Here is a 173,384-nt window from a genome sequence, read left to right as displayed (position 1 = left end):
ATCGGACCATACGTTATAGTTGGCTGAGCAAGCATTTATTTGATACTTTGGATGAAGTACAAGATTATGCAACAAACTGGTTGTGGCATTACAACCATGAAAGACCACATCAAGCTAACAAAGGAAAACCACCTCTAATGGCTGCTTAACCTCTACTTTTAACTTCGGTTATTTATGGGAGGATTACCGAATCATGTAGTCGCTGGTATACATTAGTATAATTAAAAGAATAAATTTTATTTGGCATAGCCCACTCTTGTGAATTGATTTCAACTGTACAATTTAGTTGCAATACTGAAACAACCAATTCAAGATATAAATTAAAAATTTCGGTGGTGTATCAAAAAGTATGCTAAAAAAAAGCAGGTTGAATTTTGATAAAATAGAGAAATGCAAATAACTCTAGAAATCAAATGTCCAACCTGCCTCAGTGACAGTATAAAGAAAAATGGCATCAAAGTAGATGGGAAACAAAACTACCAATGCAAAGACTGCAAACGTCAGTTTATTGGTGACCATGCTCTGAGCTATCTAGGATGTAATTCTGGCATTACTCGTAAAATATTACAGTTAATGGTCAGAGGCAGCGGTATACGAGATATCGCTGAAGTTGAGCGCATTAGTATCGGTAAAGTCTTACGGACTTTAACTGAATCGGCCTATCAAATTCAGCCTAAACAAAGTCATTATGAATCTCTCGAAGTAGATGAATTCTGGACTTTTGTTGGAAATAAAAATAATAAACAATGGCTTATTTACGCCTACCATCGAGAAACAGGTGAGATTGTTGCTTATGTTTGGGGTAAGAGAGATTTAGCTACAGTCCAAAGGTTGAAGACAAAGCTTAAACAATTAGGTATTCACTACACCCGAATTGCAAGTGATCATTGGGACAGTTTCATCACTGCTTTTAAAAACTGCAAGCAAAGTATTGGTAAGTTTTTTACTGTAGGAATTGAAGGTAATAATTGCAAAATAAGGCATCGAATAAGGCGTGGTTTTAGAAGAAGTTGTAATTTCTCCAAAAAGCTTGAAAACCATTTTAAAGCCTTCGACTTAACCTTCTTTTACATCAATAATGGCTTCATTTAATGTCAGCATACTTTTTAAAACACCACCAAAATTTCTATAAATTCTTCTAATGCTGTATTAAGAAAACTTAAAAATAAAGAAGCATCGAACCCATTCGAAATTTTTTCACCATGACAAAATTTTGAGTTCAAATTCTTACGTAATTCAGATGTACCGGGTTGTCCTGCATAAAGTGATGGTCGAATATATTTTTCATTATCAAAAAAGCTAAAAAACTCTAGGATTTTTCTATTTTTCTTACTAATTGTGATAGTTTTTTCTTTTTCTATACCAGAAAAATATTCATAATATTTTCGCGAATTAATATTATAGATTTTATTCAAATCATCAATCACTTCTACAAAAACAACTAAGACTTCTTCTATTTTTCTTTCAAAATCAATCCAAGTTTTTATCTCTTCAACATGATCTTTAAAATATTGATACCAACAATTTAATGCCAATCTATATTGCAACTGAATAACATCTTTCTTACTTAAATTTATATTTTCTGTTAAATAGAATTCCTTAGTTTTAGCAATAAAATTAGGATCTCTATTTCCAGAAAAAAGTTGCTCAAAACTCATAAATTGTTTATCTGTTTCAGATTCACCTTTCTTATCAAAAGTTTGCTTAAGCAACCTTATCCATTCTTGAAGTTTCTTTTCTTGTAAGTTCTTTGGTAGACCACCCGTATCCTTAGTTTCAATTGCTTCCATAACATCCATAAAATGATCATACTTGGTCGGCAAATAGTGCGACAAATCAAAACCATTTCCCACAATTAAAACATTCATTTTTATAGAACCCCAAAAGCAAAAAGCGCATCACTAAGATACGCTTTTAACTAAATTCTGACTAAAGATCAAACACTATTATGGGCAGGCTGCTTTCTGGAAGTTTCTGGTATTTGAACCACGTGCACACTGATATAACTTTTCAGCATTGTGCATTTTCCAGCTCTTCTGTTCTTTTTTGAAATGATAAATGGTCTGTACTGATTTGACCGAATCATCCAACAAACCTGTTTCAGTCACTTTCACCTGCCCAACGGTGGGTGACTCTACATTATTGAAGAACTGACGGATCTCGACTGTTGCCAGCTCCTTACGCAAATCAGGTCTCATCTTCAAAACCTGATCCAATGGCGTATCTGAAGTAGACTGTACTTTTGCAATCACCTGCTGGGTAGTCGCACAACCCGACATCATCATACCCAGACCTAAAGCTGTAACTGCCAATAAACGTAACATATTTCTTAACCCCAATATCCTTATTATATAGATTCATCATGCCGGGCTTTTCACCACAAAACCATTTAGACTCTGTAACCTGATTTACACAGCAATAAAAAAAGTGCACCTTTCGATGCACTTTCATGAATTCAATCAGATTAAAGATCAAATAATTTACCCGGGTTCATAATACCATTTGGATCGAACACTTGTTTCAGGGCTTTCATATATTCGATTTCTTCCGCAGAACGTGAATATTCAAGGTATGGCTTCTTGGTCATCCCTACGCCATGTTCGGCTGAAATTGAACCATCATATTTTTTCACGGTGTCAAAGACATACTTGTTTACTACCTGACATTTAGCGAAGAATTCATCCTTGCTTAAATCCGCTGGTTTTAAGATGTTCAAATGCAAGTTACCGTCACCGATATGACCGAACCAGCAAATTTCAAAGTCTGGATAGTTCTCTGCAACAATTGCATCAATTTCTTTAATAAATGCAGGAACGTGCGTGATCAATACTGAAATATCATTTTTGTATGGAATAAACGGTGCGATTGACTCAGAGATGTCTTCGCGTAAACGCCATAAGCTTTCGACTTGGTCCAGACTTTGGCTCAGAACGCCGTCCAGAACCCAACCTTGTTCCATACAATGCTCAAAAATTTCCATCGCCTTGTCCATAATCGGCTCAAACGGCGCTTCAAACTCAAGCAAAACATAAAATGGACATTCAGTTTCAAATGGACGTTGTACATGACCATTGGCCAATACTTTTTGCATTGCCAGTTCACCAAAGAACTCAAATGCGGTTAAATCAATTTTCGCCTGGAATGCATGAAGCACGGGCATGACTGCATCAAAATCAGTGACACCCAGCACCATCACTTGCAGGTCTTGCGGTTGACGTTCCAACTTGATTTCAGCTTCAGTGACTAGCCCCAGTGTACCTTCACCACCAATGAATAAGTGTTGCAGCGCATAACCGGTTGCATTCTTGATCATGCCCTTGTTCAGGCGTAGTACATCACCTTTACCTGTCACCACGGTCAGGCCAAGTACCCAATTACGGGTCATGCCGTATTTAATAACTTTAATACCACCGGCATTGGTGCCGATGTTCCCGCCAATCTGGCTTGAGCCCGCAGAAGCAAAGTCGACTGGATAATACATGCCCTGATCGGAAGCATAGTTTTGCAACTGTTCAGTTACCACGCCTGCCTGCACGCGAACCATCCGGTCTGCCGGGAAGAATTCCAGAATCTGGTTCATCTTGTCCATGCTCACCACAATCTCGCCATTGGCTGCAACTGCACCTGCAGACAGACCCGTACGACCGCCTGATGGGGTGACTGCAACATTAAACTGGTTTGCCAATTTTACGATGTCTTGAACCTGTTCAGTCGTCGAAGGAAAAACGATGACCGATGGGTTTGGATCAAAGTGTTTCGTATGATCACGACCCCAATTCTGGAGGCTGTCCGTATCGGTTTTAATACGGTTTTCACCCAAAATTGCCGTCAATTGGGTCAATAACTCAGGGGTTAAAGCGACTGGAGCATTCATCGTTTGCAGACCTAGCATGATTTAAACAAGAGAGACTTCGCTGGTTTATTTGCATATTTTTTAGGCATAAAAGCCTGTATACAAATCAGGCGAAACATGATGATTAAAGCACCAAAAATGGGAGCTTAAACAGCATGGCGCAATATTATAAGCTATTTTTTGGGGTTTCCCGCGAAAAATGACAATTTTGATAATATACCTTTGAAAATACAGATTTAATTCAACCAGAATTATAAGCATTGATCATATATCTGCTCAAAATACCTGAGGTGACTGTCATCAAGGAAATGTATAACCGCCCTTTTCCTGTGCTATTATACCGCGACTAAATTTGGCCTTTGTAGCGGAGCCGTAATGAGCCAACATCTATCTCTACCTAAAGATAAAATCCGTTTTCTATTGTTAGAAGGCGTTCACCAGAACGCAATCGATACATTGAATGCAGCTGGATACACCAACATCGACTATCGTAAAACAGCGCTCGAAGGCGAAGCGTTGAAAGAAGCGATTAAAGATGCTCACTTCGTCGGTATTCGTTCCCGTACTCAACTGACTGAAGAAGTATTTGAAGCTGCGAACAAACTGATTGCAGTAGGTTGTTTCTGTATCGGGACCAACCAGGTGAACCTCGATGCTGCAATGCGTCGCGGTATTCCGGTATTTAATGCACCGTATTCAAATACCCGTTCAGTCGCTGAACTGGTCTTGGCAGAAACTATTCTTCTTCTGCGCCGTGTACCTGAAAAATCAACAGATACACATGCAGGTGGCTGGAACAAATCGGCTGTCGGTTCATTCGAAACACGTGGTAAAACTTTAGGTATCGTAGGTTACGGTTCAATCGGTTCACAACTTTCTGTACTGGCGGAAAGCTTGGGTATGAAAGTAACCTATTATGATGCGGTGACCAAGTTACCTTTAGGAAATGCACGTCAAGTCGGTTCTATGGGCGAATTACTGGCCAATGCAGATGTGGTTACTCTACATGTTCCGGATCTGCCATCTACCCGTAATTTCTTTGGCAAAGAACAGTTTGCGCAAATGAAAGAAGGTGCAATCTTCCTGAACGCAGCACGTGGTACATGTGTTGTGATTGAAGATCTGGCAGATGCGATCAAGTCTGGTCACATTGCTGGTGCTGCAGTAGACGTATTCCCGAAAGAGCCGAAAGCCAATGGTGAAGAATTCGTTTCTCCACTGCGTAACCTTCCAAACGTGATCCTGACTCCGCACGTGGGTGGTTCGACCATGGAGGCACAAGCCAACATCGGTCTGGAAGTTGCTGAGAAATTCGTTGCCTATTCAGATAAAGGTATGACTTTATCTGCAGTGAACTTCCCGGAAATTGCGCTGCCATTGACTGAAGGTAAACACCGTTTACTGCACATTCATAAAAACATGCCGGGCGTTCTTTCTAAGATCAACAACCTGTTTGCTGAACATGGCATTAACATCTCTGGCCAGTCTTTAATGACCAAAGGTGATGTCGGTTACCTGGTGATGGACGTAGACGCGACTGCATCTAAAGAAGCACTCGATACCCTACATGAAGTTGAAGGAACAATCCGCGTACGCGTACTGTTCTAATTTAACAATATGAAAAAACCACAGCTTTCGGGCTGTGGTTTTTTGTTTTTTAAGGTTTTTATTTTTCAGCCTTTACTGTTCTTCCGCTCTTCGAGAAATCGAAACCTATTAAGTTATGCTGAATTTTAAAATTGCACCTATTGTACAAGCGCCACTGATTCTCCTGATCGCGATGATCAGTATGCAAAGCAGTGGCTCCTTTGCCAAATATCTGTTCGGTCAGTTTCCCATTCTGACCGTTTCAGCCATGCGTCTGCTTTTGGGTGCTGTGATTTTGGCATTGATTTTTAAAATTTGGCAAATTCATTTCAGACAGATCAAGTGGCCGGCCATTCTCAGTTATGGTCTGGCCCTGGCAGGTATGAACCTGCTGTTTTATCTGTCGATTGATCGCTTGCCGCTGGGCATTGCGGTTGCTTTTGAATTCATTGGCCCTTTAAGTGTGGCGCTGTTTTATGCGCGGCAAAAATTTGATTTTGTCTGGGTCGGATTGGCTATTTTAGGCCTGATTCTGCTGTTTCCCTTTGATCAGGCTGCACAGCCACTTGATCCGGTCGGGATTCTATTTGCCCTAAGTGCGGGTGCCTGTTGGGCGCTATACATCGTCGCTGGGCAAAAGCCTTCCGGGGTTTCCGGCAACCATACCGTGTGCTTGGGCATGTTGGTCGGGATGCTGGTGCTGATGCCAATTGCGCTTTTTGCTGGCATTCCTGCGCATACCTTTGAACCCATCAGCCTGTTATATTTCATGGCTCTGGCTGTGCTGGCCAGCGCCCTGCCTTTTACTCTGGAAATGATTGCCCTGCGAAATTTAACCGCCTTGAGTTTTGGTACTTTGATGAGTCTGGAACCTGCAATCGCAGCACTCTCTGGTTTTATCTTCTTGGGTGAAACTTTATTGTGGACACAATGGCTGGCACTGGCCACGATTATTAGTGCTTCAATTGGCTGTACGGTGACCAGTCAAAGACGAAAACATTGAATAAAAATAAAGGCGCTATAGCGCCTTTATTTAAAATAGCTTTATTAGAATCATTTTAACGTGGTGTTGCGTCTTTAATCGCCGTATTTAATACAGTGGCTGCTGTCACATTATAGCCATCACATGCAAAAGCAAGCTGATCATAAGTGTATTCTGTCCATTTGATCATTAAAGGACTGGCATCATTTTCCTTTAATTTGTCTAAAGCTACTTTTCGTGATTGGGCAACATAATCGTTGTGATCAATATGTTCCCCATGTTCAGAGAACGCACTGTTGTAGATTCCACCCTGATATTCGATCGCACCAAAATACTTATAATATTGCAGGGCATCATCTTTATATTCTGCCTTTTTATATTTCAAGTTAGACATCGTGCCATCTAGAATGGTTTTTGCCAGATTGTCAATTGCTTCACCGCTCTGCCATTCTGCAAGTGTGCGATAGTCCGTTTTTATTTCCGGATCAAATTCAATATATTCTTCTTCCGGATGTTCAGCCTGAAGACGGAAACATTTAGATCCATTCGGGAATGTGCGCGCCTTCTGCAAATCAATAAAATTGGCTGCAAACTCATTATAATATTTACGGTCAGCGGCTGTCGTATTATCACTATTAAATAACACTCTGGTTGCAGCATCCTCATACATTTTCACCACAGCAATATTGGTACGTTCAGTTAATGCTTTTCCTGACAGGTCGTACCACTCTATATGCCGATGATTACTGATGTTGTTCTCCGGTAGGGTCACAGGACGACTCTTAAATTGAGTGGTCGTATTTTCCAGTACTTTTTCCAGCTTATAGCCGAATGCTGTACGGGTCCGATCTGCAGGGAACACCCCTTTAGCGGTGACATAAGTCGGGAACACCATGTTCTCCTCAATATTATATTCAGTATCCACGACACTGTTATCATCCGCATATAATATGCCGTCAGTAATTTTATTTTTATGACTGGCCAATAGAAGTTTTTTCGACTCCATGTCTGCTGCATCAGCATTCGGCAAGTTGAACTGATAGTTGTAGAATTCCGACACTGTGTCTGATGCTCCATCACCCGGGGTTCCAGGATTGTTCGGATTACCAGGATTGGTCGGAGCCGGTTGGCTAGGGACTGGTGTATTATTATCCGAATTATCAGAGCTACCACATGCTGCAAGCATACAGCCCAAAATGGCGCAAGAAAGTATTCGTAATTTCATTATTATCTACCTTATTATTTTCATTGTTATTTTAATGCTGCCCCGAATTGGGATCTAAGATATTTTAATAAATATAAAAATAAGATCAAATTAAAAATTGATTAATTTGTAACCACACCTGAGGTAAGTTTAATTTTGAATTTAAAACTTCACATATTTGATTGAGCTAAAATGTAAATTGATTATCTCCAAACTTAAGTTGCATTCACAAAATATTGCTCTGGCCTACTCAGCAAAAATCAACCAGTTTGCTATAATTTCATTTCTTTCTATTTCTCATTTTCACCCGCTCTGGGTAGAAGCTGCTTTCATGCCAAACGCCCAACTTCTTGCCGTATTCTTCATGGTCTTGTCCATGACTTCGTACCAGATCAGTGCATCTTTTGCCAAACAGCTGTTTAGTGTACTGGATCCGATTACTGTCACCATTTTAAGACTCTGTTTTGCTGCAATCATTGTCTGCGTCATGTTCCGCTCTTGGAAAATAATTTCACGTTTGCCTTTTTTAAAATGGCGGGATTTACTCTGCTATAGCGCGGCTTTAGGGGTCATGAATATTTTATTCTATCTGTCACTTGGTCGTTTACCGCAGGGCATTGCGGTAGGTCTGGAGTTTATTGGCCCTTTGGGCCTGGCTCTACTCTCGATTAAACACCGTAGTGATTATATCTGGGTATTGATGGCCATTTTGGGCATCGCGCTGATGGTGCCATGGGGACAGGCCAATAGCAGTAATTTTGACCTGTTGGGCGCAGCTTGTGCCTTGGGGGCAGGTTTCTGCTGGGCGCTGTATATTTTCTTTGGCCAACGTGTAGTTCAGCAGAATATCGGCATGCATGCACTGACCATTGCCATCAGTATTTCAGCATTGTGTCTGCTGCCGATCGGGCTCTACAACAACGCGCCCGCATTGATTGATACACAACATTGGGGCAAGGCCATTGTGATTGCAATTCTGGCCACCGCGATTCCTTATGCCCTCGATTTAAAAGCCTTACAGCATTTAAACAAAATGAGCTATGGCACCCTGTCCAGCCTCTCTCCGGCTTTAGCAGCTTTGACCGGTTTTCTGTTATTGGGTGAGAAAATCACGGTACTGCAAGCGGTCGCTCTGGTGTGTATTATGCTGGCCTCTGTCGGTGTGACAGTACGTGCCGCGCGTCAAGGAGCTGCAGAGCGGAGTGCATAAAGCCTGATTGGGATCTGGGCAACTGACTCAATATTTTCATTCATTCTTGTGCTTTCTTCATTTGGAAGAAATACCTCAAAGAAATGAATCCGGATAAAAAGATGGCTGTAGCGCCATCTTTTTTATTTATTTGATTTGAAGTTAAAATTTAGCTTTGTACCAGCATATCTTTTTTCATGTCTTTATAACGTTGATATTCATTTTTGTACTGTACTGCTAAAGCGGTCTTTTGCTCTTCACCGAGAATTTTACCTGCCTGCTGGAAGAAACCATGTTCCTCTTCTTTTAAGTGGTGATGCACTTTTTCGGAAAGCTTTTTGGCAATTGCAATCCAGCCCGGATTACTCAATTCTGTTGCAGTCAGCTCTTCAATCATCTCGTCCATTTCATGATGTTCGGCCAAGGCATGCCGGGTGATATTCAAGCCCGAATCGGTCATCATCAGGGGAATATAAAAATAGCGGTCTTCAGCCGCTTCATGGGCAAATAATTCATTCTTGAGTTGTTTAAACAGCTCACGACGTTCTGCTGTATCCCCTGAAGTTTGTAGTAATTTTTCTGCAAGATCACGCTGAATTTCATGACTTTCTCTTAATGCTTCAAAAATGGTGGTCATCTAATTTTTCTCCTGTTTTCGCCCTGCCTTTTTACATCATAGAAAGAAAATGGCATGGGTTCAGGAGGTTTTATAAGTACAAATTGTATAAAAAACTTTAATATTGAGAATGATTTACATCTATTCTTATATAAAAAACATCTGATAGGCCATCCGGCAAATCAGTAAACTGACCAGAATCAGGAATAAAATCCGGATAAAGCCACTGCCATATTTAAAGGCTAATTTGACACCCAGCAAGGAACCACAGATATTGGCCACCGCCATCATCGCCCCGACCATAAATAGCACATTGCCGCTGGGAATAAAGAAAGTTAACGCTGCCAGATTGGTGGTGAAATTGGCAATTTTAGATAAAGCTGAAGCATGTAAAAAATCGACACTTAAATAACGAATGAAAAAGAAAATAAAGAAACTGCCCGTGCCCGGCCCGAAAATTCCGTCATAAAATCCGATGGCCAGACTGCCCAAAACTGCCAATGCCAACATTTTCTTGGTGAGCTTTTGCTGAACATGCACCTGACCAAACTGCTTTTTCATCACGGTATAAATCGCGATGACAATCAGCATGATCAATACAAAAGGTTTGAGGATTTCGACCGGAATCAAGGTGACACTGGCCGCACCCATAAACGAGCTGATGAAACTGCAAGCTGCAATCACGCCCAAGAGCAACCACGGCAGTTTTACCTGACGCAAATAGGAAAATGCCGCAGAGCCAGTACCAAAAATCGAGGCCAGTTTGTTGGTACCAAATACGGTAGCCGGCTGTAAATGCGGCAGACTGCCCATAATTGCCGGAATCTGGATCAGACCACCACCGCCTACAGCAGCATCAATTGCCCCTGCAAAAAATGCAAAGACAATCAGGCTGATGATGATCTCAATATCCATATTTCAGACCTTGCTTAGAGGTTTAAGACGCGTTTTGGCACCAGGCGTTTTTTATCACTAATTTCTGCCAAGCCTAAACATTTTTCACCATCAAAAACCAGTACCTGTTCAGCTGCATCGTGCTCGATATTACTTTCCATGCCACGGCTAAAATATTCTGCACGCCCTTCTGGCACTTGGACTTGCGGGAAATGTTGCACCGGTGCATAAGCCGGCAACAACAACCTATCACGCTCGTCTTCATTCAAGCTTTCCAGATATTCAATGGTATAACTCGGGATCAAATCAAAATGACCGGTTTTAATGCGGTGTAAATAGGTCAGATGGCCGTAAGTACCCAAGGCTTTGGCAATATCTTCACCGAGTACCCGGATATAAGTCCCTTTAGAGCAGGTAATATCCAGCGTGATGCTATTTTCAGTAAAGGATAAAAGCTCAATGGCCAGAATGCTAATCGGGCGCGCTTCACGTTCAATCTCGATGCCCTTACGTGCCAGTTCGTATAAAGGACGGCCTTCTTTTTTCAGCGCCGAATACATCGGTGGCACTTGCTGGATATCACCGATAAACTGTGTCAAGGTTTCTTGAATCAACGCTTCCGAAAGTTCAGGAACCGCTTTTTCTAATAAGACTTCGCCTTCGACATCGCCGGTGGTGGTGCTATGTCCAAGAAAGACCGTCGTTTGATAACGCTTGACTGAATCTAATAAATAATGCGAAAACTTGGTCGCCTCACCTAAACATATCGGTAATAAACCCGAGGCCAGAGGATCCAGTGCCCCGGTATGGCCTGCTTTTTGCGCACGATACAACCAGCGAACTTTTTGCAATGCAGCATTAGAACTAATGCCCAAGGGTTTATTCAAAAGGAAGACACCACTAAGATGACGACGCTGAATTTTAGAAGATGATGCTTTCATGGCAAAAAATCAGACATTTTATAAATTGGCGCCATGGTAAAACCCTGTGCGATGATTTACAACTTTTCTATGGTATCTGATGATTTTTATGGCATATTCAGCTGAATCAAAACTCTAAAAATAATGAAACCGAAAAAACAGGTGCATAGGATATGCAGAAATACAAAATATGGATCATTCTGGCTCTGGTGGTGCTGTGCTTTATCACCCTGATGCTCTGGCTATCTCCTCAGAATGAATCACAGACAGAGACTATTGGCCAATCACCTCTTAGTGAACGCCGCGGCGAACCTGCCGCATTAAGTATGACCAGCCCTGCCAATGCAGCGTTTTCCAGTGCCAGCCAGAAAGATACCGAAATCAATTGCCAGATGCAGCTGGATGCGAGTAACCGTCTGACTGTCAATGAACAGACTCGAAACTGTTTTGAATATTTTATTACCCAGTTTGGTGAAAAAAATCTGGCGCAGATTCAAAAGGATTTTAAAACTTACATTCGCCAGAATCATAAAGAACCCGCTCTCTCACAAATTCTGGATTTATGGGATCGCTATATTCAGTATCGTCAAGGTTTAGGCCAACTGACTGCACCGACAGGCCTCGATCAGGAAGATCCGGCCTATTACCGCAGCATCTATAGCAGCACCCAGAATTTGCGTAAACAATATTTTTCTAATTATGAAATTGAAGGTTTATTTGGTACCGAAGACACCTATCATGAATATACGCTTGACCGTATGGCCGTGCTGGCAGACAACAGCTTAAGCGAGTCTGAAAAAGCCCAGAAGCTCAAAAATCTGTTTGAACAATTACCACAAGACTGGCAGGAAAATCTGGAACAACTGAATAAACTCGAAGATTTACGCAAACTCAGCGCAGACATTAAAGCGCGTGGTGGCTCAAATGTAGAGATTCGTCAAATGCGATTAAACCTGGTCGGCCCTGAAGCCACGCAACGTCTGGAGCAACTGGATGGCGAACGTGCTAGCTGGAAATCCAGTGTCACGACGTATCTCAATGAACGGGATAGCATCATGCAAAGTGGCATGAGTGACAGCGCCAAACAGCAAGCCGTCGAGAAGCTGCGCCAGCAACGTTTTCAACAGCCGAATGACCAGCTGCGGGTCGAAACCTTTGAACAGATTCATGATCAAGGCGGCAAGTTGCCCTTTGCGAATTAAGCCTAAAAGCCATCACCTGTTGATGGCTTTTTTTATGATCCTCATATCGAAAGCTTTATGCCTTCATATCTCCCGCCCTAACTTTGTTTCTAAATATTTCTTGTTTACACAAAATAACCGTAATGAGTGTTTTGTATTTCAACAACTTAAAATTTAAATACAGCCGTAAATAAAACATATTCTTACAATGTAAATCTCTTCTCTCTGTCGTGTCCTAAAATGACATGGTTTTAGCGCGTTGAAGTGAAAAAATACCGCTACTCAAAAGAAAAATTGCTCAGCCATAGAAGGCCAAAACTGTATGGTCCAAAGTCTGCTTTTGTGGCTTATAACACTCTAGAAAAGCAATGATTGCTTTAATAACGATAAAATTAAAAAGGGATGCTTATGCGTACTTTCAGCAAGACAGCACAGTTACTGACTGTGACTTTAGCAACAACTCTGGGATTAAGCTTTTCTGCACAGGCCCATGCCGCGGCAAGTGCGACACAGGTCACTGAAAAGGCCAGATCTGATTATGCCAAAACCAAATATCCTATTCTGATGGTACATGGCTGGCTAGGCTGGTCACGCATTGGCACCGACAGCATCGGGCTGGATTACTGGTATCAGATTCTACCGGATATGGCACGCAATGGTTCTACCGTCTTTGCTGCACAGTTGTCTCCGGCAAATAAGACAGCACATCGCGGTGAACAGCTGATCAGCCAGGTTGAAGATGTGATAGCAATCACCGGCAAACACAAAGTCAACCTGATTGGTCACTCTCATGGCGGGCCAACCGTGCTCTATGTCGCTGCCACTAAACCAGAATATCTGGCATCGATTACAGGCGTTGCTGGTACCTATCATGGTTCTAAAGTTGCTGACGATATTCAAAGCAATAGTTTAAGCCGCACCGCGTTTAATATTTTAGGTGACTATATTGTGGGACCTTTAATTGCACTCGCTCAGCTTAAACCTGAATTAGAAATCGATTTTGATGCATCGATGAAATCATTAACCCAAACAGAATCAAAAAACTTTAATGCAACTGTTGCAAAAGAAGCAGTCAAAGACGGCGTTTTAGCAGCGACTGAGAACTGTAATAAAAACCTCAAACCTAAAGATTCTAAAGGTATTTATTACTATTCATGGACAGGTGTAGCACAAGCCACCAATGCCTTAGACATTGATACGATTTTAATGCAACTGGGCCCACTGTCTTATGGCAATAAAAACAATGATGGTATGGTCGCACGTTGTAGTGCTTATATGGGCAAAGTGATTAATGACAATTACAAACTCAACCATACTGACTTGGCCAACATGATGTTTGGCTTGAAAGGTCTATTCGCCCCAGATCCGGTGACGTTATACCGTCAGCATGCCAACCGCTTAAAGCTGCAAGGTTTGTAAGTGGCTCGCCTTTATCAGGATTGATAAAGGCTTTGCTATATAAGCGGTCATCATTTTCCCGGATGAAGCAGAGATAGAATAATGAGAATAATAAGCCTGGTATTCAGTCTATTTATTGGATTCAGTTGTTCCTTGGCTTATGCCAAGCAGAGTCCATTGATTGAATATACACCCAAATTCGCTATATCCAGCTACGCCAAAACCCATTATCCGCTCATCTTTGTCCATGGCTTCGGTCTGGGCTTTAACCGCATTGGAACCGATAACATCGGTTTAGATTATTGGTATCAGATCCCGCAAGATTTAGCCCGTCATGGTGCGCCTGTATTTTCCGTGGAATTATCTGCGGTTGCATCCAATGAACTACGTGGTGAACAGCTGTTACTACAAATTGACGAAGTTCTTGCACTGACGGGTAAAGCTAAAGTCAATCTGATTGGACATAGTCAAGGTGGACCAACCATTCAATATATTGAAGCTGTTGCACCTGCCAAAGTGGCTTCACTGACCGCAATTGCAGGTGCGATGAAAGGCACACCTGTTTTTGTCAATGCCAGCCAGACACCTTTACTAGAACCGCTGATTCATGCCATTGGAACAATTCTGGGCTACAGTATGAATCTGGTAACAGCAAATCAATATCCCGTAAATATCACAGCCGCCTTAAGTGCCATGCATCCTGAAGATATTCGAGCCTTCAATATAAAATACGGTTCTGCTGCGATTCCTGAAGACTGTCAGACCCAAGGCATGAAGATCACAGCCAATGGCATTCATCATTACTTCTGGATGGGCAACCGGCAAACCACCAATCCTCTGGATATCATTGAATCGACTATTGTCAGTTTAGGCGGGACTTTCTTGAAAGGTGAAGCCAATGATGGCGCTCTACCTTTATGTAGTGGACGTTATGGTCAGATCATTCGTTAGGACTATGACCACAATCATTTCGATGAAGTGAACCAGTTCTTCGGCATTTTAGGGCCTTTTGCCCAAGACCCGATTGCACTCTATCGCCAACATGCCAACCGGCTCAAACTGCAAGGCTTATAAATCATTCAATGTTATCCATCAATCATAATTTTTAAATACAGCAACTTAAAACCTAACTCGCCCGTTTCGGGTGGGTCATTTGACAAAGCAGGATAAGAATCATCCTGTCAAAACAACAAAAATGAGGAAAATATATGAAATACGGCTTATTCATCACCAGTCTGCTGCTGGCTGGCACATGTGTCACGGCTCAGGCATCCACTCAAGCCAGTCAGGTCACAGCGAAAGCCAGCTCACACTATGCCAAGACCCAATATCCCATCGTGTTTGCACACGGGATGGCAGGCTTTATCCGGGTCGGAACAGATCAGTTTGGTCTGGATTACTGGTATCAGATTTTACCGGATCTGGCCCGCAATGGTGGCAATGTCTGGGCGACCCGAGTATCACCGTTTAACTCATCAGAAATTCGCGGTGAACAACTCTTAGAACAAGTGAAGGAAATTCGGGCGATTACAGGCGCATCTAAAGTCAATCTGATTGGTCATTCTCATGGTGGTCCCACGATTCGTTATGTCGCTGGTGTAGCGCCTCAACTGGTCGCCTCTCTGACTGCGGTCGGTGCGCCGCATAAAGGCTCACCAGTTGCAGATCTGATTCTTCAGGCAGAAGATACGCCACTACAAGGCCCTTTGGTCGGTGGGATTAATCTGGTGTCTAAAGCCATCACCTGGGCCCAAGGACTGGATCCAAACAGCTTCCCGCATGATTCTCTTGCAGGTGGTCGCAGTCTGACACTGGCAGGATCGGCACAATTTAATCAGAAATATCCGCTGGGAATGTCAAGCACGACCTGTGGCGAAGGTGCCTATAAACAGAATAATATTTATAACTATTCATTTACCGGCACTGGCACAGTGACCAACATTCTCGATCCCGACTCTGCTTTGAAAGTCACCAGCCTGCTGATTGATGGTGGCAAGGACAATGATGGTCTGGTCTCTCGCTGTAGTGCCAAATTTGGTAAAACCATTCGTGATAACTACAACTGGAATCATCTGGATGAAGTCAATATGGTCTTGGGCCTGAAAAGCATCTTTGCCCCTGACCCAGTCGATGTGTATCGTCAACATGCCAATCGATTGAAACTGCAAGGCTTATAGTTCTTATATAAATATTAGGATATAAAAAATGCGCCCAAAGGCGCATTTTTTAACTCGAGATAAAACTTAACTTGAGCCTAAACTTAAGAAGCTTTAACTTTACGAGCTGGTAATTTTTCACGGATACGTGCAGCTTTACCAGACAATTCACGTAGGTAGTAAAGTTTAGCGCGACGAACATCACCACGACGTTTCACTTCAACTTTAGCTACGATTGGAGAGTGAGTTTGGAATACACGCTCAACACCAACACCGCTAGAAATTTTACGTACTGTGAACGCAGAGTTCAAGCCACGGTTTTTCTTCGCAATTACCACACCTTCAAAAGCCTGAAGACGCTCACGGTCGCCCTCTTTAACTTTTACAGAAACAATCACTGTATCACCTGGTGCGAAAGCAGGGATGTCTTGTTTCAATTGTGCATTTTCAATTACTTGAACTAAAGGATGCTTACCGCTCATGGGGTATCTCCAATAATGCGAGTCAGAAGAGGTCTGATCATCGCGGGGGCTAGAGGCTAAAGCGCATAGACCCGATTATCTTTCCCTTTAAAGTTGACCATCTCAACTTTAAAGGGCCTATTAAAGAATACTTAAACTCAATTTAAGTACCGTTTTCGAAGACAGCACCAATTTCTCAGCAATGTCTTACAAATCTTTCAGCCATTTTTTTTGCTGCTTGGTCAATTCTACTTGTTCGACCAGTTCAGGGCGACGTTCAAGTGTCCGTTGATAACGCTGCAAAAACCGCCATTTTTCAATGTTTGTATGATGACCTGATTTAAGTACCTCAGGCACATCCAAACCTTCAAACTGGTCAGGCTTGGTATATTGTGGGCAGTCTAACAGACCATCCACAAAGGAGTCTTGCACATGGGATTGTTCATCAGACATCGCCCCCGGAAGCCTCCGGATAATACTGTCTAATAAAACCATCGCTGGCAGTTCACCACCCGACAAGACGTAATCTCCAATTGACCATTCCTGATCAACATATTGCTGGATCAAACGTTCATCGACCCCCTCATAACGCCCACACAGTACAATCAATCCGTCATATTGAACGAAGTCTTGTACTGCAGTTTCGTTTAAGGTTTTTCCTTGCGGTGACATATACACCACAGGAACCTGAACTGCGCCTGCTTCATTTGCAAGCTCTTTGGCACGGTGGATTGCTTGTGCCAAAGGCTCCGCCATCATCACCATACCCGGACCACCACCGAATGGACGTTCATCCACCCGTTTGTAGTTGCCCGTCGCAAAATCGCGAGGATTGATACAATGAATTTGCATCAAATCACGTTTTGCTGCGCGCCCGCTAATACCGTAGGCTGTAATCGCTTCAAACATTTCAGGAAAAAGCGTAATGACTGCAAAAAACATCGCAGACTCCCTTATTTCCAAAAAGTGTTAGTAGTCTACGCCCCAATTGACGTAAATACGACCAGCTTCAAGATCAACGCGTTGTACCACATCTTTATGCCATGGAATCATGCGCTCTTCGCCATCGATACTGTCGGCAGTTGCGCGAACCACCATCACATCATTGGCACCTGTTTCAAACAGTTCAAAAATTTGACCGAGATTAATTTCTTGATCCTCATCATTCAGACCTAACACTGTTAGACCCTTTAAATCAGACCAATAATATTCATCTACACCCGCTTGAGGCAGTTGCGATTTAGCAATCCAGACATTGGTGCCAACCAGTTGGTCTGCCCCAGTGCGATCACTCACACCTTTAAGCGAAACAACCAGGCCTTTACCATGTGGTTTCCAACGTTTTACATCAACAATTTGCCAACCTGCTTTGGTCTCAATGTACCAAGGCAGATAGTCAAATATGTTGCTCATGGGTTCTGTATTGGAATAGACCCAGAGCCACCCATTTAATCCATATGCTGAACGTAGCTGTCCAATCTGAATACGATCTTCGGGAACATTCTGTGTTGGTGTCATGGGCAATCTACTACCATATTAAACAGCAGTTGCAGCTTTTTTAGCTTGAGCAGCTAAAGAAGCAACGCGATCTGAAGGTTGAGCACCTTGAGAAACCCAGTGAGCAAAACGGTCAGCATCTAAACGAAGTTTTTCTGCTTTACCTTGAGCTGTCGGGTTGAAGAAACCGATACGTTCGATGAAACGACCGTCACGTGCATTACGGCTATCAGTTACAACGATTTGATAGAATGGACGTTTTTTAGCACCACCGCGAGTAAGACGAATAACAACCATGATAGAACCTTATAGTTTTTACGGATTATCCCTGCACCGACCATCGATACAGCTCAAACCCCTTTCATAGAGGGCCATATTTTACGCGAAGTTTGCCCTGAATGAAAGATGAAAAATAGGTTAGCTACAATTTTGGATTTAGTTAGCGGCCGTCCCATGGTTCACATGCACCAGATGTTTTTTCCCAACATTGTTTGCCTGAGCTATCTAAAGTTAAATTACCTGTATTTTTCATCTGCCCATTGATCTTTGGCGTTGCCGTCATCGTCCAAGATGAGTTCGGTGAAGCGGTTATGGTTAAGTCATACAGTGCTGGACCGTTTCTTGGTGCTACCGTTTGCCCATAAATAGCTGGGTTAATCAATGGATTCATCGCATAACTAGACGTAGAATTATTTACCCCATAATCTCCATTAGACAACTTGTAGGATTGCAATCTTTGCGCAATTTCCATCATGGTACTTTGTATTTCAGCACGATTTGTTCGTTTTACATAGCTTTGATAAGATGGATATGCAATTGCAGCAAGAACGCCTAACACAGCAACTACGATTATAAGTTCAATGAGAGTAAAGCCTTTAATATTTTTCATTATTATTTCCACTCTTTTGTATTAACACCGCAACTTGTACTCGTAATATCCAAGGAGTCTCTAGTCATACACTTGCTTCCTCTCGAATCCAATAATAAGTATTCAGAATTTCTAAGTGCATTACTTTTTGTTTGATTAGGAAAGGCTATCATTTTCCACCCTTGCCCAACAGCAGAATCTTCCACGACAATGGTTGAATCATTGATATCGACCAATTTGATTTGGTAATCAAAATCAGTTCCTGAATCATATGGAATATTAATCTCACCCTTATTCACTGTTTGATGCTCTGGAACATAGCCTGCATAACTTAATTGCTTGCCTTTGTAATTTTCCAGCCGCTCAGCAATTTTTAACATTTCAGATTGTGCTTTTGATTTATGAGCCCTAGCAACATATCCCTGATAGCTGGGTATAGCAATAGCTGCAAAAATTGCAACTATTACCACCACAACCATCAATTCAATTAAAGTAAAACCTGAACGTTTAATTCGAGGATCTATCATATATACCTTCCTCACCATTCAAACCAGCGGATAGGTTTAATCTTGCGTGCCTGGCTATATGTATACAGATTTTTATCGGTTAATTTGGTATTTGCAGTTGGACAATTCCCCACACAAGCTTCTTGTGTCTCTGCAATTGGCCCAACCAACGTTGTTGTTCTCGGATCTGTAGAGGAAACTGCGCCAAAGGCAGGACCATTAATACCCTGATAGCTAGTTTTGACATATGCTGCACAATCACCATAAGGCATGCAAATACGGTGAGTGGTTGAAATACCCATCACCCCACCACCACAGCCGCTAACGGTTCCAGTCAATGTCGCTTTGGGATCATACAGGCTGACATATAAATCACCAGTAATGAGCTGTGACTCTTCAAATGCACGCGCATAATTTCCAGAGTCAACTGAATGAAGCTCAAAGCTCCAGCCACGAAGCATAGTACTACCAGTTGTTAATTTCATATTAGCAATGTCAGCAGTAGAAATTTGCTTAGTAACCGTTTTGCCAAGTATGCCTGATTTAGCCAAATTCGCTGGCAAAATAGTTGGAGCAGATGTAAAGCTAGAGTTTTCCAAACCATTGGCAGCAGCATCACGGTCAATTAAACCATAGATTTTGTTTTTTCCGCCAACCTCTTCTTCCAAAGGAAAACTGCGATTACCAGAACCCGCTGTCACAAGTACAAAGCGGTTTTGCCCATCATCAAAAACTGCCGTAGATAAACGATCATAGAAACGCGGTACAAATGTTCCATCTTTTAACTTAGCTAATGTTTTCACACGCACCGCAATATTCGTATTGTCAGTTGCAGACATTTGATTGTTATTATTCAAATCTACACGGAAAATCTGTCCGCCCAAATCTGCAAAATAAATCATGTCTGCAAGACCATCCGCATCATAATCACGTACTACAGGCTGTCCTACAACACTATACTTTATGTCACTATTTACAGTCTGTTTGTGACTATTCGCAGTAGAAACACCAGAAGTATCAGAACTGCTCATCCAGATCAAGTTACCATTTACAGCATCGACTACGTATAAAGCATTACCATAAGTTGAACTTGGATTTGTAGCGTTCGCTTGCTCATATGCCGCCGCATCGTAACCGCCGCCAAAAATTAAGACTTTTTTACGTTCACCTTTGATACGAATTTCAGCAATAGTCGGTTTAGTCCAGATTTGAGACAAACGCTGAAATTCATTTGTTGCTGTTGGTTTAATTTGGAATAACAGCTTCGGACTTGCTGGACTAAGAATATCTAACCCATAAAGCCCCTCGCCCCCCATACGCAAACCGCCATAAATATTCATTTTATTGGCAACATATTTTGTGGTTGTAGCTGCACCAGACTTAGTAATTTGAACCTTAAAGGTATTGTCCGCTACCCATGGTGCATCTACGCCATAAGCGATTCCTGACAAACTATCGATACCCTTAGAATCTTTACCAGCCAACGTGTCATATTGATTCGAAATAATTTCTGGCGGAACAAATACAGATTGCTCTTTACCAGTCTTAGCGTTCACAATATGCAAACCACCATCCATTGAGCCATAAACTGTATATTCTTCACGTGCATCAGCAGCATTACTTGTAGTAACTGTTGACTCTTTTGTTAACATGAGTGGCGTAGAATGTACTACTCCCCCAAGGAATCTATATGGATTTACTGGATTAACAGCAAGTGCATTAATATCCGTATTAGTTAAAGTTGTTTGGTTCGTTGCTGCTGGAAATGCTGTTTGATAGCCTATAAAATTTAATAAAGCTAAGCGCTGATTTACTGTATAGGTACTTGGCAGTGCGTCTGCACCAGTAAAGTTAGTTGCCAGATTTTGCTTAGTGACTTTCTTTAAAGAGCTTCCATTTAAGATATAAACTTTCCGCTCACTATCTACATTACTAATTGAGTCTACTGCAGCCAAAGCTGTAGATGGAACAGGAATTTTATTCCATGCACCGCCGCTATTAATTAATGAATGATCACTGCCTGCTACAGCATCGGACCATAAATCTTTTGCATTTGTATTAATTATTTGTTGGTTATTCTCAAGCTTGTAAATTGCATTTCCATTACTATCCTTTAATGTTCCACCAACAATATTATATTTCTTTAAGTTACCCATCCATGTACGTAAAGTCGAATCTTGTACGGGCATGACCATAGGGAAAAAGCCTTGGGTCATATATTTGGTTAGATCCAAAGGATCACGAGGGACAGAAATTGAGCCTAAACTGGAAGGAGTAAACTTAGGAGGTACATCATTAATAAACATTAAAATACTGTTTCTAATATCTTCAGAATTTGTTGCTTGATAGAATCCTCCTTGTCCATAATCAGCATTTCCCCATTTACAAGCATTTTTGGCATCCATTGATGCAGTCGCAGAACTGTCACAGTTATATATTTTTCTCAAAATACTTCTTTTAGTCCCATCTGCTAATGTAATTTCTTCTGGTACTTCTGTATAAGTTAATCCCTCAAAAGCACTACCAAAACCTACAACGGCAGTTTTAATTGACATGCTTGCAGGATTTTTAGTCCTGTCTAGTAATTTTTTTGCATATTCACCAATATATTCCCACCCCCCGGTTTCATCTGTAAATAGGCCAGAAGTTAATTTTGGAGACCCTAACACCGCATTCCCACTTGGTTTTGCAGAAAACGTATAGCTACTATTATTACTTAATGAAGTATTCATAATAGTTTGCGCCATACTATCTTTAGTAGAGTTTGGCGAACCATCAGTTAAAAAGTAAATACCATTACCATCACAACTACTTGTTGTACCACCTGGAGCATAATTACTCCCATTCTTTGTATCCGCTGCTGAATAAGCGAAACCACCATAATTGTTGTCAATAGGTCCAGTGGATGAAACTGTCTGAATAATTTCTCCCCATGGGCGAATGACTGCATACTGTTTTTGTTTACACTTATTATTATCATAATATGTTCTATTATCATTCATATTATACGTTTCATAATGGAACGCTCCTTGTGGATTACGAGCATTTGGAATTGGATTTTCACCAATAACAGGCGTTTCACAACGTCGATTTCTAATTTCACTTAATGTCGCTGCTCTTTCCCAATTGCCTGATTTAACACACAGTGATGTCCAACCACTCAAGACAGTAAAACCAGAATCACAAGCTTTAAATCCTTCAGTCGTAACCGTCTCCGTAATAGGCCCGGTTTTAATCGAAAAAGGACTACTTCTATATGAAACTAGATTATATGCACCTTTATTTCCCCAAACTTTCCCACCAATTGGTTCAATATCCATAGGCTCATTGGCAAGTTTCATCCAGCCACCATATCTCCAGCCTTCAGGCAATTTTAAATGCGTCTCCCACAATGAATTCATAGCTCCAACTTTGGCATATAAGTCATCAGCAGATACAGGAATCCAACCATCACCATCTGGATCACTATCAGCAGACTCTTTTGGTCTATAGATTTTGATGCCAGAGCCCATACGCTTATTGGTACTGTTATACCATTCACTATCACCCTTATTCCATTCATTATCACATGCCATGACCGTAGCACCTAAAGCTTCGGGACGTTCAGTGCCTAGTGCAACACAAACATAATAAACTTGCTTGCTCGCATCATCCGACTTTTGCATTACAGAATAACCATCATACAAAATGGAAGTCCTTGAAGGTAAGCTGGAGTCCTGTCCTGTCGTAGTCCCCATCATGTAAGCTGCAGCTTCAGCATATGCATGAGCAGCTGGTGTACCACTAGAGGCTTTAAAAATATCTGGATAGGCAGTACTAGATAATTTTAAATTAGAATTTGCAGTGCCATCTTCATTAGTAGTCGTATCAACCGATTTAATGTTCACGAGTTCACGAATCAGCTTTTCTCGTTGAGTAGCTGTAAGCTTACTGACGGGTATTAAAATTTTTCCTGAATGACCATCTACTAATTTATTCGTAGTTGTACCGATCGTTAAACTGGTTTTTGCAGAAAAATGTCCTAATCCAATACGGATATCATTGGAGATACTATCATCAGCCAATAATCGAATTAATGCATCTTTCAGACGTGATAACCGGTCAAACTTTCCAGTATTAGATTCAACTAAATTACCATCAGCATTAATACTTGGATTACCACAACCACGTAAATAATAATCAATGGTCTGGCCATTTACGGTGACTTGCTTTTTAAAAGAAGTCTTATTGTTGGTAGCACTTCCTGCACGAAGATCAAGAGCATTATACTTCCATTGATTTATAGCTGTAGAACTACCGGTTTCAACAACACCTGTTTTCGCACAAAGTGAACTATCAACATCACCAGGACTACCATATTTATTGTTTTTAGGAAGTACCAAAGAACTAATTCCCATACTTCCTGAAGTATCCAGCATTAATAAAATAGAAGTGTTACCAGTCGTATTACCTTTATAAATTTCTAAATCACTTGCAAAAACTGCTGTACTTGTTGGCAACACTATCACTGGAAGTAATACCATCATGCTTACAAGAGGTTTCAATTTCATCTTTTTTATCCCCATATTCCAGTGCTTAATCAAGTTTTAGTTTCTGTTAAGCGAACAACGTATTCTGCAACTTGCGTATTCAGTGGCACACCCAGCTGATTTAGGCATTCATGCAAAGTCTCTACCTTAACTTGACCTGTTGAACTATTTACACGGTTTTTCAATAGCAAATCATCCATTACACGCCCGCTCAAACACGTATTCATCTCTGTTAAAGTTACTGACGGCGCCATAGCAGGAGCAAACGATGTTGCAACTACACGGATACGCTTAGTATCTACATCTGCCTTTAAATCTGTATTTTTATTGGTCAATTCAAATTTGCGCATTTCCACTGCAGGATCATCTGGATTAACAACAGAAACCTGCGTCACAATCGCCTTTCGACTGATAGAAAACATCGTTGCTGGATTACAAACCGCATCAATATCTCCAGAAAGCGCAGCACTTACACCTGTAGCAGCAGTCGCTGAAGCTCGCTCAATAATCCGAAAATCACCAAGATTAAAAAACATATTATTTTTAGCCGCACTGCCTTCTATTTCTGTTGGTTTAAAACAAAATTGCAGCTCCTTACCTTGGTTGCCATCTAATAAAACCTGCCCAATTGGTGTACCTGCTAAATTCGTGCTTTCATTGGCATTAAAGTTTTTTTCTAAATGATCTAATGCAACGTCAGAAGTCTGCATTAATAAGGTTTGTACCTGAGCATTTGTCGCCAGCTTTAAGCTAAAGATACTGTTGCGGATAGCGTACAAGCCAACAACTGTGATTAATATCAGTAAAATCAATACAGTAATTAGGGTTACACCCTCTTGGTGTTTTGAATGATTTATCATTAGATATCCCCCAATCCACCATTACGGATCGCAATTGTTGTGGTATAGACTTGACGCATATAACCATCTTTAGCGGCCGTAATCGTCTGATCTAAAACTTTAAATTCTGTTTTCTCAGCCATTGCGACCTTTTCTGAAGAACGCACGAGCCAACCTAGATTCACCCCAATTACCGCTGGGCGCGGTACTGCATTAATAGCCTTATATTCATTCACATCTAAAGTACGTGTAGTGCCATTGGTATTACGAACAACCAATTGCACTCTCATATATTCAATATTTTTTGCAATAATTTCGCCAGCATTCGCCGCATAACTCGTTGTCAGTGTATTTACAGCATTAATAGTTTGAGATTCATAAGTCTGTGGAACAGTTTCACCCTCTGCAATAAACATGCTTGATGAACAATTTAGGTTGGCTTCACTTTTAGTGACATCTTTACTAATGTAATAGCGCTCAATGACATACCAACCTTTAGCGTAATTTGTACTAGTTTTTTCTGGCCCTTTTACTTTTTTACCATCACATGTAAAAGTATTCATTGGTGCTTGATACATAATGATCAGCTGATCACTTTTTGGATAAGTACTAAATGCACTGTCATTATTCACACTTGCCGATACTAAGTCATTGCCCGTCAGCAATACTGTTCCAATTTTCAGACCTTTTAAATTGCCATTTGCTGGAGGAGTAGCTGTGCTGCTTGTTTGATTGCTTAATACAATACCGCCATACAATGATGCATCATTAATAATGCTGGCATTGCCATGGTTTGCTAAACGGATATTCTTAGTGACGTAGTTAATCCCAAACAAACCGCTATCTTGCAAAGATGCGGCGGAGGATTGAATCCGATAGTTTTGCTGCCCACTTACAAGCATTTGAATTGCCACAGCAACCAATATCAGGCCCAATGTGATTGCAATCATTAATTCTATTAGCGTGAAACCAGCCTGTTTAAATGTTTTCATTAATATGCCTCCAGCACCAAGCAACTAGAATCATCTGCATATTTTCCATCTGTTTTTAAACATGCATTTTGAACTGAAGGAGCATCCGGAGTAGCTTTAGCATCAGTAATTGGCTGAGTTTCCCCCCAAGCCGCGATTAAACATACTCGCTCCTGACTTACCGAAGTATTTAAACAATTCATTACGCCAACTTTCATCCCTTTTGATACAGCAACATCACTGTATTGTTTTAAGTCATAAAGCGCCTGATTCGCCGCATTACAGCCGCTATCACAGTTAGGCAAAGAACTGGGTACAGCTGCCTTGTAATCACCTGTCGGATTTAGCCTTACTTTTTCTGCAAGTCCATTTAATAAAATAAGTGCATCAGCCCTTTTAATTGATTCTTCTGTCGCTGCTGTTGCTCTGACTTGCAGCGCTGCATAGCCTAGAATTGCGATAGCAAGGATTAGCATCGCAACCAGAACTTCCATCAATCCAACGCCTTTTTGACCGGAAACACCAATCATGAGCAGACTCCCCCTGGTGTAATTTCAACTGTTCCAAGGATACCAACCGTTAAAATATATGATCCAACAGAAGAGCAAAAAGTTATTGTTTGTGCAGCCGTTAAGTTTCCTTGAGCAGAAAACGCAAAACTATCACTCGACGTACTTTTAATATTTATTTTTTTTTCAACATTTACCACAAAGACACTATCTTTTTTTAGCGAAGCCGACATAGTCGTTGTATAGTTTGGCAAATTTGCACCGCATCCATCTTGAGTAACAGCAGATGCAGACTTACTCAGCGATGTACACACCACAGTAGATGCACGATTCAGCAATGCCCTGCTGCGGGCCTCTTTTAAAGTATCCCGCATATTAAAAGCCGTAGTTTTAAGATTTTCTTTAATCAATAAATTACTAAAAGAAGGAGCAGCCATCGTCGCAATAATCGCCACCACAGCAATCGTCACCATTAACTCAATTAAGGTAAACCCCTGAATTTTACGCATATTCCCCCTCCCCTAGGCCTTAGACTGACCCATGTAAACTATTACTTATTAAAATTACAAAAACCACACACAACAGATAAAAGGTATAAAAAAACAGATAATTGCCAAAAAGCAATTATCTGTCAATTCATAAAAAATTCAGAATGTTAAATGCTTAACACTTTAGGCTTGAGTTACCGGAATACGTAACTCTTTAGGTAAACTAAAGGTAATATTCTCTTCTCGGCCATCCAACTCTTTGGGCGCTTGTGCACCCCAATCCTGTAAACGCTGAATGACCTGCTTAATTAAAATTTCCGGTGCAGATGCGCCTGCTGTTACCCCAATCTGGGCATTTCCTGCAAACCATTCCTGTTTTAGCTCATCAGCATTATCAACTAGGTAAGCTGCTTTCCCCATACGTTCCGCCAGCTCACGTAGGCGGTTTGAATTTGAAGAGTTTGGAGAACCTACCACAAGTACGACATCACAACGTTCAGCCAGATCACGCACTGCATCCTGACGGTTTTGCGTAGCGTAGCAAATATCATCTTTACGTGGACCTTGAATCAGTGGAAATTTTTGGCGAAGGGCATCAATCACTTTCGCTGTATCGTCAATTGATAAAGTCGTTTGCGTGACAAAAGCGACTTTTTCAGGATTGCGCACCGTTAAAGCGGCAACATCTTCTTCATCTTCGACCAGATAAATTTCACCACCATTTTTCTTGTCATACTGACCCATGGTACCTTCGACTTCAGGGTGACCTTCATGACCAATCAGAATGGCTTCTACGCCTTCACGGGCATATTTGGTCACTTCAATATGCACCTTGGTCACCAACGGACAGGTCGCATCAAAAACCTTTAAACCACGGCGTTCGGCTTCAAGCTGTACCGCCTTGGAAACCCCATGTGCGCTAAAAATCACAATATTGTCATCGGGCACTTCATCGAGTTCATCAACAAAGATCGCACCGCGCTGACGCAGGTCATCAACTACAAATTTGTTATGTACCACTTCATGCCGTACATAAATCGGTGGATTAAAGCATTCTAGGGCACGGTTCACGATCGCAATAGCACGATCTACACCAGCACAAAAACCACGTGGGTTGGCTAAAACAATTTCCATAGAATCCTCAATACTCACACCATTTTTAGCGGTTCAATTGAAATAAATGTAAAACAATCGACTGGTAACTATTTAGTTTAAAGCCGGTCTACTCTAAAATAGAGAAGATATTTTATCATATCAGGAAAAATATCATGTCGGGTCTCTTGTTTGTCGTTTCTGCAGCGTCTGGAACAGGCAAAACATCCCTTGTTAAAGCCCTACTTGAGCGTGTCAACAACCTTCACGTTTCTGTGTCCCATACCACACGCGGTCAACGACCTGGCGAACTCGATGGCGTACACTATCACTTCTCCCAGAAAGACGATTTTTTAAATCTGGTCAATGAAGGTGGTTTTATTGAATACGCAGAAGTGTTCGGTAATTACTACGGCACTGCACAGGCGACTGTTAAAGAACAATTGGCCAAAGGCCATGATGTGCTGCTGGAAATTGACTGGCAAGGTGCACAGCAAGTCCGTCGACTTTTTCCTGAATCTAAACAAATTTTTATCTTGCCACCAAGTCAGTTTGACCTGCGTGAACGACTGTCTAACCGGGGTACGGACACAGTGGATGTGATTGAACATCGTCTGAGCTGTGCAGTGGAAGATATGCAGCAATATAGCAACTTCGACTATATTATTATTAATGATGACTTTAATAAGGCACTGCATGACCTGGAAGCAGTGATCATCGCCAACCGTTTAACCTTGTCGCAGCAAGCCAACCGTCATGAAAAACTGATTCAGCAGCTGATCACACCGACTGAACAGTGATTAAAACTTGAGTCTATAGGCAAAGCCTTTTATACTGTGCAGTCTGTTAAAATTTATTATTCAAACGAGAATTCTTATGGCACGCGTCACCGTTGAAGATTGTTTAGACCATGTAGACAACCGCTTTGAGCTTGTACTAGTGGCAAGCAAGCGCGCGCGTCAATTGGCACGTCAAGGTATTGAACCAACTGTAGAATGGGACAATGACAAACCGACTGTTGTTGCTTTACGTGAAATCGCTGCAGGTCATGTATCCAAAGATATTTTGAAACAACGTGATCAGGATTACCAAACTTCGAGCTTGGATCTGGCACTTTCTGCAAACAACCTTAATCTGGATGGCTTTTCTTTCCAATAAGCCCTCCTCCTGAAAAAAAGCCTAGTTTAAAACTAGGCTTTTTTTGTTTTCTGGCTTTTATATTTATGCTAGAACGGTTATAACTTAACAGTTAGCTCCCGAGTTTGTCCCGGTTTTCTGCTTTTAAGCATGAAAAAAATTGACAAGCTTTATGATTTCGATTTCATTAGAGCTTTCAGTTTTTTGTTTGTAAGAAAATCCAGTTTAAAAGGTGTTTTATGCCAGGGCCACAGGTCAGTCAAGCCAAGCAACAATTACATATCATTATCGACGCGTATTTAAATGAAAGCGAAGTCGAGCGTGTGCTTGCGGCTTGTGATTATGCAGATCTGGCCCATGAAGGTATTACCCGTAAAAGCGGCGAACCCTATATTCTGCACCCGATTGCGGTAAGCTGTATTTTGGCTCATATGCGGCTGGATACTGAAACCCTGATGGCCGCCCTGCTGCATGATGTTATTGAAGATACTGACTTTAACAAAGATGATATTAGCGAGACTTTTGGTTTTACCGTGGCCGAGCTGGTCGATGGCGTGACCAAACTGAGTCATTCCAGCGATAAAGAATATAATAAAGCCGCGTCATTCCGAAAAATCCTGCAAGCCACCTTACAGGACCCACGTGTCATTATTGTGAAACTGGCTGACCGCTATCACAACATGACCACTTTGGAGGCGCTGCGCCCGGACAAACGTGCGCGTATCGCCCGCGAAACCTTTGAAATTTTTGTGCCGATGGCACGTATTGTCGGCATGAATGAGATGGCAGATAACTTAGAACATCTGTGTTATCAAAATCTTGATCTGGACATGTATAACAACGTTCAGGCAGCGCTGTTAGAAACCAAGCCAAAACGTTGTGAATATCAGGCGATCTGGGAACAAAAGCTGAATGATCTCTTAGAAGACTATAAAATTGAAGGTCGAATCAAAAAGAAAAACAATAATATTGAGCTGTTACGCCACTTTGTTAAAAATGATATTGACCTGCAAGAACTGACCCATAGCCATGCCTTTGAAATTATTTTACAAAGCATTGCAGATTGTGACCGTCTGGCAGAAATTCTGACTCAAAGCTTTAAAATTCAAAGCTATGAAGATCATATTCGCCGTCCATTACCCGGTGGCAACCAGTCCTTGATGATGCGTTTAAAAGGCGAAAAGACCACCTTGTCGCTCACCATTCAAACCGAACTGATGCGTAAAGCCGCACGTTTTGGTGTGGTACTGGGTGAAAATGCCCCGCAAGCCTGTCGTTCTGCAATTCAGGCCTCGATGCAAAATCTGAACGTGTTGGTCGATGGTGAATGCGCCAAAACCACCTTTAGTGAATTACTGGATTATCTGCATCAGGAAAAAATCTGGGTATATACCCCGCATGGGCATTTACACGAATTGCCGCAAGGTGCGACAGCGGTTGATTTTGCTTATGCGGCCAGCCTGTTTCTGGGCAACCATGCCATCGGGGCGAAAATTAACAATGAGACCAAACCGCTCTCTACCCCGCTAGTCAGCGGCCAGGTGGTCGAAATCATTACCGATGTCCTGGCAACCCCCAACCCGGACTGGCTCAGCTTTATTAACACCCAGAAAGCCCGCCGTGCCATTCAGAATATCTTGCGCGATCAGGATCTGGACGAACAGCGTCTGGTCGGTCAGCAAGCACTGAATCGTGCCCTAAAACTGTTTCATCGTTCGATCCGGGATCTGACCGAAGCTGACTGGAAAAACCTGCTGGAATGGCGTCATATTGCCACCAAAGAGCAGCTGTTTGAACAGATTGCTGTTGGTGATTTATTGCCGCAACTGGTGGCCAATCATCTATTTGCCCAAGACCAGCATCAGAATATTGCCAGCTCGGGACGCCTGATTCAGGGTACTGAAGGCGTCGATGTCAAATATGCCCATTGCTGCAATCCGGTGCTGGGCGACCCGATTCAGGGTCATCTGACCCGTCGCGGCCTGATTGTGCATCGTTCACGCTGTCATAACCTGCTGCATGAACAGCATCAGCATCCGGAAAATATCATGCCCTTGCAGTGGACCGCCGATGATCTGGACGACATCAGCTTTACCGCCTATCTCTGTATTGATCTGGCCATGGATGATGAGCAGATTTCTGACCTGATCTATCAATGCCGTAAAGCACATTCCGGGGTGGAAATGGTGCGTACTCAGGATGAGCAGACCTATGTCAATATCGTGGTACACAACCGTAAACAGATTGCCCAGATCATCCGTGACCTGCGTATGTATTTCGGTTTTCCGCGCATTACCCGTCTGACCCAGCCGGTCATTCTGAGCGAAGCCTCTAAAGCGAGTTAATCATTTAAAACGATAATGCTGTTGTCGCTTGAACTGATCGAATATGATGCATGTCGATGATAAAAGGAGAAATTAATGTCCCGCCAAGTAATCCATACTGAAAATGCCCCTGCTGCGATTGGCACTTATTCGCAAGCCATTTTAGTGGGTGATACCTTATATCTATCAGGTCAAATTGGTCTGGATCCGTATAGTATGGAACTGGTTGAAGGCATTGAAGCTCAAATTCGCCGGGTGTTTGATAACTTAAAAGCCGTCTGCGAAGCGGCCGGTGGCTCTCTGGCAGACATCGCCAAACTGAATATTTATCTGACTGATTTATCGCACTTCCAGCTGGTGAACCAGATTATGGGTGAATATTTTGCCCAGCCTTATCCAGCACGTGCAGCACTCGGTGTTGCCAACCTGCCGAAAGATGCTCTGGTCGAGATGGATGGCATTGTCATCATTCAGCAATAATTTTTAAAATTTATGTAATACCTAAACTTCTATATTTCGTTTGCAATCATGAATCACTCAAGCAAAAACCCAAGCAATAATCGGATTTTTGCTTGAGTGATATTTTTTTATCTAAATCACCAATCATTATAAAAGCTATTTCAAATGATTTTTATTGACAAACGATAACAATTATCAATAATATTACTTATCTTATTTAAACACTGTGGTTGTGTCCTATGTACGTTTGTTTATGCCGTGGCATTACAGATCAAGACATTAAAGATGCTATTGCAAATGGCGCTGAAAGTTATCGTGATGTACGCGATGCATTGGACTTGGGAACTTGCTGTGGCCGCTGTGCCCCAGAAGCCCGTATGATCATCAGTGATGAAGTTTCACAAATTGCGGCCCGTCTGGCTGTGGCCGCCTAAACCGAATAAAGATAATGATAACACCAATGATCTAAGATCATTCTTCCTCCCCCGCCTCTGACTCTGGCGGGTTTTTATTGTGATTCATCTAAGCCGAGATGGATTCGATTGCGATTTTCATTTGCTGTTCTATAAATTACTCGCCATTGCCCCCTGACTTGCTTTACTATCATGAGTTAGAGCGCTTTCTTAGAAAGATAAAACAGGTTCAAATGGAGTTATGTGATGAAAGGCAATCGTGATGTGATTAATCAGCTCAATCAGGTGTTGTATCACCATCTAACTGCGATTAACCAGTATTTCCTGCATTCGCGCATGTTTAATGACTGGGGTATTGAGAAACTGGGCTCGGCAGAATATAAAGAATCCATTGTTCAGATGAAGCATGCCGACAAGATTATTGAACGGATTTTATTTTTAGAAGGTCTGCCAAATCTGCAACATCTGGGCAAACTGTATATCGGCCAGCACACTCAAGAAGTGCTGCATTGTGATGTGCGCAAAGTCAAAGAAAATATCGAAACCATTCAGAAAGCTGTAGCACTGGCTGAAACGGAAATGGATTATGTGACTCGCGATCTGCTACAGGAAATTCTGGAAAAAGAAGAAAACTATCTGGACTGGACGACCACGCAAATCGATCTGATTGAAAGTGTGGGTATCGAAAACTATATTCAAAGTCAGCTCTAAGATTCGATTCACAATAAAAAAAGCCAGCATCTGCTGGCTTTTTTTGTACTTATTGGCGAGGCATATCCCGCGTCACTTCTGCATAGCTGAGTTCAGTTTTCTGAATCGTATTTAAACGCTGAAGTTGATGCTGTGCTTCATCTACATAGCCGTTGTAAGCCAATAAACGAATATATTTTAAAAAGTTGTATTTGGTTGGATAGCTCACCACCAGCTTTTCATATTGATGGATTTCATCTTCGCTCATCTTGCGATAAGGATTGACCTGAATCCAGTCAATGCGGTGATTAAACTCAGTCAATAGATAGATCGGCTTTTCATTAGTGATCTTTTCTGGCTGCATTTCATAGCGAATACTTTGTCCGAGTTTTGGCACCGCAACATCATAATCACGGTAAATCACGAGCAATAAGATCAATCCAAGGCTAAAAGTCAGTTTCATCCATATCGAAGGCAACGTAACCGTTTTAATTTTTGGATTCTGCGCCAAGACCGTACCTAGAATGAAACCGGCTGGTAACAGGAAATAGGCATAATGTTGTGGAAACTCAAACATGGCATGTGTCACAAATGCCCCAATCATCAGAATCCCGATGACAGACTCTGGAGTATTGACCCAGCGTTGTAACTGATAACCCAAATAACCGAAATAGGCCAAGAAAGGCAGACCGATGAGCAGTCCATTCCAGATCAAAAAGTCCAGAATAAAATTATGCGCGCTACGAATCCAGACCGGACCTTGCACCGTATCGCTGATCGAAACAAAAGCCACACTGGTCTGATACCAGCCATAGCCAAACCATGGCTGCGCCTGAATTGCAGCCAGCATCTGCTCCCAGATTGCGAGGCGTGACATATCGCCGGTGGCACGCGACACCACATCCCGGCTTTGTACGACATCCGCATCTATCGCTTGGGCAGCGAGCTGACTGAGTAATGGAAAAGCTACGATACAAGCAATAAAGAAGATGAACCAAGTGATGCTGTAATACCATTTTAGGCGAATAATCCCTTTATATTGATAGAAACCTAGATACAACATAATTGCGATCGCAGCCACCCAAGCAGTACGTGACTGACTTAAAGCCACTCCCATAACAATCACAGCAGCGCAGGCAAATAACCACTTGGTCTGGATTTTTTTCTTTTCATACAAATAAAGGCAGCTCATCAAGGCCATGACCAAGAAAGTCGCCATATTATTGGGCTGGGCAAAGTTGGCATAAGGTCGCTGGTTGCCGCTGATATTCACCATGCCTGGCAATACAGAATCCAGATTAGACCACTGACACAGCGCAATTAAACCCGTAATCGTTCCTGAAGCTAAAAATACATAACTCAAGTTGCTAAAGGTTTCTTCCCGGCTATAGTTTCCGGTTGAAAGGTGATAACCCAGCACACTTGCCAGCCAAAAGCTAAACACGAAAATAAAGCCCATCATGGCGATACTAAAAAACAACACCTGCCCTGCCAGAAAATGTACAAACGGCACACTGGCGAGTAGCAATAAAGGTAAGCTAATAGCGGGGATTTTTAGTTTTTCTTTTAGGCAGATTGCGGCTAATGTAAATAGCGAAAAGAAGGCATACAGCTCACCGGTATAGGTGACCCAAGGCCGGTAGTGAACAGGCATGAGCCACGCGAGGGAGATCAGGATTGCTGCGATGAGGGCAAGCGTGAATTTCATGGAAATATCAGGCAGTGGAAGTTTGGCACATGATAAACAAAAAGCAGATTAAAGGGTAATCTGCTTTTTTTTGATCTTTCAAATATAAGTTAATTCCAGGGGCGGAGGTCGACGATTTTAATCACTTCTACTTTTTCTTTATTGATTAAAACTACCATATCAACGGCATTGGCTTTAAGTGGTAACCATGCATTGGCATCTGGGTATTTAGCCAAAGTTCTTTCAACCCCTGTTTTTAGATTGTATTGTTCAAGCTCTTTTAACGGTAAAGCACGTTTCTGGATTTGGTTTTTGGCTTGACTCAGTTCTACATAACGCTCTGGACGTTGTGCAATGGAAATACCACTAAATACTTCTGCAAACATTTCATCATTACGTTGTTGTGTATCTTTTGCAAATTCAGTTGCGACATATTGTGGTTTAAACCATGAAGGTTGTTGGAATTGTGGGTGGGCTCGCTGAATATTACTGTCAACCAATTCATTTTTTCTAACTAATTCAAAACGATCAACATTATAAACTAACCATGCAGGACGACCCTGTTCAATGCTATAAACCCCATAACTTAAAGCAGCAATTTGAATAGCAATGATTACCGCGAGGTCAAATTTTAGAGTCTTTTTACCTTCTTTATACACAAGCCAACCTAGCAATGGTCCGACAATGACATCAATCGCCAGCATCATTAAAAAAATTTGGGTAACACCGACTGCACTTGCAAGTGGATATGGATACCAAATAAAAAATAACAGTCCAATCAGTAATATAGCAATTAGTACTGAAATAAATAAATGGCCGAGAAAAAATTTTATACGTCTTGACATTTTTTAGAATAGGTCCACAGCCGAAAATTTATAAAATGATTCAAGCAAATTTTTATTATTATCTAGATTTCTTAATTTATTTACCATCTCAAGAAGTGCTTCTTCAAGCTCACCTTTTAACATAAGATGAGGGTGATCTAATACTGGTGAACCACTAAAACCTATCATTGAAGCTACGCTATATAAATTATCACCTTCAAAAGGTGATACATAAATATAGTATCGATTGAATTTTTTAGGCATACCATATTGATCTTTTTCACTACTATAAAATGTAATACATGCTTTAATCATATCTAAACTCCTGAATAAACTAATCGCTCCCAATTATTTCCAATATGAGAATTAATATTATATTTTACAATCAAATTCTTTATATAAGAAAAAACCGTCTCCTTCATAAAGGACACGGTTTTTTTACTTTTCTAACGCTAATAACTCAAAACTTCTTAAGATTTAGTTACACGGCAGTTAGAAGGAACATATTTATAGTCTTTGGCATCATCAACAGCACAACCCCAAACAATTGGTAAACCTGGTTTAATTTCGTCAGTTGGTAAAGCACCATCAACAATAGTACCACTACCAGGTACTAAATACAGTACATCACCTTCCATCGCACCTGCAATTTGACCATCGTAAGTAATAGTAATCAGACCTTCGCCAGCAGCTGGTTCAGCTACATCGGCAATTGCAGCGATCTCGATTTTTTCAACGTTCTCAGTTGAAGTAAATTCAAATCCATAAGAACTATTTGCTGCATCGCCTGTACCATCATATGCAGCTACTGCGCCAGAACTACGAGCAGACAAAGTTTCTGCCACTGCTGTTTTTGCAGCCGAAGCCAGAGATAGACCTTCTGTTACTTTTGCACGAATTGTATAGCTTTGATATGCAGGAATTGCGACTGCAGCCAAAATACCGATAATTGCTACAACAATCATTAATTCAATAAGGGTAAAACCCTTTTGTACTGTATTCATAACATTCTCCACAAATGTTTTTTGTTTATTTATAAGCCTAAAGAAAAAGCTCATTTAGCTTAATTTTATATTTAGCACTAAGTGTGCCAAGTTTTATTATAATAAAATTGAGAGAAAAAACAGCACTTTAAAAAAATATTTTTATTTTTGTAACTATCATGTTTAATTTTGTGTAACTAACTGACAAAAAATGTCAGTTAGTTGACTAAAATCACCCCAGAATAATCGGCTTATTCCCTAATTCATTTTCTAAATCTACTATTTTCCGATCATAGTACTGATCTAAAACCTTTCCAATCTGCCTTATTCCCTCAATCACACCTTCTTTAAACTTCTGCTGAGCCAGATTTTGAATGATGTTTTGACAGATTTCATCCCAGACTTGCTGGGTCGTCGCATTCTTAATTCCCCGATCAATCACAATTTCAACCTTGTGCTCACACAGGTTCAAATAAAGCAGTACCCCACTATTATATTCGGTATCCCAAACGCCAAGCTCAGCAAAGAGTTGTCGAGCCCGACATAAGGTATCTTGATAATAAGCAGATCGTGAAGGCAGACAGCCTTCAATCACCACCTGAATCTCCCCGACATGCCCATGCTCGGCTTCTTCGACTGCCACTGCAATGGCATGCTGATCCTGCTTGGAGAAAAAGCGTTTGGTTGCCGGCATATAAAAGAAATGCTTGAGCCAGCGTTTAAAACTCGGCTGCGCATGCTCTTCCAGCTTCGGCCGCGTGACAATTTCTGTCGTATCTGTCGTTGTTACCATGAGCCTGATGCTCCTCCCCCACCAAATCCACCACCGCCACCGCCGAAGCCGCCGCCCCCAAAACCACCACGACCACCGCCGCCGCGGCCACCACCTGCCATAAAGGCATGTAGAATCAGCTGGGCCAGTGAAGTGACCAATAAAAAGAATACCCCGGCACCAATCATTAAACTGGCAATTAAACCCATGCCATTGACCAGACCGGCAGCTGTCCCTGCAACTGCGGCAGTCGCAGCACTGAGTTTCCTGCCAAAAATCATGGAACCTATGACACCCGCAATAATAATAAAGATGACACTCCCAAAAGTAGCTTGCGATGCTTTTTGGGCCTGATAAGCCTGTTCCTGACGCTCTTTCAACTCATCCGCGGCCTGTGCTGCAATTTCAGGATCTAAATTTAAAATTCGTTCAATTTCGGTTAACCCGGAATCAATGCCCTGCGCATACTGACCTTGCTTAAAAAATGGCGTGATCTTGTCATTGATAATCCGACCTGCCACGATATCGGGTAGCACCCCCTCCAGGCCGTAACCGGTCAAAATTTGAATACGGCGATCATTAATGGCAATGGTCATCAACAAACCATTGTCGCGTTTAGCCGAGCCAAGCTGCCAGGCTTCAGCAACGCGCATGGAGTAATCAAAAATATCTTCCTGCCCCGTGGTCGGAACAATGACTACACCTATTTGCCCTTTACCTTCATTATAAAGTTTTAGAATACGCTGACTGAGTTGCTGTTTTTCAGTAGGACTGAGTAAATTTGCCTGATCAATGACCGGTTCATTCAGACTGGGTAAGTCGCGCTGAAGCTGCCCTTCTGCCATGTCATTGGCAATTTGTGGCTGCTGGGCTGAGGTTGTTTCAGTAGCCGTTTGAGCTGTTTGAGAATTAGTCGCAGCCGGATTTTGCAATATTTCACGTGCAACAATAACTTCTTCGGTATCGGTTGCTGTGGCGGTTTCTGCTGATACAGGCACTACCATCCCCATGGCCAACATGAGGAGCAACCCGGCACAGTATTTCAGCAGCATCTCAGACATCTGATTTCTCGCTTATTTACAAGTCAGTCATTATTCAAAGGAAACCGTTGGAGCTTTTTGGGCACTTTGCTCGGCACTAAAGTTTGGTTTGGTATCCATACCAATTACTTTGGCGGTCATCACTTGCGGGAATTGACGCGCATAAGAGTTAAAGTCCTGAACCGTAGTGATATAACGGTTACGTGCTACAGCGATTCTATTTTCAGTACCTTCGAGCTGTACCTGTAAATCACGGAACTGCTGATTGGCTTTCAGGTCTGGATAATTCTCGGTCACCGCCAATAAACGCGACAAAGCACTGGTCATTTGCGACTGCGCTTCCTGATAACGCTGGAATAATTCAGGATCTTCCAGTACTTCACGATCCACTTTTAAACCGGCAACATTGGCACGTGCTTGAGTCACTTCGGTCAATACCTGCTCTTCATGCGCGGCATAGCCTTTGACTACATTGACCAGATTGGGTACCAAGTCGGCACGGCGCTGATACTGGTTTTGCACTTCAGACCATGATGCGGTGACCGCTTCATCTTTCACCTGCAAAGTGTTATAGCCACATCCTGTGAGGGTCAAGGTACTGGCCAGCATCAGGGTTATTAAAGATTGTTTTAATAGACGCATGATGTTTATCCTCAATTATTTATTGATATTGATTTAATTAATTTGATTTTAAACAGTATTTTCTAAAGTTTTGTTACTTTTTATAATATTTTTTAATGGACTGTCTTTCCGTTGAATCAGACTCAAAAATAAAAAACCCGCCGAAGCGGGTTTTCTTGAATGATATGCGTTGATGGCTAACGATTAGATATCCAGATAATCCAGAATTCCTTCTGCGGCCTGACGGCCTTCCCAGATCGCAGTAACTACCAGATCAGAGCCGCGCACCATGTCACCACCGGCAAAGATTTTTGGATTTGAGGTCTGGAACTTGTATTGCTGCTGTTCAGCGGCAATGACACGACCTGAACCATCCAGATTAATCTCGACATCGGCGAACCAGTCAGCAGGGCTGCTACGGAAACCAAAAGCCAGCAAAACGGCATCGGCGGGCAAAATTTCTTCTGAACCCGAAATTGGTTCCGGGCTACGGCGACCACGAATATCCGGCTCCCCCAACTGTGTGCTAATCACTTTCACCCCTGTGACCTTGCCATGTTCACCGACGATTTCGATCGGCTGACGGTTGAATTGAAATTCGACCCCTTCTTCGCGTGCATTTTGTACTTCACGACGTGAACCCGGCATGTTTTCTTCATCACGACGATAAGCACAAGTTACTGTCTCAGCACCTTGACGAATCGAAGTCCGGTTACAGTCCATCGCTGTATCACCACCGCCCAGCACAATGACTTTTTTGCCTTGTACGCTGATATATTCAGCCGGATCTTTTTCCCAGCCTTGAGTACGGTTGACATTGGCAATCAGGAAGTCCAGTGCATCAACAACACCATCCAGGTCTTCGCCGGCAAAACCACCTTTCATGTAGGTATAGGTGCCCATACCCATGAATACCGCATCATAATCATTAAGTAACTGGTCAATCGTGACATCGGTGCCAATTTCAGTGTTGAGACGGAATTCCACGCCCATGCCGGTGAAAATTTCACGGCGGCGTTTCATCACATCTTTTTCCATTTTAAATTCTGGAATACCAAATGTTAAAAGACCACCAATTTCCGGACGTTTGTCAAACACGACTGGCTTTACGCCGGCACGAACCAAAATATCCGCACAGCCAAGTCCGGCAGGACCTGCACCAATAATCGCGACTTTTTTATTGGTCCACTTCACATTAGACATATCCGGACGCCAGCCCAAAGCAAAGGCGGTGTCATTGATATATTTTTCAGCATTGCCAATGGTGACTGCACCGAAACCGTCGTTCAGGGTACAAGCTCCTTCACATAAACGGTCTTGCGGACAAACACGACCACAGACTTCCGGCAAGGTATTGGTCTGGTGGCACAGTTCCGCTGCCTGAAACAAACGTCCTTCAGCCACCAGTTTCAACCAGTTCGGAATGTAGTTATGTACCGGACATTTCCACTCACAATACGGGTTACCACAACCGAGACAACGATGAGTCTGGTTCGCAGCGATTTCCGCAGTAAACGGTTTATAAATTTCCACAAATTCTGCTTTGCGGACATCAAGCTCTTTTTTCTCTGGATCTTGGCGTGCGACATCCAGAAATTGAAAGTCATTACTCAGGCGTTCTGCCATGTCTCTCTCCGTGGCTAGAGGTAAGGGCTTTACAGTTACCTTACTTCTGCCTATATATCTGTTGGTCGTGGAATTATTGTGGATCAGCTTGAGTTGTTTTTAACAGCGTTTGCAAGTTGGCTGCTTTTGGTTTTACCAACCAGAACTTACGGCTATAGAAATCAAACTCATGGCGGATCTTGTACGCCCAAGCACTACCGGTTTCTTTAATATGTTCATCCAGGATACGACCCAGAAAGGCTTTGTGCTCTTCCATCGCTTCGGTGGAAATACGATTCAGCTCAATTAGTTCGTGGTTATAATGATCAACGAAGTCATTATCCAGATCAAGTACATAAGCAAAACCACCGGTCATACCCGCCCCGAAGTTATGTCCAACTTTACCCAGCACGGTCACAATCCCACCGGTCATATATTCACAGCAGTGATCGCCGGCACCTTCGATGACCGCAAATGCGCCCGAGTTACGCACCGCGAAACGCTCGCCTGCCGTACCCGCGGCATATAGCTTACCGCTAGTGGCACCGTAGAGGCAGGTGTTGCCAATGATTGCGGTATTTTGGGTCTGGAAAGGCGAACCTTTTGGCGGGAAGATCGAAATGCGACCACCGGCCATGCCTTTACCGACATAGTCATTGGCATCGCCTTCAAGGCTGATGTGCAGACCACCGGCGTTCCAGACACCGAGCGACTGACCTGCAGTACCGTTCAGGTGTACTTTCACTGGATGATTTTCCATGCTCAGGTTGCCATAACGGCGGGCAATTTCACCGGATAAACGCGCACCAATCGAACGGTCACAGTTACCAATCGAGAAGTGATACTCACCGCCTGTTCCGGCTTCAATCGCAGGCAGGATTTCCGCCACCATTTTCTCTGCCAGAATCCCTTTATCAAATGGCGCATTGCCTTGAACTTGGCAATACTGCGCTTTGCCTTCCGCAGCAGGATGGGATTCCAGTAATTTACTTAAATCCAGATGCGCATGCTTGGCGGTCTCACCCGGCAAGACTTCTAATAAATCTGTCCGGCCAATCAGGTCTTTTAGACGCGATACACCCAGTGCTGCCAACCATTCACGGGTTTCTTCAGCAATAAAGGTGAAGAAGTTGATCAGCATTTGTGGCTCGCCAATATAATGCTCTTGACGTAAGTGATCCTGCTGAGTTGCTACACCGGTTGCACAGTTATTCAAGTGACAGATACGCAGGTATTTACAACCAAGTGCAATCATTGGCGTTGAACCAAAACCAAAGCTTTCAGCCCCTAAAATCGCGGCTTTGACCACATCCAGACCGGTTTTTAAACCGCCATCGGTTTGTACGCGAACTTTACCACGCAGGTCGTTGACACGAAGAGCCTGATGCGCCTCAGAAAGACCCAGCTCCCACGGTGAACCTGCATGATGAATTGAAGAAAGTGGCGAAGCCGCTGTACCGCCATCATAACCAGAAATGGTAATGAAATCGGCATAGGCTTTCGCTACACCTGCCGCAATCGTACCGACACCCGGTTCAGAAACCAGCTTAACGGACACCATCGCCTGTGGGTTAACCTGTTTTAAATCAAAGATCAACTGTGATAAATCTTCAATTGAATAGATGTCATGATGCGGAGGTGGCGAAATAAGCGTGACACCCGGTACAGAGTAACGTAAACGGGCAATCAGACCATTCACTTTACCACCCGGCAACTGACCACCTTCACCTGGTTTTGCACCTTGCGCGACTTTAATCTGTAGAACTTCTGCCGATGTTAAATACGCAGGTGTCACACCAAATCGGCCCGATGCAATTTGTTTGATTTTCGAGTTACGGATGGTGCCGTAACGTGCTGGATCTTCACCGCCCTCGCCTGAATTCGAGCGACCGCCAATCGTGTTCATGGCAATCGCTATCGCCTCATGTGCTTCAGGTGACAGTGCGCCCAAAGACATGCCGGCGGAGTCAAAACGTGGCAGAATCTCTTCCACCGATTCCACTTGATCGACTGGAATCGAGTTGTCTGTTTTCAGTTTAAACAGGTCACGAATCGTGGCGATCGGACGCTTGTTCACCAGTTCTGCATATTCTTTAAAGTCAGCATAATTACCCGAACGTACTGCTTTATGTAGCGAATTGATCACATCCGGGTTAAAAGCATGGTATTCCTTGCCGAATACGAATTTCAGCAAGCCGCCCTGATCAATTGGCTTACGGTTTTTCCAGGCAATATCCGCCAACTGTTTCTGATCATTTTCAAGATCGACAAAAGTGGCACCCTGAATACGACTTGGCACACCGATGAAGCATTTATCCACCACTTCATTCGATAGACCGACTGCTTCAAATAACTGACCGCCACGGTAAGAGGCTACCGTCGAAATTCCCATTTTAGATAGAACTTTTAGTAAGCCTTTTTCAATGCCTTTACGGAAATTGTTTTGTGCATAGATTGGATCACCCAAGAGCTCGCCTTTGGCGACCAGATCATTGATCACGTCATAAGCCAGATACGGATAGATCGCGGTTGCGCCAAAGCCGAGAAGCACTGCGAACTGATGTGGATCACGGGCAAAACCGGTTTCAACAATCAGGTTGGCATCGGTACGCAAACCAGTATTAATCAAGTAATGATGCACCGCACCGGTCACCATAAAGGCATTGGCTGGCAAGTGGCCTTCACGGATTTTCTTGTCTGAAAGCATCAGTAAAGTTTTGCCATCACGAATCGCTTGTGCAGCCTCGATGCAAATACGCAGAATTGCGGCTTGTAAACCTTCAGTTTCAGTATAGTTCAGGTCGATGTCCGCAATTTCGTAACCTTTACGCCCCAAGGTACGAATTTGATGCATTTTCGAGTTTGAAAGAACCGGACTGGAAATAATCAGACGGTCAGCATGTTCAGGCCCCTGTTCAAACACGTTCTGTTCACGGCCTAAACAGGTTTCCAGTGACATCACGATCGATTCACGCAGTGGATCAATTGGCGGGTTGGTCACCTGCGCAAACTGCTGACGGAAATAATCCGACACATGGCGCACCTGACGTGACAATACTGCCATGGGCGTATCATCGCCCATCGATCCCACAGCTTCCTGACCACTTTCCGCGATTGGACGCAATAACTGGTCACGTTCTTCAAAGGTTACCATGAACATTTTCTGTGCCGCTTTCAGGCCATCGCCTTTTAAGCCTTGATCACATAAATATTCTTCCAGCTCGGGGCTACCTTGCAAACGCACAGAATTTTCACGTAACCATTCACGGTATGGACGCATACGTTTTAGATGATGATTCACATCTTGCGTATCCAGTACCTTGCCGGTTTGCGTATCGATCACCAGCATTTGGCCGGGGCCAACACGTCCTTTAGAAATCACATCTTCAGGTTGATAACCCCAGACCCCAATTTCCGACGCCAGCGTGATATAACCATTTTTGGTAATCACCCAACGTGCCGGACGCAGACCGTTACGATCCAGCATACAAATCGCATGACGGCCATCCTGAATCACCAGACCTGCCGGGCCATCCCAGGCTTCCATATGTTTTGAGTTAAATTCATAGAAAGCACGCAAGTCCGCATCAAGCGTTTCCACGTTCTGCCACGCAGGCGGAACCAGCATACGTAAGGCACGGAACAGATCCATACCACCACCGACCAGAATCTCCAGCATATTATCCAGGCTTGAAGAATCCGAACCGGTACGATTCACAATCGGTTTCAGTTCAGTTAAACCCGGCAATAACGGATTTTCAAATTTTGGCACACGCGCCATGGCCCAGTTACGGTTGGCCGTAATGGTGTTGATTTCACCATTGTGCGCCAGATAACGGAACGGCTGTGCCAACGGCCAGCGTGGCAAGGTATTGGTCGAGAAACGTTGATGAAATACCACGATATGTGATTCCAGACGCGGATCAGCCAGATCGGTATAAAAGTCTGCAATCGCTTCCGGCATCATCAAGCCTTTATAGCTGATGACCGTTGAACATAACGTGGTGACATAGAATGAGGTGTCATTCAGCAGCAATTGTTCTGCACGACGACGCGCCAGGAATAACTTACGGTTAAATTCAACCTCGGTCACGCCCATCGGGCAATTGACAATAATCTGTTCAAATGCCGGCATCGATTGCAAGGCAATTTCACCCAGTGCATCGACATGGGTTGGAATCACACGCCAAGCCAGAACAATGAGACCTTCAGCTTCAATTTCTTTGTTTAAAACCTGTTTGGCATGTGCAGCAAGCGCAGGATCAAGATTTAGGAACACCGAACCGACAGCAAAGACTTCACTTAAAGTCGTATCACTTAAGCGTTTTGCTTCTTCACGAAAGAACTTTTTCGGCATCGCCAAAAGCAGACCACAGCCATCCCCAGTCTTGCCATCGGCGGCAATACCACCACGATGGGTCATACAACTTAGGCTATGAATCGCGGTCTTGACAAGATCATGGCTTGCATCGCCCTGCATATGGGCAATTAAACCAAAACCACAGTTATCTTTAAACTCATCCGGTTGGTATAAACCTTGAGCGGGAGCTACATTATTAGGCGATGGCATGTGCATAGCGTACCCTTCTTTTCACGAAGCCTTACAGGCTGTTAAACAATCTAAATTCTTCTCTGCGCTGCGTGTAATGGACTTTCGAAGACCGTCTTGCTAGAGCAAAATCTTTTCATCTTTATTTCTTCAGACTAGTCCTTTTTCAGACTGAATGCATAAAAAAATAAAGTTTATTTTGCTGATGAATAACATAAAAATCAGGAATAAATATGACATTCATAGGTTGTCATCGAATCATTTTTCGCGCTAAAACAGGGAGATTAATTCAATCCATGCACCAATAAAGCAAATTACATGCCAATAAATAGCACATAAATTAAAACCATACAGATGACAAAGCTTTAACAAGGATTACAGGGATACTGGTTATTTTTAATGTTTATTTTTTGCACCAAAAGCGCACATTTCTAATTAGGTCATTTTTTTGGTGCGCTATTTTAGAACGGATTAGTTAAAAGGATCACTAATCTCATTGTTTTGAGGACGGGAATTCCCCCCTTGGTTCGGTCGATTATTATTGTTTTGTGGTTGCGGAGCACCTTCTACAGCGCTCTCGGATTTCTGTACATCGAGCACATTTCCAGCGGCATCACGACGCACAATTGTGGTACTGGTGGTCGCATCCGAACTACGCGGTTTAACCTCAGCCCGAGTTTGCTGTCTGAGTCGTACAGCTTCATCTACCTTCGGTAAAGGTACGTTTTTCAAGCGAATCTCATACAGCTTTTGATTGCTTGCCAACTCCTCTGAACCCAGATTATTGACCAGACTGACATACTGCTGTATTGGCACCACTTCAGGCTTCACTGAAGCAGGCAAATTTAAATTCAATGTAGATAAGGCCTGATTGGCTTCTGCGGCGGTCTTATACTGACCATACAGCAGCACATATTGTTCTGGCTGATTTTCACCGGATATTCTTAGATAAATAAAAGGCTTACGATCTGGCTGTTTTTTAAGAAAGCTTTTGAGAATGGCTTCATTGCTGACGCGAAATAATTCAATCGCATGCTGTTTTTTCGCCTCATTAACAAATTTGGTGCCGCGAAATTCTGGCTCATGAGTGGCATTTACAATGGTGCGCGTATTCAAATCGAGGGGTTTGACCTCGTCAAAAAGCGCACCAAGATGGGTCATTGTCGCTACTTTTTCCGGCTGAATTTGTAATTGAACTTTAGTTTCTGGCTTTTTTTCCACTTCAATTACCGCATCTGAATCAGTAATGGCCCAAAAGATCAAGGCTGCAAATAGACAGCATACACCACAGACCAGCCAGAAATAGTGCTGAACCTTTTGCCAAGGAGTGTGTAATGCTGTCATAAAAACTAAAACCTATGCCTGATTCGCTAAAATTGCCTGTTGCATTCGCTCAAGATCAAAATCCCGAGTAATCACAGCTTTGCCTAATTGTTGCAACAACACCAGACGCAATTGTCCATTCAAGACTTTTTTGTCATGGGCCATATATGCCAGGAAATCATCAAGAGGGATTTTAGGACAAACGATCGGAAGTTTGGCACGAGAAATGATTTTTTTTGTACGCTCCAGATCACTCTGAGAAATCCAGCCCATACGCTGTGATAAATCTGCCGCCATGACCATACCTGTTGCAACAGCCTCACCATGTAGCCAGACACCATACCCCAGATAAGATTCAATCGCATGTCCAAAAGTATGCCCCAGATTCAGTAGAGCACGTTCCCCTTGCTCTTTTTCATCATTGGCGACAATCCGGGCCTTGTGCGCACAGGAACGATAAACGGCCTCAGCCAGTAGTTTCTCATCACGACTGACCAGAGCATCCATGTTCTCTTCAAGCCAGAGCAGAAATGATTCATCACCGAGTAGCGCATATTTAATCACTTCAGCCAAACCGGCCGAAAGTTCACGATCGGGTAAAGTAGAAAGTTGCGACATATCGGCCAGCACCACTTGCGGTTGCTGAAATGCACCAATCATGTTTTTACCCAGTGGATGATTAATCCCGGTTTTTCCACCGACACTGGAATCGACTTGAGACAGTAAAGTCGTCGGTACCTGAATGAAGTACACGCCACGCTGGAAACATGCCGAAGCAAAACCGGCCATATCGCCAATCACACCACCACCGAGCGCAAGCACCGTACAGTCCCGGTTAAAACCAGCTTCAAGCAATGCATCAAAGATCAGATTCAGATGCTGGCTATCCTTATATTTTTCACCATCGGGCAAAATACAGGTCGCAACATGCTTGTCTAAAGCTGCAATCGCAGTTTGATAATGCTGCAAATAAAGTGGCGCAACCGTGGTATTGCTCACAATCATCACTTGCTTGCCATGAATATAGGGAGCCAATAAGGCCTGTGGATCAAGATCGCTCCCGATAAAAATAGGGTAACGACGTTCTCCGAGTTCTACATATAAGGTTTGCATGTTTGATTAACCACTTTATTCAATGTACTTAGTTCTTGGAAGTAATGAGATTGAGAATCCGCTGCGCCAGATCTCGTGCCGCACCCTGATTGGTCTCAATGATATGATGTGCCACTTCCCGATACAAGGGGTCACGAACTGCCAATAAATCACGTAACTTTTGTTCCGGATTTTCGACTTGGAGGAGTGGACGGTTTTTATCGCGATAGGTACGCTGCAGTTGAATTTCAACCGGCGTATAGAGATAAACGACGATCCCACGCTGTTTCAGATAGTCCCGATTCAAGACCTGAGTAATGGCACCACCGCCAGTGGCTAAAACTAAATGGGGGCGTGAAGTCAGTTCATTAATTACAGCAGTTTCACGGTCACGAAAACCCTGTTCCCCTTCTTTCTCAAAAATCCAGGGAATCGTCGCACCTGTTTTACGTTCAATTTCATGATCGCTATCTAGAAATTCGCGTCCTAACAATTCTGCGAGATGTCGTCCTACTGTTGTTTTACCGGCCCCCATCGGCCCTACCAAATAAAGATTTGGTAGGGTTTCAAACTCTTTGCTTGGCAAGGAGTCACCTATTCGTTTTGTTAAATTCAAAATATATTAATGATTTCTTGAAACACTGTCATTAACAATTCGAGGTGTAACGAAAATCAGCAACTCACGCTTGTTATCCGATTTTAAATCTTTACGGAATAAACGCCCTACATAAGGAATATCCCCCAGGAATGGCACCTTGGTTTGTGCATTACGGGTTTCCTGCTCAAAAATCCCACCCAGGACCACTGTTTCACCATTATCCACCAGCACATTGGTATTGATCTGGTTTTTATTAATAGTCAATTGTCCGGTCGGCGTTGGGTTGCCTGGGGAGTCACTGGTAATATTCAGCTCCATCTGCACTTTCCCATCTGGAGTAATACTTGGCGTGACATCCAGACTCAAAGTCGCATCAATAAACTCAGTAGTGGATACAGCATTGGCCCCTCCACCTTCAGCAGATTGATACGGAATTTGTGAACCAGATGCAACCGTGGCTTTTTGCTTGTCTGCTGTGAGTACTTTTGGTGTTGAAATAACTTCACCATAGCCATCCGCTTGCAATGCAGACAGTTCAAGATCCAGCATAAAATCAGAGAGACTAATCAAACCAAAGGCAATACGGCTGGCGCCCGGACTGGTGACACCCAAGTCTACATTCAGGTTTTGTGGACGCTGAATTTCATAAGTATATCCGCCCAAATCACTTTCTTGCGGATCTCTGAGATCCCACAACGTCGTATCGCTACCACCGACCAGAAGGCTATTATTGTTGGTAATTCCTTGTGACAGAATCCCCCACTTCACCCCCATTTCTTTAGTGAAGTCAGTGGTGGCACGTACAATACGCGCCTCAACCATTACCTGCTTGACCTGTACATCGAGCAGATCCACCATATTCCGGATTTTATCGATAAAAGGCTGGGTATCATTCACAATAATGGTATTGGTTCGTGCATCGATAGACACTGAACCACGTGAACTTAATAAACTTTCTTTATCATCATTATTCGTGGTGTTACTTGAACCGCCCGAACTAGATGCACCTTTATTTTGAGTGATCAGTTTTTCAATATCTGTAGCTTTAGCATAACTCAGCTGCATATATTCAGTCTGAATAGGGGCAAGTGCAACGCTCTGCTTCAAGGCTTTTGCCTCTTCCTCTTCTGCCTTAATCAGTTCTGTCACTGGTGCAATCCAGATCACATTGCCATTACGGCGTTTATCCAGGTTTTTGGTTTTCAGTACAATATCCAGTGCCTGATCCCAAGGCACTTCTTTTAGGCGCAAGGTAATATTGCCTTGTACACTATCTGCTGCCACCATATTGATATCGGTAAAATCAGCCAAAAGCTGTAGTACACGACGTACTTCAATATCCTGGAAATCGAGTGAAATTTTCTTGCCGCTATAAGCCACGGTCTTCGGACGTAGCGGACTCTTGGCTTCCGGACGTTTCAAACTAATGGTCAGCTTATTATCCGTTTGATAAGCCATATATTCATAACTTTCCCCGGACTGGATCGTAATCACGCCTGATCCATTTTGATTCACTGCATCCACACTCGACACAGGCGTCGCGAAATCATTCACATTCAGACGACGGGTCAAATGCGTCGGGATCTTCGTGCCTAAGGTTCGAACAATGATTTTAGTCCCCTGCTGCTGTACATCGACCGGGGTGTTGTTGCCTGCCAAGTCAATCACCACCTGACCTTCACCTTGAGCCCCACGCTGGAAACTGATATTGCTAATTCCCTGAGCTGACTGCTGTAATACCGGTTGAGCTGTCGCGACTGGTGTGACTGAATTGATTTTCAGGATAAAGGTATTCCCTTCAACTCGCGTGGTAAAGGCACCAGCATCTGCCAGATTAACAGTCAAACGGGCACGTTGTGCATCCGAAGTCACATCGACCGAACTGGCTTCACGTGTTGCCACCGGAATATTGCTTTGCTTTAAGTTTTGTTGGGCCTGGTCAAAATCTAAAATTAGACGCGAAGGTGATTCTAATTGATAGGCTTGTGGCTGTGGTGGCAAACCATTGAACATCACCCGAATTTCAGTTCCTTGTCCAGGAAGCTGCATAGCTACGATATTGGTCACGGCTACCTGTGCGCTGGCTGCTTGCATCACCGCAATCGCAACAGCACCCATTGAAAACTGACGAAACACACGATTCATTGTATTAGCATCCCCAAAAATAAATTCTTTAATACTCTTATTCATTGTTATTCCCTAAAACTTATGGTGCCGGCCCAATCAGAACCAGACTTCGCGGACGCTCCACATATCCTTCACGGCCATCTGGAATAATCTCAATCAAATCGATCTGCGTTGGTGTAATACCACTCACACGACCATGATTAAGCCCCATATAGCTACCACGCTGTATCCGTTCAATCTCACCGTCCGGTGTCTGGATTAAAGCCAGAATCTGTCCGGCCTGATTACGCATGCTGCCTTTCATGCTCAAGGTTTCCAGAGGATAACTTTCCAGTGGTTGCAATTGGCGTGACAAATTTGGATAAACCCGTTTCCCCGCCATAATCTTTAGCTCGGCAGCCAGAGAACTCGGTAGAAAAGGACTTTTGATCTGATGTGCTGCATAGTTGAAGGTTTCAACTGGCATAAAATCGGGTGCAGGTTCAATCGGCAAAGGTGGCTGGTTACGAATATTGGCCATTTCCTGATTGACTGCATCAATACGTGAATCGCATCCCAGCAATACCAGTCCAAGCGCTAAAACTGAAGTAATTTTAATCCTATTCATTACTGCGCCCCCTGAGTCGTGCTCGTACCTGCTGAAGAAGCCTCGGCATTGCCCACATAACGATAGGTTTTGGCCTTAACCACATAATCAATCACCGGAATCTCAGACTTTTTCTCTTTATTCTCAGTACCGGTAATGGTGAAATCATGCAAGGTAACAATACGCGACAAGCCTGCAATACTGCTGACAAAAGAACCAAAAGCGTGATAATCCCCAGTCGCTTCAATCGCAATGGGCTGTTCAATAAAGAACTCTTGCTTAATTTCAGGTTCCAGACGGATATTTTTAAACTTCAGACCTGAATTGACACCGCTCAGGTTAATATCCTCAACCAGACCCGGAATTTCAGTTTCCTTCGGCAATTGTTCTAATTGCTGGTTAAAACGTGCTTCCATTTCCTGAAGCTGAATCTGATATTGTTGTAGATTACGTAATTTTGATTCCTTTTCACGAAACTCATTCAGCAGGTTTTGTTCCTGGGCACTGGCTTGTGAAATCGATTCAATCGTACTTCTGGTCAGGGCAAAATAAATCAGCATAAATACCAAGATAACAATAAAAATCCAGCAGCTAATCTTGACCGATAAAGGCCAGCTGCCATAATTATTAGGATCTAGGGTATTGAATTGCTGAAAAAATTTCTCAACTGTCATTTTATTTTTAGGTACAGCCACGGCATCCTGGCTGAACTCATCGAATTTTTCATTACTCATGATGATGCCCCCGGAGTGGTATTGGCTGCTTGCTGTTCTTCATTCAGTACCGGTTCAGCGATCTGATCCAGATCCACAGTCACGGTAAAGCTGCCATAAGACTCTTCAACACGTGGAATAATCGAGCTCGGTGCCTTTTCTTTGGATTCTTCAGCCACCAGGAAGGCATTCATAAAGGCATTTCGGTACCAGGAGGAAGCTTCCAGATTACGCAGTAATTCTGCTACGGTATTTGGACTCTCGGCTCGACCTTCGATGCTAAATTTATCACCAGTACGCTGAAACTTGGTGATGTACATATTGGCTGGTGTCACCCGTACAATTTCATCAATCAAATGTACGGCGATCGGACGTTGCGTTTGCAAGCCCTGAATCAGCTTCATCCGCTCAACAATGGCATTACGTTGCTCTTGCAAACCTTCTAGCGCTTTTAACTGCACATCCAGATTCTGGTTGGTACTTTGAATCAGCTGATTGGCCTGTTCCTGATCCTGAAGCTTGTGATCATAATAAAACCAGGTTGAACCTGCCGCCGCCAGTCCTAAGAAAAGCGCCCCCACACAGATTGCCACGAATTCATTATTTCTTTTAATTCTTAGCTCATCACGCCAAGGAAGTAAGTTAATCTTTGCCATTAATCAAAACTCCTCAATGCCAAACCACATGCAACCATGAGTGATGACGCGTCATTTTCAATTTTTTTAATATCAATTTGAGGAGAAAAGCCCATTTGCAAAAATGGATTCGCGATCGTGACACGGTAACCGAGTTTTTGTTGTAATAATTTTGCCAGACCTGGAATATTGGCATTCCCGCCGGCCAATAAAATATGATCAATCTCATTAAACTGAGACGATGAAAAGAAGAATTGTAATGACCGCGCTGCCTGTTGCACCACAGCATCCAGAAACGGTTCTAGCACTTCAATATCATAGTCATCTGGCAAAGCACGGGTTTTTTTAGCACGCCCGGCTTCTTCAAAAGACAGACCATAACGGTTCTGAATTTCCTGAGTCAGCTGTTTGCCACCGAACACCTGCTCACGGGTATAAATAATTTTGTTGTTCTGCATGACAGACAAGGTGGTCATACTATGTCCAATGTCTAAAATACCGACAGTATTTACCCCCATCGGCAAAGTATCCGAAAACACTTTAAAAGCATTTTCCAGCGCAAAACTTTCTACATCCGCGATCTTGGGTGTCAGTCCGGCAATTTCCAAAACTTCAGAACGTGCTTCAATATTTTCAATGCGGGTTGCCACCAACAGCACATTGACCCGGTTTGGATTGGCAAGACGGTCAGGCAGAACTTCAAAGTCCAGACTGGCTTCATCGAGTGGGAACGGAATATACTGTTCTGCATCCTCACGAATCTGAACTTCACGCTCATCATTCGACATGTCTGCATCCATCTCGATAGTTTTGGTAATCACCATAGAGGTTGGAATGGCAAAAGCGGCATGATTCGACTGGGTGTTGGCCAAATTAATTGCACGCCCAAGGGCATCCGCGACTGCTTCCGGGTTTAAGACGTTTTTTTCAACAACACTGTTTTCCATTAATGGGACCAAAGCATAGCTCTCTACCCAGTAACGGCTACTTTTTACAGAAAGCTCCAAAACCTTAACAGAAGTCGAACTAATATCAACTCCTATTAACCCCTTATTTGGTTTACGATATAACCTGCGCACAATATAATTCCTATTATTTTTTTGTCCCCAATTAAATCTAACTTACCAATCGATCCGATCTATAATTTTATATAGATACAATAACTCATCTAACAATATGTATATCTAAAGGATATACTGATCGGTAATTAGTTCGCCATTAGCTCTTATTAAAACTTACTTGTTATGAAAAAGCTATCTTGTTCAGGCCTTGTTCACCCATTTTTTTTGATCATTATCATTATCCTGATCTCAATTCCGATGGGTTTCTATGGCATGTATCTCTATATTGCCCCATCTTTGCCTGAAATGTCCACGCTTAAAAAGGCGCCTTTATTAAAGCCTTTACAAGTTTTTAGTTCAGATAATGAATTAATTGCTGAGTATGGTGGCAAGCTTTCTGTTCCCGTGAAATATGAACAAATTCCATCCGAGTTTATTCATGCTTTCCTCGCCGCTGAAGATTCCAGCTTTTTCGAGCATAGCGGAATCAGTTTTAAAAGCTTAGGCCGTGCAGTCAGTGAAAGTATCACCGGTTCGGATGTGCAGACCGGTGGTTCCACTATCACCATGCAGGTGGCGAAAAATTATTATCTCAGCCCCGAACGAACACTCAAGCGTAAACTGACTGAAATTTTTCTGGCCCGTAAGATTGAGCAAAGCCTGACCAAAGAAGAAATTCTGACACTCTATGTGAATAAAATCTTCTTGGGTAAAAATGCCTACGGGATCGCAGCAGCAGCCAAAATTTACTATAACAAGAGTTTAGAAGAGCTTTCGATTGCGCAGATGGCCATGATTTCGGGCTTACCTAAAGCACCTTCTCGATATAATCCGGTGGCCAACCCCAAACGTGCTCTCGAACGTCGCAACTGGATTTTAGGACGTATGCTGCAACTGGGCTATCTGAACCAGAGTCAGTATCAACAAGCGATTGCTGAACCCATCAATCTGAATATGCCTGACCGCAGTACCCGCAATAAATTCCCGTATGTCGGTGAGATGGTGCGTTCTGAACTGGTACAAAACTTTGGCGAACAGGCGGTAGATTCTGGCTACAAGGTCTATACCACCATCCATAGTGAACGCCAGACCTATGCAGAACAGGCGGTACAAGAGGGTCTGGAAGCTTATGACCGTCGACATGGCTGGCGTGGTGCTGAAGCACATGATCAACCGCTGGAAAATTTCCGTGCCTATGCCAACACCTACCCTGCTCAAGTAACCAAGGTTGGCAATTCCAGTTTTGAAGCGTTGATGCAGGATGGCACCACGGTAACTGTACCGTGGTCCGGTATGTCTTGGGCGCGCCCCTTTCGCAATGTCAACAGTGTAGGTGGTGCGCCTAGCAAAGCTTCCGAGATTGTCAAAGTCAAAGATATTATACGTTTACGACCGAATCAGAATAAAACCTCGTGGTCGCTGGTACAAATTCCAAATGTGCAAGGACAGTTGATTGCCATCAATCCAAATAATGGTGCAATTGAAGCCATTGTGGGCGGATACAACTTTTATCAGTCGAAATTTAACCGTGCAATCCAGGGCTGGCGTCAACCCGGCTCTACGATTAAGCCTTTTGTTTATGCACTGGCTTTAGAACGAGGCATGACACCGCATACCATGGTGAATGATGCGCCAATTACCATTGGCAAATGGACACCTCGTAATTCAGATGGCCGTTATCTGGGGATGATCCCGCTACGCCGCGCACTATATCTTTCGCGCAATACCGTTTCAGTGCGTTTATTACAGGCTGTCGGGATTGAACGTACCCGTCAGCTGTTTATGGATTTTGGTTTACAGGACAATCAGATTCCGCGTAACTACACCATCGCACTCGGCACGCCTCAGGTTCTGCCGATTCAGATGGCGACAGGTTATGCGACTTTTGCCAACGGTGGTTACCGGATCCAGCCACATTTCATTACCCGTATTGAAGATGCCTATGGCCATACCATTTTTGAGGCTCAGCCTGAATATGCGTGTATTTCCTGTATCAATACCGAAGAAGAACCTGCTCAACCGGCCGACACCATGACCGCAGATGATGAAGCGATTGCAATCAACAATACAAGTCTAGAACAGAAACAGGCTGCACCCAAAGTCTCTGCTGAAGACAGTAATTATCGTCAGGCACAGCGTATTTTAAAATCCAGCTCTGCCTATGACATGGCCAATATTCTGCGTGATGTGATTCAGCACGGTACCGGCCGTGCGGCCTTAAGAATCGGGCGAAATGATATTGGGGGCAAAACCGGAACCACAAATGACGCCAAAGATGCCTGGTTCGCAGGGTTCAATGGCAAACTTGTTACCATCACCTGGGTCGGCTTTGACCAGCCTAAAACCTTGGGACGCCGTGAATATGGTGGTGTGGCAGCCTTACCGATCTGGACCGACTTTATGGGCAATGCCTTAAAAGGTCAGCCAGAAGCATGGGTGCGTTTAGACCGTAATGCCAAGGCACCAGTGAATCGAAGCAAGGTAGTTCAGGGTGATGAAGTGCAGAATGATCCGTCTTCACCACCAATGGCCACTGCGCTTTACCGCCGCCCGGCACCTGTGGTCGTCCCGAAACGGACAGAAACGGATTTCGAAGATCTGCCAGGACAGGAAATTGCTGTGCCAGATGCTGCTGAAACAACCGCTCCACCAGAACAGCCGCTTCAACCAAGCAAAGTGGACGCTTTAGAAAACCTGATTCAAGAAGTGCAATAACCACAACCGACAAACTAGTATAAAAAAGCCCTCAACAATGAGGGCTTTTTTATCGGTGAATTTTTATTTTTTCTGAAACAGATAGATCTGATATTGCGCCAGCAATTTAAACTGATCCTGCTGTTCAAGTGCCAGACGGCGTTCAGGTTTGGCCTTGTAAGCATACGGCGTCATAGCAATCAGGTTTTTTAAATCTGTCTGTGGCAAAGTCATCGGGGCATCAATCACCTGCTCACTGAGCAGATCAAATTCATCTTGCAGTTGCTCAACAAACTTTTGCGGTTCGTGGGGTTTCACTTCTTCAAAAAGTGCCTCACGCATCGCATATAAATGCTGTGGCGCAGGTGTCACCACCATTAAATAACCTTCAGCTTTTAAAACCCGTAAAATTTCCTGTTTTGGGATCGGACTGAACAGGCTGGTACACATATCAATCGACCCATCCAGCACCGGTAAAGTCGCCCCGGTTCCTACGACCCAGGTGATATTTTTATTGAGCTTGGCCGCGACCTGAACGGCATTTTTGGCAATATCCACCCCGACGCATTGCAGCACTTCAGCCTGCATGGCATCGGTATAGTAGCCTTCACCACACCCAATATCTAAAAGATTTTCAATACGCAGCTCTCGGAGCCTCTCCACCACGGCCTGTTGCAAAGGCGCATAATGACCCGCACTCAAAAATGCACGACGTGCCTGGACGGACTCAGGCGTATCCCCAGGATTTTTACTGTGTTTATGTTGCACCACATGCAGGTTCACATAGCCTTGCTTGGCCACATCGTAGCTATGATGATTCTCACATCGCCATGTTCTTTCATTTAAGCTCAACTGCTGGCGACAGACTGGGCACATGAGTAAATTCATCATTCTCTCCAAAACAAAAAAGCCGGCCTGCGCCGACTTTTTTCAATGCATCTCTTAGCGCAATTTTAAGGTCATTAGACCCAAAACCACCAGCATAATCGTAATAATCCAGAAACGAATGACGACTTGAGTTTCACGCCAGCCTTTCTTTTCATAATGATGATGCAGCGGTGCCATCAGGAACACGCGTTTATTGCGCATTCTTAATGAACCAATCTGCAAGAATACTGAAATCGCTTCGACCAAGAATACACCCGCCATAATCGCAAAGACGATTTCCTGACGTACCATCACAGCAATCGTCCCCAACATCGCACCCAGCGATAAAGCACCGACATCACCCATAAACACTTGCGCAGGATGGGCGTTGTACCACAGGAATGCCAGACCGGCACCAATCATCGCCGCACAGATCACCACCAGTTCAGAGGAATATTTCACATAGGGAATATGCAGGTAATTGGCAAAACGCACGTCTCCGGCCAGATAGGCAAATACACCCAGACCTGCCGCAACCAGTACAATTGGCATGATCGCCAGACCATCCAGGCCATCGGTCAGGTTCACGGCATTAGATGCACCATTAATCACAAAATAAGTGAAAATAATGAAGCCAATACCTAGTGGAATCGCCGATAGCGGAATGGTCAAATCTTTGAAAAATGGAATCAACAGGTCCAGCATATTGGCGGTATGCACCGGATTGGTCTGCTGCTGTGCAATCACATAGAGCGCAATACCAACACCCAAGGCACCGACTGAAGTCCAGAAGAATTTTTTCTTCGCAGGCAGGCCGGCATTGTCTTTATAACGGATCTTGATCCAGTCATCCGCCCAGCCGACGGCACCGAAAATCACCATCACCGCCAGTACAATCCAGACATAAGGATTGGAAAGATCCGCCCAGAGTAAAGTTGAGATACCAATTGAAAGCAGGATCAGTACCCCGCCCATGGTTGGTGTACCCATTTTCTTAGCATGGTTTTCAGGGGCATACGAGCTGACAGCCTGACCATATTTGAGGGCTTGAAGCTTACGAATCATGATTGGGCCAAGTACCAGACCAATCGTCAATGCCGTCAGGACACTGAGCAAAGCACGTAAAGTTAAATAACGAACCACCTGAAACGTGCTGTCAAAGCCCGCCAAATGTTCAAAGAGCCATAACAGCATTTAGAGTTTCTCCATCAATGCAGCCATCAATGTTTCCATATGGGTATAACGCGACCCCTTAAACAGAAATGACATCGGCTGAGGTTGATGTGTTTCAATCAAACGAATTAAAAATGGTAATGCCTGCTCCTGATTCAGGAATGCCTGCATTTTTTTGCCATATTGGGTACTACGGGCCCCTTCTTGCATGGCAGGCGAAAATTCACCCACAGCCACCACAAAGTTCAGGCCTTTGACCGAGACCAGATCTCGACCCAGCTTATAATGTTCCATCGCAGCCGATGCACCGAGTTCACCAATATCACCGGTGACCATGACCCGAATGCCCTGCTGCTGTGCTAACACATCTGCTGCTGCACGCATCGAGCTCGGATTGGCATTGTAGGTATCATCAATCAGTAAATATTGTTGATGCTGGATAAAGTTCAAACGGCCTTTGGCACCTACAGCCTGTTCCAGACCGGCCACGATATCATCCAGACCAATACCGATTGCCAAGGCAAAGGCAGCCGCAGCCGTGGCATTTTCAACATTATGCTCACCGGCAAATGGCAAATTCACCGCCCGGTTACCTTGCGGAGTATTTAAGACAAAGTTTGCAGTCTGAGGATGTAATTCCACATCAGTTGCATACACGTCACCACCGGCACCAAAACTTAAGCTTTGTTCAGTCTTCACTGCGGCACGAATAGTATCAGCAAAATCATCTGCAGCCGGAATAATCGAAGTTTCGGAAATATGCGCATAAATTTCCGATTTGGCAGTACAAATGCCATCACGGCCACCGAATTCACCCAAATGCGCAGTGCCGATATTAATGATCCCGGCTACATGCGGCTGTACCATGTTTGAGGTGTAATCAATTTCGCCCTGATGACTGGCACCCAGCTCCATCACTGCATACTGATGTTCGGGACGTAATTCGAGCAACATCACCGGTACGCCGAGGTCATTATTCAGGTTGCCACGCGTGATCAGTGTCGGCGCAAGACGAGACAAGATGCTCCCCAGCATTTCCTTGGTGGTGGTCTTGCCACTGCTGCCGGTCAAGGCAATGACTTTGAGCTGAGGATTCTGCTGACGACGGTATGCGCCCAACCGCCCTAGTGCCAAACGGGTATCGTCTACGACAAGCTGGCAGATATCGATATCGAGCGGTCGACTGACGATCGCAATCTGACAACCGCTTGCTGCTACTTGTGCCACAAAATCATGGGCATCAAAGCGCTCACCTTGCAGCGCAAGGAAAGCATCCCCTTGTTCAGCATCACGCGAATCGGTCAGAATACGTTTGATGGCGTCTGCCGGTTTTTTATTATTGAGCCAATTGCCTTGAGTCGCTTGTTCAAGCTGTTCTGCTGTCCAAGGTGCAAGTGGCACGGTACTGGTTGTTGAGGTATGCATATCTGAATCCTAATACGCTGGATAAGCTGAATCTGCGCTGTGATGCTGGGCATCAATCGCGGCTTGCACTTCGACCACATCATCAAACCAGTGACGTACACCATCAATTTCCTGATAATTTTCGTGACCTTTGCCTGCAATCACCACGATGTCCCCTGCCTGCGCGTGTTTAACGGCAAACTTGATCGCTTCACGACGGTCATGAATTTCATGGTAGCTTTTGCCTAAAAAGTCGATGCCATTTTTCATATCGGCAAAAATTTGTGCAGGATCTTCGGTTCGCGGGTTATCGGAAGTCAAGACCGCAATATCCGAACCTTCTAATGCTGCTTGGGTCATGAGTGGACGCTTGCCGCGGTCACGATCGCCGCCACAGCCAAAGACTGCCCAGAGATTTTGTGAAACATGACGTTTTAAAGTGATGAGAACCTGAGTCAAGGCATCAGGTGTATGCGCATAATCCACTACAAATAGGCGCTCGCCATCACGCAGCACCTGCATCCGGCCTGGTGCACCTTTGAGCTGTGGCACAGTCGCAATCAAGCTACTTAAATCAAATCCGGCCTGCTCTGCCATGATCAGACTGGCGACCAAATTTTCAATATTGAAATGTCCAAGCAGCGGACTGTTCACAACATATTCAGCAGAAGCAGTTTTCAGCTTAAAGGTCGCACCTGAAATGCTGTATTGAATATCCTGAACCTGATAATCCGCAGCTTGACGGGTTGAATAGGTCAAAATTTCTGGCTGTGAGGGATTGTTGCGCGCTGCATCAATCATGATATGAGCATGCGCATCATCCAGGTTGATGACAGCCACTTTTAAACTTTCAAATTTAAATAAAGCAGATTTGGCTTCTGCATAAGCTTGCAGCGTCCCGTGATAATCCAGATGATCGCGACTTAAATTACTATAGCCCGCAATCTCGATATCACAGCCATTCAAGCGACCTTGCTCCAGACCATGCGAACTGGCTTCAATCGAGGCAAATTTAGCACCGGCTTGAGCATAAACATGCAAAGCATTTTGCAATTGCAAAGCATCGAGCGTGGTATGCGACGAGGCTTCCAGATTTGGCAAAATCCCGTTACCTGTAGTCCCCATCACTGCACAAGCTTTGCTTTGCAACATGAACAGTTCCGCAACCAAACGTGAAATCGTGGTTTTACCATTGGTGCCGGTCACTGCAAGAATACCTGCAGCCTGAACAGGTTGGCTGGCTTGTAAGTATTGTTTTTGCCACTGTCCCATCAAATGTCGGACATCAGCAACCACCAGATTGGGTGAGATATCCAATTCGATTTCAGAAATCACCGCTAAGGCACCCTGCTCTAAAGCTTTTTGTGCAAATACTGCCGTTTTTTCTGGTTGTGACAGACTGGTCAAGGCAATAAAAATTTGCCCTGCCTTAACTTTACGGCTATCCAGTTCGAAACCCTGAAAGGCTTGGGTCATCCATTCAGCAGTATCCTGAACAGCGTAGAGATCTTTAAATGTAATAGACATTGATCACCTATTTACTGGACTTTGGGAGATTCTAAAGGTTTGTCCAGAGGGACATTTAGCAGACGCAAGGATTCCTGCATCACGCGTGCAAATACCGGTGCCGATACCGTACCGCCGTAATAGGTACCTTGCGGATTTTCGACCACCACCACCATGGCAATACGCGGATCACTCACGGGCGCTACGCCAGCAAACAAAGCCCGGTATTCATTGGTAGAATAGCCTTTACGATCGGCACGCAGTTTATGCGCAGTACCGGTTTTCCCTGCCACACGATAACCCGGAATTGTCGCGCGCGTGGCGGTACCGCCAGGCAGAGTTGCTACTTCGAGCATAAGCAAGACCTGATCTGCAATATTGGCATCAATCATTTGCTCACCCTGCGGCTGTTCTTCCAGCTTGTACAGGCTCAACGGCATTCTCACACCCTTATTGGCCAGCATGGCATAGGCATCCGCCATTTGCAGCACAGTAGCATTCAGGCCATAACCATAGGACATGGTTGCCACTTCTGACACATTCCATTTACTTGGTGGCAAGATCAGACCGGCACTTTCACCCGGGAATCTTACTGCTGAGCGTGAGCCAAAACCCAAGCGTTTATAGAAAGTGGGTAGAGTTTCATACGGCAAAGACAAGGCCAGTTTGGCGACACCCACGTTCGAAGATTTCTGGATAATACCGCCCAGTGTTAACTGACCATAGTTATGCGTATCACGAATGGTGTGATTGCCAATTCGCATACTGCCCGGTGTGGTGTTGACCACTGAATTGGCCGTATATTTACCACTTTCCAGAGCCATTGCCACAGTGAAGGGCTTCATGGTCGAACCCGGTTCGAAGGAATCCACTGCACCACGGTTACGCATTGCATCCTTGTTCAGCAGACCATTTTTATCATTCGGGTTATATGATGGCCAAGATGACAAGGCCAGAATTTCCCCGGTTTTCACATCGACCGCAATCGCAGTCGCAGAACGGGCATTATTGGCCACACCTGCCGCAGTCAGTTCACGGTACATAATATATTGCAGACGCGAGTCGATACTCAGGGTGATATTCTCGCCCGGCTCGACTTCTTTAATCACTTCCGGCTCTTTAACCCGGTTGCCTTTTTTATCCCGGATAATCTGCTGCTCACCATCTTCACCTGCCAGACGGGTATTGAGCTGCATTTCCAGACCTTCAATCCCGGTGCCTTCACTATTGGTCAGACCAATAATCTGTGAATTGGGCTGTGGCTGCGGATAATAACGTTTGTAGTTTTTCTCGGTATACACGCCTTGAAAATTACGCTTCATGATCAGTTCGGCCTGTTGTGGCGGAACTTCTTTTTTCAGGATCAGATAACGAGAACGCGGGCGTTCTTGCATTTTTTTGCGTAGTTCTGCCCGATCCATACCGACTGCATCGGCCAGTTCATCCAGATTCAGGTTTTTATCCGGCAACTGGCGTTTCAGCTTACGGCTATCTGGCTCTTTTTCTAGTGCCAGTATGGTCTCGTCATAGAGTTTTTTATTGTCAAAATAGTCACGTGGATCAATCACGATTTTCATGATCGGCGTACTGATCGCCAGCGGCACCCCATTACGGTCATAAATCACGCCACGCATGGCCTTGATGGTATTGGTTCTTAAAATATTGGCATTGGCTTTATTTTGCAAAAAATCCTTATTGATAATCTGCACATAGAAGGCACGACAAATCAGTGTAATAAAACACAGCAACACCACCGCCCACATGATATAGAAACGATTGATATAAACATTTGAGGCGTTTTTGTCGGTAACTGATTGTTTTTTACGTACCGCTTGCTTCTTTCTTTTGTCTATCATGTCCGAGCGCTAGCCTTATTTTTTCTCATCTGAAGTTTGTGGTAAAGAAATGACGACACTTTGTGAAACCGGGGGAGAATACATGCGCAGCTGGGTGACAGCACGTGTGCCAATCTGCGCAGTTGCACCAAAAGTTTGCTGTTCAATTAACAAACGACCCCAATCTGCATTCAGGTCATCACGCTCACGCAGATAAGTGCTCAGTTTTCTGGTGTCCTGACGATATTCAAACACCTGAAATACCACAAAGACTGCACTGATGAAGACCATCAGTATCAAGACGAGATAGATGCAGGCTTGTTTAAGCCACAACTTTTCTGTTTTTTTATCAACCACTTCAGTTTTCATGATGTGCCTATTAAGCTAAACGTTCTGCGACCCGGAGCCATGCACTACGTGAACGAGGATTGGCTTTGACTTCTTCGTCACTGGCTTTTACGCGGGATACCTTCTTTAAACGTCGTGTATCTTTTTGCTGCCCCGGCATTCCCCAGCCAAAATCTTCGTCTAATGTAGATTCTTTTTGAATAAATTGTTTAATCAAACGGTCTTCCAGAGAGTGAAAGCTAATTACGGCCAAACGTGCCTCAGGTTTTAAAACCTCAACTGCTTGAGGCAAGAAGATTTCAATATCTTCTAATTCTTTATTAATAGCAATACGAATCGCCTGGAAAGTACGCGTCGCAGCATGCTTATTTTTTTCCCATTTTGGATGCGCGACTTTCACAATTTCCGCAAGTTGAGCCGTGGTCTCAATCTGCCCTGCGGCCTTGATGGCTTTGGCAATCCGGCGACTATAACGCTCTTCACCGTATTTAAAAATGATATTGGCCAGTGCTTCTTCTTCAATTTCAAGCAGCCATTCTGCTGCAGTTGGACCTTGAGAATTGTCCATGCGCATATCCAGCGGGCCATCTTTCATAAAACTGAAACCACGTTCGGCCTGATCCAGCTGCGGCGAAGACACGCCTAAATCTGCCATCACTCCATCCACGGTCTCAATCCCAAGCTCAGCCAGTGCGTCTTTCAGATCGGCAAAGCTGGCATGAATAATTTTAAAACGTGGATCTTCTTGTTCTAAGATTGCTGCCGTCTCTAGGGCCTGAGGATCTTTATCAAAGCCATACACACGTGCATGTTCATCTAATTTTGATAACAATAAACGGGTATGTCCGCCACGACCAAAAGTACCGTCCACATAAATTCCCGTATTGCGACCCGCCAACAAGGCATCAATCGTTTCGTGAAGTAATACAGAAATATGTGACATAAAAACTCAATCAATAGGGCGAAAAATTTAACTGCACATTATCACTCTGTTTTAGCAAAGCTCCAAACGACTTTTTGTAGATAAATATTACTTTCCATAGAGAAAACCGTTTTTATTTGAGTGTCGTCAATAAAAAAGCCTCCGCGAGGGAGGCCTGTTTATCTGTAATTCGTCTTCAAATCAGCAGATTAACGTTTTGAGTTATAAATCTGATCAAAAATCGCGCCATTCACAAAATGGGTTTTCTGTGCATTGGCCCAGCCGCCAAACACTTCATCAATGGTAAAAGTTTTGATTTTCGGGAATTGTGCTGAATATTTGGCTAATACTTTCTCATTGCGCGGACGGTAGAAATGTTTGGCTGCCATTTCCTGACCCAATGGGGAGTACAGGTAGTTGATATAACCTGTTGCCAACCATTTATTGCCATTTTTATCCACGGTACGATCGACAATGGCCACCGATGGCTCGGTCAAAATCGTAATTGACGGATAAATAATATCAAACTTGTCTTTACCCAAAGTCTTTTGGGTAACCAGTGCTTCATTTTCCCAAGTCAGCAATACATCACCAATGCCACGCTCAGCAAACGTGGTCATCGAAGCACGTGCTGCTGAGTCCATCACTTTGACATTTTTATAGAGTTTACCGACAAAGTCCTGTGCTTTGGCTTTATTACCCCCCGGCTGTTTCTCGGCATAGCCCCAGGCAGACAGGTATACCCAACGTGGCAAACCACCGGTTTTCGGGTTGGGGGTAATAATTTCTACGCCTGGCTTGGTCAGATCACTCCAGTCCTTGATGCCCTTCGGATTGCCCTTGCGCACCATAAACACGATGGTTGAGGTATAAGGTGCAGAATTATGCGGAAACTCTTTTTGCCAGCCGGGTTGAATCTGACCAGATTTCACGATTTCTTCGATGTCATTGGCCAGCGCCAAAGTCACCACATCGCCTTTTAGGCCATCGACCACCGAACGTGCCTGCTTGCCCGAACCACCATGTGACTGTTTAAAGTTCACATCCAGACCGGTCCGGTTTTTCCAGTAAGCACCAAATGATTTATTGAATTCATCATAGAATTCACGGGTTGCATCATAAGACACGTTTAGAAATTGACGATCAGCCGCCTGTGAGACAGTCGCTGTCAAGCCTAGACCTGTAGCCAATAAGGCAACGCTAAATAAGGATTTTAATTGATTTTTCATGAGCGCACGGGAGTTTATCTTGTATAGATATAACTATATGAAATAAAATCATTTATCGCAATTCAACCTACAACATCACAACACGATATAATCAAAGGTTTTTTGCTCTTAATCATCTGTTTTTAAAAACAAAATATAGCCAGTCATTTCACTTATTTCGAATATATAGAATTTTATGCATTAAATATAAAAAAAACGGATAACGCTTTATCCGTTTTCTTCATTCAATTTAGATTCAAGCTTGTTATCGCTTTTCATTATAAATCTGGTCATAAATCGCCCCATTCACAAAATGGGTTTTTTGCGCTTTTTCCCAGCCACCAAAGACTTTATCAATGGTAAAGGTTTGAATTTTCGGAAATTGGGCGGAATATTTGGCAGCCACTTTAGCATCGCGTGGACGGAAGAAATATTTCGCAGCCAACTCCTGCCCTTTCAGGGAATACAGATAATTCAAATAGCCTTTCGCCAGATTGGCATTGCCATTTTTATTCACATTTTTATCAACGATCGCCACCGATGGCTCGGCCAGAATTGAAATAGAGGGTTGACATACTCCCACCACTTTCACGATGTTCAAGTGGGGGATTCTAAAAGCAAAAGCTCTTAGGTGACTTCCTCACGGATTTCACTTGCTTTCTGCTTCGCAAGGCGACCTTTACCGCATCCACCCTCCACAGACAAAACGATGTGTCCCACCGCCAAAATGTTGCGAGAAGCATTAATATCTGCATTCTCGCTAAAACAACAACTGACACACTCAAAGTTTGCTTGAGTAAGCCTATTTTCTTTTGCAACATGACCACATGAACTACAAGTTTGACTTGTATATCTAGGGTCAACTTTAACAAGCAAACCACCTCGCCATTGCTGTTTGTACTCCAACATACCAACAAGCATTGACCAACCTTGATCCAGGATTGATTTATTTAAGCCGGACTTGGCTTTAACATTCTTTCCTTTTTTCTCGATTGAGCCTTTCGCTGACTTCGACATATTGGCTACTTTTAAGTCCTCAACTACGATCATTGCGTGGTTTTTGCTGAGCGTTGTGGTGACTTTGTGCAAGTAGTCATGCCGAATATTGGCAATATGATGATGTAATTTATTGATCTTGAGATTCAGCTTTTTCCAACTTTGACTGAACTTGTTTTTCTTTCTCAGCTTGCGCTGAAGCCTAGCCAACTTTACTTGATTGGCCTTGAAACTATTGATCGGGTCGAATACTTGACCACTAGATGTTGTAATTAAATTTTTAACACCTAAATCAATGCCAACGGCTGATTTTGATGGGTGGACTGGTGCTTCTACTGTGCTTTCAACACCGAAAGAGATATACCACTTTCCAACATGCTTTGAGATTGTGACATTCTTGATTTCACCAAGAATCTCTTGTGACTTTCTGAATTTCACAACGCCAATGTCATTAGGTAACTTAACTTGGTTGCCTTTAACCCAACAGTATCTATTGAATTGAACAATACGAATGGAATCATAGCCATTAGATTTCTTTTTGAATCGTGGCATGAGTGGTCTAAATTGGACTTCACGACCATCCGGCAATTTAAAGAATCTTGGTTTTTTGGCTTTAAATGGTTTTTGCTTTAACTTGGCTTGTTCTTTCGGGTCAAAGAACTTCCCCCAGGCATCACCAAGATCACGCACTTTTTGTTGAAGTGAAACGCCATTTGAACTGTTTTCCAGAAAAGCACACTCAGGTTTTTTTCGTAATTCAGGAATTTTATTGACTAAATTAACTTTGTTGATTCGCTCATTATTAGCAAGCATCTCGAACGATACAGCTAAAATTTGATTCCAAACAAAACGTGCAGAGCCAAGCAACTTGTTTAAAACAAGCTCCTGCTCTGCATTAGGCTCAAGCCTAAATTTATACGCTTTGTTGATTTTCATAAATGAGTATGTATGTGTTAATATAATCAAATGCTATCATTAAATGAACAATCAAACAATGACTGAAATCTATAAAAACCGCTATTCAGCCTTTAACTTACACGTACACCTAGTATTTATTACAAAGTACAGAAAGAAAATTCTAAATGATCTACATCATAAGTATTTTAGTGAGTGTGTAGACGAAATATGCAAAGATTTTGATGCAGAGCTAAAAGAATGTAATGGTGAGGCTGACCATGTTCACATGCTTATTCAGTACCCACCAACTGTTCAGCTTAGTAAGTTGGTGAATAATTTAAAATCGGTAACAAGCAGAAGAATGCGGAATGAATTTTTAGATTTACGTGGTAGTTATGCAAAACCTGTTTTATGGTCACGATCTTATTTTGCAGGGTCGTGCGGTGGTGCGCCCTTAGATATTATTAAGAAATACATTCAAAACCAACAAGGTTAAAATCTGTGAAATTCACCTCCACCCTGACTGTCGGGTGGAGTCCTCTTTCACTTACAGATAGATGATATCGTACTTGTCCTTACCTAGACCTTGCGTTGCCAGCAAGGCTTCATTTTCCCAAGATAATAGTACATCGCCAATACCGCGCTCGGCAAAAGTCGTCAGTGAACCACGGGCACCGGAATCCAACACTTTGACATTTTGATAAAGCCTTTTCACCAGATCTCGGGCTTTGGCATCATTGCCACCGGGCTGTTTCAGCGCATAGCCCCAAGCAGATAGATAGATCCAACGTGGCGCTCCACCAGTTTTCGGGTTAGGTGTAATAATCTCGACACCCGGTTTGGTCAGATCATTCCAGTCCTTGATTTGCTTGGGATTGGCCTTACGCACCAAAAAAACAATGGTCGATGTATAAGGTGCAGAATTACTCGGAAATTCTTTTTGCCAGCCTTTCTCGATTAAACCGGCATTGACGATTTCCTCAATGTCATTGGCCAAAGCCAAAGTCACCACATCGGCCTGTAAACCATCGACGACCGAACGTGCCTGCTTGCCTGAACCGCCATGTGACTGTTTAAAATTGATTGTCTGTCCGGTTTTCTGCTTCCAGAACTGGCCAAACTCCTGATTATATTCTTGGTAAAATTCACGGGTCGGATCATAGGAGACATTCAGGAAATCTTTGGCCATTACATTTTGCATGGTGGTTGCAGTAAATATTGTCAAGATTGCGGTTGCTATTATTTTTTTCATGTTATGTGACTCATTATTGAGATAACCACACTGTATAAATAAAAAATAAATATAACAATCATGTGTTTATAATAATATTGATGATCTATTTCTGATTTTGAGATATCTGCTAACAATTAAACCTGGATACATATTCTGCTAAAAAATTAATCTCCTGCTACAATATAAGACAGTTCTTCACGTTCTCTTCACAGTTGTCTGTTAAAAATAGGCCGCCAAAAGAGAGAATTACGATTTTTAGTAATTTTCCATAGATGTTATATTAATTTTTTGTAAAAAATGTGACTTGGTTCTACTTCTTTATAATCAACTGTGATTAAATTGTAGACGGAGTATTAAAAAAACATTTTTAACAGAATAAAACCAACCAGAAGCAAGGAGGAAGTTTGGATATGAAATTTAAATTATTCACAGCTAGCATCCTAAGTCTGATCATGCTGTTTTCGATTCAACTGGGTCATGCCGTCGTTGTGAAGACAGATTTGCAAAAGGCCTCAGTCACTACTGTTGAAAGCAAGACATCGCCGATTGAAAAAGCAATTCAACAACAAAAAAGCGAAAAAACCCTGCATACAGACGATAATCTTAAAGTCTTAACTGCGCTGAAAGTCGCACCTTCACAAAATTTCTTTGCAGCACAAAATTATCGCTTTACCCGCTTCGTACAAAGCATATTTTCTAGCGATCATTCTTAGTCAGTTTTAACCAACTCGAATAACAGCAGGATTTAAAGCCACATCACTGAATGTTGAATAAAGCATTAAGTGATGTGGCTTTTTCGCTATAATAGAACCAAATTTATATTCTAGATTATATCCGGCTATGACTGTTCGTACTCGTATTGCACCTTCTCCTACAGGTTTTCCTCATGTAGGTACTGCCTATATTGCCTTGTTTAACTTATGTTTTGCTAAACAGCATGGGGGTGAATTCATCCTTCGTATTGAAGATACCGACCAACTGCGCTCAACACCTGAATCTGAAAAAATGATCCTGGATTCATTGCGCTGGCTCGGTCTCAACTGGTCTGAAGGTCCAGATGTGGGTGGCCCACATGCACCGTACCGCCAGTCAGAACGCATGGATATTTATAAAAACTATGCGCTGGAACTGGTTGAAAAAGGTCATGCCTTCTACTGTTTCGCTACTGCCGAAGAACTGGATCAAATGCGTGCTGAACAGCAAGCACGTGGTGAATCTCCACGTTATGACGGTCGAGGCTTAAACCTTTCTCAAGAAGAGGTCGAGCGTCGTTTGGCTGCTGGCGAAGCACATGTGATTCGCATGAAAGTACCGACTGAAGGTATTTGTAAATTTAATGACATGCTGCGTGGTGAAGTCGAGATTCCATGGGCGCAGGTCGACATGCAGATTCTGCTGAAAACTGACGGCTTACCAACTTATCATTTGGCCAACGTGGTGGATGACCATTTAATGCAAATCACGCATGTGATTCGTGGTGAAGAATGGATTCCGTCTGCACCGAAGCATCAGTTGCTGTACCAGTATTTCGGTTGGGAGATGCCGGTACTGTGTCACATGCCACTGCTACGCAACCCGGACAAATCAAAATTGTCTAAGCGTAAAAACCCAACTTCAATCAACTATTACAAAGATATCGGTGTACTGCCTGAAGCCTTGTTGAACTACTTGGGTCGTATGGGCTGGTCAATGCCAGATGAAAGTGAAAAATTCACATTGGCAGAAATGATTGAACATTTTGATATCAAACGCGTATCACTCGGTGGTCCAATCTTTGATGTTGAAAAACTCAACTGGCTCAATGGTCAATGGATCAAAGCCCTTTCTCCTGCTGAATTGCTCGATACGCTGCTGGCATGGAAAGCAGACCGTGCCAAATTAGAAGAAATTGCAGCTGCGATTCAACCACGTATCAACTTGCTGTCTGAAGCAGTGAACTGGTCTGCGCATTACTTCAACCACTTCCCGGCCCTGACTCAGGAACAGTTTGTCAGCAAAAAACTGTCTGACGAACAGGTACGTCAAAGCTTGCAGTTTGCCATTTGGCGTTTAGAAAGCCTGTTCACCTGGAACAACGACACGGTCAGCCAAACCTTGATGGATTTGGCAGCACAAATGGAAATTAAACTGCGTGACTTCATGCCGGCCTTCTTTATTGCCATTGCCGGCTCAACTGCGTCTACCCCGGTGATGCAGACTATGGTCACCATTGGCCCTGATTTGACCTTCGCACGTTTACGTCATGCGCTGGAAATTGTCGGTGGCCCAAGCAAAAAAGAGCTGAAAGTCTGGGAAAAACTCAATGAAAGCTTAAAATTGCCGAAAAATGAAGCGGTTGATCAAGCTTAATCAATTTTTTTGTTGACGTGTGAGCGCGATATCCCTAATATAGCGCTCACACAGACTGGGGTCATAGCTCAGTTGGTAGAGCGCTACAATGGCATTGTAGAGGTCAGGAGTTCGATCCTCCTTGACTCCACCAAATCAAGTCTTGCTTTAGCTGTGTAACGCCTCAATTGTCCCTATCGTCTAGAGGCCTAGGACATCGCCCTTTCACGGCGGTAACCGGGGTTCGAATCCCCGTAGGGACGCCATATTCAAGATTACTTTTGAAGTGGTCTTTTAAAAAACCCAAGCATTGCGACTTGGGTTTTTTATTGCCTGTATATTTTATGTTGGGCAATATTTCGGTTTCTTCGCATCTTCCGATAAAATAATCAGTAATTTAGAATTTTGGAGTTGTAATGCAATATCGTTGCCCTAAGTGTCAAAGCCCGAAAATCATGCCGGTAGCCCAGCCAGGTCAAGCAGCTCCACGTCCGGTAGTTCCTAAAAGCCTGATGTTTCTGGTTCCTGCCCTGTTCTTATTATTATTACTGGTGATCATCAGTATTGCGATGTGGATTTTTGGCGATGGTGCAGGTACGACTTTACAGACCGCGACTGTCATCGTCTTTATTCTCTCTTTAATCGCCGGCTTCATGTTTTATAAAGATCTGCCTGATTTTAAAATCTCCATGCAAGCATTTATGCAAACCCAAAAGAAATGGAAATGTCGTGAATGTAATCATGAGTGGGAAATCTGATCTCTCATTCAGTCAATGACAAGCACAAAAAAACCAGCCCGCAGGCTGGTTTTTTATCAATCAAGATGCAGATTAAGCACCGATTTTGCGGTATTTTTGACGCTTCGCGACCAAATCATCACCATCGCGCTTACGACGATATTCTTCAAACTCAGCATAGTTACCAGTGAAGAATTCAGGTGTTTCACCTTCAAATGACAAAATGTGCGTTGCAATACGGTCCAGGAACCAACGGTCATGCGAGATCACCATCACAGTACCCGGGAACACCAGAATGGCATCCTCAAGCGCACGTAAGGTTTCGATATCCAGGTCGTTTGACGGTTCATCGAGCAAGATTACGTTTGCGCCCATTTGCAGGATTTTAGCCAGTTGTAAACGGTTACGCTCACCACCTGACAATTGACCGACACGTTTTTGCTGATCCTGGCCTTTAAAGTTAAAACGACCGATATATGCACGAGATGCAATTTCGTATTCGCCAATCTTCAAGATGTCTAAACCGCCAGAAACTTCTTCCCAAACCGTTTTGTTGTCATCAAGCGTGTCACGAATCTGACCCACATAAGCCACTTTCACCGACTCACCCAGTACCACAGAACCGGTATCCGGTTGTTGTTCACCGGTCATCATGCGGAACAGTGTGGTTTTACCTGCACCGTTCTCACCGACGATACCCACGATCGCAGCAGGCGGTACAACGAATGATAAATCTTTATACAGAGTACGATCACCAAACGATTTGCTGATGCCTTCAACTTCTACAACCTTGTTGCCTAGACGTGGACCAGGTGGAATGTAGATTTCAGAGGTTTCGTTACGCTGTTGGAATTCACGCGAGTTAAGCTCTTCAAAACGCTCCATACGCGCTTTGTTTTTCTTTTGCTGGCCTTTGGCATTTGAGCGAACCCATTCAAGTTCTTTTTTCAATGCTTTGGCAAAAGATTCTTCTTGCTTGTTCTCTTGCTCTAGACGCGCATTTTTCTGCTCTAACCAAGAAGAGTAGTTGCCTTGGTATGGAATGCCCATGCCACGGTCAAGCTCAAGAATCCACTCAGCCACGTTATCCAGGAAATAACGGTCGTGCGTAATCGCAACGATGGTGCCCGGGAAGTCTTTCAAGAAACGTTCTAACCAAGCAACAGATGATGCATCTAAATGGTTCGTCGGTTCATCAAGAAGCAACATGTCTGGCTTGGACAAGAGCAAACGGCACAGTGCCACACGACGACGTTCACCACCTGAAAGCAGTTTAACATCGGCATCCCACGCTGGAAGGTTCAGTGCAGCAGCTGCCTGATCCATCTGATTAGCAAGGTTATGTGCATCCCATGCATGGATAATGGCTTCGAGCTTTTCCTGCTCTTTTGCAAGTGCATCAAAGTCAGCATCTTCTGCTGCATATTCTGCAAATACTTCGTCAAGACGTGCCAAAGCATCCAGCGGTTCACGCAGACCATCTTCAACGTTGCCACGCACGTCTTTAGTTTCATCTAAAGGCGGCTCTTGCTCGAGATAACCGATTTTAGTACCTGGTTGTGCACGTGCTTCACCAGAGAAATCTTTATCTACGCCCGCCATAATACGAAGCAAGGTCGATTTACCTGCACCGTTTAGACCAAGCACACCAATTTTTGCGCCCGGGAAAAATGATAAGGAGATATCTTTCAGGATTTCGCGTTTCGGCGGCACCATCTTAGACACTCGGTTCATCGTATAAATATATTGGGCCACGTAGGACTCCTCAACTGAAAAACCAAATGGGGTTAAAACAACCACCCCAGCTCAAAAAAGAGCGAAAAAATAATCGGCTATTATACGCAGAAAGCTGCGAAAACATAAGCCATTGCCATGAACTTCAATGCATTGTTACAAGTTTATTTATGGTGATTTTTCAAACAGCTGATTTAAGTCAAATAAGTGCATCGAATCCCAATTTATATATGATTATTTCATCTATCTATTTCAGTAAAATTGCACTTTTACTTATATATGAAAATGTTACACTCAAGTCATAAACTTAAACACAAGAAGATCAGTCATAATGAGTTATAAAGCAGAAACCCTTGCGATTCATGCAGGTTATAGCCCTGAAGCCACCACCAAAGCAGTTGCAGTGCCAATTTACCAAACTACGTCTTATGCCTTTGACAATACTCAACATGGGGCCGATTTGTTCGATTTAAAGGTACAGGGCAATATCTATACCCGGATCATGAACCCGACCACGGCGGTGTTAGAGCAACGTATTGCCGCACTTGAAGGCGGGATTGGCGCACTTGCTTTAGCGTCTGGTATGGCTGCAATTACCTATGCGATTCAGACCATTGCTGAAGCCGGTGACAATATTGCATCCGTATCTACGCTCTATGGCGGCACCTATAACCTGTTCGCACACACCCTGCCGAAGCAAGGTATTGACGTGCGTTTCTTTGATTATGAAAAACCGGAAAGCTTGCGTAGTTTAATTGATGACAAGACCAAACTGGTCTTTGTGGAATCCATTGGTAATCCACTGGGTAATATTATTGATCTGGAAGAGATTGCAAAAATCGCGCATGAGTACGGTGTGCCTGTGGTCGTGGACAACACGGTGGCAACGCCAGTGCTACAAAAATCTTTTGATTTTGGTGCCGACATTATCGTGCATTCATTGACCAAATATATCGGCGGTCATGGCAATTCGATTGGTGGCATCATTGTCGATAGCGGTAAATTCCCGTGGGGTAAATATCCTGAACGCTTTCCCGCGCTGAATACCCCCGATCCAAGTTATCATGGCGTAAACTATGTCGAAGTTCTCGGTGAAGCAGCTTATATCGCTCGAGCGCGTGTGGTGCCACTACGCAATACTGGGGCCGCGATCAGCCCGCAGAATGTGTTCCTGATCCTGCAAGGTTTGGAAACTTTAAGTCTGCGTATGGAGCGTCATACTGAAAATGCGCTTAAAATTGCGGAATATTTACAGCAGCATCCTAAAGTAAAATGGGTCAATTACGCTGGTCTGAAAGATCATCCACAACATGCCTTGGCACAAAAATATGTAAAAGGTAAACCATCTGCGATTCTGACCTTTGGCGTAGAGCATGGTCTTGAAGGCGGCACACGTTTTATTGATGCGCTGCAACTGTTTACCCGTCTGGTCAATATCGGTGATGCCAAAAGTCTCGCTTGTCATCCGGCGACCACCACACATCGCCAACTCAATGCCGAGGAGTTAAAATCAGCAGGTGTCAGTGAAGATATGGTGCGACTCTCGATTGGGATTGAACATATTGATGACTTGATCGCGGATCTGGAACAGGCACTAGCGACCGTTTAAAGGCGTGTTTCATCTGACTCAAAACTCCACCCTTTCTGGTGGAGTTTTTTTATTTATATTCTAAAACAGCCACTTGCTTTGCTTTTTATTTTCATGGTAAAAGTTAAATGAAATAGCGAACACAAATAGAGCAATTACTCTAATTTTTATTTTAATTTCAATAGTTTAATTTATAGATTTTCCTGAAGAATTGGTTATCATATCTGTACTCACCTTCGCTCTCATCTCCTGTTAGAGCGCCATACACCTTTAATAAAAATAATTTGAACGCTGACTTCAAATTAGGGATAACAAATGTGAAAACTAGACTACACAAACAACTGGAAAAATCTGTTGCAGGTAAAACCGTCCTGATCACCGGCGCATCCAGCGGTATTGGGTTAACGACGGCACATCAACTGGCCGATGCAGGTGCGCATGTTTTACTGGTGGCCCGTACTCAAGAAACCCTAGAACAAGTAAAAGCAGACATTGAAGCCAAAGGCGGCAAAGCCTCAATCTTTCCATGCGATTTAAACAATATGGAGGCGATTGATGAGGTGTCCAAACAGATCATTGCCTCAGTCGATCATATTGATATTCTGATCAATAATGCGGGGCGTTCGATTCGCCGCGCCGTGCATGAATCGGTCGACCGCTTCCATGATTTTGAACGGACCATGCAGCTGAACTATTTCGGCGCCGTGCGTCTGGTCATGAATATCTTGCCACAAATGATGATCCGTCGCGCGGGTCATATCATTAACATCAGTTCGATTGGCGTACTGGCCAATGCCACCCGTTTTTCGGCCTATGTCGCGTCAAAAGCCGCACTGGATGCCTTTAGTCGCTGCCTGTCTGCAGAAGTACATTCGCATAAAATCGCAATCACCTCGATCTATATGCCTTTGGTACGCACTCCGATGATTGCACCAACCAAAATTTATAAATACGTCCCGACACTTTCTCCGGAACAGGCAGCTGACCTGATTGCCTATGCCATCGTGAAACGTCCGAAGAAAGTTGCGACCGGTTTGGGTCGTCTGGCCTCGATTACTTATTCGATTGCTCCGGATATCAACAATGTTCTGATGTCGATTGGTTATAACCTGTTCCCAAGTTCAAGTGCCTCTGTGGGTCAACCACAAAAATTAAATTTGGTGCAAAAAGCATATGCACGGCTGTTCCCGGGCGAACACTGGTAATTTTTACTGGGATAATTTCCTGAAAATACGAGCCGCCGACCGGGCGGCTTTTTTGATGTCTCAGTTTTAAATCTCTAGGTGAAAGCAAGCTCATCTGGATCACACACGACATAGCCTGTCTTTATCGACACAGATTTTTGCCGCAAATGCTGCGAGATCACGTACACTATCTGCGGATATTTCCTATCCGTATTTTTATATTTTGATTGAAATGATGGAAACCCTTATGAACAACGCGCAATGGCTCGATGAAGTAAAATTTAACGAACAAGGATTAGTCCCTGCCATTGCCCAGCATCATCAAACTGGTCGTGTCTTGATGGTGGCCTGGATGAATCGTGAAGCGCTAGCACTGACGGCTGAGAAAAACCAAGCCGTGTATTTCTCCCGTTCACGCAGCAAATTATGGCATAAGGGCGAAGAATCAGGACATTTTCAAACCGTACATGAAATCCGTCTGGACTGTGATGCCGATGTGATTGTGCTGCAAATTGAACAACATGGCGGCATTGCCTGCCATACCGGTCGTGAATCCTGTTTCTATCGTAAACTCACGCCAAATGGCTGGGAAATTGTCGATGCACAGCTGAAACACCCGTCTGCAATTTATGGTGAAAAATCCACAAATCCGCATACGCTGGCGATGGAAGCGTCAAGCGCCCAGTCTGAACAGGTCGAAGTCTTGTCCTATCTGGGCCAGATGATGGCAGAACGCAAACAGGCCGATCCGGATTCCTCTTATGTGGCCAAGCTCTATCACAAAGGCCTGAACAAGATTTTAGAAAAAGTCGGCGAAGAAAGCTTTGAAACCGTACTGGCAGCCAAAGATTTCAACGCTCAGGTCTCTGAAGACAATAAAAATGATCTGATCTATGAAGTTGCTGATCTGTGGTTCCATACCATTGTGATGCTGGGTTATTTCGATATCGAACCGCAACTGGTCTTGAATGAGCTGGCACGTCGTCAGGGCTTATCCGGTCTGGTTGAAAAAGCCAGCCGTCAGCATTAAATGATGAATATGCCTGTGTCTGATCTGCAAAAACCCAAGGCCACTTATGAGCAGGCCACTGCCATCGATAATGCCCGTCTGGGTAATTCCTTTAAAGTGATTGCCTATGCCGGCACAGGTAAAACCACCACACTACAAATGATCAGTGATGCCATGCCTGAACGGCGTGGCATGTATCTGGCTTTCAACAAAGCCATTGCCAGTGAAGCGCAAGCCAAATTTCATCGCGGCGTAGATTGCCGCACTTTTCACTCGCTGGCATTTCGCAGTGTTCCACGTGGAATCACCGACAAGCTGCGTCTGCCCCGTTTAAGTCCAAGCTTTATTGCCAAAGAATACCGTCTGGAACCGATGACCATGCGCCGTATGATGGGTGGGCGTTATGAAAAATATGTCTTGATGCCTTCGCGTCTGGCGAGTTTAGTCGCCAATGCGGTTGGCTATTTCTGTTCGACCAGTTCGCAATACCCTGCTCCGCGGCATATTCAGGCACCGAGCTGGTTACATCCAGATGATATTGAGATCCTGCAAAAGAAACTTTATCCGGCCGTAGAACGGCGCTGGCTAGAATCAATCGATCCCAATCATCAGGCCGGGATTGGCCATGATATTTACCTGAAACTCTGGGCGCTGTCTGAACCGAATATTCCGGCCGATTATGTGCTGTTTGATGAAGCGCAGGATGCCGACCCACTCATGCTCGGAATTTTGCTGAAACAGCGGAATACTCAGGTGATTTATGTCGGTGATGCGCATCAGCAGATTTATGCTTGGCGCGGTGCGGTGAATGCCATGCAGCAACTGCCTTTACCCGAATCACGCCTGACCACATCGTTTCGTTTTGGCCCTGAAATCGCGTTAAATGCCAATGCCATTTTAGGTGCACTGAATGAAACCGTGCCTTTGCTTGGCAATCCGTTGTTAGATTCTAAAGTCGTGAATAAACCGCATACCAAAATGCGGGATGCAATTTTATGCCGGACCAATGCCCGGGCCATGGAACTGTTACTTGCCGGACTGGTGCGTGGTGATAAAGTCAGCCTGCAAGCCGATCATGTCAAACTGAATCGTTTTGTCGATGCGGCTGCCATGTTGAAACAGGGCAAACGTGTGGTCGATGTGCCGGAATTGGCTTGGTTTAATTCCTGGCATGATGTGCATGAATACTGTGAAACCAATGAAGGTAGCGATATCAAACCGCTGGTTAAACTGGTCGATGAACATGGCACCGATCCATTGAAAAAAGCCCTGGCCAAAATCACCCCGATTGGACAGGCGGACTATATTATTTCCACTGCACATAAGGCCAAAGGTCTGGAGTGGGAACGGGTGCATATTGAAGATGACTATCAGTTTAAGCTGAATGAAAAAGATCATAAAATTAGTGATGAAGAGCTACGTTTACTTTACGTGGCCTGTACACGTGCTAAAGTAAGCTTAAATATTCATCACATTTATGACCTGATTCAACAACTGAAGATCAAGATGCCGCAGTCGCTTCGTCAAGCCGTCGGTTAAGGTATGGATGTAAAATCATGGTACAGGTGACCTATGCACATCGAAGCGCTTCAACTGAAACACACCCTGCATTTTCCAGAGATTCAGCTTCAGCTTGATTATTCACAATATCCGCTTACCTTAATTTTGGGCAATCAGGGTACTGGCAAAACCACTTTGTTACGCTGTGCTTATCAGGCGCTGACCTGGTTTGCAGCGCGTTATCGCGATAGCCGGGCTGCCGGTCTGGTGATGCCTGATCAGGACATCATGCAACACCGGCTGCAATCCAAAATTGATATCCGGGTTGGCTTTCCCGAAGAGGTTTCAGCGCTTACAGAATCCAGCCAGACTGAAGCTACACAGCAACAGAGCTGTTCCTGGCAAGTCTATAAGACTTTAAATAGTCAAGGACTCGGCTTTAGCAAAGCCGAAACCGCGCAACTGGACAGCATGCTTGGCCTTTATCAGAAAGCCCGATTCAATGATCCTCTGCTCGGCTTGCCGCTGATTGCCTATTATCCTGCCGACCGCTTTGTCAATGACGTCAATCTGATCAGCAAAAACAATCCGGCTATTTTCCATACAGCGCATGCTTACGACATTAGCGCGATTCCGTTTACGACCTTTGCCCGTTTCTTTGAATGGTTGCGTGAAGTCAGTGATATTGAAAATGCGCAAAGCGCCAAGATCATGGATCAGATTTTAGCACGTGCCTTGCAGCAACCTGAAGATATTCGGGGAGATGAACTGGCGCGGCAGATTGAAAAAGCGCAAGCACAGCTCCATACCCCGCATTTAACGGCCTTAAAAAATGCCTTGTCGCAGGTACTGCCTGACATCAGCCAGATTGAGTTAAAATACCAGCCCAAGCTGCAACTGATGCTGACCTATCAGGACAAGCGTTTTACTTTTCAGCAGCTTCCCAATAGCATCCGCACCTGGATTGCGCTGGTGGGCGATATTGTACGGCGTCTTTGTCTGCTCAATCCGAACAGTTTATTTCCATGTCAGGAAGGTACAGGAGTGTTGTTGATTGATGCCATTGATCATCAGCTGGATCAGGATCTGGCAGCAGAGATTCTGCCGCGTCTGCATCAGGCATTTCCTAATTTGCAAATTATTGCCACCGGCAACCGACCTGAGTTACTGGAACAGGCACAGGCCTTTCAGTGTTTAAGACTCGAAAATAAACAGTTGCATCCAATTCATCTTGAAAGCATGAAAATCCAGTTTGATCAGATCTATGCCGAAATGGGTCTACATACTGATCCAGACGCAATTCCTGCCGAAGAAGCGCTAATAGAAACCGTCACCGAACCGACTACACCGCTTGCTGTATTACAGCGGATTCAGCAACAGTTGAATCCTGAACAGCAGCAGGAATTGTTACGTTTACTTGCTCAGGATCAGCCGACGCTACCGCAATCGCTCTAAGTAACGTTGAAAAACAGTAATGAGCGTTTCAATGAATATCGAGATTTATTCAGACCATTTTAGTGCTGTCTTTTTGCAATTGTAAAACTGCATTTAGTCATATTTACAATCAATGCTTGCAATTTAATCTTAATTTTCGGTCACTTCTGGATGATCTGTTTAAGCATCCACCCCACGCCAAAAGCCTGCTCGCGTATAATTTATAAGTTCGACATAAAAACGTTGATGTTGTTGTTATCCTGTAATATGATCGGTTTTATTTGCGAATTTCATTGTAAAATCGGAATTTGCTATCGTTTATAAGTTGCGCAATACAACTGTTTTTATATTCTTTTTGAATATTCTTTTGGCTTTCAAGATTGAGAAGTTTGGGTTGCTCCTTGTAATCCTGTAGTCCTTGAAAGATGAAGATTCACCCTAGGTTGGTCACAACCTAAATCACGACAATGGATACGAGTGTGCTGCCGATTATTATATTGTTACCGTTAGTATTAGGCACAACCCTTGTCTCGTGGCTGAAGCAATTTTCGCGCGGGGTAACGGCTTTAGGGGCAATTGGTGTCAGCCTCAGCAGTTTCTTATTATTATTGAGTCAGGCGCCTGCCATCTTTGATGGTGCCGTGATCATTCAGACCTGGTCCTGGCTGCCCCAGCTCGGGATCGATTTTAGTTTCCGTCTGGATTCTCTGGCCCTGCTGTTTGCCTTGCTGATCAGTGGCATAGGCACCCTGATCTATATTTATGCCTATTATTATCTCAATCCTAAAAATTCGCTGAGCAAACTTTATTTCTTGCTGATGCTGTTTATGGCAGCCATGCTCGGAATTTCATTGTCAAATAACTTGCTGATCCTGCTGGTTTTCTGGGAACTCACCAGTATTTCATCATTTTTACTGGTGGGCTATTGGAGCAATTACGAAGCCGCACAGCGCGGCTCACGTATGGCCTTGACCATTACCGGCATGGGTGGCTTGGCCATGCTTGGTGGCTTCATCCTGCTGGGTCAAATTACCGGCACTTATCAGATTGATCAAATCCTGACGATGACTGAACAGATCCAGTCACATGCGCTATTTGTTCCCACTTTGTTGCTGATTTTACTCGGTGCCTTTACCAAAAGTGCGCAGTTCCCCTTCCATTTCTGGTTACCCAATGCCATGGCAGCACCGACACCGGTCTCTGCCTATTTACACTCAGCCACCATGGTCAAAGCCGGCCTGTTTCTGGTCGCACGTTTACTCCCGATTTTTGCTGGCGCGGCACTGTTTCATAATATTGTGACCTTTGTCGGTCTGTTTACCCTGTGCATGGCCGCCTTTTTTGCCATTTTTAAGGAAGATCTGAAAGGCCTGTTGGCCTATTCAACCATCAGTCATCTGGGTCTGATCATGTGTCTGCTCGGGATTGGTTCTCCACTGGCAGTCGCAGCGGCAATTTTCCATATTATTAACCACGCGACCTTTAAAGCGGCCCTGTTTATGATTGCCGGTATTATCGATCATGAATCTGGCACCCGTGATTTACGTAAGCTTTCCGGTCTGTGGCAACTGCTGCCCTTTACTGCAACGCTGACCATGATCACTGCGGCCTCTATGGCCGGTGTTCCATTGACCAATGGTTTCCTCTCCAAAGAGATGTTCTTTACTGAGCTGGTGGCCAATTTAAGCGGGCCAGTGCTGGTCGGTTCAGCCATTGTGGCAACATTGGCCGGAATTTTTGCAGTCACTTATTCGATTCGTCTGGTGCATGGGGTATTTTTCGACGGCCCACTGGGCAAGCAAGTCCCGAATAAAAATGCGCATGAGCCACCATTTGGCATGCGCGCACCCGCCACTTTACTGGCATTTCTATGTATTTTAGTGGGTCTATTGCCAGCACTTTTGGTCGAAAAAATCGTGAATAGTACCACGCAGGCAACGACTCAAAATTTTGCTTTTGAAGGTACGCATCTGGCCCTCTGGCATGGGTTTAATCTGCCATTATTAATGAGTGTGATTGCTTTGGCCGGTGGTGCAGTGTTTTACTTTTCTCTGGCCAAAGGTGGTGCCTTACGTGAAATTGATCTGGATCCAAAACTGGGCCGCTTACAGGGTCGGATCCTGTTTGACCTGTTCCTGAAAAATCTGCTGTTAAATTCACGTCGTTTCCGCCGTGCCACTGAAACTGGCAAATTACAAAGCTATTTATTATGGATTGTGATCTTTACCATCGGTCTGGTTGGTTTCCCATTGCTATCCAATGGTATCGGTAGCGGTACGCGTGAGCTGACCCATGCCCCTGCCCTGGCCATTGTCTTGTGGATGTTGCTGTTCTCTGCCTGCTGGATGCTGCTATGGTTCCATCATGAACGGATTAAAGCGGTACTGATCAGTGGTGCAGTGGGTCTGGTGGTAACCATGGTCTTTATTGGCTTCTCGGCACCTGACCTGGCATTGACCCAAATTACGGTCGATGTAGTAACCACCGTCTTGTTATTAATGAGTTTATCTCTGCTACCGCAGCTAACCCCTTATGAATCCAGTCCAACCCGGCGCTGGCGCGATGCGATCATTGCGCTGGGCGGCGGTCTCGGTATTGCCACCATCGCCTGGCTGATCATGACCCGCGATCATAATTCTATTTCATGGTTCTTCCTGCAGCAGTCAATTCCACTCGGCGGCGGCACCAATGTGGTCAATGTGATTCTGGTCGACTTCCGTGGTTTCGATACCTTCGGCGAAATTACTGTACTCGGGATTGCCGCGATTGGTGTGCTTAGCCTTATGGATGGCATGCGTGCGCATGGCACCACCATGACCCAAGGTTTGACCTATCGATTTAATCCCTCCCCCTTGATGTTACGTATCACGGCATCATGGATTTTACCTGTAGCTCTGGTAGTCAGCCTGTATATCTTTATGCGTGGCCATAACCTGCCGGGCGGTGGATTCATTGCCGGATTAGTCACCTCACTGGCCTTAATTATTCAATATATTGCAGTGGGACAGGATAAAACTGAACAGTTGCTGGGTGCTAAATCTGGTCGTTTGTATGAAATCTGGATTGGCGTGGGTTTAACCATTGCCGGTTTGACCGGGGTTGCAGCCTGGTTCTGGTCACGCCCATTCCTGACCAGCGCACATATCTATGTCTCGCCACCCGTGATTGGAGAAATGCATCTGGCTTCGGCGGCGCTGTTTGATGTCGGTGTCTATGTCACTGTAGTCGGTGCGACCATGCTGATGATTTCTGTGCTGGGCGATTCACGTCACTCCAGTATGACTGGCCCAGTACCAAGAGGATAATAGAATGATGAGTTTAGAATTTTTATTAGCCTCCGCCATTGGTCTACTCGCCGCCACCGGAATCTATCTGATTCTGCGTGCGCGTACTTTTCCGGTGGTGCTGGGCTTGGCCATGATTGGTTATGCGGTCAACCTGTTTTTATTTGCCATGGGGCGGATCCAGATGAATTCGCCTGCCGTATTGACCGAGGCCTCCAGAGTCACCGATCCCCTTCCGCAGGCACTGGTGCTGACCGCCATCGTGATTGGCTTTGCCACCACTGCCTTTATTGTTCAGCTGGCACTGCGTAGCCGTTATGAATCAGGAACAGACCACGTTGATTCAAAAGAAGAAACACCTCAGATTGACCCACGTGAGGATGAGCCTTAATGACTGATCTTCTTCACTTCTGGTCTCAACATACGCCAATTTTCAGTATTCTTTTACCGGCCCTTACCGCTTTTAGTCTGGTACTTTTAGGCAATCCGGGTTCTGGCTCCCTGACCACAGACTGGCGTCAGCCTTGGCGTCGTGGTATCAGCCATATCTCGGGTATCTTGGGTCTGATCATTGCGGTCAGTTATTTAATTGACAGCAGTCAGGGTCAAGTCAGTGTATATACACTGGGCGAATGGGCGGCACCTTTTGGGATCGTGCTGGTGCTGGACCAACTCTCTGCCATGATGCTGGTGTTGACCTATGCCCTGGCAGTACCGGTGGTCTGGTATGCCAGTAAAGAATGGGATACCCGTGGCCGTTATTTCCATACCATGGTGCATTTCCTGCTGATGGGCCTGACCGGCGCCTTCCTGACTGGTGACTTATTCAACCTGTTCGTATTCTTTGAAATCTTGCTGATGGCGTCCTATGTGCTGCTATTGCATGGACAGGGCAAGGCGCGTTTCCAGCTGGGAATTCATTACGTCACCATTAACCTGCTGGCTTCTGCGCTGTTCCTGATTGGACTCGGCATGATTTATGGCAGTGTCGGCAGTCTGAACATGGCCGATGTGGCGCGCTTAATGCCTACCTTGGCAGCAGATCAGCATAAACTAGCCGTTGCCGGTGGACTCATGCTATTCGTGGTCTTCGGGATTAAGGCGGCAATGCTGCCGGTGGGCTTCTGGTTACCCAAAACCTATGCCGTAGCCACCACCCCTATTGCCGCACTCTTTACCATCATGACCAAAGTCGGGATTTATGCGATTTTGCGAATCAATGGAACTGTTTTTGATGATGAATACAGCCATCAGATTCTGATGAACTGTCTACTGGTGATCGGTCTGATTACTTCAGTCTATGGTGTCATTTGTGCGATTGGTACAGAACGCCTGCGCCGTTTTGTCGGCTTTATGGTGCTGTCTTCAGTCGGCACGATTCTGGTGGCGATTGGCATGAATACAACTGCAGCCTGGGCCGGCGCCCTGTACTATATGGTACACAGTACCCTGATTGCTGCGGCATTTTATATCCTGTCTGGCTGGATTACCTCACAGCGCGGTGAGTTCAAAGATCATTTTAAAATCGCACCGCTGATGAAACAGAACAAGCTGGTTTCGATTGTCTATTTCATCATTGCCTTGATGATGGCCGGTCTGCCACCGTTCAGCGGCTTCTTTGGCAAAGTCTTTATTTTGCAGGCTTCTGCCAATTCAGAGCATCAGATGATCATTATCCTGACCATTCTGCTGGTGAGTTTCCTCAGTATTCTGGCTTTTACTCGAGTCGGCTTTATGCTGTTCTGGCGCTCGACCAAACCTGAAGATGATTTGAATTCTGACGATTTCCACAAATATGAAGCTTTACCCAGTAAGGCACCTGCACGTAATGATCACACGATCTATTTGCTACTTGCCGGCTTAACAGCTTATGTTGTATTTGCTGGACCGATCTATCAATATAACTATCAGACGGCAGAACAGATTAAAAACAATCCGGTCTATGAAGCTGCCCTGTTAAAACGTGATGCAGAAGGTCAATTTATTAGTGTGCAACCCTTTGATCCAAGTTATTTGCCAGAAACCAAATATGGTGGCGAGGTGGTGGATCCAAATGCACATCTGATTCCTTATATGATTTCAGAAGCCACTTTGGAAGGTGAAAATATTTCTGAATTCAAACAACGTCAGATTGACCAGCAGCATATTGAACAAACCCAACATGATGATAATCAACTTAAACCGGCGGAGGGACCTTAATGGCTGAATCATTCCTGCAACGTTGGTTCCCGCACCCGTTGGTTTCTGTAATCGTGGGGCTCAGCTGGACTTTACTGTCACATAGCACAGAAGCCGGAACCTTGCTGGTGGCCCTGCTTCTGGCGATTGTCATTCCCAAAATGGTCGCGCCGTTTATTGACTATACCCCGAATATCCAGTGGCGGCCTGCGCTGCGTCTGTTCTTTGTCGTGGTCTGGGACATTGTGGTGGCCAATCTTAAAGTTGCAAAACTGGTCTTGGGGCCGACCAAAAACCTACATCCCAAATGGTTCCGTGTGCCTCTGGAAACCGAGCATGAAGAAGTCAACACCTTACTGGCCATGATTATTACCACTACACCGGGCACAGTCACTGCCGGTATTGATCAGGATCGTGGTGATATTCTGGTGCATGCTTTAAGCACGGATGATGAAGCAGCTGAAATCGAGCTGATCAAACAACGTTATGAACAGCCCTTGCTTAAAATTTTCAGCGCACAGACAGGAGAAAAAATATGACGATTCTGCCTTATGCATTAATGATTTGCCTGGGTGCAGTCACTGTCTCGATGTTACTCTGCCTGATCCGACTCATTACCGGCCCTTCTATCGTTGACCGCCTCTTGGCACTCGATACCCTGTTCCTGAATGCCACCTGTCTGATTGTCATTTTGGGAATTTACTGGAGTAGCACTTTTCTGTTTGAAGAGGCCTTACTGGTGGCGATGCTCGGCTTTGTCTCTACAGCAGCTTTGGCGCGTTATTTCACCACTGGCCATGTCATCGACTAGGAGTTTTTAAATGCCGTTAATTTTAGAAATACTAGTTTCGATTTTTTTATTGATTGGTGCTTTCTTCATGCTGGTCGGTGGGATCGGGATGGTGCGCCTGCCCGATCTGTTTATGCGGCTGCATGCACCAACCAAATCCAGTACCTTGGGCTTGGGCAGTTTTCTGATTGCCGCGATTATTTTTTCTGCCATGTACGGCCGTTTCGGTTTTGCTGAAGTGCTGATTACCCTATTTGCCTTTATCACTGCGCCAGTATCGGCCAATCTGATGGCGCAGGCAGCATTGCATTTACGTTTACGCTCACTAAGTGGTGAGGTTCCAGAAACACTAGAGCGTCCCCTGCCTTGGCAACGTTCACGTCGCCGTGCTTTTTATGAGAAAAAAATGAATCATAAAAATGATGATCTCACTTGATTTAGATTATTTTTAGATAGGTCGATTCACTTCTAATGTTTAAAGTTTCAATAAAGCCAGCTATAAAAAAGCCACCCGAAGGTGGCTTTTTTATTGTCCTAAGACTTATTCATCATCTTTTTTTGCTTCAGCTTCAGGTAAATCCTTCACAGCTTCAGCAATCAGACCAAACATATAGTTACCATAGGCATTGGTCTTGTCGTAATGGAAACGTAGACGAGGTGTAATACGGGTTTTGATACGACGGCTCAGTTCGTGACGCAGGAAACCAGAGGCTTTGTTTAATACCTCTAAAGTTTCTTTATTCGCCGCTTCACTTTGTTCATCGCCCAGCTCACGTCCCATAACAGTGACATAAACTTCCGCATATCCCAAGTCCGGGCTCACCTTCACGGCAGAGATGGTCACCAGACCACCTAAGCGTGGATCTTTCAGCTCCTGACGGATCAGTTCTGACAACTCGCGTTGTACTGTATCCGCCATACGCTTCAGACGTTGACTACCCGCCATTAAAGACTCCGTTTAATCAGTTGAACATCGTACACTTCGATCTTATCCAGTGCTTTGATGTCTTTATAACCTTTCACCGCAAGACCACATTCCATACCGGCACGAACTTCTTCAACCACTTCTTTATAGCGACGAAGAGATTCAAGCTCGCCCTGGAATACCACCACGTCATCACGGAGTACGCGAATCGGTTTGTTACGATGCAATACGCCTTCAAGAACCATACAGCCCGCAGCCGCACCGAATTTACTTGAGTGGAATACTTCACGTACTTGTGCAACACCCAGAATCGTTTCACGATGTTCAGGTGCCAGCTTACCACTCATTGCTGCTTTCACATCATCAATCAATTGATAGATAATTGAGTAGTAACGAATGTCGATGCTGTCTGCATCGGCTTTTTGACGCGCAGTGTTGTCCGCACGAACGTTAAAGCCAAGTAGAACTGCTTCTGAAGATTCAGCCAGTGTTACGTCAGACTCGGTGATTGCACCAACGCCCGAACCAATAATACGTACTTTCACTTCATCCGTTGCAAGTTCAGCAAGTGCAACATGCAAGGCTTCCAGTGTACCGCGTACGTCAGTTTTCAGCACCACGTTCACGATAGGCACATCTTTCTTGCCCATAGACGCCATGATGTTTTCAAGACGCATTGCAGATTGACGCTCAAGACGTTTTTGACGTTCACGATCCATACGTGCATCGGCAACTTCACGTGCTTTTTTCTCATCGCTAACAACAAGAACTTCGTCACCTGCCATTGGCGCTTCTGGAAGACCCAAAATTTCCACTGGAATTGAAGGACCTGCAGATTTGATACGCTGACCATTTTCATCGGTCATTGCACGAACGCGACCATAAGATGAACCAGCAAGAACCAGGTCACCCACTTTCAAGGTACCGTTTTGAACCAGAATAGACGTGACCGCACCACGGCTGTTGTCTACACGTGCTTCAATCACCACACCTTGTGCAGCACCTTCTTCCGATGCTTTCAATTCAAGCAATTCAGCCTGGATCGAAATCAGGTCTAGAAGTTCATCGATACCTTGACCAGAATGCGCCGAAACCATGGCAACCGGTACATCACCGCCCCATTGTTCAGGTACGATCTGTTTGGTGGTCAATTCGTTCAATACGCGATCTGGATCAGCAGATTCTTTATCCATCTTGTTGATTGCAACAATGATTGGTGTACCTGCAGCACGTGCATGGTCGATTGCTTCTGCAGTTTGTGGCATAACACCATCATCTGCTGCAACAACCAGTACAACGATATCCGTTGCTTTGGCACCACGTGAACGCATTGCAGTAAACGCTGCGTGTCCCGGAGTATCAAGGAAGGTAATAATACCTTTGTCGGTTGTAACGTGGTAAGCACCAATATGCTGGGTAATACCGCCTGCTTCGCCTTGCGCCACTTTGGCACGGCGGATACGGTCAAGAAGCGATGTTTTACCATGGTCAACATGGCCCATGATGGTAACCACTGGTGCGCGCGTTGTTTGTGCACCACGTGCTTCTTCAGCTGCTTCAAGCAGGTTATCTTCAGCTTGCGTATCAGAAACCAATACCGGGTTATGACCCATTTCTTCTACGATTAACGCTGCAATTTCCTGATCAATGGCTTGGTTCTGAGTAACCAGCTCACCCATTTTCATGAGAGATTTAATAACTTCACGAACCTTGATCGCCATTTTCGCAGCCAAGTCAGCCACAACAATGGTTTCACCAATTTCAACATCGTAAACCTGTTTCTTCACAGGTTTTTCGAAGCCGTGCTTATTGCCCTGGCTGGTTTTCAAACCGCGTTTAGGCTGTTTGCTGAAGCTCTGTTCTTCCTGACCACGACGTCCACCTTTTTTCGGTGCACGTGCAGCTGGGGTATTGGTACCACGTTTGATCTCGCGGTCTTCTTTGGCAAATGAGTCTTCATATGCCTGACCCACCAGACCGGCAGCAAGCGGAGAATCATCTACGACACGAATCGTTGCTGTTGTATCTTCAGCGGTGTACTTAGACGCCATCTGACGCATTTGTTCAAGCGTACGTTGCTGCGCTTCTTCAGCCGCTTTACGACGTGCTGCTTCTTCAGTCGCTTTTAATTGCGCTGCCTGAGCTTCACGTGCTTTTTTCTGTTCAGCCGTTTCAGTTTGTTTAACAACCTGTTTTACAATCGGCTTGTTGGTCGATTTGCGTTTTACCACGACTGCCGCTTTAGAAACTTCTTGCTTGTCGCTGGTTTGTTTTGCAGCAGCACGCATCGCTTCTAGAGCTTTACTCGCGTTATTTACGCCAGTTTTCGGAGCTTCAGCAGAAGAAGCAGCTTGTGCTGTATTCTGCTCAGGCGCAGCTTTGGCCTGTTGTTCAGCCTTGGCTTTCGCCAATGCTTCTGCTTTGATCTGTTCTGGATCAGGCTTAACAAATGTATGCTTCTTGCGAACTTCTACATTAATTGTTTTCGCCTTACCTGAAGTACTCGCAACTTTTGCGGTACTGGTTGTTTTACGTTTCAACGTGATTTGCCCTGCTTGGCTTTCTGAACCTTGTGATTTCTTCACATGGCTCATCAAGCTATCTTGTTGTTCGGTGGTAATAATATCGTCAGCTTTACGCTGTGGTAAACCTGCCTCACGAACCTGCTCTAGGAGCTTCTCAACTGGACGACCCACGCTGAGGGCTAACTCTTTAATCGACTTGTCCGTCATATACTACCTCCTAGTTAAACCATGATTCGCGCGCTTTCATAATGAGTTGACCGGCTTTCTCAGCACCCAAACCTTCAATATCTTCGATATCGTCGGTCGCCTGATCTGCCAAATCGTCAACTGTTACCACACCACGAGCTGCTAGAGCTTGCGCGATCTCTGCTGTCATGCCTTCCATTGCAACAAGTTCTTCACTTGGCGCTTGTATATTCTCTTGCTGTTGTAATGCATCAGCAAGTGCAATTTCTTTCGCACGGCTTTGCAATAATTCAACCAGTTCAGCATCAAGTTCGATTTCATCAAACGTTTCTGCAGGGACATAAGCAATTTCTTCAAGCGAGGTGAAGCCCATTTCTACCAGTGCCATCGCCAAATCTTCCGCGATATCCAGACGTGTTACAAACATGTCCAGATACTGTTGCGCTTCGTTTTGTTGACGGGCGTAGTATTCCTCTTCCAGCATCATGTCCAGCTTGTAGCCAGTCAATTCTGATGCCAGACGAACGTTCTGACCTTGTGAACCAATCGCACGAGCCAATTGATCACTCGTTGCAAAGATGATGTCTGCAGTACGGGCATCTTCATCGATGACAATACTCGATACATCTGCTGGTTCCAGTGCGCTGGCGATGTACTGGGCAGGATCGTCAGACCATACCACGACATCGATACGCTCACCGTTCAATTCTTGTTGAACAGCCTGGATACGTGTACCACGCATACCAATACATGCACCAACCGGATCAATACGGTGATCATTTGTTTTTACTGCAATTTTAGCACGCACGCCTGGTTGACGAGCTGCTGCTTTAATTTCAATAATTTCTTCAGAAATCTCAGGGATCTCTTTCTTCATCAATGCGATCAGCATATCCGGCTTGGCACGTGACAACTGGAGTTGCGCACCACGACCTTCACGGTTCACATTGAACAGAATCGCATTCATACGTTGCTTCGGACGAAGAATTTCTTTCGGAATCATTTCTTCACGTGCAAGGTATGCTTCAGCATTATCACCCAAGTCAATGATAAAGCCATCTTTGGTTTGTTTCTTCACTTCACCATAGATCAGCTCGCCGACTTTAGATTCGTAAGCATCGGCCACAAGTGCGCGTTCTGCTTCACGGATCTTCTGTACAATCACTTGCTTGGCAATTTGTGCTGCAATACGACCGAAATCAATCGACTCTACTTCGAGTTCACGAATATCACCAATTGACCATTGTGCAGGATCAAGATCAGAAATCGCATCCTGACACGCTGGCATTTCATGATCTTCGTCAGCGACTACTTCCCACTGACGAAAAGTACGGTAGTCACCTGTTTTGCGATCAATTTCCACACGTAAACGTGCTTCTTCAGAGCGAGTTCCTTCGTAGAATTTTTTCTTGGTCGCCGCAACTAAAGCTTGCTCAAGCGCTTCGAAAATTGCTTCACGAGGTACACCCTTTTCGTTACTAACCGTTTCAACGACGGTCAGAATTTCACGTGCCATACGTCACCTATTCGTTAAATTTTTATTTATTCAATTAATCTTGGAAGACCAAATTTGCTTTATCGATATTGTGACTGTCGATCTCCAATACCTGTTGCTTTTCTACTTCAACTTGAATCATTTCATTGTCTAGGTCGACTGCAACCAGTTTGGCCTGGAATTTACGACGGTTATCTACTGCACTAATCAGACGTAATGCTACGCTATGACCAATATAGCCTGACATCTGTTCGAGCTGGAAGAATGGACGATCCCAGCCTGGAGAAGACACTTCAAGTGAATATTCACCCGAGATCGGATCATGAACATCCAGCATGGCGCCGACTTGCTGCGTTACACGCACACAATCCTGAACACCAATACCACGCCCCTGTTCCTCTTCACCGTCTTCATTAACGGCCGGTTCAGCGCTTGCATCGACCGGTTTGTCGATGTAGATACGTAATAACGAACGTTTACCCTGTGGCAGGAACTCAATCCCCCAAAGGTTTACATTACAGGCTTCAACTGCCGGTGCAATCAAGTCCTGAAGTGCTTGAGTTTTATTTGATAGCTTCATTTACTCTCGTCATCTGGTGCGATTTTATGATCTATTTGACCACTACAAACCAATACAAACTATAGTAGTAGTGAAACATGGAGACGTGACCAAATAATGTCGACACTACACGATAGCCAATAAAAAAGGGCGTAAATCGCCCCAATTAAGCACAATAGCGATTTTTTTTCAAATCCCACTGTGCAAAAAGGCCCACCTTGTTGTGAGCCTCTTTTTAGAAACTTGGTAGCGGGAGCTGGATTTGAACCAACGACCTTCGGGTTATGAGCCCGACGAGCTACCAGACTGCTCCATCCCGCATCAACGTGCAAAAATTATATACAAAAGATGAGAGCTTTTCAATCAAAACTGCATCATTCTGCATATTTGTCATTTGTGACTGAAAAAATGGTAGTGGGTGCTGGATGTAAACCAACAACCTTCGCCAGTTTATAGAGAGTTGAGCCCGACAAGCAATCAACTAAATCTATAAATAACGTTTACCAAACCATTTAAATGGTAGCGGGAGCTGGATTTGAACCAACGACCTTCGCTAGCTTATAGAGAGTTGAGCCCGACAAGCAATCAACTAAATCTATAAATAACGTTTACCAAACTATTTAAATGGTAGCGGGAGCTGGATTTGAACCAACGACCTTCGGGTTATGAGCCCGACGAGCTACCAGACTGCTCCATCCCGCATCAGCGTACAAATAACATTCAGCTTAAAAAAACTTAAACTGCTTTTAAAGTTTGCATCTTTAAAAGATTGGTAGCGGGAGCTGGATTTGAACCAACGACCTTCGGGTTATGAGCCCGACGAGCTACCAGACTGCTCCATCCCGCAACAACATGCAAATTATATTTCTCAGCTTAATAACTTATTAAACTGCCTCTTAAAAGTTTGCGTCTTTAAAAAGGATTGATTGGTAGCGGGAGCTGGATTTGAACCAACGACCTTCGGGTTATGAGCCCGACGAGCTACCAGACTGCTCCATCCCGCATCAACAGAAGTTTTTTCAGCTGCATACACCAACTTAAATTTCTGGATTATAAGTTGGTGCGGAAGGGGGGACTTGAACCCCCACGCCCGAAAGCACTACCACCTCAAGGTAGCGTGTCTACCAATTCCACCACCACCGCAGCTGTGACGCATTCTAGTCGCATCACTGGAAAAAAGAAAGGACTAATTAAAACTATTCGGTCGTTTCTGGTGCAGTTGGTGAAGTTTCATTCGATTGCACAGGCATGGTCGGCGCAGATTGAACCGTTCCCAAACTATAGGCATTTGTGCTGTCTTTCTTGGCCAAAACAGCCAGAGTCAAACTGGTCACAAAAAATAGCGCCGTTAAAATAGCAGTCAAACGGGTCATAAAATTGCCGGAACCCGATGCCCCGAATACTGTCGCCGCACCACCGCCACCGAAAGAGGCACCAGCATCTGCACCTTTACCATGCTGAACCAAAATCAAGACAATCATCAAAACAGCTAAGATAATATGTACTACCAGCACAAAAGTTTGCATGCTGAACTCCTAATTATTGTGTATTTGCAAATGCGTGAGCAATTTTATGGAACGACTCAGCATTGAGTGATGCACCACCGACCAGTGCTCCATTGATATCCGGGCAGGCTGCTAACTCTACTGCATTTTCCGGCTTGACACTACCACCATATAAAATCGCCATGGTTGCACCATAGCCGGTGATCTGGCTCAAACCTTGACGGATTTGTGCATGCATGGCTTGTGCATCTTCAGGAGAGGCGGTTTTACCGGTACCAATTGCCCAGATCGGCTCATAAGCAATCACGATATTTTTCCATTGCTCAGCGTCCACTACCGCTGCAATATCACAAATCTGTTGCAATACGACCGCTTCAGCCTGCCCTGCTTCACGTTGTTCCAGGCTTTCACCCACGCAGTAAATCACCGTTAAACCGGCAGTTAATGCATGCTTGATTTTGGCATTCAGAACTTCTGCGTTTTCTGCGAAAACTTCACGACGCTCAGAATGACCAATCAGTACATAATGAATCTGGCTGTCTTGCAATAATTCAGCGCTCACTTCACCGGTATAAGCACCCGTTCCTGAAATACGTGAAACATCTTGTGCTACAGTGTAAACAGGACGAGTCGCAGATGACAGTTCCGCCTGAATCTGGGTCAGGGCAAGAGCAATCGGGGCTACACCGATATGACATTTATCTGCGGCGATTGGTGCAGTTTCCAGTAAATTTTTAATACCGTGCACCAGTGTTAATGCATCTGCCTGCAGCGGATTCATTTTCCAGTTACCTATTACCCAAGGGGTAATCGTCGAAACTGACATAATTAACCTATTTTATTTACATATTTCGAATTGGGCACATTCTACACGGAATTGGAAAATTTAAAGAATAGTTTTCTTATCACTTATTCTAGGTTTAGACTATTCAAAATGGTTGTTTTTTGTTATCACTTAAAAAAATGGGAACTTCTTCTAACCAGTTCAAAGTTTTACTGGATATGAGGAAGGTAGCAGCACTCTTAGCTATGGTATTTTTACGTAACAAACGTATAATTTTAATATAGCAATTAAAAAAATTTGATTTATAGGCATTTATAGCATGACAGCATTACAGGGGTCGCCAAGATTTACCGGATTTATTCGTCGTTTGGTCGAGGAAGGCGTCATCTCGGCTGAAGATATGCGCAGTGCTTTGGCACATGCCAAGCAAGAAAAAATAGATATTGTGGCGGAGCTGATTAACCAGCAACAGCTCTCCCCAACCGTTATTGCTGAAACGATTTCAGTCGAATTTGGTGAGCCGCTGTTTGATATCAGTGCCTATGATCCTGCGCAAATTTTGCGGGATATCATTGATGAGAAGCTGATTACCAAGCATCGCATCCTGCCAATTTTTAAAAATTCCAGTATTTTATATATTGCCATCAGTAATCCGACCAATATTGAAGCGATTGATGCCGTTCGCTTTTCAACCAAGCTCAATATTGAAACCATTATTGTTGAACACAATAAACTGGAAAAACTGATCGAGCAGAATTTTACCGAAGAAAGCACTTTTGAGTTTGATGAAGACTTTGATCTGGATGTAGATTTCGATTCATCTGATCCGAGTAAAGAAGAAGATGAAAAAGACAAAGGTGAAGAAGAAGCACCGATTGTCAAATATATCAATAAATTATTAATCGATGCGATTCGTATGGGTGCTTCGGATCTGCATTTTGAACCTTATGAAAAAATCTACCGGGTTCGTTATCGGGTCGATGGGGTATTACGCCAAATTGCAACACCGCCGCTGCAGTTGGCAACCCGCCTGTCTTCACGTTTAAAAGTCATGTCGCAAATGGACATTTCTGAAAAACGTGTTCCGCAAGATGGCCGTATCAAGCTGAAACTATCAAAGAACAAAGCCATTGATTTCCGTGTCAACTCATTACCGACCCTGTTTGGCGAAAAACTGGTACTGCGTATTTTAGATCCATCTAGCGCGATGCTGGGGATCGATGCACTGGGGTATGAACCGGAACAAAAAGAACTGTTTATGCAGGCGCTGGATAAACCGCAAGGCATGCTGCTGATTACCGGGCCAACGGGTTCTGGTAAAACGGTTTCACTTTATACCGGTTTGAATATCCTGAATCGTGAAGATACCAATATTTCCACAGCGGAAGATCCAGTCGAGATCAACCTGCAAGGGATTAACCAGGTCAACGTCAACAATAAAGTCGGCCTGACCTTCTCTGCTGCCTTGAAGTCATTCTTACGCCAAGATCCAGATATCGTGATGGTCGGTGAGATCCGGGATCTGGAAACTGCAGAAATTGCCATTAAAGCGGCACAGACCGGTCATATGGTGATGTCAACGCTGCATACCAACAGTGCGCCTGAGACCCTGACCCGTTTACGCAATATGGGCGTGCCGTCTTTTAATATTGCCACTTCAGTGAATCTGGTTATTGCACAACGACTGGCACGTCGCCTGTGTTCACAATGTAAAAAACCTGCCGACATTCCACAGCAGAGTTTATTGGAAATGGGTTTTACCGAAGCAGATCTCCAGCAACCAGAGTTCCAGATCTATGAGCCGGTAGGTTGCAATGAATGTCGCGAAGGCTATAAGGGTCGTGTAGGTGTTTATGAAGTCATGAAAGTGACGCCTGAAATTTCTAGAATTATTATGGAAGATGGCAATGCACTTGAAATTGCCGATGCTTCTGCCCGTGCAGGTTTTAACAATTTACGCCGATCAGGTTTAATCAAGGTGATGCAGGGGGTGACTTCTTTACAGGAAGTCAATCGTGTCACCAGCGAATGATCGTGCGCTGATCTAAAATAAGGATAAAGGTATGGCAGCAGTAAAGAAAGGCCAGATGATGCCGATCTTCAGCTATGAAGGAATTGATCGTAAAGGGGCAAAGATCAAGGGGGAATTGCCGGCGCGCAACATGGCACTGGCCAAAGTGACGCTCAGAAAACAGGGCATCAGCATCAAGACCATTCGGGAAAAGAAAAAAAACATTCTCGAAGGCTTAATGAAAAAACGTGTCAGCACACTGGATATTACGATTTTTACCCGACAGCTCGCGACCATGATGAAAGCCGGCGTACCTTTAGTACAAGGCTTTGAAATTGTTGCAGAGGGTCTGGAGAATCCAGCCATGCGTGAAGTCGTTCTGGGGATTAAAGGTGAGGTGGAAGGTGGTAATACCTTTGCCGGTGCACTGCGTAAATACCCGCAATACTTCGATAAACTATTTTGTTCACTGGTCGAATCGGGTGAACAATCCGGTGCGCTAGAAACCATGCTGGATCGGGTCGCGATCTACAAGGAAAAAAGTGAACTGCTCAAGCAAAAAATTAAAAAAGCCATGAAGTACCCGGCTGCGGTGGTCGTGGTCGCGCTGATTGTCACGATTATTCTAATGGTAAAAGTGGTCCCGGTTTTCCAGGATTTATTCTCTTCATTTGGTGCTGACTTACCGGCTTTTACCAAAATGGTAGTCAATATGTCGGAATGGATGCAAAAATATTGGTTCCTGCTCATTATTGCCATTGGGGCCATCATTACGGCTTTTCTGGAAGCAAAAAAACGCAGTAAAAAATTCCGCGACTTTCTGGATAAAGCAGCACTTAAAGCACCTATTTTCGGTGATCTGGTGTATAAAGCGATTATTGCCCGTTATAGCCGTACCTTGGCCACCACTTTTGCAGCCGGTGTACCCTTGATTGATGCACTGGAATCCACTGCTGGCGCAACCAATAACGTGGTGTATGAAGATGCCGTCATGAAAATCCGCGAAGATGTTGCCACTGGTCAGCAATTACAGTTTGCCATGCGGGTGACCAACAAGTTTCCATCTATGGCCGTGCAAATGGTCGCCATTGGTGAGGAATCCGGTGCGTTAGATGCCATGCTGGATAAAGTTGCTACCCATTATGAAAATGAAGTCGACAATGCCGTAGACGGTCTCACTTCCATGATGGAGCCCTTGATCATGGCTGTTCTCGGTGTACTTGTCGGTGGTCTGGTGATTGCCATGTACCTTCCAATCTTCCAAATGGGTTCTGTGGTTTAATGCAAGATCTTATTCAATATTTCATTCAAAACCCAACAGCGCTGTATAGCGCAGTTGGGCTTTTTAGTCTCTGCATTGGTAGTTTCTTAAATGTGGTGATTTATCGCACTCCCAGGATGATGGAGCAGGAATGGCGTACCGATTGCCAAATGTTCCTGCATCCGGAACAGCCAATTATTGATGAGACCAAATTAAGTTTAAGCAAACCCGATTCGACTTGCCCCAAATGTCATCAGCCAATCCGCTGGTACCAGAATATTCCCGTCATCAGCTGGCTGGTCTTGCGCGGCAAGTGCGGCAACTGTCAAAATCCCATCAGTATCCGCTATCCATTTATTGAGCTTCTGACCGCGGCCTGTGCGCTGATGGTGGTGGCTGTTTTTGGTCCGACTGTCCAGATGTTATTTGGCCTGATTCTGACTTATGTCTTAATTGCACTGACCTTTATTGATTTTGACACCCAGTTATTGCCGGACCGTTATACCCTACCCCTGGCCGCGCTGGGTCTGGGCGTCAATAGTTATGCCCTCTATACCTCACCGAGTTCTGCCATCTGGGGCTATATCATTGGCTTCCTGTGTTTGTGGGTGGTGTATTATGTCTTTAAAATTGTCACTGGCAAGGAAGGTATGGGCTATGGCGATTTTAAATTGCTTGCCGCCTTGGGTGCCTGGATGGGGCCTTTGCTATTACCATTAATTGTGCTCCTTTCTTCTTTAGTGGGTGCGATTATCGGGATTATCCTGCTGAAAGTCCGTAAGGAAAATCAGCCTTTTGCCTTTGGTCCCTATATCGCGATTGCCGGCTGGATTGCTTTTCTGTGGGGCGAGCAGATTATGAAAGTGTATTTAGGTCAATAAAGTGAAATTTATACTCGGATTAACCGGCGGGATTGGTAGTGGCAAGTCTGCGGCCAGTCAATGGTTTGAAGCACAAGGCATTGTCGTTGTGGATGCCGATGTGGTGGCGCGTGAAGTGGTCGAGATTGGCCAGCCTGCACTCGCCCAGATTCAGCAGGCTTTTGGGGATTGGGTACTGCTTGAAGATGGTTCACTGAATCGTCGTGCCTTGCGCGAATATATTTTCCAGTCTCCTGAAGCACGTAAAACCCTGGAAAATATTACTCATCCAGCAATTCGCACTTCGATTATTCAGCAGTTAGATGCTGCGCAAAGTTCCTATGCCATTCTGGTTTCACCGCTCCTGTTTGAGACCAATCAACATGAGCTCACTCAGCATCGCTTACTGATTGATGCCACAATCGAATTGCAAATTGAACGTGCCTCACAACGTGATGGTCAAAATATTGAGCAAATCCGAAACATTATTGCCGCACAAATGTCACGTGAACAGAAACAGGCCATGGCTGATGATATTGTGCTGAATGATGGTCATCTGGATCATCTTTATGCCCATCTCCGCCCATTGCATGAAAAATATTTAAACATGGCAGCTGCCTAAGGTATAAAAAAAGCAGTCCGATTAAGACTGCTTTTTCTGTGCTGCAAGTTGTGCTTCTAAACTATCTTTACGGCCAATCCAGCGCCAAGGCTGTAAGGCCCCAATTGCCATCCCCACCAAGCCACAGATCATCGCCAGGCTCAGCGCTTCATTTAATAAAGGCACCGCCAGAATCGCAGCAATAAATGGTGCAAGATTGGTAATGCTACCGGCTTTAAATGCACCGAGACGCTTGATTGCTTCGACATAGCTTAAAGTGGCAATAATTACCACAAAAACCCCATGAAAGATGGTTTGAAACAATAAGTGCTGGGGTTCTGGCACACTCAAATTTTTGGGTAAAAACAGCAGATAAACAGGTACGTAAACCACTGCTGACCAGATCGCGACACCGCTCATTGCCTGCCATGCAGTTAACTGATATTTCCGCAATAACACGGTAAAAATTGCCCAGAGTATTGCACTGATAAAAAATAGCCCATCCCCTGCCCCGAATGCCACTCCGGTTTCCTGATACATCAACAGACTCATGATACAGAGCACCGCAATCATAATAATCAGGCTGGCCCAGGTATGCTTATCAAAAGCCTGCCCCATCAGGAAAAAAGCCATGATGGCAGTACAAATCGGAATACAGCCATTCAAGAAAATCGCGGCATGGGCGGTAGGCGCATAATGAAAGGCGCTATAGGCAAACAGACAGTAAATTACTCCGCCAATCATGGCCAGAATAAAGGGTTCTTTTTTCAGTAAAAAAGCCGCCTCTTTGCGATAGAGCAAGATCGGCATCAGAATCAGAAAAGCCAAAGAAAACCGCAGAGCCACGATATCCCAAGCACTGATGTTCCAAAGCGCATTCAGACGGGCGGTTAAAGTAAAACCGCCCCAGATACACATAGTCGTCAGTAGAAAGACATAGCCCTGTGTACGATCTGACAATGCCATCATCAATTACAGGTTACGCTGGCGGCAAGCTTCATACAGTGCCATACCTGTTGCAACACTGACATTCAGGCTTTGCAGATTACCCGCCATCGGGATATACACCGTCTGATCGCATTGGCTTTGTGTAATTGGACGTAGACCGGTATCTTCCGCACCCATCACCACACAGACACCAGTACCGGTGAAATCAAACTCCTGAATCGGCAGCGCTTTTTCATCCAGCATGGTACCGACGACTCGCACATTAAAGTCTTCTTTGATTTGCCCCAAGGTACGCGCCAGATTAGTCACCTGAATAAATTTGACTTTGTCAGCACCACCGGCAGCCACTTTACGTGCAGTCGGAGTCAAGCTTGCAGAACGATCACGTGGTGCAATCACCGCCTCAACACCCATCGCAGCGGCGGTACGCACACATGCTCCGAGGTTGTGTGGATCGGTAATATGATCAAGGGCCAATAACAAGGCTTGCGGATTTGCGCTCAATAATGTCTCAAGATCTTTTTCATTCAAGACCGGATGGGCACGAACGGCTGCTACAACACCCTGATGAAAGGGTTGACCGGCCAATTTTTCCAGTTTGTCACGGCTGGCTTGCTGCACACTGATGCCAAACGGTTCAGCCAGTTCCAGTACACGTTTTAAACGCTGATCATCGCGTCCTTTGAGAGTGAATAATGTCAAGACACGTTCAGGCTCAAGCTCTAACAATGACTCCACTGAATGTACGCCATAAAAATATTCAGGTTTTGCCATGAACGACCTCTAAATTAAATTTATATATAAAAGAAAAATCCCGTAAAGCTGACTTCACAGGATTTCTATAGAATGATTAGTTTAACCGATTCGCACTGAAATTTCTTGCCCGGTTTGCACTGATCTTGCGCTGTACTTAACCTTCAAAATGGCAGACATAGTCCAGCACATCATCGGTTTCGATTTTAAAACGGCTATTACCCGGCACATAGAAGGACTGGCCTGCACGGAACAGCTCACTTTCTTCGCTATCTCCGATCTGAACACGACATTCACCTGAAACAATTTCCATGCGCTCAGGCACATGCGTTTCAAAGGTTAAGGCATTTTCTGATGGTAAAATGACCCCCAAAGTCTTTTTGGTGCCATCTTCAAATTGAACAATATGGCTGATACATAAACCGCCGAAATATACATTTGATTTTTTAAGTACAGATACATGATCAAACTGAGCTGACATGCGATTTCTCCAGATAAAGCATTTTGTAATATTTTGATTGCTGTAGTTTAAATGTGCACTCTCAACTAATCAATCGAAGTTTGTCGGCAGCGGTGAAATATTGCTTCTCGCCTGAATGCCTATTGCGAAAGGGGTATTCTGGCCGCTTGTTTACTGGCTTGATGGTATATTCAGCCCGCCAGATTTGGTTTCTAGCTTAAACTTTGACAATGTCAAAACTATGAAAACAAGCAGTGAATTTGCCGGCTTTTGAGTCAGCTTCTTTCGAAAATACAGTGAAATAAGCATATATGAATCGCTAAAATTTAAGATAGAATGAAATTGATTCATCCTGATTTATAATCACAGCCGTGTTGTGACCCCAATCCAACATCAGGCTATTTCACTCAAACTTTTCGCAGCCCGGATGCGTTTATGCTGACACATTTAACTCTGATCAATTTTGCTTTAGCTGAGCACCTTGCTATTGATATTGATAAAGGTTTTAACGTTTTAACCGGTGAAACCGGTGCAGGTAAATCCCTCTTGTTAGATGCCTTGTCTGCCTGTCTGGGTGAGCGAACCGATACCAATTATGTGCGTTATGGTTCCGAAAAAGCCGATGTGACTGCAAGCTTTAGCTATCAGGAACATAGTCCTGAAGCCGCGTGGTTAAAAGAACATGAGCTGGATGATGAATCAGGTGAAATCCATTTACGCCGGGTAATTTTTGCCACCGGTCGCAGCAAAGCCTGGATCAATGGACGACCGAGCAGCCTGTCCGAACTAAAAGAAATTGGACGTTTACTGGTTCAACTCTATAGCCAGCACAGTCAGCAACAACTACTCGAACCCCCTTATCCGAAGCATTGGCTGGATCGTTATTATCATTTTTATGCGCCGGCGCAAGCGGTACGGGATGCTTACAGTACCTGGCAGAAAAATATCCGCCAGCATCAGGCAGCACTGGATGCACAAGCCACCCGTAAACAGCGTATCGAAACCCTTGAGCTGCAACTGGAAGAACTGGAAGACATCGTTCAGACTGATTATCAGGAGATTGAGCAGGAATTTGACCGGCTTTCCCATCATGAAGCGATCATGCAGGATTGTGTCTATAGCCTGAATGTACTCGATGAGGCTGAACAGAACATGACCCAGGAACTCGCATCAATTATGCGTCGGGTCGAATCGCATGCCGGTCGTAGTGAGCAGCTTTCCGGAATTTATAATTCCTTATTAAATGCACAAAGCGAACTTGAAGATGCTGCGGCGAATTTACGTCAGTTTATGGATCGTCAGAGTTTTGACCCGGAACGCATGGAAGAACTGAATTCAACTTTAGAGGTTTTCCACCGTCTGGCACGTAAATATCGTACTCAACCGGAGTTGCTCAAGGCAGAATATGAAACCTGGCAAACCGAATTAGAACAGCTGCATCAACTGGAAGACCCGGAAACACTGGCTGAACAGGTTGCAGTCTCTTATCAGGATTTTCTGGAGAAAGCCCAACATCTGGATCAGATTCGCCGTGAAGCCGCAGCACCTCTGGCCAAGCAGCTCACAGAACAGGTTAAACAACTGGCACTACCAGAAGCCCATTTCGAGTTTAAGTTTGAAGCTTTGGAACAGCCATCGAGTGAAGGCCTCAGCTTTATTCAACTCCTATTTACTGCCAATAAAGGCATTCCGGCACAACCCCTGGCTCGCGTGGCATCAGGTGGTGAGCTGTCGCGTATTGCACTGGTGATGCAGGTCATGAATGCAGAAAAAACCGAAGCCGAAGTACTGGTCTTTGACGAAATTGATGTCGGGATCAGTGGCGGTACAGCAGAGATTGTCGGGCGTTTATTGGCAGGTTTGGCCCAGCATGTACAGATTCTGTGTATTACCCATCAGGCACAAGTGGCCGCACAATCCGATCAGCATTTACTCGTGAAAAAGCAGCAAACCGACCCGGCCAGCAGCACCATTCTGAGTTTGCAAGAAGATGCACGTATTGATGAACTCGCGCGCATGACCGGTGGTGTTGAAATCAGTGAAACGACTTTACAACATGCCCGTCAGTTACGTCAGTTGAAATTTCAGCAGGTTTAAATATCACAATCCAGACAAATAAAAGTTGGTAAATCCATAAAGCTCGAGTAACGTAGCGGTTAGGATCATACGATTTCTTTGCGAAGAAATTGATTTTAAGGAGAACTGCTCAGGTGACCAAACAGTTTCTGACACATCGTTGTCTGATTGCGCCGCCACATGCGGATGATGATTTTTTTGCCCAGACGGTGATCTATCTGGCTCGCCATGATGAAGATGGTGCACAAGGCATCATCATCAATCGCCCTGCCGGTATTCAAATTAAAGAATTGCTGAATGATCTTGATATTGAAGCAGACAATGTCAATCCACATGAAGTCTTGCAAGGTGGCCCTTTACGCCCTGAGGCCGGCTTTGTGCTGCATACCGGTCAGCCGACCTGGCATTCCTCTATTGCGGTGGGTGAAAATGTCTGTATCACCACCTCCAAAGATATTCTGGATGCAATTGCGCATAATGAAGGTGTAGGTCGCTATCAGATCGCACTCGGCTATGCCAGTTGGGGCAAACACCAGCTAGAACAGGAAATTGCCCACGGTGACTGGCTGATTTGTGATTCTGATATGGATCTGATTTTTAACTTACCTTATAACGACCGTTGGGATGCTGCCTATAAAAAGATGGGCGTCGACCGCAACTGGTTATCTTCCGAGATTGGACATGCCTGATGTAAACACGCCACAAACCATTATGGCGTTTGATTTTGGTACACAAAAAATGGGAATGTCTGTTGGACAATCCCTGATTGCAAGTGCCAGTCCCCTACCTTTATTTCCCATGAAAGACGGCATTCCGAACTGGGATGAACTGCTCAAAATAGTGAAAAGCCATCAACCGAATCTATTTCTGGTCGGTTTGCCACTGAATATGGATGATAGTGAATCGGAGCTTTCGACACGGGCACGTAAATTTGCGCGCCGTTTACGGCACCAGACCAATATTGAAACTTTGATGGTCGATGAGCGTCTGACCACCCGTGAAGCACGCGATGAACTGGATCATTATCAGGCGCAAGGTCGCGGCAAAAGGTTGTCTGCGGACAGTATCGCCGCAGCCTTATTGATTGAAAGTTGGTATCGCCATCCTGCCGGAATCACCCCTTAAACTGCTGATAAAATTTTAAAATCAGCATCCTTTGGGATGCTTTTTTATGCCTAAAAACATGATTTAAGGGTAAAAATAACGAAAGGTCAGATTAATTCTGGGTGTCAAAACTTTGCTGCTTTTACCAATGCTGTGTTTCCAGTACTGCTGGGTCTGGCCGCGCATTACAATCAGTTGGCCACTGTGTAACAGCAACTCGACTTTATCCCCGTGGGTTTTATGTTTAAAACTCATTTTACGGGTCGCGCCCAGACTCAGAGAAGCAATGACATTTTCCCGAGAACTTCCTGTATATAAGGCAGGCTCATCATCGCTATGCCAGCCCAAGCCTTGTGAACCATCTTCATATAAATTGGCCAGACAGGAATTAAAGGGATGACCCACCAGCTGTTCAATATGCTGTTTTAAACGCAATAATCCCGGGGTCCACAACTGAGCTTGCTTGAGCGTCCCCGAATAGCGATATTGATAGTGCGCATCGCCATACCAGACCACCTTGCGTGCTGTGACATAGTGCTTGCCGAACAACCGTACTTCATCATGTTGCCAGGCCAACTGGCTCAGAAAATACTGCAAATACTGCTGGCTTTGCGCCTGCTCCAGAATCAGACCATAGTCCTCCACCACCCCATCAAAGGGTAAGATATTCGTTTCAGGTTGGGGCGCAAATAAATCTAGAGTCATGTCAATTAGACCGATTATCTTACTGAAAATACTGACATTGACTTTGAAAAAGTACAACCGGATTTCACAAATGACTACAAGATTTGCTCTTGTGACTTGTCCTGTTCCTGCCTAAACTGAATTTAACTTTCACAATAAAAATAATCCTTTATGAACTTATGGCAGCTGTTTCAGAAACTTCGTCCTTTTGTTCAGCCCTATCGGGTGCTGGTCATTGCCACGCTGATTTTGACCCTGATCGGTTCCTTTACCGCACAGGTCAATGCGCTGACCCTGCAATATGCAGTCGATAGTATCAATGCGCTGCTGGAACAAGGTCAGGGACTGGAGCAAGGCTGGCATATTCTGATTACGATTTCAGCGATCTTGCTCGGTAAAGAGATTATCAATGCCTTTGTCCAGTTCGGCCAGAAGTTCTATGGAGAAAAGCTACGGATTTTTGTTTCTCAGGATCTGGCCCAAGGAATTATTGAAAAATTCTTAAAATATCGTCTGGAATTTTTTAATCAGGAAAATAATCAGGCCGGAAAATTACAGACCCGAATTGATCGTGGTATTGGCTCACTGACCCGTCTGGTACAAATCTTTTTTATTGATATTTTACCATTATTTACCAGCGCGATTGTGGCTTTGGGCCTGATGTACTATGCCAATATGTATGTCGGCCTGGTGGCCACCGCCATTGTCCCGATCTATTTCTGGCTGACCTATAAGCAGGCACAAAAGCTCGGTGGCTGGCGCCGCAGTTTAAGAGATGGCCGCGAGAAAAAGAGTCAAGGTATTCTCAGTATTATTAATTCAATTACCGTGATCAAATCCTTTAACCGGGAAGCGATTGAGTCGGAAAAGCAGTTAGGATTGCAACGCGAACTAACCGACAACCAGATGAAAACCCGCCAGACCAGTTTCCTGTTTGATGGTCTGAAAACGTTCCTGGAACAGATCGGCATTGTGTTGATTATTATTCTGACCTCTTATTTTGTGCTGGATGGCCAGATGAGTATCGGCATGATCATGTTTCATGTGCTGCTGTTTAATAATGTCTCCGCCCCGATTCGCTCACTGCACCGGATTTATGATGAAGTGAATGATGCCATGATCTATTCAGAAAGCTTCTTTAAGATTCTGGAAGCGGATCAGGAAATTGAACAAAGTGGTCAACAAAAACCGCAAGTGACTGGTAAATTTGAACTGACTGGGGTGAATTTTTATTATCCGAATGGCCATCATGCCCTGAAAGATATTGAGATGGAAATTCGTCCGAATAAGATCACGGCTTTGGTCGGCTTATCCGGTGCGGGGAAATCTACCCTGATCAGCCTGCTGGATAAATTTTATGAGCCGCAACAAGGCCAGATTAAACTGGATGGCATTGACCTGAAAGACTATGACACCCAATTTTTGCGTGATCATATTGGTCTGGTGTTGCAGAAAAATCATATTTTTCAAGGCACCATTTTTGAGAATATCCGTTATGGCAAAACTACGGCTTCGATGGACGATATCATTGAGGCAGCAGAAAAAGCCTCGATTCATGCGCAGATTTTACAGTTACCGGATGGCTATGATAGTGATGCCCTCATGCTCTCTGGCGGACAGCAGCAACGCATTGCCTTGGCGCGGATGTTCCTGAAAAACCCACCGATTATTTTTCTGGATGAACCGACGGCGAGTCTGGATGCCATCGCCACCGAACAGATCAAGCAAAGTCTGGATCAAATCAAGCAAGGCCGTACCGTGATTATCATTTCACATAGCCTGTCGCAAATTATTGACGCGGATTATACCTATGTGATGAAAGAGGGAAGGATTGCCGAACATGGTGAGCACGCTCAGCTTTATCATCAGCAAGGCGTGTATAAGGAAATTTTTGATGCCATGGCCAAGAGCCTGAATATTGAAAAAATCGCCAAGACTTTTGAGGATGATGCCGAGGAAGAAACCCATAGTTAGGGCTTCTTCCAAGCCAATAAAAAAACCTCCGAGCGGGAGGTCTTTTATTGAAAGATGATCACTCTTAACGCTGAACTTTTTGCTCAATTTCTTCGACGCTGGTATGACGTACGTCAAAACCTTTGACCATATAGATCACCTGTTCAGAAATATTCCGGGCATGGTCGCCAATTCTTTCGAGTGAACGAAGCACCCATAGTACATTGATAACACGACTAATATGTCGCGGATCTTCAATCATATAGGTCATGAGGGTACGTGTTGCTGACTGGTATTCACGGTCGATATCCGCATCTGCCAACATCACTTTCAAGGCCTGATCTACATCCAGACGTGCAAAAGCATCCAGTGCATCATGAATCATCACCCGAACCTGGTTGCCAATATGCCGGGTTTCCATATAACCGCGCGGCGAACTACCCTCTTCGCTCAGGCTTTGTGCAATCCGGCCTATTTTAGACGCTTCATCACCAATACGCTCAAGATCGGTATTGGCCTTGGACATGGCAAGTACCATCCGTAAATCAATCGCAGCAGGATGACGGCGTGCCAGAATCAGGGTCAGTGCTTCATCAATGTCTCTTTCCATCTGATTGACAACATTGTCCTGAAACTGCACATCAATCGCCATGGCGACATCGGTATCCAGTAAGGCATGAATGGCGTTGGCCACCTGCTGTTCCACCAGTCCGCCCATGGTCATGAATTTGGTATTGACGTCCTGCAACTCTTCATTAAATTGCGAAGAAATGTGATGACTTAACACAGGATTATTTGGACACAAGGAAGTCTACTCCTGAAACGGCATATAGCGATGATCAATAATAAAGCACATTAAAGCATATTTATGATGAAAGTTTGATGACAATAGTAGCGTCATCTGGGCTGAGGTGAATCATATTCGATCAGCCAGGCATTCAGCTCTGCCAGCTCCTTTTCGGTCAGCTGCCCGACTGAAGCCTGTAACTGGAGTACATGCAGCAGATAATCATATTTGGCATTCAGATAATCCGTTTTGGCAGAAAAAGCATTGCGCTGGGCCAGCAACACATCGACCATGGTCTTTAAGCCCTCCTGATATTGGGCTCTGGAGGCTTGTGAAACCATTTCCGAAGATTCCATCGCCGCTTTACGCGCATTCAGTTTGGCCTGATCGGTTTCTACCTGCATGAAGGACTGCTTCACATCGGTATTGGCTTTGCGGATCGCAGCGTCTAATTGGGCTGCACTTTTTTGTACATTGACCCCAGCCTGACGAATACTTTTCTGGGTACGGCCACCACTAAATAGGTTCCAGTTGACTTCCACCCCAATCTGGTCGAAATCACCATTGCTGGACATAATCGTTTCTGGTGTCTGTTTCAGATAGCCATAGGTGCCGACCGCTTCAACCTGCGGATAGAGGGCGGCCTGCTCAACCCGTTTGGCATCTTCAGAATAGCGTTTTTGCAGACGGGCTTGCAGAATGTTCAGATTCTGGCTTTGTGCCAAATCTGTCCAGGACTGCATGTCACTTGGAATCGGTTTCTGAAACTGGAAGTCATTGCGTAATACCGCCAGATTTTCCTGATAAGGCCCGATCAGCTGAGCCAGTTGCTCCTGAGCTAGAACCAGCTGAACTTGGGTCGAAATCCGGTTGGCTTGGGCACTTTGATACTGGGCATTGGCTTCACTGACCTCACTACGTGCCACCAGACCTTCTTTCAGTTTGGCATTCATCATGCGCAGCTGCTCAGATAGAGCCTGTTCTTCCTGCAAATATGCCGTGGTCAAAGACTGCTGACGCAAGACATTAAAATAGGCTTCTGCCACCTGTAAAATATGCTGCTGTTTTTGCAGACGCAGATTGACTTCGCTGAGTTCGACCGAAGTTTTGACCTGTTTATAGCCCTGCCAGGCATCCCAGCGGAATAAAGGCTGGCGTGCAGTTAAAGCCAGCTGGCGGGTGGTGGTACTGGAACTTTGCAACTCACCAAACTCAGGCGGCAAACCTGCAGATTGCGAGTTATTGACAGACTGGTTTTTACGGGTGATATTTCCTGAAAGACTCACGGTCGGCAGTAAATTTCCGCTGGCAATCCCCAGATTGAGCTGATCGGCCTGATATTGCAACAGATTCGCTTGCCAGTTCGGATCGTTTTGCTGGGCGCGCGCATAGGCTTGTTGCAAATCCAGGGCAAAAATCGCCGGACTACTGCACAATAAACCGGCCATGACACTGAGTTTTAGTTTCATTTTATAGTGTTAACCCCTAACAGCCATTCAGATCAAAAATTCTGGCGCTTTAAGCTAAGCCATACTAAAGAGATTTTTTGCATTTTTGCGTATGATTTTTATTAACTTTTTAATATAACTCTCGGGTTTTATCCACGATTAATTCAATTTTCAAGATCTATACCCGCAATGTAACAAAGCAATTCACAATACTAAACATAGTATTTTTATTTGATCTATACAATATATCTCCCAGCAAGGCCGTTATTTTCTGAATTCACCTATACAGAGTCCTGAAACATAGTGTTAATGCCATTCCCGTCGATATTCAAAGCCTGTCTAATTTCCGGCAGTCTGCTGTTTCTGGCAGGCTGTCAGCAGCCGTCAGAACCACAGATCCAGGTTGAACAGACTGAGACCAATCAGAAGCAAAGTCCAGTCAATGACTTTAGCCTGATGTGCAAGAATATTGAAAAAAATATGTCCCAGATTAATGACCAGCGCACCACTTTTGCGCTGGAACAGGTTAATCAGGATCTTAAAGTGTGTCTGCCCCTGATGGAATTGGCGGAGCAGAAGCATCTGATGCTGCGTTCTACTGAAATGTATCAGCGCTTTTTAGCCGTCGACCGTACCGAGTTCCAGCAACGCGCCTTTGAACAGTATGCGCTGGAAATGGCCCAGCATCCGACCATTCAGCAAGCCCATTTTCAGCAGCTCACCTCACGTGACCAGTACCTGTTAAAACACAAAGGTCAGGCTTATGTCGAACTGCTGGATCTTGGCGATGGCAACTTACATTATCGTCGTAGTCCGGAATATCTGGCCCGCATTTTTGCGCCTTATTTACCCGACGCTGAAAAAGTGTTTATTGAACATCTGGCTGAACAGAATATGCAGCCGGTACTGGTGGAAAAACGCCTGCAAATTGAGGCGGCTGACATTGCAGCCCGCAGTCTGCTTTGGGAAGATTATCTCAAGACCTATCCTGAGAGCAGCTATAAGCGGGATGCCGAATACCTGCTGAAACAATATACCTATTTTTTGTTTAGAGGCACCGAAGCATCTCCCGTTTCTGAGGATTATCGTGACCGTTATGCAGTCGATACCAGTCATCTGGAAACCATTATTGGTCTATCCAGCGGTCAGAAATCAACGCTTTCGACCCAGGCTCGCCAATTTCTGGAGTTTCTGGACATGAATCCGCAACAGCGTCAGCAAGCCTTGCCTGCCGACTATCGAAACCGTTCGGATGCTGAACAGATTCTGTATTATGCCAAGATCAGTCCACCCTCACAAAAATATGATAAAGACTGTTTTATGGATGCATTCTGTATCTAGCTGGAACGATTTAGACCAGAGTCCAGCTTCCCCTGCCTGAAGAGACCATCGCTAAAGTTGAGAGATTTAGACCTGTTTATTCGGCATAAACTGAGCTAAGCTTTAGCCTCGCTTGACGGAGCGCGAGTAATCCCTCGCTGAGATCATGTGATTCCTTTTATCTTTATCAGGAATTAAGCATGGGTACCGTTGAACCTGATCAGGTTAATACCTGCGTAGGAATCAAGCCAGCTAAAAACCCAGCCCCTGCTTTATCTGCTCAGGATAAATCTGTCCGTGTTTTTGGTCGTGCTTGATTCGTTGATGTCATTCATAAGGATCATAGCCATGAACCAGTTAACGAATCTTTCTTCTGAAACTTCTCTCTCCACGCATGAACAGGAAGCACGTGATTTAACGCGCATTCTACCCGCTTCACGTAAAGTCTATCTGCCAGGCTCGCGTCCTGATATTCAGGTGCCGATGCGGGAAATTTCCCTCAGTGAAACCCCGACCGGCTTGGGCGGTGAATATAATCCGCCCTTGATGGTTTATGACACGTCTGGTGTCTATACCGACCCCAATGTGACGATTGACCTGAATAAAGGCCTGCCCAATATCCGTGACAGCTGGATTGAACAGCGTAACGATACGGAAATGCTGGACGATTTAAGCTCTGAATTTGGCCGACAACGTTTACGTGATATCCGTACTGCGGCCATCCGTTTCGCGCATATTCAAAAACCGCGCAAAGCCAAACGCGGCCAGAACATCACCCAGATGCACTATGCCAAACAAGGCATGATTACGCCAGAAATGGAATATATCGCCATTCGTGAAAACCTGCGTCAACTGGAGGGTGTCGATATGCGCCAGCATCCGGGACAAAATTTCGGCGCTAAAAACCTGACTGAAATCACCCCGGAGTTTGTACGGCAGGAAGTCGCTGCCGGCCGCGCGATTATTCCGGCCAATATCAATCATCCGGAACTGGAACCGATGATCATCGGACGCAATTTTCTGGTCAAAATCAATGCCAATATTGGTAACTCGGCTTTGGGTTCTTCGATTGAAGAAGAAGTCTCGAAAATGACCTGGGCGACACGCTGGGGCGCAGATACCATTATGGATCTCTCAACCGGGCAGAACATCCATGAAACCCGGGAATGGATTATCCGCAATTCTCCCGTGCCAATTGGCACCGTACCGATCTATCAGGCCTTGGAAAAAGTCAACGGCGTAGCCGAAGACCTGACTTGGGAAATCTTTAAAGATACCCTGATTGAACAGGCGGAACAGGGCGTGGATTATTTCACCATTCATGCCGGTGTACTTTTAAGATATGTACCGCTCACGGCCAACCGTCTGACCGGCATTGTTTCGCGTGGCGGTTCGATCATGGCACAGTGGTGTCTGGCGCATCATCAGGAAAACTTTCTCTACACCCATTTTGATGACATCTGCGAAATTATGAAAGCATACGATGTGTCTTTCAGCCTCGGCGATGGCCTGCGTCCGGGCTGTGTGCAGGATGCCAATGACGAAGCACAGTTCGCTGAACTGAGAACCTTGGGTGAACTGACCCATCGTGCCTGGGAACATGATGTACAGGTAATGATTGAAGGTCCGGGCCATGTCCCAATGCACATGATCAAGGAAAATATGGACCTGCAACTGGAAGTCTGTAAAGAAGCGCCCTTCTATACCCTTGGGCCTTTAACTACGGATATCGCCCCGGGTTATGACCATATTACTTCAGCCATTGGTGCTGCGATGATTGGCTGGTATGGCACTGCCATGCTGTGCTATGTCACCCCGAAAGAGCATCTGGGTTTGCCGAATAAGAAAGATGTCAAAGACGGCATTATTACCTACAAGATTGCAGCACATGCAGCCGATCTGGCCAAAGGGCATCCAGGCGCACAGGCCCGGGACAATGCGCTGTCCAAGGCACGTTTTGAATTCCGCTGGGAAGACCAGTTTAATTTGAGTCTGGATCCGGATACAGCCCGCAGCATGCATGATGAAACCATGCCCAAAGCAGCCCATAAATCTGCACATTTCTGTTCCATGTGTGGACCGAAGTTCTGTTCAATGAAGATTAGCCAGAATGTTCGAGACTATGCCAATCAGCAGGCCAAGCCTGATCAGCCGGCAAGCTCTCAGGCCGAAATTGAAGCAGGTATGGATCAGATGAAAGCCAGCTTCCATAAGTCTGGCCAAAATCTGTACCACAAACTATAAAACTTTAAAAAAAACAGTTGTCTTCAAAAAAAACTCAGATAGGATGAAAATAAATCAATTCATTCTATCTGAGCATATGAATATTATTAAACAGGCCTCTTATAATAAAAAAGACTTTCGCATAGAGGCACGTGAGTTTTTGTACCGGGGATTTATTCAGGTGGAAAAAGTCAGCCTGCGACACCGTTTATTCCAGCAGGACAGCTCGACGCCTATTTTGCAACGTGAGCTGATTCACCGGCCAGAAGCAGCGGGTGTGCTGCTCTATAACCATCAACAGCAGAAATTCGGCCTGATTGAACAGTTCCGGATTGGCGGACTGGACGATGTCGATTCACCGTGGCAACTCGAAGTGATTGCTGGTGTTCTGGATGGCGATGAAGCGCCTGAAGCGTGTATCCGTCGCGAAGCACTCGAAGAATCAGGCTGTACTCTGGATGAGCTACAGCACATTTTCAGCTTCTATCCTTCCGCCGGAGCATGTTCTGAGCTTTTCCATTTATATGTGGCCCAGACCGAATTGCCTGAACAGGGCGGTATTTTTGGCATGCCGGATGAAGGGGAAAATATCCAGCTGCATATTCTGGATTATGCCGATATTCCGTCCTTGCTCACGAATGGTCGCTTAAGAAATGCACCTGTCATTATGGCCTTGCAATGGTTGCAACAACATATTCATACTGCAGGAATATGTCTAAGGGGAAAGACATGAGTTTTCAGCAGTCAAGCACAGACACGCAGCCGGATTGGACCATTATCCAGATTTCTGATACCCATTTGATGGATCGGGAAGAGCTGGAATTTGCCCGGATGAATCCCGAGCAGAGTTTTCATGAGGTGATGCAGCAGATTCAGCAGCGCTTTCGCAAAATGGATGCGCTGATTCATACCGGTGATCTGGCCCAGGTGCCGGTGGAACGAACTTATCAGCGTTATTTAGACTTTATCCAGTCCTTAAACGTGCCGCATTATCAGATTCCGGGTAATCATGATGACACCCGGATCTTTCCGTTTCATCAGAATGCCAATCAGGTACATGCGATTCATTTTGGTAGCTGGACCATGATTTTGTTGAATAGTGCGGTTCAAGGCAAGGTTGATGGCTGGGTGGAACAAGCTCAGCTTGATCAATTGAACCAATTATTGCTTGAGTTTAAGCATCAGCATGTCATCATCGCTTGTCATCATCACCCTTTTGCGATGAAATCGCACTGGATTGATCAGCACCGGCTGAAAAATGCTGAAGATTTAAAAGATGTCCTGGCACGGCACCAGAATATAAAGTTGGTCTTGTTTGGTCATGTGCATCAGGATTCCTGTAATGAATGGCATGGTATCTATTTTTTATCCACGCCATCGACCAGTGTGCAGTTCAAACCTAAAAGCCAGGATTTCGCGCTAGATCAGGCGGCGCCCGGTTATCGTGTATTACATTTGCAACAAAATGGTGAGTTTGATACCTATATTGAACGGGTGGCATTGAGTCAGCAAAATATTAATACTGAAATTTCAGGTTATTAACTTTTCAATTTGTTTTTTTTGCATTACTTTATTGCAACCAAAGGAAATGTGATATGCATAGTCCAGACATCAAAGACTATCAATAAGCATAAAAAGTCTATATGATGACGGCCCCCACAGGAGGATAATCCTTCTACAGGGTGGATAAAAATTGCATATCACCATATTTTTTGCGTAGCAATCATACGCATATGATGAGGAATGCCCTAAATGGCGAATGACAACCAAAATCAAGTCTTAGACAATCAAACTGATGTTGTAGAAGAGAAAGCTGCAAAGCGCGTACGCAAATCTAAGCCTAAAACGACTGACGGTGGTTCTACTGCTAGCTTATTTGGTATTGAACCTTATCAACCTAAAAAAAATGAAGAATACATGTCTGAAGGTCAGCTTCAGCATTTCCGCCAAATTTTGCTGGCCTGGAAAGCCGAGTTGATGTCAGAAGTGGATCGTACGCTGAATACGATGCAAGATGAGAATACTGCCCTGCCTGATGTCAACGATCGTGCCACTCAGGAAGAAGAATTTGCAATTGAGCTGCGTACCCGTGACCGTGAACGTAAACTGATCCGTAAAATCGAACAGTCAATCGAAGCGATCCAGAATGATGACTATGGTTTCTGTGAAACTTGTGGCATCGAAATTGGTTTGCGTCGTTTAGAAGCTCGTCCAACGGCTACTTTATGTATTGACTGCAAAACCCTGGCGGAAATCAAAGAGAAGCAAAATAACGGTTAATGATGCTGTTGAATAATCCTCCCCTAACCCCTCCTTTAAAAAAGGAGGGGGACAATAGGATGGCTTATGTGGGTCGGTTCGCGCCATCGCCAACCGGCCCTTTGCATTTTGGCTCCCTCATTACCGCAGTTGCCAGTTATTGCGATGCCAAAGCCAACCACGGCTCATGGCTGGTTCGGGTGGAAGATACCGATATTCCGCGTATTTATCCGGGCAGTGAAGAGCATATTTTGCGTGCCATGGACGCCTTTCAGCTTGAGCCAGACGGCGAAATCATTTTCCAGAAAGACCGTTTAGATATTTATGCAGATGTGATCGAACAATTACGTCAGCAGGGTCTGGTTTATGCCTGTCAATGTACCCGTAAAATGCTCGGTTCCAATCATATCTATCAGGATACCTGCCGTGACCTAGCTCTGGCATTCGACAATCAAGCGATCCGTTTAAAAGTCGAAGATATCGAAATCTGTTTTGAAGATCAATTACAAGGTCGACACTGCTCAAAGCTGAAGAAAGATCTGGGAGACTTTGTCTTAAAACGTCGTGACGGGATTATTAATTATCAGCTGGCGGTAGTGGTCGATGACTATCTGCAAGGCATGACCCATGTGGTACGTGGTGCTGACCTGCTGGACAATACCGAACGGCAAATCTATCTGGGGCAGTTGCTCGGTTATCCGCGTCTGAATTATATGCATCTACCCCTGGCGATGAATGATCAGGGACAAAAACTCTCAAAACAGAATCTGGCCCAAGCACTGGATTTAAGTCAGGCCCCACAACTCTTAAAACAGGCACTTAATGCTTTGCATCAGGCTGAAGTTGATCTGGATACGCCACAACGCATGCTGCAACAGGCGGTTGCGCAATGGAACATTGAACGGATTCCACATACAACAGCGCTACAAGGTTGTTATCAATAAAAACCTGTTTTGGCTTAAGCTAGAATTCTAGAATTAAAATCAGAGAGGAAAAGCAGATGTTTTTTATTTTTGGATTCGGCCCTAAAACCAAAACTATTGAAAAGAGCCAGTTCCTGTGTCCAGTCTGCCGAACCCGTACAGGCTATGAGCTGAAACAGCAACGTCATTATTTTTCTTTGTTTTTTATTCCATTGATTCCACTTTCCAAGCCTAAAACTGCTTTTGTGACCTGTTCCAATTGCGGAACTGCAATGCCGAGCACAGTGCTTGACCATGCTCAGCCGGAGCCCGGGTCCAACTCCAATCTAGAAGCTTGATTCTTCCCGGCTTGGATTGACCTGCCGAGTGGTCGAATCAATTTTCAGCACTAAACTGATCATCACCGCACAGATAATCAATGATGAACCCCCATAACTAATAAATGGCAGGGTCAAACCTTTGGTCGGTAACACGCCCATATTCATACCGGCATTCACCAGAATCTGTAACAGGAAAATGATACAGATCCCATAGGCCAGATAGCCGGCGCGTAGATATTGATGTTGCAAGGCACGATGTCCGATCCGGATACAGCAGACCAGCATGGTAAAAGACAGGATCAGGATGGTCGCAATACCTAAAAAGCCAAATTCCTCACCTAAAATCGCCAGCATAAAATCAGTATGCGCTTCAGGCAGATAAGACATTTTCTGAATGCTGTGCCCCAATCCAACCCCGGCCCACTCACCACGGCCGAAGGCCATTAGTGCATTCGAGAGCTGATAACCGCTACCCAGTGGATCTTCCCATGGATTTGAAAAAGACATCAAACGCTGCAAGCGATAAGGCTCTAATAAAATCGCTGCGGCAAATGCACCGACCAAGGTCATAAAGGCCACACCAAACTGAATCCACGGCGCACCCGCGAGGAAAAACACGCCAAGCATGGTCAAGGTAATTACTACGGTTGCCCCCAAGTCCGGCTCAAGAATAATCAAACCGACGGTCACACCCATAATCGCACTTAAACGAACCAAACCTTTAATATTGTTCCGGACTTCTTCCGCACGGCGTACCACATAGTCCGCGGTAAAAATCGCCATCATCACTTTCGCCACTTCCGAGGCCTGCAAGGTAAATCCGGCCACCCGAATCCAGCGCTTGGAACCATTGACCTCAGTCCCGACCACCAGCACGGCCACCAACAGTACAATGGTAATAATCCACAAAAAGAAGGTGTTATTAAACCAGACCTTTAAAGGAATTTTATAGGTTAGATAGGCGGCTACTGCTGCCACAAAAATCGAAATGCCATGGCGGCTAATATAATGAAAGGCATTTTCATGCATACGTTCAGCATAAGGCATCGAGGCCGATGCCACCATGATCGAACCAATACACAGTAAAGCCAATACACAGAAAATTAGTACATTCCGTGGATTTAGCTCAGCGGGGAGCTTGGGTACCCACTGGCTATAAAATTGGTTTAATTTATTGATCGTAGTCTGAGCAAACCCAGCCATATCACGAATCCTTGTTATTCTTAATTGAGTTCATTCACATACGCAACAAACTTGCGACCACGCTCAGGATAACCCGAGAACATATCAAAACTTGCGCATGCAGGAGACAATAGCACGACATCATCTGCCTGGGTGTGCTTTTGGCAGATTTCTACGGCCTGCTGCAAACTCTCTGCATGAACCAGCTCAGTCGTGCCCCTAATCGCTGCTTCGATGATCGGACGGTCTTCACCAATCAGCACTGCAATCTTGGCATATTTACTCAATGATTCACGCAAAGCCTTAAAGTCCTGTCCTTTGCCCTGTCCACCGAGAATAATCGCAACTTTGCCACCTTGAGCTTCAATCGCCATACCTAAACCATCGAGTGCCGCCAAGGTTGCACCGATGTTGGTGCCTTTGGAGTCGTTATAATAACGTACGCCCTGCACTGCTTTGACAAATTCGCAGCGATGTTCCAGACCTTTGAAAGTTTTTAAAGTGTTTAGCATGCTGTCCAATGGCAAACAAATCGCTTCACCGAGTGCCAGACAAGCCAGGGCATTGGCAACATTATGCGTGCCCTGCATATACATCTCGGTACTTTTTAACAGACGTTCACGACCACGCGCCAACCAGATGCCACCATCGGTATCTTTAAGAATCCCGTACTGGTTCATATCGGGTGCATTCAGGCCAAAACTTTGCATCGGCGTCACATCTGGCACCAAAGGACGGGTCAAAGAATCATCCCGGTTATACACCACTTTTTTCACACCCTGAAAAATCCGGTGCTTGGCGGTGTGATAGCCCATCATATCGCCATGCCGATCCAGATGATCTTCACTCATGTTCAGTACCACCGCCACTTCAGCCGCCAGATTTGAAGTAGTTTCCAGCTGAAAACTGGATAATTCTAAGATATATAACTCAGAATCATCTTTGGTTAAATCCAGTGCAGGACGTCCCAGATTGCCACCGACCGCGACTTTTTTGCCAGCATCGGCTGCCATTAAGCCAATCAAAGTGGTCACTGTACTTTTGGCATTGGAACCGGTAATCGCGACAATGGGCTTATCCGTAGCACGGCGTAAAATCTGGATTTCACTCACCACAGGAATACCCTGCGCCATCGCCGCCTGAATTTCTGGCAATTTTGGATCCAGTCCCGGACTGATCACGATTTCTTCTGCAGACAGCAACAGCTCGGCATCAAACTGGCCGAAACTGGTCTGGACTTCGGCCGGAATCTGGTCATGTCCCGGAGGGATGGCTCTAGAATCCGTTACTGCAACGCGGTAGCCCTGGTCATGTAAGAAATTGACTGCTGCAACACCTGATATTCCGAGTCCTGCAACGACTTTTAACCCACCACGTTGTATTAACATTTTCGCCCCATATTTTGGTCTATTTTGAAACTGACGAAATGGTAGCACTTTGCTGTTTTGAATGCCTTTTCTGATTGAGCTTTCTGCATATTTTTTTTGTGTCCATGCGTAAAAAAACCGTCATGCTCATGACGGTTTTTAAAATCACAGCAAAAAAGGAACTTATTTCCATTTGACCGCTTGCTGGGCCGGCTTTTCCTGTGCACTTTGCTCCGACACCGGACAGGCACAGTTGCCACCACAGCCTGCAGCCATAGCCGGTTGCAGCCATTTGGCCAGACGCGTCCAGCCTTTTGCTGCGCAGGCATCAGACAGCTTCTGGAAGACTGAGTGAGAGGTGTTCGGAAACACCTTTTTAAATACCACCAGCGCACTCCACAGCACCAGTGCCGCCACAATCAGAATTTCAATCATCTCAATCTCCCATGCATATACTCAGGCAAGCTCAACGGGCCGAGGCCAACCTGAGATTAGCCCAAATAATATGAAGCAATTTGATAAGTCAGGAATGACATGAAATATGCCAAACCAAACAGGTAAACCGTCATGATACTGACCGTTTTCCAGGAACCAGTTTCACGTTTGACTGTCGCCAAAGTTGCCAGACAATGCGGTGCATAAATAAACCACACCAGTAAAGACAGACCTGTCGCCACTGACCAGCCCAGATCACCACCACTACTGATGAGTGAAGAGAGACCTTCGGACATTGCATCGTCATCTACGGCAGACAGTGCATAGACAGTGCCCAATGCAGCAACCACCACTTCACGTGCTGCCATGGCTGGAATCAAGGCAATACAGATCTGCCAGTTAAAACCGAGCGGTGCAAAGATTGGCTGCATCAGATGACCGAGCATACCTGCCAGTGAATAATCAATCGCCGGCAAAGTCGCACCTTCTGGGGGTTGCGGGAAGGTGCACAGGAACCAGAGTACAATCGATAAGGCAAAGATGATGCCGCCGACCCGCTTCAAGAAGATTTTGCCGCGATCCAGCAAGCCGATCCAGACGTTTTTCAGATCCGGGAAACGGTAGCTTGGCAGCTCCATCAACAGCATGTGCTGGGATTTATCTTTATGGAAAAATTTCAGTACAAAAGACACCGCCAGAGCACTGACAATACCCGCCATATACAGGCCAAATAACACCAGACCTTGCAGGTTCATAAAACCCCAGACAGTTTGCTGTGGAATGAAAGCTGCAATCAGCAAGGCATATACCGGCAAACGTGCTGAACAGGTCATCAATGGTGCCACAAAAATCGTGGTTAAACGATCTCGCGGATCACTGATGGTACGCGATGCCATGATGCCGGGAATGGCACAGGCAAAGCTGGACAATAACGGAATAAAGGCACGGCCTGACAGGCCCGCTTTAAACATCAGCTTATCGAGCAAGAAGGCTGCTCGTGGTAAATAACCTGATTCTTCCAAGACTAGAATAAAGAAGAACAGAATCAGAATCTGTGGCAGGAATACCACCACCCCGCCGGCACCAGCAATAATCCCGTCCACCACCAGACTATTCAGTAAAGGATGAGCAATATATTCACCGAGGAATTCACCGAGCCAACCAAAGAAGGTTTCGATGCCATCCATAAACGGCGCAGCCCAGGCAAATACCGCTTGGAAAATCACGAACATCATTACAGCCAGGCTGAGTAGACCCAGTACCGGATGTAAAAAAATCCTGTCGAGAAAATCAGTACGTTTGTCTTCCTGATCGACGAAATTGACCACGTCGTTCAGAATGACTTCTACCTGCTGATGCGGGTCACCCTTTAAGCCACTCAGTTCAGTCTGCGGTACCGAGAATTTTCCCTGATCCAGGGCATTCTTCAGGTTTTCAATCCCTGAACTGCGTACCGCTACAGTTTCCACCACGGGCACGCCGAGACGTTCAGACAGCTTCTGGGTATTGATTTGCATCCCACGACGGCGTGCTTCATCCATCATGTTGAGTACAACCAGAATCGGACGACCCAAAGCAATCATTTCTAGGACCAGACCCAGATGCAGTTTCAGGTTAGTGGCATCTACTACACATAAGAATGCATCCTGCTGCTGTTCTTCTGCGATTTTACCTTGCACCACATTACGGGTGATTTCTTCATCCGGACTGGTCGCATCCAGACTATAAGTTCCTGGCAAATCCAGTACCCGCACCGCTTTGCCTGAAGCAAGCTGAAACGTACCGACTTTACGTTCAACCGTGACCCCCGCATAGTTACCAACTTTTTGGCGTGTTCCGGTTAAATGGTTGAATAATGAAGTTTTACCGCAATTAGGGTTACCGACAAGGGCAATACGTAATGTATCACTCATGCCGACACCGCCTGTTCGATTTCAATTTTGGCTGCTTCTGATTTACGCAAAGCAAAACGGGTAAATCCAACTTGAATCAAAATGGGATCTCCACCAAAAATACCTTTCGTAATCACCTGTACCTTCGTACCCGGCACAAAGCCTAGAGTTTCCAAACGACTCGCGACGACATCGTGTAGAGCACTTTCACCATCAGTTGTTCGACTCACTTTTCGAATGATGGCAATTTGTTTTGCTTTTAAATCAGACAAACGCACCGTGAAATTCCTGAACTATTTTGTACAGTATACAAACAAATGAGAATAATTAACAAATAAGATTGATTACATGCTGAATTAGTTTTTATATCACATCGACAGTCTGGTGAAATTAAACTACAGTGGAGAATACCTATTAAATTCATCGCTTTTTCAGATCAGATCCTTGCACCCTATGCTGAATAAAAAACCCCGTATTCCCGCCCCGGTTCAAATTCCTGAAGCCTTGAGCTATTTACAGGGTTTTCGTGATTATCTGATTGCGCAAACGGTCAGTCCACACACCCGAAATGCCTATTTATCTGATTTGCTGCAATGTGCAGAATGTCTGAGCAAGCCTTTGCCAGAATGGACCCATGACGATATTTCCGATGTATTGATTGCACTGACCAAACAGCAAAAAAGCCCACGCTCAATTGCCCGCTGTCTGTCAGCCTTGCGTTCATTTTATAAATTTCTGCGTGAACAGAAGCTGCGTAGTGATAATCCGGTGGCAGCGCATAAAACCCCGAAGCTTGGCCGTGCCTTGCCCAAAGATTTGTCTGAAGCCGATGTTGAGGCCTTGATTGATGCCCCCGATATCAATACTGCTTTAGGCCTGCGTGACCGTGCCATGTTTGAAGTGCTGTATGCTTGCGGTTTACGTGTCACTGAACTGATTAACTTACGTCTGGAACTGATTAACTTAAAACAGGGCTATTTACGCATCGTCGGTAAAGGCAATAAAGAACGGCTGGTACCGATGGGACACATGGCCTGTGAATGGGTGGAAAAATATCTGAATGAAGCCCGTCCACAACTGTATAAAACCTCAACCGATTATCTGTTTTTGACTCAGCATGGCGGCATCATGAGCCGGCAAAATTTCTGGTATGCGATTAAACGCTATGCTTTACAGGCCGGGATTGCATCCGAGCTGTCACCGCACACCTTGCGGCATGCCTTTGCGACGCATCTGCTCAATCATGGCGCAGATTTACGTGTGGTACAGATGCTGCTTGGACATAGTGACCTGTCGACCACCCAGATTTATACCCATGTCGCGCAAGTGCGGATGCAGCAGCTGCATGCAGCGCATCATCCACGGGCTTAAAACATCTACATATGGAATAAACTGAGAAGTTTGACGTGTTTGTATTTTTTTTTGTTATGCTAATGCTCTGTTTTTAGTCCAAGAAGAAAAGGGTTATTTATGACATTTGCCCGCTCAAAAGTTTTTATGGCTTGTACACTTGCTGCTGGTTTGGGGCTTAGCGCATGTTCCAATTCCGATAACAACACTAAAAAGCAAGATACACTGACTGCAAGTGCACCAGCAACGGGAGAAGCCTCTACCCTGACCGAACGCAATGCACAACAGCGTCTGGTCTCTACCTTGGAAAAGCATTTCAAAACTGCGGGGATCAGTGCCAAAATTATCGATATTAAAACCACCGAAGTACCGAACCTGTTCTGGGTCAGTCTGGAAGATATGTCTGCGGTCTATGTCACCAGCGATGGTAAATACCTGATTCAGGGCGACGTGATCCGACTCGGTGATAAACAGCTGCATAATGTCAGTGAAAACCTGCAAGCCGGAATCAACAACAAACTCTTTTCTGAGCTGAAAGCAGAAGACCTGCTGATCTATCCGGCCACAGGCAAGGCCAAGCATGTGATCTATGTCTTTACCGATGTCAGCTGCCCGTATTGCCATAAATTCCATGAGCAAATGGATGAAATGAACAACAAGGGGATCGAAGTGCGTTATATCGCCTGGCCGCGTGGTGAACAGCATATGCCAGCCATGGAAGCAATCTGGTGCAGTGCTGACCGTCATAGTGCTTTTGATCAGGCCATTGCCGGTGCCCAGATCACTGCGCAAAAATGTGAAAATCCTGTTCAAGATCAATATCACATGGGCCTGAATATGGGCGTCAATGGCACCCCGGCAATTTATAGTTCAGAAGGGGTTTACCTGGGCGGATATCTATCTACCTCTGAATTATTGAAGCGGCTTAAATAACTCATTTTAATACGTTATTTAACTTTAATTTATACATGAAGATATTCTGAAATGACCCTAGAGTCATGGCGTTTTTTTAGCTATGATCTAGGTTCTCGTAAAAAACTGATTATATTTGGAGTGTGACGTGAAACCAGTTCGTCTGGCAATCCTCGGTCTTGGTACTGTAGGTGGTGGTGCCTTGAAACTATTAAAAGAAAATGCTGCTGAGATTAAACGTCGCACCGGTCGTGAAATTCAAATTACTTATGTAGGTACCCGTCGCCCACGTCCTGATCTGGATCTGCCTGAATCGGTGAAGCAAAGTGCAGACTTGATGGATATCGTACGTCAACCGGATGTAGACGTGGTGGTCGAAGTCATGGGCGGTATTCACCCTGCTTTTGAAATCATCATGGAAGCCATGAAACATGGCAAACATATTGTTACTGCCAACAAAGCCTTATTGGCTGAACACGGCAATGAACTGTTTAAAGCAGCCGAAGACAATGCTGTGCAAATTGCCTATGAAGCAGCTGTAGCCGGCGGCATTCCAATCATTAAAGTGATCCGTGAAGGTCTGGCTGCCAACAAGATTGAATGGCTGGCAGGTATTATCAATGGTACGGGCAACTTCATTCTTAGTGAAATGCGTGAAAAAGGCCGTGCTTTTGAAGACGTGCTCAAAGAAGCGCAAGAACTGGGTTATGCCGAAGCCGATCCAACCTTTGATGTGGAAGGCATTGATGCTGCACATAAACTGACGATTCTGGCTTCCTGTGCATTTGGTATTCCGCTACAGTTTGATAAAGTCTTTACTGAAGGAATTGGCAAAGTCACTGCACAGGATGTCAAATATGCAGAAGACCTCGGTTTCCGTATCAAGCACCTGGGAATTGCACGCCGCACCGATGCCGGGATTGAACTCCGTGTTCATCCAACCCTGATTCCTGAAGAAGAACTGATTGCCAACGTCAATGGCGTGAAAAATGCCGTACTGGTACAAGCCAATGCGGTTGGCCCAACGCTGTACTACGGCGCAGGTGCGGGTGCAGGCCCAACGGCTTCTGCTGTGGTCGCAGACGTGGTGGATATTGTCCGTGATATCATTTATACCGAAGACGGTGCCGGAACCATTCCGCAACTGGCCTTTGAAGCACTGACCGATTTACCGATCTTGAGTCGTGAACAAATGACCACCGGCTATTACATCCGTATTAATGCCGAAGATCAAATGGGCGTGCTTGCCGATGTCACCACGATCCTCAGTCGTGCCGGAATCAGTATTGATGCCATCATGCAGCAACCTCGCTTAAAAGACCTTATTCCGATCGTGATTCTGACCGATCCTATCGTCGAATCAAAAATGGATGCAGCGCTCTCACAAATTCAAGCATTACCCGTCATTCATGGCGAAATTGTACGAATTCGTTTAGAATCGCTTGATAATTAATCGGGTTAAGGGGAGTATTTCCCCTTGCCAAGCTCTACACACAATTGGAACATCATCATGTCGAATGCCAATCGTTATACTGGTTTAGTTGACCGCTATCGCGACCGTTTACCAGTGTCTGCAACTACTCGTGCGATCTCTTTGGGTGAGGGTAATACTCCACTGATCAAGCTTGAGAATATTCCACGCATTATTGGTAAAGATGTTGAAATTTATGTGAAGTACGAGGGCTTAAACCCGACTGGTTCATTTAAAGACCGCGGTATGACTATGGCAGTGACCAAAGCCGTTGAAGAAGGCTCTAAAGCCATCATCTGTGCATCCACTGGTAATACTTCTGCTGCTGCGGCTGCATACGCTGCTCGTGCCGGTATCAAAGCATTCGTACTCATCCCGGAAGGCAAAATTGCCATGGGTAAAATGGCCCAAGCGATGATGTATGGTGCAATCACCATGCAAATTCGTGGCAACTTCGATGATGGCATGCGTCTGGTGAAGGAAGTTGCGGATCAGGCACCGGTAACGATTGTAAACTCAATCAACCCGTACCGCCTGCAAGGTCAAAAAACCATTGCTTACGAGATCGTTGAAGCTTTAGGTCGTGCCCCGGATTACCACTGCCTGCCAGTGGGTAACGCAGGTAATATCACTGCACACTGGATGGGCTATACCGAAGCGGTGGCCAATCAGTCAAAAGAAGAATTTGAGCAAGTGATTTACGATGCTGAAACCGATGCTTTCACTGGTCCTAAACCGGCTGGCTTGCCAATCATGGCCGGTTACCAAGCGTCTGGTGCTGCTCCGTTCCTGCGTGGTGGTCCAGTAGAAAATCCGGAAACTGTTGCAACTGCAATTCGTATTGGTAATCCGCAAAGTTTCAATCATGCCAAAGCCGTCGTTCGTGATTCAAACGGCTGGTTTGATGAACTGACGGATGCTGAGATTCTTGAAGCACAACGTCTGCTGTCGATGTATGAAGGTGTGTTTGTAGAACCTGCATCTGCTGCGTCTGTTGGCGGTGCAATCCGTGATATCAAAGCAGGTAAAATCGCTGAAGGTTCAGTAATCGTATGTACCGTAACCGGTAATGGTCTAAAAGATCCAGATACCGCGATCAAACAATGTGCCGATGCGGTGATGCTGTCTATCGACGCAACCATGGCTCAGGTAAAAGACTCTATTCTGTCGAACATGTAATTTCAGCCGGAATAAAAAACCCTGCATTTGCAGGGTTTTTTATGAGCGCAGAGATTAGATTCGTTTTGGTTGCTGGCTCACCCAGCTCATCAAACGGGTCGCATCATTGGTACGCGCCTGTGAGCTATTTGCACCTAACAGTACCACTGCCACCGGACGGTTATTCAGGGTCGTATGCATCACCACACAGCGCCCTGCTTCATTAATAAAACCGGTTTTAGAAATATTGATATTCCAGCCGCCGTTACGCACCAGTGCATTGGTATTATTCGATTTCAGTACACGATAACCCAAGTTAAAGTCATAGCTTGGTGTGGTCGAGAATTGACGAATCAGACCATATTGAGAAGCGGTATTCACTAAAATACCCAAATCACGTGCTGATGCCACATTTCCAGGGTGTAAGCCGGTTGATTCCATAAAGCGGGATGAATTCATGCCTAAGGCCTTGGCCTTACTGTTCATCGCTGCAATAAATGCACTGCGACCACCTGGATACGTTCGCGCCAAGGCTGCAGCTGCCGGGTTTTCAGACTTCATTAGAGCAAACAATAAAGCTTCGGCACGGTTCATGCTATCGCCAGCACGTAAGGTCGAGCTTGAGCTTTTACAACCTGCGCAAGAGAAATCAGCCTGTTGCAGCGTGATTTTTTCTGACATGTTTAAACGTGCATCGGAAATCACCACTGCTGTCATTAATTTGGTAATAGATGCAATCGGCAAAGCGGTATTGGTGTTTTTGCTAAACAGTACCTCACCAGTTTGCGCATCCATAACCAATGCAGCACGGGCATTTACAGAGGGTTGATTGCTATAACTGTTTGTATCAAAAATCTGTGTTGTTTTTGCTGGTTGCTGAACACTGACCGACTGCTGGGTGCTCGGTACACTCTGACGCAAGGTCGTGGTCACGGTGGCTGAACCGGGTGGCGAAGGCTCATCAGCAGCCACACGGAAATCATCACTCATCAGCTGATTGACTTCCTCAGAAGACCAACTAATGCTGGATCCGCCCTCTGTCGTGCCAGAATTCATAATGATTTCAGCAAAACTTGTCGCACTCATGCTGACTAACACGGACAGGCCCAATACATGCCTTAAAGACTTGTTTATTTTCTTCACTATTTCTTCACTCAACTAACAGAGGTAAGATTGATTTGCGTATTACCTCTAATATGCCTTACATTTAAACACATTGCAGAACATTTTTTGATCTTGACACTGTGTGATAAGTTTCAGATTTTATCTTGCGAATAGGATTGCTAATTTTGTACTTTCATTGCAAGCTTATTTTGCTTTATGTAACAAAAAAATGATTTTTTTAACAGAGGGAGAGCGTAGGTGATCACAGTTTTAGTTGTGGACGACCATGAATTAGTACGTACTGGAATTTGCAGAATGCTGGAAGACCATGCGGAGGTTCAGGTGATTGGACAGGCTGAATCTGGTGAAGAAGCGATTTCTCTGGTTCGTCAGCATCATCCGAATGTGGTTTTACTGGATGTGAATATGCCGGGCATTGGTGGCGTAGAAACCACGCGTCGTCTGCTTCAGAGCGCCCCTGAAACCAAAGTACTGGCTGTCAGCGGTCTGGCAGAAGAACCCTATCCTTCGCTGTTATTAAAAGCCGGAGCCAAAGGTTATATTACCAAAGGGGCGCCGATTTCAGAAATGGTTCGCGCCATCAATAAAGTCATGCAAGGCGGTAAATATTTTAGTGCCGACATTGCAGAACAGTTAGCGAGTTCTTACCTTTCTGATACACAGCAATCGCCTTTTGATGCACTGTCAGAACGTGAAATGCAAGTGGCGATGATGGTGGTGAACTGTATCAGCGCTCAGGAAATTGCTGACAAGCTCTTTGTCAGCGTCAAAACCGTAAATACTTATCGTTATCGTATTTTTGAAAAACTGAATATTGATAGTGATGTCAAACTGACGCATCTGGCCATGCGCTATGGACTCATTAAACCCTAGCCTTTAACGAGTTCCGGTGCATATGGCACAACCATCTAGTTACTCTGCTCTCAACCGATATCATCTTGGTATCTGGTATAGCGCTTATCGCCTGCTGATCAGCACTGGCCTGCTGCTTATTTTTCTACTGACCTACCCCGAACTGACCAGCGACTACCAATATCCGCAGCTGTATTATTATGCGCTGGGAATCTGGGTAGCAATCAATACGGTACAGCTGTTCGCGTTGAAGTGGATCAGACGTCTGATCCAGCCGCAGCTGATCATGATTTTCTTTGTTGATGTCTGCCTATTAAGTTTGCTGACCTTGGCCAGCAATGGTCCGAATCTGCAAATCGGGCTGCTGTTCGTGATTACCATTTTTTCTGCATCTTTATTATTAGATGCAAAAAAAGCATTGGTCTTCACCCTGATTGCCGTCATTAGCATTATCTATCAGCATTTTATCGGCAGTATTTTTGCATTTTCCTCACTTAGCAATATCAGTAATAGCGCCCTGCTGGCCTTTTTGTTTTTTGTCGTCTATGGCACCGGGCAAATTGCCGTGCGCCGTTTTCAGATTCTGGAAAACCTGAACTTCTCTCAATCGCTGGAACTTCATCGCTTACAGAATATTAACCGTTATATTCTGGAGCAAATTGAAACCGGTTATCTGGTTCTGGATGAAAATTATCATGTGGTACTCAGTAATCCTGCTGCCTGTCATCTGCTTGGGATTGAATCCAAATACGGTCTGGAAAAATTTACCTTATACCAGTCACAGCCGGATTTATTTGAACTGATCCATTTTGAAACGCTGGAAAATGGTGAACGCTTTCAGTTTGAATCCCAGCAAAGTCGCTATAACATTCATGTCCAGGTACAAAAGCTGATTGTACCGCATCAAACCCTAACGCTACTGGTATTACAGGATGCCAAAAAACTCAATCAGCAAGTGCAACAACTCAAACTTGCCGCACTGGGGCAGCTTTCGGCCAGTATTGCGCATGAAATTCGTAATCCTCTAGCCGCCATTGTCCAGGCCAATGATTTGTATCTAGACTCGGAAGCTGAACAGCAACAGCTACTCCACCAGATGATTGGCCGGCAGGCGACCCGGATTGACCGGATTATTCAGGACACACTGAATATGGTCAAAAATAAAGAAACCCATCCGGTGCCGATTCATCTCAATGAATTTATCCCGTTATTTATCCACGAAGATCTGGCTGATATTCGTGATCAGATTCAATTTAATATTGATGTCTCGCTGGCGATTCAGTTTGATGAGGCACAATTCCGGCAAATCCTGATAAATCTGATTCGCAACGCCATCCGTCACAATTCAGCAGATGCCAATTACATTCAGCTGAATATACATCCCTATGAACATCGGGTCTGGATTGATATCCGGGATTTCGGCTCAGGTGTAGCCATACACGACCAGGCCCTATTATTTCAACCTTTTTTCAGCACCTCGATTAGTGGAACCGGATTAGGACTGTACTTATCACATAGTTTTTGTGAAGCAAATCAGGCACAATTAAACTATATACAACAAGAACAGGGCGCATGCTTTCGCATTAGCTGCCAACGTATTACGGTATAAAGGGGTTTAAGGGAAATGAGTGTGGAACAACAGCCACTGGTGCTCTTGGTGGATGATGAAGAAGATTTATGCACCCTCATGCAAATGTCGTTGCTGCGGATGGGGATTCGTACGCACATCGCACATTGTCTGCAAGATGCTAAAAAATGTCTTGCAGATCATCAATATGATGCCTGTTTAACTGACCTGAACTTGCCCGATGGCAATGGTTTGGAGTTACTGGAGTGGATTGGCCATCTCTACCCTGCACTTCCGGTCGCGGTTCTGACCGCCTATGGCAACATGGAAATCGCGATTGCTGCACTCAAGGCCGGTGCCTTTGACTTTGTCAGCAAACCGATCAATCAGAAACATCTGGAACAGCTGCTACAAAAAGCACTGAATAAACCGGTGGATTATTCCCATAATAATCCAAATGATGCTTTAGAACATAAAATGCTGATTGGGCAATCGATACCGATTCAGCACTTACGTATTACCTTACAAAAAATTGCCCGCTCACAGGCACCGGTTTTTATTACTGGCGAATCGGGAACTGGCAAGGAAGTGGTGGCCAATCTGGTCCATCGCCTGAGCAACCGTAATGAAGGCCCTTTTATTGCAATTAACTGTGGCGCGATTCCCACCGAACTGATGGAAAGCGAACTGTTTGGGCATAAGAAAGGCAGCTTTACTGGCGCCGCTCAGGACAAACAGGGGCTGATTCAATCGGCACATGGTGGCAGCCTGTTTCTGGACGAAATTGCCGAATTACCACTTGCTATGCAGGTCAAACTGTTACGTGCGGTGCAGGAAAAACGCATTCGTCCCCTCGGTTCAGATACTGAAATTGATGTGGATTTCCGCGTCATCAGTGCCACGCATCAGGATCTGGAAGCCTTGGTACAACAAGGCAAATTCCGTCAGGATTTATATTTCCGTATTCATGTGATGGATCTGACTTTACCGCCGCTGCGTGAACGGAGTCAGGATATTCTCTTACTCGCCGAACATTTTATTCAGAAGATTTGCCAGGAATGGGGCATTGCCAATAAAAAACTGACAGAACGCAGTAAAGAATTTTTATTGGAACAATATTATCCGGGTAATGTACGTGAATTGCGTAATATTATGGAACGTGCAATCACCTTGAGTGATGAAGAGCGGATTGATCTTCAGCACCTGCAAAGTGCACCGTTACGTCAGGCTCTTAACAGCGCTCAGGAGATGAATACGCTCACGAGCGAGATCATTGCGACTGACACCCTGATTGCCCCGAGAAAGCTCCCAGAAGAAGGCCTAGAGCTATATTTAGAAAAGATTGAAAAAGAAGTTCTACTCAATGCGCTGAATCTAACGCACTGGAACCGCACACTGGCCGCGAAAAAGCTCGGTATGTCATTCCGCTCCCTACGTTATCGTTTGAAAAAGTTCGGACTGGATACTGAGGAAGACGAATAATTATTTTTGCAGGAGTAGCAGGTCTGTGACGTGTTCCAGATAGCTCTCCTCACGCATTTCCTGCTTAAACGGATAACTGAAATGTGGCTGCACGCCCCGCCCTTCAATCATCTGACCACTCGGACTGAAGTATTGTGCCACTGTCATTTGTAAAGCAGAACCATTACTCAGTGGAAATAGCTTTTGTACCACACCTTTGCCATAGCTTTGCTCACCGACCACCCAAGCCCGGCTATGTTCTTTCAATGCTGCCGTAAAGACTTCAGCTGCCGAAGCTGAACGGTTATTAATCAGAACGCCCACTTTCAGATTCTGAAATTCAAAACTTGGCAGCGCCTGAAATTGCTGATTGCCTTCCGAACGGCTTTGGGTCGAGACAATCACACCCTGATTCAAAAATAAATCGGCCGATTCTACTGCGGCAGAAAGTAAGCCACCCGGGTTATTGCGTAGATCAAACATCACCGCTTTTAAGCGTCTGTCAGAATAGCTTTCAATCAGGCGCTTGATTTCATTGGCTGTATCTTGCTGGAAAACTTTGACCTGCAATACCAGTACCTGATTATTGTGCAGACTGGATTTAATTTCAGTATCGAGCTTGGTATTCCTTACCAGACGAACCACCGGACTTTGCGGGGAAAGCTGGATCATGAGCGTTGAGCCAACTGCTCCGCTCAATAACTGCCGAACTTGTTCCTGATTAAGGCTACTTAATACCTGATCGTCAATTTTATAAACAGTGACGCCATTACGCAGTCCCTGCTTGGCTGAATCTGCATCGGCATTCAGGCCCTGAACCACCCATTGCTTCATCCGCGGGTCAAATTGCAGATCAAAATCAATGCTGGCCAGATCACCTTCGGTATATTCACGCAGCTGCTTATAATCTTCAGGCGACAAATAGCGGGAATAGCGGTCTAAGCCACTGACCAGACCTTGGATTGCCTGTTGGAACAAGGCGTCGTCATTTTTGTCTTGAATATAATTGTCTTTGACGATGCCATAAATTTGTACGAATTCTTGAATGGATGCCACAGGAATTTCAGTATAGGCCTGACCATCCATTTCCATATCATCGAATGCCGGCTCTTTTGAGCCCGCACCCCAGGCCGAATGACTCAAACACATCAGTAAGCATGGTATAACGACAGACTTCCAATGTGTTGTTGCCATTTTTTACCTTTCTTTAAAATCTTATCGAAAATTATTGATTCAGTTCAATCAGGTTGCGACCTTGCATTTCCGCAGGGACTGGAACTTGCATCAGACTTAATAAGGTCGGTGCGACATCTGCCAATACGCCACCTTCTGCGATCGTGGCCTGAGTTGGACCTACATAAATAAATGGAACCAATTCAGTGGTATGTTGAGTATGCACCTGACCACTGTGATAGTCCTGCATCTGCTCTACATTACCATGATCGGCAGTGATAAGCATATGACCTTTTTGCGCCATCACCGCCTCATAAACCCGGCCTAAGCAGGTATCGACCGCTTCGACCGCTTTCACTGCGGCATCAAAAACACCGGTATGACCGACCATATCACCATTGGCATAGTTCACCACCAGCAGGTCAAATTCGCCTGAATTGATCGCAGCGACCAGCTCATCAGTCACTTCATAAGCACTCATTTCCGGTTTGAGGTCATAAGTTGCTACATTTGGTGATGGAATCAGGATACGTTTTTCACCCGGATATTCATCTTCACGACCGCCACTAAAGAAGAACGTCACGTGTGCATATTTTTCAGTTTCAGCAATACGCAATTGGGTTTTACCCAGATTTGACAGGTATTCACCAATCGAGTTGACCAACGCTTCTGGCATATAGGCCACAGGCGCATCAATCGTTGCTTGGTAACGCGTCAACATCACAAACTTGGCTAAGTTCGGCACCACTTTACGTGCAAATCCAGCAAAATCTTTTTCTACAAATGCGCGAGTCAATTCACGGGCACGATCGGCACGGAAGTTCATGAAGACCACGCTATCACCATCCTGAATTTTTGCCAGCTCACCAATGCGGGTGGCTTTGACAAACTCATCCGACTCATCTGCGGCATAAGCCTGTTCCAGACCTTGAACTGCGGTGGCAGCTGTACGGGCCGCTTCGCCTTCAGTCAATAAACGATAGGCCTGTTCGACGCGATCCCAACGGTTGTCACGATCCATCGCGAAGTAACGACCAATCATGCTGGCAATACGACCCTGACCCGGATATTGTGCAAACAGCGCATCCAGTTTTTCCAATGACGGTTGGGCACTTCGTGGCGGCGTATCACGACCATCCAGGAAAGCATGCAAATAAACTTTGACACCACGTTTGAGTGCCAGTTCAGCCATCGCAACAATATGGTCTTCATGCGAATGCACACCGCCTTGAGATAAAAGGCCGAGCAAATGCACTGCACCACCTGAAGCTTTGGCTTTCTCCACCGCATCGACGAGTACTTCATGATTGAAGAAATCACCGGTACGAATGTCTTTGGTAATCCGGGTAAAATCCTGATACAGCACACGACCTGCACCGAGGTTCATATGTCCGACTTCCGAGTTCCCCATCTGGCCATCTGGCAGACCAACATCTTCGCCTGAACCCGAGATCAAACCATGCGGATGCTTGTCCTGCATTGCAGTTAAATTTGGTCGTTTAGCTGCTAAAAACGCGTTGTCTTCGACCGCTTCGCGATGACCCACACCATCCATAATCAACAAAACGTGAGGGATTTTGCCAGCAGTTGCATCCGTCATAATGAAATACTCTGTTCGTCTACGAATTAATCGCTCTATTTTAGCGAAGTTTGCAAAAAGAGGCCATGACCAGAGTATGGTTTAAGCCGCTCATCGCGATTGATTTGTTCTATTTTCCTGGGTCTTAGCGTGCCCGATGCAGCAGGTAACCCCCAATACCGAACATGATCAGAATCGGAATAAAGACAAACCATGCCGGAGATGGCGCATAGACCAGACTGGCATAGCCGAGGAAATCCTGTAGATAGAAAAAGCCCAGACCGGCAAATAAGGCAATCACCAGACGAAAACCCATGGATTGCTGACGCAGCGGCCCGAAAATAAATGAACAGGCAATCACCACCAGTGCAATCAAGGCAAAAGGAGAACCGAGTTTCTGCCAGAAAGCCAGTTGATAGGTTTTTGGCACCTGACTATATTCATGCATATAACTTGTGAAACTGATCAGTTGGCTCGGTGACAAGTCTTCAGGATCGATGGTGACCATATGCACATATTTTGGCTGTAATGCCAGTGCCAAAGGTTGCTGTTCCTGCTTGATCAGGGTAGCACTACCATTTTGCAGAATATCGAACTGCTCGGTATTGCTTAATGTCCAGGAGCCATCTGTGACGAATTCACCCTGATCCGCTTGCAAGGTGCCGCGTAAGCGATAATTTTCATCAAAATCCAGCATCTGCACATTTTTCAGCTGACCTTGCGAATTGGCATAATCAATATAAATAAAGCGCTGCCCTTCCCGGGTCCAGTAACCCCGCACTTCGCCCAGTTGTGCGGCTTTACTCGAACTTTTTACGCTCTTGGCCTGTTCATTGGTATAGGGAATCACCCACTCGCTTAAGGCAAATGACAAGACCACCAGCAGTAATGCTGAACGGATCACCCAGCCAACAATCCGCCACAGACTGATCCCGATCGAGCGCATCACAATCAGTTCACTATTTGAGGCCAATGTGCCCAAACCTAAAACCGCACCAATCAGCGCCGAGATCGGCAGAATTTCATAAAGATAATTCGGAGCACCCCAGAGCACATATTTCAAGGCATCCCAGGCGCCATAACCTTCTTTTAGTGAACCCAGCTCACCCAGATAAGTAAATAACACCTGTAAACCCGCCAACACAGCGGTTGCACCCAGCATCGCCAGCGCAGTGGTTTGGGTCACATGTTTTGCAACTATACGACGTGCCAACATTATTAAGACCTCACTCGCTGAATCTGTTTCTTAATTTTCGGGGCCAAATTCTGTTTACGTGAGAACAAGGCACCCGCAATCGCATAAGCAATCAGGATCAATGGATAAGCCCAGATCCCCATTTCCTCTTTACTGATCCGGGTTTTCACGGCCATTAACGCCACAATCAGACTGGCAAAGATCATGAGCGCCGGAAATAACTTGAGATAACGACCTTGGCGCGGACTCACTTCAGACAAGGCCACGGCCAGAATCAAAGCAATCAGAATCGCAAATGGTACAAATACCCGCCAGCCTAATTCACTGGCCACCACAGGATCCTGACGGTTCTGCCACAATTGCGAGGTTGGCAGGGCTTCAACTTCAGCACTGGCAAACTGTGCTTCCTCATCATTTTCTAAACGCAGACGATAGCTTGCAAATTCAGCCTGGGTATATTGCGGAGTGCCCGGATAGATTTCATAACGGCGACCTTGAACCAGATCGACCACATTGGCCGCATCATTTGGCACCTCAATGCGGGTGGCTTCCTGGGCCAGAATCATCACATCCGGTTTACCGGGTTTTTCTGCCCGCTGATAGAAGAAAATATCTTTTAAGTTCTTGCGGTCTTCAGACAGATCACCGGCATAAATGGTATAGGGGCCAGAGGAAATAAATTCTTTGGGTCGTACCAGATCAAAGCCGGTGCGTACCGCCTGACTGGTGGTCAGCGCTTCAAACTGGCGGATTCCCCATGGCGCTGCCCAGAGCATCAAGCCGGCTTGGGCAATGAGAAACACCAAGGTCATCGGCACCAGAAGGCGCGCCAATTGATGCCGGCTGACACCACTGCCATTCATCACCGCCATTTCATGGTCGACATATAAACGGCCAAATACCAGCATCAGGCCAATAAAGAAACCGAGCGGAAGAATCAAGGTTAAAAACTCAGGCAGACGGTAGCCAATGATGCTAAATAAAATGCCTGCATCCAGACGGCCTTGCGCTGCGACACCAAAATACTTGATCAGTCGGCCACCCATCATGATCAAGGTCAATAAGGCAATCACCACCAAAGATGTCGAGACAACTTGCTTGACCAGATAACGCCGAATAATCAAATTAATTCTTCCAAAATAAGGTCTATAAAACGAGTGCTAGTTTACCCGAATAGCAAAAATATAAAACCTAGACGGCCCTACCCATTGAAACTCTATTCAGATAAATGGTTCAATGACTGAATGATTTACAAATCTAGACAGGCGTGAAAACAGAATATGAAACTTACAATTAATACGTCATTCCCAGAGAATGGATCAAGTCAATCTTTGTTGATTTTAGTTGACTCAGAACAACTTCAAAATACCACCTCAACCTATCAAATCAACAATTTAGACCGATTAATTGAAGCATCTCAGTTCAAAGCGGCTTTGGCTGAAAGTCTGAGCCTGATTGGCCAAGTCAGTCAGTCCAGCCATGCAGCACTGATCGGTTTAGGCAAAGTCACTGAATTGCAACCAGCAAAACTCGCAAAAATTGCCCAGACTATTATTCAGGCCACTCAAAAAAAATTCAAACAGATTTCTGTAGACCTGACACAACTTCCACAAGAATTGCATTATCTGTTTGCTCTGGCTTTGACTCAAGCCAGCTATGGTTATGATGAATATAAGTCGAAAAAGAATGAATTTGTACTTGAACAGATCGACCTGATTGCCACGCATAGCGTTTTAACGACAGAACAGCTGCAACTGGTTCAAGCAGTACAGAGCGGGCAAAACCTGGCACGTGATCTGGGCAACCGTCCGGGCAATATCTGTTTCCCGGAATATCTGGCAGATCAGGCCATCGCCTTGGCTGCTGAATATCCGGATTTACTGAAAGTCACGGTACTGGATGAACAACAGATGGCAGATTTAGGCATGGGTGCCTTCCTTGCAGTCAGCCAGGGTTCAGAGCGTCCGGGTCGTATTATCAGCATTGAATATCAATCAGAGCGTAGTGAAGCGCCAGTGGTACTGGTCGGTAAAGGCATTACCTTTGATACCGGTGGTATTTCACTCAAACCTGGCGCAGGTATGGATGAAATGAAATACGACATGTGCGGTGCAGCCTCTGTACTGGGTACCATGCGTGCATTGTGTGAGTCCCGCTTAGCTCTGCATGTGGTAGGAACCATTGCCGCAGCAGAAAATATGCCTTCTGGTAAAGCCACTCGTCCGGGTGACATCGTCACGACGATGAGCGGTCAAACGGTTGAAATCCTGAATACCGATGCCGAAGGTCGTCTGGTGTTATGTGACACCCTGACCTATGTGAAACGTTTCAACCCTGCTCTGGTGATTGATATTGCGACCTTGACCGGTGCATGTGTGGTGGCTTTGGGTTCCGTGCTGACAGGTCTGTTCACACCAGATGATAAATTGGCAGCAGAACTGGAAACTGCCGGCCAGCATTCATTTGACCGGGTATGGCGTATGCCGGTCATAGATGACTATCAGGAACAACTCGATTCACCATTTGCCGATATTGGCAATATCGGTGGCCCAAAAGCCGGTTCTGTCACTGCAGCCTGCTTCTTGCAGCGTTTTACCCGTGAATATCGCTGGGCACATCTGGATGTTGCAGGTACAGCATGGAACTCAGGCGCAAATAAGGGGGCAACCGGGCGTCCAGTGCCATTATTAATGCAGTTCCTGGCCAACCGCGTTCAAACGAATGGCTAAGGTCAGCTTTTATTTATTTGAAAAAAGTCCTGAACGACAAGTCGAAAGTGCTTGTCGTTTATGCCGCAAGATTCTGCGCCAGCCGGCGCGGATCTGGTTACTATGTGCCGATGCAGCGTTACAACAGCAGCTGGATGAACGCCTGTGGAGCTTTGATCGCGCGAGTTTTATTCCGCATGGTATTGATCAGCCTGAGGCTAGCGTGTGTATTTCGGCAACATTGCCTGAACAGTCCGACTGGATTATTTTCAATTTTAATCCAGAAGCACTTGAACCTTACGCAAAATTTAGTCACATTATTGAGATCATTGAAAACCATGAAACGGCTAAACAGCTGGGTCGTGAAAAATTCAAACAATATCGTCGTTTAGGTATTGAGCCCAACACCCATAAGCTTTAACCGATATCACCCACAAGGAGAGGCATGTGGCATTAAATGTAGGTCCAGATTTTAAACAGCGCTGGTTAAATGTGCCGGAAGCTGTACGTCAGACCTTTATCGATGACCTCTCTCGGATCTGTGACATTTTAAAGCCTGAAACCTCTTTAGAAGAATGGCAGATTCGTGATCAGCGCTTACAGCAGGAATCTGAACGCAAGATTGAAGAAGCCTATGCGCAGCGCAAGGCTGAATTGATTGAGGCCGCACGTATTCGTAGACAGCTGGCACTCGAACAGGCTCTGGCCGATAAACGTGCTGCAGAGCAGGCTGCGATTGCACAGCTATATCAGGATGAACAGCGTAAATTTGCTGAGCAGACCCAAGCCCTCGCTGACATAAACCTCAGTCTAAAGACAGAAATGCAGCACTATGTTGCCCGTTATCAGAAAAATCCTGAGCATAGTTTTGACTTTGCCCAAGGTCGTATCCAGATTGAAGACCACACCATTTTATCTGAATTAGAGAGTGTGCGTTTGCGTCTGGAACTGGAGGCAGAAACGGTGATTGAACAGACCATCAATGCACTAAGAGAACAAATGCGTGTGGCGGCCCAAGAAGAAATCGACTATATACTGAAAAATTCAGAATTTTCCGAGCAAGTGAGACCTGATTAAAAATCCCAACTCATATAAAAAGCCCGCTCATTCGGTAATGCTGATCAGTTAAGGAGTTTAGAAATAGACCCTTTAACTGTTTAGCCGTTCACGACGAAACCTTAAGGTTTTACATCAAACATCTGTAAAGCATTGGTTAATTTGGTTTTGTCCAAATGAGAAGCAGAGCTTCGCAAGGAAGATATCTTGCGGTGCAATACACCGCATGCCTCAAACAGTTGCGGATGACTTTTCCACCCATCAAATATAATCATGAATTTAAAAAAGAAAATGCCAGTCAATTGCTTAACTAACTGGCATCCGGCTGATTCGGGCTTTTTAGTTTGATCTTTTAGAGCACATCGGCCAGCATAAAGGCAGCATTTCCAAGCAAATAGCCAATAGTTAATAAAGTACCAATCCAGAGAATACCACCCGTAATATTATAAAAGCTGAATGTGGCAAAACTCATATGGGCTGAACCGGCGGCAAAAGGACCAAATGAACGAACAAAGGGAATAAAACGGGCAATCAGAATGGTTTTACCGCCATGTTTCATAAAATAGTGATTGGTTTTCACCATATATTCCGGCTTGAAATAGCGTGAATGCCGATTAAAATATTTTAGGCCCAGCACTTTTCCAGTGTAATAATTCACGGTGTAGCCGAGTACCGATGCAGTAAAGAGCAGTAATCCCATTGAATGCAGGGTCAATATATCGCTGCTGGCACATAAAGCTCCTACAGCCAGCAATAAACTGTCACCGGGCAGAAAAAAGAAAAATACTGAGCCGGTTTCCGCAAAAATCACCAGAAACAGGATCGCGTAGATCCATACCCCATATTGATCAAGCAATAGCGGTAATGACTGTTCCAAGTTGAGTAAAAAATCGAGCATTCGACCCGTCCACCAAGGCAATATTTGCAAATTGAATTGCTGATTATCCCGAAAAATAAAAAAACAGTCTAATTTTTCAATCAGACTGTTCAGTATTTAAGCATTCCGCTTATTTTAAAAAGCCATTTTCAGCCAGAAAATCCATGCTGATCTTAGACTGTTCAGTGGTATCTGCGGCTTTATCACCGAGCAATAAACGCTCGATATAACGTGCCAGCACATCCACTTCCAGATTGACCTTGCTACCCACTTTCCAGGTACTGATATTGGTACGTTCAGCCGTATGCGGAATCAAGTTCAGACTAATCACACAGCCACGCAAGTGATTAATGGTCAGGCTAATACCATCGACTGTGACCGAACCTTTTTCTGCCAGATATCTGGCAATTTCAGCCGGTGCAGTGACTTCATAATAAATCGAGCGTGCATCTGCACGCACCAAAGTGATCTCGCCGACTGCATCGACATGACCTGAAACAATATGGCCGCCAAAACGCGTGGTCGGCAACATGGCTTTTTCGACGTTAACAGGTTGACCGGCTTTCCAGTTGCCCAGTGTCGTCCGGTTCAGACTTTCACGGGACACATCAGCTGCATACCAGTTTTCGCCCCAGTCTATGACTGTCAGGCAGATGCCATTTGTAGCAATAGAATCACCCAGATGTACATCCGACATGTCCAGGTCAGTCTGGATACGTAAACGTACATCACCACCCACACTTTGCAGACTGTCTACTTTGCCAAGGCTTTCGATAATACCTGTAAACATTTTTATTTCCTTTTCTATTCTTTTACCAGAGTGCCAACTGGGTACTGACACCGGTGGTATCCACACCGCCCAATTCTGCATAATGATGCAACTGGCTGAGGAGTTGACGGATCGGTGGACCTGACCTGGCATGGGTATCGGTAATCACAATAAATTCCAGTACGCGTGCACGTTCAGATTGGCGCTGTTTGCTGACCCGATAACGTGGTACATCCTGAGTCAGCAAGGTCACCCGGCCACGTTTCAGGTTGGCCTGCAATAAATCAGTGGCGCTGATATTACCATCCGTTGAATAACTGGTCAGAATGAAACGCGCATTGATGGTCGCCAACAAGTTTTCATAGGCTTCTTTGGCATATTTGGAAGAGTTGTACTGGCTCGGACGCTCTTTGCGCCATGCCCGGTCAATCCCGCTCTTGAAGCCCTTGGTATCTGGCGTCGGTAAATCGGCCTGATCCCATAAGGTCAAAGCATTCAGGACATGGTAATTACTGCTATAGGCATGCTGATTATACGGTGGATCCAGATAAGCCACATCTACTTCAAAACCGCTCATCTGATTGGCCAGATGCTGGGCATCGACACACCACATTTCGGCAGCCATACCTTTCTTCTGATCCGACTCGCAAAAGCGGCTTGGGGTCAGCCACAGTAAAGATTCAATCCGTTCCAGCGCCGTTTGGGTTTTTCCGCCCCAGCCGTGGTGGAAACTCTTGAAAACGCCCGAGGTATTGCTGACAAAACTGGCTGAATACAGTAATGGTGCCAGCAAGGCAGACATCTCTACATCGTCAATGGCACCTTGGGCCTGCCAAGCTGCAATCTGCTGACGAATCGCATCAATACGCATGCCGTTACGACGTTTAAAGAACAAACGGTCACGGGCGGGATCATAAATTTCATCATTGCGCGGACACAGGTTATGCGTGACCCAGCCTTTCACTTCCGGCAGACGGTTCAGATAATCAATGGCTTTCTGATAGCCACCCAATTCTTTAAACGCCGGTGCTTCAGTACAGGCCAGCACCGCATGATTCAATGCATGGCTATAGGGTTCCCAGTCATTGGCAATCACGCGATAACCATTTTGACGGGCTAAGCGTGATACCACACCAGAACCAGCAAAAAAATCAGCAAAAATCGGCGCACGGCCATCTTCACGCTTCAGAGTTCCTGTAATTTCAAGTGCTTCCAGAATCAAATGTAATAAACGGCGTTTGTTGCCCAGATAAGGAACCAGCTGATGGAAAAGATATTCATCGGTGGTACGTGCCGCATGGCGACGTTTATGATAAACCGTAGACTCTGAACTCATAGTGTCTCTTGAAAAGGAATTAACCTGAAGCGCACGTCATCACCCAAGCGAGTCACATCGCGCAGCTTAAATCGGAGTTGTTCTGCCATAAGGCTGAATTCTGCATTAAACATAGTACGTGCAGACTGACCCAATAAGGTCGGTGCAACGTAACTGATCAGTTCATCAACCAATTGTTCTTGTAAAAATGCCGTAGATAAGGTCGCCCCTGCTTCCACCAAGACATCATAAATCTGATGCTGCTCAGCCAGCTGGGACAATAATTGTTTTAAAGGCTGTACCGGCAATTGTAACACACCCAGATCGGCCAGCTCTTGCCGAAAAGGTCCCATCACCAACACGGTATCGGCTTGCGCTAGAATTTTCGCCGTTAATGGCAAACGCCCCTGACGATCCAAAATGATACGCTTGGGCTGTACTACTGTTTCAATATCTTCAATGCCATCCAGTTGCCGCACATTCAGCTGACAGTCATCGGCCAGAACTGTTTCAATCCCAGTGATGACTGCACCGGAAATGGCCCGCCAATGCTGCACGTCCTGACGCGCCTCGGCTCCGGTAATCCATTTCGATTCACCGGATGCCATCGCCGTACGGCCATCCAGACTGGATGCAATTTTAAGTCGCACATACGGCATGCCGGTCGCCATGGCTTTCAGGAAACCTTGATTCAGCTGATGCGCTTGTTCCTGACCAATCCCGACTTCAACATCGATACCGGCATCTTTTAAAATCTGTACACCCTTGCCCGCCACCAGCGGATTTGGATCAGGACAGGCCACGACCACTTTAGCCACACCAGCTTCAACCAGACCCTTGGCACATGGCGGCGTTCGCCCATAATGCGCACACGGCTCCAAAGTGACATACGCGGTTGCACCACGTGCCTGCTCACTAGCCTGACGCAGCGCGAATACTTCAGCATGCGGCTGCCCTGCTTGAGGATGAAAACCCTCACCGATAATGACGCCATCTTTGACAATGACACAGCCGACATTCGGATTGGGCTTGGTCGAGTATTGACCTTGCTGGGCAAGCTGAATTGCGCGGCGCATCCAGACTTGATCTTGATTCAGTTCAGACATGCTTATTCTTGTGATTCTCGCTGTTGCATCTGTTCAATTTGATGACGAAAAGCTTCAACATCCTGGAAATCCTGATAAACCGAAGCGAAACGCACATAGGCCACGTGATCGAGTGCGAATAAAGACTGCATGACAATTTCACCGATGGTACGCGATTTCACATCACGCTCACCCAAACGGCGAATCTGTAACTGGATATCGCTCAAAACTGTTTCAATCTGCTCTTGGGTTACCGGACGTTTCTGCAAGGCATGCATCAGGGAACGACGTAATTTGGCTTCATCAAAGGGTTCATTCTTGCCATCCGATTTAATCACGCGCGGCATCACCACTTCATAACTTTCAAAAGTCGTAAAACGTTCATTACAACTGACACATTCACGGCGACGACGAATCTGACAGCCTTCAGCTGCCAGGCGTGAATCAATCACTTTACTGTCTGCAGTATTGCAAAATGGGCAATGCATAGCGGTTTAATTGAACAAATCCAGATGGATTCCGAGTGTAGCAAAAATTGCAAACTTTGTAGAGTCTTACGCAACATATAGAAAAAAAACAGCCCATTTGGGCTGTTTTGCACTATATATTGATTATTGTGTGTTTATTATTATTCGACACGTTCACCATGCTGGCTCAAATCCAGACCCATGCGCTCATCATCAGATGCGACACGGATACCAATGATCAAGTCAATCACTTTCAGGATAATGAACGTCATGATGGCAGAGTAAGCGATGGTCGCCAGTACACCTTCAACCTGAACCCAAAGCTGGCTCATCATGTTGGCTGGTGCAGCATCCCCCATAATGAATTCGCTGGCAAAAAAAGCGGTTAAAATTGCACCGACCACACCACCTACACCATGCAGGCCAAACGCATCTAAAGAATCATCGGCTTTCAAGGCACGTTTCAGCGCAGTGATTCCCCAGAAACACACCACACCACCGATCAAACCCATCGCCAATGCACCACCGACCGTCACGAAACCTGCGGCTGGCGTAATCACCACCAGACCAGCAACTGCACCCGATACGCCGCCTAATACAGATGCTTTGCCACGTGCCAGTTTTTCAGTAATCAGCCAAGAGAGCGCTGCCGCTGCCGCTGCCACCTGAGTCACCACCAGCGCATAACCTGCAGAGCCGTTCGCACCCAAGGCAGAACCACCGTTGAAACCGAACCAGCCCACCCAAAGTAAAGATGCACCCACCACAGTAAGGGTCAAGTTGTGTGGCGCCATCGATTCACGGCCCAGGCCCATACGTTTGCCCAGCATATACGCTGCTACCAGACCGGCAACACCCGAGTTGATGTGAACCACTGTACCACCAGCAAAATCGAGCGCACCGTCATTACCCAACCAGCCGCCGCCCCAGACCCAGTGAGTAATCGGCGCATAGACAATCACCACCCAAAGTGCAATGAAAGCAACGAAAGCACCAAATTTCATCCGTTCTGCGATCGAACCACTAATAATTGCAACGGTAATGATGGCAAAAGTCATTTGGAAAATGACAAACAGAATTTCAGGAATGGTGCCTGAAAGCGCCTCTGTGGTAATACCGGCCAACATAAATTTGTCCAAGCTACCAATGAAGGCATTTCCTTCCCCGAAGGCCAGGGTATAACCGATAATCACCCAGACAATGCTGACGACTGCAGCGGCAATAAAGCTATGCGCCATGGTCGCCAGGACGTTTTTCTTACGGACCATACCGCCATAAAAGAGTGCTAGACCCGGAATGGTCATGAGTAAAACTAATGCGGTGGACGTTAAAACCCAGGCAGTATCACCTGTATCTAATGTTGCTTCTTCTTCTGCAGGTACTGCTGTTTCAACTGGCGCTGCTTCAGCAATTGCTGCTGGAGTATCTGCCGTATTATTCAGTGTGGTTTCGCCTGTTTCTTCAACAAGCACAATGTCTTCTGCGGGTGGTGTTGCTGTTGCAGCATTTTCAGCCCATGCAACAGAACCACCAAAAAGTGCGCCGGCCATGCCGAACGCAAGTAGCATTTTTTTCATTCGTATCCCCCAACCAAGTTTTTGTGAGTTCTTAGGTACTCAGCAAACTTCGTGCCAAGTTAAACAGCGTCTGCACCTGTTTCACCTGTACGAATACGGATGACTTGTTCTAAGTTCGTCACGAAAATTTTTCCGTCACCAATTTTTCCAGTGCTAGCAACACGCGTAATAGATTCAATGACGGAGTCAACCATGTCATCGCTAATCGCGATTTCAATTTTGACTTTCGGCAGGAAATCTACAACGTATTCAGCACCACGATAGAGTTCAGTATGGCCTTTTTGACGACCAAAGCCTTTCACTTCAGTTACAGTGATGCCTTGAACACCAATTTCAGACAATGCTTCACGAACATCATCCAATTTAAAAGGTTTTACGATTGCAGTTACGAGCTTCATGTTTGTTTTCCTTCGGCTTATTTCACCAGTAAGGTTTTACGTTCAAATTTCATGCCAAGATTCCTAAGGTCGGGGGAAATTAGAAAGCCCGGCATGCGGTTTATTTATACCTTATTTTATACTTATAAAGGTTTTGAATCTTTAAAAAACCGACATTTTTTATGTGGATTTTTACAATATCTCTTATCGATTAAGCCTATATTTTGTCTGAAATACTAGGGTCTGTATTCGAGCAATGCTAAACTGTCGCTTCCTTTCGATGGCGATGGATCAGACAATGATTGAAACCCTATTACAAGCAATTTTGCAGCAAGTTGAACAACCTAAGAAAGATCTGGAACAGAATATTCGTGCTCTATTAAATGAAGCTGTGACAAAAATGGATCTGGTGTCCAAAGAAGAAATTGAACGTCAACGTACTGCCCTCGATAATGCCAATCATCGCCTCAATGATTTGCTGAAACAGGTTGAAGCCTTAGAAGATAAAATTTCGAATAAAAAATAAGCACAAGTACAGTGCACAAAAGACCTAAGACCGATAAAAATAATGCACTAAATTGGAACAATAATAATGTCTTTTGCCAAAATTTATACGCGAGGCTTGCTTGGCCTGCACGCGCCTTTAATTGAAGTCGAGGTTCATGTCAGTTCCGGCATGCCTTCACTCACGATTGTGGGGCTTCCTGAAGCCGCAGTCCGGGAAAGTAAAGACCGGGTGCGTTCTGCCATTTTAAATAGTGGCTTTCAGTTTCCGACCAAACGCCTGACCATTAATCTGGCTCCAGCAGATCTACCGAAAGATGGTTCGCGTCTGGATTTACCGATTGCTTTAGGTATTTTGGTCGCCTCCGGACAGCTTCCGGAAAACTGCACCGATGATCTTGAGTTTATTGGAGAATTGGCTCTCGATGGTCAACTTCGCCCAGTCACAGGGATCCTGAGCATTGCGATTGCCTGTCAACATGATCAGCATCAACTGATGCTGCCGGGTCCGAATGCACAAGAAGCCTGCCAACTCCCGGACTTTAAGGTCTTTGCTGCCAATCATCTAAAAGAGGTGTGTGAGCATCTTGCTCAGACGCAGTGCTTAGCAGAAATACAAACCATCCCAGTCGATACCAACCATTTTTATAAATGTGATCTTGCCGATGTCAAAGGCCAATTGCGGCCACGGCGTGCACTGGAAATTGCAGCAGCGGGTGGCCATTCCCTGCTGTTTCGAGGACCACCGGGGACAGGAAAAACCTTACTCGCATCTCGATTAGCCAGTATTTTACCGCCTTTAAAAACCCAGGAAAATCTGGAAGTTGCCAGTATTTATTCAGTCGCCAATGCCAATCATCCTTTTGGCCAGCGGCCGTTTCGAGCCCCGCATCATACTGCTTCTGCTGTTGCACTGGTCGGTGGCGGCTCACACCCCAAACCGGGTGAAATTACGCTGGCGCATTTGGGCGTGTTATTTCTGGATGAATTGCCTGAATTTGATCGAAAGGTACTGGAAGTTTTGCGCCAGCCTCTGGAAGCCAAAGAAATTGTGATTTCTCGTGCATCACGTCAGATCACTTTTCCAGCCAATTTTCAGCTGGTGGCTGCCATGAATCCCTGCCCATGCGGTTATGCCTTTAATCAGGATATTCGTTGCCAATGTTCGCCTGACAGTATCAAGCGCTATCAGAACCGGATTTCAGGGCCGCTGCTGGATCGGATTGATTTACATATTGATGTACCGCCCTTACAGGCGCATGAGTTACAGGATAATCGGCCGACAGAGGACTCTGAAACGGTCAGACAACGCGTGATAGCAGCTTATGAGATTCAGATGCAACGGCAAAATAGCTTGAATATGAGTTTGAGTCCAAAACAGTTAGAACATTATGCTAGCTTGGATCAGACTGCCCAGAATATGCTTGAACTGGCTCAACAAAAACTGAATTTATCCGCACGTGGCTATCATCGGGTATTACGGGTGGCACGTACCATTGCTGATTTAAATCAAAGCACAGAAATCCAGAGTCAGCATCTGTCTGAAGCTTTGTCTTATCGGGGACAGCAACAGATCTAAATCAACAGATAAAAAGCGACCTGAGGTCGCTTTTTATCTATAGGAAATTAGAAGCTGTAAGCCAACCCGAAGACCACTTTATTATTTTGTTTTACATCATTACGATCATAACCACCCAGAATATAATTCATGCTTGCCGTTACGCCTGTATCGGCAAGCGGCTTGCTTAAACCGATATCAAAATGACGGAAGCCAAAGCTTTCAGTTGAGTCAGGAATATAATCACCACTTTCTTTATAAATATACAAACCCAGTGCGGTATCCAGGCTAAAATCATGAGGTAAGGCATAGCTATAGCTGCCTTTGATGTAGGTATCGCCAGTATTGCCCCAAGCGGTATCTTCCAAAAGTGTTTGAGCGCTTATACCGAAATCTTTGTAGCTCAGACCTAACATGGTTTCAAAGCCATTCGAGTCTGTATTTCCGACATCATAGTAATAATAGTAAGTTAAACCGACGGTATAAGCCAAATCTTCATTAATTGAACCGTTATAACCTGCATAAAAGTTATTTTCGAATTCGCTACCATTATCGCTGCCATAATCTAGGGTTGAACCCCACCATCCTGCATAAAAACCAGAGGCATGGTTATAATCGAGTCCACCTTGTAATGTCGCGCCTTTATTTTCAGGTACATTGGTGATACCACGCAAGTTATAGCTCGAAAGTACGCTAATATTTCCAGAGAATGTATGTTCCGATGCAGGTTCAGCTGCAAAAGTGAAAGTAGATGCAGCACCCAGCACAGCAACGGATAAGGCTTTTAAAATTAGTTTCATTATATGGCTCCCCAAGACCGTCCTCAGACGTTTTTATGATCATTTATTGCACTCGGGATAAACTTTGCAAAAGCTATGCCAATCGAGAAAGAAATACAAATGAGCTAAAAATATAAAAATACTTTCCACTTTAAGCATTTGATTTAAAATTAAAAAATAGAATATTTAAAATACCTTTACGCTGGATAATTCATTCTCAAAATGTTTTTCAATACTCTCTTATTGTTTTTTTAAACAATATATATTTATTTACATATTGCCTCTTTTTAACCCCATTTCCATATTGATTAAAATTTATGCTAAAAAACAGTGCATCATCACCACTCTTGATCTTGTTGTAGAATTTTAACTTTAAAAAAGTAAATAGACTGAACAGTTCTAGGATGAAGATGCTTAAGCTCATTATTTTGATATTTAAATATACTATTGTTTTTAATAAATTTTTTATGATAGATAAAAAAATACGCCACTCAATATTCAATCAGATTCTTATGTAATCTGTAAAAAATCTTAACTTTAGTGGAATATGCTCAATAAAAAATGACATTTTTTCAGCAATTCTTATACAATTCCTAAAAATTCCGATCAATTTGTATAAGGCTCTCTCCCCAATGCAAAATTCAAAAAAATTAATGTTGGCAGTTTTGATTCAGGCTGCTTTGGTTTCATCTGTATATGCAAATGAACAAAGTGAAGCTAAAGGCTTTATTGAAGGCGCTGAGGGTACAGTTTTATTCCGTACCGGTTATTTGCACCGTGACAAGAAAAATGGTGTAGCAGATACTAGCTCATTCGCTCAAACTGCGATTGTTAAGCTGGATTCCGGTTTTACTCAAGGTACAGTAGGCTTTGGTGCCGGTATTATTGGTGATGCTTCATTCAAGTTAGGTGAAAATGGTCATACGGGTAATGATATGATCCCTACACATCCTCAAAATAATGCTGATGGAACTAAAGATGCTTATGACCACTGGGTTCGTGGTGGTGCATATGTCAAAGCTCGTGTATCGAATACAACAGCAACTTATGGTACTCAAGTTTTAGACTTACCTGTACTTGCAAGCAATACTGCGCGTTTAGTGCCTGAGTACTACACTGGTGTATTGATAGAAAGTAATGAAATTGAAAATCTAAACCTAATCGCTGGTAAATTCACAGAGAATCAGCTTTCAAACCAAATCAATTCTGATGGTGCAGAGCTGGATCGCGCAGTGGTATGGGGTGCGAAATACAAATTTAATGATGCAGTTAATGCTTCTTATTATGGTACAGATATTAAAGATCGCCTAGACCGCCATTATATCAATACCAACTATAACTATGCTTTGGCAAATGAAAGCACCTTAACGCATGATTTTAGTGGTTACCATACAAAATGGGATAAGGAAGCAAATCCATATCTTTATTCTCAAATCGGCTCACCAGACGATTCATTCGATAATACTATTTTAGCTTTATCTACAACTTATAATCGTGGTCCACATAATGTTATGGTCGCTTACCAGCAAAACTTTGGTAACACTGGCTATGACTATGGTTTAGGTACAGGCGTAGGTGATGGTAAACAAACTATTTACATGCCAAACTCATACCTGTCTGACTTCATTGGTAATGATGAAAAATCAGCGCAACTTCAGTACACGTTTGACTTTGGTGCTGTAAATGTTCCTGGCCTATCTTGGACATCTGCTTTTGTATATGGCTGGGATATTAAAGCCACCGACAATGCAGGTACTATGATCAGTGATAACGAGCATGAGCGCGAATTCTTTAACCAGGTGAAATACACTGTTCAGTCTGGTTTTGCTAAAGATGCAAGCTTACGTCTTCGTCATTCTTACTACCGTGCAAGTGATAACTACCAATCTAACTACATTGGTGATACTAATGAATGGCGTATCTGGTTAGACATTCCTGTGAAATTATTTTAATTTACTCGAAGTTCAAGCCATAAAAAACCTGCACAATGTGCAGGTTTTTCCAATTTAAGCTTTAAAAATTTAAAGACTTAAACTCACAAGCAAAGCAATTATTTGTTTGCTTCTGCATATGCAGCAATTGAGTCCAGTACTTCTTGTTTCGCAACTTCAGCACCTTCCCAACCGCTTAACTTAACCCATTTTCCAGGCTCTAAGTCTTTGTAGTGCTGGAAAAAATGTTCAATCTGGCTAATCAACAATGGAGGAAGATCAGTATATTCCTGAATATCTTTGTAGATTGGAGTCAATTTGTCGTGTGGAACTGCAACCAGTTTCGCATCAACACCACCATCATCTTCCATGTTCAGTTTACCAACAGGACGGCAACGGATCACAGAACCTGGCTCTACTGGGTGTGGCGTTACAACCAATACGTCAAGTGGATCACCATCAAGAGAAAGTGTATTAGGTACATAACCGTAGTTTGCTGGGTAGAACATTGCTGTACCCATGAAACGGTCTACGAATAATGCATCAGAATCTTTATCAATTTCGTATTTGATCGGTGCTGCATTGGCAGGAATTTCGATAATGACATAGATGTCGTTTGGCGCATCTTTACCCGCTGGGATATTGCTGTAGCTCATAGCATCACTCTTTAACAAGTTATATCTTTTAAAAAACCGCGACAATTATAACGGTTTTTAAAGAAATGTTTGGATTTTAAAATATCGAACTGTAAATATGTCCGCGAACTGTAATTGATTGCTTAAACGATCTTGATGATCAGCAGCAATAAAGCCACAGGACATAAGATTGAAAGTAGCCAGACGATCGAACGTAAAGTCGCCCAGTTGGCCAGATAACAAATGCCGTACAACACACGAAATACCAGATAGGCTATCCCGAAGGTCATGACCAGGGTTTGAGGAACCACCATATATTCAGCCATTAAAATAGCGGCAATAAACAATGGTAAACTTTCAAAACTATTTTGTTGAACCGCATTGGCACGGCTCGAGAGCCCGGTTGATTTTGCTAAAAACTCTCGTGGGTTCTGATTGTCTTTTGTGCTAAAGCCTGCCGATTTCTTTGCAATCAAAGTAAATACATAAGGCAAAAGACAAGCGGCTAAAATGAGATAAATCACCCCACTAATGCTGTGCATCTGTTTTTTCTCATGAAAATTTTATATCTATCATAGCATGGTGTTTCGTGAATAAATTTTGTTAAATAGAGTGTTTTTTATTACTTAAGAAGGATTCACTATGGTCGCGCCTGAGCAAAATGAAATGTTCGATGTCCTCGATAAACAGCGCCAGCATCAACGTCAAGTGGATCGCGTATTAAAAATCGTGCTGCCGATTGTGGCTTTTTTGATGGCCGTGATTTGTGCCAATATGAATATCTGGTCGCCGATCTTTAGCTTTGCCATTTTATGGATTGCCTTTTATGCCGTCGGCATCAAGCGCATGCCAATCTGGCACTGGGTGGTAGCCATTTTGGTCTATTGTGTGGTCGACAATATTCTGAGTTATGGCAACTTTAACCAGACAGGATTTACCCGCCAATTTGGCACCATGTTTATTTTTCTGGGAGTAGTCGGTGTAGGACGTCCTTATTTTGACCGCTGGCTCATGAAAAAATAAAAACCTGCAAATAAAAAAAGCGCCATCAGGCGCTTTTTTTAATATCGAGTTTAAGCTGTTTTACGTAAATCTTTACGCAGGATTTTACCCACGTTCGATTTCGGTAATTCGTCCATAAACTCCACATAGCGTGGACGTTTATAACCGGTCAGATTTTCTTTAGCGAAGGCCAAGACTTCTTCTGTGGTCAAAGACGGATCTTTTTTCACAACAAACAGTTTCGGTACTTCACCAGATTTTTCATCTGGCACACCAATCGCAGCCACTTCCAGTACTTTTGGATGGGTTGCAACAACTTCTTCAATCTCAGATGGATACACGTTAAAACCAGACACTAAAATCATGTCTTTTTTACGGTCTACGATTTTCACATAACCACGTGAATCCATGACACCGATATCACCAGTACGGAAGAAGCCATTAACCATGACTTTTTCAGTTTCGTCTGGGCGGTTCCAGTAGCCTTTCATGACCTGAGGACCACGGATTGAAATTTCACCTTGCTCACCCAGTGCCACTTCATTGCCGTCATCATCCAGAATCGCCACTTCAGTTAATGGCAATGGAATACCGATGGTGCCACTGAATTCTTCAGAAGCAGGCGGGTTTGCCGTTGCAACCGGAGAGGTTTCAGACAAGCCATAACCTTCAACAATATTGGTTCCAGTGAGCTTTTTCCACGCTGCTGCTGTAGAAGGAAGTACCGCCATACCGCCGCCCATCGCCATTTTCAATTTGCTATGATCAAGCTGTTTGAACTCTTCATTGTTCACCAGCGCATTGAATAGTGTATTCACTGCCGGGAAGAAAGTCGGCTGGTATTTACGTAGTTCCTTCATCACCGCAGGAAGATCACGCGGATTCGGAATCAGGACGTTGGCCTGACCTTTATACATGCCATAAAGTGCGCACACCATGAATGCAAAGATATGATAAAGCGGCAAGGCACAGAAAATACGGTCATCTGGCTGGCCATCTTGTGCACCAAACTTACTCTGGAAGATCCCGTCACACTGCAACATGTTCGCAACCAGGTTACGATGTGTCAGTTCAGCCCCTTTCGATACGCCGGTAGTACCACCAGTATATTGTAGAACCGCGGTATCGCTCAGGCTCAACTCAGGACGTTTGTAATTGCTCGGGCTAATTTTATTTAATGCCGTATTGAATTTCACGTGGCCTGGAATGTCCCAAGCTGGAATCTGCTTACGCACAGAACGCAAGACAAAGTTCACCAGAGTTCCTTTCAAAGCACCCAGCATATCGCCTACAGAAGCAATAACCACATGTTTTACCGGGGTTTTACCCAGAATCGCCTGGTAAACAGAGGCAAAGTTCTCAATAATCACCAGGACTTCAGAACCTGAGTCATTGAGTTGATGCTCAAGTTCACGCGAAGTATAAAGTGGATTGACGTTGACCAGTACCAACCCTGCGCGGAAAACCCCAAGTGCCACGACCGGATACTGAAGCACGTTTGGCATCATCACCGCCACACGTGAACCTTTTGCCAACCCCAAGCTTTGTAAATACGTTGCAAACTTACGGCTCGCCTCTTCCAGATCATTGAAAGTCATGGCCTTATCCATAAAGATAAAGGCATCACGCGAACCAAATTTTTGGAAATTACGTTCAAAAACATCGACTAGAGAAGTATTCTCTGCCGGTAATTCTACTGTTTCCGGAATCCCTGTCTTTTGGTATTCAGCCAACCAAATTTTTTCCATAATGCCCATCTCTCCAATCATAATCCTTAGTGTTTTCAACTGTTTTTTTCAATATCACACGCCATTTTTAGACTTGTATATGTGCAATATTGCATCCATCTTGTTGAATCGTTTTTCATATATAACGTATTTTACAGGATGGATGCTAGTCTTATCTTTGAATCAACAGTTTATTTGCTTTTTGATATCCGCGTGGTAAAAGCTGTCCTTTTGCACCGCGCTTGCCGATATATTTCTGCAAATCATCCCCTTTTAATTTTAACTGCTGTTGTCCTGCAAGCACTTGAATTATTTCATCAAGCTTTAATATTGTCATGGACAAAATTTGATCACCACCTTCAAGTTGTATCAATTTATTTCCTTTACCTTTGTTCAATACAGGCAATTCTGCTAAATCGACAATCAACAGGCGTCCTACTGAACTGAGCAGTGCAACATGCGTGGCATCTTCGAGTGGCTGCAGGCTCATGACTTGCGCCCCATCGGATAAGTTCAGGAAGGCCTTCCCTGCTTTGGCATTGGTATCCAGCTGTTTGGCCTGCGTTTTAAAACCATAACCCTTGTTACTCAGCGCCAGGACTTCCGTCTCATCCTCTGCAACAAAGACCTGTTTAAAACCGATGCCGCTGGCAGGTGATAATTTTGAACTTAAAGGTTCACCCAGACCACGCGCCGACGGCAGGTTATTGATTGGCAAGGCATAACTACGTCCCGATTCATCCAATACATAGACACGCTGATTGGATTTGCCCTGTGCATGACTGAGATATTGATCACCGGCACGGAAATTCAGATTTTCAGCGTCAACATCATGGCCTTTGGCACAGCGAATCCAGCCGGCTTCTGACAAAATCACAGTCACAGGATCGGCTGGTAACATTTCATTTTCATTAATCGCAGCAGCTTCGGCACGTTGCACTAGTGGCGAACGGCGATCATCACCGAATTTCTTGGCATCATCTTTCAGTTCATTGATGATCAGCGCTTTTAAAGATTCCGGATTGGCCAGCTGTTCACGAATCACCGCAGCCTTCGCTTCCAGTTCTTCCTGCTCACGGCGCATTTCCATTTCTTCAAGCTTGGCCAAATGACGCAGTTTCAGCTCCAGAATGGCTTCGGCCTGAATCTCATCAATGCCAAAGCGTTCCATTAACACGGGCTTGGGCTGATCTTGTTCACGAATAATCTGAATCACTTCATCGATACTCAAGTAGGCAATGATCAGCCCCCCCAGAATATGCAGGCGTTTTTCGATTTTGTTCAGATGATATTGCAGACGACGGGTCACCGTGGTTTTACGGATCTCGATCCATTCCAGTAAAATGCGGCGAATCGATTTCACCTGTGGACGGCCATCGGCACCAATCATGTTCATGTTGACACGGTAGCTCGATTCCAGATCAGTGGTGGCAAATAAATGACTCATCACCGCTTCGGCATCAATCCGGTTAGAACGCAATACAATCACTAAACGGGTTGGATTGGCATGATCCGATTCATCCCGTACATCGCTGACCAAAGGCAGTTTCTTAGCCTGCATCTGGTCGGCAATCTGGGTGATGATTTTGGAGCCTGAGACCTGATATGGCAGTTCAGTAATCACAATCTCATTTTTATCGACGGTATAGACCGCGCGCATACGATAACTACCACGACCTGTGACCTGAATTTTTAACAGTTCAGCAGGTGGGGTAATAATTTCTGCTTTGGTCGGCAAGTCCGGCGCAGGAATATATTCTGAGATTTTTTCATCGCTCAGATTCGGGTTACGAATCAGGGCAATGGTGCCTTTAATCACTTCACGCAGGTTATGCGGCGGAATGTCGGTGGCCATACCGACGGCGATTCCCGTTGTACCATTTAAGAGAATATTCGGTACACGTGCCGGCAAGTTCACCGGCTCTTTCATCGAACCATCAAAGTTGTCCTGCCAGTCACAGGTACCCTGACCCAGTTCAGACAGTAACAGTTCACTGTACTGAGACAGTTTGGCTTCGGTATAACGCATTGCGGCAAAAGACTTCGGATCATCCGGCGAACCCCAGTTGCCCTGTCCTTCAATAAACGGATAACGATAGCTAAACGGCTGTGCCATCAGCACCATGGCTTCATAACAGGCCAAGTCACCATGCGGATGATATTTACCCAGTACGTCACCGACGGTACGTGCAGATTTCTTTGGTTTGCTGGTCCATTTCAGGCCCAGCTCACTCATGGCATAGACAATACGGCGCTGTACCGGTTTCAGGCCATCACTGATGTGCGGTAAGGCCCGATCCATAATCACGTACATGGCGTAATTCAGATAAGCTTGTTCGGTAAATTCTGCTACGGAGCGGTTTTCTGTCGCATGATGCGCAAGGCTTGTCATAACAACCTATAGTCCTAAATAATTCGTTTTTGTATCAATGTTTCTTATGCTATGTCGCGGCTGGGGATGACACAAGAGCATCAAATGCCTCAGCGCGACAATTTGTGTCTTATGGCCTAAAAATATCCACTTTATAGACCCTAAGCAACTAAAAATTCATCAAGTTTATAAGCCCATCGACTCAAGGGTCTTGCCTTTGGTTTCTTCACCCAAAACCAGAATCACGATTGCAACGGCAACCAGAACCGCAGTAAACATGGTGAAGACATAACTGAAACCATTTGGCATGCCCATCAAATGGGTGACAGCAAAAGGTGCTGCGATGCCCCCAATTCGGCCTACTGCGCCAGCCCAGCCTGAACCAAAAGCACGGATATTGGTTGGATATTGTTCTGGTGTATAGGTATAAAGCACGCCCCAAGCACCCAGATTAAAGAAGGACATCAGACAGCCCCAGATCACAATTTCGGTGACACTGCCCGACTGGCCAAAGAAATATGCCGAGATGGCACACATGCCGATGAAACCTGCCAAGGTCGGTTTACGACCGAGTTTTTCGACCAGCCATGCTGCCACCAGATAACCGGGCAACTGCGCTAAAATCATAATCAGCACGTATTCAAAGGACTGGACGATGCTATAGCCTTCTTTGACCAGCAAACTTGGCAACCAGGTAAAGATGCCATAATAAGAAAATATAATACCGAACCAGATCAGCCACAGCATGAGGGTACGACGCGCAAAGATACCCGACCACAACTGGGTAAATGAAATATGCTGTTTCTCTGCGACCGGCTTCACTTCAAAGATTTCATAAACTTCAACGCCGCATTGACGCTCGATCTTTTTCACCAGTGCCGAAGCTTCTTCTACACGGCCACGGTTAATCAGAAATGGAATAGATTCCGGCACCATTTTCCAGATCACAATCGCATATAGCGCAGGCAGACCACCGATCAGGAAAGCGGTTTGCCAGCCAAAATCCGGAATGACAAAGCGCGATACCAGAGCCGCAACCAACCAGCCCAGTCCCCAGAAGCTTTCCAGCAATACGATAAAACGGCCACGCACATGCGCAGGAATATATTCACTGACCAGCGTCACTGCCACGGGTAACTGTCCACCCAGACCTAAACCGACGATAAAACGAAACACCAACAACCAGGTCAAATTCGGTGCAAAAGCGCAGGCCGCTGTAGCCAAGCTATAAATCACCAGTGTCACAGCGAATACGGTTTTACGGCCGAAACGGTCTGCCAGACCACCTGAACAGATTGCACCGATTGCCATACCAACAAAACCAATCGACACTACCCAGCTTTTTTGATCCGCAGTCATCTGCCAGTCTTCAGCCATTTTTGCCAGAATAAAGGAAATCAATCCGGTATCCATGGCATCAAACATCCAACCGAGTCCAATCACCACCAGCAAGGTGTAATGAAACCGACCAATCGGTAAGCGTTGTATGCGAGAAACTAAATCCATAACAAAAATCTCTGATCAGGTGGAACGGGAGATGCTGCTTTCTCAACAGGTAGGCTGCTTTGTATTTTTTATACTATGAATTAAGCTGAATGCGGCTATTTTTTATAGCCGCATTCATGACGATTACAAATCAGGATTCGTCTTTGGAAGATGCCGAATGTTCATCATCTTCTTTATAAATGAATTTTGGCATTTCCAGTCCAAAATAGATGGCGATCAAACGCAAGCTAAAGCCGAAAATCAGGGTGGAAAGAATGGTCAGGTCCTGCGACAAGCCGTAATGGCTACAGAGCCAGTAAAAGATCACTGAAACAAAAGCAATACTGGCATACAGTTCACGACGGAAAACCAAAGGTACATCATTACATAGGATGTCACGCAAGATCCCGCCGGATACACCGGTCAAGACACCTGCAACGGCACTCACCACAAAACCATGTCCCATTTCCAGAGCAATCTGGCAGCCAATAATGGTAAAACCAATCAGACCCAAGGCATCCAGTACCAGGAAGACATTACGTAACTGGCGCATCCATTTTGCAATCAGGATGGTGACGAAAGCAGCGCAACAGGTCAGCACCAGATATTCGGGGTGTTTGACCCAGGTTAAAGGATAATGTCCCAGCAGAACATCACGAACCGACCCACCACCCAATGCCGTAACACAGGCAATGATCATGACACCAAACCAGTCCATGCTGCGCCGGCCAGCAGACAGTGCCCCGGTCATCGCTTCAGCGGTAATTGCAATAATATAGATGACGGTCAGTAACATCGCCCTGCTTCCACCTGAGGCTTTGAGATGGCGCTTATTCTAAGCTAAATCTATGTGAAAGTTATAAAAATCCCGCACAACATTGCTTAAATTTTTTCCCCGAGCCACAAATGCAAACCTGTTTCATGCTGAGTTTCTGCTCCGTGGTCGGGTCCAGAAAATACCAGTGGCCTTCAAATTTTACAAAATGCGAAGCTTCATGATGCACGTGTGCCTGCTTGCCAGCATGAAAATGCGCCTTAAACTCGACTAAGGCATGATTTTTATCTAATTTTTCATTGGCTTGAATAATCTCAAGCTTTAACCACTGATTGGCTTTGCTCCAATCGCTAATGGCTTGCAAATCCAGTGCCTGCTGCTGACCCAGCGCAGTCGTGGTTTTGATGTAATCGATTTCATGCTTGGCAAAGGCACTATAACGGGAACGCATCAGTTGCTGCGCAGTCTCTGCGACCTGTTGTCCAGTATGTAAGAGCTGACAGCAGCTATGATATTCACCTTGTCCGCATGGACATGCTTCTGACATTTCAGTTCCATAAAAATAGCCCGACAATGCGGGCTATTTTAGCAAACTTTACCAACCCAACGCTGACTATAATTTAGTCCTGCGCAGGAAGCTGCGGAATGATATGCACTTTATCAATCTTATGACCGTCCATGGTCACCACCTCAAAGATATGCCCGTCTGCTTCAAACTTTTCACCGCTGTGCGGTAAACGTGCCATATGGAATAACACATAGCCAGATAAGGTCGAATATTCTTCAGTTTCATTGACCAGATCACGATCCAGCAGCAAGGAAACGTGACGAATATCGGTGGAACCGTCCAGAATCAGGCTGCCATCATCCAGACTTTCTGCTGCCACTTGCAGCTCATCTTCATCTGGAAATTCACCGGCAATCGCTTCAAGAATATCAATCGGCGTGGCAATCCCTTCAATTGAGCCATATTCATTCAGCACAATTGCCATCTGTAAGGGTGCTTGACGCAATTGATCCATCACCATCAGTACCTGAGCATTTTCATGCACGATGACTGGCTCACGTAAATGCTTTTCAAAGTCCAGCACCCCAGTTTCAATATATTCATTCAGGACTTTATGGGTCAGCACCACACCGGCAATATTGTCCAGTTCGCCGCGAGCGATGATCAGACGCGAGTGGCTCATCTGCAACAATTGTGCTTTGATGCTGTCGGCATCATTGTCCAGATCGATCCATTCCAGTTCGGGACGCGGCGTCATCACCGATTTTACCGGACGTTCAGACAGACCCAAAACTCCCTGCACCATGACACTATGATAGATGCCATTGTCATCATTAAAGACTTCATCAGCAAAGGCACGGGTTGCCAGAACATCTTCCGGTTCAGACGAATCATTGTCCTGAGCAGGTTTACCACCCAGCATACGCATCACGGCAGAGGCAGTACGGTAGCGCATATCCGTGGTGGTCACCATTTTTTCCTGATTGCGTTTCATGGTCTGGTTAATAAATTCGACAATCACCGAGAAGCCAATTGCAGCATACAGATAACCTTTCGGAATATGGAAACCGAAGCCTTCCACCACCAGCGAGAAACCGATCATCATCAGGAAGCCCAGACACAGAATCACCACGGTCGGATGTCTGTTGACAAAATCCATCAGGGCTTTGGATGCCCAGAGCATAATCCCGATGGCAATAATCACGGCAATCATCATCACTGACAGGTCTTTGACCATACCTACTGCAGTAATTACGCTGTCCAATGAGAATACGGCATCCAGCACCACGATCTGGACAATCACCATCCAGAATACTGCATGGACCGGATTTTCTTCTTTAATGACCGGTTTGGCTTCCAGACGCTCATGCAGTTCCATGGTGCCTTTAAACAGCAGGAACACCCCACCAAACAATAGAATCAGATCTCGACCCGAGAAAGCATGATCAAATATATGGAACAGTGGATCAGTAAGAGTGACCACCCAGGCAATCGAAGCCAGCAAGATCAAACGCATCACCAGGGCCAGCATTAAGCCCACAACCCGTGCAGTATTACGTTGTTCTGGTGGCAGTTTCTCCGCCAGAATGGCAATAAAAACCAGATTGTCGATCCCGAGTACAATCTCAAGAACAATTAATGTGAGTAAACCGACCCAGGCTGAGGGGTCAGACATCCATTCAAAGATCATACGCTTGGCTCCTGAAACTCAGGACTGCTGTACTGAATGAACTGAGGCTGAAATGAAACAGCATAATATTTTTGATATTGAATAATATCAATTATTTGATGGCGATTTATAGCGTTACACGGCCAACGACCACTACCCATTTTCGTTCTATTGTTGTGAAACCAATTTTCAGTATATCAAGATCAAATCTAAATTCACCTGTTTTCATGGCTGTTTGTCGATGAATTTCACTTGCCTGTTTATGGTGAAATGGTACCTGCTCACAGAATTGTCATATTTATTAATTAAGCTGTAGTCACAAGAAAGAAAAATGATAAGGTGAAGAAAAGAAATGCAAAGCGTAATTCAAATGACAGATTATTTTAAAGACAACTCCCCAAAAACAACACGCCCTTTAGTGGCTCTCTATTGTGGTTCACGTGCCGGCAACAAACCGATTTATTTAGAAAAGGCGATTCAACTCTCGCAAGGACTGGCAGAACATGGTTTCGGGCTGGTCTATGGTGGCGCCAGTATTGGCCTGATGGGACAGGTCGCGGATGCCATGATCCAGCATGGTGGTGAAGCCGTTGGGGTGATTCCCGAGTTTATGCTGGACTATGAAATTGCCCATAACCAGCTGACCGAATTACATGTGGTGACCAGCATGCATCAACGCAAAGCCATGATGGCGGATCGGGCTTGTGCCTTTGTAGCCTTGCCAGGTGGACTAGGTACGTTTGAGGAAATCCTGGAAATTGCTACCTGGGGCCAGCTGAACCAGCACCAGAAACCCATGATGCTATATAACGTCAACGGTTTTTATGATGCCTTGATTGCCCAATTGGATCGTGCAGTCGAAGATGGCTTTTTACCTCCCCAGCACCGGGCTAAACTGATTATTTGCGAACATGAAGATGAAATTTATACGGCCTTAACCAATTTGGGCCATCCACAAAGATTTGTGGTTTAAAGCATTCAAAGTAAAAAAGCGAGCACTGGGCTCGCTTTTTTTATGGATTATGGCTGCTAGTTATTGACCATAATTCGTCACAAAATCATAGAACACCGGCAATGTGGTCGCCAGAATCACAGACATGGCCAGACCGAACATCAGTTTCATCGCATCTGCACTGACATTACGTGACGTACGATGTTTATTGACTTCATCCAGAATCATCGACATGGCAAATTCACGACCTGCGAGTAACCCGAGGAACACCCAGGTGGTACTCATTGGAATATTGCTCCATTCTTTAAAGATCAACAGGATAATGGCATACAGGAAGTCGATAATCGTCGCAGCACGAATGTCAGTCACGCCGGTTTTAGTATCGACAATTTTCTGGATTGCCCCACCACGTTGATACAGAATGACGCCCAGCAAGACCACAAATACCGCAATGGCAAACATCAGGAATTCAAACGGAACCTGACGCGGCACATACACGAAGATGTTGGCCAGATCCTGAATCAGCCATTGGCTCCACAGGAAACCGGTAGAGACCCACTGCAAGCCCATCCAGACCTTGGAGTGCTCCTGATGACGTGTCTTGGCAAAATGTCGTGCCAGTTGCTTGACCACAAAACGATAGATGACAATCGCCACCACAAAGGCCACCGCATAGCCCATCATCGATTTCACCATCATCGAGCCTAGACTGGCAGGAGAGAAAATCGTAAGCACCAGGAAGGTGGTACTGACTGGAATCCCGTATTTAGTGAGCATTAACAGGAGAATAGGCGGCACAATGTACAGCCAGGTAATGCCACCTTCAGGGAAAGGAATCGTTTCTAAACGGCCGTATGAGGCATCACCCACCCCGGATGCATACCAACCATAGACCAATACGACAATTAAAATTGAGCTGATATAAATCCACAACACCCACCATGGACGATGTGAATTCGAGGAAATAAATGTCCCTAAGGTTTGAGGTACATCATTTCCGACAATAGAATAAGCGGCTAAACAGAAGCCGATCACCATCAAAATCTCGATTGTCATAAAAACAAACCTATACGCGAGGAGATTTCAGCATTGCTGAAAAGTTGGCCCAAGATTATGACGGTTTTATTTCATTTTCATGACAATTTTGTCATATTTTCATTTGATGAAGATGAAATTGACAGAGAAAGCTGTTTATAAACAAAAAAGTACTGCTTTAATTTTATTTTTATCGCTCTTTACAGCTATGGAGCTCCGATCTGATAAATACTCACTTTGTTATGAGTTTTACACTTATAACTGATTTATATCTTGCAAAAAAGTTCACACGTATTCACTACACCTGTGCCTTAATCTTCCTTTAAACTATTCAAAATTTTCAGTTTTCCAGAATTATGAATGCCACGCCTACGCATCAAGCCTTAGATCCCGAATTCAGACTGCTGGTCTTGTTGGTATCGATCGGATTTTTTATGCAGGGGCTGGATACCACCATTATTAATACAGCTCTGCCCGCGATTGCACATAACCTACAGGCCGATCCTTTACGCATGCACAGTGTTGTGGTGGCTTATGTCTTGTCTGTGGCAGCCTGTATTCCCTTGAGTGGCTGGCTGGCAGACCGTTTCGGCGTCAGAAATATCTATTTTGCTGCAATTATTATTTTCTCTTTGGCCTCTGTGGGATGTGCCTGGTCAAGTAGCCTGAACGAATTATTGGTGTACCGGATCTTTCAAGGGATAGGGGGTGCATTATTGCTGCCGGTCGGCCGTTTGGCCATGCTAAAGATCATTCCCCGTACCCAGTTTCTGGCTGCCATGAGCCTAATGAGTCTGGCCGGCCTGATTGGCCCCCTGATTGGTCCAACTCTTGGGGGCTGGATGGTGGAATATCTGTCCTGGCAATGGATTTTCCTGATCAATCTGCCGATTGGCTTACTGGGAGCGCTGATTACTTTTAAGGCCATGCCGAATGTCATTGAACCGCTGGTCGCTCGCTTTGATTATTGGGGCTTTGTCTTGCTGGTTGTGGCCATGGTGGGACTCTGTCTGGGAATTGAAAATTTTGCCAGTCCACAAAATTCGCTGTGGTGGAGTCTGAGTCTGATTCTGGCCGGAATCTTGGCGGCCCTGATGTATGCCTATCATTCGCATACGCATAGCAACGCCCTGTTCCGCAGTCGGCTCTTTAAAAATAAAATTTATGCGATTGGCATTCTGGGGAATTTTTTTGCCCGTCTTGGCGGTAACTCGATTCCATTTTTACTCCCCCTTATGTTGCAAGTCGCCTTTGGTTTTGAGCCCTTTATTACCGGTCTATTGATGATTCCAATCGTACTCGGCTCTCTGGCGTCTAAACCGATTATCCGAAAAATCATTCAGCGTTTTGGTTATCGTCGGGTTTTGCTGGTCAATACCTTATTGGTGGGTTTATGTATTGCCAGTTTTGCCCTGACCACGGCGGACACCCCGATCTGGCTGCGTGCAATTCATTTCTTTATCTTCGGCATTTTAAATTCCCTACAATTTGTATCGATGAATACCCTGACTTTAAAGGACTTAAGCCAGCAGGATGCCAGTAGCGGCAACAGTTTCCTGTCGATGATCATGATGCTGTCAATGAGTATCGGGGTGGCGCTGGCAGGCACCCTGGTCAACATGCTGAGTGCCTATTACGGCGCTGACAATCTGGTGGCTGCTTTTCATGTGTCACTGATCTGTTTAGGCTGTATCAATATTATTGCGGCTTATATTTTCTGGCATATTCCTAAAAACACCCCTGTTTAATACGATATATTAACGCCAGGCGAATGCAGCCTTTAAGCTCAGGTTTAGATACAGGTAAGAACTGAAAATGCAAAAAAATCTGGCTCTGAACAGATTCAAACAGCCGCTTTTCATCGGGCTTGGCATTCTGATCGCCGTGATGATTATCGCCATGATTTATCTTTGCCTGATTAAAGCCCCTTCTGCGCATGCAGCAGATTATCCGATCCAGGGTTTCGATGTATCACACCATCAACAAGAAATTCAATGGCAGCAGATTTCGCCGGAAAAATACCGTTTTGTCTATCTGAAAGCCACAGAAGGTGGTGACTTTAAAGATACGCGTTTTCAAGAGAACTGGCTCAAGGCGCGGGAACGCGGCTTTCTGGTCGGTGCCTATCATTTCTATCGGCTTTGTCGCGATGGCAGCATTCAGGCACAGAACTTTATCGACTCCGTCCCCAAGCAAGCCAATGCTTTACCGCCGGTGATTGATCTGGAATATGACAGCAATTGCATCAATACCTATTCCAAAGAGCAGCTTCTAAACGAAATCCAGATCATGCACGATGCCCTGCAAAAGCATTATGGCAAACAGCCAATTTTCTATATTTCTAAAGCATTTTATAATATTGTACTGGCAGGATATTTTCCCGAAGTGCCACTCTGGGTACGCGAGTATAAGGGTCTGCCCGATTTAAACAACCAGCCCAAATGGACCTTCTGGCAACATAGCAATCAGGGTAAAATTCCCGGCATTAGTACAACTGTGGATCTGAATGTGTTCTATGGCTCAGAACAGCAGTGGCTGGATTTTCTGAAAATGAATGCAATTGCAGTACCATCATCTACTCATCAGGCCAAATAAAATCGATCGCTTGAAAACAAGCGCTTTATAAAAGTAGAAAAATAAGGAAATAAAAATCTTGAAATGGATTAAAGGTATTTTACTCAGTCTGGTGATTGTTCTGCTGCTCATAGCGGGTGCGCTGGCTTATCTACTGCAACCTTCAGGCAAGCTCAGTGACTTTCAGAACTGGCAGCCGCAAAGCAGTTCCTCTCGTTCTAGACTAAACGTTAAATTTTTCGGTGTTTCCACCCTGTTGCTGGATGATGGTCAGGATCAGATCCTGATAGATGGTTTCTTTAGCCGGCCGTCGTTGTCGCAAGTGCTTAGCGGTCCAATTCAGAGTGATAGCGTGCTATTAAGGCAGCTAATTCAAGAGCATGAACTGCACCGGGCCAAAGCCATTCTGGTCAGTCACTCGCATTATGATCATGTTCTGGATCTACCGGCTTTACTGGAAATGCTTCCTGAAACCGCTGTCATCGGTTCACCCACTAGCCTGAATATCGCCCGGGCAAATCCCAAAGTAAGTCCGCAGCAGTTACACTCCGTCACGCCTAGGCAAATACAGCACGTCAACAAATTTCAAGTAACCGCAATTCCTTCACAACATACGCCAGCCACAGCGGTAAATGATGACCTAGGCGAAGAGTTCTTCCAACCTTTAGCCCTGCCGGCCAAATTTTCCGAATTTAAGGAAGGCGGCAGTTTTGATTACCTGATTGAGCATTCAGGACACAAGATTCTGGTCAAGGCCAGTACCGGATTTATCCCGGATCAATTTAAAAACCTGCAGGTCGATACGTTATTTTTGGGTATTGCCCAGCTCTCCAGACAATCCAATGACTATCAGCGGCACTATCTGGCTGAAACCCTGCAAACGCTCAAACCCAAAGTGGTCATCCCGATACATTGGGATGATTTTTTCCAGCCTTTAAGCCAGCCGCTACAATTTTTACCCCGTCTTGCCGATGACACTCCAAAAAGTTTGAATCTTCTGATTCAGGCCGCCGAGGCACAAGGAACAAAAGTCGTTCTGCTCAGCGGACCGCAACCCTATTTACTCAACTCAGCCGTCGCTTCCCAATCCGATTAAAGCCCCTTAAGATAGCGGCTATGCGCAAAATTATTCATATCGATATGGATGCGTTTTATGCCTCGGTCGAGCTGCGTGAACGTCCAGAACTCAGACACCTGCCTGTGGTGATTGCCTCGCATCATCCCCGGGCGGTGGTTGCGGCTGCCTCCTATCCGGCACGCGAATATGGTCTACGTTCTGCCATGTCGATGGGACAGGCGCGCAAGCTCTGTCCGCAGGTCATCGTAATTGAGCCGGACTTTGCCAAATACCGTCAAGTTTCTGCACAGATCCATCAAATTTTCCAGCAATATACCGCCCTGATTGAGCCTTTATCGCTAGATGAAGCCTTTCTGGATGTCACAGAAAATTTACAACAGATTCCGAGTGCTACCGAGGTCGCCATGCGGATTCGGGAGGATATTGTTCAAGTGACTGGACTGACTGCTTCTGCCGGCGTGGCACCGAATAAATTTCTGGCCAAAATTGCCTCGGACTGGCACAAACCGAATGGCATCTGTGTGATCAAGCCCTCACAGGTGCAGCGTTTTATTCAGAATCTGCCGCTGAAGAAAATTCCCGGGGTGGGTAAAGTCACCCAGGAAAAACTGAAAAGCCTGAATCTGGATACCTTGGGTGACTTACAACAGATGGATGAAGCCATCCTGATTCAGCATTTTGGTAAATATGGACGGCGGCTGTTTTTATATGCGCAAGGCATTGATGAACGACCGGTCGAAGTAGAACGGGAACGCCAGCAGATTTCCAAAGAGACCACCTTTGATGATGATCTTTATTTAAATCAGTGCCATCCCTATTGGGAAGCTTTAGTTACACAACTGTGGCAAAGCTTGCAAAAAAAACAGCTTTCAGCTCGCGGCGTTACGGTCAAATTAAAGCTCAAGAATTTTCAGGTGATGCAGCACAGTAAAAGTTTTAAGCAGCTCTTGCGCAGTCCGCAGGAATTAGCACAAGCCTTGGACTTACTATTGGATGATCTGCATATCGCGCCGCAGATGCAATTCCGGCTGATCGGTGTCGGCGTCTATCAACTCAGCGCCCCCGAGACTGAAACCCAATTATTACTGCTCTAAACGACTTTTGTTCATGTTTTGAACATCAGTTTAAAAATACAGCAACTTTATTTTTATATTTTGATTTTTTAGAGTACTCTATCTGCGCAATGCATTATCCATGTATATGCTGAGATGCTGAAAATCACCTTTACTTTCAGCATGCTGTCCTGTGATTAGCGTGACGATCAAATCCGAATATTACAGGGCAACTCTGATGTAACTCATGGAATCCCCTCCTGCATGTCTTCTGTAAATTCTTCTGTTATTCAAGAACAACGCGCACGTAAAGCTGCGCTATCTAGTTTTGTTGGTGCTGTTGTCGATTGGTATGATTTTCTCCTTTACGGCATTGTTGCAGCCTTAATTTTTAAAGATCAGTTTTTCCCCAGTATTGGCGAGAACATGGGCACCCTGGCGGCACTAGCCACCTTTGGGGTCGGCTTCCTGTTTCGTCCTTTAGGCGGTGTGGTATTTGGTCACTTTGGTGACAAGCTCGGCCGCAAAAAAATGCTGGTACTCACTGTAATCCTGATGGGAATTTCCACGGTCGGGATTGGCCTGCTGCCAAATTTTGAAGCGATTGGCTGGTGGGCACCGGTACTGCTGGTGTTTTGTCGAGCCTTGCAAGGCTTTGCCGTGGGTGGTGAATGGGGCGGTGCAGCCCTCATGGCCGTAGAAAATGCGCCAAAAGGAAAAAAAGCCTTTTACAGCAGTGGGGTTCAGGTCGGCTACGGCGTTGGTCTGGTTCTGGCGACCGGTGCAGTATCACTTATTCTTGCGACACTGGGTGAAGAAGCCTTTGCCGAGTGGGCATGGCGTATTCCCTTTTTAGCCAGTATCGTGTTGATCGGCATTGCCATGTGGATTCGCCGTGATCAGGATGAATCACAAGAATTTGTAGAAAAGGTGGTGAAAGCAGACCATCAACCAGAAAAGCTGCCGATCTTGCAGGCGATTAGCAAACATCCAAAAGCTTTCTTTTATATTATTGCCTTACGCTTGACAGAGTTGCTGACCATGTATCTGGTTACCAACTTTGCCCTGAACTATTCGACTAGCAATCTGGGCATGGACAAACAGTTCTTCCTGAATATCACCCTGATGGTCGGGGCAATCAGCTGTTTCAGTATTCCATTTTTTGCCTGGCTGGCAGATAAATTTAATCATCAGAAAATGTGCGTCTGGGGCGGTTTGATTGGTGCACTCTCAGCCTTCCCATTCTTTATGGCGCTCGATGCACAAAACACCTGGATGATTATTGTTGGCGCAATTTTACTGGCGAACGTCGCACACGATATGGTAGTTAGTGTCCATCAACCGATTTTCACCTCACTGTTTGGCACAGAATACCGCTACAGCGGTGCCGGAGTTGGCTATCAGGTGGCGAGTATCATTGGTGGTGGTTTTACCCCATTTATTGCAGCGGCACTGGTGATTTGGGCGGATGGTTCATGGCATTATGTAGCCATCTATCTGGCGGTGGGTTGTCTGCTGACTGCACTGGTCGCAGCCCTGATGCCCAAAACTCAGGATGAACAACATGACAGTTGAACGTTTACACGTATCGAAACGCTTTTCGGAAATTGCCATTGCCGGTAATCTGGTGCATCTTGCCGGCCAGCTGGCCACAGATGTTGAACTGGATATTAAAGGGCAAACTCAACAGACTTTAGATATTATTGACCAGTTTCTGGCAGATGCCGGTACAGACAAAAGTCACATCATGTCGGTGACCATCTATTTAAAAGACATTGAAAAAGATTATGCGGCATTTAATGAAATCTGGGATGCATGGGTGGCTGATATCGAAGCATTACCTCGTACCTGTGTCGAGGCAAAACTTTATGATCCACGGGTTTTAGTTGAAATGACAGTCGTGGCCGTCAAACCAGAATAATGTGGCAAAATCGATATGCATAAAAAAGCATGCTCATGGCATGCTTTTTTATTTTAACCTACTGCTTTGATTTTACTGCGCTCTAAATCTGAATATAAATAATACTTTTTCAGATCATTGCTGACCGTATATTTGGGCATTTTCTTCATTTGCGCTTGCTCCTGCAGAAAATCTTGCCGCAACTGGTAATATTCCGGCACATCATCGTAGCGAATCACCCGATAACCGGCCATACTCAACAAGGCATCCTGAAAACCAGTCTGCTGTGGACGCTTCAAGATTAAAGGATCATCCACAGCCACAATGGCTATAATCTGATGCTGTTGATCCATAATCACAAAATCTGCAGTCAGGTTGCGATATTTATGTCGCGTCCGGTTAAATTTGGTGGTCATTAAGGCGTCATAGGACACATGGGCCAAAACAATATATTCAGGTAATACTTCCTTCAAGCGCGTGAAGGTCAATTGCTCATTCAGGTTAAAAATAGCACGCTGCTTTAACGCGCTGTCTTGTGGTTTGGAATTATTTCCGAGCGTTTTCCATGCCATGAGCACGACACAGAAGAGCAGGAAACTCCCAATCATAATATAGGTGGTCATGCCTCAATCCTTGCATTCTTATAATCATTTTTGTTTTATTGTTGTGCAGTATAAACCCACGCTTTATTCTGAATAGATCTAACAACCAATCTGCTTAAATACCCATACAACCCGTATCAAAACCTGATTCTGCGTTACCTAAAATGACATCTTTCCCTATGTCAATGAAAGTGGATTTAAAGTACTGATAATGCACTCTAAAACATCCCTAGAATTGATCGCAATACAAATCTGCCCAACTGTAGAACAATTCCGATAAAGTGTTATTTTTATATCACTTTTAAGCCAGACTTAATGTAAATAATACATCCTTTTACATTTTCCAGTCCTCGTTTCAAGCTACGTTACTTTACCTAAGTGCTAAAAAAAGACACCGAAGTGTCTTTTCTATTAACTCAATTATGCACGTGATTTAGGCTTTGCTTTCGGCTTTGACCCACCAAATGGTTTTTTGGCATCCCCTGTTTCACGCGGCGGTAGGCCTGTGTGCTGGGTCAGGATTTGACCACGCTCAGGACGCTTCTTGGTATTTGAAGGACGGGACTGAGCTTGTTCAGCCTTGCCACGATTTCCCTGCTCACCGGTACGTTTCTGCGAATCACCCGCCACTGTCGAGTTTTTCTTGCGCGCAGACTGGTATTGACCTTCTGCACTGCCAGCAGGCTGATAAGTCGGAATCAAATGCTGTTTGGAGTTACCAATCAAATCCTGACGACCCATTTCTCTCAGAGCTTCACGCAACAACGGCCAGTTGTTTGAATCATGGTAACGCAAGAAAGCTTTGTGCAGACGACGACGTTTATCACCTTTGACAATATCTACTTGCTCAGTATAACGTGCCACTTTGGCAAGCGGGTTTTTACCGGTGTAATACATGGTGGTAGCCGTTGCCATCGGTGATGGATAAAAGGTCTGTACTTGGTCAGCACGGAAACCGTTCTTCTTCAACCAAATCGCAAGATTCATCATGTCGTAATCGGTAGTCCCCGGATGCGCTGCGATGAAATAAGGAATCAGATACTGTTCCTTGCCGGCTTCCTTACTATAACGTTCAAACATCTGTTTGAAACGATCATAGGTTCCGATTCCCGGCTTCATCATTTTATTGAGTGGGCCTTTTTCGGTATGTTCCGGTGCAATTTTTAAATAACCACCGACGTGATGGGTTACCAATTCTTTGACATATTCAGGGTTTAAAACCGCTAAGTCATAACGTAAACCAGAACCAATCAAGATCTTCTTAATACCCGGTAAAGAACGTGCTTTACGGTATAACTGGGTCAATGGTGCATGATCGGTATGCAGGTTCTGACATACCCCCGGGAAGACACACGACGGTTTACGGCAGTTCTTTTCAATCTCTGGATCTTTACAAGCCAGACGGTACATGTTGGCTGTCGGGCCACCTAGGTCTGAAATAATCCCGGTAAAGCCCGGCGCCGTATCACGGATTTTTTCCACTTCACGCAGAATTGACTCTTCAGAACGGTTCTGGATAATACGACCCTCATGTTCTGTAATCGAACAGAAGGTACAGCCACCAAAACAGCCACGCATGATGTTCACAGAGAACTTGATCATGTCAAACGCTGGAAAACGCGCTTCACCATAAGCAGGATGTGGCAAACGTGCATAAGGCAGGTCAAACACATAGTCCATTTCTTCCGTGGTCAACGGAATTGGTGGCGCATTTAGCCAGACATCACGTTCACCATGCTTTTGTACCATGGCACGGGCATTGCCCGGATTGGTTTCTAAATGCAAAATTCGGTTGGCATGGGCATAAAGCACCGGATCTGCAGCCACTTCTTCAAATGCAGGCAAGCGAATTACGGCCAGTTCACGCGGTGGTAATTTATGTTTAATTGCTTTTGAAGCGGGTTGTAATTGCACGATTTGCGTATCAGGATCTAGCTCATCGCCGGCCCGCACAATCGGATTGGCGACAGGCTCTTTCTGGAAACCTTGATATTGAGTCAGACTATCTTTGTCTTTTTCAATTTCACAACCTTCCAGATCTTCAGTCATCACATAAGGGTTAATGATTGGATCGACACGGCCAATCGCATCAACATCATTCGAGGCAATTTCGACAAACTTTGCTTTCGATGCACGGTTATGTTTATTGACAATGAACGCAGTACCGCGAACATCGGTAATCTCGTGAATTTTTTCGCCACGCGCCAGACGATGCATAATTTCGGTAATTGAGCGTTCGCCATTGCCGTACATCAAAAGATCGGCTTTTGAGTCCATCAACACTGAACGACGGACTTTATCTGACCAGTAATCATAATGTGCAATACGACGCAGAGAAGCTTCAATTCCACCTAATAATACAGGCACATCTGGATATGCTTCACGGACACGCTGACAATATACAGTTGCTGCACGGTCTGGACGTTTATTTGGCTGATTATCTGGGGAATAGGCATCATCCGAGCGGATTTTACGGTCGGCGGTATAACGGTTGATCATGGAATCCATGTTCCCTGCCGTTACCCCCCAAGCAATATTCGGTTTACCCAATACACGGAACGCATCCACGTTGGTCCAGTCTGGCTGCGCAATAATACCGACACGAAAGCCTTGGGCTTCTAATACCCGGCCAATAATACCTGAACAGAAAGACGGGTGATCAATATAGGCATCGCCACAGACCAGAATAAAGTCACAGCTGTCCCAGCCGAGTTGATCCATTTCCTCGCGTGACATCGGCAAAAAAGGCGCAGGGTCAAAACAAGACGCCCAATATTTGTCGTAATCAAACAACGCTTTTGGCGCAGTCTGCATGGTATAAGCAGTAGACATGGCTAGCAATTCTCGGCTGGCAGATGATAGGAGATCTAAAATAAGATCAAAGATGAAAGCCGATCATTTTACCATGAATTAGACCCAGCTTGCTTGATTATAATTTATACAAAATCAGGAACTAAGCGAATCAAAACTTGGGCATCATCAGAATTGAAAGCAAAATGATCCGCAAGATAAATGCACAGGGTTTATTTTATAGAGAAAAATCTAAATACGATGTTCTAATCTGAGCGGAGCTTGAAACTGAATGCCAGACCACTCAACAACAGTAGCGCAATAAATGCAGTTAATCCACTCCAACCATAATTTTCCCAGACCAGTCCACTCGAACTGCCCAACACACTGGAACCGAGGTAATAACAGAATAAATATAGCGAAGAACCGACTGCCCGATATTGTAGCGACTGGATCGACACCCAGCTACTTGCAGTAGAGTGCGCGGCAAAAAATGAAAAAGTGAAGATTAGTAATCCGATAAAGACCAGAGCCAACTGGTTGAGCAGCATGAGTGTTAATCCAAGGAGCATCATCAGCATCATGACGACCAATGTCTTGAATTTACCATAATGCCGACCCCAATGTGCCGCTCGGGGGGAGCTATAAATACCAGCCAAATATGTCACCGAGATTAAACCAATCCAGGCCTGTGATAATTCAAAAGGTGCCTGAAGCAAACGATAGCTGAGATAGTTAAATATCGAGACAAAACAGCCCATCAGGATAAAACCTTGCAGAAATAAAATCCGAAGTTTCGGATCGGCCAGATTATGCCTGAATGAGTTTTTGAATCGATTAAACTTGATCGGATAAGCCTTAAAATGTTGCGATGCCGGCAATAGATAATAAAATAATCCTGCAATACAGATATTTAAAATACCAATTATCAGAGTAGCAGATTGCCAAGAGATAAAATCAACTAGAACTCCGGCAATCAAACGCCCTCCCATCCCGCCAATGGCTGTACCAGAAATATATAAGCCCATGGCGAAACCGATATCTTTTTCGGCAATTTCTTCCCCGATATAAGTCATGGCGACTGCTGCCACACCACTGACACAGAGACCAATCAAGATCCGAAGCAATAAAAATACCGACCAAAGAGATAGTATCGAACTGAGCATTAACAAAATTGCAATCAATGCCAGGGAACAGACCATCACCGGTTTACGTCCAAAACGGTCTGAAATCAGTCCGGTAAATAGCAGACCAATGGCTAAGGCAAGGGTAGAAAGTGATAAGGGAAAACTACTTTGAGTCGGACTGACCTGAAAATAATCTGCCAAAATGGGCATCATCGGCTGTAGGCAATACAAAGATGAGAAAATGGCAAAGCCGGCAAGAAATAAGGAAAAAAGTACTGCTTTAAATGCGGTAGTACCATATTCAATATGGCTAGAAGATGAATTTGAGGACATATCCGCTCCTTAGATAGATCCAGTATACGCCTTTCGCTCATTTTTTCTGTGGAGATTTCATCTGAGTGATCACCTAAGCCTTTCTTCACGCACAAAAAAACACCCCCAACTGTTAAATTGGGGGTGTTTTGAATAATGAGCTGGCGATGACTTACTCTCACATGGGTAACCCCACACTACCATCAGCGCAAAGAGGTTTCACTTCTGAGTTCGGGAAGGGATCAGGTGGTTCACTCTTGCTATTGTCG

Annotated in this window: 154 protein-coding genes, 7 tRNA genes, 1 rRNA gene, 3 pseudogenes and 1 riboswitch; of the genes and pseudogenes, 69 read left to right on the top strand and 96 right to left on the bottom strand. The window is 44.8% G+C overall.

Going from position 1 to position 173,384, the window contains the following annotated elements; genetic code table 11:
* A partial coding sequence (locus tag FTU87_RS11540) for an integrase core domain-containing protein (RefSeq protein ID WP_180096446.1) occupies positions 1–149 on the top strand: 149 nt, incomplete at its 5' end.
* A gap of 241 nt (positions 150–390) precedes the next feature.
* Positions 391–1,092: an IS1 family transposase gene (locus FTU87_RS11535; protein WP_004282344.1), complete on the top strand. Its 702-nt coding sequence runs from the start codon at positions 391–393 to the stop codon at positions 1,090–1,092.
* A 14-nt stretch (positions 1,093–1,106) separates the two neighbouring features.
* On the opposite strand, the gene FTU87_RS11530 is transcribed toward FTU87_RS11535, so the two are convergent.
* The 3 genes from FTU87_RS11530 to FTU87_RS11520 form a co-directional block, all read right to left on the bottom strand.
* On the bottom strand, positions 1,107–1,868 hold the full coding sequence (locus FTU87_RS11530) for an AbiH family protein (RefSeq protein ID WP_180097432.1): 762 nt from the start codon (positions 1,866–1,868) through the stop codon (positions 1,107–1,109).
* Between the two features lie 78 nt (positions 1,869–1,946).
* Complete coding sequence (locus FTU87_RS11525; RefSeq protein WP_180097429.1) at positions 1,947–2,324, bottom strand: hypothetical protein; 378 nt, start codon at positions 2,322–2,324, stop codon at positions 1,947–1,949.
* A gap of 140 nt (positions 2,325–2,464) precedes the next feature.
* The gene (locus FTU87_RS11520) at positions 2,465–3,874 is read right to left on the bottom strand and encodes an FAD-binding oxidoreductase (RefSeq protein ID WP_005094248.1); all 1,410 of its coding nucleotides are present in this window, start codon (positions 3,872–3,874) and stop codon (positions 2,465–2,467) included.
* A 354-nt stretch (positions 3,875–4,228) separates the two neighbouring features.
* On the opposite strand from FTU87_RS11520, the gene serA reads away from it, so the two are divergent.
* A complete protein-coding gene (serA, locus tag FTU87_RS11515; RefSeq protein WP_005094251.1) occupies positions 4,229–5,461 on the top strand; it encodes a phosphoglycerate dehydrogenase in 1,233 nt (410 codons plus the stop codon).
* Positions 5,462–5,576: 115 nt separating this feature from the next.
* Entirely contained in the window at positions 5,577–6,443 is an 867-nt protein-coding gene (locus FTU87_RS11510) for an EamA family transporter (RefSeq protein ID WP_100329374.1), read from the top strand.
* Positions 6,444–6,498: 55 nt separating this feature from the next.
* Here FTU87_RS11510 and FTU87_RS11505 read toward each other — a convergent pair whose 3' ends face one another.
* The gene (locus FTU87_RS11505; protein WP_180097426.1) at positions 6,499–7,647 is read right to left on the bottom strand and encodes a hypothetical protein; all 1,149 of its coding nucleotides are present in this window, start codon (positions 7,645–7,647) and stop codon (positions 6,499–6,501) included.
* Positions 7,648–7,957: 310 nt separating this feature from the next.
* Between FTU87_RS11505 and FTU87_RS11500 the strand changes: the two genes are divergently transcribed.
* On the top strand, positions 7,958–8,836 hold the full coding sequence (locus FTU87_RS11500) for a DMT family transporter (protein WP_034608362.1): 879 nt from the start codon (positions 7,958–7,960) through the stop codon (positions 8,834–8,836).
* A gap of 148 nt (positions 8,837–8,984) precedes the next feature.
* On the opposite strand, the gene FTU87_RS11495 is transcribed toward FTU87_RS11500, so the two are convergent.
* From FTU87_RS11495 to truB, 3 genes are all read right to left on the bottom strand, one after another.
* On the bottom strand, positions 8,985–9,452 hold the full coding sequence (locus FTU87_RS11495; protein WP_005168802.1) for a hemerythrin domain-containing protein: 468 nt from the start codon (positions 9,450–9,452) through the stop codon (positions 8,985–8,987).
* Positions 9,453–9,578: 126 nt separating this feature from the next.
* On the bottom strand, positions 9,579–10,346 hold the full coding sequence (locus FTU87_RS11490; protein ID WP_074383607.1) for a TSUP family transporter: 768 nt from the start codon (positions 10,344–10,346) through the stop codon (positions 9,579–9,581).
* Positions 10,347–10,360: 14 nt separating this feature from the next.
* On the bottom strand, positions 10,361–11,266 hold the full coding sequence (truB, locus tag FTU87_RS11485) for a tRNA pseudouridine(55) synthase TruB (protein ID WP_100355151.1): 906 nt from the start codon (positions 11,264–11,266) through the stop codon (positions 10,361–10,363).
* 152 nt (positions 11,267–11,418) lie between these two features.
* Between truB and FTU87_RS11480 the strand changes: the two genes are divergently transcribed.
* The 4 genes and pseudogenes from FTU87_RS11480 to FTU87_RS11465 all read left to right on the top strand — a co-directional run bounded on the left by FTU87_RS11480 (position 11,419) and on the right by FTU87_RS11465 (position 16,001).
* Positions 11,419–12,447 (top strand): lipase secretion chaperone, encoded by a 1,029-nt coding sequence (locus FTU87_RS11480; RefSeq protein ID WP_179999184.1) that lies wholly within the window; start codon positions 11,419–11,421, stop codon positions 12,445–12,447.
* Positions 12,448–12,834: 387 nt separating this feature from the next.
* The gene (locus tag FTU87_RS11475; protein WP_005094261.1) at positions 12,835–13,845 is read left to right on the top strand and encodes a triacylglycerol lipase; all 1,011 of its coding nucleotides are present in this window, start codon (positions 12,835–12,837) and stop codon (positions 13,843–13,845) included.
* An 81-nt stretch (positions 13,846–13,926) separates the two neighbouring features.
* A pseudogene (locus tag FTU87_RS11470) lies at positions 13,927–14,898 on the top strand (lipase family alpha/beta hydrolase).
* 134 nt (positions 14,899–15,032) lie between these two features.
* Complete coding sequence (locus FTU87_RS11465; RefSeq protein ID WP_074383612.1) at positions 15,033–16,001, top strand: triacylglycerol lipase; 969 nt, start codon at positions 15,033–15,035, stop codon at positions 15,999–16,001.
* A gap of 83 nt (positions 16,002–16,084) precedes the next feature.
* Here the strand turns inward: FTU87_RS11465 and rplS are convergent, their stop codons facing one another.
* The 12 genes from rplS to ispH form a co-directional block, all read right to left on the bottom strand.
* Positions 16,085–16,462 carry a 50S ribosomal protein L19 gene (gene rplS, locus FTU87_RS11460; protein ID WP_005094271.1) on the bottom strand — a complete coding sequence of 126 codons (378 nt, stop codon included), beginning with the start codon at positions 16,460–16,462 and terminating at the stop codon, positions 16,085–16,087.
* A gap of 186 nt (positions 16,463–16,648) precedes the next feature.
* The gene (gene trmD, locus FTU87_RS11455; RefSeq protein WP_180097424.1) at positions 16,649–17,383 is read right to left on the bottom strand and encodes a tRNA (guanosine(37)-N1)-methyltransferase TrmD; all 735 of its coding nucleotides are present in this window, start codon (positions 17,381–17,383) and stop codon (positions 16,649–16,651) included.
* Between the two features lie 27 nt (positions 17,384–17,410).
* Positions 17,411–17,959: a ribosome maturation factor RimM gene (gene rimM / locus FTU87_RS11450; protein ID WP_074383613.1), complete on the bottom strand. Its 549-nt coding sequence runs from the start codon at positions 17,957–17,959 to the stop codon at positions 17,411–17,413.
* A gap of 18 nt (positions 17,960–17,977) precedes the next feature.
* On the bottom strand, positions 17,978–18,235 hold the full coding sequence (rpsP, locus tag FTU87_RS11445) for a 30S ribosomal protein S16 (RefSeq protein ID WP_005094274.1): 258 nt from the start codon (positions 18,233–18,235) through the stop codon (positions 17,978–17,980).
* 142 nt (positions 18,236–18,377) lie between these two features.
* Positions 18,378–18,827 (bottom strand): type IV pilin protein, encoded by a 450-nt coding sequence (locus FTU87_RS11440; protein WP_180097421.1) that lies wholly within the window; start codon positions 18,825–18,827, stop codon positions 18,378–18,380.
* A gap of 2 nt (positions 18,828–18,829) precedes the next feature.
* Positions 18,830–19,333, bottom strand: coding sequence for a type IV pilin protein (locus FTU87_RS11435; RefSeq protein WP_180097418.1), 504 nt, complete (start codon positions 19,331–19,333; stop codon positions 18,830–18,832).
* Between the two features lie 11 nt (positions 19,334–19,344).
* A complete protein-coding gene (locus FTU87_RS11430) occupies positions 19,345–23,862 on the bottom strand; it encodes a PilC/PilY family type IV pilus protein (RefSeq protein ID WP_257220484.1) in 4,518 nt (1,505 codons plus the stop codon).
* A gap of 29 nt (positions 23,863–23,891) precedes the next feature.
* Positions 23,892–24,701 carry a hypothetical protein gene (locus FTU87_RS11425; RefSeq protein ID WP_180097414.1) on the bottom strand — a complete coding sequence of 270 codons (810 nt, stop codon included), beginning with the start codon at positions 24,699–24,701 and terminating at the stop codon, positions 23,892–23,894.
* Positions 24,701–25,672, bottom strand: coding sequence for a PilW family protein (locus tag FTU87_RS11420; RefSeq protein ID WP_180097411.1), 972 nt, complete (start codon positions 25,670–25,672; stop codon positions 24,701–24,703). The genes FTU87_RS11425 and FTU87_RS11420 overlap by 1 nt, the downstream gene beginning before the upstream one ends.
* Complete coding sequence (gene pilV, locus FTU87_RS11415; RefSeq protein WP_180097408.1) at positions 25,672–26,181, bottom strand: type IV pilus modification protein PilV; 510 nt, start codon at positions 26,179–26,181, stop codon at positions 25,672–25,674. Before pilV ends, FTU87_RS11420 begins: the two co-directional genes overlap by 1 nt.
* On the bottom strand, positions 26,178–26,669 hold the full coding sequence (locus FTU87_RS11410; protein ID WP_180097405.1) for a GspH/FimT family pseudopilin: 492 nt from the start codon (positions 26,667–26,669) through the stop codon (positions 26,178–26,180). Before FTU87_RS11410 ends, pilV begins: the two co-directional genes overlap by 4 nt.
* 162 nt (positions 26,670–26,831) lie before the next feature.
* Positions 26,832–27,782 carry a 4-hydroxy-3-methylbut-2-enyl diphosphate reductase gene (ispH, locus tag FTU87_RS11405; RefSeq protein ID WP_180097402.1) on the bottom strand — a complete coding sequence of 317 codons (951 nt, stop codon included), beginning with the start codon at positions 27,780–27,782 and terminating at the stop codon, positions 26,832–26,834.
* 134 nt (positions 27,783–27,916) lie between these two features.
* Between ispH and gmk the strand changes: the two genes are divergently transcribed.
* The 6 genes from gmk (at position 27,917) to bfr (ending at position 32,784) form a co-directional block, all read left to right on the top strand.
* Positions 27,917–28,540, top strand: a complete 624-nt coding sequence (gene gmk, locus FTU87_RS11400) for a guanylate kinase (RefSeq protein ID WP_074383620.1) — start codon at positions 27,917–27,919, stop codon at positions 28,538–28,540.
* 76 nt (positions 28,541–28,616) lie between these two features.
* Entirely contained in the window at positions 28,617–28,898 is a 282-nt protein-coding gene (rpoZ, locus tag FTU87_RS11395) for a DNA-directed RNA polymerase subunit omega (RefSeq protein WP_004650579.1), read from the top strand.
* A gap of 218 nt (positions 28,899–29,116) precedes the next feature.
* The gene (locus tag FTU87_RS11390) at positions 29,117–31,222 is read left to right on the top strand and encodes a bifunctional (p)ppGpp synthetase/guanosine-3',5'-bis(diphosphate) 3'-pyrophosphohydrolase (protein WP_180097399.1); all 2,106 of its coding nucleotides are present in this window, start codon (positions 29,117–29,119) and stop codon (positions 31,220–31,222) included.
* Positions 31,223–31,297: 75 nt separating this feature from the next.
* Positions 31,298–31,681 (top strand): RidA family protein, encoded by a 384-nt coding sequence (locus FTU87_RS11385; protein WP_180097396.1) that lies wholly within the window; start codon positions 31,298–31,300, stop codon positions 31,679–31,681.
* Between the two features lie 218 nt (positions 31,682–31,899).
* Entirely contained in the window at positions 31,900–32,094 is a 195-nt protein-coding gene (locus FTU87_RS11380; RefSeq protein ID WP_005094295.1) for a bacterioferritin-associated ferredoxin, read from the top strand.
* A gap of 225 nt (positions 32,095–32,319) precedes the next feature.
* Entirely contained in the window at positions 32,320–32,784 is a 465-nt protein-coding gene (gene bfr / locus FTU87_RS11375; RefSeq protein WP_180049914.1) for a bacterioferritin, read from the top strand.
* 49 nt (positions 32,785–32,833) lie between these two features.
* Here the strand turns inward: bfr and FTU87_RS11370 are convergent, their stop codons facing one another.
* From FTU87_RS11370 to FTU87_RS11290, 17 genes are all read right to left on the bottom strand, one after another.
* Positions 32,834–34,471, bottom strand: a complete 1,638-nt coding sequence (locus FTU87_RS11370; RefSeq protein WP_180097393.1) for a PglL family O-oligosaccharyltransferase — start codon at positions 34,469–34,471, stop codon at positions 32,834–32,836.
* An 89-nt stretch (positions 34,472–34,560) separates the two neighbouring features.
* Entirely contained in the window at positions 34,561–35,295 is a 735-nt protein-coding gene (gene tfpZ / locus FTU87_RS11365; protein WP_180097390.1) for a TfpX/TfpZ family type IV pilin accessory protein, read from the bottom strand.
* Positions 35,296–35,298: 3 nt separating this feature from the next.
* Positions 35,299–35,589: a hypothetical protein gene (locus FTU87_RS11360; protein WP_180097387.1), complete on the bottom strand. Its 291-nt coding sequence runs from the start codon at positions 35,587–35,589 to the stop codon at positions 35,299–35,301.
* 155 nt (positions 35,590–35,744) lie between these two features.
* Complete coding sequence (locus FTU87_RS11355) at positions 35,745–36,278, bottom strand: pilin (protein ID WP_180097384.1); 534 nt, start codon at positions 36,276–36,278, stop codon at positions 35,745–35,747.
* 211 nt (positions 36,279–36,489) lie between these two features.
* A complete protein-coding gene (locus tag FTU87_RS11350) occupies positions 36,490–37,050 on the bottom strand; it encodes a TPM domain-containing protein (protein WP_180097381.1) in 561 nt (186 codons plus the stop codon).
* Entirely contained in the window at positions 37,044–38,090 is a 1,047-nt protein-coding gene (locus tag FTU87_RS11345) for a YgcG family protein (RefSeq protein ID WP_180097379.1), read from the bottom strand. Before FTU87_RS11345 ends, FTU87_RS11350 begins: the two co-directional genes overlap by 7 nt.
* A 30-nt stretch (positions 38,091–38,120) precedes the next feature.
* Positions 38,121–38,711, bottom strand: coding sequence for a LemA family protein (locus FTU87_RS11340; RefSeq protein WP_004281156.1), 591 nt, complete (start codon positions 38,709–38,711; stop codon positions 38,121–38,123).
* Positions 38,712–38,894: 183 nt separating this feature from the next.
* Complete coding sequence (locus tag FTU87_RS11335) at positions 38,895–40,316, bottom strand: FAD-dependent oxidoreductase (protein WP_180097376.1); 1,422 nt, start codon at positions 40,314–40,316, stop codon at positions 38,895–38,897.
* Positions 40,317–40,389: 73 nt separating this feature from the next.
* On the bottom strand, positions 40,390–44,865 hold the full coding sequence (gltB, locus tag FTU87_RS11330) for a glutamate synthase large subunit (RefSeq protein WP_180097374.1): 4,476 nt from the start codon (positions 44,863–44,865) through the stop codon (positions 40,390–40,392).
* Between the two features lie 450 nt (positions 44,866–45,315).
* A complete protein-coding gene (locus tag FTU87_RS11325) occupies positions 45,316–46,188 on the bottom strand; it encodes a hypothetical protein (RefSeq protein ID WP_180097371.1) in 873 nt (290 codons plus the stop codon).
* A 12-nt stretch (positions 46,189–46,200) separates the two neighbouring features.
* Positions 46,201–47,280 (bottom strand): 3-dehydroquinate synthase, encoded by a 1,080-nt coding sequence (gene aroB / locus FTU87_RS11320; protein ID WP_180097368.1) that lies wholly within the window; start codon positions 47,278–47,280, stop codon positions 46,201–46,203.
* A 28-nt stretch (positions 47,281–47,308) separates the two neighbouring features.
* Positions 47,309–47,845 (bottom strand): shikimate kinase AroK, encoded by a 537-nt coding sequence (aroK, locus tag FTU87_RS11315; protein ID WP_005094320.1) that lies wholly within the window; start codon positions 47,843–47,845, stop codon positions 47,309–47,311.
* 36 nt (positions 47,846–47,881) lie between these two features.
* Positions 47,882–50,047 carry a type IV pilus secretin PilQ family protein gene (gene pilQ, locus FTU87_RS11310; RefSeq protein WP_180071988.1) on the bottom strand — a complete coding sequence of 722 codons (2,166 nt, stop codon included), beginning with the start codon at positions 50,045–50,047 and terminating at the stop codon, positions 47,882–47,884.
* Positions 50,048–50,063: 16 nt separating this feature from the next.
* Entirely contained in the window at positions 50,064–50,591 is a 528-nt protein-coding gene (locus FTU87_RS11305) for a pilus assembly protein PilP (protein ID WP_005094322.1), read from the bottom strand.
* Positions 50,591–51,304, bottom strand: a complete 714-nt coding sequence (locus FTU87_RS11300) for a type 4a pilus biogenesis protein PilO (RefSeq protein WP_005094323.1) — start codon at positions 51,302–51,304, stop codon at positions 50,591–50,593. The genes FTU87_RS11305 and FTU87_RS11300 overlap by 1 nt, the downstream gene beginning before the upstream one ends.
* The gene (locus tag FTU87_RS11295; RefSeq protein ID WP_005094324.1) at positions 51,301–51,939 is read right to left on the bottom strand and encodes a PilN domain-containing protein; all 639 of its coding nucleotides are present in this window, start codon (positions 51,937–51,939) and stop codon (positions 51,301–51,303) included. The genes FTU87_RS11300 and FTU87_RS11295 overlap by 4 nt, the downstream gene beginning before the upstream one ends.
* Complete coding sequence (locus FTU87_RS11290) at positions 51,939–52,997, bottom strand: pilus assembly protein PilM (RefSeq protein WP_005168888.1); 1,059 nt, start codon at positions 52,995–52,997, stop codon at positions 51,939–51,941. Before FTU87_RS11290 ends, FTU87_RS11295 begins: the two co-directional genes overlap by 1 nt.
* 165 nt (positions 52,998–53,162) lie before the next feature.
* On the opposite strand from FTU87_RS11290, the gene ponA reads away from it, so the two are divergent.
* Positions 53,163–55,694 carry a penicillin-binding protein PBP1a gene (gene ponA, locus FTU87_RS11285; protein ID WP_180097365.1) on the top strand — a complete coding sequence of 844 codons (2,532 nt, stop codon included), beginning with the start codon at positions 53,163–53,165 and terminating at the stop codon, positions 55,692–55,694.
* A 63-nt stretch (positions 55,695–55,757) separates the two neighbouring features.
* On the opposite strand, the gene FTU87_RS11280 is transcribed toward ponA, so the two are convergent.
* From FTU87_RS11280 to FTU87_RS11235, 10 genes and pseudogenes are all read right to left on the bottom strand, one after another.
* Positions 55,758–56,561: a putative RNA methyltransferase gene (locus FTU87_RS11280; protein ID WP_005094332.1), complete on the bottom strand. Its 804-nt coding sequence runs from the start codon at positions 56,559–56,561 to the stop codon at positions 55,758–55,760.
* 54 nt (positions 56,562–56,615) lie between these two features.
* Positions 56,616–57,734: a phospho-N-acetylmuramoyl-pentapeptide-transferase gene (gene mraY / locus FTU87_RS11275; RefSeq protein ID WP_005094334.1), complete on the bottom strand. Its 1,119-nt coding sequence runs from the start codon at positions 57,732–57,734 to the stop codon at positions 56,616–56,618.
* On the bottom strand, positions 57,735–59,138 hold the full coding sequence (gene murF / locus FTU87_RS11270) for a UDP-N-acetylmuramoyl-tripeptide--D-alanyl-D-alanine ligase (protein ID WP_180097362.1): 1,404 nt from the start codon (positions 59,136–59,138) through the stop codon (positions 57,735–57,737).
* Positions 59,139–59,147: 9 nt separating this feature from the next.
* Positions 59,148–60,644, bottom strand: a complete 1,497-nt coding sequence (locus tag FTU87_RS11265; protein WP_180097360.1) for a UDP-N-acetylmuramoyl-L-alanyl-D-glutamate--2,6-diaminopimelate ligase — start codon at positions 60,642–60,644, stop codon at positions 59,148–59,150.
* 11 nt (positions 60,645–60,655) lie between these two features.
* Complete coding sequence (ftsI, locus tag FTU87_RS11260; RefSeq protein ID WP_074383637.1) at positions 60,656–62,479, bottom strand: penicillin-binding protein PBP3; 1,824 nt, start codon at positions 62,477–62,479, stop codon at positions 60,656–60,658.
* Between the two features lie 15 nt (positions 62,480–62,494).
* On the bottom strand, positions 62,495–62,827 hold the full coding sequence (gene ftsL / locus FTU87_RS11255) for a cell division protein FtsL (RefSeq protein ID WP_005094344.1): 333 nt from the start codon (positions 62,825–62,827) through the stop codon (positions 62,495–62,497).
* A gap of 10 nt (positions 62,828–62,837) precedes the next feature.
* Positions 62,838–63,749: a 16S rRNA (cytosine(1402)-N(4))-methyltransferase RsmH gene (gene rsmH / locus FTU87_RS11250; RefSeq protein WP_005094346.1), complete on the bottom strand. Its 912-nt coding sequence runs from the start codon at positions 63,747–63,749 to the stop codon at positions 62,838–62,840.
* Between the two features lie 188 nt (positions 63,750–63,937).
* Positions 63,938–64,957 carry a sulfate ABC transporter substrate-binding protein gene (locus FTU87_RS11245; protein ID WP_005094348.1) on the bottom strand — a complete coding sequence of 340 codons (1,020 nt, stop codon included), beginning with the start codon at positions 64,955–64,957 and terminating at the stop codon, positions 63,938–63,940.
* A gap of 244 nt (positions 64,958–65,201) precedes the next feature.
* Positions 65,202–65,513 (bottom strand): annotated as a pseudogene (locus FTU87_RS11240) (sulfate ABC transporter substrate-binding protein); the annotation flags it as partial.
* A gap of 50 nt (positions 65,514–65,563) precedes the next feature.
* Positions 65,564–66,868 carry an RNA-guided endonuclease TnpB family protein gene (locus FTU87_RS11235; protein ID WP_180041341.1) on the bottom strand — a complete coding sequence of 435 codons (1,305 nt, stop codon included), beginning with the start codon at positions 66,866–66,868 and terminating at the stop codon, positions 65,564–65,566.
* Between the two features lie 43 nt (positions 66,869–66,911).
* On the opposite strand from FTU87_RS11235, the gene tnpA reads away from it, so the two are divergent.
* Positions 66,912–67,325, top strand: coding sequence for an IS200/IS605 family transposase (gene tnpA / locus FTU87_RS11230; RefSeq protein WP_180097357.1), 414 nt, complete (start codon positions 66,912–66,914; stop codon positions 67,323–67,325).
* Positions 67,326–67,382: 57 nt separating this feature from the next.
* Here the strand turns inward: tnpA and FTU87_RS11225 are convergent.
* Positions 67,383–68,081 (bottom strand): annotated as a pseudogene (locus tag FTU87_RS11225) (sulfate ABC transporter substrate-binding protein); the annotation flags it as partial.
* 392 nt (positions 68,082–68,473) lie between these two features.
* On the opposite strand from FTU87_RS11225, the gene FTU87_RS11220 reads away from it, so the two are divergent.
* The 5 genes from FTU87_RS11220 (at position 68,474) to FTU87_RS11200 (ending at position 71,149) form a co-directional block, all read left to right on the top strand.
* Positions 68,474–68,776, top strand: a complete 303-nt coding sequence (locus tag FTU87_RS11220) for a hypothetical protein (protein WP_005094351.1) — start codon at positions 68,474–68,476, stop codon at positions 68,774–68,776.
* A 127-nt stretch (positions 68,777–68,903) separates the two neighbouring features.
* Entirely contained in the window at positions 68,904–70,412 is a 1,509-nt protein-coding gene (gene gltX / locus FTU87_RS11215) for a glutamate--tRNA ligase (RefSeq protein ID WP_100329408.1), read from the top strand.
* A 57-nt stretch (positions 70,413–70,469) separates the two neighbouring features.
* Positions 70,470–70,545: transfer RNA gene (locus FTU87_RS11210), tRNA-Ala, on the top strand.
* Between the two features lie 36 nt (positions 70,546–70,581).
* Positions 70,582–70,657: transfer RNA gene (locus tag FTU87_RS11205), tRNA-Glu, on the top strand.
* A 150-nt stretch (positions 70,658–70,807) separates the two neighbouring features.
* Positions 70,808–71,149: a membrane protein gene (locus FTU87_RS11200; protein WP_004281123.1), complete on the top strand. Its 342-nt coding sequence runs from the start codon at positions 70,808–70,810 to the stop codon at positions 71,147–71,149.
* 72 nt (positions 71,150–71,221) lie between these two features.
* On the opposite strand, the gene ettA is transcribed toward FTU87_RS11200, so the two are convergent.
* Positions 71,222–72,883, bottom strand: coding sequence for an energy-dependent translational throttle protein EttA (gene ettA, locus FTU87_RS11195; RefSeq protein ID WP_180097354.1), 1,662 nt, complete (start codon positions 72,881–72,883; stop codon positions 71,222–71,224).
* A gap of 310 nt (positions 72,884–73,193) precedes the next feature.
* On the opposite strand from ettA, the gene FTU87_RS11190 reads away from it, so the two are divergent.
* The 11 genes from FTU87_RS11190 (at position 73,194) to FTU87_RS11140 (ending at position 86,265) form a co-directional block, all read left to right on the top strand.
* Positions 73,194–74,471 (top strand): O-acetylhomoserine aminocarboxypropyltransferase/cysteine synthase family protein, encoded by a 1,278-nt coding sequence (locus FTU87_RS11190; protein WP_005168919.1) that lies wholly within the window; start codon positions 73,194–73,196, stop codon positions 74,469–74,471.
* Positions 74,472–74,767: 296 nt separating this feature from the next.
* Positions 74,768–75,655 (top strand): SDR family NAD(P)-dependent oxidoreductase, encoded by an 888-nt coding sequence (locus FTU87_RS11185; RefSeq protein WP_044108999.1) that lies wholly within the window; start codon positions 74,768–74,770, stop codon positions 75,653–75,655.
* A gap of 226 nt (positions 75,656–75,881) precedes the next feature.
* Positions 75,882–76,664, top strand: a complete 783-nt coding sequence (hisIE, locus tag FTU87_RS11180; RefSeq protein ID WP_159138540.1) for a bifunctional phosphoribosyl-AMP cyclohydrolase/phosphoribosyl-ATP diphosphatase HisIE — start codon at positions 75,882–75,884, stop codon at positions 76,662–76,664.
* Positions 76,665–76,679: 15 nt separating this feature from the next.
* Complete coding sequence (locus FTU87_RS11175) at positions 76,680–78,182, top strand: UvrD-helicase domain-containing protein (RefSeq protein ID WP_034608364.1); 1,503 nt, start codon at positions 76,680–76,682, stop codon at positions 78,180–78,182.
* Positions 78,183–78,215: 33 nt separating this feature from the next.
* Entirely contained in the window at positions 78,216–79,598 is a 1,383-nt protein-coding gene (locus tag FTU87_RS11170) for an AAA family ATPase (RefSeq protein WP_159138539.1), read from the top strand.
* Between the two features lie 446 nt (positions 79,599–80,044).
* Complete coding sequence (locus FTU87_RS11165; RefSeq protein ID WP_074383643.1) at positions 80,045–82,882, top strand: monovalent cation/H+ antiporter subunit A; 2,838 nt, start codon at positions 80,045–80,047, stop codon at positions 82,880–82,882.
* Between the two features lie 4 nt (positions 82,883–82,886).
* The gene (locus FTU87_RS11160) at positions 82,887–83,252 is read left to right on the top strand and encodes a Na+/H+ antiporter subunit C (protein WP_005168933.1); all 366 of its coding nucleotides are present in this window, start codon (positions 82,887–82,889) and stop codon (positions 83,250–83,252) included.
* Positions 83,252–85,060, top strand: a complete 1,809-nt coding sequence (locus FTU87_RS11155; protein ID WP_180097350.1) for a monovalent cation/H+ antiporter subunit D — start codon at positions 83,252–83,254, stop codon at positions 85,058–85,060. The genes FTU87_RS11160 and FTU87_RS11155 overlap by 1 nt, the downstream gene beginning before the upstream one ends.
* Complete coding sequence (locus tag FTU87_RS11150; RefSeq protein ID WP_005094373.1) at positions 85,060–85,578, top strand: Na+/H+ antiporter subunit E; 519 nt, start codon at positions 85,060–85,062, stop codon at positions 85,576–85,578. The genes FTU87_RS11155 and FTU87_RS11150 overlap by 1 nt, the downstream gene beginning before the upstream one ends.
* Positions 85,575–85,850 (top strand): monovalent cation/H+ antiporter subunit F, encoded by a 276-nt coding sequence (locus tag FTU87_RS11145; RefSeq protein ID WP_005094376.1) that lies wholly within the window; start codon positions 85,575–85,577, stop codon positions 85,848–85,850. Before FTU87_RS11150 ends, FTU87_RS11145 begins: the two co-directional genes overlap by 4 nt.
* A gap of 10 nt (positions 85,851–85,860) precedes the next feature.
* Positions 85,861–86,265, top strand: coding sequence for a Na+/H+ antiporter subunit G (locus FTU87_RS11140; RefSeq protein ID WP_005094378.1), 405 nt, complete (start codon positions 85,861–85,863; stop codon positions 86,263–86,265).
* Positions 86,266–86,370: 105 nt separating this feature from the next.
* Here the strand turns inward: FTU87_RS11140 and FTU87_RS11135 are convergent, their stop codons facing one another.
* The 11 genes from FTU87_RS11135 to tpiA form a co-directional block, all read right to left on the bottom strand.
* Positions 86,371–86,775 (bottom strand): ribosome-binding factor A, encoded by a 405-nt coding sequence (locus FTU87_RS11135; RefSeq protein ID WP_005094380.1) that lies wholly within the window; start codon positions 86,773–86,775, stop codon positions 86,371–86,373.
* Entirely contained in the window at positions 86,775–89,486 is a 2,712-nt protein-coding gene (infB, locus tag FTU87_RS11130; protein WP_005094383.1) for a translation initiation factor IF-2, read from the bottom strand. Before infB ends, FTU87_RS11135 begins: the two co-directional genes overlap by 1 nt.
* A 10-nt stretch (positions 89,487–89,496) precedes the next feature.
* Complete coding sequence (gene nusA, locus FTU87_RS11125; protein ID WP_005094384.1) at positions 89,497–90,981, bottom strand: transcription termination factor NusA; 1,485 nt, start codon at positions 90,979–90,981, stop codon at positions 89,497–89,499.
* Positions 90,982–91,015: 34 nt separating this feature from the next.
* Positions 91,016–91,540 carry a ribosome maturation factor RimP gene (gene rimP, locus FTU87_RS11120; RefSeq protein WP_005094386.1) on the bottom strand — a complete coding sequence of 175 codons (525 nt, stop codon included), beginning with the start codon at positions 91,538–91,540 and terminating at the stop codon, positions 91,016–91,018.
* Positions 91,541–91,763: 223 nt separating this feature from the next.
* A tRNA-Met gene (locus tag FTU87_RS11115) sits at positions 91,764–91,840 on the bottom strand.
* Between the two features lie 304 nt (positions 91,841–92,144).
* Positions 92,145–92,221: transfer RNA gene (locus FTU87_RS11110), tRNA-Met, on the bottom strand.
* Between the two features lie 68 nt (positions 92,222–92,289).
* A tRNA-Met gene (locus FTU87_RS11105) sits at positions 92,290–92,366 on the bottom strand.
* A gap of 80 nt (positions 92,367–92,446) precedes the next feature.
* A tRNA-Met gene (locus FTU87_RS11100) sits at positions 92,447–92,523 on the bottom strand.
* 54 nt (positions 92,524–92,577) lie between these two features.
* Positions 92,578–92,662, bottom strand: a tRNA-Leu gene (locus tag FTU87_RS11095).
* Between the two features lie 53 nt (positions 92,663–92,715).
* Entirely contained in the window at positions 92,716–93,045 is a 330-nt protein-coding gene (secG, locus tag FTU87_RS11090; RefSeq protein WP_005094388.1) for a preprotein translocase subunit SecG, read from the bottom strand.
* Positions 93,046–93,058: 13 nt separating this feature from the next.
* Positions 93,059–93,850, bottom strand: a complete 792-nt coding sequence (tpiA, locus tag FTU87_RS11085) for a triose-phosphate isomerase (RefSeq protein WP_005094392.1) — start codon at positions 93,848–93,850, stop codon at positions 93,059–93,061.
* Positions 93,851–94,127: 277 nt separating this feature from the next.
* Here tpiA and pilB point away from each other — a divergent pair, with 277 nt between their 5' ends.
* The 4 genes from pilB to coaE are packed head-to-tail and all read left to right on the top strand — an operon-like array spanning position 94,128 to position 98,562.
* Complete coding sequence (pilB, locus tag FTU87_RS11080; protein ID WP_005094394.1) at positions 94,128–95,840, top strand: type IV-A pilus assembly ATPase PilB; 1,713 nt, start codon at positions 94,128–94,130, stop codon at positions 95,838–95,840.
* Positions 95,841–95,871: 31 nt separating this feature from the next.
* Positions 95,872–97,101 (top strand): type II secretion system F family protein, encoded by a 1,230-nt coding sequence (locus FTU87_RS11075; RefSeq protein ID WP_100329414.1) that lies wholly within the window; start codon positions 95,872–95,874, stop codon positions 97,099–97,101.
* Complete coding sequence (locus tag FTU87_RS11070; protein WP_180071995.1) at positions 97,101–97,961, top strand: A24 family peptidase; 861 nt, start codon at positions 97,101–97,103, stop codon at positions 97,959–97,961. Before FTU87_RS11075 ends, FTU87_RS11070 begins: the two co-directional genes overlap by 1 nt.
* A gap of 1 nt (position 97,962) precedes the next feature.
* Positions 97,963–98,562 (top strand): dephospho-CoA kinase, encoded by a 600-nt coding sequence (coaE, locus tag FTU87_RS11065; protein WP_074383651.1) that lies wholly within the window; start codon positions 97,963–97,965, stop codon positions 98,560–98,562.
* 21 nt (positions 98,563–98,583) lie between these two features.
* Here coaE and FTU87_RS11060 read toward each other — a convergent pair whose 3' ends face one another.
* The 3 genes from FTU87_RS11060 to FTU87_RS11050 form a co-directional block, all read right to left on the bottom strand.
* Complete coding sequence (locus tag FTU87_RS11060) at positions 98,584–99,507, bottom strand: DMT family transporter (RefSeq protein ID WP_005094400.1); 924 nt, start codon at positions 99,505–99,507, stop codon at positions 98,584–98,586.
* A 6-nt stretch (positions 99,508–99,513) separates the two neighbouring features.
* On the bottom strand, positions 99,514–100,263 hold the full coding sequence (gene rlmB / locus FTU87_RS11055) for a 23S rRNA (guanosine(2251)-2'-O)-methyltransferase RlmB (RefSeq protein ID WP_005168959.1): 750 nt from the start codon (positions 100,261–100,263) through the stop codon (positions 99,514–99,516).
* Between the two features lie 136 nt (positions 100,264–100,399).
* Entirely contained in the window at positions 100,400–100,723 is a 324-nt protein-coding gene (locus tag FTU87_RS11050) for a pyrimidine/purine nucleoside phosphorylase (protein WP_004281089.1), read from the bottom strand.
* A gap of 414 nt (positions 100,724–101,137) precedes the next feature.
* Between FTU87_RS11050 and recN the strand changes: the two genes are divergently transcribed.
* The 3 genes from recN to ruvX all read left to right on the top strand — a co-directional run bounded on the left by recN (position 101,138) and on the right by ruvX (position 103,903).
* Positions 101,138–102,799: a DNA repair protein RecN gene (gene recN / locus FTU87_RS11045; protein WP_100329416.1), complete on the top strand. Its 1,662-nt coding sequence runs from the start codon at positions 101,138–101,140 to the stop codon at positions 102,797–102,799.
* A gap of 113 nt (positions 102,800–102,912) precedes the next feature.
* A complete protein-coding gene (locus FTU87_RS11040) occupies positions 102,913–103,467 on the top strand; it encodes a YqgE/AlgH family protein (RefSeq protein WP_159138536.1) in 555 nt (184 codons plus the stop codon).
* A complete protein-coding gene (gene ruvX / locus FTU87_RS11035; RefSeq protein WP_159138535.1) occupies positions 103,460–103,903 on the top strand; it encodes a Holliday junction resolvase RuvX in 444 nt (147 codons plus the stop codon). The genes FTU87_RS11040 and ruvX overlap by 8 nt, the downstream gene beginning before the upstream one ends.
* A 63-nt stretch (positions 103,904–103,966) precedes the next feature.
* On the opposite strand, the gene FTU87_RS11030 is transcribed toward ruvX, so the two are convergent.
* Positions 103,967–104,587, bottom strand: a complete 621-nt coding sequence (locus FTU87_RS11030; RefSeq protein ID WP_159138534.1) for an alpha-ketoglutarate-dependent dioxygenase AlkB — start codon at positions 104,585–104,587, stop codon at positions 103,967–103,969.
* A 150-nt stretch (positions 104,588–104,737) separates the two neighbouring features.
* Here FTU87_RS11030 and FTU87_RS11025 point away from each other — a divergent pair, with 150 nt between their 5' ends.
* A complete protein-coding gene (locus FTU87_RS11025) occupies positions 104,738–106,540 on the top strand; it encodes an ABC transporter ATP-binding protein (RefSeq protein WP_180049939.1) in 1,803 nt (600 codons plus the stop codon).
* A 64-nt stretch (positions 106,541–106,604) separates the two neighbouring features.
* On the opposite strand, the gene phoU is transcribed toward FTU87_RS11025, so the two are convergent.
* Together phoU and FTU87_RS11015 are read right to left on the bottom strand one after the other, a co-directional pair.
* Positions 106,605–107,324, bottom strand: a complete 720-nt coding sequence (phoU, locus tag FTU87_RS11020; protein WP_005094412.1) for a phosphate signaling complex protein PhoU — start codon at positions 107,322–107,324, stop codon at positions 106,605–106,607.
* Between the two features lie 92 nt (positions 107,325–107,416).
* Positions 107,417–108,775 (bottom strand): TolC family outer membrane protein, encoded by a 1,359-nt coding sequence (locus FTU87_RS11015; RefSeq protein WP_180097347.1) that lies wholly within the window; start codon positions 108,773–108,775, stop codon positions 107,417–107,419.
* Between the two features lie 288 nt (positions 108,776–109,063).
* Between FTU87_RS11015 and FTU87_RS11010 the strand changes: the two genes are divergently transcribed.
* The 7 genes from FTU87_RS11010 (at position 109,064) to FTU87_RS10980 (ending at position 115,817) form a co-directional block, all read left to right on the top strand.
* Positions 109,064–110,095 (top strand): hypothetical protein, encoded by a 1,032-nt coding sequence (locus FTU87_RS11010; RefSeq protein ID WP_180049962.1) that lies wholly within the window; start codon positions 109,064–109,066, stop codon positions 110,093–110,095.
* 106 nt (positions 110,096–110,201) lie between these two features.
* A riboswitch (TPP riboswitch) is annotated at positions 110,202–110,334 on the top strand.
* A gap of 88 nt (positions 110,335–110,422) precedes the next feature.
* Positions 110,423–112,318, top strand: a complete 1,896-nt coding sequence (gene thiC, locus FTU87_RS11005; RefSeq protein WP_005168985.1) for a phosphomethylpyrimidine synthase ThiC — start codon at positions 110,423–110,425, stop codon at positions 112,316–112,318.
* Positions 112,319–112,394: 76 nt separating this feature from the next.
* A complete protein-coding gene (locus FTU87_RS11000; RefSeq protein ID WP_100329423.1) occupies positions 112,395–113,030 on the top strand; it encodes an NUDIX domain-containing protein in 636 nt (211 codons plus the stop codon).
* Positions 113,027–113,839, top strand: coding sequence for a 3',5'-cyclic-AMP phosphodiesterase (cpdA, locus tag FTU87_RS10995; RefSeq protein WP_180075293.1), 813 nt, complete (start codon positions 113,027–113,029; stop codon positions 113,837–113,839). The genes FTU87_RS11000 and cpdA overlap by 4 nt, the downstream gene beginning before the upstream one ends.
* A 210-nt stretch (positions 113,840–114,049) precedes the next feature.
* Complete coding sequence (gene dksA, locus FTU87_RS10990; protein ID WP_004281072.1) at positions 114,050–114,577, top strand: RNA polymerase-binding protein DksA; 528 nt, start codon at positions 114,050–114,052, stop codon at positions 114,575–114,577.
* A 2-nt stretch (positions 114,578–114,579) separates the two neighbouring features.
* Positions 114,580–115,500: a tRNA glutamyl-Q(34) synthetase GluQRS gene (gene gluQRS / locus FTU87_RS10985; protein WP_257220483.1), complete on the top strand. Its 921-nt coding sequence runs from the start codon at positions 114,580–114,582 to the stop codon at positions 115,498–115,500.
* Positions 115,501–115,556: 56 nt separating this feature from the next.
* Positions 115,557–115,817 carry a zinc ribbon domain-containing protein gene (locus FTU87_RS10980; protein ID WP_005094432.1) on the top strand — a complete coding sequence of 87 codons (261 nt, stop codon included), beginning with the start codon at positions 115,557–115,559 and terminating at the stop codon, positions 115,815–115,817.
* Here FTU87_RS10980 and ftsW read toward each other — a convergent pair.
* The 5 genes from ftsW to FTU87_RS10955 form a co-directional block, all read right to left on the bottom strand.
* Positions 115,806–117,002, bottom strand: a complete 1,197-nt coding sequence (ftsW, locus tag FTU87_RS10975; protein WP_005094435.1) for a putative lipid II flippase FtsW — start codon at positions 117,000–117,002, stop codon at positions 115,806–115,808. The genes FTU87_RS10980 and ftsW overlap by 12 nt on opposite strands.
* A 20-nt stretch (positions 117,003–117,022) precedes the next feature.
* Positions 117,023–118,369 carry a UDP-N-acetylmuramoyl-L-alanine--D-glutamate ligase gene (murD, locus tag FTU87_RS10970; protein WP_180097341.1) on the bottom strand — a complete coding sequence of 449 codons (1,347 nt, stop codon included), beginning with the start codon at positions 118,367–118,369 and terminating at the stop codon, positions 117,023–117,025.
* Between the two features lie 162 nt (positions 118,370–118,531).
* The gene (locus FTU87_RS10965) at positions 118,532–118,783 is read right to left on the bottom strand and encodes a DUF6587 family protein (RefSeq protein ID WP_159138530.1); all 252 of its coding nucleotides are present in this window, start codon (positions 118,781–118,783) and stop codon (positions 118,532–118,534) included.
* 56 nt (positions 118,784–118,839) lie between these two features.
* On the bottom strand, positions 118,840–120,696 hold the full coding sequence (locus FTU87_RS10960) for a ferrous iron transporter B (RefSeq protein WP_005094440.1): 1,857 nt from the start codon (positions 120,694–120,696) through the stop codon (positions 118,840–118,842).
* Positions 120,693–120,953: a FeoA family protein gene (locus tag FTU87_RS10955; RefSeq protein ID WP_004281065.1), complete on the bottom strand. Its 261-nt coding sequence runs from the start codon at positions 120,951–120,953 to the stop codon at positions 120,693–120,695. Before FTU87_RS10955 ends, FTU87_RS10960 begins: the two co-directional genes overlap by 4 nt.
* A 175-nt stretch (positions 120,954–121,128) precedes the next feature.
* Here FTU87_RS10955 and xerD point away from each other — a divergent pair, with 175 nt between their 5' ends.
* The 4 genes from xerD to thrC all read left to right on the top strand — a co-directional run bounded on the left by xerD (position 121,129) and on the right by thrC (position 125,587).
* Positions 121,129–122,046, top strand: a complete 918-nt coding sequence (gene xerD, locus FTU87_RS10950; protein WP_005094442.1) for a site-specific tyrosine recombinase XerD — start codon at positions 121,129–121,131, stop codon at positions 122,044–122,046.
* Between the two features lie 99 nt (positions 122,047–122,145).
* Complete coding sequence (locus tag FTU87_RS10945; protein ID WP_180097339.1) at positions 122,146–122,958, top strand: DsbC family protein; 813 nt, start codon at positions 122,146–122,148, stop codon at positions 122,956–122,958.
* Positions 122,959–123,085: 127 nt separating this feature from the next.
* Positions 123,086–124,390, top strand: coding sequence for a homoserine dehydrogenase (locus FTU87_RS10940; protein WP_074383664.1), 1,305 nt, complete (start codon positions 123,086–123,088; stop codon positions 124,388–124,390).
* 57 nt (positions 124,391–124,447) lie between these two features.
* Entirely contained in the window at positions 124,448–125,587 is a 1,140-nt protein-coding gene (gene thrC / locus FTU87_RS10935; RefSeq protein WP_005094446.1) for a threonine synthase, read from the top strand.
* 54 nt (positions 125,588–125,641) lie between these two features.
* Here thrC and FTU87_RS10930 read toward each other — a convergent pair whose 3' ends face one another.
* Entirely contained in the window at positions 125,642–126,709 is a 1,068-nt protein-coding gene (locus tag FTU87_RS10930) for a serine hydrolase (RefSeq protein ID WP_141667085.1), read from the bottom strand.
* 219 nt (positions 126,710–126,928) lie between these two features.
* Here FTU87_RS10930 and FTU87_RS10925 point away from each other — a divergent pair, with 219 nt between their 5' ends.
* Genes FTU87_RS10925 through FTU87_RS10915 form a run of 3 tightly spaced genes read left to right on the top strand, consistent with a single transcriptional unit; the run spans position 126,929 to position 130,592 of the window.
* Positions 126,929–127,564: a response regulator gene (locus FTU87_RS10925; RefSeq protein WP_005108454.1), complete on the top strand. Its 636-nt coding sequence runs from the start codon at positions 126,929–126,931 to the stop codon at positions 127,562–127,564.
* 22 nt (positions 127,565–127,586) lie between these two features.
* Positions 127,587–129,152 carry a nitrogen regulation protein NR(II) gene (locus FTU87_RS10920; protein ID WP_180097336.1) on the top strand — a complete coding sequence of 522 codons (1,566 nt, stop codon included), beginning with the start codon at positions 127,587–127,589 and terminating at the stop codon, positions 129,150–129,152.
* A gap of 15 nt (positions 129,153–129,167) precedes the next feature.
* The gene (locus tag FTU87_RS10915; RefSeq protein ID WP_005169020.1) at positions 129,168–130,592 is read left to right on the top strand and encodes a sigma-54 dependent transcriptional regulator; all 1,425 of its coding nucleotides are present in this window, start codon (positions 129,168–129,170) and stop codon (positions 130,590–130,592) included.
* Here FTU87_RS10915 and FTU87_RS10910 read toward each other — a convergent pair whose 3' ends face one another.
* From FTU87_RS10910 to lptF, 4 genes are all read right to left on the bottom strand, one after another.
* Positions 130,593–131,765 (bottom strand): S41 family peptidase, encoded by a 1,173-nt coding sequence (locus FTU87_RS10910; protein ID WP_180097333.1) that lies wholly within the window; start codon positions 131,763–131,765, stop codon positions 130,593–130,595.
* A 31-nt stretch (positions 131,766–131,796) separates the two neighbouring features.
* Positions 131,797–133,344 (bottom strand): 2,3-bisphosphoglycerate-independent phosphoglycerate mutase, encoded by a 1,548-nt coding sequence (gene gpmI, locus FTU87_RS10905; RefSeq protein ID WP_180097331.1) that lies wholly within the window; start codon positions 133,342–133,344, stop codon positions 131,797–131,799.
* Positions 133,345–133,468: 124 nt separating this feature from the next.
* Positions 133,469–134,539 carry an LPS export ABC transporter permease LptG gene (gene lptG, locus FTU87_RS10900; protein WP_005094459.1) on the bottom strand — a complete coding sequence of 357 codons (1,071 nt, stop codon included), beginning with the start codon at positions 134,537–134,539 and terminating at the stop codon, positions 133,469–133,471.
* Positions 134,540–134,541: 2 nt separating this feature from the next.
* On the bottom strand, positions 134,542–135,642 hold the full coding sequence (gene lptF / locus FTU87_RS10895; RefSeq protein ID WP_005094462.1) for an LPS export ABC transporter permease LptF: 1,101 nt from the start codon (positions 135,640–135,642) through the stop codon (positions 134,542–134,544).
* A 156-nt stretch (positions 135,643–135,798) separates the two neighbouring features.
* Here lptF and FTU87_RS10890 point away from each other — a divergent pair, with 156 nt between their 5' ends.
* The 3 genes from FTU87_RS10890 to FTU87_RS10880 are packed head-to-tail and all read left to right on the top strand — an operon-like array spanning position 135,799 to position 138,303.
* On the top strand, positions 135,799–137,247 hold the full coding sequence (locus FTU87_RS10890; RefSeq protein ID WP_180097329.1) for a leucyl aminopeptidase: 1,449 nt from the start codon (positions 135,799–135,801) through the stop codon (positions 137,245–137,247).
* Positions 137,240–137,647, top strand: coding sequence for a DNA polymerase III subunit chi (locus FTU87_RS10885; protein ID WP_005094466.1), 408 nt, complete (start codon positions 137,240–137,242; stop codon positions 137,645–137,647). Before FTU87_RS10890 ends, FTU87_RS10885 begins: the two co-directional genes overlap by 8 nt.
* A gap of 26 nt (positions 137,648–137,673) precedes the next feature.
* The gene (locus FTU87_RS10880; protein WP_100357786.1) at positions 137,674–138,303 is read left to right on the top strand and encodes a hypothetical protein; all 630 of its coding nucleotides are present in this window, start codon (positions 137,674–137,676) and stop codon (positions 138,301–138,303) included.
* A gap of 331 nt (positions 138,304–138,634) precedes the next feature.
* Here the strand turns inward: FTU87_RS10880 and FTU87_RS10875 are convergent, their stop codons facing one another.
* From FTU87_RS10875 to glnK, 7 genes are all read right to left on the bottom strand, one after another.
* Positions 138,635–139,180 (bottom strand): VTT domain-containing protein, encoded by a 546-nt coding sequence (locus FTU87_RS10875; RefSeq protein WP_005169036.1) that lies wholly within the window; start codon positions 139,178–139,180, stop codon positions 138,635–138,637.
* A 109-nt stretch (positions 139,181–139,289) separates the two neighbouring features.
* Positions 139,290–139,949, bottom strand: coding sequence for a riboflavin synthase (locus FTU87_RS10870; protein WP_179999282.1), 660 nt, complete (start codon positions 139,947–139,949; stop codon positions 139,290–139,292).
* Between the two features lie 22 nt (positions 139,950–139,971).
* Positions 139,972–141,264, bottom strand: coding sequence for a DNA adenine methylase (locus FTU87_RS10865; protein WP_005094477.1), 1,293 nt, complete (start codon positions 141,262–141,264; stop codon positions 139,972–139,974).
* The gene (gene ribD, locus FTU87_RS10860) at positions 141,261–142,349 is read right to left on the bottom strand and encodes a bifunctional diaminohydroxyphosphoribosylaminopyrimidine deaminase/5-amino-6-(5-phosphoribosylamino)uracil reductase RibD (protein ID WP_180097326.1); all 1,089 of its coding nucleotides are present in this window, start codon (positions 142,347–142,349) and stop codon (positions 141,261–141,263) included. The genes FTU87_RS10865 and ribD overlap by 4 nt, the downstream gene beginning before the upstream one ends.
* 2 nt (positions 142,350–142,351) lie before the next feature.
* On the bottom strand, positions 142,352–142,816 hold the full coding sequence (gene nrdR / locus FTU87_RS10855) for a transcriptional regulator NrdR (RefSeq protein WP_005094481.1): 465 nt from the start codon (positions 142,814–142,816) through the stop codon (positions 142,352–142,354).
* 140 nt (positions 142,817–142,956) lie between these two features.
* Positions 142,957–144,372 (bottom strand): ammonium transporter, encoded by a 1,416-nt coding sequence (locus FTU87_RS10850; protein WP_005169048.1) that lies wholly within the window; start codon positions 144,370–144,372, stop codon positions 142,957–142,959.
* Between the two features lie 59 nt (positions 144,373–144,431).
* Positions 144,432–144,770: a P-II family nitrogen regulator gene (gene glnK, locus FTU87_RS10845; RefSeq protein ID WP_005094485.1), complete on the bottom strand. Its 339-nt coding sequence runs from the start codon at positions 144,768–144,770 to the stop codon at positions 144,432–144,434.
* 277 nt (positions 144,771–145,047) lie between these two features.
* Here glnK and FTU87_RS10840 point away from each other — a divergent pair, with 277 nt between their 5' ends.
* Together FTU87_RS10840 and FTU87_RS10835 are read left to right on the top strand one after the other, a co-directional pair.
* Positions 145,048–145,275: an accessory factor UbiK family protein gene (locus FTU87_RS10840; RefSeq protein WP_005094487.1), complete on the top strand. Its 228-nt coding sequence runs from the start codon at positions 145,048–145,050 to the stop codon at positions 145,273–145,275.
* Between the two features lie 66 nt (positions 145,276–145,341).
* Positions 145,342–146,832: a YifB family Mg chelatase-like AAA ATPase gene (locus FTU87_RS10835; protein ID WP_180097322.1), complete on the top strand. Its 1,491-nt coding sequence runs from the start codon at positions 145,342–145,344 to the stop codon at positions 146,830–146,832.
* 47 nt (positions 146,833–146,879) lie between these two features.
* Here FTU87_RS10835 and FTU87_RS10830 read toward each other — a convergent pair whose 3' ends face one another.
* Positions 146,880–147,611, bottom strand: a complete 732-nt coding sequence (locus FTU87_RS10830; protein ID WP_180040935.1) for a TorF family putative porin — start codon at positions 147,609–147,611, stop codon at positions 146,880–146,882.
* 611 nt (positions 147,612–148,222) lie between these two features.
* Here FTU87_RS10830 and FTU87_RS10825 point away from each other — a divergent pair.
* Positions 148,223–149,542: an OprD family outer membrane porin gene (locus tag FTU87_RS10825; RefSeq protein WP_179999276.1), complete on the top strand. Its 1,320-nt coding sequence runs from the start codon at positions 148,223–148,225 to the stop codon at positions 149,540–149,542.
* Between the two features lie 98 nt (positions 149,543–149,640).
* Here FTU87_RS10825 and ppa read toward each other — a convergent pair whose 3' ends face one another.
* On the bottom strand, positions 149,641–150,177 hold the full coding sequence (ppa, locus tag FTU87_RS10820) for an inorganic diphosphatase (RefSeq protein ID WP_179999274.1): 537 nt from the start codon (positions 150,175–150,177) through the stop codon (positions 149,641–149,643).
* Positions 150,178–150,299: 122 nt separating this feature from the next.
* Positions 150,300–150,698: an MAPEG family protein gene (locus tag FTU87_RS10815; protein ID WP_180097320.1), complete on the bottom strand. Its 399-nt coding sequence runs from the start codon at positions 150,696–150,698 to the stop codon at positions 150,300–150,302.
* Between the two features lie 100 nt (positions 150,699–150,798).
* On the opposite strand from FTU87_RS10815, the gene FTU87_RS10810 reads away from it, so the two are divergent.
* Positions 150,799–151,179 (top strand): hypothetical protein, encoded by a 381-nt coding sequence (locus FTU87_RS10810; RefSeq protein WP_074383676.1) that lies wholly within the window; start codon positions 150,799–150,801, stop codon positions 151,177–151,179.
* A gap of 50 nt (positions 151,180–151,229) precedes the next feature.
* Here the strand turns inward: FTU87_RS10810 and FTU87_RS10805 are convergent, their stop codons facing one another.
* The 6 genes from FTU87_RS10805 to FTU87_RS10780 all read right to left on the bottom strand — a co-directional run bounded on the left by FTU87_RS10805 (position 151,230) and on the right by FTU87_RS10780 (position 159,714).
* Positions 151,230–152,906 carry a long-chain-fatty-acid--CoA ligase gene (locus FTU87_RS10805; RefSeq protein ID WP_005094498.1) on the bottom strand — a complete coding sequence of 559 codons (1,677 nt, stop codon included), beginning with the start codon at positions 152,904–152,906 and terminating at the stop codon, positions 151,230–151,232.
* A gap of 151 nt (positions 152,907–153,057) precedes the next feature.
* On the bottom strand, positions 153,058–155,277 hold the full coding sequence (gene parC, locus FTU87_RS10800) for a DNA topoisomerase IV subunit A (RefSeq protein ID WP_180097317.1): 2,220 nt from the start codon (positions 155,275–155,277) through the stop codon (positions 153,058–153,060).
* A gap of 165 nt (positions 155,278–155,442) precedes the next feature.
* The gene (locus FTU87_RS10795) at positions 155,443–156,762 is read right to left on the bottom strand and encodes an MFS transporter (protein WP_005169062.1); all 1,320 of its coding nucleotides are present in this window, start codon (positions 156,760–156,762) and stop codon (positions 155,443–155,445) included.
* Between the two features lie 130 nt (positions 156,763–156,892).
* The gene (locus FTU87_RS10790) at positions 156,893–157,537 is read right to left on the bottom strand and encodes a trimeric intracellular cation channel family protein (protein ID WP_005108433.1); all 645 of its coding nucleotides are present in this window, start codon (positions 157,535–157,537) and stop codon (positions 156,893–156,895) included.
* 61 nt (positions 157,538–157,598) lie between these two features.
* A complete protein-coding gene (locus FTU87_RS10785) occupies positions 157,599–158,063 on the bottom strand; it encodes a YchJ family protein (RefSeq protein ID WP_180097315.1) in 465 nt (154 codons plus the stop codon).
* Between the two features lie 73 nt (positions 158,064–158,136).
* Positions 158,137–159,714 (bottom strand): TerC family protein, encoded by a 1,578-nt coding sequence (locus FTU87_RS10780; protein WP_100355209.1) that lies wholly within the window; start codon positions 159,712–159,714, stop codon positions 158,137–158,139.
* 331 nt (positions 159,715–160,045) lie between these two features.
* Here FTU87_RS10780 and FTU87_RS10775 point away from each other — a divergent pair, with 331 nt between their 5' ends.
* A complete protein-coding gene (locus tag FTU87_RS10775; RefSeq protein ID WP_180097312.1) occupies positions 160,046–160,666 on the top strand; it encodes a TIGR00730 family Rossman fold protein in 621 nt (206 codons plus the stop codon).
* 60 nt (positions 160,667–160,726) lie between these two features.
* Here the strand turns inward: FTU87_RS10775 and FTU87_RS10770 are convergent, their stop codons facing one another.
* Entirely contained in the window at positions 160,727–161,701 is a 975-nt protein-coding gene (locus tag FTU87_RS10770) for a hypothetical protein (RefSeq protein ID WP_180097310.1), read from the bottom strand.
* Between the two features lie 335 nt (positions 161,702–162,036).
* Here FTU87_RS10770 and mdtD point away from each other — a divergent pair, with 335 nt between their 5' ends.
* The 6 genes from mdtD to FTU87_RS10740 all read left to right on the top strand — a co-directional run bounded on the left by mdtD (position 162,037) and on the right by FTU87_RS10740 (position 168,305).
* A complete protein-coding gene (mdtD, locus tag FTU87_RS10765; RefSeq protein WP_180097307.1) occupies positions 162,037–163,428 on the top strand; it encodes a multidrug transporter subunit MdtD in 1,392 nt (463 codons plus the stop codon).
* A 67-nt stretch (positions 163,429–163,495) separates the two neighbouring features.
* Positions 163,496–164,275 (top strand): GH25 family lysozyme, encoded by a 780-nt coding sequence (locus FTU87_RS10760; protein WP_159516357.1) that lies wholly within the window; start codon positions 163,496–163,498, stop codon positions 164,273–164,275.
* A gap of 58 nt (positions 164,276–164,333) precedes the next feature.
* The gene (locus tag FTU87_RS10755) at positions 164,334–165,350 is read left to right on the top strand and encodes an MBL fold metallo-hydrolase (RefSeq protein WP_180097304.1); all 1,017 of its coding nucleotides are present in this window, start codon (positions 164,334–164,336) and stop codon (positions 165,348–165,350) included.
* A gap of 20 nt (positions 165,351–165,370) precedes the next feature.
* Entirely contained in the window at positions 165,371–166,426 is a 1,056-nt protein-coding gene (dinB, locus tag FTU87_RS10750) for a DNA polymerase IV (RefSeq protein WP_100355214.1), read from the top strand.
* Between the two features lie 222 nt (positions 166,427–166,648).
* Positions 166,649–167,959: a shikimate transporter gene (shiA, locus tag FTU87_RS10745; RefSeq protein WP_100329443.1), complete on the top strand. Its 1,311-nt coding sequence runs from the start codon at positions 166,649–166,651 to the stop codon at positions 167,957–167,959.
* Complete coding sequence (locus tag FTU87_RS10740; RefSeq protein ID WP_180097302.1) at positions 167,949–168,305, top strand: RidA family protein; 357 nt, start codon at positions 167,949–167,951, stop codon at positions 168,303–168,305. The genes shiA and FTU87_RS10740 overlap by 11 nt, the downstream gene beginning before the upstream one ends.
* Before the next feature lie 53 nt (positions 168,306–168,358).
* On the opposite strand, the gene FTU87_RS10735 is transcribed toward FTU87_RS10740, so the two are convergent.
* The 4 genes from FTU87_RS10735 to rrf all read right to left on the bottom strand — a co-directional run.
* The gene (locus FTU87_RS10735; protein WP_005169085.1) at positions 168,359–168,907 is read right to left on the bottom strand and encodes a DUF2726 domain-containing protein; all 549 of its coding nucleotides are present in this window, start codon (positions 168,905–168,907) and stop codon (positions 168,359–168,361) included.
* 399 nt (positions 168,908–169,306) lie between these two features.
* Positions 169,307–171,718 (bottom strand): YgiQ family radical SAM protein, encoded by a 2,412-nt coding sequence (locus FTU87_RS10730; protein WP_180097299.1) that lies wholly within the window; start codon positions 171,716–171,718, stop codon positions 169,307–169,309.
* Between the two features lie 224 nt (positions 171,719–171,942).
* Entirely contained in the window at positions 171,943–173,136 is a 1,194-nt protein-coding gene (locus FTU87_RS10725; RefSeq protein ID WP_100329446.1) for an MFS transporter, read from the bottom strand.
* A 138-nt stretch (positions 173,137–173,274) separates the two neighbouring features.
* Positions 173,275–173,384, bottom strand: a 5S ribosomal RNA gene (gene rrf, locus FTU87_RS10720); the annotation flags it as partial.

Source organism: Acinetobacter sp. YH12156 (assembly GCF_013418235.1).
Classification (GTDB): Bacteria; Pseudomonadota; Gammaproteobacteria; order Pseudomonadales; family Moraxellaceae; genus Acinetobacter; species Acinetobacter pseudolwoffii.
Note: the sequence above shows the minus strand (reverse complement) of the source record. Positions and strands in the feature narration are given on the sequence as shown.

Excerpts from the sequence above, each read along its gene's own strand:
- FTU87_RS11535 (WP_004282344.1), top strand. The coding sequence starts at position 391 with ATGCAAATAACTCTAGAAATCAAATGTCCAACCTGCCTCAGTGACAGT.
- FTU87_RS11530 (WP_180097432.1), bottom strand. The coding sequence starts at position 1,868 with ATGAATGTTTTAATTGTGGGAAATGGTTTTGATTTGTCGCACTATTTG.
- FTU87_RS11525 (WP_180097429.1), bottom strand. The coding sequence starts at position 2,324 with ATGTTACGTTTATTGGCAGTTACAGCTTTAGGTCTGGGTATGATGATG.
- FTU87_RS11520 (WP_005094248.1), bottom strand. The coding sequence starts at position 3,874 with ATGAATGCTCCAGTCGCTTTAACCCCTGAGTTATTGACCCAATTGACG.
- serA (WP_005094251.1), top strand. The coding sequence starts at position 4,229 with ATGAGCCAACATCTATCTCTACCTAAAGATAAAATCCGTTTTCTATTG.
- FTU87_RS11510 (WP_100329374.1), top strand. The coding sequence starts at position 5,577 with ATGCTGAATTTTAAAATTGCACCTATTGTACAAGCGCCACTGATTCTC.
- FTU87_RS11505 (WP_180097426.1), bottom strand. The coding sequence starts at position 7,647 with ATGAAATTACGAATACTTTCTTGCGCCATTTTGGGCTGTATGCTTGCA.
- FTU87_RS11500 (WP_034608362.1), top strand. The coding sequence starts at position 7,958 with ATGCCAAACGCCCAACTTCTTGCCGTATTCTTCATGGTCTTGTCCATG.
- FTU87_RS11495 (WP_005168802.1), bottom strand. The coding sequence starts at position 9,452 with ATGACCACCATTTTTGAAGCATTAAGAGAAAGTCATGAAATTCAGCGT.
- FTU87_RS11490 (WP_074383607.1), bottom strand. The coding sequence starts at position 10,346 with ATGGATATTGAGATCATCATCAGCCTGATTGTCTTTGCATTTTTTGCA.
- truB (WP_100355151.1), bottom strand. The coding sequence starts at position 11,266 with ATGAAAGCATCATCTTCTAAAATTCAGCGTCGTCATCTTAGTGGTGTC.
- FTU87_RS11480 (WP_179999184.1), top strand. The coding sequence starts at position 11,419 with ATGCAGAAATACAAAATATGGATCATTCTGGCTCTGGTGGTGCTGTGC.
- FTU87_RS11475 (WP_005094261.1), top strand. The coding sequence starts at position 12,835 with ATGCGTACTTTCAGCAAGACAGCACAGTTACTGACTGTGACTTTAGCA.
- FTU87_RS11465 (WP_074383612.1), top strand. The coding sequence starts at position 15,033 with ATGAAATACGGCTTATTCATCACCAGTCTGCTGCTGGCTGGCACATGT.
- rplS (WP_005094271.1), bottom strand. The coding sequence starts at position 16,462 with ATGAGCGGTAAGCATCCTTTAGTTCAAGTAATTGAAAATGCACAATTG.
- trmD (WP_180097424.1), bottom strand. The coding sequence starts at position 17,383 with ATGTTTTTTGCAGTCATTACGCTTTTTCCTGAAATGTTTGAAGCGATT.
- rimM (WP_074383613.1), bottom strand. The coding sequence starts at position 17,959 with ATGACACCAACACAGAATGTTCCCGAAGATCGTATTCAGATTGGACAG.
- rpsP (WP_005094274.1), bottom strand. The coding sequence starts at position 18,235 with ATGGTTGTTATTCGTCTTACTCGCGGTGGTGCTAAAAAACGTCCATTC.
- FTU87_RS11440 (WP_180097421.1), bottom strand. The coding sequence starts at position 18,827 with ATGAAAAATATTAAAGGCTTTACTCTCATTGAACTTATAATCGTAGTT.
- FTU87_RS11435 (WP_180097418.1), bottom strand. The coding sequence starts at position 19,333 with ATGATAGATCCTCGAATTAAACGTTCAGGTTTTACTTTAATTGAATTG.
- FTU87_RS11430 (WP_257220484.1), bottom strand. The coding sequence starts at position 23,862 with ATGAAATTGAAACCTCTTGTAAGCATGATGGTATTACTTCCAGTGATA.
- FTU87_RS11425 (WP_180097414.1), bottom strand. The coding sequence starts at position 24,701 with ATGATAAATCATTCAAAACACCAAGAGGGTGTAACCCTAATTACTGTA.
- FTU87_RS11420 (WP_180097411.1), bottom strand. The coding sequence starts at position 25,672 with ATGAAAACATTTAAACAGGCTGGTTTCACGCTAATAGAATTAATGATT.
- pilV (WP_180097408.1), bottom strand. The coding sequence starts at position 26,181 with ATGATTGGTGTTTCCGGTCAAAAAGGCGTTGGATTGATGGAAGTTCTG.
- FTU87_RS11410 (WP_180097405.1), bottom strand. The coding sequence starts at position 26,669 with ATGCGTAAAATTCAGGGGTTTACCTTAATTGAGTTAATGGTGACGATT.
- ispH (WP_180097402.1), bottom strand. The coding sequence starts at position 27,782 with ATGGAAATTGTTTTAGCCAACCCACGTGGTTTTTGTGCTGGTGTAGAT.
- gmk (WP_074383620.1), top strand. The coding sequence starts at position 27,917 with ATGTCGGGTCTCTTGTTTGTCGTTTCTGCAGCGTCTGGAACAGGCAAA.
- rpoZ (WP_004650579.1), top strand. The coding sequence starts at position 28,617 with ATGGCACGCGTCACCGTTGAAGATTGTTTAGACCATGTAGACAACCGC.
- FTU87_RS11390 (WP_180097399.1), top strand. The coding sequence starts at position 29,117 with ATGCCAGGGCCACAGGTCAGTCAAGCCAAGCAACAATTACATATCATT.
- FTU87_RS11385 (WP_180097396.1), top strand. The coding sequence starts at position 31,298 with ATGTCCCGCCAAGTAATCCATACTGAAAATGCCCCTGCTGCGATTGGC.
- FTU87_RS11380 (WP_005094295.1), top strand. The coding sequence starts at position 31,900 with ATGTACGTTTGTTTATGCCGTGGCATTACAGATCAAGACATTAAAGAT.
- bfr (WP_180049914.1), top strand. The coding sequence starts at position 32,320 with ATGAAAGGCAATCGTGATGTGATTAATCAGCTCAATCAGGTGTTGTAT.
- FTU87_RS11370 (WP_180097393.1), bottom strand. The coding sequence starts at position 34,471 with ATGAAATTCACGCTTGCCCTCATCGCAGCAATCCTGATCTCCCTCGCG.
- tfpZ (WP_180097390.1), bottom strand. The coding sequence starts at position 35,295 with ATGTCAAGACGTATAAAATTTTTTCTCGGCCATTTATTTATTTCAGTA.
- FTU87_RS11360 (WP_180097387.1), bottom strand. The coding sequence starts at position 35,589 with ATGATTAAAGCATGTATTACATTTTATAGTAGTGAAAAAGATCAATAT.
- FTU87_RS11355 (WP_180097384.1), bottom strand. The coding sequence starts at position 36,278 with ATGAATACAGTACAAAAGGGTTTTACCCTTATTGAATTAATGATTGTT.
- FTU87_RS11350 (WP_180097381.1), bottom strand. The coding sequence starts at position 37,050 with ATGGTAACAACGACAGATACGACAGAAATTGTCACGCGGCCGAAGCTG.
- FTU87_RS11345 (WP_180097379.1), bottom strand. The coding sequence starts at position 38,090 with ATGTCTGAGATGCTGCTGAAATACTGTGCCGGGTTGCTCCTCATGTTG.
- FTU87_RS11340 (WP_004281156.1), bottom strand. The coding sequence starts at position 38,711 with ATGCGTCTATTAAAACAATCTTTAATAACCCTGATGCTGGCCAGTACC.
- FTU87_RS11335 (WP_180097376.1), bottom strand. The coding sequence starts at position 40,316 with ATGGCAGAACGCCTGAGTAATGACTTTCAATTTCTGGATGTCGCACGC.
- gltB (WP_180097374.1), bottom strand. The coding sequence starts at position 44,865 with ATGCCATCGCCTAATAATGTAGCTCCCGCTCAAGGTTTATACCAACCG.
- FTU87_RS11325 (WP_180097371.1), bottom strand. The coding sequence starts at position 46,188 with ATGACAGCATTACACACTCCTTGGCAAAAGGTTCAGCACTATTTCTGG.
- aroB (WP_180097368.1), bottom strand. The coding sequence starts at position 47,280 with ATGCAAACCTTATATGTAGAACTCGGAGAACGTCGTTACCCTATTTTT.
- pilQ (WP_180071988.1), bottom strand. The coding sequence starts at position 50,047 with ATGAATAAGAGTATTAAAGAATTTATTTTTGGGGATGCTAATACAATG.
- FTU87_RS11305 (WP_005094322.1), bottom strand. The coding sequence starts at position 50,591 with ATGAATAGGATTAAAATTACTTCAGTTTTAGCGCTTGGACTGGTATTG.
- FTU87_RS11300 (WP_005094323.1), bottom strand. The coding sequence starts at position 51,304 with ATGAGTAATGAAAAATTCGATGAGTTCAGCCAGGATGCCGTGGCTGTA.
- FTU87_RS11295 (WP_005094324.1), bottom strand. The coding sequence starts at position 51,939 with ATGGCAAAGATTAACTTACTTCCTTGGCGTGATGAGCTAAGAATTAAA.
- ponA (WP_180097365.1), top strand. The coding sequence starts at position 53,163 with ATGAAAAAGCTATCTTGTTCAGGCCTTGTTCACCCATTTTTTTTGATC.
- FTU87_RS11280 (WP_005094332.1), bottom strand. The coding sequence starts at position 56,561 with ATGAATTTACTCATGTGCCCAGTCTGTCGCCAGCAGTTGAGCTTAAAT.
- mraY (WP_005094334.1), bottom strand. The coding sequence starts at position 57,734 with ATGCTGTTATGGCTCTTTGAACATTTGGCGGGCTTTGACAGCACGTTT.
- murF (WP_180097362.1), bottom strand. The coding sequence starts at position 59,138 with ATGCATACCTCAACAACCAGTACCGTGCCACTTGCACCTTGGACAGCA.
- FTU87_RS11265 (WP_180097360.1), bottom strand. The coding sequence starts at position 60,644 with ATGTCTATTACATTTAAAGATCTCTACGCTGTTCAGGATACTGCTGAA.
- ftsI (WP_074383637.1), bottom strand. The coding sequence starts at position 62,479 with ATGATAGACAAAAGAAAGAAGCAAGCGGTACGTAAAAAACAATCAGTT.
- ftsL (WP_005094344.1), bottom strand. The coding sequence starts at position 62,827 with ATGAAAACTGAAGTGGTTGATAAAAAAACAGAAAAGTTGTGGCTTAAA.
- rsmH (WP_005094346.1), bottom strand. The coding sequence starts at position 63,749 with ATGTCACATATTTCTGTATTACTTCACGAAACGATTGATGCCTTGTTG.
- FTU87_RS11245 (WP_005094348.1), bottom strand. The coding sequence starts at position 64,957 with ATGAAAAATCAATTAAAATCCTTATTTAGCGTTGCCTTATTGGCTACA.
- FTU87_RS11235 (WP_180041341.1), bottom strand. The coding sequence starts at position 66,868 with ATGAAAATCAACAAAGCGTATAAATTTAGGCTTGAGCCTAATGCAGAG.
- tnpA (WP_180097357.1), top strand. The coding sequence starts at position 66,912 with ATGAACAATCAAACAATGACTGAAATCTATAAAAACCGCTATTCAGCC.
- FTU87_RS11220 (WP_005094351.1), top strand. The coding sequence starts at position 68,474 with ATGAAATTTAAATTATTCACAGCTAGCATCCTAAGTCTGATCATGCTG.
- gltX (WP_100329408.1), top strand. The coding sequence starts at position 68,904 with ATGACTGTTCGTACTCGTATTGCACCTTCTCCTACAGGTTTTCCTCAT.
- FTU87_RS11200 (WP_004281123.1), top strand. The coding sequence starts at position 70,808 with ATGCAATATCGTTGCCCTAAGTGTCAAAGCCCGAAAATCATGCCGGTA.
- FTU87_RS11190 (WP_005168919.1), top strand. The coding sequence starts at position 73,194 with ATGAGTTATAAAGCAGAAACCCTTGCGATTCATGCAGGTTATAGCCCT.
- hisIE (WP_159138540.1), top strand. The coding sequence starts at position 75,882 with ATGAACAACGCGCAATGGCTCGATGAAGTAAAATTTAACGAACAAGGA.
- FTU87_RS11170 (WP_159138539.1), top strand. The coding sequence starts at position 78,216 with ATGCACATCGAAGCGCTTCAACTGAAACACACCCTGCATTTTCCAGAG.
- FTU87_RS11165 (WP_074383643.1), top strand. The coding sequence starts at position 80,045 with ATGGATACGAGTGTGCTGCCGATTATTATATTGTTACCGTTAGTATTA.
- FTU87_RS11160 (WP_005168933.1), top strand. The coding sequence starts at position 82,887 with ATGATGAGTTTAGAATTTTTATTAGCCTCCGCCATTGGTCTACTCGCC.
- FTU87_RS11155 (WP_180097350.1), top strand. The coding sequence starts at position 83,252 with ATGACTGATCTTCTTCACTTCTGGTCTCAACATACGCCAATTTTCAGT.
- FTU87_RS11150 (WP_005094373.1), top strand. The coding sequence starts at position 85,060 with ATGGCTGAATCATTCCTGCAACGTTGGTTCCCGCACCCGTTGGTTTCT.
- FTU87_RS11145 (WP_005094376.1), top strand. The coding sequence starts at position 85,575 with ATGACGATTCTGCCTTATGCATTAATGATTTGCCTGGGTGCAGTCACT.
- FTU87_RS11140 (WP_005094378.1), top strand. The coding sequence starts at position 85,861 with ATGCCGTTAATTTTAGAAATACTAGTTTCGATTTTTTTATTGATTGGT.
- FTU87_RS11135 (WP_005094380.1), bottom strand. The coding sequence starts at position 86,775 with ATGGCGGGTAGTCAACGTCTGAAGCGTATGGCGGATACAGTACAACGC.
- infB (WP_005094383.1), bottom strand. The coding sequence starts at position 89,486 with ATGACGGACAAGTCGATTAAAGAGTTAGCCCTCAGCGTGGGTCGTCCA.
- nusA (WP_005094384.1), bottom strand. The coding sequence starts at position 90,981 with ATGGCACGTGAAATTCTGACCGTCGTTGAAACGGTTAGTAACGAAAAG.
- rimP (WP_005094386.1), bottom strand. The coding sequence starts at position 91,540 with ATGAAGCTATCAAATAAAACTCAAGCACTTCAGGACTTGATTGCACCG.
- secG (WP_005094388.1), bottom strand. The coding sequence starts at position 93,045 with ATGCAAACTTTTGTGCTGGTAGTACATATTATCTTAGCTGTTTTGATG.
- tpiA (WP_005094392.1), bottom strand. The coding sequence starts at position 93,850 with ATGTCAGTTTCGACGATTACCCCTTGGGTAATAGGTAACTGGAAAATG.
- pilB (WP_005094394.1), top strand. The coding sequence starts at position 94,128 with ATGACAGCATTACAGGGGTCGCCAAGATTTACCGGATTTATTCGTCGT.
- FTU87_RS11075 (WP_100329414.1), top strand. The coding sequence starts at position 95,872 with ATGGCAGCAGTAAAGAAAGGCCAGATGATGCCGATCTTCAGCTATGAA.
- FTU87_RS11070 (WP_180071995.1), top strand. The coding sequence starts at position 97,101 with ATGCAAGATCTTATTCAATATTTCATTCAAAACCCAACAGCGCTGTAT.
- FTU87_RS11060 (WP_005094400.1), bottom strand. The coding sequence starts at position 99,507 with ATGGCATTGTCAGATCGTACACAGGGCTATGTCTTTCTACTGACGACT.
- rlmB (WP_005168959.1), bottom strand. The coding sequence starts at position 100,263 with ATGGCAAAACCTGAATATTTTTATGGCGTACATTCAGTGGAGTCATTG.
- FTU87_RS11050 (WP_004281089.1), bottom strand. The coding sequence starts at position 100,723 with ATGTCAGCTCAGTTTGATCATGTATCTGTACTTAAAAAATCAAATGTA.
- recN (WP_100329416.1), top strand. The coding sequence starts at position 101,138 with ATGCTGACACATTTAACTCTGATCAATTTTGCTTTAGCTGAGCACCTT.
- ruvX (WP_159138535.1), top strand. The coding sequence starts at position 103,460 with ATGCCTGATGTAAACACGCCACAAACCATTATGGCGTTTGATTTTGGT.
- FTU87_RS11030 (WP_159138534.1), bottom strand. The coding sequence starts at position 104,587 with ATGACTCTAGATTTATTTGCGCCCCAACCTGAAACGAATATCTTACCC.
- FTU87_RS11025 (WP_180049939.1), top strand. The coding sequence starts at position 104,738 with ATGAACTTATGGCAGCTGTTTCAGAAACTTCGTCCTTTTGTTCAGCCC.
- FTU87_RS11015 (WP_180097347.1), bottom strand. The coding sequence starts at position 108,775 with ATGAAACTAAAACTCAGTGTCATGGCCGGTTTATTGTGCAGTAGTCCG.
- FTU87_RS11010 (WP_180049962.1), top strand. The coding sequence starts at position 109,064 with ATGCCATTCCCGTCGATATTCAAAGCCTGTCTAATTTCCGGCAGTCTG.
- thiC (WP_005168985.1), top strand. The coding sequence starts at position 110,423 with ATGAACCAGTTAACGAATCTTTCTTCTGAAACTTCTCTCTCCACGCAT.
- FTU87_RS11000 (WP_100329423.1), top strand. The coding sequence starts at position 112,395 with ATGAATATTATTAAACAGGCCTCTTATAATAAAAAAGACTTTCGCATA.
- cpdA (WP_180075293.1), top strand. The coding sequence starts at position 113,027 with ATGAGTTTTCAGCAGTCAAGCACAGACACGCAGCCGGATTGGACCATT.
- dksA (WP_004281072.1), top strand. The coding sequence starts at position 114,050 with ATGGCGAATGACAACCAAAATCAAGTCTTAGACAATCAAACTGATGTT.
- gluQRS (WP_257220483.1), top strand. The coding sequence starts at position 114,580 with ATGCTGTTGAATAATCCTCCCCTAACCCCTCCTTTAAAAAAGGAGGGG.
- FTU87_RS10980 (WP_005094432.1), top strand. The coding sequence starts at position 115,557 with ATGTTTTTTATTTTTGGATTCGGCCCTAAAACCAAAACTATTGAAAAG.
- ftsW (WP_005094435.1), bottom strand. The coding sequence starts at position 117,002 with ATGGCTGGGTTTGCTCAGACTACGATCAATAAATTAAACCAATTTTAT.
- murD (WP_180097341.1), bottom strand. The coding sequence starts at position 118,369 with ATGTTAATACAACGTGGTGGGTTAAAAGTCGTTGCAGGACTCGGAATA.
- FTU87_RS10965 (WP_159138530.1), bottom strand. The coding sequence starts at position 118,783 with ATGATTGAAATTCTGATTGTGGCGGCACTGGTGCTGTGGAGTGCGCTG.
- FTU87_RS10960 (WP_005094440.1), bottom strand. The coding sequence starts at position 120,696 with ATGAGTGATACATTACGTATTGCCCTTGTCGGTAACCCTAATTGCGGT.
- xerD (WP_005094442.1), top strand. The coding sequence starts at position 121,129 with ATGCTGAATAAAAAACCCCGTATTCCCGCCCCGGTTCAAATTCCTGAA.
- FTU87_RS10945 (WP_180097339.1), top strand. The coding sequence starts at position 122,146 with ATGACATTTGCCCGCTCAAAAGTTTTTATGGCTTGTACACTTGCTGCT.
- thrC (WP_005094446.1), top strand. The coding sequence starts at position 124,448 with ATGTCGAATGCCAATCGTTATACTGGTTTAGTTGACCGCTATCGCGAC.
- FTU87_RS10920 (WP_180097336.1), top strand. The coding sequence starts at position 127,587 with ATGGCACAACCATCTAGTTACTCTGCTCTCAACCGATATCATCTTGGT.
- FTU87_RS10915 (WP_005169020.1), top strand. The coding sequence starts at position 129,168 with ATGAGTGTGGAACAACAGCCACTGGTGCTCTTGGTGGATGATGAAGAA.
- FTU87_RS10910 (WP_180097333.1), bottom strand. The coding sequence starts at position 131,765 with ATGGCAACAACACATTGGAAGTCTGTCGTTATACCATGCTTACTGATG.
- gpmI (WP_180097331.1), bottom strand. The coding sequence starts at position 133,344 with ATGACGGATGCAACTGCTGGCAAAATCCCTCACGTTTTGTTGATTATG.
- lptG (WP_005094459.1), bottom strand. The coding sequence starts at position 134,539 with ATGTTGGCACGTCGTATAGTTGCAAAACATGTGACCCAAACCACTGCG.
- FTU87_RS10890 (WP_180097329.1), top strand. The coding sequence starts at position 135,799 with ATGAAACTTACAATTAATACGTCATTCCCAGAGAATGGATCAAGTCAA.
- FTU87_RS10885 (WP_005094466.1), top strand. The coding sequence starts at position 137,240 with ATGGCTAAGGTCAGCTTTTATTTATTTGAAAAAAGTCCTGAACGACAA.
- FTU87_RS10875 (WP_005169036.1), bottom strand. The coding sequence starts at position 139,180 with ATGCTCGATTTTTTACTCAACTTGGAACAGTCATTACCGCTATTGCTT.
- FTU87_RS10870 (WP_179999282.1), bottom strand. The coding sequence starts at position 139,949 with ATGTTTACAGGTATTATCGAAAGCCTTGGCAAAGTAGACAGTCTGCAA.
- FTU87_RS10865 (WP_005094477.1), bottom strand. The coding sequence starts at position 141,264 with ATGAGTTCAGAGTCTACGGTTTATCATAAACGTCGCCATGCGGCACGT.
- ribD (WP_180097326.1), bottom strand. The coding sequence starts at position 142,349 with ATGTCTGAACTGAATCAAGATCAAGTCTGGATGCGCCGCGCAATTCAG.
- nrdR (WP_005094481.1), bottom strand. The coding sequence starts at position 142,816 with ATGCATTGCCCATTTTGCAATACTGCAGACAGTAAAGTGATTGATTCA.
- FTU87_RS10850 (WP_005169048.1), bottom strand. The coding sequence starts at position 144,372 with ATGAAAAAAATGCTACTTGCGTTCGGCATGGCCGGCGCACTTTTTGGT.
- glnK (WP_005094485.1), bottom strand. The coding sequence starts at position 144,770 with ATGAAGCTCGTAACTGCAATCGTAAAACCTTTTAAATTGGATGATGTT.
- FTU87_RS10840 (WP_005094487.1), top strand. The coding sequence starts at position 145,048 with ATGATTGAAACCCTATTACAAGCAATTTTGCAGCAAGTTGAACAACCT.
- FTU87_RS10835 (WP_180097322.1), top strand. The coding sequence starts at position 145,342 with ATGTCTTTTGCCAAAATTTATACGCGAGGCTTGCTTGGCCTGCACGCG.
- FTU87_RS10830 (WP_180040935.1), bottom strand. The coding sequence starts at position 147,611 with ATGAAACTAATTTTAAAAGCCTTATCCGTTGCTGTGCTGGGTGCTGCA.
- FTU87_RS10825 (WP_179999276.1), top strand. The coding sequence starts at position 148,223 with ATGCAAAATTCAAAAAAATTAATGTTGGCAGTTTTGATTCAGGCTGCT.
- ppa (WP_179999274.1), bottom strand. The coding sequence starts at position 150,177 with ATGAGCTACAGCAATATCCCAGCGGGTAAAGATGCGCCAAACGACATC.
- FTU87_RS10815 (WP_180097320.1), bottom strand. The coding sequence starts at position 150,698 with ATGCACAGCATTAGTGGGGTGATTTATCTCATTTTAGCCGCTTGTCTT.
- FTU87_RS10810 (WP_074383676.1), top strand. The coding sequence starts at position 150,799 with ATGGTCGCGCCTGAGCAAAATGAAATGTTCGATGTCCTCGATAAACAG.
- FTU87_RS10805 (WP_005094498.1), bottom strand. The coding sequence starts at position 152,906 with ATGGAAAAAATTTGGTTGGCTGAATACCAAAAGACAGGGATTCCGGAA.
- parC (WP_180097317.1), bottom strand. The coding sequence starts at position 155,277 with ATGACAAGCCTTGCGCATCATGCGACAGAAAACCGCTCCGTAGCAGAA.
- FTU87_RS10795 (WP_005169062.1), bottom strand. The coding sequence starts at position 156,762 with ATGGATTTAGTTTCTCGCATACAACGCTTACCGATTGGTCGGTTTCAT.
- FTU87_RS10790 (WP_005108433.1), bottom strand. The coding sequence starts at position 157,537 with ATGTTACTGACCGTCATCTATATTATTGCAATTACCGCTGAAGCGATG.
- FTU87_RS10785 (WP_180097315.1), bottom strand. The coding sequence starts at position 158,063 with ATGTCAGAAGCATGTCCATGCGGACAAGGTGAATATCATAGCTGCTGT.
- FTU87_RS10780 (WP_100355209.1), bottom strand. The coding sequence starts at position 159,714 with ATGATCTTTGAATGGATGTCTGACCCCTCAGCCTGGGTCGGTTTACTC.
- FTU87_RS10775 (WP_180097312.1), top strand. The coding sequence starts at position 160,046 with ATGCAAAGCGTAATTCAAATGACAGATTATTTTAAAGACAACTCCCCA.
- FTU87_RS10770 (WP_180097310.1), bottom strand. The coding sequence starts at position 161,701 with ATGACAATCGAGATTTTGATGGTGATCGGCTTCTGTTTAGCCGCTTAT.
- mdtD (WP_180097307.1), top strand. The coding sequence starts at position 162,037 with ATGAATGCCACGCCTACGCATCAAGCCTTAGATCCCGAATTCAGACTG.
- FTU87_RS10760 (WP_159516357.1), top strand. The coding sequence starts at position 163,496 with ATGCAAAAAAATCTGGCTCTGAACAGATTCAAACAGCCGCTTTTCATC.
- dinB (WP_100355214.1), top strand. The coding sequence starts at position 165,371 with ATGCGCAAAATTATTCATATCGATATGGATGCGTTTTATGCCTCGGTC.
- shiA (WP_100329443.1), top strand. The coding sequence starts at position 166,649 with ATGTCTTCTGTAAATTCTTCTGTTATTCAAGAACAACGCGCACGTAAA.
- FTU87_RS10740 (WP_180097302.1), top strand. The coding sequence starts at position 167,949 with ATGACAGTTGAACGTTTACACGTATCGAAACGCTTTTCGGAAATTGCC.
- FTU87_RS10735 (WP_005169085.1), bottom strand. The coding sequence starts at position 168,907 with ATGACCACCTATATTATGATTGGGAGTTTCCTGCTCTTCTGTGTCGTG.
- FTU87_RS10730 (WP_180097299.1), bottom strand. The coding sequence starts at position 171,718 with ATGTCTACTGCTTATACCATGCAGACTGCGCCAAAAGCGTTGTTTGAT.
- FTU87_RS10725 (WP_100329446.1), bottom strand. The coding sequence starts at position 173,136 with ATGTCCTCAAATTCATCTTCTAGCCATATTGAATATGGTACTACCGCA.